This window comes from Enterobacter sp. CPE_E863, from assembly GCF_046521465.1.
Classification (GTDB): domain Bacteria; phylum Pseudomonadota; class Gammaproteobacteria; order Enterobacterales; family Enterobacteriaceae; genus Enterobacter; species Enterobacter adelaidei.
In genome coordinates this window covers 115,344-323,825 of record NZ_JBKFZX010000002.1, presented here as the reverse complement: position 1 = coordinate 323,825, position 208,482 = coordinate 115,344, and the positions used below count along the sequence as shown (strand labels likewise).

At 47.6% G+C, this 208,482-nt stretch carries 184 protein-coding genes and 42 pseudogenes; 141 read left to right on the top strand and 85 right to left on the bottom strand.

Features of this window, described 5'->3' with window-relative positions; all coding sequences use genetic code 11:
• The first annotated feature begins 476 nt into the window (after window positions 1-476).
• The 4 genes from ACLHV8_RS23955 (at window position 477) to ACLHV8_RS23940 (ending at window position 3,551) form a co-directional block, all read left to right on the top strand.
• A complete protein-coding gene (locus ACLHV8_RS23955; protein ID WP_001065778.1) occupies window positions 477-1,529 on the top strand; it encodes a hypothetical protein in 1,053 nt (350 codons plus the stop codon).
• 19 nt (window positions 1,530-1,548) lie between these two features.
• The gene (locus tag ACLHV8_RS23950) at window positions 1,549-1,749 is read left to right on the top strand and encodes a hypothetical protein (RefSeq protein WP_000594930.1); all 201 of its coding nucleotides are present in this window, start codon (window positions 1,549-1,551) and stop codon (window positions 1,747-1,749) included.
• On the top strand, window positions 1,746-2,462 hold the full coding sequence (locus ACLHV8_RS23945; RefSeq protein WP_000838219.1) for a zinc finger-like domain-containing protein: 717 nt from the start codon (window positions 1,746-1,748) through the stop codon (window positions 2,460-2,462). Before ACLHV8_RS23950 ends, ACLHV8_RS23945 begins: the two co-directional genes overlap by 4 nt.
• 234 nt (window positions 2,463-2,696) lie before the next feature.
• Window positions 2,697-3,551 carry a hypothetical protein gene (locus tag ACLHV8_RS23940; RefSeq protein WP_000970401.1) on the top strand — a complete coding sequence of 285 codons (855 nt, stop codon included), beginning with the start codon at window positions 2,697-2,699 and terminating at the stop codon, window positions 3,549-3,551.
• Between the two features lie 8 nt (window positions 3,552-3,559).
• Here ACLHV8_RS23940 and ACLHV8_RS23935 read toward each other — a convergent pair whose 3' ends face one another.
• Window positions 3,560-4,372: a DNA adenine methylase gene (locus ACLHV8_RS23935; protein WP_001121574.1), complete on the bottom strand. Its 813-nt coding sequence runs from the start codon at window positions 4,370-4,372 to the stop codon at window positions 3,560-3,562.
• A 369-nt stretch (window positions 4,373-4,741) separates the two neighbouring features.
• Between ACLHV8_RS23935 and ACLHV8_RS23930 the strand changes: the two genes are divergently transcribed.
• The 5 genes from ACLHV8_RS23930 to ACLHV8_RS23910 all read left to right on the top strand — a co-directional run bounded on the left by ACLHV8_RS23930 (window position 4,742) and on the right by ACLHV8_RS23910 (window position 8,789).
• Complete coding sequence (locus tag ACLHV8_RS23930; RefSeq protein ID WP_000114860.1) at window positions 4,742-5,905, top strand: hypothetical protein; 1,164 nt, start codon at window positions 4,742-4,744, stop codon at window positions 5,903-5,905.
• A 247-nt stretch (window positions 5,906-6,152) separates the two neighbouring features.
• Entirely contained in the window at window positions 6,153-7,844 is a 1,692-nt protein-coding gene (locus tag ACLHV8_RS23925) for a DUF4942 domain-containing protein (protein WP_000096325.1), read from the top strand.
• Complete coding sequence (locus ACLHV8_RS23920; RefSeq protein ID WP_000070862.1) at window positions 7,841-8,017, top strand: hypothetical protein; 177 nt, start codon at window positions 7,841-7,843, stop codon at window positions 8,015-8,017. Before ACLHV8_RS23925 ends, ACLHV8_RS23920 begins: the two co-directional genes overlap by 4 nt.
• A gap of 60 nt (window positions 8,018-8,077) precedes the next feature.
• Complete coding sequence (locus ACLHV8_RS23915) at window positions 8,078-8,521, top strand: hypothetical protein (protein WP_001805248.1); 444 nt, start codon at window positions 8,078-8,080, stop codon at window positions 8,519-8,521.
• Window positions 8,508-8,789 (top strand): hypothetical protein, encoded by a 282-nt coding sequence (locus tag ACLHV8_RS23910; protein WP_000535423.1) that lies wholly within the window; start codon window positions 8,508-8,510, stop codon window positions 8,787-8,789. Before ACLHV8_RS23915 ends, ACLHV8_RS23910 begins: the two co-directional genes overlap by 14 nt.
• 57 nt (window positions 8,790-8,846) lie before the next feature.
• Here the strand turns inward: ACLHV8_RS23910 and ACLHV8_RS23905 are convergent, their stop codons facing one another.
• Window positions 8,847-9,473 carry a hypothetical protein gene (locus ACLHV8_RS23905; protein ID WP_000966518.1) on the bottom strand — a complete coding sequence of 209 codons (627 nt, stop codon included), beginning with the start codon at window positions 9,471-9,473 and terminating at the stop codon, window positions 8,847-8,849.
• Between the two features lie 372 nt (window positions 9,474-9,845).
• On the opposite strand from ACLHV8_RS23905, the gene ACLHV8_RS23900 reads away from it, so the two are divergent.
• Both ACLHV8_RS23900 and repHI2 read left to right on the top strand, forming a co-directional pair.
• A complete protein-coding gene (locus tag ACLHV8_RS23900; RefSeq protein WP_001232713.1) occupies window positions 9,846-12,302 on the top strand; it encodes an Ig-like domain-containing protein in 2,457 nt (818 codons plus the stop codon).
• A gap of 1,107 nt (window positions 12,303-13,409) precedes the next feature.
• Window positions 13,410-14,498: an IncHI-type plasmid replication initiator protein RepHI2 gene (repHI2, locus tag ACLHV8_RS23895; protein ID WP_000159528.1), complete on the top strand. Its 1,089-nt coding sequence runs from the start codon at window positions 13,410-13,412 to the stop codon at window positions 14,496-14,498.
• A gap of 2,077 nt (window positions 14,499-16,575) precedes the next feature.
• Here the strand turns inward: repHI2 and ACLHV8_RS23890 are convergent.
• The 5 genes from ACLHV8_RS23890 to ACLHV8_RS23870 form a co-directional block, all read right to left on the bottom strand.
• Window positions 16,576-18,996, bottom strand: a complete 2,421-nt coding sequence (locus ACLHV8_RS23890; protein ID WP_000681217.1) for an Ig-like domain-containing protein — start codon at window positions 18,994-18,996, stop codon at window positions 16,576-16,578.
• A 464-nt stretch (window positions 18,997-19,460) separates the two neighbouring features.
• Window positions 19,461-20,048: a hypothetical protein gene (locus ACLHV8_RS23885; RefSeq protein WP_000491820.1), complete on the bottom strand. Its 588-nt coding sequence runs from the start codon at window positions 20,046-20,048 to the stop codon at window positions 19,461-19,463.
• Between the two features lie 43 nt (window positions 20,049-20,091).
• Entirely contained in the window at window positions 20,092-20,355 is a 264-nt protein-coding gene (locus ACLHV8_RS23880) for a hypothetical protein (RefSeq protein WP_000149862.1), read from the bottom strand.
• Window positions 20,356-20,448: 93 nt separating this feature from the next.
• Window positions 20,449-21,210, bottom strand: coding sequence for a methyltransferase (locus ACLHV8_RS23875; protein WP_001167418.1), 762 nt, complete (start codon window positions 21,208-21,210; stop codon window positions 20,449-20,451).
• 80 nt (window positions 21,211-21,290) lie between these two features.
• Window positions 21,291-22,055: a hypothetical protein gene (locus tag ACLHV8_RS23870; protein WP_000277498.1), complete on the bottom strand. Its 765-nt coding sequence runs from the start codon at window positions 22,053-22,055 to the stop codon at window positions 21,291-21,293.
• 331 nt (window positions 22,056-22,386) lie between these two features.
• Here ACLHV8_RS23870 and ACLHV8_RS23865 point away from each other — a divergent pair, with 331 nt between their 5' ends.
• The 19 genes from ACLHV8_RS23865 to ACLHV8_RS23775 all read left to right on the top strand — a co-directional run bounded on the left by ACLHV8_RS23865 (window position 22,387) and on the right by ACLHV8_RS23775 (window position 37,093).
• Entirely contained in the window at window positions 22,387-22,902 is a 516-nt protein-coding gene (locus ACLHV8_RS23865; protein ID WP_012695482.1) for a hypothetical protein, read from the top strand.
• A 103-nt stretch (window positions 22,903-23,005) separates the two neighbouring features.
• Window positions 23,006-23,437 carry a hypothetical protein gene (locus ACLHV8_RS23860; protein ID WP_001251242.1) on the top strand — a complete coding sequence of 144 codons (432 nt, stop codon included), beginning with the start codon at window positions 23,006-23,008 and terminating at the stop codon, window positions 23,435-23,437.
• Between the two features lie 236 nt (window positions 23,438-23,673).
• A complete protein-coding gene (locus ACLHV8_RS23855) occupies window positions 23,674-23,862 on the top strand; it encodes a hypothetical protein (protein WP_001107529.1) in 189 nt (62 codons plus the stop codon).
• A 32-nt stretch (window positions 23,863-23,894) separates the two neighbouring features.
• On the top strand, window positions 23,895-24,146 hold the full coding sequence (locus ACLHV8_RS23850; protein WP_000115760.1) for a hypothetical protein: 252 nt from the start codon (window positions 23,895-23,897) through the stop codon (window positions 24,144-24,146).
• Window positions 24,147-24,548: 402 nt separating this feature from the next.
• Window positions 24,549-26,939: an Ig-like domain-containing protein gene (locus tag ACLHV8_RS23845; RefSeq protein WP_000694551.1), complete on the top strand. Its 2,391-nt coding sequence runs from the start codon at window positions 24,549-24,551 to the stop codon at window positions 26,937-26,939.
• Window positions 26,940-27,372: 433 nt separating this feature from the next.
• Window positions 27,373-27,843, top strand: coding sequence for a hypothetical protein (locus tag ACLHV8_RS23840; RefSeq protein WP_000170639.1), 471 nt, complete (start codon window positions 27,373-27,375; stop codon window positions 27,841-27,843).
• A 49-nt stretch (window positions 27,844-27,892) separates the two neighbouring features.
• Window positions 27,893-28,189, top strand: a complete 297-nt coding sequence (locus ACLHV8_RS23835; protein WP_000581857.1) for a type II toxin-antitoxin system RelE/ParE family toxin — start codon at window positions 27,893-27,895, stop codon at window positions 28,187-28,189.
• 44 nt (window positions 28,190-28,233) lie between these two features.
• Window positions 28,234-29,379, top strand: coding sequence for a hypothetical protein (locus ACLHV8_RS23830; RefSeq protein ID WP_000339750.1), 1,146 nt, complete (start codon window positions 28,234-28,236; stop codon window positions 29,377-29,379).
• A 405-nt stretch (window positions 29,380-29,784) separates the two neighbouring features.
• On the top strand, window positions 29,785-30,162 hold the full coding sequence (locus ACLHV8_RS23825; protein ID WP_000645320.1) for a hypothetical protein: 378 nt from the start codon (window positions 29,785-29,787) through the stop codon (window positions 30,160-30,162).
• A 91-nt stretch (window positions 30,163-30,253) separates the two neighbouring features.
• The gene (locus ACLHV8_RS23820) at window positions 30,254-30,682 is read left to right on the top strand and encodes a hypothetical protein (RefSeq protein WP_000069824.1); all 429 of its coding nucleotides are present in this window, start codon (window positions 30,254-30,256) and stop codon (window positions 30,680-30,682) included.
• 64 nt (window positions 30,683-30,746) lie between these two features.
• Window positions 30,747-31,004, top strand: a complete 258-nt coding sequence (locus tag ACLHV8_RS23815) for a hypothetical protein (RefSeq protein ID WP_001290639.1) — start codon at window positions 30,747-30,749, stop codon at window positions 31,002-31,004.
• Window positions 31,005-31,159: 155 nt separating this feature from the next.
• Entirely contained in the window at window positions 31,160-31,768 is a 609-nt protein-coding gene (locus ACLHV8_RS23810) for a hypothetical protein (protein WP_000833775.1), read from the top strand.
• Between the two features lie 170 nt (window positions 31,769-31,938).
• Window positions 31,939-33,189 (top strand): site-specific DNA-methyltransferase, encoded by a 1,251-nt coding sequence (locus tag ACLHV8_RS23805; RefSeq protein ID WP_000104393.1) that lies wholly within the window; start codon window positions 31,939-31,941, stop codon window positions 33,187-33,189.
• Window positions 33,190-33,483: 294 nt separating this feature from the next.
• The gene (locus ACLHV8_RS23800) at window positions 33,484-33,804 is read left to right on the top strand and encodes a hypothetical protein (RefSeq protein ID WP_000834113.1); all 321 of its coding nucleotides are present in this window, start codon (window positions 33,484-33,486) and stop codon (window positions 33,802-33,804) included.
• Window positions 33,805-34,046: 242 nt separating this feature from the next.
• Window positions 34,047-34,373 (top strand): hypothetical protein, encoded by a 327-nt coding sequence (locus ACLHV8_RS23795; protein ID WP_000556022.1) that lies wholly within the window; start codon window positions 34,047-34,049, stop codon window positions 34,371-34,373.
• Between the two features lie 65 nt (window positions 34,374-34,438).
• Window positions 34,439-34,696, top strand: a complete 258-nt coding sequence (locus ACLHV8_RS23790) for a hypothetical protein (protein WP_001052325.1) — start codon at window positions 34,439-34,441, stop codon at window positions 34,694-34,696.
• Between the two features lie 229 nt (window positions 34,697-34,925).
• The gene (locus ACLHV8_RS23785) at window positions 34,926-35,717 is read left to right on the top strand and encodes a hypothetical protein (RefSeq protein WP_000774871.1); all 792 of its coding nucleotides are present in this window, start codon (window positions 34,926-34,928) and stop codon (window positions 35,715-35,717) included.
• A gap of 50 nt (window positions 35,718-35,767) precedes the next feature.
• Window positions 35,768-36,217: a hypothetical protein gene (locus ACLHV8_RS23780; protein WP_000182312.1), complete on the top strand. Its 450-nt coding sequence runs from the start codon at window positions 35,768-35,770 to the stop codon at window positions 36,215-36,217.
• Window positions 36,218-36,382: 165 nt separating this feature from the next.
• Window positions 36,383-37,093, top strand: coding sequence for a hypothetical protein (locus tag ACLHV8_RS23775; protein WP_410377060.1), 711 nt, complete (start codon window positions 36,383-36,385; stop codon window positions 37,091-37,093).
• A 61-nt stretch (window positions 37,094-37,154) separates the two neighbouring features.
• Here ACLHV8_RS23775 and ACLHV8_RS23770 read toward each other — a convergent pair whose 3' ends face one another.
• Window positions 37,155-37,814, bottom strand: a complete 660-nt coding sequence (locus ACLHV8_RS23770) for a hypothetical protein (RefSeq protein ID WP_223826471.1) — start codon at window positions 37,812-37,814, stop codon at window positions 37,155-37,157.
• A gap of 589 nt (window positions 37,815-38,403) precedes the next feature.
• On the opposite strand from ACLHV8_RS23770, the gene ACLHV8_RS23765 reads away from it, so the two are divergent.
• From ACLHV8_RS23765 to ACLHV8_RS23710, 12 genes and pseudogenes are all read left to right on the top strand, one after another.
• Window positions 38,404-39,651, top strand: coding sequence for a tyrosine-type recombinase/integrase (locus ACLHV8_RS23765; RefSeq protein WP_407224063.1), 1,248 nt, complete (start codon window positions 38,404-38,406; stop codon window positions 39,649-39,651).
• Window positions 39,638-41,404 (top strand): hypothetical protein, encoded by a 1,767-nt coding sequence (locus ACLHV8_RS23760; RefSeq protein WP_410377059.1) that lies wholly within the window; start codon window positions 39,638-39,640, stop codon window positions 41,402-41,404. Before ACLHV8_RS23765 ends, ACLHV8_RS23760 begins: the two co-directional genes overlap by 14 nt.
• Window positions 41,392-43,509, top strand: a complete 2,118-nt coding sequence (locus ACLHV8_RS23755) for a hypothetical protein (RefSeq protein ID WP_017384059.1) — start codon at window positions 41,392-41,394, stop codon at window positions 43,507-43,509. Before ACLHV8_RS23760 ends, ACLHV8_RS23755 begins: the two co-directional genes overlap by 13 nt.
• Before the next feature lie 3 nt (window positions 43,510-43,512).
• A complete protein-coding gene (locus tag ACLHV8_RS23750) occupies window positions 43,513-43,941 on the top strand; it encodes a hypothetical protein (RefSeq protein WP_017384060.1) in 429 nt (142 codons plus the stop codon).
• 90 nt (window positions 43,942-44,031) lie between these two features.
• Window positions 44,032-44,471, top strand: a pseudogene (locus tag ACLHV8_RS23745) (transposase); the annotation flags it as partial.
• 55 nt (window positions 44,472-44,526) lie between these two features.
• Window positions 44,527-44,931: an IS66-like element accessory protein TnpA gene (gene tnpA, locus ACLHV8_RS23740; RefSeq protein WP_000839182.1), complete on the top strand. Its 405-nt coding sequence runs from the start codon at window positions 44,527-44,529 to the stop codon at window positions 44,929-44,931.
• On the top strand, window positions 44,928-45,275 hold the full coding sequence (tnpB, locus tag ACLHV8_RS23735; RefSeq protein WP_000612626.1) for an IS66 family insertion sequence element accessory protein TnpB: 348 nt from the start codon (window positions 44,928-44,930) through the stop codon (window positions 45,273-45,275). The genes tnpA (ACLHV8_RS23740) and tnpB (ACLHV8_RS23735) overlap by 4 nt, the downstream gene beginning before the upstream one ends.
• A gap of 48 nt (window positions 45,276-45,323) precedes the next feature.
• Window positions 45,324-46,862 carry an IS66 family transposase gene (gene tnpC, locus ACLHV8_RS23730; protein WP_032669087.1) on the top strand — a complete coding sequence of 513 codons (1,539 nt, stop codon included), beginning with the start codon at window positions 45,324-45,326 and terminating at the stop codon, window positions 46,860-46,862.
• 41 nt (window positions 46,863-46,903) lie between these two features.
• Window positions 46,904-47,641, top strand: a pseudogene (locus ACLHV8_RS23725) (IS3 family transposase); the annotation flags it as partial.
• A gap of 334 nt (window positions 47,642-47,975) precedes the next feature.
• Complete coding sequence (locus ACLHV8_RS23720) at window positions 47,976-48,389, top strand: alcohol dehydrogenase catalytic domain-containing protein (protein ID WP_407202229.1); 414 nt, start codon at window positions 47,976-47,978, stop codon at window positions 48,387-48,389.
• The gene (locus ACLHV8_RS23715; RefSeq protein WP_407202228.1) at window positions 48,319-49,107 is read left to right on the top strand and encodes a zinc-binding dehydrogenase; all 789 of its coding nucleotides are present in this window, start codon (window positions 48,319-48,321) and stop codon (window positions 49,105-49,107) included. The genes ACLHV8_RS23720 and ACLHV8_RS23715 overlap by 71 nt, the downstream gene beginning before the upstream one ends.
• A gap of 165 nt (window positions 49,108-49,272) precedes the next feature.
• Window positions 49,273-49,967: pseudogene (locus ACLHV8_RS23710) on the top strand (IS1 family transposase).
• Between the two features lie 16 nt (window positions 49,968-49,983).
• Here ACLHV8_RS23710 and ACLHV8_RS23705 read toward each other — a convergent pair.
• The 4 pseudogenes from ACLHV8_RS23705 to lacI all read right to left on the bottom strand — a co-directional run.
• Window positions 49,984-50,119, bottom strand: a pseudogene (locus tag ACLHV8_RS23705) (maltose acetyltransferase domain-containing protein); the annotation flags it as partial.
• A 65-nt stretch (window positions 50,120-50,184) separates the two neighbouring features.
• Window positions 50,185-51,469 (bottom strand): annotated as a pseudogene (gene lacY / locus ACLHV8_RS23700) (lactose permease).
• A 17-nt stretch (window positions 51,470-51,486) separates the two neighbouring features.
• Window positions 51,487-54,562 (bottom strand): annotated as a pseudogene (gene lacZ / locus ACLHV8_RS23695) (beta-galactosidase).
• Window positions 54,563-54,683: 121 nt separating this feature from the next.
• A pseudogene (gene lacI, locus ACLHV8_RS23690) lies at window positions 54,684-55,767 on the bottom strand (DNA-binding transcriptional repressor LacI).
• 407 nt (window positions 55,768-56,174) lie between these two features.
• On the opposite strand from lacI, the pseudogene ACLHV8_RS23685 reads away from it, so the two are divergent.
• Both ACLHV8_RS23685 and ACLHV8_RS23680 read left to right on the top strand, forming a co-directional pair.
• Window positions 56,175-57,178: pseudogene (locus ACLHV8_RS23685) on the top strand (IS110-like element IS4321 family transposase).
• A 261-nt stretch (window positions 57,179-57,439) separates the two neighbouring features.
• Entirely contained in the window at window positions 57,440-57,718 is a 279-nt protein-coding gene (locus ACLHV8_RS23680) for an EAL domain-containing protein (RefSeq protein ID WP_007898884.1), read from the top strand.
• 22 nt (window positions 57,719-57,740) lie between these two features.
• Here the strand turns inward: ACLHV8_RS23680 and ACLHV8_RS23675 are convergent.
• Window positions 57,741-58,043: pseudogene (locus tag ACLHV8_RS23675) on the bottom strand (hypothetical protein); the annotation flags it as partial.
• Here ACLHV8_RS23675 and ACLHV8_RS23670 point away from each other — a divergent pair.
• Together ACLHV8_RS23670 and ACLHV8_RS23665 are read left to right on the top strand one after the other, a co-directional pair.
• Entirely contained in the window at window positions 58,023-58,991 is a 969-nt protein-coding gene (locus tag ACLHV8_RS23670) for an IS5-like element IS903B family transposase (protein ID WP_022649395.1), read from the top strand. The pseudogene ACLHV8_RS23675 and the gene ACLHV8_RS23670 sit on opposite strands and share 21 nt — an antisense overlap.
• 56 nt (window positions 58,992-59,047) lie before the next feature.
• Window positions 59,048-59,332, top strand: a pseudogene (locus ACLHV8_RS23665) (copper-binding protein); the annotation flags it as partial.
• A 135-nt stretch (window positions 59,333-59,467) separates the two neighbouring features.
• Here the strand turns inward: ACLHV8_RS23665 and tnpC (ACLHV8_RS23660) are convergent.
• The 6 genes and pseudogenes from tnpC (ACLHV8_RS23660) to ACLHV8_RS23635 form a co-directional block, all read right to left on the bottom strand.
• Window positions 59,468-61,000: pseudogene (tnpC, locus tag ACLHV8_RS23660) on the bottom strand (IS66 family transposase).
• A 48-nt stretch (window positions 61,001-61,048) separates the two neighbouring features.
• A complete protein-coding gene (gene tnpB, locus ACLHV8_RS23655) occupies window positions 61,049-61,396 on the bottom strand; it encodes an IS66 family insertion sequence element accessory protein TnpB (protein ID WP_000612626.1) in 348 nt (115 codons plus the stop codon).
• A complete protein-coding gene (gene tnpA, locus ACLHV8_RS23650; protein ID WP_000839182.1) occupies window positions 61,393-61,797 on the bottom strand; it encodes an IS66-like element accessory protein TnpA in 405 nt (134 codons plus the stop codon). The genes tnpB (ACLHV8_RS23655) and tnpA (ACLHV8_RS23650) overlap by 4 nt, the downstream gene beginning before the upstream one ends.
• 190 nt (window positions 61,798-61,987) lie before the next feature.
• Window positions 61,988-63,580: pseudogene (gene tnpC, locus ACLHV8_RS23645) on the bottom strand (IS66 family transposase).
• Between the two features lie 30 nt (window positions 63,581-63,610).
• Window positions 63,611-63,961 (bottom strand): IS66 family insertion sequence element accessory protein TnpB, encoded by a 351-nt coding sequence (tnpB, locus tag ACLHV8_RS23640; protein WP_016151369.1) that lies wholly within the window; start codon window positions 63,959-63,961, stop codon window positions 63,611-63,613.
• Window positions 63,958-64,278: pseudogene (locus ACLHV8_RS23635) on the bottom strand (IS66 family insertion sequence element accessory protein TnpB); the annotation flags it as partial. The pseudogene ACLHV8_RS23635 and the gene tnpB (ACLHV8_RS23640), both read right to left, overlap by 4 nt.
• 81 nt (window positions 64,279-64,359) lie before the next feature.
• Between ACLHV8_RS23635 and ACLHV8_RS23630 the strand changes: the two are divergent.
• The 4 genes and pseudogenes from ACLHV8_RS23630 to ACLHV8_RS23615 all read left to right on the top strand — a co-directional run.
• Window positions 64,360-65,228 (top strand): annotated as a pseudogene (locus tag ACLHV8_RS23630) (IS3 family transposase); the annotation flags it as partial.
• Between the two features lie 272 nt (window positions 65,229-65,500).
• Window positions 65,501-66,577, top strand: a complete 1,077-nt coding sequence (locus tag ACLHV8_RS23625; RefSeq protein WP_000227969.1) for an IS110 family transposase — start codon at window positions 65,501-65,503, stop codon at window positions 66,575-66,577.
• Between the two features lie 16 nt (window positions 66,578-66,593).
• A pseudogene (locus tag ACLHV8_RS23620) lies at window positions 66,594-66,870 on the top strand (IS3 family transposase); the annotation flags it as partial.
• Between the two features lie 114 nt (window positions 66,871-66,984).
• Window positions 66,985-67,137 (top strand): annotated as a pseudogene (locus tag ACLHV8_RS23615) (resolvase); the annotation flags it as partial.
• A 27-nt stretch (window positions 67,138-67,164) separates the two neighbouring features.
• Here ACLHV8_RS23615 and fghA read toward each other — a convergent pair.
• The 6 genes and pseudogenes from fghA to ACLHV8_RS23585 all read right to left on the bottom strand — a co-directional run bounded on the left by fghA (window position 67,165) and on the right by ACLHV8_RS23585 (window position 71,570).
• Window positions 67,165-68,001, bottom strand: coding sequence for an S-formylglutathione hydrolase (gene fghA / locus ACLHV8_RS23610; protein WP_012561110.1), 837 nt, complete (start codon window positions 67,999-68,001; stop codon window positions 67,165-67,167).
• A 64-nt stretch (window positions 68,002-68,065) separates the two neighbouring features.
• Window positions 68,066-68,464, bottom strand: a complete 399-nt coding sequence (locus tag ACLHV8_RS23605; protein WP_012561111.1) for a VOC family protein — start codon at window positions 68,462-68,464, stop codon at window positions 68,066-68,068.
• Between the two features lie 43 nt (window positions 68,465-68,507).
• Window positions 68,508-69,617: an S-(hydroxymethyl)glutathione dehydrogenase gene (frmA, locus tag ACLHV8_RS23600; RefSeq protein WP_017384070.1), complete on the bottom strand. Its 1,110-nt coding sequence runs from the start codon at window positions 69,615-69,617 to the stop codon at window positions 68,508-68,510.
• A 34-nt stretch (window positions 69,618-69,651) separates the two neighbouring features.
• Window positions 69,652-69,927 (bottom strand): formaldehyde-responsive transcriptional repressor FrmR, encoded by a 276-nt coding sequence (gene frmR, locus ACLHV8_RS23595; RefSeq protein WP_017384071.1) that lies wholly within the window; start codon window positions 69,925-69,927, stop codon window positions 69,652-69,654.
• Window positions 69,928-70,040: 113 nt separating this feature from the next.
• Window positions 70,041-70,737: pseudogene (locus tag ACLHV8_RS23590) on the bottom strand (IS1 family transposase).
• 536 nt (window positions 70,738-71,273) lie between these two features.
• The gene (locus tag ACLHV8_RS23585; protein ID WP_017384073.1) at window positions 71,274-71,570 is read right to left on the bottom strand and encodes a helix-turn-helix transcriptional regulator; all 297 of its coding nucleotides are present in this window, start codon (window positions 71,568-71,570) and stop codon (window positions 71,274-71,276) included.
• Window positions 71,571-72,428: 858 nt separating this feature from the next.
• Here ACLHV8_RS23585 and ACLHV8_RS23580 point away from each other — a divergent pair.
• The 13 genes and pseudogenes from ACLHV8_RS23580 (at window position 72,429) to ACLHV8_RS23520 (ending at window position 80,969) form a co-directional block, all read left to right on the top strand.
• Complete coding sequence (locus ACLHV8_RS23580; protein ID WP_407224142.1) at window positions 72,429-74,243, top strand: P-loop NTPase fold protein; 1,815 nt, start codon at window positions 72,429-72,431, stop codon at window positions 74,241-74,243.
• 21 nt (window positions 74,244-74,264) lie between these two features.
• A pseudogene (locus tag ACLHV8_RS23575) lies at window positions 74,265-75,232 on the top strand (IS5 family transposase).
• Window positions 75,225-75,722, top strand: a complete 498-nt coding sequence (locus tag ACLHV8_RS23570; RefSeq protein ID WP_410377058.1) for a DUF3085 domain-containing protein — start codon at window positions 75,225-75,227, stop codon at window positions 75,720-75,722. The pseudogene ACLHV8_RS23575 and the gene ACLHV8_RS23570 overlap by 8 nt, the downstream one beginning before the upstream one ends.
• A gap of 552 nt (window positions 75,723-76,274) precedes the next feature.
• Window positions 76,275-76,478: a hypothetical protein gene (locus tag ACLHV8_RS23565; protein ID WP_000781547.1), complete on the top strand. Its 204-nt coding sequence runs from the start codon at window positions 76,275-76,277 to the stop codon at window positions 76,476-76,478.
• 54 nt (window positions 76,479-76,532) lie between these two features.
• Window positions 76,533-76,757: a hypothetical protein gene (locus ACLHV8_RS23560; RefSeq protein ID WP_000551490.1), complete on the top strand. Its 225-nt coding sequence runs from the start codon at window positions 76,533-76,535 to the stop codon at window positions 76,755-76,757.
• A gap of 39 nt (window positions 76,758-76,796) precedes the next feature.
• Complete coding sequence (locus ACLHV8_RS23555) at window positions 76,797-76,997, top strand: hypothetical protein (RefSeq protein ID WP_000814953.1); 201 nt, start codon at window positions 76,797-76,799, stop codon at window positions 76,995-76,997.
• A 222-nt stretch (window positions 76,998-77,219) separates the two neighbouring features.
• Window positions 77,220-77,531, top strand: coding sequence for a hypothetical protein (locus ACLHV8_RS23550; RefSeq protein ID WP_000633161.1), 312 nt, complete (start codon window positions 77,220-77,222; stop codon window positions 77,529-77,531).
• A 53-nt stretch (window positions 77,532-77,584) separates the two neighbouring features.
• Complete coding sequence (locus tag ACLHV8_RS23545; protein ID WP_000802040.1) at window positions 77,585-77,761, top strand: hypothetical protein; 177 nt, start codon at window positions 77,585-77,587, stop codon at window positions 77,759-77,761.
• A 145-nt stretch (window positions 77,762-77,906) separates the two neighbouring features.
• Complete coding sequence (locus tag ACLHV8_RS23540) at window positions 77,907-78,188, top strand: hypothetical protein (protein ID WP_000703842.1); 282 nt, start codon at window positions 77,907-77,909, stop codon at window positions 78,186-78,188.
• 216 nt (window positions 78,189-78,404) lie between these two features.
• Window positions 78,405-79,010, top strand: coding sequence for a hypothetical protein (locus ACLHV8_RS23535; RefSeq protein WP_000137794.1), 606 nt, complete (start codon window positions 78,405-78,407; stop codon window positions 79,008-79,010).
• A gap of 332 nt (window positions 79,011-79,342) precedes the next feature.
• Window positions 79,343-80,712, top strand: a protein-coding gene (locus ACLHV8_RS23530) for an IS3-like element ISKpn8 family transposase (protein WP_085949440.1) whose coding sequence is annotated in 2 segments (ribosomal slippage) — window positions 79,343-79,823 and window positions 79,823-80,712 — 1,371 coding nt in all. Because the reading frame shifts where the segments join, the coding sequence is not laid out codon by codon here.
• A 79-nt stretch (window positions 80,713-80,791) separates the two neighbouring features.
• Window positions 80,792-80,902, top strand: a pseudogene (locus ACLHV8_RS23525) (DUF5431 family protein); the annotation flags it as partial.
• On the top strand, window positions 80,850-80,969 hold the full coding sequence (locus ACLHV8_RS23520; RefSeq protein ID WP_223152483.1) for a type I toxin-antitoxin system Hok family toxin: 120 nt from the start codon (window positions 80,850-80,852) through the stop codon (window positions 80,967-80,969). The pseudogene ACLHV8_RS23525 and the gene ACLHV8_RS23520, both read left to right, overlap by 53 nt.
• Before the next feature lie 608 nt (window positions 80,970-81,577).
• On the opposite strand, the gene ACLHV8_RS23515 is transcribed toward ACLHV8_RS23520, so the two are convergent.
• From ACLHV8_RS23515 to ACLHV8_RS23495, 5 genes are all read right to left on the bottom strand, one after another.
• Entirely contained in the window at window positions 81,578-81,898 is a 321-nt protein-coding gene (locus ACLHV8_RS23515; protein ID WP_000332796.1) for a hypothetical protein, read from the bottom strand.
• 281 nt (window positions 81,899-82,179) lie between these two features.
• Complete coding sequence (locus ACLHV8_RS23510) at window positions 82,180-82,383, bottom strand: hypothetical protein (protein WP_001015183.1); 204 nt, start codon at window positions 82,381-82,383, stop codon at window positions 82,180-82,182.
• 46 nt (window positions 82,384-82,429) lie between these two features.
• Window positions 82,430-82,780 (bottom strand): hypothetical protein, encoded by a 351-nt coding sequence (locus ACLHV8_RS23505; RefSeq protein WP_000743059.1) that lies wholly within the window; start codon window positions 82,778-82,780, stop codon window positions 82,430-82,432.
• 59 nt (window positions 82,781-82,839) lie between these two features.
• Entirely contained in the window at window positions 82,840-83,442 is a 603-nt protein-coding gene (locus tag ACLHV8_RS23500; protein ID WP_224222681.1) for a hypothetical protein, read from the bottom strand.
• Between the two features lie 95 nt (window positions 83,443-83,537).
• Window positions 83,538-84,482, bottom strand: a complete 945-nt coding sequence (locus ACLHV8_RS23495; protein ID WP_000778029.1) for a DUF5417 domain-containing protein — start codon at window positions 84,480-84,482, stop codon at window positions 83,538-83,540.
• A gap of 510 nt (window positions 84,483-84,992) precedes the next feature.
• On the opposite strand from ACLHV8_RS23495, the gene ACLHV8_RS23490 reads away from it, so the two are divergent.
• From ACLHV8_RS23490 to ACLHV8_RS23440, 11 genes are all read left to right on the top strand, one after another.
• The gene (locus ACLHV8_RS23490) at window positions 84,993-85,169 is read left to right on the top strand and encodes a hypothetical protein (protein WP_001371930.1); all 177 of its coding nucleotides are present in this window, start codon (window positions 84,993-84,995) and stop codon (window positions 85,167-85,169) included.
• Window positions 85,170-85,585: 416 nt separating this feature from the next.
• The gene (locus ACLHV8_RS23485; RefSeq protein ID WP_001272971.1) at window positions 85,586-86,770 is read left to right on the top strand and encodes a hypothetical protein; all 1,185 of its coding nucleotides are present in this window, start codon (window positions 85,586-85,588) and stop codon (window positions 86,768-86,770) included.
• Between the two features lie 65 nt (window positions 86,771-86,835).
• The gene (locus ACLHV8_RS23480) at window positions 86,836-87,117 is read left to right on the top strand and encodes a hypothetical protein (protein WP_000708863.1); all 282 of its coding nucleotides are present in this window, start codon (window positions 86,836-86,838) and stop codon (window positions 87,115-87,117) included.
• A gap of 314 nt (window positions 87,118-87,431) precedes the next feature.
• Window positions 87,432-88,133 carry a hypothetical protein gene (locus ACLHV8_RS23475; protein WP_000237191.1) on the top strand — a complete coding sequence of 234 codons (702 nt, stop codon included), beginning with the start codon at window positions 87,432-87,434 and terminating at the stop codon, window positions 88,131-88,133.
• Window positions 88,134-88,267: 134 nt separating this feature from the next.
• Window positions 88,268-88,564 carry a hypothetical protein gene (locus tag ACLHV8_RS23470; RefSeq protein WP_000856246.1) on the top strand — a complete coding sequence of 99 codons (297 nt, stop codon included), beginning with the start codon at window positions 88,268-88,270 and terminating at the stop codon, window positions 88,562-88,564.
• 44 nt (window positions 88,565-88,608) lie between these two features.
• The gene (locus tag ACLHV8_RS23465) at window positions 88,609-89,046 is read left to right on the top strand and encodes a hypothetical protein (RefSeq protein ID WP_000286108.1); all 438 of its coding nucleotides are present in this window, start codon (window positions 88,609-88,611) and stop codon (window positions 89,044-89,046) included.
• Window positions 89,047-89,113: 67 nt separating this feature from the next.
• Window positions 89,114-89,650 carry a hypothetical protein gene (locus ACLHV8_RS23460; protein ID WP_000800251.1) on the top strand — a complete coding sequence of 179 codons (537 nt, stop codon included), beginning with the start codon at window positions 89,114-89,116 and terminating at the stop codon, window positions 89,648-89,650.
• Window positions 89,651-89,875: 225 nt separating this feature from the next.
• Window positions 89,876-90,244: a hypothetical protein gene (locus ACLHV8_RS23455; RefSeq protein WP_000537761.1), complete on the top strand. Its 369-nt coding sequence runs from the start codon at window positions 89,876-89,878 to the stop codon at window positions 90,242-90,244.
• 432 nt (window positions 90,245-90,676) lie between these two features.
• On the top strand, window positions 90,677-90,976 hold the full coding sequence (locus tag ACLHV8_RS23450; RefSeq protein ID WP_000442693.1) for a hypothetical protein: 300 nt from the start codon (window positions 90,677-90,679) through the stop codon (window positions 90,974-90,976).
• Window positions 90,977-91,332: 356 nt separating this feature from the next.
• Window positions 91,333-91,617, top strand: a complete 285-nt coding sequence (locus ACLHV8_RS23445; protein ID WP_001091367.1) for a hypothetical protein — start codon at window positions 91,333-91,335, stop codon at window positions 91,615-91,617.
• A gap of 65 nt (window positions 91,618-91,682) precedes the next feature.
• Window positions 91,683-92,036 carry a hypothetical protein gene (locus tag ACLHV8_RS23440; protein ID WP_000210769.1) on the top strand — a complete coding sequence of 118 codons (354 nt, stop codon included), beginning with the start codon at window positions 91,683-91,685 and terminating at the stop codon, window positions 92,034-92,036.
• A 286-nt stretch (window positions 92,037-92,322) separates the two neighbouring features.
• Here the strand turns inward: ACLHV8_RS23440 and ACLHV8_RS23435 are convergent, their stop codons facing one another.
• Genes ACLHV8_RS23435 through mobI form a run of 8 tightly spaced genes read right to left on the bottom strand, consistent with a single transcriptional unit; the run spans window position 92,323 to window position 102,465 of the window.
• Window positions 92,323-93,054 (bottom strand): nuclease-related domain-containing protein, encoded by a 732-nt coding sequence (locus tag ACLHV8_RS23435; RefSeq protein ID WP_000338612.1) that lies wholly within the window; start codon window positions 93,052-93,054, stop codon window positions 92,323-92,325.
• A gap of 1 nt (window position 93,055) precedes the next feature.
• The gene (locus ACLHV8_RS23430; protein ID WP_000952985.1) at window positions 93,056-94,237 is read right to left on the bottom strand and encodes a S49 family peptidase; all 1,182 of its coding nucleotides are present in this window, start codon (window positions 94,235-94,237) and stop codon (window positions 93,056-93,058) included.
• A gap of 10 nt (window positions 94,238-94,247) precedes the next feature.
• Window positions 94,248-94,910: a DUF4400 domain-containing protein gene (locus ACLHV8_RS23425; protein ID WP_000718549.1), complete on the bottom strand. Its 663-nt coding sequence runs from the start codon at window positions 94,908-94,910 to the stop codon at window positions 94,248-94,250.
• Entirely contained in the window at window positions 94,897-96,006 is a 1,110-nt protein-coding gene (locus ACLHV8_RS23420) for a hypothetical protein (protein WP_000343600.1), read from the bottom strand. Before ACLHV8_RS23420 ends, ACLHV8_RS23425 begins: the two co-directional genes overlap by 14 nt.
• On the bottom strand, window positions 96,006-98,090 hold the full coding sequence (traD, locus tag ACLHV8_RS23415; protein WP_001284073.1) for a conjugative transfer system coupling protein TraD: 2,085 nt from the start codon (window positions 98,088-98,090) through the stop codon (window positions 96,006-96,008). The genes ACLHV8_RS23420 and traD overlap by 1 nt, the downstream gene beginning before the upstream one ends.
• Window positions 98,090-101,236, bottom strand: a complete 3,147-nt coding sequence (gene mobH, locus ACLHV8_RS23410) for a MobH family relaxase (protein ID WP_001011152.1) — start codon at window positions 101,234-101,236, stop codon at window positions 98,090-98,092. Before mobH ends, traD begins: the two co-directional genes overlap by 1 nt.
• A gap of 9 nt (window positions 101,237-101,245) precedes the next feature.
• Entirely contained in the window at window positions 101,246-101,983 is a 738-nt protein-coding gene (locus tag ACLHV8_RS23405; RefSeq protein WP_000995978.1) for a hypothetical protein, read from the bottom strand.
• Window positions 101,980-102,465: a conjugative transfer protein MobI(A/C) gene (gene mobI / locus ACLHV8_RS23400; protein WP_000071885.1), complete on the bottom strand. Its 486-nt coding sequence runs from the start codon at window positions 102,463-102,465 to the stop codon at window positions 101,980-101,982. Before mobI ends, ACLHV8_RS23405 begins: the two co-directional genes overlap by 4 nt.
• Before the next feature lie 759 nt (window positions 102,466-103,224).
• On the opposite strand from mobI, the gene ACLHV8_RS23395 reads away from it, so the two are divergent.
• From ACLHV8_RS23395 to ACLHV8_RS23375, 5 genes are all read left to right on the top strand, one after another.
• Window positions 103,225-104,025 (top strand): hypothetical protein, encoded by an 801-nt coding sequence (locus ACLHV8_RS23395; RefSeq protein WP_000004208.1) that lies wholly within the window; start codon window positions 103,225-103,227, stop codon window positions 104,023-104,025.
• 1 nt (window position 104,026) lies between these two features.
• Window positions 104,027-104,539 carry a hypothetical protein gene (locus ACLHV8_RS23390; protein ID WP_001140952.1) on the top strand — a complete coding sequence of 171 codons (513 nt, stop codon included), beginning with the start codon at window positions 104,027-104,029 and terminating at the stop codon, window positions 104,537-104,539.
• Between the two features lie 591 nt (window positions 104,540-105,130).
• Window positions 105,131-106,177 (top strand): thioredoxin family protein, encoded by a 1,047-nt coding sequence (locus ACLHV8_RS23385; RefSeq protein WP_000196727.1) that lies wholly within the window; start codon window positions 105,131-105,133, stop codon window positions 106,175-106,177.
• The gene (trhH, locus tag ACLHV8_RS23380) at window positions 106,167-107,582 is read left to right on the top strand and encodes an IncHI-type conjugal transfer protein TrhH (protein WP_001257292.1); all 1,416 of its coding nucleotides are present in this window, start codon (window positions 106,167-106,169) and stop codon (window positions 107,580-107,582) included. The genes ACLHV8_RS23385 and trhH overlap by 11 nt, the downstream gene beginning before the upstream one ends.
• An 8-nt stretch (window positions 107,583-107,590) precedes the next feature.
• On the top strand, window positions 107,591-111,541 hold the full coding sequence (locus ACLHV8_RS23375) for a conjugal transfer protein TraG N-terminal domain-containing protein (protein ID WP_000386160.1): 3,951 nt from the start codon (window positions 107,591-107,593) through the stop codon (window positions 111,539-111,541).
• Window positions 111,542-111,663: 122 nt separating this feature from the next.
• Here ACLHV8_RS23375 and ACLHV8_RS23370 read toward each other — a convergent pair whose 3' ends face one another.
• The 4 genes from ACLHV8_RS23370 to ACLHV8_RS23355 form a co-directional block, all read right to left on the bottom strand.
• Window positions 111,664-112,170: a YrhA family protein gene (locus ACLHV8_RS23370; RefSeq protein WP_000654195.1), complete on the bottom strand. Its 507-nt coding sequence runs from the start codon at window positions 112,168-112,170 to the stop codon at window positions 111,664-111,666.
• Window positions 112,171-112,179: 9 nt separating this feature from the next.
• Window positions 112,180-113,241 (bottom strand): HNH endonuclease signature motif containing protein, encoded by a 1,062-nt coding sequence (locus ACLHV8_RS23365; RefSeq protein ID WP_000902297.1) that lies wholly within the window; start codon window positions 113,239-113,241, stop codon window positions 112,180-112,182.
• Window positions 113,242-113,364: 123 nt separating this feature from the next.
• Window positions 113,365-113,922 carry an HAD domain-containing protein gene (locus tag ACLHV8_RS23360; protein ID WP_001371950.1) on the bottom strand — a complete coding sequence of 186 codons (558 nt, stop codon included), beginning with the start codon at window positions 113,920-113,922 and terminating at the stop codon, window positions 113,365-113,367.
• A gap of 82 nt (window positions 113,923-114,004) precedes the next feature.
• Window positions 114,005-114,544 (bottom strand): lytic transglycosylase domain-containing protein, encoded by a 540-nt coding sequence (locus ACLHV8_RS23355; protein ID WP_000494968.1) that lies wholly within the window; start codon window positions 114,542-114,544, stop codon window positions 114,005-114,007.
• A gap of 147 nt (window positions 114,545-114,691) precedes the next feature.
• On the opposite strand from ACLHV8_RS23355, the gene ACLHV8_RS23350 reads away from it, so the two are divergent.
• The 3 genes from ACLHV8_RS23350 (at window position 114,692) to ACLHV8_RS23340 (ending at window position 116,314) form a co-directional block, all read left to right on the top strand.
• Complete coding sequence (locus tag ACLHV8_RS23350; RefSeq protein WP_000720274.1) at window positions 114,692-115,441, top strand: thioredoxin fold domain-containing protein; 750 nt, start codon at window positions 114,692-114,694, stop codon at window positions 115,439-115,441.
• Between the two features lie 24 nt (window positions 115,442-115,465).
• The gene (locus tag ACLHV8_RS23345; protein WP_000843243.1) at window positions 115,466-115,858 is read left to right on the top strand and encodes a hypothetical protein; all 393 of its coding nucleotides are present in this window, start codon (window positions 115,466-115,468) and stop codon (window positions 115,856-115,858) included.
• 195 nt (window positions 115,859-116,053) lie between these two features.
• Window positions 116,054-116,314 (top strand): hypothetical protein, encoded by a 261-nt coding sequence (locus ACLHV8_RS23340; protein WP_001439466.1) that lies wholly within the window; start codon window positions 116,054-116,056, stop codon window positions 116,312-116,314.
• Window positions 116,315-116,373: 59 nt separating this feature from the next.
• Here ACLHV8_RS23340 and ACLHV8_RS23335 read toward each other — a convergent pair whose 3' ends face one another.
• Window positions 116,374-116,829 (bottom strand): hypothetical protein, encoded by a 456-nt coding sequence (locus tag ACLHV8_RS23335; protein WP_223230168.1) that lies wholly within the window; start codon window positions 116,827-116,829, stop codon window positions 116,374-116,376.
• Between the two features lie 262 nt (window positions 116,830-117,091).
• Here ACLHV8_RS23335 and ACLHV8_RS23330 point away from each other — a divergent pair, with 262 nt between their 5' ends.
• Complete coding sequence (locus ACLHV8_RS23330) at window positions 117,092-117,901, top strand: DsbA family protein (protein WP_000031378.1); 810 nt, start codon at window positions 117,092-117,094, stop codon at window positions 117,899-117,901.
• Window positions 117,902-117,946: 45 nt separating this feature from the next.
• Here the strand turns inward: ACLHV8_RS23330 and umuC are convergent, their stop codons facing one another.
• Window positions 117,947-119,200 (bottom strand): translesion error-prone DNA polymerase V subunit UmuC, encoded by a 1,254-nt coding sequence (umuC, locus tag ACLHV8_RS23325; protein ID WP_001371894.1) that lies wholly within the window; start codon window positions 119,198-119,200, stop codon window positions 117,947-117,949.
• Window positions 119,190-119,624, bottom strand: coding sequence for a translesion error-prone DNA polymerase V autoproteolytic subunit (gene umuD, locus ACLHV8_RS23320; protein ID WP_000111290.1), 435 nt, complete (start codon window positions 119,622-119,624; stop codon window positions 119,190-119,192). The genes umuC and umuD overlap by 11 nt, the downstream gene beginning before the upstream one ends.
• 193 nt (window positions 119,625-119,817) lie before the next feature.
• Here umuD and ACLHV8_RS23315 point away from each other — a divergent pair, with 193 nt between their 5' ends.
• The 8 genes from ACLHV8_RS23315 (at window position 119,818) to ACLHV8_RS23280 (ending at window position 128,041) form a co-directional block, all read left to right on the top strand.
• Window positions 119,818-120,426, top strand: coding sequence for a hypothetical protein (locus tag ACLHV8_RS23315; protein ID WP_000926374.1), 609 nt, complete (start codon window positions 119,818-119,820; stop codon window positions 120,424-120,426).
• 153 nt (window positions 120,427-120,579) lie between these two features.
• Complete coding sequence (locus ACLHV8_RS23310; RefSeq protein WP_000769182.1) at window positions 120,580-120,933, top strand: hypothetical protein; 354 nt, start codon at window positions 120,580-120,582, stop codon at window positions 120,931-120,933.
• 222 nt (window positions 120,934-121,155) lie between these two features.
• Window positions 121,156-124,491: a hypothetical protein gene (locus ACLHV8_RS23305; RefSeq protein ID WP_000502666.1), complete on the top strand. Its 3,336-nt coding sequence runs from the start codon at window positions 121,156-121,158 to the stop codon at window positions 124,489-124,491.
• A gap of 564 nt (window positions 124,492-125,055) precedes the next feature.
• Window positions 125,056-125,571, top strand: coding sequence for a hypothetical protein (locus tag ACLHV8_RS23300; RefSeq protein ID WP_000228894.1), 516 nt, complete (start codon window positions 125,056-125,058; stop codon window positions 125,569-125,571).
• An 84-nt stretch (window positions 125,572-125,655) separates the two neighbouring features.
• Window positions 125,656-126,147: a hypothetical protein gene (locus ACLHV8_RS23295; RefSeq protein ID WP_000636790.1), complete on the top strand. Its 492-nt coding sequence runs from the start codon at window positions 125,656-125,658 to the stop codon at window positions 126,145-126,147.
• A 496-nt stretch (window positions 126,148-126,643) separates the two neighbouring features.
• Window positions 126,644-127,558 (top strand): IS5 family transposase, encoded by a 915-nt coding sequence (locus ACLHV8_RS23290; protein WP_100185530.1) that lies wholly within the window; start codon window positions 126,644-126,646, stop codon window positions 127,556-127,558.
• Entirely contained in the window at window positions 127,540-127,755 is a 216-nt protein-coding gene (locus tag ACLHV8_RS23285; RefSeq protein ID WP_122966916.1) for a hypothetical protein, read from the top strand. The genes ACLHV8_RS23290 and ACLHV8_RS23285 overlap by 19 nt, the downstream gene beginning before the upstream one ends.
• A complete protein-coding gene (locus ACLHV8_RS23280; RefSeq protein ID WP_236689843.1) occupies window positions 127,652-128,041 on the top strand; it encodes a hypothetical protein in 390 nt (129 codons plus the stop codon). Before ACLHV8_RS23285 ends, ACLHV8_RS23280 begins: the two co-directional genes overlap by 104 nt.
• A gap of 50 nt (window positions 128,042-128,091) precedes the next feature.
• Here the strand turns inward: ACLHV8_RS23280 and ACLHV8_RS23275 are convergent, their stop codons facing one another.
• The 4 genes from ACLHV8_RS23275 to ACLHV8_RS23260 all read right to left on the bottom strand — a co-directional run bounded on the left by ACLHV8_RS23275 (window position 128,092) and on the right by ACLHV8_RS23260 (window position 130,318).
• Window positions 128,092-128,499, bottom strand: a complete 408-nt coding sequence (locus ACLHV8_RS23275) for a hypothetical protein (RefSeq protein WP_001371904.1) — start codon at window positions 128,497-128,499, stop codon at window positions 128,092-128,094.
• Window positions 128,500-128,956: 457 nt separating this feature from the next.
• A complete protein-coding gene (locus ACLHV8_RS23270; RefSeq protein WP_000285959.1) occupies window positions 128,957-129,628 on the bottom strand; it encodes a serine protease in 672 nt (223 codons plus the stop codon).
• Between the two features lie 44 nt (window positions 129,629-129,672).
• Window positions 129,673-129,978: a hypothetical protein gene (locus tag ACLHV8_RS23265; RefSeq protein ID WP_001100610.1), complete on the bottom strand. Its 306-nt coding sequence runs from the start codon at window positions 129,976-129,978 to the stop codon at window positions 129,673-129,675.
• 22 nt (window positions 129,979-130,000) lie between these two features.
• Window positions 130,001-130,318, bottom strand: coding sequence for a hypothetical protein (locus tag ACLHV8_RS23260; protein ID WP_000785965.1), 318 nt, complete (start codon window positions 130,316-130,318; stop codon window positions 130,001-130,003).
• A gap of 221 nt (window positions 130,319-130,539) precedes the next feature.
• Here ACLHV8_RS23260 and ACLHV8_RS23255 point away from each other — a divergent pair, with 221 nt between their 5' ends.
• From ACLHV8_RS23255 to ACLHV8_RS23230, 6 genes are all read left to right on the top strand, one after another.
• Entirely contained in the window at window positions 130,540-131,886 is a 1,347-nt protein-coding gene (locus tag ACLHV8_RS23255; RefSeq protein WP_076611902.1) for an ISNCY-like element ISLad2 family transposase, read from the top strand.
• A 58-nt stretch (window positions 131,887-131,944) separates the two neighbouring features.
• Entirely contained in the window at window positions 131,945-132,301 is a 357-nt protein-coding gene (locus ACLHV8_RS23250) for a hypothetical protein (protein ID WP_410392138.1), read from the top strand.
• 454 nt (window positions 132,302-132,755) lie between these two features.
• Window positions 132,756-133,427 (top strand): hypothetical protein, encoded by a 672-nt coding sequence (locus ACLHV8_RS23245; protein WP_246978485.1) that lies wholly within the window; start codon window positions 132,756-132,758, stop codon window positions 133,425-133,427.
• Complete coding sequence (locus ACLHV8_RS23240; protein WP_410392137.1) at window positions 133,406-134,116, top strand: FRG domain-containing protein; 711 nt, start codon at window positions 133,406-133,408, stop codon at window positions 134,114-134,116. Before ACLHV8_RS23245 ends, ACLHV8_RS23240 begins: the two co-directional genes overlap by 22 nt.
• 152 nt (window positions 134,117-134,268) lie before the next feature.
• On the top strand, window positions 134,269-134,709 hold the full coding sequence (locus ACLHV8_RS23235) for a hypothetical protein (protein ID WP_016239970.1): 441 nt from the start codon (window positions 134,269-134,271) through the stop codon (window positions 134,707-134,709).
• A gap of 17 nt (window positions 134,710-134,726) precedes the next feature.
• A complete protein-coding gene (locus ACLHV8_RS23230) occupies window positions 134,727-134,993 on the top strand; it encodes a hypothetical protein (protein WP_407224132.1) in 267 nt (88 codons plus the stop codon).
• 40 nt (window positions 134,994-135,033) lie between these two features.
• Here the strand turns inward: ACLHV8_RS23230 and ACLHV8_RS23225 are convergent, their stop codons facing one another.
• Window positions 135,034-135,957 (bottom strand): IS5 family transposase, encoded by a 924-nt coding sequence (locus tag ACLHV8_RS23225; protein WP_410392139.1) that lies wholly within the window; start codon window positions 135,955-135,957, stop codon window positions 135,034-135,036.
• 935 nt (window positions 135,958-136,892) lie between these two features.
• On the opposite strand from ACLHV8_RS23225, the gene ACLHV8_RS23220 reads away from it, so the two are divergent.
• Entirely contained in the window at window positions 136,893-138,296 is a 1,404-nt protein-coding gene (locus ACLHV8_RS23220) for an ISNCY family transposase (protein ID WP_000125668.1), read from the top strand.
• Between the two features lie 32 nt (window positions 138,297-138,328).
• Here ACLHV8_RS23220 and arsH read toward each other — a convergent pair whose 3' ends face one another.
• Window positions 138,329-139,033 (bottom strand): arsenical resistance protein ArsH, encoded by a 705-nt coding sequence (gene arsH, locus ACLHV8_RS23215; protein ID WP_000130816.1) that lies wholly within the window; start codon window positions 139,031-139,033, stop codon window positions 138,329-138,331.
• Window positions 139,034-139,119: 86 nt separating this feature from the next.
• Between arsH and ACLHV8_RS23210 the strand changes: the two genes are divergently transcribed.
• The 3 genes from ACLHV8_RS23210 to arsC are packed head-to-tail and all read left to right on the top strand — an operon-like array spanning window position 139,120 to window position 141,213.
• Window positions 139,120-139,440, top strand: coding sequence for a transcriptional regulator (locus ACLHV8_RS23210; RefSeq protein ID WP_000941305.1), 321 nt, complete (start codon window positions 139,120-139,122; stop codon window positions 139,438-139,440).
• A gap of 45 nt (window positions 139,441-139,485) precedes the next feature.
• Entirely contained in the window at window positions 139,486-140,775 is a 1,290-nt protein-coding gene (locus tag ACLHV8_RS23205; protein WP_000922628.1) for an arsenic transporter, read from the top strand.
• A gap of 12 nt (window positions 140,776-140,787) precedes the next feature.
• Window positions 140,788-141,213, top strand: coding sequence for a glutaredoxin-dependent arsenate reductase (arsC, locus tag ACLHV8_RS23200; protein ID WP_000065802.1), 426 nt, complete (start codon window positions 140,788-140,790; stop codon window positions 141,211-141,213).
• Between the two features lie 59 nt (window positions 141,214-141,272).
• Here the strand turns inward: arsC and ACLHV8_RS23195 are convergent, their stop codons facing one another.
• The 8 genes from ACLHV8_RS23195 to ACLHV8_RS23160 all read right to left on the bottom strand — a co-directional run bounded on the left by ACLHV8_RS23195 (window position 141,273) and on the right by ACLHV8_RS23160 (window position 147,796).
• Window positions 141,273-142,100, bottom strand: a complete 828-nt coding sequence (locus ACLHV8_RS23195) for a universal stress protein (protein WP_001066652.1) — start codon at window positions 142,098-142,100, stop codon at window positions 141,273-141,275.
• A gap of 18 nt (window positions 142,101-142,118) precedes the next feature.
• Window positions 142,119-143,597, bottom strand: a complete 1,479-nt coding sequence (locus ACLHV8_RS23190) for a SulP family inorganic anion transporter (protein ID WP_000927306.1) — start codon at window positions 143,595-143,597, stop codon at window positions 142,119-142,121.
• Between the two features lie 491 nt (window positions 143,598-144,088).
• Complete coding sequence (locus tag ACLHV8_RS23185) at window positions 144,089-144,364, bottom strand: hypothetical protein (protein ID WP_000864986.1); 276 nt, start codon at window positions 144,362-144,364, stop codon at window positions 144,089-144,091.
• A gap of 140 nt (window positions 144,365-144,504) precedes the next feature.
• Window positions 144,505-144,702 carry a hypothetical protein gene (locus tag ACLHV8_RS23180; protein WP_407205215.1) on the bottom strand — a complete coding sequence of 66 codons (198 nt, stop codon included), beginning with the start codon at window positions 144,700-144,702 and terminating at the stop codon, window positions 144,505-144,507.
• A gap of 986 nt (window positions 144,703-145,688) precedes the next feature.
• Window positions 145,689-145,946, bottom strand: coding sequence for a hypothetical protein (locus ACLHV8_RS23175; RefSeq protein WP_000637193.1), 258 nt, complete (start codon window positions 145,944-145,946; stop codon window positions 145,689-145,691).
• 73 nt (window positions 145,947-146,019) lie between these two features.
• A complete protein-coding gene (locus ACLHV8_RS23170) occupies window positions 146,020-146,334 on the bottom strand; it encodes a hypothetical protein (protein WP_001005009.1) in 315 nt (104 codons plus the stop codon).
• A 47-nt stretch (window positions 146,335-146,381) separates the two neighbouring features.
• A complete protein-coding gene (locus ACLHV8_RS23165; protein WP_000975181.1) occupies window positions 146,382-147,278 on the bottom strand; it encodes a hypothetical protein in 897 nt (298 codons plus the stop codon).
• A 2-nt stretch (window positions 147,279-147,280) separates the two neighbouring features.
• Entirely contained in the window at window positions 147,281-147,796 is a 516-nt protein-coding gene (locus tag ACLHV8_RS23160) for a thermonuclease family protein (RefSeq protein WP_031942328.1), read from the bottom strand.
• A gap of 214 nt (window positions 147,797-148,010) precedes the next feature.
• On the opposite strand from ACLHV8_RS23160, the gene ACLHV8_RS23155 reads away from it, so the two are divergent.
• Genes ACLHV8_RS23155 through ACLHV8_RS23145 form a run of 3 tightly spaced genes read left to right on the top strand, consistent with a single transcriptional unit; the run spans window position 148,011 to window position 151,008 of the window.
• Window positions 148,011-149,438 carry a DNA cytosine methyltransferase gene (locus ACLHV8_RS23155; RefSeq protein ID WP_000833382.1) on the top strand — a complete coding sequence of 476 codons (1,428 nt, stop codon included), beginning with the start codon at window positions 148,011-148,013 and terminating at the stop codon, window positions 149,436-149,438.
• A 60-nt stretch (window positions 149,439-149,498) separates the two neighbouring features.
• Window positions 149,499-149,666 carry a hypothetical protein gene (locus ACLHV8_RS23150; protein WP_000220758.1) on the top strand — a complete coding sequence of 56 codons (168 nt, stop codon included), beginning with the start codon at window positions 149,499-149,501 and terminating at the stop codon, window positions 149,664-149,666.
• Between the two features lie 22 nt (window positions 149,667-149,688).
• Window positions 149,689-151,008 (top strand): DUF1173 family protein, encoded by a 1,320-nt coding sequence (locus tag ACLHV8_RS23145; RefSeq protein ID WP_000078514.1) that lies wholly within the window; start codon window positions 149,689-149,691, stop codon window positions 151,006-151,008.
• Window positions 151,009-151,287: 279 nt separating this feature from the next.
• Here the strand turns inward: ACLHV8_RS23145 and ACLHV8_RS23140 are convergent, their stop codons facing one another.
• The 3 genes from ACLHV8_RS23140 to rcnR all read right to left on the bottom strand — a co-directional run bounded on the left by ACLHV8_RS23140 (window position 151,288) and on the right by rcnR (window position 154,046).
• On the bottom strand, window positions 151,288-152,493 hold the full coding sequence (locus tag ACLHV8_RS23140; protein ID WP_001572381.1) for a hypothetical protein: 1,206 nt from the start codon (window positions 152,491-152,493) through the stop codon (window positions 151,288-151,290).
• The gene (locus tag ACLHV8_RS23135; RefSeq protein ID WP_000193209.1) at window positions 152,490-153,308 is read right to left on the bottom strand and encodes a DUF4942 domain-containing protein; all 819 of its coding nucleotides are present in this window, start codon (window positions 153,306-153,308) and stop codon (window positions 152,490-152,492) included. Before ACLHV8_RS23135 ends, ACLHV8_RS23140 begins: the two co-directional genes overlap by 4 nt.
• Window positions 153,309-153,773: 465 nt before the next feature.
• Window positions 153,774-154,046, bottom strand: coding sequence for a Ni(II)/Co(II)-binding transcriptional repressor RcnR (gene rcnR / locus ACLHV8_RS23130; RefSeq protein WP_000019951.1), 273 nt, complete (start codon window positions 154,044-154,046; stop codon window positions 153,774-153,776).
• 122 nt (window positions 154,047-154,168) lie between these two features.
• On the opposite strand from rcnR, the gene ACLHV8_RS23125 reads away from it, so the two are divergent.
• Window positions 154,169-155,284: a nickel/cobalt efflux protein RcnA gene (locus ACLHV8_RS23125; RefSeq protein ID WP_001572377.1), complete on the top strand. Its 1,116-nt coding sequence runs from the start codon at window positions 154,169-154,171 to the stop codon at window positions 155,282-155,284.
• A 257-nt stretch (window positions 155,285-155,541) separates the two neighbouring features.
• On the opposite strand, the gene ACLHV8_RS23120 is transcribed toward ACLHV8_RS23125, so the two are convergent.
• The 4 genes and pseudogenes from ACLHV8_RS23120 to catA all read right to left on the bottom strand — a co-directional run bounded on the left by ACLHV8_RS23120 (window position 155,542) and on the right by catA (window position 158,827).
• A complete protein-coding gene (locus ACLHV8_RS23120) occupies window positions 155,542-155,976 on the bottom strand; it encodes a hypothetical protein (protein ID WP_000723070.1) in 435 nt (144 codons plus the stop codon).
• 217 nt (window positions 155,977-156,193) lie between these two features.
• On the bottom strand, window positions 156,194-157,432 hold the full coding sequence (locus tag ACLHV8_RS23115) for a sensor histidine kinase (protein ID WP_077269371.1): 1,239 nt from the start codon (window positions 157,430-157,432) through the stop codon (window positions 156,194-156,196).
• Window positions 157,425-158,119: pseudogene (locus tag ACLHV8_RS23110) on the bottom strand (IS1 family transposase). The gene ACLHV8_RS23115 and the pseudogene ACLHV8_RS23110 overlap by 8 nt, the downstream one beginning before the upstream one ends.
• A 33-nt stretch (window positions 158,120-158,152) precedes the next feature.
• Window positions 158,153-158,827: a type A chloramphenicol O-acetyltransferase gene (gene catA, locus ACLHV8_RS23105; protein WP_031942326.1), complete on the bottom strand. Its 675-nt coding sequence runs from the start codon at window positions 158,825-158,827 to the stop codon at window positions 158,153-158,155.
• Between the two features lie 279 nt (window positions 158,828-159,106).
• Between catA and ACLHV8_RS23100 the strand changes: the two are divergent.
• Window positions 159,107-159,808: pseudogene (locus ACLHV8_RS23100) on the top strand (IS1-like element IS1B family transposase).
• A gap of 95 nt (window positions 159,809-159,903) precedes the next feature.
• Here the strand turns inward: ACLHV8_RS23100 and aadA1 are convergent.
• Window positions 159,904-160,740: pseudogene (aadA1, locus tag ACLHV8_RS23095) on the bottom strand (ANT(3'')-Ia family aminoglycoside nucleotidyltransferase AadA1).
• A gap of 150 nt (window positions 160,741-160,890) precedes the next feature.
• On the opposite strand from aadA1, the pseudogene intI1 (ACLHV8_RS23090) reads away from it, so the two are divergent.
• The 4 genes and pseudogenes from intI1 (ACLHV8_RS23090) to ACLHV8_RS23075 all read left to right on the top strand — a co-directional run bounded on the left by intI1 (ACLHV8_RS23090) (window position 160,891) and on the right by ACLHV8_RS23075 (window position 165,584).
• A pseudogene (intI1, locus tag ACLHV8_RS23090) lies at window positions 160,891-161,908 on the top strand (class 1 integron integrase IntI1).
• 70 nt (window positions 161,909-161,978) lie between these two features.
• The gene (locus ACLHV8_RS23085; RefSeq protein WP_001067855.1) at window positions 161,979-162,683 is read left to right on the top strand and encodes an IS6-like element IS26 family transposase; all 705 of its coding nucleotides are present in this window, start codon (window positions 161,979-161,981) and stop codon (window positions 162,681-162,683) included.
• A gap of 51 nt (window positions 162,684-162,734) precedes the next feature.
• A pseudogene (locus ACLHV8_RS23080) lies at window positions 162,735-164,501 on the top strand (Tn3 family transposase); the annotation flags it as partial.
• Between the two features lie 78 nt (window positions 164,502-164,579).
• The gene (locus ACLHV8_RS23075) at window positions 164,580-165,584 is read left to right on the top strand and encodes an IS110-like element IS5075 family transposase (RefSeq protein ID WP_000427619.1); all 1,005 of its coding nucleotides are present in this window, start codon (window positions 164,580-164,582) and stop codon (window positions 165,582-165,584) included.
• Window positions 165,585-165,837: 253 nt separating this feature from the next.
• Here ACLHV8_RS23075 and ACLHV8_RS23070 read toward each other — a convergent pair.
• A pseudogene (locus ACLHV8_RS23070) lies at window positions 165,838-165,942 on the bottom strand (Arm DNA-binding domain-containing protein); the annotation flags it as partial.
• 329 nt (window positions 165,943-166,271) lie between these two features.
• Between ACLHV8_RS23070 and sul2 the strand changes: the two are divergent.
• The 3 genes and pseudogenes from sul2 to ACLHV8_RS23055 all read left to right on the top strand — a co-directional run bounded on the left by sul2 (window position 166,272) and on the right by ACLHV8_RS23055 (window position 168,783).
• A pseudogene (gene sul2 / locus ACLHV8_RS23065) lies at window positions 166,272-167,084 on the top strand (sulfonamide-resistant dihydropteroate synthase Sul2).
• Window positions 167,085-167,144: 60 nt separating this feature from the next.
• Window positions 167,145-167,947 (top strand): annotated as a pseudogene (aph(3'')-Ib, locus tag ACLHV8_RS23060) (aminoglycoside O-phosphotransferase APH(3'')-Ib).
• Window positions 167,947-168,783, top strand: coding sequence for an aminoglycoside O-phosphotransferase APH(6)-Id (locus ACLHV8_RS23055; protein ID WP_000480968.1), 837 nt, complete (start codon window positions 167,947-167,949; stop codon window positions 168,781-168,783). Before aph(3'')-Ib ends, ACLHV8_RS23055 begins: the two are co-directional and overlap by 1 nt.
• Window positions 168,784-168,889: 106 nt before the next feature.
• Here ACLHV8_RS23055 and ACLHV8_RS23050 read toward each other — a convergent pair.
• From ACLHV8_RS23050 to ACLHV8_RS23040, 3 genes and pseudogenes are all read right to left on the bottom strand, one after another.
• Window positions 168,890-169,294, bottom strand: a pseudogene (locus ACLHV8_RS23050) (IS91 family transposase); the annotation flags it as partial.
• Between the two features lie 208 nt (window positions 169,295-169,502).
• Window positions 169,503-170,362: pseudogene (gene blaTEM, locus ACLHV8_RS23045) on the bottom strand (TEM family class A beta-lactamase).
• Window positions 170,363-170,544: 182 nt separating this feature from the next.
• Window positions 170,545-171,102, bottom strand: coding sequence for a recombinase family protein (locus ACLHV8_RS23040; protein ID WP_001235713.1), 558 nt, complete (start codon window positions 171,100-171,102; stop codon window positions 170,545-170,547).
• A 163-nt stretch (window positions 171,103-171,265) separates the two neighbouring features.
• Between ACLHV8_RS23040 and ACLHV8_RS23035 the strand changes: the two are divergent.
• The 3 genes and pseudogenes from ACLHV8_RS23035 to ACLHV8_RS23025 form a co-directional block, all read left to right on the top strand.
• Window positions 171,266-171,472 (top strand): annotated as a pseudogene (locus ACLHV8_RS23035) (DUF4158 domain-containing protein); the annotation flags it as partial.
• A gap of 193 nt (window positions 171,473-171,665) precedes the next feature.
• A complete protein-coding gene (locus ACLHV8_RS23030; RefSeq protein WP_000608644.1) occupies window positions 171,666-172,928 on the top strand; it encodes an IS1380-like element ISEcp1 family transposase in 1,263 nt (420 codons plus the stop codon).
• 255 nt (window positions 172,929-173,183) lie between these two features.
• On the top strand, window positions 173,184-174,059 hold the full coding sequence (locus tag ACLHV8_RS23025) for an extended-spectrum class A beta-lactamase CTX-M-15 (protein ID WP_000239590.1): 876 nt from the start codon (window positions 173,184-173,186) through the stop codon (window positions 174,057-174,059).
• A 46-nt stretch (window positions 174,060-174,105) separates the two neighbouring features.
• On the opposite strand, the pseudogene ACLHV8_RS23020 reads toward ACLHV8_RS23025, so the two are convergent.
• Window positions 174,106-174,450: pseudogene (locus ACLHV8_RS23020) on the bottom strand (WbuC family cupin fold metalloprotein); the annotation flags it as partial.
• 13 nt (window positions 174,451-174,463) lie between these two features.
• Here ACLHV8_RS23020 and ACLHV8_RS23015 point away from each other — a divergent pair.
• The 5 genes and pseudogenes from ACLHV8_RS23015 to ACLHV8_RS22995 all read left to right on the top strand — a co-directional run.
• Window positions 174,464-176,690 (top strand): annotated as a pseudogene (locus ACLHV8_RS23015) (Tn3-like element Tn3 family transposase); the annotation flags it as partial.
• 67 nt (window positions 176,691-176,757) lie between these two features.
• Window positions 176,758-177,462, top strand: coding sequence for an IS6-like element IS26 family transposase (locus tag ACLHV8_RS23010; RefSeq protein WP_001067855.1), 705 nt, complete (start codon window positions 176,758-176,760; stop codon window positions 177,460-177,462).
• A gap of 143 nt (window positions 177,463-177,605) precedes the next feature.
• On the top strand, window positions 177,606-178,160 hold the full coding sequence (locus ACLHV8_RS23005) for a fluoroquinolone-acetylating aminoglycoside 6'-N-acetyltransferase AAC(6')-Ib-cr5 (protein WP_063840321.1): 555 nt from the start codon (window positions 177,606-177,608) through the stop codon (window positions 178,158-178,160).
• Between the two features lie 130 nt (window positions 178,161-178,290).
• On the top strand, window positions 178,291-179,121 hold the full coding sequence (locus ACLHV8_RS23000; protein WP_001334766.1) for an oxacillin-hydrolyzing class D beta-lactamase OXA-1: 831 nt from the start codon (window positions 178,291-178,293) through the stop codon (window positions 179,119-179,121).
• A 137-nt stretch (window positions 179,122-179,258) separates the two neighbouring features.
• A pseudogene (locus ACLHV8_RS22995) lies at window positions 179,259-179,699 on the top strand (CatB-related O-acetyltransferase); the annotation flags it as partial.
• Between the two features lie 53 nt (window positions 179,700-179,752).
• On the opposite strand, the gene ACLHV8_RS22990 reads toward ACLHV8_RS22995, so the two are convergent.
• Both ACLHV8_RS22990 and ACLHV8_RS22985 read right to left on the bottom strand, forming a co-directional pair.
• Window positions 179,753-180,457, bottom strand: coding sequence for an IS6-like element IS26 family transposase (locus tag ACLHV8_RS22990; RefSeq protein ID WP_001067855.1), 705 nt, complete (start codon window positions 180,455-180,457; stop codon window positions 179,753-179,755).
• Window positions 180,458-180,492: 35 nt separating this feature from the next.
• Window positions 180,493-180,708: pseudogene (locus ACLHV8_RS22985) on the bottom strand (NAD(P)-dependent dehydrogenase); the annotation flags it as partial.
• A 248-nt stretch (window positions 180,709-180,956) separates the two neighbouring features.
• On the opposite strand from ACLHV8_RS22985, the gene ACLHV8_RS22980 reads away from it, so the two are divergent.
• The 4 genes and pseudogenes from ACLHV8_RS22980 (at window position 180,957) to ACLHV8_RS22965 (ending at window position 185,570) form a co-directional block, all read left to right on the top strand.
• Window positions 180,957-181,310: a hypothetical protein gene (locus tag ACLHV8_RS22980; protein ID WP_022631167.1), complete on the top strand. Its 354-nt coding sequence runs from the start codon at window positions 180,957-180,959 to the stop codon at window positions 181,308-181,310.
• Between the two features lie 25 nt (window positions 181,311-181,335).
• Window positions 181,336-184,353, top strand: a complete 3,018-nt coding sequence (locus ACLHV8_RS22975) for a Tn3-like element IS3000 family transposase (protein ID WP_410117783.1) — start codon at window positions 181,336-181,338, stop codon at window positions 184,351-184,353.
• Between the two features lie 75 nt (window positions 184,354-184,428).
• A pseudogene (locus ACLHV8_RS22970) lies at window positions 184,429-184,830 on the top strand (helix-turn-helix domain-containing protein); the annotation flags it as partial.
• A 95-nt stretch (window positions 184,831-184,925) separates the two neighbouring features.
• Window positions 184,926-185,570, top strand: coding sequence for a quinolone resistance pentapeptide repeat protein QnrB1 (locus tag ACLHV8_RS22965; RefSeq protein WP_014386481.1), 645 nt, complete (start codon window positions 184,926-184,928; stop codon window positions 185,568-185,570).
• A gap of 91 nt (window positions 185,571-185,661) precedes the next feature.
• Here the strand turns inward: ACLHV8_RS22965 and ACLHV8_RS22960 are convergent.
• The 3 genes and pseudogenes from ACLHV8_RS22960 to intI1 (ACLHV8_RS22950) all read right to left on the bottom strand — a co-directional run.
• Window positions 185,662-186,393, bottom strand: a pseudogene (locus ACLHV8_RS22960) (SDR family oxidoreductase); the annotation flags it as partial.
• Between the two features lie 49 nt (window positions 186,394-186,442).
• Window positions 186,443-187,147, bottom strand: coding sequence for an IS6-like element IS26 family transposase (locus ACLHV8_RS22955; protein WP_001067855.1), 705 nt, complete (start codon window positions 187,145-187,147; stop codon window positions 186,443-186,445).
• Window positions 187,148-187,692: 545 nt separating this feature from the next.
• Window positions 187,693-188,706: a class 1 integron integrase IntI1 gene (gene intI1, locus ACLHV8_RS22950; RefSeq protein ID WP_000845048.1), complete on the bottom strand. Its 1,014-nt coding sequence runs from the start codon at window positions 188,704-188,706 to the stop codon at window positions 187,693-187,695.
• A 154-nt stretch (window positions 188,707-188,860) separates the two neighbouring features.
• On the opposite strand from intI1 (ACLHV8_RS22950), the gene dfrA14 reads away from it, so the two are divergent.
• From dfrA14 to ACLHV8_RS22930, 4 genes are all read left to right on the top strand, one after another.
• Window positions 188,861-189,334: a trimethoprim-resistant dihydrofolate reductase DfrA14 gene (dfrA14, locus tag ACLHV8_RS22945; RefSeq protein WP_004201280.1), complete on the top strand. Its 474-nt coding sequence runs from the start codon at window positions 188,861-188,863 to the stop codon at window positions 189,332-189,334.
• Between the two features lie 220 nt (window positions 189,335-189,554).
• Entirely contained in the window at window positions 189,555-189,821 is a 267-nt protein-coding gene (mobC, locus tag ACLHV8_RS22940) for a plasmid mobilization relaxosome protein MobC (protein ID WP_001144737.1), read from the top strand.
• 142 nt (window positions 189,822-189,963) lie between these two features.
• Entirely contained in the window at window positions 189,964-190,728 is a 765-nt protein-coding gene (locus ACLHV8_RS22935; RefSeq protein WP_001389365.1) for an IS6-like element IS6100 family transposase, read from the top strand.
• 266 nt (window positions 190,729-190,994) lie between these two features.
• Entirely contained in the window at window positions 190,995-192,203 is a 1,209-nt protein-coding gene (locus tag ACLHV8_RS22930; protein ID WP_001749969.1) for a type II site-specific deoxyribonuclease, read from the top strand.
• Window positions 192,204-192,236: 33 nt separating this feature from the next.
• Here the strand turns inward: ACLHV8_RS22930 and ACLHV8_RS22925 are convergent, their stop codons facing one another.
• Window positions 192,237-193,670, bottom strand: coding sequence for a DNA cytosine methyltransferase (locus ACLHV8_RS22925; RefSeq protein WP_001288432.1), 1,434 nt, complete (start codon window positions 193,668-193,670; stop codon window positions 192,237-192,239).
• Window positions 193,671-193,768: 98 nt separating this feature from the next.
• On the opposite strand from ACLHV8_RS22925, the pseudogene ACLHV8_RS22920 reads away from it, so the two are divergent.
• Window positions 193,769-194,041 (top strand): annotated as a pseudogene (locus tag ACLHV8_RS22920) (IS1 family transposase); the annotation flags it as partial.
• A gap of 10 nt (window positions 194,042-194,051) precedes the next feature.
• On the opposite strand, the gene ACLHV8_RS22915 reads toward ACLHV8_RS22920, so the two are convergent.
• The 5 genes and pseudogenes from ACLHV8_RS22915 to tet(A) all read right to left on the bottom strand — a co-directional run bounded on the left by ACLHV8_RS22915 (window position 194,052) and on the right by tet(A) (window position 197,743).
• The gene (locus ACLHV8_RS22915) at window positions 194,052-194,258 is read right to left on the bottom strand and encodes a hypothetical protein (protein ID WP_001749967.1); all 207 of its coding nucleotides are present in this window, start codon (window positions 194,256-194,258) and stop codon (window positions 194,052-194,054) included.
• A 4-nt stretch (window positions 194,259-194,262) separates the two neighbouring features.
• Window positions 194,263-194,700 (bottom strand): restriction endonuclease, encoded by a 438-nt coding sequence (locus ACLHV8_RS22910; protein ID WP_020325134.1) that lies wholly within the window; start codon window positions 194,698-194,700, stop codon window positions 194,263-194,265.
• Window positions 194,701-194,788: 88 nt separating this feature from the next.
• Complete coding sequence (locus ACLHV8_RS22905) at window positions 194,789-195,493, bottom strand: IS6-like element IS26 family transposase (RefSeq protein ID WP_001067855.1); 705 nt, start codon at window positions 195,491-195,493, stop codon at window positions 194,789-194,791.
• A 36-nt stretch (window positions 195,494-195,529) separates the two neighbouring features.
• Window positions 195,530-196,033, bottom strand: a complete 504-nt coding sequence (locus ACLHV8_RS22900) for a shikimate dehydrogenase family protein (protein ID WP_013851371.1) — start codon at window positions 196,031-196,033, stop codon at window positions 195,530-195,532.
• Between the two features lie 514 nt (window positions 196,034-196,547).
• A pseudogene (gene tet(A) / locus ACLHV8_RS22895) lies at window positions 196,548-197,743 on the bottom strand (tetracycline efflux MFS transporter Tet(A)).
• Window positions 197,744-197,870: 127 nt separating this feature from the next.
• On the opposite strand from tet(A), the pseudogene tetR reads away from it, so the two are divergent.
• Window positions 197,871-198,516: pseudogene (gene tetR / locus ACLHV8_RS22890) on the top strand (tetracycline resistance transcriptional repressor TetR).
• 364 nt (window positions 198,517-198,880) lie between these two features.
• On the opposite strand, the pseudogene ACLHV8_RS22885 reads toward tetR, so the two are convergent.
• Window positions 198,881-199,084: pseudogene (locus tag ACLHV8_RS22885) on the bottom strand (DDE-type integrase/transposase/recombinase); the annotation flags it as partial.
• 255 nt (window positions 199,085-199,339) lie between these two features.
• On the opposite strand from ACLHV8_RS22885, the gene ACLHV8_RS22880 reads away from it, so the two are divergent.
• Both ACLHV8_RS22880 and ACLHV8_RS22875 read left to right on the top strand, forming a co-directional pair.
• Entirely contained in the window at window positions 199,340-200,044 is a 705-nt protein-coding gene (locus ACLHV8_RS22880; protein WP_001067855.1) for an IS6-like element IS26 family transposase, read from the top strand.
• A 54-nt stretch (window positions 200,045-200,098) separates the two neighbouring features.
• Window positions 200,099-202,992, top strand: a pseudogene (locus ACLHV8_RS22875) (Tn3 family transposase); the annotation flags it as partial.
• Between the two features lie 36 nt (window positions 202,993-203,028).
• On the opposite strand, the pseudogene ACLHV8_RS22870 reads toward ACLHV8_RS22875, so the two are convergent.
• Window positions 203,029-203,199: pseudogene (locus ACLHV8_RS22870) on the bottom strand (transposase); the annotation flags it as partial.
• A gap of 754 nt (window positions 203,200-203,953) precedes the next feature.
• Between ACLHV8_RS22870 and ACLHV8_RS22865 the strand changes: the two are divergent.
• The 8 genes from ACLHV8_RS22865 to ACLHV8_RS22830 all read left to right on the top strand — a co-directional run bounded on the left by ACLHV8_RS22865 (window position 203,954) and on the right by ACLHV8_RS22830 (window position 207,950).
• Window positions 203,954-204,334 (top strand): hypothetical protein, encoded by a 381-nt coding sequence (locus tag ACLHV8_RS22865; RefSeq protein WP_001371925.1) that lies wholly within the window; start codon window positions 203,954-203,956, stop codon window positions 204,332-204,334.
• Window positions 204,335-204,391: 57 nt separating this feature from the next.
• Window positions 204,392-205,015: a hypothetical protein gene (locus tag ACLHV8_RS22860; RefSeq protein ID WP_000490639.1), complete on the top strand. Its 624-nt coding sequence runs from the start codon at window positions 204,392-204,394 to the stop codon at window positions 205,013-205,015.
• Between the two features lie 45 nt (window positions 205,016-205,060).
• Window positions 205,061-206,041, top strand: a complete 981-nt coding sequence (locus ACLHV8_RS22855; protein WP_000019450.1) for an IS5-like element ISKpn26 family transposase — start codon at window positions 205,061-205,063, stop codon at window positions 206,039-206,041.
• A complete protein-coding gene (locus ACLHV8_RS22850) occupies window positions 206,023-206,241 on the top strand; it encodes a hypothetical protein (RefSeq protein WP_306307795.1) in 219 nt (72 codons plus the stop codon). Before ACLHV8_RS22855 ends, ACLHV8_RS22850 begins: the two co-directional genes overlap by 19 nt.
• Before the next feature lie 75 nt (window positions 206,242-206,316).
• Complete coding sequence (locus tag ACLHV8_RS22845) at window positions 206,317-206,772, top strand: hypothetical protein (protein ID WP_000916941.1); 456 nt, start codon at window positions 206,317-206,319, stop codon at window positions 206,770-206,772.
• A complete protein-coding gene (locus ACLHV8_RS22840; RefSeq protein ID WP_223152485.1) occupies window positions 206,744-207,049 on the top strand; it encodes a hypothetical protein in 306 nt (101 codons plus the stop codon). The genes ACLHV8_RS22845 and ACLHV8_RS22840 overlap by 29 nt, the downstream gene beginning before the upstream one ends.
• A gap of 25 nt (window positions 207,050-207,074) precedes the next feature.
• On the top strand, window positions 207,075-207,368 hold the full coding sequence (locus ACLHV8_RS22835) for a hypothetical protein (RefSeq protein ID WP_001100635.1): 294 nt from the start codon (window positions 207,075-207,077) through the stop codon (window positions 207,366-207,368).
• 177 nt (window positions 207,369-207,545) lie between these two features.
• Window positions 207,546-207,950: an H-NS family nucleoid-associated regulatory protein gene (locus tag ACLHV8_RS22830; RefSeq protein WP_001287391.1), complete on the top strand. Its 405-nt coding sequence runs from the start codon at window positions 207,546-207,548 to the stop codon at window positions 207,948-207,950.
• The last annotated feature ends 532 nt before the right edge of the window (window positions 207,951-208,482 follow it).

Sequence of the window (208,482 nt, the reverse complement as noted above, 5' to 3'; positions counted from 1 at the left end):
TAACTTAACTCGTCGGTGATAAGATTTTCATTTGGCAAACTGTTTATAACATATTCTTGCAAATGCTTTTTACGCATTTACCTAAATGCCATAAGCATTCCAGTAAATGCCTTCCTTATTCATTCAAATGCTTTTCGCATGCATCCGAATGCCGGATCCTTTCATAAAGTTACTATAATCAATGAGTTAAAGATGCCGTGATCTTTACTTGAACTCTATTGATCTTTAGTGATCTAAAGAATTGATCTAACCTGTTGAAAACAATGATAAGTCCATATAAAACAAGGAATAGCGCTCCTTTATCAATATCTACAGATCGCAAACGGAAATGAAAGTGGGTTTACTATCATTGTTTTATTCAAGACAGTTTTTATTTTAATTTTATTAAGCAAATTTTTTGAGTTTACCTTTTAGATGTATCAGCCCTATTTGGCAAATTTGAGGTTCATGTATCATGTAGTAAACAGGAGGAAGATATGAACAACAGCAAACATACAGTCATTGAAGTGGATACTAATCTAGTTGAAATTGAAAAGGGATTTAATCCCCGAGAGGCGGTAATCGGAGATTTGTGTTACGAACAAGAACCTGTCAAATCGATGATTGTGTCAATCAAACAAGCCTTTAAGGAAGGAAGGCAGGTTGATATGATCAAGGTCGTAAAAAGAAAAGGTAAATATTTAGTTCGTCAAGGTCATACTCGTTTTCATGGCTTAAAATTAGCAATTTCTGAAGGTGCTAATATTCCAAAATTATCTGTTATCTTAATCGATTATAAAAACGAAATTGAAGAATACCTTGAGAACCTCGATGGTAACAGAAGCAATGGGCTAAATCCGGTTGGGCAAGCTCATGCATTAGCTCATGCTGTTAGTCTCGGGTATTCGGTTGAAGAACTAGCAATGCGATATCAACGATCAACTACCGCAATTCGTAATATGCTAAAAATCCTTGATATGCCATTAGAGCTTCAACGTTTGATTAGCCTAAATCTAATCAAAAAAACGCTCGCCATTGAAATAATGTTAAAATATTCCAACGATCACAAAATGGTTTTAAAACATATAGAAGGTTTCTTACCTGGCGTTAAGAATATTGAGACTACAACGAGCAAAATTGTAGGCATACCTGAACACAATGCAGCTGGAGCAGGACCAGACACCTTAAATAAAGGCGGACCAGAAAAGAAAAATTCGGCAGTCACACGTAAGACTTTGGGTATTAAGCGCCTCTCGCATAAGAAAACAGAACGGCTAAAATCTGAATTTCTTGAGCTTGTGGAAAGTACACATACGGAATCTATAACGAATACTCAAACAGAACTAAAATTTGGTAGAGATAGTGCACACTTGTTCAAAAATGTTGATAGTAAAAATGTAATATTTTCTGATGATGGTGTTCAAATAATCTTGAATGATGAAAAGCTAAATATTTTATTGTCTTTACTTAACGACGAAAATACAGCAATCATTCTTTCTAAACCAAAATTAGAAGAGCTTCTGGAAATTCGAGATCTCCTTAAGGAATAAAAACCCGAGGATTAGTTGAGTGATTAAACCTATAAAGCTGACTCTTATCGATAATTATAATGATTTGCTTCTAACTCATGAAGTCCTTAAACGCAACATGGAAGAGTTAGAACACGGTAAACGTTTTGACCAATTTCCTGAAGGGCATGACCACTATGAAAAAACTGTGAAAGAAGCTGTAGCAATCGTAGAGGCACGTTTGGAGGTGTTTCGAAAATGAAATCTCTTTTCTTTACTCTTGATGGTCATATGGTACCAGCCTCAGTGAATGTATCCCTTAACGGAGATGGAAATTATTATGCACCTATCGAAAGAGAATGTAACGAATGTGCGGGCACAGGCCACAAAGGGGCTGATGTATGTGAAAAGTGTCATGGGGTGCAAACAGTTGGACCCATTATTGAAAAATTAGTGGTACTAGAGCCAATTACCTTTCTCGATAACATTCCGGAACTGCGTGTTAACCCAACACTCGAAGCATGGAAATCCAGAAACCACGTACTTATTGAGAAAGCAAAAAAGGCTAACACTAAGTTTTCTAATAGTATATTGGCGCAACTAGACAATAACCGTTTTTTGACAGAACGCCAGCTGGATTGTTTCTTTACAACCTTTGATGTGATGTTGTCTGAAACTCCGGAAAATGAACAAGAAATTTTAAAACATAGCTACAATATCGGCCAGGTCATAAGCATTGAACTAACATTTACTGAAGTCAGGGCCGCGTACGCAAAAAGTAAAGGGAGTTATTTTTTTACATTTACTGGTAAAGTTAGAAATGACGGGATCGCTTTAACGGCCGATAAACAGGATCACATTTTATTGGGTGAACGTTATCATTTGACTGGAAAAGTCAGAAAATTCTATGATTTTGATTCGAAAAATTATGCTGCAATAACAGTTTTTAAGTTAAGTAAACTCCAAGACAGTTAAATGTTTTACTGCTTAAATATAGAGCCAAGACTTAAACTGTCGTTAGGACTCACTCACGTAATATTGTTGCTTACGCAATGGGTTTTATCCCTCATAAAGATCTGCGAGTATAAATCTTTTACATTTAAATTCCCCTCTATCACAACCTTTTCAATAGTAAAAAAATGATAATCTTATTAATTATAATTTTTAATTTTTTGTATACCAATACCATACAGTTAAGGCTAAAAGGTGATGATGGAGATGGACTTTAAAATGCACAATGATCTGGGTCTCGGTTTCATTTGTAAAAATGCAAGAACATCGTCAAAGCCAACGTTAAGAAAAGTTACTTTTCCGGTAAGCGCATATGAAACGTCTAAGCTTTCTTTAACCGGTTTTCAATGCCCCACAGCCTGCCGATTTCCTTTTTTTGTGCTATGCATGATAATCCATAACCATCTTTCGTCTGCATGCCCTATCAACCAAAATGAATGTTCAAATCATATATCGCAATTTTCTATCGACATTAAAGTACAAGATTGGCTTAGCCGTTCAAGAGTAGCGTTTATTGATTTCCATAATCTAAGAAATACAGATAAAACCACATTAATAACAGTGGAACATCTTGAAGCTTTACTTACTGTTATGTCAACTACTCTTGTCGCTTACGCTCCATATTCAAAAAAGAGACTTAACTTTAGCTTTCTAAATTCATTTACTTTGTCTAAAACTTCTCAAAGTTACACATTAACTTTCCCGGTAGTTCTCAGTCCGCTTTTAGATGCTCTTGGCGGTTTCATTCAGGAATGCATAACCGAAAAATTGTTAAAACGACGAAATTCGAATTTCATGGTTTACGAGTATCTTAAACGTTCAGGCCAGAGCTCTCATAAAGTGGAGGACATTAATAACGACTTACAGCTTAAAACTCTAAATATAAGACTTATGAGCGTCCTTACTGGGCTTTCTCAGCAAGGACTCATTTCATTTATTTGCGAAGGAAAGAGGGGCGACCGGAGAATAGAAGAGCTTCAGTTTATACCTTATGTTCAACGAACTCACCCTGAGGTATTAACTTTTCAGGAATGGATTAGCCCCGTTGATTAGAATTAACTCTATTTCAGCACGGCCAGTATTTCTGTTTCCGTTTTCCGTGTATTTGGCTTACTTCCTACGGATCGGTAAGCGCTGAGTCTGTGTATGACGAATCCACGCTCTTCATAGAGGCCCAAAGTGAATGGTGTCAGGCTATTTGATATCGCAACAGCAGCGCCTTTTCTGTGAGCGTCAACGAGCATATTTGCTAACAGCACGTGGTCGCTTTGGCTGAACGGTTTACCATCGTAACTGACAAAACTAGTTTTGCTTGTTTTGTCATATGGCGGATCACAATAAATCTGATCTCCTTCGCCGGTTGCGGCCAGAGTCTCCTCAAAACCAGCGGTGATCAGTTCAATACCTGAAAGACGAAATGAAAGGTAGTCTATTTTATTGAAGTCAAGCTTCAGTTCTGTATGTTTCCCCCAGGGCACTGAATAGATTCTTTCTGAGTTATAGCGGCACATACCGTTATAGCCCAGGCGATTCAGGGAGTAAAACAAAGCCGCTCTTTGAAGCGGTTGACCAGAAATACAGGTTTTGTTGAAACGGTCCCTCATCTCATAGTAGTCCTTTTCGACAAAGGTTTTATCCGCTAGGTTTTGGACCTGATTTATAAAGTTAGTTTTCTGTCTTTGAATAGTCCTGTATAGGTTGATCAAGTCTGGATTGCTATCTGCAAGCAATGCATTTTGTGCAAACATGTTCAGAAAAACGGCACCACCGCCTATAAAGGGTTCTACCCACCGGCAACTATGATCGTGTGGGTAGTGATGGCTGATGAAAGGCATCAGTTTCGTTTTTCCACCAGCCCATTTGATTATCGGCATGTGTCTGAGATGTCGAGTCAAAGTGTCTATACCTGAGAGAGAAATTTAGGTGCTGGTATCGTACCTAACCACGGGCTTTAACTAATAACTTAGGGAGCAAAAAAAAGTTGTTTAAGACGCACAGTTTTGACTTTCAGCATTGCGGATTTATAAGATTTTTCCTCACTGATACCTGAACTTTATGTTTTGGATTTATGTCTTTGTTTATGAAGCGATTTTGATGCCATCACAAGAAATGGGGAGCCCTCTTTTTTTGTGAAAAATCAGAATAGGCTCAAAAAGTACCTTTTTTGCGAAAAATTATGGATTTTTTTTTCGGTAGTATCCCCGCTACGCAGAAAGTAAGCAGAAAAATGTAACGGAGCCCCTATGAGTGTTTTACTGACAGAACCTACACAGCAAGCTAATGACAAGGTCTTTAAAACGGCCCATGTTGCCTTTTCAGTAGTTACTGGCACAGGTCGTTACGTCACTGGGCTTAAACAGTTCCGTGATGCAAACCCTGAACTTTGTACTGAAGTAAGTGACCAGAAAGCATGGGCTATCCACCCTTCAGTAATTCAGGTCACGCCAGGCTTCAACTCCCGCGAAATGGGAATGGGTGACGATTACTATAAGCTCCCTGAGGTTGAAGAACACATCTACAACATCAAGAATGCCTACATTCGAGGTGACTATGTAGACCCTATCCGAGTACGTGTCATTGATGGGGTACCTTTTGTTCGCCAGGGGCACTGCCGTTTAAAAGCCGCAATGATGGCATGTGATGAAGATCATGACATCACAATCCTTTGCGTTGAGATTAAAGAAGATGAAATTGGCTGTGAGCTCGCGACCATTGATGGTAACCGTGGTCTTGCGCTTTCTCCTGTTGCGCTTGGCGAGTCCTATCGTCGCCTACATTCTCTTGCTGGCTGGTCACTCGAACGAATTGCTCAACGTGAAAATAAAAGCCCGACGACCATCAGTTCTCTTATCCGCCTGACAACCTGTTCTGTTGTTATCAAGAAATGGATTCATGCTGACGCTATTTCGTATGTTAACGTGCTTTCACTGATCGATGAGCTCGGTGAAACAGAAGCAATTTCACGTATCAAGAAGATGATCGCGGAACTTGAGCAGGCCGATGCGAATGGCATCACGGTGAAAAAAACCCAACATGGTCAGGTACGAGTCAGACCTTCAGACTTCAAGCCAGCACGGATTCCGCCGGTTATTGCCACAAAAGCCGTAGAAGGCGTCAAACTCATCACCACCAGCTTATTACAGAAACTGGGGGATATTGAATTGCCGGAGATGACAGATTCAAGTGCTGACGAAGAAATCAACATTACGTTGAACCGCAGTACTCTGGAGATGCTGAGAAATCTTTCAAAAGAGATCACAGAATCAGAGAACAAGCAGCTTCGCCGTGCGGAGAATCGTCAGGCAAAACTTAATGGTGAGAAGCCAAAATACCCACGTAAAAAAAATGCTAAGAAGGCAGGGGAAGAGACCGATCAGGATACTGACCCACAGCCGGACGCAGAATAATTTACTTTTGGCAAAGTGTTGGTTTTGTCAGAGTCATTAAGGATTCAGGCTTTTTGCCCGCCTTTTTTAAACCTCCATGTATCGTTCTTGCCCCGTTTATGCGGGGCTTTTTTTTTGCTTCTTTCTATGAGTTGACATCTTTAAGTTTTATTCAGAGACATAAAAAACTTTTTCGTGTCACTGAACCTATTAGGTTACAGAGCGACGTTGCTATCCTGGTAAAAGTTTTTTCTAAAGGACCGGTAAAATGTCATCTCTTGATTCTGAAGCTAAACCCGATAATGCAGGTCACAGCGTACTGGCTTTAACAACCTCTCATAGCCTGGTGGTTAGCTCTTCTGAAACATTTCTTCCAGATATGCGCAAAGAGCTCGGCATTATCGCGGATCTTGTTGAGTCCTATAATGATGAACTCTGCTTGTTGAAACACATGGCTGTCCAGTTCAAAACCCACAATCACCAGAAACTTTATTCTTATCTCTCAGGCTACAACCACAGTATCTCTGAAGCGGATGCCTTGTTCGCGGAAAACGCTCTGAGATCTGAATACTGGAAACGCGTTATGGCACTCACTGATGTTTTGCCTATCATGTCGGATGCCAAACGTAACGAATGGGATAAGCAGTTTACGGCCGACCGCTATATTATGCCGCCTCAGGTGATCCCTGATTTCACAGCTGACGCTGTAGTAGGCACAGTCGTTGCTTTGCTTAATGACCGCAATCAATTTATTAAAGAAAGGGTTTACGACGTCTTCCAGTCTCTGAGCCGCAGTCATAAGACAAACAAAGCTTTTGGGTTCTCCACCCGCATGATCACTACCGGAGTTTGCGAGCCGTCTAAATACCCCTGGCAGAAATTAAGGGTGGATTTTAAAGAGTCTGGCATTTCACCACTGAGCGAGCTCCGCGTTATATGCGCATTCTTCCGTGGCGAACAGGTGAAGGCGATCCATAACACCAAATCATTGGTTGAGGCGTTGGTCGAACATGAGGGGTTCAGAAAATGGATCTGCATCGATGGCAACAGTATTCGTTTCAGGGTTTACAAAAATGGATCAATGCATATTGACGTCCACCCTGATATCGCCGAGCGGCTTAACAATATTTTATCAGCTATCGTACCGCTGGCATTACCTGCCGACCGCATGGCTCATAGCAAGAAATCTTTGGAGGCATTCCCTGTACTTAAGCAGTGCATCGACTTTGATACCCGGATGCAGCTTTCTGAACTAATGTTTAAAAATGACGGGGACAATAAATGGAGTTGCTGGACATCTTTAGGGTCTCTCGCCGAACGCAAATCTTCGAGTGTTGCCGCTGACACCCTTCGGTTCTTAGGGGCAACAGTAACAAAATACGATGTGACATTTTCCTATGATCCGTGTGAGGTTATTCGTTACATCGGCCAGATAGGGGAGATGCCTGATATTGTATCGCATCAGTTTTACCCTTCATCTTGCCGAATCAGCGAATATGTATATTCCCTGCTCGGTGCAGGGGAAGGGGATACCCTCCTGGAGCCTAATATTGGCCATGCGGATTTGCTTAAATCATTCCCTGCCGGTGTGATCGTTACTGGCATCGAGCTTGATACTTTGAATTGCCTTATCTCCCGGGCTAAGGGATACGATACGACAGAAGCTGACTTCCTCACATGGTCTAAGTCTAATCAACAGAAGAAGTTTGATTATGTCGTGATGAACCCACCTTTTGCCGATAACCGGGCCAGGCTGCATCTCCAGGCAGCTGCATCTCATCTCGCAGCCGGGGGATCTCTAGCAGCCGTTCTTCCATTATCTCTTCAGGGGCTCGATAACCTTCTGGGGGAAGAATTCCGGACGGAATGGATGGACGTTTTTGAGAACGAGTTTGAAAACACGACCGTTTCGGTTCGCATCCTGTACGCCGAACGTATTCAACAAGAGGAAGTCCTATGAGCAACCAACCCACCAGCCTGCCAGAAGAAGATATTGAGTTTGTTATGGATACCTTTCAGAGGAGCATGGGTAAATCCAAACCTGTCAGGGATACTCAAATAGAGGGCGAGAAACCGCAAAGTAAAGAGTCCGCAAACTCAACTGAAAACCCCGGTTATGAAGAATTCTTTTAATTACGCTCATGATATCCTGGTGCAGTTATTTAGAATGATATTTGAGGGATGGGGGACATTGTGATTAAAAGGCGTAACATTCGACGATCAGTTTATGGATTGCTTATTGTTCTTATCGCCGGAAATGTGTGGTTAGGCCTTAGAGCTGATAAAATTCATAAAGTGCGTTATCAGGATTTCTGGTCACCGGCAACTGTGATTAAAGTAACTGTAATGCCTTCAACGAATGAAATCCAGCTCAGTGGTAAAATCCCTAAATCGGTAAGAGTTTCAAACAATTATGTTGAGTACTCGTTACCGGGCACACTCTCGGACAAGACCATTTACCGAAGCGTGTTAGAAGATGAGATGCTCACTTTGCTTAATGCTGGAGGTCAACTTGAAGTTAAATACACTCTGGACAAGCAGACAAATCGAACTAAGGTATGCACTAAGTGCTTACGGGTGATTAAAGATATTAACCATCAATATTCAGCCACTGAGGTAAAGCATGGGCAGTCCTAAATTTGAAATTGCTGAGCAAATTAAAATGTGGATCGTTGTTTATCTAGTTTGCTTTTTAGCACTTTACTGTGTGTTAAGCGCTCTACATGCGCTTTATGATCCGCTAAATTTACCTGCCCTGACGTGGCCTATCAGCTGGTTCGTGGTGCCTGAAATGACAAGTTTTGGCAGTGCATTATTAGCTTTTGTCCTAACGCCAGGCCTTTGCTCTATAATTGCTGTTTTATTCGGTAAGTCTACCTTTAAAAAAGCTAAAACAAAAATATAGAGTTAATTAGATTGGTGGCTCAGGTTTATAAAACCTCTCACTAGAGAGGTTTATTTATTATTTTTGACTGAGATTAACAGCGTTTTCCATAAATGTATCAATAACAACCGTAAGAGACTGGCTGGTACCATGGCTATACTCAGGCCAAGGTAAAAAAGGATATGAAGAATACGCCATCAACATGATACTGGTTGGGCAACGCCAGTCCGTTGGAACACCTTTACTGTAATGGACAATCATAGCCGGGCGACTACAATCAATATCTCCAGCGTTTTTATCGAGTACGAAAGTAGCCAGAACGCCGGTGTCCTTCTGGGATACGAAAACAAGGCTGTCAGTAAAAATAAAGGCCATTAAGGAAGAGGCCAGGAAAGCGCCAGTAAATAAGGACTTCTTCTCTTTCCAAACGCGTCGAGCATATAACCCCATTAGCGCTACCGCTGAAACCATTCCGGACCACTGAGCACCCAAAGAAAAATCTGTTACTGTTTTAGATGTCATACTTTCATTAATAGTAATCATTGCGACAATGAATGGTGATGCAATTCCAAGTGTTGCTAGGACTATCAGCGATATTTCAGACCGGTTTTCTTTAGCGGATCCTTTACTTATTGCAGACATTGCTCTGAACATAACGAATGTACTGTTGAGCATCAGAAAACAGCATAAGAGCATGTATAACATTGGGTTTCCTCAACCTAGAAGTGATGGTTACCCTGTTATTTTACATAAATTTGACTCAACAGATGCTTTTAAAATCTCGCTTCCTTGAATTTAAAAACATATCAGCACAATTGGCAAACATAAAGGAGCAGCGTCTATCAAAAGTTACTTTTATGATTGGTTGAATACTCATTTTGAAGGCTAAAATCCAAAAAAGTGGGTACAAAAAGTTACTTTTGCGTCATCCAGATGCACTGCCGCCATTTTGCATTCTGTACGTTGGTTGCTTTCTCACTTGATGTCTCTTTTAACAGGCAAATTATCACTTTATCCGACCGGACCTTGTAGGCTGAATCCGTAGAATAAGGCTATAACCTATTCCCGGAGCATCATATGCGTAAAACTCTAATTGGCTGCATGGTTGCAACTGCCCTTGCTACTGTATCTTCGGCACATGCTCAGGTATTTAGCTACTCATTTACAGATACCAATAAGGCTGTTCGGAATATTAAGCCTGCAACACAAACATATCTTAATCCCGCTGGTGTTTTGACTCTGAACTTGATATCGGGTCTTGATCGGTACGAGCGAGTGACGGTCACACGAGACAGCGATAAAAAGGTTATGTATTCCTCCGTCTCGACCAAAACGAGCGTTGCAGATCGTATCGTTGCTGCCGATGGAACAGAATACTATGGAAAGGATATGGTTCTACCGGCGCTCGGAGAAGGGACCTTTACTGTAGTCAATGAAACTCTGGATATTCGCCAGACTGTAGTGAGCACATCTACTTATCATTTCATCGTTGATACAACTCCTCCACGCTATAAGAGTATTTATCCGAGTCAAAACGCAGGTTACGACATGGTACTTTCTGGGCCACTTTGGGAGTTGGGCCGAGGCGGTAGTGGCCAGTTTTCTATATTTGCAGACGGTATTGAGGATGCTAGTGGAATTGCCAAGATCCGTCTTGTCATTAAACGAAGTAATGGTTCTGTGGTCTCCGACAATAACCTGAGTTATGACACAGCCAATAAACGTGCGTTCTATCCGTGGATTAAAGATATGAACACCCAGGCTGGCATGCCCTCAAGTGATCTTGATGAAGAATTCACCTTCAATTTCATCGTTACGGACCTGGCAGGAAATACGCTTAACATTCCTCCCCAGCGGTTTTTATATGACGATCAAATGGGAGAATTTACGCCATTTGCAGTTCATGACTCACGTGTAAGCACCAGTGTTGTACCCGGCATTTCTTCGGGATACGTCCCGTTTAAACGAGGCCTTACAGTGCTGGAAAACCCCTACAAGTTGGTTATACGTATCCCAAGAACTAACTGGAAGCCATATCGAAATGGTGGCATGAGCATTACCAATAACTATGGCGGAGTACAGGTCCTTTCCGAAGATGCCACCTATGTCTACGTGGAAGTTAAGCTGCCACAGGGTGCCTTAGATGGAAACTACTATAGACCTGTGAATACATATCAATGGTCTGGAGGAGATCTTGGTCAGTATGCCAGCTGGCTCAACTGGGATCCTGCCTCTGTAAAGAGTCCGGCTTGGGGAAGTTCACCCATAGAACGACAAAAGGCTGATGGAACATGGTTCAACAGCGTAAACTGGAACCTGTTCAAGGCATCTGATATGCCTATAAAACTTACTAATATCCGGTTCAATGTACAGGCTAGGCCATATGATCAAAAAATCACTGGCGGAGCAACATGCAGTATTCCAGCTGGCTCAACAACCTGTACCGTCTCTTTGCCCCAGGATATTATAAATGGCACTACCGGCTATCTTCATAGTGGCTATGAAGTAAGGTCAACCACCGAAGCAACCTTCTTTGCCCCTATATGGGAGAATATAGCCTGGCATACACTGGGTCCCTCCGTCACTGGATTTGATTACATTGAAACCACCAACATTCTCCAGGTTTACGTGAATCAACCTGGAGATGGTTCATATTTCGACCATGTTTATGTAAATCGAGTTTGGTTGTCAGATAAAAACCGTAACAACGCAGAAATAAGCGTAACCGGCAAACAAACAGGTAGAAATATGGCGTCTGGGAACTACACGTATGAGTTCAACATGAAAGAGGTACCAGAAGGCAGTTATAACGTGGTAATTAATGCCCAAGATACATTCAACAATACCGGTAACCTCCCTTATCAAACTGTTGTCGTTGATAATACAGCACCATCTGTAAGTATTAGCTACGAAGGAAAACCGATCAGCAAAAACGTAACAGTATATGGGCTGGAGAACGTCCGTATACAGCTCACCGATGCTCTAACTAAACCATCCTTAAGCCGTATGACTCTTCGCGGTGGCCCTGTTTCTGATGCGGTGGAATTGTCTTGGGTGAATCTGGGAAACAACCTGTATGCACCTAATTATCCCAAGATCTTTCCGTCTCTTAATGAAGGCGAAACATACACTCTCACAGTTCAGGCCAAAGATGAGATGAACAACGTTAAAGAAAGCTCAGTCGAATTTAACTACCTTCCAAACAATCTCGTCAGGCTAGAGAATCTGAAAACCTTAGCTGTCAATGCTTCTCTCAAAACATCTGACAATACTCCTCTGGCTGTTCTGTATGCCAGCCAGCTGCGTAAAAAGGATGGTTCAATCGCTACAGGGCTTCAGGACGCAGTGCTTACTGTCCGTAAGGACGCTGCATTCGGCGTGACTGTAAATGGTGTTTCTGCGATGCCAGGTGAAAGCAAAGAGCTTCAACTGGATTTGGGGCTCGGGGACAGCCGTAGCTTTCCTATTTTCCCTGCTGTATCCGGCCTTACAGGCAGATCTGAGTTCATGATTAACATTGAAGAATTAAAATAAAGCAGGGCTGTTTTGCTGAAGCACAACGGCCGTCTTCTGATGCGCCGTAGCCCATGTTGTTGCAAATCAGTCCGACGTTCATTGCGTAAGTAACGCTTACTGCGGACCATGGTAGTGATTAGACTCACTACCATGGTCATTTCACCACATATCTTCTCTGCATTGCTCTTGTTGGGCAGACTAGTAACTCGTCACTAAATTGCAGCTTTTGTCTTGCTAAGTCGCTGGTATAACTGCACTACGAAATCGTCAAAAGATTTTATCCCTCATGTAGATCCAATAAATGATCCCAAAGGTGCCAGAGAGTACAAAGAAGATCCCGGTACGCTGTAGGCCGCATGGTTACTGGGCTGGAGCATTGTCACTGACAACAGTAGCGACATAAGTGACAACGGGAGTGACTTAAAAGACAATGGTAGAGACTATTTCGACGTTGGTAATGATTTTAAGTGACAATGGTAGTGAGGTTAGACTTAAACTTCCACTGTAAGGTAAGGTGACTCGCATTATTTAAATAAATTATTACTTTCAATTACTTGCGACACGAGTCTGCATGTATGCTTCTATTTCTCAAAAATTTATCCACCGAAAATGCCTGTGGCTGTGATTTAGCTTTGACGACAGTTTTTATCAGGGAGGCAAGTTGAGACCTGTATAAGAACTAAGCATTTATTTATCCCCATTTTCCACAAGGTAGTTCCAATAATTAGTACCTTAGTGTTCCTGATAGATCAAAAGAGATCCCCGCTGCCTCCAGGCCAGACGGCACAAGGCCTGAGACGTGATCAGTGACAACAGTAGTGATTATTTTGACATTGGTAGTGATTATTATAACGTTGGTAATGAGTTTTTTGACATCAGTAGTGATCAGAGCGACAATAGTAGTGACTTTTCATTAGATCTTTTTAACTTGATCTGATCCGTTGTTGATAAGAGTTGCAGGTCATTGTATGCAAAGAGTTTTTGCCAAGTTTTAATGAGTGGAGTCGTTTTTTTAGGTAGAACTTATGCACAGATATGGATCATCACAATGATCCATCCAGTGACATAGAGTTCGCTGGGGCTTACTATTCACCAATCTGTTTACACATTCAGTGATAACTTATTATGACTAAAGAGAAAGATACTGAGCAGCAGGACCTGGTCACCAGGGCTTTCTCTGTTAGAGAGAAAGAATCAGGTAAAGACATCATTTTGCGTCCTAACAGCAACCGTACGGTGCAGTCTATTGCTTTGATGCGGCTCGGGCTGTTCGTCCCATCACCAAAGAGTGTGGGGCGTCAAAATCGGGAATATAAAACGGTTGGCTTTGACGCAACGAAAGAGTTACAGACGCTCTCTTTAATGGAGAGCGAGGGGTTCACCAATATTTCAATTGTCGGTGAGCGTCTTGATATGTCAGTAGATTTTAAGACGTGGATGGGCATCATTCGAACCTATGCCAATCATCCGATTAACAATGACACGATAAGCTTAAAATTCACTGAATTCCTCAAGCTATGTACGCCTGAAAATTATCGCTCATCTACAGCGTCCAGAAAACGTATAGACGCCTCCTTACGCAGGTTAGCATCCGTTACCTTGTCGTTCACCAGTAATAACTCGTCCAAAGTCTATACAACGCATCTGGTACAGTCTGCCCTGTTAGACCCGGAATCAGATCAGGTTGTCCTTCAGGTTGATCCTAAGATTTTCGAGCTCTATCAATACGATCATAAGGTTTTGATGCAGCTGAAGGCAATTAAGGAGTTGGCCAAGAAGGAAAGCGCCCAGGCTCTCTATACGTTCATAGAGTCATTACCGCCAAATCCTATACCGATATCCCTTACTCGGCTGAAAAATCGTCTGAACCTCAAAACACGAGCAAATAGTCAGAATGCTACCGTGAGAAAGGCTCTTGAAGAGTTGGCATCGATAGGATACCTCCAGTACACCGAAATTAAGAAAGACGGAAAAGTATACTTCCAGATTCATAAGCGGGATCCCGATCTGAATTTGAACAATACTCAGCCTCCTTTAGAAGTGGTTGAAGATGAAGAAGAGAACTCAGGGTCTTCTGTTTTAGAAGGTGAGTTATGCCCACCAGCTGACCCGATAGACGGCGATGATGTTCTTACCGTCCATGATTTAACCGCTGAAGAACTGCGCTATATTCGTAGTCTTCGAAGCCAGAAAAAGAACAGCAACGCCAGCTAAAGTTAACCCGGCGGTTCAGGCTCCGGGTGCTAAATTACTTCTTCGATTTTCGTTAGTCCCAGCCCGCTCTTTCACGTCAACGGTAATGAGTCAAAAGTCATTACCGTTGTCATTGTTCTCTACCACCCTATGTAGATCGAGATTGCGAATTCAACGCTTTCTCCTGAGTCACCTGTTAACACCCGGTTTCTACGCTTTACTTCATTGGCCAGTACATCCAACGGAAAATATCGTAACGGGGTGACAATGGCAGTGAGTTGACCCACTCACTACCATCGACATTCAAATCCCGGCTTCTCTGGTAGCTATAGTGACAATGGTAATGATGTGTACCTTACTGGCATTGTCATTGTCCTCCGAGTGTGCGTTCAGCTTTGGGAGGACACCGGAACTTAATGCGGCGAGTCACGGCCATTGTGAATCTCGATTGGATTGGCGAATACGGCTTCCGGTTGGGCCAGATGTCAATGGTTATGCTTCATCCAGCTCATTACTGTAGTCATTGCCGTTCAGCTGAGCTGATGCTCCTCTCATTCTATGTGGCGACAACGGTAGTGAGCCCAGAAAGTGACTACCGTTGTCATGGCCGTCCAGTAGAGCGGGTCAACCTCTTAAATCACAGGGTGACAACGGTATTGAGCCCAGAAAGTCACTACCGTTGTCATGGACGTCTGGTTAAGCGGATCTACCTCTCAATTCACAGGGTGACAATGGTAGTGAGCCCAGCAAGTCACTACCGTTGTCATAGTCGTCCCGTTGAGCAGATCAACCTCTTAACTTACAGGATGACAACGGTAGTGAGCCTATTAAGTCATTACCGTTGTCATTGCCATCCAGAAGAGCGGATGATCCTCTCAATTCATACGGCGACAATGGCACTGAGCCCAGCAAGTCACTTCCGTTGTCATAGCCTTCCAGAAGAGCAGATGAGCCTCTTAATTAACAGGGTGACAACGGTAGTGAGCTCATTAAGTCATTACTATTGTCATGGCCGTACAGCTGAGCTGATCATCCTCTCAATTCACACGCCGACAATGGTAGTGAGCTATTAAAGTCACTACCATTGTCATAGACGTCCAGTTAAGTGGACCATCCTCTCAATACACACGGTGACAACGGTAGTGAGCCATTAGAATCACTACCGTTGTCATTGCTTTTCAGGTGCACTGATAAGGCTCTCAATAGACACGACGACAATGGCAGTGAGCAATTAGAGTCACTTCCGTTGTCATTGCTTTCAGCTGAGCTGATAAGGTACGTCATTTACACGATGACAATGGCAGTGAGCCAATCGAGTCACTACCGTTGTTAATGCCGACCAACCGAGGGAAGGGTCCGCTCAAAGAACTGAGTGACAACAGTAGTGAGATCATCCAATCACTACCATTGTCAGCTTAAACCTGTAGGACGAAGAGGCTTGTCCGATAAAATGACGACAATGGAAATGAGCCTATCCATCACTACCACTGTCATTAAAGTCCAGCGGTTCAACGTTAATCAGTAGCTCCGGATGACAATGGTTGTGAGTCAGGCAATTCCCAAGCATTAAGTGACAGCAGCGTAACACCTCTAAGCTCACTCCTGTTGTCAGGGGTTAGGGTATTGAGTCTCTACCGTCGTCAGTGTTTCTGAGACACCAGTATTGCAGATCACTACAATTGTCACTTAAGTATCGACGGGGGAATAGATGCAAGTGACTGGCTAACCAGTACCAGTTTAGATTCAAAACGATCCCATCTTTGTGGATGCACTTGAGTAAGCTCGTATGACGATATGTCAGAGAAGTGACAACGGGAGTGAGTTGCCGGACTCACTACCGTTGTCATCCCCGGTTGAAGGAAGAGGATCCCCGGGGCTGTATATTTACCGGGTATCCTTACTCAAGGGTTTCGACACTCACTCCCATTGTCGTAATCAACGAGTGTGCATTGTCTTTTAAAAGCATCGCTGGAAACGTACGATTAAAGTAACTTTTCTTTCGGTTCTTCCTTGCGAATCTCTGAAGACGTACTGGCTGATCGGAGTCAAGGAGGGCAGTAAAATTGAAGCCGTCAGTTTTACTGTCGGCTCCGGGTAGTTACTTCAACTCGTCGATCTGAATCATGAATTCTGAGGTGCCAACTTTCCCATTTTCGGAAGGATAAACGGGTAACAGAAGATTATCCCCCTGGCCCATATCTATTTGCACCTCAACTGACTCACCTGGAGCCGCCTGTGCCCCGTTAAATTTAATACCGAAGGCTGCATCCTTCCGCACAGTCAGCGTTGCGTTCTGGACCCCTTTAGCAATTTCTCCATTTGTCTTACGCAGAACGTTAGTGGACAGGTACGCAAGGGGTACGCCATCTGTCGTTTTGAGAGGCGAACTGACCGATAATGTGCGTAGATTATGTAACTGCACAAGGTTATTCGGTAGATAACTGAACTTCTGAGTATAGGTTTTGGTATTCGACTGACTATCGGCAACTGTTACGCTAATTGAATAATTTTCAGATGGTTCGAAATTTGGGAACAGCCTCGGATACTCAGGCATGTATGTATCTTTGCCTGCCGGTGACCACGTAAGCTCAACGTTATCAGCTGTGGGGCCACCTACGAGCTGAAGACGGGTTATCCTCGGGGTTGTCAGATTATCTGCCAGAGCGATCCTGAGGTTCTCCAGGCCGTACACTACCGTATCGTCTTTTACCGGCTTTCCGTCGAATGTTATGGCCACTGTCGGAGGAGTGTTATCCAGAGCAATTTCTCCGAAAGTTTTATTGGTCTGGTTCTGGAAGAAGTCCCTGATGTTGACCTCAACGTTGTATTTTCCTTCAGACTGACGGGATAAATCATAAGCAATCGTGTAGTTACCTGAGATACGAGATTTGATTACGCCTGTGGGTGACATCCGGGTACCGGTGTTCTTATCGGAAAGATAAAATTCCCTCAATGAGACCGAGTCGAACCAGTTACCATCGCCTTCAAGTGACGCCAGTACATCCAGCTGCTTGTTAGTCTCGTCATATGATATCGAGTTTATTACCGGCAGTTGTTTATTGTTCCAGCGTGTCATAATCCATTGCTCAGACCGCAAAATGGGATTGCTGATGCTGCGAACGAAGTAAAGGATCCTATTGTAGCCCTGGGTACCCAAGGCCATATCAAACGTCTCAGGCGCTTCACACGAGGTTTTTCCTGCCGGAATGGTGCAGGTCGCCTTACCGCCGATCTCTTGTGCAAAGGGCCGGGCTTCAACGTTAAAACGAAGTCGGGAAATTTTAATTGGCAGTCGTGATGAAGCCACACTCTCAAAATCCTTCCACTTAACCCAGTTCCCCTTATCATCGAGGAAATCTACCCAGGTACCCGCAAATGCAGGCGTTTGGTTTGCAGATGGGTTTAGAACGAGGCTGTATGACGGATAATACCCTCCCCACTGGCCAAAGTTCGCCATACGAGCCATATCCCCATTAATTGAGCCATAGGGAAGAGTCATTTCAACATAAGCATAAGTGCTGTCTACAGCTATCTCTTTGGGGGCGGAATATTGATTGATGAACTGAAGCCCACCTTCTGAATAAGCACGGTAGTTAGATTTTGGGATCCGGTAGACTAATCGAATAGGGTTTTCGTTAACGACCATACCGGCTTTGTAAGCCGGATAATTAGAAACCCCGGGTACGACGCTGGAAGACGTATTTGGATCATGAACGGCCCACAGTGTCATCTCACCCAGCGTGTTGTCGTAGCGAAATTTTTGAGTTGGCAGCGTTCGGCTATTACCTGCGTTATCGAAGATAACAACTTTTGCAGTAAAGTCTTCATCCAGGTTGCTGTCTGGTATTCCGGTTCCCTTAACTGAATTCTTAGAGTAAGTGTGGTACATCTTTTGGCCGGATACGTCATACTGCATCTGTGTAGTGCTGTAGAGGCTACCGTCCTGCCTGTAAATATATATTAGGCCCTTATCAATACCATTTGCATCACTTACGCCCGAAGAGGTGAAGTCATACTGCCCCGTTGCCTCTAATCCAAGCTTCCACACGTCACCAGCGGTAGAGCCAGAACCAGTATTAGCGGTAAGAGCATTTGCCGCTGGAGGGGTGACATCAATTAGCCAGTTATAGTTATAGGTCGCTACAGGCTTCTGATTGAGATCTAACACGTTTATCTGAACGACAAATTTGCCTTCACCCAAAGCAGGCAAAGTTACTTTTTTGCCGTAGAACTCACTACCGTCAGCAGCTGTTAGTCGGTCTGATACACCCGTCCGTGTAGTCGTAGTATTAAGAATGACAGTTCCAGTGTCTTTCGTGACTTTGACATTAACGAAACGATCAAGACCTGAAATAAGTGTCAAAGTTACCGGTGATGCCGGATTAAGCATAAGACGAGAAGACGGGGCGTGGATCTCAATACCGTTCGTGTCTTTAAAGGCCGATTCATATATCTGAGCTGGGGCCTGAACAGACATACCGAGTCCGGCTACAGCAGTAATAAAAGCGAGATGTTTCATTCTTATTCCCCTTTAGGTTTGGTGTTATTTTAAGCTTTTCCTAAAGGTCACTATGTTCGTAAAAGTATAAAAAACTTCTCCATATGGTGCTCGAAATTACAAATCTATAATTTGCCTTTCGACAAACCTTATTGTGCGTTCAGGACGGAAATCTTTCTTTTTGGAATTACATCTGACATTTCTGTGGTGTCCAAACTGGCAACGATTGCAAAACTTATAACATTAGCCTGAAACTATCGGCATCCACATATCGCATTAAGTGATGCTTTTACTTTGTGTAAAAAAGAATCAGGATAAATTAGGTATGTCAGATATAAATGCGTTAACGGACGGCATATATGAATCAAAACCTGGCGGCATTACGCCACCAGTCGAGAGGGGAGTGAACCTCAGTCAGTACGTCTACCTTCGTTCCGCAAGGCGCTTCTTGTTGTGAATTACAAACTGCCCTGGCGAGAACTGCATCATTTCACCCCTAGCAACACACGTGCCTCTTCAACGGTTTGCCAAGAAGGCATTGCTACGCCAGATTGAGTGCCGTTGCCCCTGCGCTCACCTGTGTCACATTCTACATAAAGACGCATCAGCATCGCTTCTGTTTCAGCGGCCCGGCTATTATCCATTACCAGTTCTGCTGCGCGTCGTAGCTGTTCTGGAATGTCATTCCACATTCCCGCACCACTTCTGTCTTTGTTAGTGAGCAAGTCTTCAATAGCAGATGAAGCCATGTTAAGCAGGTCAGCCGAAACTAAAGGCATCGGCGGGGCGGTATAGAGGATTCGACGTCTTCCGCGTCTGTCTGGATCGTATTTATCATAAAAAGCTTTGTTCACATCTTCCCAGTGCCACTGAAGTTGCCCGGTTGCGTCATGGTGGCAAAACTCGCACTGATAAACAGGCGCAATCGACATAACTGCCTTTCCAATACGTGCCAGTACAGCAACTTCGTCAGCTCTGAGACTCATTGCTTCGCTTGGGTTACTACCCTCGGCAAATTCCAAAATTTGTTCAATACGTTCTGGTGTGAAAGTGGTCATAGGCTTTGAAAACATATTTTTCCAGTTGTGCTTACCATATCATCAGGCATTAGGAGCGTTAGCGAATAATTAACAGGTCAGGACCAAAACTAAATCCTTCCCCCATACGGTCTTCATGACGGGAGACATATGCCTTACCGTATTTCTCCAGATCCTGTAAGCGATCTTTTGCCAGATTCCACGAGTATTCCTGGCCCCACACGGGTCCGTCACGCCCGTCAAAGCGGTCAGGTTTACAATTTGCTTTCAGAAGAGCGTAGACATGCTCCACCGTGGGTAGCTGCAAAGCACTATTAGCCTGAGAAACGGCAGTATGCGTCATTTCTGTTCACTCTTTATTGATTTAGTCAGTTAAGCCGGTCAGGTAACTTTAACCGGCTACTCGTATTAAGATTTCTTTCCGGTTGCTTGTCAGTTAGCGGCGAAGATCAATTTCAAGGCGGGCTGTTTTGACCTTTGTTCCGGACTCCCTAAATGTATCATCCGGAAGAGGCGAAATTTGTCCGCCAAGTTGTTTGACTCGCTCCCTGAGCGCTTTTGTCAGTGTGTCTTCCCGGAACAATACCCCAGCTGACAGAATGGCCTGTAAGCGACCTCGCTTAGCGAGCATTGCGATGGCATGCATGACTTGTTTAACGTCAGAGCGTTTAAGGAATGGTGGATTCATAACGATAACATCAAAAGTTTCATCGGGCTGGTACCCAAGAAAGTCGGTATGCACCAGCTCGACTCCTGTGCTAAGGACACTATCGTTCTTCACTGCAAGGAATCGCTCATCGTTCAATTCGATCCCGGTAATCAATGCATCCGGAGCCGCCAGTTTTAAGGCTTTCAGAATGCGGCCATCACCAAACTCTGGCTCCAGTACACGCTCCCCGGCAGCTGGTTCAGCGCGTAGAACCATATCTGTGACTAAATTCTCAGGTGTAGGGAAGAAATTGAACAGATCTCGTGGGATGTCAACCGAACCTGTCAGAATGATTTGCTCGATACGCTCAGCTGCATCCGCCGTAAAAATATGTGCCTGCTCTTTTCGGTTCCATTTGCCACCGGCGGCTTCGAGCACTTTGTTTGTCTTAACATAAATGCTGCGGTCGAGCTGGTCGGCCAGGAAAAGAAAGTTCCCTTCAGCACGGCAGCGAGATAAGACGTTCAGAACTTCAGTTGAGATTTGCATTAAAACTCCATTAAGAGGATTTACCCGCCTGGCGGCAGCGGGTTGGTTACTTAAACGGGACAATTCAGATTTGGCCTTGGTTAGTCGGCAGACAACAGCAGGGATGGGCTGTTATAAGAGAAGCGGTCAACGGGAGCCTTATCAAATCGCTGACCGCTTGCATCAGGGGTCAGAACGAGTCCGTTATGGGCGCAATGAATGTGGAGCAACATATCCCCGCCGGTGTTGATGTGTAAGGCAGGCACACCCTGATCGATTTCGAACATGACACCAAAACAGGGGTTACCTTCCTTGTTAACAACTTCACAGTGGATGTTATGTTGGCCGGTAACGCTGACCTGATAGGCCTGACTGTCCTCTTCTGGCAGTGTTTCCTCCTCCAGGCGCCAGTCCTGAAGTGTGAGGCTAATTTCAGGGGTGTCATGCTCTTTCTGAAGAGCCTGGATACCTTTACGGAACAGCTGCATCATTTCAGGAGTAAGGCAGTCTTCCTCAGCTCCAAAATGTTCTTTCCAGCCTTCAGGATCTGCATACATCCAGACGTTTTTAGCGAGCGAAGGTAAGGAAGCATCAGGCTCTACAAGGAGGTGAGGGATGTTCTCTTTGATTCCGAGATAACGTACCGGCTGGCCATTAAGCGGTAACCCATCCGACACTGTAACTTCTGTTCCTGGCAAGACGACGCTGTTTACCAGACCTCCACAATGTTCGGCCACCACGCGGCCTAAATCTGCCATAAACATCCGATGCTTTTCTGGTGAGTCCAGCTCACCAAGGAGTTCAGGTTTAAGCAGTAAACCGGTAATAATCTCAGTCAGTTCACGAGGAGATACTAATTTATACATTTTGTTTTCCTTTTCTGTGTTGGCTTTATATTACCAATCCAGATGCACGAGCTAATAACCTCCAGACAACTTTTTCAAAAATTATTTACTTAAAGCAGGGTGCTAATATGCGCAAGAAATGAATTTAGGAAGGACGGCTTCAAATTTAACTTTTTGGTTTTTTATTTTAGACGGACTTTAAAATAGCATCGTTGATAAAATAATAAACATGGTTTGTTTTTTTGTTTGTATTGACAATCAAATGGGTATAAATTAATTTACTTACATGGCGTATATTTAACGCCACCGCCCCGGCGGCACCGGGCATAAAAGGAAAACCATTTTGAAACCGATGCTCAAAAAAGATTTTTTTTCAGCTATTGAAAACCTTCTCAAAGCTGGCTTTCAACCTCGCTTTTACACTGTTAACAGTGGCCGAATCGGTCTCATTACATTCACTGATAAAAATGGAACAAAACAGGTCGAACAGGTTTATTCCTGCACTTCTTTAGCCGCCAATACTTTTGGAAAGCGCTTCACCACTTGGTTAGAAGAAATTTTTCAAAAGCATAATGAAGAAAAAGTAGCTGATTCCGGGTTCGAGGTTGGTAGCCGTGTCTGGGATAAATTGATGTATACGTTGCGCACCATTTCAGAAATTCGTGCCGGGGGGGTGCTGGTGCTGGATAACGGTGCACAGCGTACACTGGATGAAGTGCAAAAAACGGCACCTGAAACAAACCAGGTGGAGCCAAAGGAAATCTCTTCACTTCAGGAGCTGCTGAACGCTTCCAAAAATCTGGAGCCGACTTCGCCTGAGCTAATTGCGGCTCTTAATGAGGCTCTGTCAACCGCCATAAAACGGTGAATGCAACGGCAGTCTGGCACATCAGGCCTTGTCAGAGATTAGGCCTGAAAAGCACTTACGTACCGATATAACACCTAATTCCCCTCTAAGGAGATTGCCCTAAATGGCGATGAATAAAAAAGAACAAGCCGCGTATGATGAGCTGGTGGCACAGGCCAGAATAAACCGCGCTTTACGCTGGTCTGACTATGGCGTTGAACGCGATATGCCCGTACCAGAGGTCTCGGGGGAATACCAAAACGGCTGGAGCTTCAACACCGCCACTGGCACTGTTTATCCGACATGGAGCGGAACTACGGTTCACGGCACACGGGAAGAGGGAGAGGTTGTCGATGCAACCTCCCGCCGCATGCGAGGCATGAATGGTAGCCAGAACGGCATACCACAATACAGCACCAAAGAACGCGCCCTGAAGGCATTACGCTGTTCGCTTGAAATCAAGTTTGCCATGCAGCTGGATGCCATAGATAAAGCTATCGCAAAAGAAATAGAGCTGTCCACCGCTCGCCGGGAGAGCGATACATCAGATGCCTAGCGGTAAACCATCAATTCAGGCCCGTGATCAGAGGGGCCTTAACGCCCTGAAAGAGGCGGTTCCAGCGACGGCACAACTACAGATGCGGGTTACCCCTGAACGTAAACTGCGTTACGTCAATCAGGCAAAGGCCGAAGGTCTGGGTCTAACAGACTGGGTCCAAAAGCATATGGATAACGTGTGTGATCTGGCAGGCCAGCCTGAAATAACCATGTACAAAGATGATGGAGAAACAAGTGGCCAAAAATAACAACAGTCTCAAACAGCATGTCTTCAATATGCTGTCGGCTGGCAGCGAACTTAAAGAAGTGAAGCGTTTTCTCACCAGCAAGCGAGTTAAAGCCCGCCTGGCAGTGTCAATGATCCACGAGCAGGCGATTGCTGTGCAGAACACTGAATACCAGAATTATCCGGCTTATAGCTAACTGGTAACAACAATTACAGAGAGATACTTAAAATGAGCGTAAACCCAGAATACACCAGGGTTCAGCATGTCCAGATTATTCGCGAGCGAGATGGGCAGAAGGAAGTTGTTCGAGTCTATGATGAAGATGGCGACGTGGTTCTGTGTTTACCTGCCTACATTCAGGATGAGGAAATAAATCTTATTCTGCGCCGGTTGAATGACGTATATTCAGTCGGATATCGTGTAGGTGATGCAGCCCGCCGCCGCGCCATCAAAAAAGCGCTGGGGGATGATGAGGAGTAAGGCCATTTTTACTGGCAAGATATCTGTATACCGGAGTCTTTAGAGTACGTTCTAATGGCTCCGGATTATTAATACTGTTTTACTCATGCAATAAAAAGCAAACCAAAATTCTTTCGCTAATTCATTTTTAAATGCTCAAATCATTAAATGTAAGGAGCGTTATTTATCAATAGGTATGGCGTTCTTAATGGCTATTAAGCTAGTTCTGCTTTCGCTTGCTTCTGGAAATTAGGGAAACCTAATTTTACCCTATCAAAAAGTAACTTTTCTGGTTTTGTTGCATTCACGTAAACAAAAAAAGTCCCGCCGGGCAGAAAAGAAAAACATCAAAAATAGCTATTTTCCCGAAAAGATCACGAACACTGAAAAAGTATCATGGGGAACCTGATCAGGAGACAACCCATGAAAATCAAACTAGCCCTGCTTATTGCATTTGCAGGTTTCAGCGCAGGAGCTTCCGCTGAAATCGCAGAATTCAGCTTTAAAGATACCCTGAACGTTAAAAAGACCGTATCGCCTGCATCCGTATGGATTAATCCGGTAACGAGCTTTGACGTTGCCGTTATTTCCGGTCTGGACCGTTATATTACGCTCAGTCTGCTGAAAAGTGACGGGAGCCTCATCTGGAGCACGAAAAGCAGCCTGGTTACCGTTGATGACCGTACCACATCTTCGACAGGCTTTGATTATTACGGCAAGACTCTGACCGTACCAGCGATGGGAGAAGATAGCTTCACCCTCAGAGAGGTGATTACCGACTTGCAAGGGAAGGAGGTCTCCCGGCAGGATTACCCGCTTGCAATTGACCGAACGCCTCCGGCAACGGGTACCATAAGTTATACGAGAAATGGGTGGAACTTTGGCAGCGAAGCGATCTTCACTTCAGTACCAGCCGGTATGCAGTACGCCAGCGTCCAGGCACTGGTCTTTAATGGACTGAGTGATAAAGGTTCCGGGCTTGCTAATGCTGAATATTTCATAACCGATGCCGCTGGAGTGGAGCGTAAAAAGCCAGCGGAAATTAATACAGTGGAAGGTAGCGTAACCGTTCAAGTCGCCGACGCAAGCAGCAATGCCCTGGCACCGGAAAACCGCTCTGAATATAAAGTGGGGATCTACCTTTATGACAAAGCGGGAAACAGGAGCGAACTAAGCCGCCGAAGCGTAATTGATCGGGTTAAGCCTGACGATATCATCCAGGTGCAGGACGCCACTACCGGATCATGGGTCTCCTATCAGTCTGGCATGACCGTCTTCCAGAACCCTATTTCCGTACGGGTATTAAGGAAGAAAAGTGACTTTACTGCTGTTAACGGTTCCAAATATGGCTGGGCGGACTCGAATTTCCAGACGTCCGATAGCACTTATAATATCTATACTTTCAAATACATATATCCAAATGTGGGGGATACTTATCATGAATTTCAGACTCTGGCGGGAGGAGTAAGACGAATTCATCATAACTCCCTCAACTTCACTCCAGCCCCGGCGATGGAAATAGCCCCGAAGATAGTGGCTAAAGAGATGTACCGGAGTGATACCAGTGAGTGGTTAACTCAGGCCTCAATCAGCGTTAAAACCGCCACCATTAGCCGCATAAAGGTAACCGCAGAACCCCGACCATACGTGCAAAAGTTCAGAACGGTAAAAAATGCAGCCTGGTTCTGCACTATTCCTGTCGGACAAAGTTCATGCGAGATGACGGTTAACTTCAACTACACCAGTGACAAAGGATTTGAGTATCTGCATCTTTACTCGGGAAAAGATGGTGACAGCATATTCGATGCGCTTGCTGGTAATTTTACGGTTATCTGGGATAACAACCCACCGGTGGTTAATGTCGCTCAGGTAAACAAGGCCTCCAAGACAATCACTATGACGGCCACCGATAATGATCGCGTCAACGCCTGGAACATCAGCTACTGGGATACCAAAGTTTTCGAAGCCACCCTTAAAAATGCCCGGGGGGAAACTTTCACCCTGAAGCCTGTGACTGTCAGTGAAAGCGATTATAAAACCAAAAACGCCACTTTCTCATACGCTGGTCTACCGGACGGGGATTATACGGTTGTTAGCGTGTCTGCCACGGATCTTGTTGGAAACACAGGAACCAAAACGCTTAATGCACCGCTGAAAATTGACTCAACGCTTCCGGTTATTGCGTTCAGCTTTAATGGCGCAGACGCAGAAGGAAAACTGGTTAAAGGGCTTGAGAACCTACGCATAAGCGTTACTGATGCCTCTGGGGATGCTTCCCTGATATCGCTTCAGCTCGCTGGTGGACCTAACTCTGAAAAGGTCACCCTTGCATTCACGCCGCTATCCAAGGATGTCTTTATTCCTGAATACCCCAGAATCTTCCCCAATACTGACGAATCGGGACAGATGTATCATCTGGAGGCTCTGGCTATTGACGAATCAGGTAACCGGACCACTAAAACGCTTAATTTTACCTACCAGCCAGCTAACCTGATTATGCTGGATAATCTCAAGACGCTGGCCACAGCCGTAGCACTGAAAGCAACGGACAACACGCCGCTGGCCATCATCCGAACCAGTGTGTTGCGTCGTCAGGACGGTTCTATCATTACCGGACAGTTAAACGGAACCCTGACTGTTCAGAAAAACGCCCAGTTCGGCGTTACGGTTGCCGGAGTTACGGTCCAGCCTGGTGAAACTAAATCGCTGTCACTGGATCTTGGTAATGGTGAAGAGCGCACATATCCCGTTACTCCCGCTGTAAGTGGTCAATCTGGCACGGCCACATTTGCTATAGAATTCCCTCAAACATAAACCCTACACAAGGGTACGGTAGTATGCCGTACCCTGTTACGCCATCCTCAATGTAAAATGTAGAGTTGAGCATGACTTAATTATTACTTTCTCATTAAGTGTCTCTTAAACTGCAAACGGGAAAGTAATATTCCCGAGACGGGAAGGACTCCTTCCTTTTGGTTATAATCTATGATGCTAAACTGTGTAATTACACCGGAACAATGTCCTCGTTTAAATCGCTGGCACCAGTACATGATTTATCCATGAATGCTTTTTGATGCAATTTTACTTCAGAATGCTCTTAATTTTTTAAACAAATTATATTTGAATCCTTCGTGTATAAATTTGCAGACCCTCTCTCAATGTTTTTTTAAAATATTTACTCTCAGGTTATTAGCCAGTAGATTCATTCTGTCATGATTACTCCAGAACTAACCGGAGGAATCACATTATGACCAAATATTATGATCGCAGTGGAATTGAAATCTCCAGCGCAAAAATCCGCTGTGTTGATTCTGTAAAAGGTACTGCGGAATATACTTTTCGTATTGTTTGCGATAAATGCAATGGGCGGGGAGAGCGTAAGCATTTTTATAGAAGTCGCTGTATGGCTTGTAAAGCCACGGGTTACAGCCTCGAAACGACCCGTACTGCTTACACGCTGAATGCGCTGTACCGCATTAATGCGCAAGCTGCCCGCAAAGTGTCAGCATCCCTGCAAGACGAGCGTTTAAGGACTGAAAGCGCCCACAGTTCTGCGTTCACAGCATGGTGCAGGTCTCATCAAAAAATGGTTGATGCAATCACCCAACAATCCAGTAGTAATAATTTTCTGGAAAGCCTTAAGTCTTCTTTAACCCACCAGCGTCAGTTAAGTGATAAGCAGCTGGCAGTTGCCGCCCGCATTTTAGGTATTCATTAATTCAAAGCCCTTTTAATTTAATTTTAAGGTCAATTATTACGGAGGAACTATGATCCATTCATTTAAAGACAGACGGCTTGAAAAGTTCTTCCGTAATGGAAAAACAACGGCAGGTATTCCTTCTGAAATTATTAACGCAATTCTGTGTCGACTTGAAACGCTGGATAATGTCCAGAGTGAGCGGGAGTTATTATCCAACAGCTTGCGTTATGAACGCTTAAGAATGACGTCAAACCGTTATTCCTCCATTCGAGTAAACTCTAAGTATCGATTATTCTTTGAATGGAATGATGGCGCACATAATGTTCATTTGTCTGCACATGACTATAAATCGCTCATCCATTAAGGTTAAAAATGAAGCTATTTTCAATTTCATCCCGGGATACAAGCATGGACGCGATGTTTTATATCCAGGCCAGTACTAAACAACAGGCAAGTTACATATTTAGTACCCTTTCCCCGAAGCCTACTGCGAACTGCCAGCTTACAGATTTGCAGAATGAGACGGTCGTCCCTTCCATAAGCCCTATTTCGCTTTCACTTAACCCCTGGTCGATCAATTCCCAGTCCCGAACCCGGGAACTGCGTATGGCCACGCATGGTCTTAACCTGATCTGTGCAGTCACGGATGAGCATACCCGTCAGATAGTTGACTTTTGCGATAACCTTGGACAGCAGCTTAAGGATCCGGACGACAAAAGCGCCTGGGTTAAGCTCATTAATTCTGAATGCGCTTTGCTTAATTCTCCGCGTCTCTATCCCGTTCTGCTTGAGCCGGATACACCGGCACAATTTGAAATCTTTGTGCCAGCTCCGGAAGATGGAGAACACGACACGGTCATAGCCAGCGTTGTTAAAGAATGTTTCGGAGATGAATGCCGGTACAGAGTAACGGACAAAGCTTTTGCAATGTCGGAAAAGCCAGTCATCAGGCTGGAAGCTCATTTCAATGACAAACGCGAAAAGGTTTTAGAACTGACCTTTTCCTGTTTCAATCTTTCACTCTCAGCGTCCGTGCATGAAAACCAGCTACGTCAGATTTTGTTACTTTGCGAAGACTTTGGCGTAAGGCTTCAGGGTAGAGCAGGGGCATCCTGCCACGTTAATATGCGCAGTGCTTACCGTCGTCTTGCTCATGTTGGCACCGGCTCTCGCCCAGGTGATGACAGTGATGTGCGGGTCTATACCTCGTTAAAAGAAGAAAAAGATGTTAAGAGGCTGCTTGATAAGTCAACCAGGGGAAGTGAGCTTGTACCGGCGAGGCACGGGCAGCAGTTTAACGGGGTCTTAGTGAATGCCACACCCGCATCGGCCACTACTGGTTTCATTTACCTTTCGCATGATTTTCCGGAAGGCCAGTTTATGATGACAGCCGAGGTGTTGCATGTTGGAATTACACCAGGCGGTATTTACTACATTGAAACACTGGACGGTTACCGGTTTATCGTGACAGCGTTTGAGAAGGGATTAATGAACGGTTTGAGGGAGTTTATAGCTGCAAATGAGGAATATTTTAAGTATTACCGCTGGTCTTAGTATCTGAGCTGAAACCGGTAGGCCAGGGAAGGCAACCGGGAAAATGCAATTTAACCTGATCCTATACCTACGACTATCTTTATCCACTTATAATAGCCTCACCAAATTATAATGCCCGATCACCGCATTTGCTTAAACCTCACATATTCTTCTTATGCTTCCCCTGATAATCTACGACCGAAAGACAAAGGAAAGTGAATACGAAATAAGATTTATGAGCACATAAAAGTTACTTTTCCTTGGTGGCACATCACAAACATTGTGGGTTTCATAATCCTTTTTGTTATTTAAAAAGGATGTGTTCAATTCTAATTAAAGGTGGTATTTTTTTTGAAAGTTTGCTGGGAGGTTATTAGCTGGGGGGATGGGTAACAGTATAATAAGTACAGATGAAAAGGAGGTTTTATGAAAGCGTTAGACGTGGTTTCAACTCAACTCAACTTTATTAATCTGTTGGATCAGGCAGGATATGCTCTTTCAGAAATTGTTGTAAAACGCTTCAGTGCTGCACCAGCCTTTAACGAAGGGCACTGGTTGTTCATTGCAGAGCAGGATAACCGCTACATTGAAGTGGTCTGTATTCTCTCTTTAGCTTCAGAAAGCGGAGAGCAGCATATTGATGTTTTTATTAATATGTTCGAAGACCCGATTGATGATGTTATTTCACGAAACATTGAAACCAAAACCTTTGCGACGCTTTATAAATACATTGAACGTATACCTTTTACTCCGGGTGTAAAGAAAGAATTCTTGAGCAGTATTGAGAACATCAATTTTAGTTAATCAAAAACCACAACTTTTTGCCACCAAGTTATTAGGTAATGCTATCAACCTGATATAATTACCTTAACATGAATATGAGCGGAGCCGGGTTATGTCTAATAATACTGAAGTCATTAGCTGTGATTTATTTTCAACTCTATCTTCACTTAATTTTAGCACCGAGGATATTACAGGTTTGACTCCGGCCAACTTTCGAAAGGGAGCTTTCTTACATGCAAAAATTTCTGCTAGCCAGGCCACGCGAGCGACTGATATTTCCATTCAATTACTCACGGATCGTGTTTCAGGTGAAATGAACTACGTAATAGTAATTGGCAGGCACGAAGGACTCCTGCAAAGCGAAGCAATTGACCCAAACGCTGATAAGCAATACCGGGAAAACCGTTATTCTCGCCATTTTATCTCAGTAACCGATGCCAATACCAAAGCCCTGAAAAAAACCTGCAAGGTAATGAAAACATATATCAAAGAGCAGGCATTTAAGCCTAACACCTGGGGGCACAGTTTCATTAAGGGTTGATTTATTCTTGCCCCGGTGAGCCGGGGCAACGCTAAATTAACCTCAAACTGTGCTGGAGGCACAAATGTCTGAAAAACACTTTATCGTTAAAATCCAGAACCGAAACGGCGACCATGAGAATAGCTATGTTCGGTTACTCGTCAGCGATTGTGAGAAAAATGCTTGCCAGACGGCACTCATTTCAGAGTGCCATGGCGAGCTTGAACAGCTGAGTTTTGAAGACGGTGGGGTTTACGACTACAACGGCGAAAATCACTACAGTGTCAGGAGCTGCGTGGAGGTTGCTCCAGAAGACGTTGCAACTTTGCAACGCTTCCTTTAACACCTGCGACATTTGATTAAATATCGGGCGTCCGCTACAGGATGCCCGTGATTTAAACGATTCCTCAAAGATCGCTGTCACTCCTGATAACTGTATTAAGAGCAGGTTTGTGATAGGTTCAGCGTAACAACATTACTGGAATTTTGGTTGCCTTGATGAAGAGCTGCTTTTCTGATTTACCCGTTAAAGACGGCACGTCCGGAACCTGGAAACTGGACACATTCGAAATTACCGCAGATAAGGCGATGAGCCTCGCCCTTCGTGCCGAGTATACAGGTAATACAGACGAGTTTATCCCGCCCGGTAGATATCGGCGTTTGTCCAACGGCTGGGATGTGGTGATGTCCAATACCCCGATGGAGATCAGAACCTGCCAGGATTTTTTAGAGCGAGCCACCGGGCGCGTGCTCATTAATGGTCTTGGTCTGGGGATGGTGCTTCACGCCATTCTTCAAAAAGAAGATGTAACCCATGTAACAGTAATTGAAAAAGAACAGGACGTTATTAACCTCGTTGCGGCCTCGTTTGCAAACGATCCTCGCGTTGAAATTATCCATGCTGATGCAATGATGTATTGCCCACCAGCAGGCGTCACGTACAACGCATGCTGGCACGACATATGGCCAGACTTCGCAACAGCTAACCTCTCACAGATGGATAAGCTGGAAATTAAGTACCGGGACATCTGTGAATGGCAGGGCTCGTGGGGCAGGGAGGAGTGTGAGCAAAAGCACATTGAGTTTCAAAATCTTGGGGCTGATTGAGTACAACTTTTGAAGGTGTCTCCGCTAAAGAAGACTGGGTCTCTTTGCGCATGCCCAGCTGTGCTGCATGACCTGACAAAGCCTATAAATAAACAGATCGGTTTGATTTAGTAATCCCCCTTCCAACCATCAGGCCGATATTTAAACTGCATCTCCATTAAGGATGGCTGATGAGCACGATTTCTACGGATTTAATTGCACGGATCTACGCAGCCTCCGAATTGCCGTTGAGCAACGACGAGCTTTATCGCGAAGTGCAGCGTGAAACTGGCATGTCGGATGCCGAATTGCACGAACTGAAAGAATTTGGGTCAGATAAAACCAGAACCAGCGGCGTCAAACACAAAGTACGCTGGTTTCAGCAGACTCTTCGGCAGGCCGGAGTCATCGAACGCGTTCCAGAAAAACGGGGCGTCTGGAGATACTCCTCTAAGACGAAAACAAACCTACACGAGTCATGGGAAAAGCTCTGTGTTGTCGGTTTCTCAACTTCTCTTGGGGCATCGGTTTTTGGAAACGCCTATGCCTTCTTCAGCAATATCACAGAGCAAATTCATCTTTGCCTGACCTCGCCGCCTTACCTCCTTCGAAATTCAAGAGACTACGGGCATGGCGGGGGGCGTGGCGAGCAGGTTTATATTGACTGGCTTCTGCGTATCCTCGAACCGATCGTGAAACAGCTTGTACCCGGCGCAAGTGTGGCATTGAATATCACTCAAGATAGCTTTAATAGGGGCAGGCCTTCACGTTCTCTGTATCTGGAGCGTCTGACACTGGCATTATGTGACAAGCTGGGGCTTGAGCTCATGGACAGGCTTCAGTGGGTGAATCGCAGTAAGCCCCCATCGCCAACGCACTGGGCATGTAAGCAACGAGTGCAGCTCTGCTCATCGTATGAGCCTGTGCTGTGGTTTACCAATGATGCGAGTAAGGTTCGTTCAAACAACTTACGTGTACTGCAACCGCATTCAGAGCAGCATCTTAAATTGCAGGCAGCAGGCGGTGAAAATCGCACGACCTTTTATGGTGATGGGGCGTACCAGCTTAAAAGCGGATCCTTTGGAAATAAAACAGAAGGAACGATCCCCAAAAATACTTTGTTTTACGGCAATAGCTGCGCTGATACGAGATTTTGCCATTCCATTGCCCGCGAGCTAGGTTTTCCGCTGCATGGTGCAACGTCTCCTACCAGGCTTGCAGCGTTTCTGATTGAGTTTTTGACAGAGCCGGGAGATCTTGTTGTAGATCCCTTCGCTGGCCTGCATAAAGTTCCCATCGCAGCCGAGCGACTTGGCAGACGTTGGCTGGCGACGGACAAAATCATGGAATGGCTGGCGATTTCCCGAAACCTTTTTACGGCCGCACCGGGATATAAGAGTAACCCCATGCTGGACGAGCTCGCCGAACTGTATCGGGCTTAATGCAAGTTAACGGTTTTGATAAAGTGGTTTGAAGCGACAAGCGGTTTATTCATTTTGCATTGTTTCTACCATAAAATGACAATATTAACGGCTTAGCATACGCCGCAGAGATAATTAGGGTGCCATTCATTTCCGGTTGTCTGTATTAACGAGTGTATTCAATATTCACTTGTTTCTCCGATATAGACCCAACAAAAAAAACTGATGGTTGTGATACAGAACTTGTTGAATTAACATCCGGTACATTAACTATATTGGTAATTTAGACGGTTTCTAAATTAAAGGTGGACAGATATGAAGTCAGATACAGAAATGGTTTCTCCTATCGAGTTGCACATTGGCGATCATGTCCAGCGGCATGGTGCTTTATTTGAGGTTATGCATATTGTTGAATCCGAATGCGATATTCCCGGCGGCATCCGGGTAGCAGCATGCATTTCACGGGTTATCGGTGACGTTACGGGCAATATTCCTCGTGGTTGGCTGGAAACACCGAAGCGTATGGCTGAGCGAGGAGTTAAGTGGGCGACGAGTCTGCCTGAGGGGCTTTACTTTAACATCCAGGGGAACGCACATGCGAAAGTAAGCCGGGTTATTCGTAATGTGACTAATTGAAACTTTTTTCTGAATTGCGGTGTAAAAGTTACTTTTCACCGCATCGTTTTCCCTAACTACTAAATCAGAGCTTCTCTGAAATAAGCGGATTTAACCGCTAGCGATTTATTCAGGCCATTTTATTCTAATCATTATCCTACACTTCAAAAATATTCATTATTTTTTCTTCTGACCTATTAGCCAGAATTCTCGATTCGGTATCATTTACTTACGGTAAATCTTTTGAAAACGAGGTAAATGGCATGCATTCTCAGGATCCTATCACGAAATTAACCCAGACGTTGCAACGCGACGATGGTTCTCAGGTTCGTATTGTAGCGCAGCGGGGATATGGAAGTGGGCTTACAGCCTCGCTTGATGTGTACGTTCTCCGTCGTGATTCCTCTGAAAGCAACTGGTCACTGTGCGGAAAAGATCCTCACCCAGAGTGGAGAAAGATGTCAGTAGATGAGTATCAGAAATTTGGACGCTCTGAAATGCTGCGTTATGCCACACCAGGTGAAATTCTCAGGGTGGCATCCGCTATTGGCCAGCCAATGAGCTTCCTCGATGGCAACCCTGCGTTTTAGCCCGAACCCTGGCGACGCCTTTTAAACCGGCGTCATTCTTTTTACGAGCAACAGACGGAGAAAAAATGAATCTGAACGAACGAAGCACGAGCGCAGCAACGCCAGATTTGAGCCGACTTTATCTCATTTCCGGGCGCATTATGTTTGATGATGATGATCAGGCCTACCTGGTCGAAGCCGACTCCCCTGGTGATGCAGAGGAGGCTTTCCGGCATCATATTGCTGACAGTGCCGACGACTTAGAAAAGGTGATTATAGTTTCCTCTACAAGTTTCGCTTCAGCTCACAGCAGTCGCGTAATTTGTCGGCCTGCCGTGAAGTAATTTCAACTTCCAATGATATTTCCCTCTTTATAAAAGCCGCCGTCTGGCGGTTTTTATTTGCAAAAATGAATATTAATCCTGAATGATATTAATTTAAGATGAGGTAGTGTTCATATTCTTCTTCTTAATATTTTTTCTAAAAAAACGCCTTCAGGTTATTAGTTGGTATTAGTGTATTTGTTATGATCTTCTCATCAAATACATTAATTAAATAATCAAGGAGTCAACTGTGGCAGATAATTATACTCAGGCGTCGTTTATTATTCCCTGCACTCAGGAGCAGGCAAAAATGGCACAAGAAGCAATCACATTCGTTACCGAAGCAGAAATTGCAGAAGGTGAGCGTTTGCTTGATAAGCCACTGACAGATTGTTCTCTGACTGAGAAGCTGATCCTCAGTATTATCGAGAACCACCCTGAGTATGACCCTTCTGAGCCGAGCTTTGGGCAACCATCCTGCCCAGACTGCAATTATGAACTGTTGTTCGCAACAGAAGTTACCAGCAGTGGGCTGGCAGTTTTTCATGGAGAGACCATTGATCTTGACCATGCAATTTGCCTCACAACTGCCGTGCTGTCGGTATTCGACCTCTCGGAAATGGTAACAATTACTGCTGCATTTACATGCAGTAAAAGCCGGACAGATGAATTTGGGGGTATGACTATTCTGGTCACAAAGGATACCCACTATTACCAGGATGGCTGTCAGTTTTCTCGTCTCATGAATGAGGCTCACAAAGCCGGTATCCAGTATGCTCTGTGTAAAGTGACGCATTACCACGGTGAGAGCAGCTATGTGGCAAGCTATGTCCTGAGCTGCGACGTAGCGGATTCAGCCCAGGAGGTCGTTAACAAACGACTGAAGGCATGTGCCGGAAAAGAGCCAGAAGACGGAATCTATATTCTGTGTGAAGAAGACAACACTAGTCTTTCGGTCGAACTCGTTACAGAACTGTCTCCGCTCGATTACGACAAGCTGAGCAAGCTTCTCCCTTCCCTTGACACCCTTTGCGGCGCTTAAGCCTGCCAATTACCGTAGCCACCGGTTTCCCCGGTGGCCTGGAGCCTGCCATGACCAATAAATTCATAGTTTCTACCGTTGATTGTATCAATGAATTTGCAAGTGACGTTCCGCAGAGTGTTTCCTTACGGATAGATACAATGCTTGAACAGCGTATCCGCAAATTGGCGGCATACGTGAAAGAAAACGATCTTCATTTAACTGAGTTTTACTTCTATGACGCTAACTGGTCATTTTGTGGTGAAGATGAAATTCAAGAAATAAAAGACATGGATGAATATAAGCATAGCGACAGCATAAAGCAGGAAGCGATGCTGCGGGAAGTAATGCCATCAGCACGTACGGAATGCCCGGTTATTAGGGTGATGAAAGATTCATTTCAGCTTTCAGCTCTACCACGCCATTGTGGTGATGACATGACTCTTAACACTCCTTTTATTCCGCTGTCTGAGTTGAAAACAAATAATACGGCATTTATTACGCCGCCAACCTATAACTAATAGCTGTGCCGGGTGATTAAATTACAATGGATTATTTTTATATATATTGACATTAAATCCGCGTGATTTTGATTTAATATAATTTCGCTAAATGGTTGCGCTGTAGTTATTTTAAAGTTCTAATAATATCAGTGATGCAGCATATACCGTGGTTCAGGAAAATATATGTTTATTGAAAAAAGCGACTCATTCCTTGAATTATCCTCAGAAGTTATTTTTCCTGAGGCGGCTAATGCTGCCATTTTGAAACATGATAAATGGGCGGATGTTTGGGAGACCCTGACAACCGATGCCGATCTGAACTATACCGATGAAAAGGAGACTGTGAGTCTTTCTTCTCTGGTCATGTCAGCCACATCTGCTATTTATCAGGCTATTACGGACGGCTGGACAATGTGCGTGGGATACAGTGGCGGCAAAGACTCCCATTCTCTTCTGCACCTGTTTCTGATGGCATTGATCAGGGCAGTACGTAACGGCACAAATATCAGCGAACATCATTTCATTCAGATGTCCGATACGCTGATCGAAAACCCTGAGATGCACTATCAGGCTTCACAGGTTCTCAACCAGCTCAGAATGTTCATTGCTGAACACCAGCTACCGGTCACAGTCCTTGTCGCCCGACCGTCTCTTACGCAGAGCTGGGTCGGCCGCATTCTGACTGGGCGCGGACTTCCGACCTGGACTAATTCTTCTACCCGACAGTGCTCAACCGACTACAAAATCGCGCCCCTGCGCCAGGCCAAAGCTCGTTACCTGAAAAACGCCCCGGCATCCGTTCGAAGCAGGGTACTCGCTTACTCTTGTTTTTATGTATTTAGAGTTAAACTCTACTTTTCTATTTTTAGAATTCAAGCTATTCATCGTAATTGAGAGATATCCTTTTAATGTTCAGCAAGCCTGTTAAAAGCACTTTATCTGAACCGCGTTTTGCCTAAATCCTGCTCAATATATACTCTCCCTGAGTTCTGAAATCCTCAAATTCCCCAATCTTAAAGCATTGATACATAGATGATGTCAGATAATGCGCAATCATCTCACCGCCAATATGGATCCGTTCCGGGTGTGGGTATGTCGCCTGTATAGCCCTTTGTTCATTCATCATTACAGGAATTGTCTGCAACAAATCCCCATCCAAGATTTGGCACTCAGGTTTTACTCCTGTTCCGTATTGTAATTGCTCTGATTCGAAATCATGGACTGAGCGATAGGCGAACGAAACGATATTTCCTGTTTCCTCGCAAATTGCGAACTGATAAACACTGGTTGTCACCGTTGAAGAAGAGGGAATTGCATGGTCATGCTTGTATTGTTTCCACAGCCTCCTTAGACAGGCCGATGTATGATAATTGAGATTTTGTATACCTGATACGACCATTCTGGTTGATGCTTCAAGCAACCAGGTGTTAGAAAATCCACCTGCCCCCGTTCCTGCTATGATGGTTCTTAGCTGGGGGATGTAACCTGCTTTGGAAACAAAAGATAACGGCTCCCCATTATCGGTGACGGCAAGGGTATCTGTTACAATCAGTGCTTGTGCTTCGTCTGTATAAAATATCAGTGATGACATATTTTCCTCATCCAGAAAAGACATTACATGAATCACAGAACAGGTCACTACAACCACGTGAAAGGGAGTCAGACCATTTTCCAGAGGTAAATATATTCTTGTGTTTGGACGCGTTGCGGTTCTCTGTAAAAAATATATAGCACAAACAAAAGTCCCCGCAGGGATAAATATAGTTATATGCGCTTTTTCTGCTGGCTTTTACAATTGAAAGTGACAGGTAAACGAAATGTGTTACAGGTTTCTTTTGCTTTTCGTTGGGTTCTGTATATGCGAATTTACCCTGTGTGTTATTTTTGCAATGGACTCAGGCTGTATTCAATCAATTAAGGTTTACTTCTGGCATTAAGATGTATCCGTTGCCTGTTTTTTAAGGGCACGGTTTGTGCCGGGAAATGAAAATCACATCTTAAGTTCTTCACTCAAAGGATTTGTGATGTTTATCACGTATGGTCCGGGTAACGTGTTGAGGTCAATGTATTGCATCGTGATGGTGTCGTTACATCTTTTACTTTCCTCCTGATTTGCATATTCACTCCCGGCAACCTGGTTGTTTGTTTTTTCTTCTTCCGGATTTATAGTGTAGGCATGAGGTGGCGTTTCAGGGCGACAGACTGTGAGGATAATCATTAACATTCATGCGCGTTATGGGCGTGTCAGCAAACTGGATGCAACAGAGCCGAAACTGAAATTTGAACCCGGATTTCTGTATGCTGAAATACCTTATATTAGCGGCATCCAGAATCGAAAACTGAGCCGATATGTACACTTTTATCTTATGGATAAAGCTATCCTGCAGGCCAGGGATTTAAAGCCTTTAGCCCGGGCATTTTTACGCTGGATAAGGTGGCTGGAGGATAACGGACTTGACCCTTTCACCCCGGGAACGTTGAAATACCAAAGCCCTACATATGGCTTCAGGGAGTATCTTCTGGGGGCCGTAAGGCAGGGGCGCATCGCCTCATCCACCGCGGCGGTGTACATCAGCGTTATCCGACGGTTTTACGTATTTCTGGGCAAGTGTGGTGAGCTGGCTGCCAGCTCATTTTTTACGTTGGTCGAAAAAGTCGTTGACGGGCGACGCAAGGTGATAAGTTCGGATCTTGCCATCAGGATAACCAGCACAACAAAAAGGACAATCAACCCACTGAATGATGCAGAGGTTCATATCCTGGATGAGGCACTGAAATCTGAGTCCGGGTTGTTCAGTTTAATGATTGTGCTGATGAAAAATTGTGGGCTACGGCTGGATGAAATGCTGACCCTGCCGTCGTCACTCTTTACTGAAGAGTACCTTGCCAGTGTCCCTGTATCTGAGTTGACCATCAGGGGGCTTCATATTGGTCCGAGATGCGGAGTTCATACGAAGTTTGGGATGACGCGAGAACTCTTCATCACCAGACGATTGTACGAGCAGGTTCTGGATTATCTGGCGGATGAGGAGTATGAAAAGAAGATCCAAAAATGGCGTGCACGACAGGGTGGGGAAGGGCGGCACGAGCCTTTATTTTTAATGGCAAACGGGAAACGGATGTCTGAAAAAGCCTTTTACTCCCGCTGGTACAGTTTTCGCCATCGCCTGGCCCGGTCTGCTCCGGGAAATGTGTTCAGACATAAACCCCATGATTTGCGGGCAACGTTTGCGACCCATTTTTTACGCTCGGCACTGAGTTGCTATCCCGATCAGGCCGCAAATGCGCTGGGTACAGTAAAATACTGGATGGGCCATAAAAGCGAAAATACGACGATGAAATACATCGTCTTTCTTCAGCAAAACCAGATTTCTGATGCAGTCGCCGGGGTCATGGACGCATTGATTGACGGTGCTGCAGGTCGCGATGGAGCCATATATGAGCCGGAGTGAAACGCAGATAACGTGGATGGCCGAAAATGTGCTGTCATGGGAGACGGTCAGCGGACACATCACTCAGCGGGATCTGAACCGATATTATTTACTTGACGTTTATCTTCAGGCTCATTTTTCAGATTATGTGTTGCTCCCCGGATGGTTTAGTGAACATTCGCATCTTGCCCGCCCTGAAAAACGCGATTTTATTGCCTCTCTGAAACGATTTCTTCTGTCTTACCGTCCCGCCGGAAGGTTAACCATTTTCCGTTATCTCAATATGTTTTTTATATGGCAGTCAGTCAATCAGTATGACTATGGCACGGCTGAAGGCGTTGAAATGTATATTAAACATCTCATGAACGATATTCGTCGGCGAAAAATTTCAGTCAGGATGGCAAGACACTACTTGTCCGTGGTCAACCGGTTTTTGCTTACGGGCGGGCAGATTCAGAGGCGGTATGAATATGAATTCTTACCGAAAGGAACGTATCAGCAGCAGGGAAGGGATAGCTATACCAGGAATGAACTTTCCGAGATCCTGAGGCAGTTGTCATCCATGAATGAGTTCCTTGCGGGATGTATCCGGGAGCATATCGCTAAATCGGAAAAAGGGGTGCGGCATTTCTCACCGTCTTTGCTGGCACCTGTTTATGAAGCGTATTTCCGGTATCCGGGAGAGAACGGGGTCAGCAGGGCAGAGATCATCATCAGGGACGTTCTGGAAAATTACTTTCTTACTTCTTTTTTTCTGTTCTGTTACCACACATGGGGAAACACCTCTCAGGTTCTGGGTCTGACGCGGGATGATATACATCTGGATGAAAAGGGTATCAGCACTGATTATGTTTATAAGGGGAGAGCGAATAAGTATATACGTCTGACGATAGGTAAATCGGAGTATGTGACCAAACGTGCGGGCTATTACTGGTTTCTGTCTTTTATCAGGCTCAGGGACGACATCGTTAACTATCTGCTTTCCGCAGATAACTTCCCTCCGGTACAGGCGCTGTTTCTGAGTGAGCCGCAGGTGAAATTCCGTAAGCTTTATTCTCTTAATCCCAGTCATCTGACTAAATTTTCTAACTCTGAGGGGGCGTGGGCCACGATGCGGCAGCTTAATCCCTCGCTTCCATCAATTACCGTTTCTGGCTTGCGCAAAACGTCTGAGCAGTATACGGACAGAACATTAAAGAATGGTCTGATTACGGCGGAAAAAGCACAGCATAACTGGGGCACTTACAGGCGGAATTATGCTGCAGGTAACCCACAGGGGGCGAAGGAAAACTTCAGTGCTGCACTTGATACGCTTATGAATCAGGGGATTGCGACACGTGCGTTATCCGAGCGGGTAAAAGTTGCTGATGAGCTGGGGATCGATCTGCGTGGAAGCGATGAGGGTGTGGATCTTTTATTGAATGGCCTGGGATGTCGATCGCAGGAGCCGCCTACAGATATTGAATTGCGCTTTATAAAAAAGCAAAAACGATTTGGCCGGACACCAAAGGCTTGTGCGGATTTTTCTCATTGTGTCGAATGTTCAAAAAGTTGCGTTGTGGAAACGCTGGAGTCTGTATGGCTCCTGCTGTCATTCAGGCATGCTATCGAGTATGGAAAACCGTTGTACATCGGTTCGGTCAATGCTGTGGAGCGTTATGAAACGTTACTCCTGAAGATTGATTTACGGCTTGGGCTGGTAGATGAGGCGACCCTGAAAAAAGCGCGCGTTAAACTTCAGCGAGAAGGTGTGGCTCCGGTATGGCAGATTTGAAGAAAAAAGAGGTAAGCCGTAGTCGAATGGCGGAGTTTCCTGCCGGAACGCCGCTTCGTTCAGGGGATGAGTTTCCGACTGAGGATATCATCTGTGAGGCACTAGAAAACAAAAGCTTTGAACGTCTGAATAACTGCCTGGTTATCGCCAGCTCAGATGAACATGATATGCGTTTTATCAATGAGGAGACGCTGAATATTTATTTCAGGGATGATGTCTGGACCAATCGCTATGTCAGAACCCATATTGGTGAAACGTTAAGAACCGTTAATTTTTCAGGCATACGGGATCCTGAACTGCGTCTTGAAGCCAAAATCATCTCAGCCAGCCTGCTCTGGATTGTCGGCAGGACCGCGAAGACGCAGTCACTGATCCGGAAATGTGCAAACATTGTGGCGGGAGCCCGTATTATTGAGTCTATGGGGTATCGCAGTCTGTTTCAGCTTCGTTTTCCGCTTGTCCGGAATGCTTTCATTGTAAAGATGAAGGAGGAGGATGAGCACGGCAGGAAGCGTTCTGAAAGAACATTACGTAATTACTTTATGGACCTGGCGGATATCTCGCTGACAGGTCATACCCGTCTTCGAAAATACGGTTACTTTCCTGATATTAGCTTCGACAGTTACAACAGTGTGGATGATTCAAACCAGACATATTGTATGCCTTTCAGTCTTATGATGTCTGTCTGGGAAGGGCTGATTACTGAACTGGATGCTGAAATCAGTGATTTCGATTTTGACGGGTTTTCCCGGCTGTGCGCTATCATAAACGGTTTTTATGATTCGCCTTACTATACGTCGATGCTGGAAGCCCGTAAAAGAGGGACAGCAAAAAGCATACCGGATTACCGGGCCGCGTATTACTACAATATTGTTGCCGGGGAAATTCGGGCGCTTTTCGCGACACTTGGCCCCGGGATGCAGGGCTGGTTCTCGGTACATAAAAATAAGCGCTGGAGATCTGATTTTATTGGCGTTGATCACATAAAGCTGAACACCTGGCATTTTGAGCTGACGTTAAAAGTCATGAATGTGATACAGGCCATGTCGGGGATGAGACACAGCGAAGTGCTTGGCGTGATGCACGGTTCACTGATTTATGATGGTGATATCCTGGGACTTCGTTCGGTGTTGCATAAGTTCGCCCCGGAAGGTGGAAGTCACGAAGACTGGGTTGTTTGTCGCTATGTGGAAAAGCCTTTTCAGCATTTACGCAGAATTAATCAAATCATGACAGGCCTGGACGGGAAGACGCTGGACAATGTTCCATTGTCTTTAAATATCAGGTCGTGGTTCTCGGAGCAAAAACTCTCTTTTATGGGGACGCAGCGCCAGACTGAGTGGGCAAAGAAATTTGTGAAAAGACACCATCTGTTCATCCGACGTGACCATATTGATGAGTTCAGGCTTTTAAATCCAAACATACGTGATGATGAACGCGTTGCGATGGAGATTCGGGAGGGGGCTTTCTGGCCATTGCGAACCCATCAGTTTCGCCGTTCACTTGCTGTACACCTCAGGCGTCTTGATCTGATTTCTACTAATGATCTTATCCGGCAGTTTAAGCACTTAATCAGAGGCATGACGGAGTGGTATATGTCCGGTGCACTCAACGCTTCGCATTTTAGCCGGGCGATCCCTCAGGCATTCGCTGCCGAGATTGAAAGGGTTGATACCGAACTCTCAGCTTCCAGGGCTGTTTCTTATCAGCATGAAGGCCTGCTTTATGGCGAAGGCGGGAAGTTACTGATGTCCCAGAGAGGTGGGCACTTACATCAGATGACGTTTCCTACACTGAAAAAAGCGATGAGCATGGCTAAACGAGGCGGGCAAAAACTGGTATCTCTTGGAAACGGTTTTTATTGCATGAATGGCCATGACTGCGAGTTTAAGGCGGTTGTTCAGTCAGCGTCCTGCAATCCGGGATGTGAGAACATGCTGGCCGGAGCTGATTCTGTTCCCGTGTGGAAACGCAGGATGGCTCATTATGACAACCTTCTGGAGATTGCCGTGCGAAATAATGCTCCTCAGGCTGACAGGGATTTTCTGATGCTTGAGAGAGATTTTTATGCAGATGCTGTCCGCTTTTTTGAAAAGGATGAATAGAGCATGACGAACGAACAGTCGGGGGTTAAAAAAACACAGGCAAGAGCAGAGCAGGCCCTGAGGGAACTGATGTTATCAGGGGAGCGTATCAGCCAGTATGCTGTGGAAAAACGAGCGGGGCTGGCAAACGGCACCCTGAATTATAACTGTCCTGAGTACAGGCAGGTCAGGGAGGCTATCCGCAGTCTGAAAAAAACGTGCCAGGGCACCGCGCCGGTTGATGAGCAGGGCATTGAGCAGCAGATCAAGCTGAAAGAAAAGTATCGCCGTCAGAGAAATGAGCTGAGGGAAGAAATCAAAAAGATGATGGCTGAAAATGTAGAGCTGTTACATAACCTTATACTTTTACAGCAGTATGTCAGGGAGCTTGAACGCAACACCGGGAGGGAGAAAGGGGACGTCATTCCGTTCTCGGGTGGTGTCAGGGACTGAGGCTATACTGAACGGAAGGACGCGAGGTGAATCGCCACGCGTTTAACAGACACCTCAGAGTCATTTAAGATGACTTAAAGAGAGGTGCCCATGAGCGGTAAGCGTTATCCTGAAGAGTTTAAAACTGAAGCAGTCAAACAGGTTGTTGATCGCGGTTATTCTGTTGCCAGCGTTGCAACACGTCTCGATATCACCACCCACAGCCTTTATGCCTGGATAAAGAAGTACGGTCCGGATTCTTCCACTAATAAAGAACAGTCAGATGCTCAGGCCGAGATCCGCCGTCTCCAGAAAGAGCTGAAACGGGTTACCGACGAACGGGACATATTAAAAAAAGCCGCGGCGTACTTCGCAAAGCTGTCCGACTGAGGTACGCCTTTATCCGTGACAACTCCTGTTGCTGGCCTGTTCGCCTGCTCTGTCGGGTGCTGGATGTTCATCCCAGTGGTTTTTACGCCTGGCTTCAGCAGCCGCATTCACAACGCCATCAGGCAGACCTGAGACGTAAGCGTCGTCTCAGCACCGTCTGGCAGATCCTGATATTCCTGAGAGGATAGTGGACACCAAATATGGTGGACGCTATCCATGAAATCATTAACCGCAGTGCGTAAAAAAAGCCCTAATTATCCCGTTGAGTTCAAAATCAAAATGGTTGAACTCTCGCATCGACCAGAGATCTCCGTAGCGCAACTCGCTCGTGAGCATGGGATCAACGATAATTTGCTGTTCAAGTGGCGCCAGTACTGGCGCGAAGGAAAACTACGTCCTCCTTCAACAACAGAAAACAACGTGCCTGAGCTGCTCCCGATAACACTTGATACCGAAGATGTTGTCCCTGCAACCTCCCCCCGGTCACAACCTGTAGCTGCTGCGGCACCTGAATCACTCAATATCAGCTGTGAAGTGACGTTCCGGCACGGATCACTCCGTCTGAATGGTGCCATCAGCGAAAATATCCTGAACCTGCTGATACGGGAGCTCAAACGTTGATCCCATTACCATCAGGGACAAAGATCTGGCTGGTCGCTGGCATCACCGATATGAGAAACGGCTTCAACGGCCTGGCGGCAAAGGTGCAGACGACGCTGAAAGACGATCCGATGTCAGGTCACGTTTTTATCTTCCGTGGGCGTAATGGCAGTCAGGTAAAGCTCCTCTGGTCTACCGGCGATGGACTGTGTCTGCTGACCAAACGGCTGGAGCGCGGCCGCTTCGCCTGGCCGTCAGCCCGGGATGGCAAAGTGTTCCTCACACCGGCACAGCTGGCGATGCTCCTTGAAGGTATCGACTGGCGGCAGCCTAAAAGACTGCTTACGTCACTGACTATGTTGTAGGCCTCTTTATCCTGGTCGACGCTGAATGAGCCTGGTAATATACCCGGTATGAACAGCTTACTTCCTGACGATATCGATGAACTGAAACGTCTCCTTGCCGAACAGGAGGCGCTGAACCGTGCCCTTCAGGAAAAGCTGAACGAGCGTGAACGCGAAATAGATCACCTGCAGGCGCAACTGGATAAGCTGCGCCGGATGAACTTCGGCAGCCGCTCCGAAAAAGTCTCCCGCCGTATCGCGCAGATGGAAGCCGACCTTAAGCAGTTGCAGAAAGAAAGCGATACCCTTACCGGCCGGGTGGATGACCCGGCCGTGCAGCGCCCGCTGCGGCAGACCCGTACCCGCAAACCGTTCCCTGAATCACTTCCCCGTGACGAAAAACGGCTGCTGCCGGCAGCGTCATGCTGCCCGGAATGTGGTGGTGCGCTGAGTTACCTGGGTGAAGATGCCGCCGAACAGCTGGAGCTGATGCGCAGCGCCTTCCGGGTTATCCGGACAGTACGTGAAAAGCATGCCTGTACTCAGTGCGATGCCATCGTGCAGGCCCCCGCGCCTTCACGTCCCATCGAGCGGGGTATCGCCGGACCGGGGCTGCTGGCCCGCGTGCTGAGTTCAAAGTATGCAGAACATACCCCGCTGTACCGGCAGTCAGAAATATACAGCCGCCAGGGTGTGGAGCTGAGCCGCTCACTGCTGTCGGGCTGGGTGGATGCATGCTGCCGGCTGCTGTCACCGCTGGAAGAGGCGCTTCAGGGCTATGTCCTGACCGACGGTAAACTCCATGCCGATGACACCCCGGTCCAGGTGCTGCTGCCGGGCAATAAGAAGACGAAGACCGGGCGGTTGTGGACGTATGTTCGTGATGACCGCAACGCTGGATCAGCAGTCGCGCCGGCGGTGTGGTTCGCTTACAGCCCGGACAGAAAAGGCATCCACCCTCAGACCCATCTTGCAGGGTTCAGTGGTGTGCTGCAGGCCGATGCGTACGCCGGGTTCAACGAGCTGTACCGCGATGGCCAGATAACGGAAGCCGCCTGCTGGGCTCACGCCCGCCGTAAAATCCACGATGTGCACGTCCGCACACCGTCGGCGCTGACGGATGAAGCCCTGAAGCGTATCGGCGAGCTGTATGCCGTTGAAGCGGAGATAAGGGGAATGCCGGCGAAGCGACGCCTTGCAGAACGTCAGCAAAAAGCTAAACCGCGGCTGAAATCCCTGGAAAGCTGGCTGCGTGAAAAGGTGAAAACGCTGTCGCGACACTCAGAACTGGCGAAAGCGTTCACGTACGTACTGAACCAGTGGCCGGCGCTGGCTTACTATACTGACGACGGCTGGGCCGAGGCAGATAACAACATAGCTGAGAATGCGCTACGGATGGTCAGCCTGGGCCGCAAAAACTACCTGTTCTTCGGTTCGGATCATGGAGGAGAGCGGGGAGCGCTGCTGTACAGCCTGATCGGGACATGCAAACTGAACGGAGTGGAGCCAGAAAGCTACCTCCGTCACGTCCTTAACGTCATAGCGGACTGGCCGATAAACCGGGTCAGCGAACTACTCCCCTGGCGCGTAGCACTGCCAACTGAATAACACATCCCCGTCAATACGGTTCTCGCTGCACGCTTACCCTGAGACTGACAGGACAGATTAAACAGTTCTGGCTGGAATCGGGATGCGTCTATGGTTATCGCAAAATCCATCTGGATCTGCGTGACAGCGGGCAACAGTGCGGAGTAAACAGAGTCTGGAGACTGATGAAACGTGTCGGAATAAAGGCTCAGGTCGGATACCGAAGCCCGCGGGCACGTAAAGGCGAGGCCAGTATCGTGTCACCCAACAGGCTCCAGCGACAGTTCAATCCGGATGCTCCTGATGAGCGTTGGGTAACGGACATAACCTACATCAGGACCCACGAAGGCTGGCTGTATCTTGCCGTTGTTGTTGATCTGTTCTCACGCAAAATTATCGGCTGGTCCATGCAATCCCGGATGACAAAGGACATTGTCCTGAACGCACTGCTGATGGCTGTATGGCGGCGTAATCCCGAAAAACAGGTGCTGGTTCATTCGGATCAGGGCAGTCAGTACACAAGCCATGAGTGGCAGTCGTTCCTGAAATCACACGGCCTGGAGGGTAGCATGAGCCGTCGCGGTAACTGCCATGATAATGCGGTTGCAGAAAGTTTTTTCCAGTTGTTGAAACGTGAACGGATAAAGAAAAAGATCTACGGAACGCGGGAAGAAGCCCGCAGTGATATTTTTGATTACATCGAAATGTTTTATAACAGTAAGCGTCGGCATGGTTCTAGCGAACAGATGTCACCGACAGAATATGAAAACCAGTATTATCAACGGCTCGGAAGTGTCTAGATTATCCGTGGCGATTCACTAGGGTTACCTAATTCACCTATGTCTACTTCTGGCACAATGCAGAAATGAGATAGATTTACTTTATCCGCTTCTCGCTCAAAGCTGTCCGTAATCCCCTGCCTGCTTAAAAAAACCGGATTAACGTGTGATGTTTTTACGTTTTCCAGGCAGCCTTCATCGGTAAGTACCTGTCTTACAGACTTCAATGCACTTAGTTAAGAAACATCCTAATCGTCCTTTCGCCGATCGCGAGATCTGTTATGGCAGCTAAACTCGATTGATACCCCAATCCGCCGGGCAGCATTTCCTTTCCGCACGCAAGAAGGAGAAGATCATGAAAGCAGTAATTTACAACGGTCCTTATGATGTAAAAGTAAAAGACGTACCGGATGCGAAAATTGTCCGCCCCACGGATGTACTCGTCCGCATCACCACCACCAACATTTGTGGGTCGGACTTGCACATGTATGAGGGCCGGACCAGCTTTGAACAGGGACGGATTCTGGGTCACGAAAACCTGGGTGAAGTGGTCGAAATTGGCTCAGGCGTTGAACGTATTAAGGTGGGCGACTATGTTTGTCTGCCGTTTAACGTGGGATGTGGTTTTTGCGAAAACTGTGAAAAAGGTCTGACCGGCTTTTGTCTCACTACCAATCCGGGTTCGGCAGGCGCAGCTTATGGTTTTGCTGAAATGGGTCCCTGGGAGGGGGCAGGCGGAACTGCTTCGGGTGCCATTTGCCGACTTTAACTGCCTTGTTCTTCCCCCTGATGCGGCAGAAAAAGAAGATGATTATGTGATGCTCTCTGACATTTTTCCTACCGGCTGGCATGCAACAGAACTTGCCGGATTGAAGCCTGGTGAAAGCGTGGCCATTTATGGCGCGGGGCCGGTCGGTTTGATGGCAGCTCATTCGGCGATCATTAAAGGTGCTTCACAGGTGTTTGTGGTTGATACGCACACAGACCGGTTGGCTCTGGCTGAAAAAATGGGGGCGACGGGCATCAATGCTACTGGCGATGAAGCTGTACAAAAAATTCTCGACCTGACGGATGGACGCGGTACGGATTGTGGCTGCGAATGTGTTGGCTATCAGTGCTGTAACAAACATGGCCATGAAGATAACTCTGTCACCATGAACAGTCTTGTTGCGTCGACGAAAGCAACCGGGGGAATTGGTGTGGTTGGCGTCTTTATTCCTCAGGATCCGGGGGCTGAATCGGAGCTTGCCAGAGAGGGTAAGATGCCATTTGATTTTGGGAGTTTCTGGTTTAAAGGACAGGCAATCCGTACCGGCCAGGCGAACGTTAAGGCCTATAACCGTCAGCTGTCTCGCCTCATCCATCACGATAAAGCCAGTCCGGGCAAAATAATTTCTCATCGTCTTTCGCTTGAAGAGGCTCCTGCCGGATATAAGCACTTCGATGAGCGGGATGAAGGATGGACGAAGGTTATCCTTAAGCCTTAAATAGAGTTATCCGGTATGAGAAAGCAAAAACCGGGAAAGAATGTATGACTTTTGACAGGGTGCAATAAAATATCCTGTCAGGGCGTTATTATTCATACTTTCAGCTGCCAGGTGATGCTGCCAACTTACTGATTTAGTGTATGATGGTGTTTTTGAGGTGCTCCAGTGGCTTCTGTTTCTATCAGCTGTCCCTCCTGTTCAGCTACTGACGGGGTGGTGCGTAACGGCAAAAGCACCGCCGGACATCAGCGCTATCTCTGCTCTCACTGCCGTAAAACATGGCAACTGCAGTTCACTTACACCGCTTCTCAACCCGGTACGCACCAGAAAATCATTGATATGGCCATGAATGGCGTTGGATGCCGGGCAACCGCCCGCATTATGGGCGTTGGCCTCAACACGATTTTACGTCACTTAAAAACTCAGGCCGCAGTCGGTAACCTCGCGCATACAGCCGGGCAGTGACGTCATCGTCTGCGCGGAAATGGACGAACAGTGGGGATACGTCGGGGCTAAATCGCGCCAGCGCTGGCTGTTTTACGCGTATGACAGGCTCCGGAAGACGGTTTGCGCACGTATTCGGTGAACGCACTATGGCGACGCTGGGGCGTCTTATGAGCCTGCTGTCACCCTTTGACGTGGTGATATGGATGACGGATGGCTGGCCGCTGTATGAATCCCGCCTGAAGGGAAAGCTGCACGTAATCAGCAAGCGATATACGCAGCGAATTGAGCGGCATAACCTGAATCTGAGGCAGCACCTGGCACGGCTGGGACGGAAGTCGCTGTCGCTCACAAAATCGGTGGAGCTGCATGACAAAGTCATCGGGCATTATCTGAACATAAAACACTATCAATAAGTTGGAGTCATTACCCTTTTTCAACTTCTGATGGATGCGAGTGATTGAACTCATACATTAATGTTTTCCCACGAAGTCTTTTTCAGGTAAGCCTTCGCACATATCGGTAAATAGCTTGCCTGCTTTTATTTTTCTGTCATCGACATGTTCATTTTTAACATTCCGTCCTGATAAGTTGGTCGGATAAGGCGCTCGCGCCGTATCCGACATTAATTTCTTAAGCGACTTCATTCACCTGGCGACGCAGCAGAGAAAGTGGGCCGGGGCCGCTAAGCGTGAACACGGAAATTAAGGTGAAGCCCAGCGCCACCAGACCCAGCACCAGGTAAGCGCCCTGGAAACCGATGCTTTCATACATATTGCCCGCCAGAATAGACATAAAAATCATCGCCAGTTGCTTAAAGAAGCAGAAACAGACCAGATAAATCGTCGCTGAAAAACGCACTTCAAACTGGCTGGTAATATATTTAAAAAGCAGCCCACCAGCAGGAACGGTACTTCAAACATATGCAGCGTTTTCAGAATAACCACTTCCAGTGCTGAGGTAGCGAACGATGAGCCAATAATACGTACTGACATAATAGTGCCAGCCAGCAGCAGGGCGTTTTTCCCACCGATGCGATTAATGATCAGTGGCGCAAAAACATAATCGAGGCGTTAAGTAATTCGCCCATTGTCGTTACGTAGCCAAATACCCGCGTACCCTGTTCACCGGTAGCAAAGAACGAAGTAAAGAAATTAGCAAACTGTTGGTCAAAAACATCGTAGGTGCAGGAAACGCCAATAACATACAGTGACAAAAACCACAGTTTTGGCTGTCTGAACAGTTCCAGCGCCAGCTTAAGGCTAAATGCCGAATGGTTGGCACCTACCGCATTGGCAACCGTGGCAGAAGAGGGCGCATCCGTTTTGGCGAAAAAGAGTAAAACGGCGAGGATGAATGCACAGCCAGAACCCAGCCAGAAAACAAACTGATTATTGAGGTGAACATGATGCCGACAATCGAGGCACACAGCGCCCAGCCAACACAGCCAAACATCCGCGCGCGACCATATTCGAAATTACTGCGACGGCTGACTTTCTCGATAAATGCCTCTACTGCTGGCGCACCGGCGTTAAAACAAAAGCCTAGATAAATACCACCAACAATCGATCCTACTAAAATGTTGTATTGTAACAGTGGCCCGAAGATAAAAATAAAGAACGGCGCAAACATCACTAACATGCCGGTAATAATCCACAGCAGGTATTTGCGCAGCCCGAGTTTGTCAGAAAGCAGACCAAACAGCGGTTGGAATAATAGCGAGAACAGAGAAATAGCGGCAAAAATAATACCCGTATCACTTTTGCTGATATGGTTGATGTCATGTAGCCAAATCGGGAAAAACGGGAAGTAGGCTCCCATGATAAAAAAGTAAAAAAAAGAATAAACCGAACATCCAAAAGTTTGTGTTTTTAAATAGTACATAATGGATTTCCTTACGCGAAATACGGGCAGACATGGCCTGCCCGGTTATTATTATTTTTGACACCAGAGCAACTGGTAATGGTAGCTACCGGCGCTAAGGTGGAATTCCGCCGACACTGACGGGCTCCAGGAGTCGTCGCCACCAATCCCCATATGGAAACCGTCGATATTCAGCCATGTGCCTTCTTCCGCGTGCAGCAGATGGCGATGGCTGGTTTCCATCAGTTGCTGTTGACTGTAGCGGCTGATGTTGAACTGGAAGTCGCCGCGCCACTGGTGTGGGCCATAATTCAATTCGCGCGTCCCGCAGCGCAGACCGTTTTCGCTCGGGAAGACGTACGGGGTATACATGTCTGACAATGGCAGATCCCAGCGGTCAAAACAGGCCGCAGTAAGGCGGTCGGGATAGTTTTCTTGCGGCCCTAATCCGAGCCAGTTTACCCGCTCTGCTACCTGCGCCAGCTGGCAGGTCAGGCCAATCCGCGCCGGATGTGGCGTATTGCTCGCCACTTCAACATCAACGGTAATCGCCATTTGACCACTTCCATCAATCCGGTAGGTTTTCCGGCTGATAAATAAGGTTTTCCCCTGATGCTGCCACGCGTGGACCGTGGTAATCAGCACCGCGTCGGCAAGCGTATCTGCCGTGCACTGCAACAACGCTGCTTCGGCCTGGTAATGGCCCGCCGCCTTCCAGCGTTCGACCCAGGCGTTAGGGTCAATGCGGGTCGCTTCACTTACGCCAATGTCGTTATCCAGCGGTGCGCGGGTGAACTGATCGCGCAGCGGCGTCAGCAGTTGTTTTTATCGCCAATCCACATCTGTGAAAGAAAGCCTGACTGGCGGTTAAATTGCCAACGCTTATTATCCAGCTCGATGCAAAAATCCGTTTCGCTGGTGGTCAGTTGCGGGATGGCGTGGGGCGCGGAGGGGAGTGTCACGCTGAGGTTTTCCGCCAGACGCCACTGCTGCCAGGCGCTGATGTGTCCGGCTGCTGACCATGTGGTCGCGTTCGGTTGCACTACGTGAACCGTTAGCCAGAGTTGTCCGGCGCTCTCCGGCTGCGGTAGTTCAGGCAGTTCAATCAACTGTTTACCTTGTGGAGCGACATCCAGAGGCACTTCACCGCTTGCCAGCGGCTTGCCATCCAGCGCCACCATCCAGTGCAGGAGCTCGTTATCGCTATGACGGAACAGGTATTCGCTGGTCACTTCGATGGTTCGCCCGGATAAACTGAACTGGAAAAACTGCTGCTGGTGTTTTGCTTCCGTCAGCGCCGGATGCGGCGTGCGGTCTGCAAAGACCAGACCGTTCATGCAGAACTGGCGATCATTCGGCGTATCGCCAAAATCACCGCCGTAAGCCGACCACGGATTGCCATTTTCATCATATTTAATCAGCGACTGATCCACCCAGTCCCAGACGAAGCCGCCCTGTAAACGGGGGTACTGACGAAACGCCTGCCAGTATTTAGCGAAGCCGCCAAGACTGTTACCCATCGCGTGGGCGTATTCGCAAAGGATCAGCGGGCGCGTCTCTCCAGGCAACGAAAGCCATTTTTTGATGGACCATTTCGGCACAGCCGGGAAGGGCTGGTCTTCATCCACGCGCGCGTACATCGGGCAAATAATATCGGTTGCGAAGGTGTCGGCTCCGCCGCCTTCATACTGTACCGGGCGGGAAGGATCGACAGATTTGATCCAGCGATAGAGTGCGTCGTGATTAGCGCCGTGGCCTGATTCATTCCCCAGCGACCAGATGATCACACTCGGGTGATTACGATCGCGCTGCACCATTCGCGTTACGCGTTCGCTCATCGCGGGTAGCCAGCGCGGATCATCGGTCAGACGATTCATTGGCACCATGCCGTGGGTTTCAATGTTGGCTTCATCCACCACATACAGGCCGTAGTGGTCGCACAGCGTGTACCACAGCGGATGGTTCGGATAATGCGAACAGCGCACGGCGTTAAAGTTGTTCTGCTTCATCAGCAGGATATCCTGCACCATCGTCTGCTCATCCATGACCTGACCATGCAGAGGATGATGCTCGTGACGGTTAACGCCGCGAATCAGCAACGGCTTGCCGTTCAGCAGCAGCAGACCATTTTCAATCCGCACCTCGCGGAAACCGACACATCGCAGGCTTCTGCTTCAATCAGCGTGCCGTCGGCGGTGTGCAGTTCAACCACCGCACGATAGAGATTCGGGATTTCGGCGCTCCACAGTTTCGGGTTTTCGACGTTCAGACGTAGGGTGACGTGATCGGCATAACCACCACGCTCATCGATAATTTCACCGCCGAAAGGCGCGGTGCCGCTGGCGACCTGCGTTTCACCCTGCCACAAAGAAACCGTCACCCGCAGCTCATCGCGCAGCTCGCCGTACATCTGAACGTCTGCCTCCAGTACAGCGCGGCTGAAATCATCATTAAAGTGAGTGGCTACATGGAAATCGCTGATTTGCGTGCTCGGTTTATGCAGCAACGAGACGTCACGGAAAATGCCGCTCATCCGCCACATATCCTGATCTTCCAGATAACTGCCGTCACTCCAGCGCAGCACCATCACCGCGAGGCGGTTTTCTCCGGCGTGTAAAAATGCGCTCAGGTCAAATTCAGACGGCAAACGACTGTCCTGTCCGTAACCGACCCAGCGCCCGTTGCACCACAAATGAAACGCCGAGTTAACACCATCAAAAATAATTCGCGTCTGGCCTTCCTGTAGCCAGCTTTCATCAACATTAAATGTGAGCGAGTAACAACCCGTCGGATTCTCCGTGGGAACATACGGCGGATTGACCGCAATGGGATAGGTCACGTTGGTGTAGATAGGCGCATCGTAACCGTGCATCTGCCAGTTTGAGGGGACGATGACAGTATCGGCGTCAGGAAGATCGCGCTCCAGCCAGCTTTCTGGTACCGCTTCTGGTGCCGGAAACCAGGCAAAGCGCCATTCACCATTCAGGCTGCGCGACTCTTGGGAAGGGCGATCGGTGCGAGCCTCTTCGCTATTACGCCAGCTGGCGAAAGGGGGATGTGCCGCAAGGCGATTAAGTTGGGTAACGCCAGGGTTTTCCCAGTCACGACGTTGTAATACGACGGCCAGTGAATCCGTAATCATTGTCATAGTTGTATCCTGCGTGAATTGTTATCCGCTCACATTTTCGCATAACATACGAGCCGGACACATAGAGTGTAAAGCCTGGGGTGCCTAATGAGTGAGCTGACTCACATTAATTGCGTTGCGCTCACTGCCCGCTTTCAAGTCGGGAAACTTGTCGTGCCAGCTGCATTAAGGAATCTGCCAACGTGCGGGGAGAGGTGGTTTGCGTATTGGGCGCCAGGGTGGTTTTTCTTTTCACCAGTGAGACGGGCAACAGCTGATTGCTCTTCACCGCCTGGCCCTGAGAGAGTTTCAGCAAGCGGTCCACGCTGGTTTGCCCCAGCAGGCGAAAATCCTGTTTGATGGTGGTTAACGGCGGGATATAACACGAGCTGTCTTCGGTATCGTCGTATCCCACTACCGAGATATCCGCACCAACGCGCAACCCGGACTCGGTAATGGCGCGCATTGCGCCCAGCGCCATCTGATCGTTGGCAACCAGCATCGCAGTGGGAACGATGCCCTCATTTAGCATTTGCATGGTTTGTTGAAAACCGGACATGGCACTCCAGTCGCCTTCCCGTTCCGCTATCGGATGAATTTGATTGCGAGTGAGATATTTATGCCAGCCCGCCAGACGCAGACGCGCCGAGACAGAACTTAATGGGCCCGCTAACAGCGCGATTTGCTGGTGACCCAATGCGACCAGATGCTCCACGCCCAGTCGCGTACCGTCTTCATGGGAGAAAATAATACTGTTGATGGGAGTCTGGTCAGAGACATCAAGAAATAACGCCGGAACATTAGCGCAGGCAGCTTCCACAGCAATGGCATCCTGGTCATCCAGCGGATAGTTAATGATCAGCCCACTGACGCGTTGCGCGAGAAGATTGTGCACCGCCGCTTTACAGGCTTCGACGCCGCTTCGTTCTACCATCGACACCACCACGCTGGCACCCAGTTGATCGGCGCGAGATTTAATCGCCGCGACAATTTGCGACGGCGCGTGCAGGGCCAGACTGGAGGTAGCAACGCCAATCAGCAACGACTGTTTCCCCGCCAGTTGTTGTGCCACGCGGTTGGGAATGTAGTTCAGCTGCGCCATCGCCGCTTCCACCTTTTCCCGCGTTTTCGCAGAGACGTGGCTGGCCTGGTTCACCACGCGGGAAACGGTCTGATAAGAGACACCGGGCATACTCTGCGACATCGTATAGCGTTACTGGTTTCACATTTACCACCCTGAATTGACTCTCTTCGGGTGCTATCATGCCATACCACGAAATGTTTTGCGCCATTCGGAGGGGGCACGCCGAAGTGAGATTCAAAATGCCGACGTCAGTTCACAGGTGGGTAATGATACCAACGTGTTGATTTCGTATTTTCACTGACACCAGGATCATCCTGATGTTACAAGGATTGAATGACTACAGATTAAAATAGTCATCAACAGGTTGACAGCATTACCGTTTTTTTCGTCTCATTTTTATCGTATTCGGGTGTCTGTCTGTACCATGCAGACGCTCGCTTTTTGTAATGCCAGCTAAAGAAACAGGCTTAACGTAGGATATTTAATGAGATGGTCACTCCCTCCTTCCCGGTACTATGCTGAGGACAGGCTTTCATTCGGAGAACTATCATGGAAAACATTGCGCTCATTGGTATCGATCTGGGTAAAAACTCTTTCCATATTCATTGCCAGGATCGTCGCGGGAAGGCTGTTTACCGTAAAAAATTTACCCGGCCAAAGTTGATCGAATTTTTGGCGACATGCCCCGCTACAACCATCGCAATGGAAGCCTGTGGCGGTTCTCACTTTATGGCACGCAAGTTGGAAGAGTTGGGGCATTCCCCAAAGCTGATATCACCACAATTTGTCCGCCCGTTCGTTAAAAGCAATAAAAACGACTTTGTCGACGCCGAAGCTATTTGTGAAGCTGCATCGCGTCCGTCTATGCGTTTTGTGCAGCCCAGAACGGAATCTCAGCAGGCAATGCGGGCTCTGCATCGTGTCCGTGAATCCCTGGTTCAGGATAAGGTAAAAACAACCAATCAAATGCATGCTTTTCTGCTGGAATTTGGCATTAGCGTTCCCCGAGGAGCTGCCGTTATTAGCCGACTGAGTACCATTCTTGAGGATAATAGTTTGCCTCTTTACCTCAGCCAGTTATTGCTGAAATTACAACAGCATTATCACTATCTTGTTGAGCAGATTAAAGATTTGGAATCCCAGTTGAAACGAAAGTTGGACGAAGATGAGGTTGGACAGCGCTTGCTGAGCATTCCCTGCGTCGGAACACTGACAGCGAGTACTATTTCAACTGAGATTGGCGACGGGAAGCAGTACGCCAGCAGCCGTGACTTTGCGGCGGCAACAGGGCTTGTACCTCGGCAGTACAGCACGGGAGGTAGGACGACATTGCTGGGAATTAGTAAGCGAGGTAATAAAAGATCCGAACTTTGTTGGTTCAATGTGCCAGGGTATTCATACAAAAACTGGAACACCAGTCTGGCAAATTGGCCGATTGGGTCAGGGATTTACTGTGCCGGAAAAGCAACTTTGTCGTCACTTGTGCTCTGGCAAACAAGCTGGCCAGAATAGCCTGGGCCCTAACGGCACGACAGCAAACTTATGTAGCATAACGGCAGAAATACACCGGTTTAAAGAATTACTGATCTGGTTTTGCGAATACTGATATTGATGATACTAACGGCCCACCGGCCTGTTGAGGAACCTGTAAAACGGAAAGGCTCATTGAAGCCGTATATTTTCTGGAGGTTCATCAGGCGCGGAACTCATCAAGGCGCGGGAATAAAATCCCATTCAGACGCCGGATAGATTCAAGCAAGCCAACTTGTCGTCAAAATCGGTGTTGCAAAAACGGGAGTGACCATAGATTCCGTTTGCCAAGCGGCCCCCATATTGAATGGCTGACGGTACTGGATTTCGATGAGATAAAAATAGACCGTATTTTTATTGCCAATATTGATGACCCGGTGAAGCGAGCGCTACTTGTTTCTGTGGTGAAAGGGTTACGTGGTACTGGCAAACCACTGGTGTTTGAAGGGGTGGAAACGCCAGGACAGTTTGAATTCGTCCGTTCTCTTGGCCCCGGTTACCTAGTTCAGGGCTGGTATACCGGAAAACCCGAAACAATATCTGCGATGAATATTCAGGGTTAAAACGATACGGGGCCCGGCCCGTATCGGCAACCCGACCCGTCAGCGTATCGCTTTCTGTCTGAAGCCGGTTCAGGTCGGCTTCTATCTGCGCGATGCGGCGGGAGATTTATTCAGAACGACTGCCGAAGTTCATCCGGCGAATCTTATCCAGCTGCGCCTGCAGATGGTCTATTTCGCGCTCCCGGTCGGCCTGCTTTTCCAGCAGGGCGCGGTTCAGCGCTTCCTGTTCGGACAGGCGCTGTTTCAGCAGAAGGATGTCGTCAGGGGAGGTGGGCTTTGTTGAATAAATCGAACTTTTGCTGAGTTGAAGGATCAGATCACGCATCTTCCCGACAACGCAGACCGTTCCGTGGCAAAGCAAAAGTTCAAAATCACCAACTGGCCCACCTACAATAAAGCCCTCATCAACCGTGGCTCCATAACTTTCTGGCTGGATGATGAAGCTATTCAGGCCTGGTATGAGTCGGCAACGCCTTCATCACGGGGAAGACCTCAGCGCTATTCTGATCTCGCCATCACCACCGTTCTGGTCATTAAACGCGTGTTCAGGTTGACCCTGCGGGCTGCACAGGGTTTTATTGATTCCATTTTTACACTGATGAATGTTCCGTTGCGCTGCCCGGATTACACCAGTGTCAGCAAGCGCGCAAAGTCGGTTAATGTCAGTTTCAAAACGCCCACCCGGGGTGAAATCGCGCATCTGGTGATTGATTCCACCGGGCTGAAGGTCTTTGGTGAAGGCGAATGGAAAGTCAAAAAACATGGCCAGGAACGCCGCCGTATCTGGCGAAAGTTGCATCTGGCAGTTGACAGCAACACACATGAAATCATCTGTGCAGACCTGTCGCTGAACAATGTGACGGACTCAGAAGCCTTCCCGGGTCTTATCCGGCAGACTCACAGAAAAATCAGGGCAGCATCGGCAGACGGCGCTTACGACACCCGGCTCTGTCACGATGAACTGCGGCGTAAGAAAATCAGCGCGCTTATCCCGCCCCGAAAAGGCGCGGGTTACTGGCCCGGTGAATATGCAGACCGTAACCGTGCTGTTGCGAATCAGCGGCTGACCGGGAGTAATGCGCGGTGGAAATGGACAACAGATTATAACCGTCGCTCGATAGCGGAAACGGCGATGTACCGGGTAAAACAGCTGTTCGGAGGTTCACTGACACTGCGTGACTACGATGGTCAGGTTGCAGAGGCTATGGCCCTGGTACGAGCGCTGAACAAAATGACGAAAGCAGGTATGCCTGAAAGCGTGCGTATTGCCTGAAAACACAACCCGCTACGGGGGAGACTTACCCGAAATCTGATTTATTCAACAAAGCCGGGGAGAGCATGAAAATGATGGATATGAGCGGTCACGATCAGGCCGCAATGTCCCATGAAATGATGCAAAACGGCAATTCTGCTGCCCATCAGGACATGGCTGAAATGCATAAAAAAATGATGAAATCCAAACCTGAGAACACCCAAGAAACTGCTAAGCCATTTTCCGAAATGAACGAGCATGAGAAAGCCGCTGTTGTGCATGAGAAGGCGAATAATGGTCTATCTTCCGTTATTCATCAGCAGCAGGCTGAAAAGCATCGCAGCCAGATCACCCAGAATTAACCCGCAGCTCCACTTGTCAGACCCTCATTTGACGCCGAAGTCACTGGCTTACGCTCCCGTCCGGGAGCGTTTTTTTCCCATATATCAAACTTTAACTCGTAAGCGTGCAGCGAGAACCGTATTGACGGGGATGTGTTATTCAGTTGGCAGTGCTACGCGCCAGGGGAGTAGTTCGCTGACCCGGTTTATCGGCCAGTCCGCTATGACGTTAAGGACGTGACGGAGGTAGCTTTCTGGCTCCACTCCGTTCAGTTTGCATGTCCCGATCAGGCTGTACAGCAGCGCTCCCCGCTCTCCTCCATGATCCGAACCGAAGAACAGGTAGTTTTTGCGGCCCAGGCTGACCATCCGTAGCGCATTCTCAGCTATGTTGTTATCTGCCTCGGCCCAGCCGTCGTCAGTATAGTAAGCCAGCGCCGGCCACTGGTTCAGTACGTACGTGAACGCTTTCGCCAGTTCTGAGTGTCGCGACAGCGTTTTCACCTTTCACGCAGCCAGCTTTCCAGGGATTTCAGCCGCGGTTTAGCTTTTTGCTGACGTTCTGCAAGGCGTCGCTTCGCCGGCATTCCCCTTATCTCCGCTTCAACGGCATACAGCTCGCCGATACGCTTCAGGGCTTCATCCGTCAGCGCCGACGGTGTGCGGACGTGCACATCGTGGATTTTACGGCGGGCGTGAGCCCAGCAGGCGGCTTCCGTTATCTGGCCATCGCGGTACAGCTCGTTGAACCCGGCGTACGCATCGGCCTGCAGCACACCACTGAACCCTGCAAGATGGGTCTGAGGGTGGATGCCTTTTCTGTCCGGGCTGTAAGCGAACCACACCGCCGGCGCGACTGCTGATCCAGCGTTGCGGTCATCACGAACATACGTCCACAACCGCCCGGTCTTCGTCTTCTTATTGCCCGGCAGCAGCACTGGACCGGGGTGTCATCGGCATGGAGTTTACCGTCGGTCAGGACATAGCCCTGAAGCGCCTCTTCCAGCGGTGACAGCAGCCGGCAGCATGCATCCACCCAGCCCGACAGCAGTGAGCGGCTCAGCTCCACACCCTGGCGGCTGTATATTTCTGACTGCCGGTACAGCGGGGTATGTTCTGCATACTTTGAACTCAGCACGCGGGCCAGCAGCCCCGGTCCGGCGATACCCGCTCGATGGGACGTGAAGGCGCGGGGGCCTGCACGATGGCATCGCACTGAGTACAGGCATGCTTTTCACGTACTGTCCGGATAACCCGGAAGGCGCTGCGCATCAGCTCCAGCTGTTCGGCGGCATCTTCACCCAGGTAACTCAGCGCACCACCACATTCCGGGCAGCATGACGCTGCCGGCAGCAGCCGTTTTTCGTCACGGGGAAGTGATTCAGGGAACGGTTTGCGGGTACGGGTCTGCCGCAGCGGGCGCTGCACGGCCGGGTCATCCACCCGGCCGGTAAGGGTATCGCTTTCTTTCTGCAACTGCTTAAGGTCGGCTTCCATCTGCGCGATACGGCGGGAGACTTTTTCGGAGCGGCTGCCGAAGTTCATCCGGCGCAGCTTATCCAGTTGCGCCTGCAGGTGATCTATTTCGCGTTCACGCTCGTTCAGCTTTTCCTGAAGGGCACGGTTCAGCGCCTCCTGTTCGGCAAGGAGACGTTTCAGTTCATCGATATCGTCAGGAAAGCTGTTCATACCGGGTATATTACCAGGCTCATTCAGCGTCGACCAGGATAAAGAGGCCTACAACATAGTCAGTGACGTAAGCAGTCTTTTAGGCTGCCGCCAGTCGATACCTTCAAGGAGCATCGCCAGCTGTGCCGGTGTGAGGAACACTTTGCCATCCCGGGCTGACGGCCAGGCGAAGCGGCCGCGCTCCAGCCGTTTGGTCAGCAGACACAGTCCATCGCCGGTAGACCAGAGGAGCTTTACCTGACTGCCATTACGCCCACGGAAGATAAAAACGTGACCTGACATCGGATCGTCTTTCAGCGTCGTCTGCACCTTTGCCGCCAGGCCGTTGAAGCCGTTTCTCATATCGGTGATGCCAGCGACCAGCCAGATCTTTGTCCCTGATGGTAATGGGATCAACGTTTGAGCTCCCGTATCAGCAGGTTCAGGATATTTTCGCTGATGGCACCATTCAGACGGAGTGATCCGTGCCGGAACGTCACTTCACAGCTGATATTGAGTGATTCAGGTGCCGCAGCAGCTACAGGTTGTGACCGGGGGGAGGTTGCAGGGACAACATCTTCGGTATCAAGTGTTATCGGGAGCAGCTCAGGCACGTTGTTTTCTGTTGTTGAAGGAGGACGTAGTTTTCCTTCGCGCCAGTACTGGCGCCACTTGAACAGCAAATTATCGTTGATCCCATGCTCACGAGCGAGTTGCGCTACGGAGATCTCTGGTCGATGCGAGAGTTCAACCATTTTGATTTTGAACTCAACGGGATAATTAGGGCTTTTTTTACGCACTGCGGTTAATGATTTCATGGATAGCGTCCACCATATTTGGTGTCCACTATCCTCTCAGGAATATCAGGATCTGCCAGACGGTGCTGAGACGACGCTTACTTTAACTCTGAAGAGGTGGAAGTATCTGACCAACACTGTCACGTAACGCCAGATAACTACAAAAACACCTCAGGTGAACGTAAGCGTTAAGTGAGCGCCGTATTGACGGCTATTTATTGGTGAGATCTACGTTCCATGGCAGCAGTTCGGCCACTTTGTTGATGGGCCACTCCGGCAATACGCTCAGGATATGGCGAAGGTAACCCTCTGGATCGATACCGTTCAGCCTGCACGTTCCGATCAGACCATACAGCAGGGCACCACGTTCACCACCATGATCACTGCCGAAGAAGATGTAGTTTTTCTTGCCCAGACAGACCGCTCGTAGCGCGCGCTCAGCAGCGTTATTATCCGGCTCTGCCAGACCATCATCGCAGTAGTAACACAGGGCATCCCACTGGTTCAGTGCATAAGCGAACGCCTCGCCTAACCGGGATTTTTTCGACAGAGTGGCACTTTTCTCCACCAACCAGTCATGCAGGGATATCAGCAACGGTTAACTTCGGGACCGTCTGGCGGCCAGCCGCTGAGATGCCGGAAGGCCGCGTATTTCCTCTTCTATCGCGTATAACTCACTGATGCGCTTCAGAGCCTCCTCTGCTGTGGCCGTCCGGGTGCTGATATAGACGTCATGGATTTTGCGCCGCGCATGAGCCCAGCATGCCGCTTCTGTCAACGGGCCACCTTCACGCTCTGCGCTGAACAACCTGTCGTACCCTGCGAAGGCATCTGCCTGCAGCACGCCATGATAGTGCCGAAGATGTTGCTGAGGGTGTTTCCCCTGTCGGTCCGGTGAGAAGGCGAACCATGCCGCTGGCGGATCTGATGAACCCGCGCTTCTGTTATCACGGACATATGTCCAGATACGCCCGGTTTTCGTCTTCTTTCTGCCCGGCGCCAGCACGGGCACCGGAGTGTCATCCGTATGCAGTTTGCGGCAGTCCATCACGTAGTGGTAGAGGGCTTCATCCAGCGGGGCCATTAACCGGCAGCACGCATCCACCCAGTTGGAGAGCAGCGCACGACTCAGATCCACACCCTGACGGGCAAAGATTTCGCACTGGCGATACAGCGGCAGGTGTTCACAGTATTTGGCCGTTAACACGCGGGCCAGCAGACCCGGCCCGGCGATGCCCCGGTCGATAGGACGTGAGGGCGCTGGCGCTTCAACGACGCAGTCGCATCGGGTACAGGCCTTTTTCACCCTGACCGTGCGGATCACTTTCAGGGCGCTGGAGACCAGCTCCAGTTGCTCCGCGCTGACTTCGCTGAGATAGGCCATATCACTACCGCAACCAGGACAGCTGGTTTCAGCTGGCTCCAGTCTGTTTATTTCGCGGGGAAGATGTTCCGGTAACGGGCGACGATGACGGGACTGGCGCAACTGACGCGGAACCTGCTGATCATTGTCCCGGCCGTTGTAACGATCGCTTTGCTGCTCCTGCTGTTTCAGCAGGGCTTCGGCTTCTTCGACCTGCCGGCGTAGCTTTTCTGAACGGGTACCGAACAGCATTCGGCGCAGTTTTTCTATCTGAGCCCGCAGATGTTCTATTTCACGCTCTTCGTTCTCTATTTTCTCTTCTGCGCGGGCCAGCGCTGAACGCAGGAACGACTCAGTCTCAGCAACGAGACTGAGCTGGCTGTCTTTCTGGCGAAGCGCGTCTTCCAGCGCAGCGATACGGGCGAGATAGTCCTGACTCATGACCCCATTTATAATGCGGTCATGCGCTTTTTACAACATCGTCAGTGAGTTAAGGCGTGCAGTTTTAGGTTTCCGCCAGTCCAGCTTATCGAGGAGCATGGCGAGTTGTGAGCGGGTGATGGCGATTTTGCCGTCGCGTACAGCAGGCCAGACGAACTGTCCCTCTTCCAGACGTTTGGTAAACAGACACAGACCGTCAGCATCAGCCCAGAGGATCCTCACGGTGTCACCTTTACGACCACGGAAGATAAACAGGTGGCCGGAGAACGGATTGTCATCAAGAACATGCTGGACCAGTTCGCCCAGACCATTGAAGGACTTACGCATATCGGTGACCCCGGCAACCAGCCAGATACGAGTGCCTGACGGTAAGGGTATCATCGGCTCCTCCCGCTCAGCTCGCGGATCAGCGTTTTCAGAAGTGCAGGTGATAAATCCCCGGACAGACGCAGGCTGGCACCGCCGACAGTCACCTCGCATGTCATGGCCTCGCGGCAGGCTGGAGCGGCGGGTTCATAGTGCGGCTCAGCATGGTGTGACAGGACCATATCAGGCAGGACAACGGGGATAACAGAGTCTTGCTCTCTGATTGACCGTTGTATTTCATCGGGCAGAAGATGTCTGTAACGCTGGCGCCAGGTAAACAGCAGATTGTCATTAATTCCATTATCCCGCGCCAACCGGGCAACACAGGCTCCAGGCTGATATGAAGTGGTTTACTGAATTTGGCCACCTGAACAGAGGTGATATGCTCACCTCAGAACAACACAGGTGTCATAATGAAAAAAAGAAATTTCAGCGCAGAGTTTAAACGCGAATCCGCTCAACTGGTCGTTGACCAGAACTACACCGTGGCAGATGCAGCCAGCGCTATGGATGTCGGCCTTTCCACAATGACGCGATGGGTGAAACAATTACGTGATGAACGGCAGGGCAAAACACCAAAAGCCTCCCCCATTACCCCGGAACAAATTGAAATCCGTGAGCTCAGGAAAAAGCTACAACGTATTGAAATGGAAAATGAAATATTAAAAAAGGCTACCGCGCTCTTGATGTCAGACTCCCTGAACAGTTCTCGATAATCGGGAAACTCAGGGCGCGTTATCCTGTGGCCACTCTCTGCCATGTGTTCGGGGTTCATCGCAGCAGCTACAAATACTGGAAAAACCGTCCTGAAAAGCCAGACGGCAGACGGGCTGTATTACGCAGTCAGGTACTTGAACTGCATGGCATCAGCCACGGCTCTGCCGGAGCAAGAAGCATCGCCACAATGGCAACCCAGAGAGGTTACCAGATGGGGCGCTGGCTTGCTGGCAGACTCATGAAAGAGCTGGGGCTGGTCAGTTGCCAGCAGCCGACTCACCGGTATAAGCGTGGCGGTCATGAGCACGTTGCTATCCCGAATCATCTTGAGCGACAGTTCGCCGTAACGGAACCAAATCAGGTGTGGTGCGGTGATGTGACCTATATCTGGACGGGTAAGCGCTGGGCGTACCTCGCCGTTGTTCTCGACCTGTTCGCAAGAAAACCAGTGGGCTGGGCCATGCCGTTCTCGCCGGACAGCAGGCTCACCATGAAAGCACTGGAAATGGCATGGGAAACCCGTGGTAAGCCCGTCGGGGTGATGTTCCACAGCGATAGTAATAATGCCGATGTCAGTCTTTACCACCACTTAGTTTGCCGTTTAACCAGATTGGTGTGATTACTGATGCAGTGAAGACCTTCCCGCATCCTGACTCACACAGCGATCGACCTTTTGTGTCCTGCCCTGGACCCGTCGGTTGCCGGAAGCGCCTTCATGCGAGGCATCTCCTCACCGATGCGCGTGACTCAAGAAGGGCCTGACGGCTTGTCTCGTTACTGTCCTGTCCAGGTTATCTGTCTGGAGATTCAACTCTGTTTCCTCACAGGAGCTCTGTCATGGTTGATAAAGTTACCGAAGCTGCCGTTGTGGGTGGCGTGGATACACATAAAGATTTGCACGTTGCCGCTGTCGTAGATCAGAACAATAAAGTCCTTGGGACTCAGTATTTCTCCACAACACGACAAGGTTACCGGCAGATGCTGGCATGGATGACCTCGTTTGGGACATTAAAGCGAATTGGTGTTGAGTGCACAGGTACCTATGGTTCCGGTTTGCTTCGTTATTTTCAGAACGCCGGGTTAGAAGTTCTTGAGGTGACTGCTCCAGACCGGATGGAGCGACGCAAACGGGGTAAAAGTGACACAATTGATGCTGAATGTGCCGCTCATGCAGCATTCTCAGGCATCAGGACAGTTACTCCCAAAACGCGTGATGGCATGATTGAGTCCCTGCGGGTATTAAAAACTTGCCGAAAAACAGCAATATCAGCCCGCAGAGTCGCTCTCCAGATTATCCATTCAAATATTATCTCTGCCCCGGATGAATTACGTGAACAGCTCAGAAATATGACGCGCATGCAGCTCATCAGGACCCTGGGTTCCTGGAGACCTGATGCCAGTGAATACCGCAATGTAACCAACGTTTATCGCATTTCATTAAAGTCCCTTGCCCGACGCTATCTCGAGTTACATGACGAAATCGCTGATCTGGATGTCATGATTGCGGCAATTGTCGACGAGTTGGCACCTGAGCTGATTAAACGTAATGCTATCGGATACGAAAGCGCTTCACAGTTGCTGATCACTGCCGGAGACAATCCTCAACGGTTAAGATCAGAATCAGGATTTGCGGCACTGTGTGGTGTCAGCCCGGTCCCCGTTTCTTCTGGAAAAACGAACCGTTACCGACTTAATCGTGGTGGAGATCGTGCTGCAAATAGTGCACTTCACATCATCGCCATCGGACGCTTACGAACTGACGCAAAAACAAAGGAATATGTCGCCAGGCGTGTAGCCGAAGGACATACAAAAATGGAAGCGATACGCTGTCTAAAGCGATATATCTCCCGCGAAGTTTACACGTTACTGCGCAATCAAAACAGGCGGATCAACAGTATCCCGATAACAGCTTGACTCTTAGAAGGGCGTCCAGGGCAGCCAGTACGGCAGTGACGACTGGCAGCGCTTCTACCGGGCCAATAACCTGGCGCCGAGCATGAGCCGGCGTGGCAACTGCTGGGATAATGCGGTGGCCGAATCGTTCTTCAGTTCGCTGAAAAAAGAACGGATCAGAAAACGCATATATAAAACCAGGGATCTGGCCCGGGCGGATCTTCGATTACATTGAAGTCTTCTATAACCGGTCCCGGCGCCACAGCCACCTCGGCGGCGTCAGTCCGGAGGCCTTCGAACAGGCCTCGTCGTGAGGACAGGATTTGTCTACAGGCGTGGGGTCAGTCCAAACTATAGGGCAGGATCGTCTACCGGGGCGGGGTCAGTCCATCAACGGCTCGGAAGTGTCTAGATTATCCGTGGCTATTCACCGGGGCAAACAGGCCGATCAGGAACGACATAAGAAAGTTCTGTATTACCGACAGGTCAAGAAACTGAGCATAAGAGAAACTGCTGAAGCCACCAGTTACAGTACATCTCAGGTCTGCAGGGTTCAGGCCCTGTTCAGGCCTGAAAATTAAGCACATTTTCTGAGGCTGGAAATCAACTCATGCTGACAGCCTGAGCCTGTTGGCATGGTAAGCAATGTGCTCACCAATAAAGCTGGAAATGAAATAATAGCTGTGGTCGTATCCAGTATGATATCGGAACGACGCATTGAGGTTCATCTCATTGCATACTCTCTCAAGGATTTTGGTGCGCAGTTGCTCTTCATAAAAGGCGTCACTCAGCCCCTGATCAATGAAGATTTCTGGTAATTTTTCACCCTGTAAAATGAGGCTGACTGGATCGTAGGCTTCCCACGTTTTTCTGTTTTCACCCAGGTAAGCGCTAAATGCCTGTTGCCCCCATGGCACCTGAGAAGGCGATACTATCGGGGAAAATGCTGATACGCTCACATATTCACCAGGATTTCGCAGAGCCAGCACCAGAGCACCCAGCCCTCCCATAGAATGACCGGATATAGATTTTCTTGCCGTTGCAGGAAAATGATTCATGACGACATCCGGAAGCTCTCTGAGAATATAGTCATACATCCTGTAATGAACATTCCACGGCTGTTCCGTCGCGTTCAGATAAAAACCGGCCCCCTGGCCAAGATCGTAACTGTCGGCATCCGGGACATTATTACCCCGGGGACTGGTATCCGGGACAACAACGATGACGTTATGCCGGGCTGCATAATGCTGCATACCTGATTTGGTGATGAAATTCTGCTCAGTACAGGTCAGGCCCGACAACCAGTATAGTACCGGCAGTTTTTCTGTTACTGCTTTGGGAGGAAGATACACACCGAAATTCATTTCACAATTAAGGGATTGTGAATAATGCCGGTACACGTTTTGCCAGCCGCCAGAGCTGGCATGCTGCTCAATGAGTTCCATCAGCCGTTATCTCATGGTTATTTCCCCTGACCGAAGCCAGGGGAAGTATCTTTAAATCCGGACGTCAGATAAACGTATACGCCGTGATTTTGTTACCCGCCGGATCCCGCAGGTAGGCAGCATAGGCCCCGGGAAGGTGACCACGCGGGCCAGGTTGACCTTCATCAGCTCCACCGGCGGCAAGGCCGGCAGCATGGAAAGCATCAACCTCTTCCGGGGTGGCAGCAGCGAAGCCGACAGTCACCCCGTTAGCGGAAGGTGCTTCACCGTTGCCCGGACGGGCAATGATAAATGCCGGCTTTTCGCGGCCATAGAGTACCCAGCCGTTGCCAAACGGGCCGAGGTTATTGATACCAAGCGTGCCCAGGACGACATCGTAAAATGCGGAGGATTTCTCGACATCGGCTGCGCCAATGAACACATGAGAAAAGATGCCGTCACCAGAAATTACCGGAGTTGTCATTTTCCACTTCCTTCAGTTTGAGTTGATTAAAATTCTGATGGGATCAGTAATGAATCACTGTCCGGATAGATTTGCCTTCATGCATAAGCTCGAAGGCGTCATTGATTTCATCCAGTGTCATCGTATGGGTTACAAATGGCTCAAGGTCAATATCCCCCTTCATGGCATCCTCGACCATACCGGGGAGCTGAGTGCGGCCTTTTACTCCGCCAAACGCGGAACCTTTCCATACGCGCCCGGTGACCAGCTGGAAAGGACGGGTGGAAATCTCCTGTCCGGCCCCTGCGACACCAATGACAACGGACTGCCCCCACCCACGGTGAGCACTTTCCAGCGCTGCACGCATGACGTTAACGTTACCGATACATTCAAAGGTATGGTCAATACCCCACTTGTTGATATCCAGCAGAACATCTTTAATCGGTTTGTCATAATCATTCGGGTTAATGCAGTCAGTGGCCCCGAACTGACGGGCCAGGTCAAATTTTGTCGGATTAGTATCGATAGCGATAATACGTCCCGCTTTTGCCTGACGGGCCCCCTGTACCGCAGCCAGACCAATTGCCCCCAGACCAAAAATGGCAACTGAATCGCCCGGCTGCACTTTAGCCGTGTTATGGACGGCGCCAATACCGGTAGTCACGCCACAACCCAACAGGCAGACGTGTTCATGGTTCGCCTCCGGGTTAATTTTTGCCAGAGAAACCTCGGCCACAACGGTGTATTCACTGAATGTGGAACATCCCATGTAGTGGTAAAGAGGCTGACCGTTGTATGAAAAGCGAGTGGTCCCGTCAGGCATCAGTCCTTTGCCCTGAGTCTCGCGAACCGATACACAGAGGTTCGTTTTACCGGACTGGCAGAATTCACACTCCCCGCATTCAGCGGTGTAGAGCGGAATAACATGGTCACCCGGCTTCACACTGGTGACGCCTTCACCAACTTCAACGACGATACCGGCTCCCTCGTGGCCGAGAACCACCGGGAAAACGCCCTCAGGGTCATTCCCTGAGAGGGTAAAGGCATCGGTATGGCAGACACCTGTGTGGGTGTTTTTAATCAGCACCTCGCCTTTTTTAGGCGGAGCAACATCAATTTCAACAATCTCCAGGGGCTTCCCTGGTGCAAATGCAACAGCGGCACGTGATTTCATACGTAATATATCCTCAATGTAATAATGGCCTCACCTATTTAAGATAGGCACGAACCAGCTCAATCGTATCGTCAACTGATTTACTGACTTCATGACTGTAGCTGTCATTCTGGTCAAAGGTTTCCCGTATGTGGCTCTCCAGCACCTCTGCCATCAGTCCGTTAGCGGCGCCCCGGACGGCGGCGATTTGCTGGAGAACGGAACGGCATTCAGCGCCACTTTCAAGTGCTCTTTCCAGAGCATCAATCTGACCCCGGATACGGCGAACCCGGGTTAGGACCTTTTTTTTCTCTTCAGGAGTACTGGGCATTGCTTACCTCACTGCTCTGTATTTCTTATACTATAGGGGAGTATTACATTAAGATCAACACATACCCCACTATAGTATAATAAATATATCAGAGCACCGGTAATGACTCCAACTTACTGATAGTGTTTATGTTCAGATAATGCCCGATGACTTTGTCATGCAGCTCCACCGATTTTGAGAAAGACAGTGACTTCCTGCCCAGCCTTGCCAGATGCTGCCTCAGATTCAGGTTATGCCGCTCAATGCGCTGCGTATATCGCTTGCTGATAACGTGCAGTTCTCCCTTCAGGCGTGATTCATAAAGCGGCCAGCCATCCGTCATCCATACCACGACCTCAAAGGCCGACAGCAGGCCCAGAAGACGCTCCAGCGTGACCAACGTGCGTTCACCGAATACGTGCGCCACAACCGTCCTCCGTATCCTGTCATACGCGTAAAACAACCAGCGCTGGCGTGATTTAGCGCCGACGTAACCCCACTGTTCGTCCATTTCCGCGCAAACAATAACGTCACTGCCCGGTTGTATGCGTGAGTTTACCGACTGCGGCCTGAGTTTTTAAGTGTCGTAAAATCGTGTTGAGGCCAACGCCCATAATGCGTGCACTGGCGCGACATCCGACGCCATTCATGGCCCATATCAATAATTTTCTGGTGTGTACCGGGCTGAGAGGCGATGTAAGTGAACTGTAGCTGCCATGTTTTACGGCAGTGAGAGCAGAGATAGCGCTGATGTCCGGCAGTACTTTTACCGTTACGCACCACGCCTTCAGTAGCTGAACAGGAGGGACAGCTGATAGAAACAGAAGCCACTGGAGCACCTCAAAAACACCATCATACACTAAATCAGTAAGTTGGCACCCTTACCCTGTATAGGTACTCTCTGTTTTTCGTGGCCTGCCTCGCCCACGAATTTCGCCAGTCATGACTTTGCTCCTGCATTTTATTAACGGAAAAGAATAAGTGATTTTGCGCGGAGGCTTCAATCAGTTTATCCCCGGCGGTGACGAGGTGGCCACCTATGCCGACTGGACAGGGGACTGACTATTGCCATAACGCCATCGCAGGTTGCTTCAGTAAACCTGCTAATCCCGTACAATGGCGAATTCGCTATATCCGCTTCTCGCACTTAGCTGCCATAAATCGGCCAGGCAATCACAGGTCATTTCTGTCTCGCAAAGAAGGTGCCGTTTCTGCTTTGCGTTGACACCCCTAAATATTAGAATTAAAAGGAGAGAGTTACTGGAAAAAGGCAGCGGAGGCAGTGACAATCGTGGCTTGAAGCCACTACTCGATGGATGCGGACATGTAGTTGGCGTCATTCGACAAAACTAGCAAACTTCTAATAGTCACCATTTCTCCCGTCTGGCGGGAGTGCTGTCAAATGCCCCCCTCATCTCTGTGTGGGAAATGAAGGGTGAAGGGGAAATAGATGACAGCGTTATTTCTACGCCCAGAATACTGAATACCTTGTACAGACGATCAATACTGGCGCTAGCAGGGTTTGCTTCCAGGCGGGCATAGGTTTGCTGCGTTACGCCAAGCCTCTCAGACACATCTTTTTGCGTGAAGCCCTTGATTTTGCGAAACCCGATTAGCACAGGTCTGAGCTGGTTCAGCGTTTTTATCGGGAACTGATTATTCATAAGTGACCTGCCTCGCAGACTGAGTAGGGAGTACCGCCCTGTAATACAGCAGGTAAGGTGTATTTTGTGTTATACAGACTATAGGCTGTAAAACCTTTATTGAAAAGATGCTGATGTTCCAGGGGCATGCCGAGCATGGACGATTTTCTGCGGGGCGGTATTTCGCTACGGGGGAGATTGCGTTCGGGCAATGTACCGGTGTAAAAAACGTCAATTTTTCAAAACCGCTGTTATCGGGATAAGCTGAAAACTCCGAAGGCAGACACAGCCACGAATAATGTCAGACTTAAGCTCTGTAGCTGTCTTCTTTTGCCTGTAAATAACGTCTAGTTTGACTCTGATGAAGGCTGTACCAGGCAGAGAACATGTCACTCTCGGGGCCGGATGATAAAATGTGTTCAACTGGCTGGGCAGGGTAATAGCGAAGAACGTTCTCTGAAATTCGATTCAGCTCAGCGTAACGTGCGCTGTAGGTATGTATAATCCATTGCATCAATTTTGCATCCGTATTATTCGCAGATTACACACAAGAAGCTTAACAATGGCTGAAAGAGTGAGCAGGGATATGTAACAAAAACAAGGGCTTCAAGATGAACTGGATAAAACCGGAGCAGAGCAAGCCCTGTTCCGGTTTGTCAGGCTTTGGAATTTCTTCCAGGCCCCTGCAGCTAGTCACAACAAACACATTAATGTTTTCATTGCTTCAATTCAATATTATTGTGTGAAAGGGATTCCATCGAAATCGGCTTATGCATGCTTAAAACTAAACTGCCCCGGCTGCAGTCATTTGGTTGCTGTGGGCTCTGTACTGTGTCTAATAGTGAAAGAATCTTACGTTATAACGAAGGAAATTGCTGAATGACTCTACGATTGCAGACGGAATCACCCGCTGACCAGGATATGTTTAGAGGCAGCAGTCATGAAAAAGTTGCAGAGAATGTGGCTCAGATCATCAGGACACCTGATGTCAATATTATTGGTCTGGAAGGTGAGCTGGGTTCAGGTAAGTCAACAATATTGAAGTTCCTGCAGAAAAAGCTTAAAGATGATTTTACGTTCATTAACTTTGATGCAGAACGTTACCATCATGGCTCAACTAAAAAAGCGCTTATCGATGTCATCCACCACGGGGTCAGCCTACAATGTCCGGGCTCCCGGGATGTGTTGGATAAGTATAAAAATCTGGCTCTGGGTAACATCGTTGAATACGACAAGAGGGTCAGCAGCAGGCTAAGCTGGTTGACCGTCGTTTTTATTTTACTGTCATTGCTTTCCGTGCAGATGCTTCGTTATGTGCTAACAGACCTTAATCAATATTTTACTAACAAGGAGTCATTATTAGGGTGGCTTTTTTATGTTGAGGTGGCCGCGTTTCTTTCTCCTGCCATTATGGTCGCAGGACTGGCATGCCTGCAGAACATGGAATGGTACAGAAAGAAAGGGTATTCGAGTATTGGTGATTTGTTCAAACGCAACAGTACTGACAGGATTGAAGAGACTTGGCTAGTTAATAAGGAGGTCGGAGCTATTGAGCTGGCTGAAGCTCTGCAGGGATTTACCTCCAAAGAGGTCATTTCCCATGGAGATCGCTTCATCCTTATCATTGATAATCTGGACCGAATCAGTGCAGACAAAGTGAAAGAGCTCTGGAGTGATATGGAGCTTATTGCCGGAGCCACTCATGAACACTTCAGGATAGTGGTGCCCTATTCGGCAAGACAGGTTTCAGCCTCACTTTCTGTGGCGGGTTTCAGCGGGCGTGAGTTTATTGCAAAGCGGATTCCTGTAAGTTTTCAGGTTCCTCCTCTTATTTCGGCAGGATGGCAGGAAGCGTTAAGGCAGTACTGGAAAGAAACAGTAAATGAGGATGCAGGGATAGCGTGCCGGGAAGCAACGGTGTTGCTTGAGCGCTGGAAACCCTCTGAGTATCCTCGTATCACACCGCGATTAATGAAGAAGTTTGTTAATGATATTCATATTCTGAACCTTACCGTTCCTGCAACAGAAGATCATCGCCATATTCTTATTGCTCTCTACTTACTGGTGGTCAGATACGGGGAGCGAGATATTAAAGTATTACTTCGCGATCCCAAAGCTAGTCAGACCGAACCCGGTATTGCTCCGGATGATTTTGACGAGATGCTCTCGCTAACTTATCAACAAATATCCCGAATTTTTAATAACGATACAGAAAGATGGAGCGAATTTCTGATGAGCATCCACTATCAGTCCACGGTGGAGCTTGCCAGGAGCGAGTTGCTTGATACGCCTCTTAAAGACGCGATTGGTGCTATAAATATCCCACGGCTTGAAGAACTGACGGCCTTGTGGGGTTTCGCTGAAGCATGGCAGCGAGTGGCACCACATATTCAGATGCGAGACTGGCTGGTTTCTTATAGCCGGATGGATGAGAAGTGTCAGGCTCTCGCCGAACCGCAACTCAAAGTCGCAGTGCAAATGCTGAATCAGAGTTATGCTGTTTCACTCAGAGAAAAGAATGATGAAGGTTTCGTATTGAGTCTGCAGAAACTGATGGCTGACGGGCGGATAAGCCTAGAGCCTTTCGTCGAAAGGCAAATATCGTTTATTGTGAGTAAACTTGATGAAATTCAGGATTCAGAAAAATTGGAGGCTGAATCCACGAAGACGTTGCTGCAGGAAGGGCTTTGTTGAATAAATCGAACTTTTGCTGAGTTGAAGGATCAGATCACGCATCTTCCCGACAACGCAGACCGTTCCGTGGCAAAGCAAAAGTTCAAAATCACCAACTGGCCCACCTACAATAAAGCCCTCATCAACCGTGGCTCCATAACTTTCTGGCTGGATGATGAAGCTATTCAGGCCTGGTATGAGTCGGCAACGCCTTCATCACGGGGAAGACCTCAGCGCTATTCTGATCTCGCCATCACCACCGTTCTGGTCATTAAACGCGTGTTCAGGTTGACCCTGCGGGCTGCACAGGGGTTTTATTGATTCCATTTTTACACTGATGAATGTTCCGTTGCGCTGCCCGGATTACACCAGTGTCAGCAAGCGCGCAAAGTCGGTTAATGTCAGTTAAAACGCCCACCCGGGGTGAAATCGCGCATCTGGTGATTGATTCCACCGGGCTGAAGGTCTTTGGTGAAGGCGAATGGAAAGTCAAAAAACATGGCCAGGAACGCCGCCGTATCTGGCGAAAGTTGCATCTGGCAGTTGACAGCAACACACATGAAATCATCTGTGCAGACCTGTCGCTGAACAATGTGACGGACTCAGAAGCCTTCCCGGGTCTTATCCGGCAGACTCACAGAAAAATCAGGGCAGCATCGGCAGACGGCGCTTACGACACCCGGCTCTGTCACGATGAACTGCGGCGTAAGAAAATCAGCGCGCTTATCCCGCCCCGAAAAGGCGCGGGTTACTGGCCCGGTGAATATGCAGACCGTAACCGTGCTGTTGCGAATCAGCGGCTGACCGGGAGTAATGCGCGGTGGAAATGGACAACAGATTATAACCGTCGCTCGATAGCGGAAACGGCGATGTACCGGGTAAAACAGCTGTTCGGAGGTTCACTGACACTGCGTGACTACGATGGTCAGGTTGCAGAGGCTATGGCCCTGGTACGAGCGCTGAACAAAATGACGAAAGCAGGTATGCCTGAAAGCGTGCGTATTGCCTGAAAACACAACCCGCTACGGGGAGACTTACCCGAAATCTGATTTATTCAACAAAGCCACCGCAAAAACGTTTTCGGTCACCCCAGATCAGATCTATGACCCGGCATGCTATCCGGGGGGAGCCCTCCTTAACGCTGAGGGACAGACTGAAGAAGAGGCGCGTAAAGCTGGTAGGGTTTTCTTTCCCTCATCCTCAAAAATTGCCAGCACACATCTGGTGCCAAAAGTGCTTCTCGCGCACAGTCATGGTGTATACCTGATCACTAATGCTGAGCTTGAGGGCTCTCCCGCATCCCGCGATACTGTGGCTTACGCCCAGGGGATGAATCCAAAACTGGATGAGGACTGGGATTACGCTTGTGATGCCGCTTTGGGTGGGTCTGATTGTAGCTATACCATTCCCGTTGAGTGGCTGGAGTTAGCGGTAGAGCAGGGTTTTCAGGAGTTTCGACTTCGAATGAGTGAAACCAATATCAAACTTGTCAGCAAATAGTATGTCCTTGCTGTATCCAGTCAAACATTGTCCGCCAGTCGAGCTGCTGGCGGATTGTTTTATATAAGGCCGGGAAGGTATGTCAGGTTTAAGCAGTTCCGCCCAGAAGCTTACAAGGGCGCAGATTTACGTGTTAAGACGGATGGCATCCGGCACGATCTATGATATCTCTGGCAATTTCAGACGGGCCAGAGAACGGCGTACGTTTATGGGGAATCCTGATGATGTGACGTGCAGGAGCTCTCCGGTCCTGTTCCGGCTGGGCCTCGTGGAGTTATGCCAGCCAGTAAGGCATCTGGAGCCAGGTTTATACTATCGGCTCAAGTTGAGCTCCTCAGGGCATGAAGCTCTTAAGGCGAACGCACACCTCTAACATTTGAGATAGTTCGTTCGCAGCCAGGAAAGTAACTTTCATCTCAAGTGTGACCCTTACTACCTCATTTATGAGTAAAACCCCCCTCTGATATGTCGAAAATGCTCATTTATACGAAAATAGTTTCTCTTCAGGTGTGATGTAATTACTGAGAATTCTCCCTGAATGGAAGGCAACCGATGAAAATGTTTTTTACCCCTTATGTTCGTATCGTTTTCTATTTTTGCGCATTGATTTTTATTGTTTACAGTTTCAGTGATTTTTTCCAGGGCGTCCCTGACAGCACCTTCTTCAGTGCGGTCATCACGCTACTTGTTATCGGAACCATTGTTGCCCGGCATCTGGATCGCAAAAAATCTCTCAAATATACTTCACAGATTTAAGTTTCCACTCAGGCCACTCTCGGGTGGCTTTTATAATTTAATAAGGACCGGTTCATGCATAACCACGAAATTCAGACCATTGCTATATTTAGTGCCCAGTATAAAAACATCGAAGATGCTGAAAATGCAGGTGCTTTATATTCAGTAGATATTGAATATCCGATGACACTAAATGATTTATCGCGGCTTTGCGACTCTATTGCCGAAGCAGTAGGTGTGCCTGGCGGCGTCAAATACCAGTTCGTGTCCCAGCCGGAAGCGCATGAAACCAGCTTCTGATAACCAGTAACCAAACTGCCTAAAAGCAGGTGCAAAGCCATGAAACAAACAAAGTCTTCTATGTCACGTATTGTGCAGCTGTACGACGGGAGCCGATACGGAAACTGCGAGCAGGCTGATAACGAAGGAGAGCTTTTTACGGTGGTGTTGAATAAGCCTTCGCAGATCGATGACATCCGTAAAATCGTAGACACAACCGCCGAAGTACTTGGCAAAGCTTTGCCAGTACTCCTCTTTTAAAGCTTACATCCGTGAAGGATAATTACGGTCTTACTACTTTCAGTTTTTCATTCCAGTGCCGTCCATTTTAATTTATCGATTTTAAGCGGTCGGCGCTATTTCATTGTTTCTTTTCCGACTGTAATTCCTTATATATAGGAATATTTCAAAGAATTTATCTCAGGTTATTTGTGGCGTGGTGCCAGTTGTTATAATGATTCCACATAATCTGGAGAGTCAATCATGATCACATCTCTAATGAATTTCCGCGATTTAACCGGAGAGGCAGTCATCCAGGCGCGGCAATGCGTTATTAATGCTGAGATCGAAGCGGCCCGGGAAAAGGTAATTCATGCTCGTTCGTTATTCAAAGCGGGTATACATAATGTTGTAAACGGTAGTTCTGGCATTAAGGCTGCGGCAGCACATTTTCTGGTGATAAAACGTTTACAGACTGACACTCGGTATCTGGACGCGGTTATCACTGATAACCTTTGCATGTTTTCTCCTGAGGGTTATCTGTATCTGTTTATGCAACAACGTTATTTCCTATAAAACAATGGGTTAGGTAAGTATCTTTCCATTAAAAACATTAAAAAGGTGACTTGATGAAACCATTTGGACTTGCCGGAAAACCCCGGCCCGAACCTTGCGGCTGCTGCTGGTATACCCGTGAGGACTGCCCTTACGTCAGCGCAAAACAGATCTATCGCCGCAGGCAGCGCAAGGCAGAACGCCAGCGTCAGCGCAGCACCATTGTGATGGCCGTTTCTGAATTTCGCTGACCTCTTCTGGAAATATCATTTTTTCTCCAGAAGAATTTTAAAATAAAGGGAAATCTTTTCACGGGTATCTGATGTTTATTGTTTATGGTAAATTGCGCCACATTAATTGTTTGTGGCGCAGTTCGTGATGGCTTAAGGATATAATATGAAAATCAGCCAGCTGGAATCCGGGATGCAGGTTTGGTCTGTAACCCGTACCAAAATGGGAAATACCACCATTTCAACGGTCATTGTCCACCCCGTTGTCATTATTGAAATTCATGATAACCATGTGATTGCTCGCTGGAACGGCAATGCACCACGTCGGTTTGGAGAAACGGCTATCAGGGGCTGGAAGAAGGAGAAGCCACTGCTTGTCCGTGAGCCTTTCGGAAATGTTCGTCTGGCCACCCGGGCTGAAAAAACCGCTATGCAGGAAAAAGAGTAATACCCCCTTTTAGCACCCACAATTTCACCGTCCATCTGCCTTTAACCTTGCCTGTTATTAACGGAATCCTTTCTGACTGGGCGGATCCCACGCATAACCTGAACTGTTGGCTAACCGTCTTACAGCCAAATTCCCTCCTTTATCTGGCAGGAGTGCGTCCGTGAGCTCTGTATGATCTACGTGTTTGTTAAGTAGAGCACATAACAGGAGTGGGGTATGACTGAATTAAATAAAAGCCCGTCCGGTTTTTCCGGAGCTGATGTCAGTAAAGAACAGGCTGCCATAAGGGCACTTGTAGAAAGAGTAGTGACCAACTATCGCAGCCGGACAGCACCTGATCGGGTTCAAAAGGCTTCGGTAGCGTTTAATGGGGGATTAATCCTGACCCTGATGCTGGCCTTGACGCTATTGGGCTACCTTGTGGCGGAATTGCTCAGGGGGTATGTTGCGGATAGTTCACCCTATGTGCCCGGTCTAAGTTATTCGCAATTTTCGATGCTTATGGTCGTTGAGCTGTGTCTATGCTTTCTTGCATGGTTTTTGGTTGTCACAGGGGACTATCCCCGGCCGTGGATATTTCAGGTAGTCCCGATGGAGCAGTACTGGTTCTTTGACGAAGTGGATGACGACGATCTTGCCCGGCTTTCCTGTAACCCTTACATCAAGCGCTGGCTACTTGATGAAATGTCCGGTATTCATCGACTGACCTACACGAGGCTGCATGATCGACTGGAGCGCATCTGTAATATTGCATCCCATCTCGAATACAGCCGTATTCAGGCACATAAGATTTCCCTAATCAACGGAAGCAGTGCCTCCTGATCCTACCATTGCATCCGGAAATTAAACGGGCAGGAACTGCACTGTATGTTCCGACCCAGCAGCTGCCCGTTACCCTTTTCTTTAGTATAAAATGACTTTCGCCGACAACCGGAAGTGAATCATGTCAAATAAATGAAAAATCAGTAATTTATGTAGGCGGGGTGTTTGGCTGATCAGGGCAGGGTGGTATAATAACGCTGGTGCTGGAGGCTTTTGCCCCAGCCAGCGGTAACACTGTTTGACTGTGGTAAAAGCAGAAAGCCCCGAGTAATTTTTCAATTAACCTGTACTGCACCCATTTTGTTGGACGATGAAATGGAATAGTCCCTGATATGTCAAAGCCAAAATACCCCTTCGAAAAGCGCCTTGAAGTCGTGAATCACTACTTCACAACTGATGATGGTTACAGGATCATCTCTGCACGTTTTGGTGTGCCTCGAACCCAGGTCAGGACGTGGGTTGCCCTCTATGAAAAACATGGAGAAAAAGGTTTAATTCCCAAACCTAAAGGCGTTAGTGCTGATCCAGAGTTGCGCATTAAGGTCGTGAAAGCCGTGACCGAGCAGCAGATGTCCCTCAATCAGGCTGCTGCTCACTTTATGCTTGCTGGTAGTGGTTCTGTAGCCAAGTGGCTGAAAGTCTATGAGGAGCACGGAGAAGCTGGTTTACGCGCACTCAAGATCGGCACCAAAAGAAACATTACAATGTCAGTTGATCCAGAAAAAGCGGCGTTAGCATTGGAGCTGTCGAAAGACCGACGTATTGAGGATCTTGAAAGACAAGTTCGATTCCTTGAAATGCGGCTTACGTATCTAAAAAAGCTGAAAGCCTTAGCTCATCCCGCGAAAAAGTGAAAGTACTCAACGAGCTAAGGCAGTTTTACCCTCTTGATGAGCTTCTCAAGGCAGCGGAGATACCGCGCAGTACGTTTTATTACCATCTAAAGGCTCTCAGCAAGCCTGATAAGTATGCGGATGTTAAAAAGCGTATTGGTGAGATTTATCACGAGAATAAAGGTCGTTACGGATACCGTAGGGTAACGTTGTCTCTCCATCGAGACGGGGAACGGATTAACCATAAAGCCGTTCAGCGCCTGATGGGAACCCTCTCGCTTAAGGCAGCGATTAAGGTCAAGCGATACAGCTCCTACAGAGGAGAGGTAGGGCAAACCGCCCCCAATGTTCTCCAAAGGGATTTCAAGGCTACACGGCCAAACGAGAAGTGGGTTACCGACGTTACTGAATTTGCAGTCAATGGGCGAAAGCTGTATTTGTCTCCAGTAATAGATCTCTTCAACAACGAAGTTATTTCTTACAGCCTGTCGGAAAGACCTGTGATGAACATGGTCGAGAATATGCTCGATCAGGCATTCAAAAAGCTTAAGCCTCACGAGCATCCTATTCTGCACTCTGACCAGGGATGGCAGTATCGTATGAGAAGGTATCAAAACATCCTTAAAGAACAAGGCATTACACAGAGCATGTCCAGAAAAGGCAATTGTCTGGATAATGCAGTCGTGGAATGTTTCTTTGGAACCTTAAAGTCGGAGTGTTTTTATCTTGACGAGTTCAGTAATATAAGCGAACTGAAGGATGCTGTTACGGAATATATTGACTACTACAACAGCAGAAGAATTAGCCTGAAATTAAAAGGTCTGAGTCCAATTGAATATCGAACCCAGACCTATGTGCCTCGTGTTTAACTGTCCAACTTTTTGGGGTCAGTACAACCCGAGGCCCCTGTATGCTAGTCACATTCAGAGTAGCCTCTTGCCTGCTTAAATGCAAGGAGAAGAAGGCCATGAAAATGCCGAACCAACCCATTGTTTTGTGCATATTAATAGTTTGTTTAACGCTGTTGATATTCACCTGGCTCACACGAAACTCGCTTTGCGAGTTGCGGATGAAAGACGGAACAAGGGAGGTATCTGCTATCCTGGCCTACGAATCCGGTAAGTAGCTGACAAAGAGGGGGGCAACCCCCTCTTTTCGGGGTGTGGATTAGTATGCCATCGGCACCTTTTGAAAGGGTTTCTCCAGTCGGGGAAACCCTTTTTTCCTCCCGTCTTGTGGCATATAGCCTTTTGTATAAATCAAGAACCAGACCCAAAGAGTCCCACTTCACGCAAACCGTTCAAAAGCCTTAGTGTAATCCAGTCGGGAAAAATTTCACCGGTGCTCGTCCGGGCACGTACCGGAAACAATGGACTTCTCACTGGTCGGTAGCTCATAGAACGTAGCCATTGCGGTCAGTCCTTATTCTGTACCCAGTAGAGTTTTATGGCCGTCTGGCAAATCGTTCAAACATTGTCATTTCTGTTCTCGCTGCATCCGGTCAAATGATACGGTGAATTCAGCTCATGGGCATTCGCATCGCAGTCTACGAAGGCACCAGAAGTTTGAGGATGTTACGCAAAGAACAGTTATCAGGTTTGCTGGTGGGCGTAATGCCTACCTCTACTTTACTTCATAGGGATTCTTCTGCGGGGAAGCAAGAATTGACTCAACGTTGTCCGGTCGTACCAGATTTGTCGCGGAAAGCGCCTTTTTGTGAGGGGGGCCGCAGCGCTAAACCTTTTCCTGGAACGACATGAAGGACAGCAGAGCGTCCGCCCTGGAGGACAGCTCAATACAGTCTCCACGCTGCGGTTCTATCTCTTCGTCAATGGTTTCATTGTACCAAATACGCAGCCGCCATCCCTTCGCAGGGAAAGCGCTCTGCATCGCCAGGACCATCCCCTCCGGCGACAGCAGTTCTCGACAGAGGTAGCAGGCCCCGATCCGGGTTGAATCCCGCAGCCACATTACGGGATACTCTTTAACCAGTTGGTCATACACGCATTCTGCCATATGAAAGTAATTTTCGTCAGCCCTGCAAAAATCACACATTCGATTTCCTTAAATGGTGTTCATCGAGATAATTCAGAAAGTTGATTCGCCAAACTACGGGGCATTTCTTTAATGGCGGAGCTTTACATCACTATTTCTGTCATTTTCAAATCCGCCGGATACAGCAATAATTGCACCGAACAGCGGTTTGAACTGCAATGCATCCGTAGGGTATGCGACAATAATAAGGCTCTTCCCGTACTCTTAAAAATGGAAGAGTTTAAAACCCATACTGCTGGGATGAGCGAAGCACGGTACATTATGCCAGCGTATAAGGGCCGTCATAACTTGTTTTTTTCTAGAACACGGCGAAGTTTTCTTACCTGGGAAGCTGTGGAAAGCGTACCGGTTCGGGGATGGCATGCGCTTGCCTTTTCACCTGGTTTGAGTACATAGGCTAATGCCAGCTCGTTCAGAGCCGCCTCAGCTTTCAACAGGGCCTCAATGGCCGTGTTCAGGTATACAGTTCGGCTCTCATGGTTCATCAGGATTTTCCTCACAAGGGTAAAAATGACAGGCGATACCTGCCGTTTACCCTTTGTCTCCGTTAAGAATGGCATCACGGCAGGCTTCCCAGATTACCTGGGCATTAGCATCACACTCCACGAACCCGCCGCACTGATCGTATATCACCTGGTATACCTCAGGGGGAATCTTCCCAGGCGCAACCGGAGTTGAGCGTTTGCCTTTATGAATCTCATCTGCGGTATCACAGACAGCGTCGAGATGCCGCGACATCCACTCAGATAATTTCAGACCCTCTCGATTTGCCTGTTTTACATAGCGAACCTTTCTGGAAACCGTAGATCGCATCTGAATCTGTGTCACAGCTGGCACATCTTCTTTCATGGCATTCTGTAATGCAGCTTTGGGCTTTTTCATGTTCATGGTTGCTTTAAATTATTCTGGAGTTCGTCTGATATAAATGCTGACGTGATCTGTCAGCGTCGCTTAAATAGTTTATCGCCTTCCGCCAGTTCGCCGTTGAGCTGTTCAATCACGCTCCAGATGAGCCGATCATCCGGCGTTGAGCCTGCACACACTTTCACGACCGCCACGGGTCTAAATTCTTCAGGGTCTGCCTGCCCGGAGGTGAAGAGCCTGCTCTCAATCCAGTGGGCCCCCTCTGTGCAGCAGTGGCAACTGGTTTCAGGTGGTTCATCCAGACCGTCCACTCCACAGGCTGAGCAGGTGAACAGTTTGCGAGACCCACCAGCCAGTGGCGTATCGCAAGCTGCTGGAAGTGCGCCAGCATTGCGCCAGTACAGCACATGATTTGAATCGTAGCAGTGTCCATGAAGCAGAAGCGAAACGCCGCAACTGCGAGTTTCAATGGCTTTGCCTGTGCCAAGGTATTGCCCGATCTCGTCCCATACGTCCACTAAGGTGTCAGGCAGCGGACGCGTAACAGGGAACTTAGCGCAGTCGTCCGGGGTGCCTTTAATGCAGCAGAGGGCCGAATACGCAAGCTCCTGCATTTCGTAGGAGTACTGACCACATACCACGCGTTCCAGTTTGTCGATTAGTTGTTCTTTATTCATCATACTCAGCCTTATTAAACAAATTCATTACGCCACTGGCACCATCTGGCCGGAGCAGACTGCGGCCCGGTAGTAGAGCCGCAGGGGGTGTCGCTGGACTAACAGGTGCTCAGTGAGTCCCGCACTTCCTCATGACTGGTCATTTTCAGAAGAAGCTTTCCAGGGCAGCGTGGTTCCGCCTGTGAACGGGTGACGTCTTCGTTGATTGCCTGGATATGAGCAGATTCAACGGTCCGACGCTGTACGACATGGTTGCTCAGGTTGAATTCGCACTGGAGCCTTCTGGCATCAGAATCCGCGTTCATTGCAATACGTTCATCAAAGCGGCGGTTCATTCGCAGAGCCTCTTCGTGAGCTGCATCAACAAGGGTGCGTCTGGTGACATAGTCGTTACCAGCAAAAAACGATAGCTGAGCGTGTTCCGAAGAGTAGTCGGAGCTTCCCTTACAACGGGCAATCGCGGCTTCAGAGTGCAGGATTAATGAACTCAACCGTGAACAGACGTCATTGATGGTGCCGGTTTTCAGACAGTCGTGGATAAGTGTCCAGGCGGAAATGCTCAGCGGGCGGCTGGTGATCACATAGGGATTGTAATGATCAACCGTTACGATAGTACGCAGTGAATGAAGCGATTCGGACTGCGTACGTAAGTCACGGCGAACAGTACATGCCACCGAGGCAACATCTTTACATTCTTTGTCGGACATCGAGTCCAGTACGCGGATCTCCACCTCTGCCGCCTTTGAGGCGATATGCGCACTAATCTCACCCTTAAGACGTTTGTAGTCAGCCTTGAAGCTTCCCACGCTGTCAATATCGATCCAGTAACCACAGCTGTAACCAGCATTACCAAACTCGTCATCTTTCTCATAGTTCGGACAGCCGTCATTGCTCCAGCCAGCTTTTTCCAGCAGCTCGTCAATAGCGACCAGCTCAGCCATTGGTGCATGTTCGATAATGAAATAATGGACACGGCCCCAGGCATATGCGCGTGAACGGCCATCAACAGAAGTATCAGAAGTCGTCTGACGGGAAAGTTTCATGAGGTACTCCAGTTCTGCCCGGTACCGCCGGGGCGGTGGTGCGAAAGCCGCACCATGAATGACACTATGATCCTCCTAACTTCTATTGTCAATACAATTGAAGTGGCGTTGTATTTATTCATTATTTGGACCCGGCTCGTACGGAACGACCGTCGGGACTTGCCAATTATTCTGCGGTGAGCAGGGGGAAGGGAACATCCCACCGCTTGTTTCAAGATGTACAGCCAAGGAGGGCGCAGAATGCCTGACAGAATCATCGTGCAGCGGTAGCGAAAGACCTGACAAACGGGAAAAGTATCCTTTTATTCCAAAGCCAACCTCAGCTTTTAATGTCGCCAGTACGTTTCTTAAACATGCCAAATCGGTCTCTTATACGGCCGGATGGGCCCGATGAAAACGATAAAATGAGAAACAGAACCCGACACATCGCTGCTCTCTGGGAAAGCCGGTCAGCAGATGGAGCGCCAGGAACTAAATCCGCTGGTTTTAATAATGATTGAGGAGAACAAGATGAAAGATAACAAGACACGTCCTGTAGACTCGTATGCTCATGCTGATTTCATGGAGTCCGTCTTCAGCAACCTCAGGGCTTTCTGTGATGCGGAATGCCAGCGGCTAACTGCCGGTTATCCCCCAACTGTCAAACCAGAACAGCAAAGCACTGACGGCCAGCTGTCGGCGGCATAAATCATTACCTGCCAGTTCGTTCAAATTTCCGCTTCCTTAAGCCCGGGCCAAAAGCCCGGCTCAATCCAAAAACTGAACGTACCGGTTTACCTCTATATCTCCTCAATCCCCTGCGACTTACAAGAGACCCGCACCGGTTTAGCCATTCCTGTCCTGCCACTCTCTCATCACTGGCCCAGACAACCGGAAAAGTAACTTTTCTCTCCGACTCACCTTCTGAACCAGCTATTTTGCTTAAACGTAAAAACGGCCCACTGTTGTGAAGATTTAAAACGGACGGATCGAGTAGTATTGTCTCAGGAATTTTTTTTAAGAAAAGTTACTTTTTCTTCTGTGCAACCTATTAGAAAAAATGTCGAACCTGGTATTGTTGTGTTGTAGCGCAGTTAAACAACCAACCAAAAGAGAGAACAAAAATGTCCGCAATCGAAACTGAAGTAAAAAACAACAGCAACGAAATCAGCCTTCGTGGTTACCTGGAACGCACTGGTAACGGTGCCCGTAAAGGTAACGGCCTTATCATTGACCCTTCGGTTGTTGTAGAGCAGGAAGGCTTTAACACCCGCACGGCCGGTATGGGCGAGCTCTACTATTCAATGCCTCACGTTGTGGAACACCTGAACAGCCTGGCCGATGCCTACATGGAAGACCCGTTCAGCGTGACGCCTATCGTTGTTCAGATGGTTAATGGCGTACCTGTACTGCGTCAGGGGGCTTGCCGTATCCGTTCCATCGCTATTGCAAACCGCCAGCTGGAAGCAGAAGGGCGTGAACGCATTACTCGTATTCGCTGCGAAGAGTTTCGCGGTAGCGCTTCAAAAGCAGAACTCTTCACCCTGACCGGCAACTCCAACCTGGCGCTGTCTGTCGTAGCTGAAGCGCTTTCAATTAAGCGTCTTGTTGAAGATAAAGAAGAGCCTAAGACCTTTGCGGAACTGGCAAAAAAACGTGGTAAATCAGAGCAGCATCTTCGCCAGATGGTTCGCGTACTGGACCTGCCTTCTGAACTACAGACCATGCTTGTGAGCGATCAGGTGAGCATGTACGTTGCGCTGGACGAGTATATGTACAGCGGTGAGGATGCGGTAGATAACATCAACAAGGCGATCTCCATCTATGGTAAAGCGACGAAAAACACGCTGAAATTCGTCAAAGCTGCCAAGGTAGAAGAGCGCATGGCAGATCCGCAGACTCCGGAAAACTCCGGTGATGAGCAACCGGCAGGTAATGCTACCGTTAACACCCCGGTACCGGATCAACTGAATGATGAAAGCAATACAGAGACGCTGGTTACGCCACCGGTACAGGAACCAGCTCCGGCTCCAAAGGACAGCGCTCCTAAACAGAACCCGGCAGGTAAAGCACCATCCATGTCCAGCGTTCTGAACAAAAAGACCGTGACCGTCATTGCCGACACCGCGATCCCGATTTTTGAACGTATTGCTGAAGAAGCCAAGCTTAAAGAAGGTGAATCTGTCAGCACTGATACTTACACGCTTGTTCTGACCAATGATGAAATGAACGATATCATCAATGCTCATGCTGACCTGAAAGAGTACCTGCGTAAGCATGCTGAGAAGATGAATAAGGGACAGGCATGATTTTCTGACCGACCCCTCCATCCGGACGGGTCGGTAACTTTTTCAGGACAAGGGGAAACAGGGCAATGAAGAAGGCTTTTATCAACGTAGACAAGACTAACCCACTGCCAGTCCTGACGGATTCGGTGACCCGGGTAAGTATTCAGTGCACGGCAAAAGATGAAAACGGGGCAGGGATCGAAGTGAACATCCTCGACCTGATTCAGGATCATGATACGGATGAAGTGAAAGTGCAGTTTGGGAGCTCGCCTGTTCAGGCTCTGGCGATGCTCCGCCGGGTTATGACAGCACTGGAAAAGCAGGCAAATGCAGAACTGCAACAGAATTCCTGCTCGCGTATGCAGTAAACGGTAAAAGCAGAATGTTCCCTACTGGATAAACCCGGTGGACCTCACGGAGAGCAAGTCACCGAATGGTTCACTGTTAAGTGATATACATCCGGATTTATAAGGTTTTGCAGCATCCGAATAGGCAATAAATAGAATTATTTTGATTTATCTCAGCAAGGAAATGGAAAGCTACCAGATTTTAGGATAGCGAAATGCCTGTATCGCTACTCTGCTGAATTAGAAATGATTTTAAACGCAATGCATAATGATAGAATAGCAATGCCTTTAATTATTTGTCACGTCTGAATTATATGTAGACTTACGGAGAGGATATGGTAATTACTTATTCATTATCGGAAACGTTTAATATGTTTTTACGCGAGATTATTGCATCTGGACTTGCAGTTTTTTGCGCATGGTGCGTTTTGTGTCTTTTCTCTGATCAGGAACGAGGTAAAGAGGTTCCTGTTTCTATGAAAAAAATAACTTCAAAGTCAGCTTTCTCCTACTTTATCAGTTCTCAAATTGCCGCTTTTATTATCTCCTTGTTGGGTTCAATCTTAAGCACGAAATGGGACAACATCGTCTGGAATGATGAAATAAGACAGTTTTATCTGCATGTAGGATTTGGGCTGGTAGCTTGTGTATTCTGTCTGCTTGTAATCTTGCATGAGAAATTTATCAAAAGAAATTTAAATGTTTATTCTGGTTATTGTGGTTCACTGGCAGTTAGTCTCACAGGAATCTTTGTACTTTGTGCGTTATATCTGACATTTTCATTACCATTTCATTATGAAGAACGTCTACTTAATGATGCATCCTTGGTGGCTTCGGATGGCGTTGAAAATTCAGTCGTTTTTGCAGACGGTCGTTACTGGGTTTTTGAACTGGGCTTACCATATTTCAAACAGTCATTGCTCAAAGAGGTAAGAAGGGGCAGGTACCAGCTAATCTGCACTACAGAAAAAAAACCAACATGCTGGTCTGGCAAAAAACTTCCCGAAAAACCAACCTCTTTGAAAGCTAGTTCATAAAGATTTAAACTGCTCGCTTAAATCCACACTGGTCCAATTTTGAAAATTTATTGTGTTTTTAAAAGAAATTACAGTGTGGGTTATTAGCCAGTAGGTCGGAGTTTTATATAATACCCAAAAACACAGGAGGTATTATGAAAACCAATCTGGCCTATGCATCTAATTGCTCCGATTCTGTCTACTCCTATATTTATCAGGCACTGCAACAACGCTCTGGTGCCGAGAATGAAAGCCTTTATCAGCAGGCCATTTCCAGCTGCTGCACAGATAAACAAAAAAAGAAACTGGCCGGGTATTATGCCGGTCCATGGCAGCTGCTATTCAACGCGTGGTGTAACAATCGCGTCCCTAACACAGCGGTGCTGGCCCTTTTACTCCAGCAGTGCTTATCTCATTTCCAGTGCGAAGAAGTGATCGCAGCCTGGCAGTAACCCTATCAAGCCCCTTCGTATAGCGGAGGGGCAGGAGATATCTCATGTACAGAAACGACAGAAACGTGGATTCCTTCAACCTGGTTAATGCTCTTCAGCCGGTCTTTCGTAACACCGGCTGTGGGATGTTTGAATATGATCGTAAAAAGCAGAATGAAACCGCTGATTCAATCTTACGAGCGTTGGCGTTAAATGCCGATTTCGCGAGGGCCTTAAAACAGTACGTCCGGATTAATTCTGTACGACGGGTTGTTCAGTTCGATGACGGCTCGGTTCGCTATGGTATTCATGCCGAATTTGAAGGGCATAATAAAATTAATTCCTTCCGTATTTTTAAAGATGAAGATACAGACGCATTTGACTCCTATTTTTATTCGGTTTGCGATAATAAAGCTGAGCTGGTGGATTTTAAAATGGACTCTCTCGATATTCAATTGCAGGCAGTTTTTGAAAAGGTGACAGGTATTTTTCTGTCACATTAAATATTCAAATTTTCAATCCTCGGGCTGATAGACAAAAAACGCACTTTAGAATATAGATGAGATGAATATGAAAAACGTAAATATTTTGGATACCGATATTGCGGCCATTAATGCTCTTTCTGGCGTAGAACTGACTGACTTTCTCACTGCCGGGTATCAGGTAAACTGGTTAGGAGAAAGGGAGGTTTCGCTGGTGGGCTTTCCGTGTTTAGCAAGCAACAAGCAGCCGGTAGAAGTTGGTCCCGGCATTTTCATTAATCGCGTGTACAGCAGAGACAGCCAGTCTCTGAGCGGGAAATTGCGCTATGACCTGTCTAATGGTCTGGCAACGAGTGCATTTTCATTTTTCTCCCAGTCAGGCTGGTATGGGGGATTCCGTGTCGTATCTTTCCGTGACAACGGGCCAGCTGCGTTAATCAACATTGGTATTGTCCATGAGAATGTTTTGAATGCATTTTGTGCTGACTTCCCCCGGGCCAATGTGAGCGTAACCCGTTTTCATTGTGGCATGACGCTTGAGCAGATCCGAATGTTCATTTCAGACACTGCTTACGATATGCCGCTTTATAACAACGAGTCTGACTTTCGCAGGCTCGCCAGTTAGCATGGAGGCTGACTTCAGTGCTTACGCCTAAAAGCCGGTGAGCGAGGTGGCGGAACCGGTTGGCTTCGCCCAGTCTTACTTACTTCTCTCAAGGTACTGCGCTGCAAGCGTACGTAAAAAAAGTAAGTAGCTAAATGGCGTGAGCGATTAGTTCTATACGGGAAGAAGTCATAGTATTCTGAAATGATAGTTATCTCATACGAACGATAGTAATGGAGTTTCTTAATGGGCGTTGATATCTGCTGGCGATTTCAAAGGGAAGAAAAGCCTGGTAAATGGATTAATTTATCAAGCAATTATAAAGGGGACCGATCATATCTCCACTTTGCCTGGCTCGGATTTGATGTAGATCGTGAAAGGGCGAGCACATCAGCAGTTTTTATCCACGCATTACGCGGATTACCTGATGATATACCGTCCGAAGATGATGATTTATTCGGTGAACATTCATACTCATGGCTGACTTCGGAAGAAATTTTGTCAGCCATACCACCCGATAACGCCGGAGAGGTGATCCAGGAATTTGTCGAAGAAGTAAAGCGTCTCCACGTGGAGAACGGCAGCGTCCGTTTCGTCTTTGGATTTGAAGGGTAACCCGTAAGAAAGTAGCTATCTTACCCGGCTAGGTCTCCAATCTCTCAGATGCTCAAAGAGGGCCGGGCATGGTGCCCACACATCCCCTACCATTCCGATTTGATATTCGTCTAATACACCCTTTAAAGAAAACAAGCAGACGGCAATGAGACGTCGGATTAGCGTCAGCAAATATGAGACGTCAGTAGTCGATGTTTGTCCTGCGGAACGTGAATCTGTTTACAAGGGGTAAAGCCGTACCATCCATGAGGGCTCAGAGAGCCGGGGTCTCCTCCAGATCACTGGAAGTTATTGACTCTGGCAGGCCTATCCCTATGACTTTTTCCCGGATGGCAAATTAAGAGCGAACAGGGCCAAATTAGTACTCTTTTCTAAACGGAAATACTGAATCACCCTGATATAACTGGTCTCTCACAAGACAGGAGATCATCAATGGAACGTGTAATATTTTCAGTAATCTTTTTTATGATGCTGGGCGTACCTTTTTACCTTCTTTATAAAATTGCCCGGGACATTTTTGGTACCGCCGGTGCTGGTGAGCCTGCACAATTGCCTCAGGGCAAGCAAAGACGCTCAGGAGGCGCTGGTTCGGGTTCGATCTGGCAAGGACACCATCTACAGGGGAGCAGCCATTTGAACCCCCTCGGAGGTGATTGTAATGGTGAAAATAGCATAGCTGGTGGTTGTGATGGTGGCGGTGGAGGAGGTGACGGAGGTGGTGGTGGTGACTGATAGCCTGCAACTTTAACTATCAGGATGAAACCCATGTCCAGCAACCGGAAAAAGAATTCATTTCAACCGAAAAGCCCTGCCTTAAAGTGAAGCGTATTAAACGTGAAGGATGCTGAATTAGAGGGTATCGGTTTTATACTGAAGCGTAACTGGAAGAAGGATCTGAAATTAACTATTACGGAAAAGTAACTTTCTGACTCACCACGTACGCCCCTCGGTTATGCCATACAGTTTGATACGAAAACAGATCAGTAAGTAGATTGCTATACGCCGGAGAGAAGTCTATTTTTCATGCACCGAACCTGTTTGGCCTGCAATGGAAGCAGGTATAATAATCACATACAAAGGAGGGCATTATGAATACATTTTTATACGTGCTTTTGGCCTGGATTGTTGTGCTTTTTATCGCCAACAAACTGCTCGCAAGACGTAAGCCCAATACGGTTAAAATCCTGGTACAGCGCAACGGGAAAGCCGCAGAGGTTGATGCTGTAGTGGTTCAGGGTTCAAAGAGAGCTAACAACAGTTCTGTTGCGGACAGCGACGCGGTAGATAGTTATTTTGAAATGAATCCTTACTCCCGCGAAAACCAGGCGAATGGTTGGGCTATGCTGGCCAGAGACGATGACCAGCTTAAATAATCAGTTGAGTGTGATGTGTAAAGCAGCTTAAAACTCTAAATGGACGAACAGGGGAGGTGACAAAGATGACAACCAATACAACAACGACCACCTACCGCTCAGAAGAAATCGTGCCGTTCAGACGGCCCAAAGGGGATCTGGATAGTCGGTATATGCCTCAGGTGTATGCAATGGTGCGGAACTGGGCAAGTAACCCTGCTCAATATGGTGAGGGTGTACTGGCCTCCTACCGCCAACCGGCAGTAAACCTTGCCTACCAGGTAAAAGGAACTCGTGTTGTTTTAATTCTGGTACCAGTAGAGTGCGAGCCACCTGGAGTGATAATGACGGAAACAGTCCTGTGGCCGTCACTATCACTTGTAGAAGTCTTGCAGACCTTGCAGGAGGCCTGGCAAAATATTCCGGCGTTAAACCCCTGACGACTTCTGTCAATATCACCGGCTAGTGATTTACCTCTCTGCTGGTGGTCAGCCCGCCTAAGTTCAAATTATCTCTTTCTAAATTAGCCCGGATAAAAATCGGTCCCTCTAAAATAGCCTGCCCTGAGTAGGCTACGTCATACAAAGCGTTGGCCAGTCACCAGCTGGCTGGTGGCCATAATGCTCCACAGGATAAACCGTATCAGAACTACGCAAAGAAAAAGCCCCAACAATTTACCGATGGGGCCTTTTGCAGACATTTTACAGCCTTACCAATGATAGAGCGCTAAGGCTTCTGCTTAGTGAACAGACTTGCCCACAGATAATGGATAAAGTTGAGCAGAATGTATGTTACTCGTTGCTCGAATTTCATCGGGGCTTTGTACTTTGTCGTTATGTTATGAATATGAGTAAGGTCCGTATAGAGCCCTGGCGACTTCCTTGTTGACTTCAACACCGAACAGATGTGCTGAACAGACTCCGGTGTGAACAACCGTAGCCCTCGTCGTTGTTTGACTTTATGGATAAAATCGTCCATCCCCATACATAACCATTCCGGCTTGATGCCATCAAACTTACAACGTCCGTTTATGATGACGACATTGATACATTCCAGTTCTCTAGCCTTAAGAGCAGACTGAATAGCCCTGATGTGCCCCTGGTTTTGCTTAAACGGGTTCTGCAACTTGAGGGTTCGGGACTGAGTCCATTTCCGCCAGTGGCTTTCCTCCAGAGTACCGTAGAGCTTGCCTACGTAGTTTTTCTGCTCTATGACGTATATACCATGTGGGGCTACGAGAATGTGATCAACCTGCGTAGTGCTATGAGCCGACAACTGAAAGGTGAGATCACTAAGTAGCCCCTGAGCTTCTTCAGGAAGCCCAGATTCAATTGCCTTTGCAGTCCGCCGTTCCGCTATGGCAGAGGTCATAAATCCCAACAGACACAGCAACACGACGAAAATAAGGATAATGAAAGCTACCCCCGTAATGCTCCACAGCAGATTGAAAGCATCCATGTTACCTCACAGAGGGGTAGCTGGTGGCATTAACAGATTCTACTAAGCGGGTAGTGGTACCGGTAAGGCTCTCAATATTTGAAGACAGGCTCATCAGCATGCCGAGTGCAGAACGGAGATTACGATGAGGCTCATTGTAGTTTTTGAACGTGTCAGTGGAGTACATTTTTGAAAGACGTGTACGGATCTCTACTGACGTAAGATCTCCATCCACCAGGCCGTACTTAACTGCCTGAGGTGTTGGCCATACACGGCCTGAATAGAGAGAAACAGCATCGGCATCATGACGCGAGAGAAGCTTTTTACCCCGTCCAAGTTCAACATCAGTTATAAATTTTTCATGCATCGTGTTCAGGATCTCCTTCTGCATGAACTCCCTCGTTGAATCGGACAATGGGTGGAAGGGGTCAAGAGCATCTTTGAACTCACCGGCCGTAAGGGGCTCATTCTTGACGCCTACTGTGCTCATGATCTCTGACAGATTCCAGTGGTCCATACGCACACCGATAGAACCGATCAGGGCATTACTGTCGGCATAAATTGCATCAGCGGGCGATACCGCGTAATAGCATGCGGATGCGCATATGCCTTTCACACTAACGATGATTGGTTTATATGAGTCTGCGATATCAGAGAAAAAACGACCGGTACCGCTGGAGAGTACTTCGAGGGAGTTTTGCTTCGACCGTGCTTCATCGCCACGTTCTGTGCTCCCGGTTTTGTTACTCTTGTCAGCGGCTACAGATGAAAGAGAGCCACCGGCATCTGATACGCGTTCAATCTGTGGCTGGTGGTTTTTAAGCGCGTTTATCTGGCGGTAAATAATGATGGCGTCAGAGGGACCACCACCACCTGACTCTGCCTCGATAATAACTGCTTTGGCATGGGGATTATTGTAAGCTTTGGCAAGAGCTGTTGCGATCACTGTTCCATCGCCCGTTTCCGAGCCGGTACCCATCTCGCCAGAAATCCGTATTACAGCTATATGGTCTTTCTTCCCTTCAGCGTCCTGCCATTGTTCGTAAAGATTGTAGAAAGAAAACCCTACAGCGGTCATGGCAATTAGCGACATAGCAACTTTTGCCGTGGTATGAATGCGAAACATCTTATAAAAACGGTCAGCGTTATCATTGAGCGATTCTTTGATATTTGTAGGGGACTTCCTTTTTTTACTGCTTAACATCTGACCACCTTTACATGAGTTTTTGAAAGTTAGACCACAAGCGATTCAATGCAATTCCCAGTATCAATAAAGCGACTGGTGGGAAAAGTTGAGCGATATTGTTAAATAGTGACATATTTGGCATGACCAGGTAGACCATCGTTAAAGCACTGATCACCCAAAATGCTCGAAACCAAATACGATAAAACTGAACTGTAACCTTACCAAATACGTACCTCTTCAATTTCCACTGGTACATTCCATCTGCTAGCATGGCAAATAGATAGGGCAGAAAAACGATTAGCCACCCCAGGATTAAGTTCCACCGGAAAATGGACTGATAAAGTAAGAGGGGTATGTTTTTGGCCATAGTGTAATTAATAGAGGTAAATTTTTCAGCAACAATGTTAATACCTCTGGCTGGTTTTTTGGTGTCAGGGATCAGAATAGTATTCAGATAGTCAATTAACTTATAGTCATGTACCAACCAATTTAAAGTCGCTTCACTATTTGCAATGACAGACTTCCAACGGTCATTTGATATGATGGACCGGCTTGCATTAACCTCCTGAGTAATCTGATATTTGAGCTCCTCAGTATTCTGGAAAGCCAAGCTGTAACCAAAATAAATGACCATGCCAAAAAAAAGCATTGTTCTGAGCACTGCTGCCCTGCTTGTATTATCCGCAGCCATTGCTTTCCCTCCATTCACGAAAAAGAGCTAGCCTCTGATCGTGATTGCAATAGTTGTTACGCCACATCGTCGGGATACCCAGGAGCCAGTGGTACTGTTTAGGTATGATTTGGTCGATGAGGCTTAACTCCGCCAGTTCTTTATGCTCTGCGCTTTTCCACTCGATCTGTCCCACATCAGGAACAAATACAGCGGTCCTTGCTTTTGCGGCCTGGCGGGAAAATTCTATAAAGTTGATGCCCCACGGCGTCCAGTATCTGTACTGCTCGTTTAGGCCGATGTTAAACACCGGCAGAGAAAGAGTTGAGTCGGCAAAAGCCGAAATCACATTTTTGCAGACTCTTGGACTATCTATTTTTTCCTGTTCGGTTTTGAGATGAGTCAGCAGTGCACGGTCAATAATGCTGTTAAAGGTGTTTGTATAAAGGCCATTAGGGTCAGGAAGCTGATCTATGGCAGTAATGATTTTAAATTTTAACCGAGAAAGAAAGGGAGAGTCCTCAATAGTAACTATATGACTATGTGTTGTTTCTGGATGAATCTGGGGTTTGATGCGCTGTACTTGTTTAAAAGAGACACTACCTGGCAAATTAATGAATGCGCCCACCGTGCGTGTTAAATCGACGAAATAAGGCAAAAGATAACAACCAAGCATACGGGCATTCTTTTTTACAAGATCACACCGTACGTCATTGTTATCGAAAGAAATACGGAAACTAACGAATTTACGTTCAGGACCTTCGCTGGTGGTCAGTGATTGAATCCATTCATGGCATGATCCTTGTGGTACCGACCAGTAGCTGGTTTCACGGTCCCCAAAGGGATCAGTCGTGATCAACTCTCCCTTTAAAAGGAAAAGCTCAGACAGGGTATTTGCCATGGAGAATAGGGAATCGATATCGTTGCTCTGACAAAATTTTCCCAAATGATGAAACGCGTTTTTTTCTATCATAGTTAGCCGATCTCGAACTTCCTGAGAATCTGCGTACTTTAAACCCAAAGACTGAAAGCGCCTTTTTACGAGCGAGCGACATTTGCTGACTTTTAGTGCAGAGCTTAAAATTTGCTGGCGCGTCAGGACAATTTTTTCATCCATCAATGCAACTTCCTTAGAAATTTATTAAGATTTTTGATATCGAGATTTTGACGCAAAGTAACTTTTCCGGCCTTCTTGAAAAGCATTTCCGACAGAGTTGTGTTTGGCTTCATTTGTTTCTCAGCAACAGCAATAGGGATTTGGCCTACAACCTTCCTGCCATCTTGAAGCCTGGCAACTATGTGAAACATAGGGACCTGACCCAAGAGATCCTTTGGAATACTCTCTTCTAAAGTTGTCTGCTTTCTTTCTGAGATTGAACCTGAGAAGTTATTATGCGGCAAAGATGTTTCTGAACCGGTCGTATAAGTGACCATATTTGTGCTTATCGCACTCTTACCAAAGTTCTCTACAACAAGCGTCTGAGTAGGAGTATCGTTGACTCGCAAGCTTATATAATTGTTGCAGAGCCCCGTAATTCGATTGGCAGTTTCAACACTTGCCGCAGCAATAAAGTCGGAGATGGTTTGGGTGCAAATAAACAGTGCAATTTTCGCTGCACGACCCTGCGCCAGAAGGTTAATCATAGGGTTGTTAATGGCTGAGTGTGCCTCATCAACAAAAATACTTATCCTGGAATTAGCTGACATATCACCATCTTGAGCGTTGTAGCGACTACCGGCACAGGAGGTCAGATCTGACATTATTAATTGAGAAATAGCAGCTGCTGTATCGGGGTTTGAAAGGCCATCAAGCGAAATGTATAGCACCCCGCCAGTGCTGAACATCCCTTCGCTTGTTACAATTTCTCTTGATGATACTGAGTTCGGGTTAGGAGATAAAAGCTCATTTAAAGGTTTTTCAATGAGCATATCGAAAACAGGCATAATACCTGCGGTCATTTTAGCCATATGCTCTGGGTCGGACATTGAGTAATCAATAAGCTGGGAAACAGTATCTAACCAGTCTATTTGTTCGGACCCCTCGTAATTCATGAAATGAGCCGTAAACCATTCAGCGAGACGCTTGAAACGTACCGGCAAGGTATCGTTAGCGACGTACTTAACTTTTTCGGTCCAGACATCGTAACCATAATATCTCGCGTAACATGACTCCATTACCTTGACTGTAAGATTCACAATAGACATGTGGCTTTTCATGTTCTTGTGAATCAGATAAATAGAAGGCTTTTTCTCTATGTAAGAAAGCCCGGAAATCACATTGGAAACGAGAGCCTTGGCATACTGAACGAATGGGTTAACCTCACCGGGAACTGTCACCAAGCTCAAAAGACGAGATGTTAGGTCAGAAACATTAGTATAGGTGTTGCAGACATCAATACAGACCGAAGATGCTGGCTGGCCAGGATGAAATTTATAGAAAGGAAGACCGAGGGTCTTAGCCTCTTCCATTAGAGATTCTCGCCACTCTGCATCGTTCTTTGGATCTATGACAACAACAACATGACCAAGATGAAGCATGCTAATGCTTAGTAAACGCTGTAGCACCGTTTTCCCGGTACCCACGTTTCCGGTTATCAGAGTATGACCAAACCAATTGTCTTCAGTTACAAATATGGGTTCCCTACGTTCCACAGCAAAAATTGCATTGCTGCCGCCCATCTTACGAGCCATTGCGTCAAAATGTCTCTTAATTGGGTTGAAGACGAATGGCAACTCGATCTCACGTTTATCACTGGAGAGGTTAGCTATTTGATATGCCCGATCCGCATGTTCCGGACCCCACTCAAACCCATCACAAAAATAGGACTTTCGCTCGGGTATATCCTTATTTTTATTTTGATAATCCTGAACCAGTTGACGATACTTTCGCTCATTGGAGAAAAAGTTACTTTTGTTAATTACACGCAGTGAATCAAGACTAACGAACATGAAATGTCGCTTGAATACACGCCAATGAGCCATCAAAAATGGCGCTGCTGTTTTGCAACGATAAAGGCACAGCAAAAAAAGCAATATTGAGGTGAACAGAACTATTGGGGCGATGTCCAGTCCGTCTGAAGAAAGTCCCATATAAAGCATAGAAACCGAACAAATCAAAAGTATTGAGGCACTACGATACTCAAGAATAGGCCGATAAAAATTCTCTTGTGCATGGAGGTTAGTCCTCTTCGAATCTGACATTATAGGTTCCCAGCCTCTTTCAGGTTATTGATAATTCGTTCAATGTCCACTTTCGCCCGGTCTGATGCGGCCAGCAAAGTAGGCATGTTAAATGCATGGCATTTTGTATTGATCACAGCACCAGAATTAACGAGGTACTGAGGAAGCTTATTGAAAAGATCTTGAGCCTCTAACTGCGACCCAAATTTTTCCACGCAAGATTGGGTCAGATAGAGAGTATTAGGAGTACTTACCATAAATCTGTTTTTGCGCTTTCTTTTAAACGCCACCTCCATTTTGGACAGAATTTGATGCAGTACTAACGCAATTTCTACAAATTCAAGCTCTGTAACGTCACCTTCGCTTATAAGCGAGAATTCACCATTTTGGTCTGATTCAGTAGATGCAAAGACTTTACTGTTCAGATTGTGACCAGAAACAGGTGATGCTGGTTTTTGTACTTCTGCTTTGTCCGATGATTTATTCCGGTTGCGCTTGGGATTTTGTTTTTCTACCGGTGCTGTTGGGGCGAACAGTCTGGCCAGTGCTGGCGAAAGATGATGCCCCTTAGCGTCTGTGGGCGCATGCTCTCCATTTGATTCTTCAAGTACAGGAGGTAAGGCGGGCTCTTCACTTGCCATCACACTGGTTGCGGCTGCTTCGGTCTGGGAATACACAACTTCAGCTGGTGGTGGGCAGTTACCCTCAGTATCTGGTTCTGAGTTTTCTTGTCCTACAGAAACATCCATAGAGCGTTCATTCGTACCCTGGGGATCAGCGTTCTGTTCTCGGTTAAGTTCTGGTAATTCTGACGGCTCGGAGAGAAGCTTTTCATTATGGACCGAAGAGCTTGTTGCACAACTACCGACTTCTGGCCGAGAAACACTAAGCTGTGAGAAATCGGTATAATCAATGATCTCATGCTCTTCATCTTCTTTCTCAAAAAGATGTTGATAATGTTCATATTCCACAGCCTCAGTTTTCAGCGGACCAGTCGCGGATGCACTATCGGTTCCATGATATTCCACGTCGCCAGAATGTTCTTCGACTGCATTTACACGTGGGGGAGGCAGCTCAAGCGTTTGCTTTGGACGTGGGGCAGAGTTTTCAACAGAAGACTCATCATTAATCACTAATGCCTGATACATAGAAGTATTGAAAAGTGACTTTAAAGTTGTTGGCCTTCTTGGCTCATGATAGGTGAGCTGGAACCCGGCGCAGTTATCGCCGAGCTGGACTAAACGCAGATCGTCAATGTCCCTTACTATCCACATTCCATCGAGAGAGCCTTCTCTGAATGTCAGTTGGAAATAGGGCTCTTCACTGAATGCTTTTTCATCTAATCCCGGCAGCAATGCCATAGTGGTATCTATGTTGAGGTAGGGGACAGCATCAACACACACTATATAGTCATTGGAAAGTGGAGCGCTTAAAAGGAGTTCATGAAGTTGGTTGACCAGGACATGGGATTCCGTGTCCTTTGCCGATTCATCTTCACTTTCTTCTATATCAGGAATGACAGGATCAGCTGCTTCCTCACCCTCAGATTTAACTATCTGCGTGTCATTATCAATTTCATTATCACTTTCGGCTTTCTTCTCAAAATCGTCGGATGAGCCTTCATTTTTCTTAGAATGTATATCAACATCAATAGAGGCAGAGGAGCGGCCTAAATCATTAACCTTAAGAACAGCCGTCTCAACAGTATCAGTAATTTTAGTTATAACGTCCCGACCGGGCACTGGTCTTCTGTATTCAGTAACTGTTTTTTGCTCGTCAATGTAAATAAAGTCTTTATTGGCATTAACGCTAAAAAGACCCGGCACTGAGTCAGGGATTTTATAGGAATCAAAGATTAAACCAATCCACCTTAGCTTAAGAAGGTTATAGAATTCTAGTTTCCCTATCCCATTTCTAAAGATGTTTGATATTTCGTTTTCCGAATAGATACCCGGAATGAAGTAGTGAACGACACGCTCATCATCATAGGGCTCGACGTAACCACGTTGAACTAGGGATTCTACCAATACGGTCTTACCAGCCTCTCCCTGAGGGAAGTTATATTTATGTAATTCGAAATCATTGAGAACAAAATCAAGGAATGCGTTCTCGTTAAGGTATACCTCACCATTTACGATAATGATGTGCATAGGCTTAGCATTGTAATTGTTGATATTGATACTGGTAAAGTTGTGCTTGATGGTACTAATGGCCCTTGCTGCTGCATCATTAGAACGCAGACCCATGATAGGGTCACGTAAAACATTAAGGTCTGTACCAGTAGAATAGAAATCAGCGGTCCTCACGCATTTAGACAAAAAGTCATTCCCATCAGTATAAACGTTTAGGGCGGTGATCATTTTTGAATAAACACGTTCTTTATTTACCCGATCCAAAAATGCAAGACATACCGGGTTTAGGATTCGCTCAAGGAAAACGCTGGACCAGATATTATGTTGATTATGAATACGCTTTCGCCAGTGGATTTCGTATTCAACCACGTCATTTTCACGTGCCCAGTCAAGAAGACTTTGTGAGCTTGGCGTCCAAATGATCGGACTAGCTAAATTCAGGCTTACAATGTCGAGATCGTAAACCTTTCCGGCATCATGGACTAAACCACAGATAAACGCAGCATAGAGATATACTTTTCTACGGACTACTTCTTCATCTTGATATCCGATTGGTCTCAGTTCTGAGTGATGCGCATTTTTTAAAGAGAGTATGGCCACTTCCAGGCTGTGAGAAAGTAACCCACCAATACCATTATGATGATGATTTTCGGAAGCTGGCAAAAGATGTATCCAGCGAACATATTCAACCAAGGGCTTTAAAACTAAATTAGTAAATGTATATGCATCGTCCCTGATGTCGCTATCGCTGATAGCTAACATCATTGAAATTGAGTGCAGCTTTTCCCGATACAGAGACAGGATTGACTGTTCATTAAATGTCTGTATGCCCGTCGGACGAGTTGGATACTCGATGAATTTCAGGACTTCTGGATTTGGATGATCAGGAACAGTGTACTTCTGATCTCCTAGAATCTGCGCAAAAGGAGAGAGGCTTGATATATCCTCAATCATTACAGAGGTTGCATCATTCTCCTGAGATGAGAATATCCCCAAAATCCGTTTAATACATAAATACAGCGCCCTGAAATTCATCATCATACCTTATCGACGTTTGCCTGACAGTTCGGCTGCAATGTATGCCTGCACACTTTTATATTGCATTACTTTGGTGATGAACTCTGCTGGACTGTATGGCCCATCCTTACGGCGAGAAACATTCAGAGTCTTTTTCACATTCTCAACATATAAATTAATACTCTTTATAATGTTGTGAGACATAACCGGATAGTCGCTTACAGCCAGTAAACCCAATGAGTTGTACTCATACATTGTGTTCATGAGCTGGTTCATCTCGAAGATGTACTTGTAAAACCTCATGGTGTTGTGGTTATTGAAGTTGAGTTGTACTGGTTCAAAACTGAAAGGTACAAACTGAGTTGATGACATGAATGAGTCATTCTTGTCGAACTCAATTGACTTAATATAAGCAACAAGATTTTCTTTCATCTTATTGTTTTCTTCATGCAGCTCGTTGAACCAATCCTGAATAGCCTGAACAAGGTCAGGATGTTTAACTGCATCAACCGTTTTAAAGAGAGAGGAAATAGCGATACTCACATCATCAAAACCTCTGATGACTGCTCCATTTCTGGCAGTTAAAAACCGGTTAAAGTCTGGGGTGCCGGGGTTAATAATAACTTTGGCCATACCCTGGTGCTCTGGTCTACGTTGAGTAGAAGTTTGAGCGTTTACGCCTTGCTTTTTATTTGAACCTTTTACCATTACATCTTTTGGTTCAATGTTAATACGCTCATTGTCCGTGATAATTGCGTCGTTCATTGTGCCACCTTAGTTTTTGAGTATTGACGGATTTTTCGTCCAAGTTCGATATATGCTGAATGATAGAGCTCAAGCATTTCTCTGTAAGGCTCCAGCAATGCTTCCGTTTCAGAAATCATTTCGTATTCCCAGCTGGCATGGTTTACAAAACAGTTCTTAGAATATTTTCCACTTTTCATTGGTTGCACCCGTTTTGACATGTGGCTAGGCGCTCTTGTTTTATAAGGGCTGAACTGATGCCAAGTGATCGTTACTTTTCTGGCATTACCAATTAGCTCAACTTTTGGTGCGTAAGAACCCAGGTACTCCCTCTTTGGAACTTTGCTATGTCGGGTAAGGTTAATCTCTTGGTGGTTTCGTTCCTTCCACTTGATCCAGTATTTTGTAATGAGATCTTCAGCCTCAACACGCAAACCTTCAATCTGAGCACGTAAATTTTTACGTGTTAGCTCTATAGAACTTATAAGATTTGAATTACTCATGACGCCTCCTGATGTGAAATTACTATACCGGAGGAAATTTCCGTTTTTTTTCACGAACAGAAGATTTTTGAATGCTCTTTGATGAGGGAATTGAACAGATGTAATGCACTCGCTGTTTCCCCCATTCGGGAGGGGCCTTCAGAAACAGTAACAGCGAGTTTAGCCTCACTTCCATCGCTACCCCCTAAAGTTACTTTTGACAGAATGACCATTGTGGATTATTGCTTTTGATAATGTGCATTGCTCTATTAAAGTTATACATATATCTAGTGCCACTTTTCCAAAAAAAATGACCCTATGGAACTTTGTCCATAGTGACACTTTTATAAAAAGTGACCCTATGACGACATTACATAGGGTCACTTTTCAAACATAAGTGACCCTATGTGAGGCATTCATAGGGTCACTTTTCTTTGTTTAGTGATCCTATGTAAGCATGAGGTTGATGAAAAGTAAAAATGTCAGTTTATGACGGTCAGTGAAAGACGTCGTTATTCTAATCCAACGTTGGGAGGGGCTGGATTTAGGTTTTTTTTTAATCGCTTCACATTTCGTTAGCATGCGCAGGAATTTTTGATAAAATTCTGGTTAGTTTGGTTAAAAAGTGTTACAAGTAAGCGGTGTGGTTGAAGGGATAGATTTAAGGCTTATTCAAGCCTTAAGAAAATACTAAAAGTTACTTTTCACCCTACCGAACACCTAACAAAAAATCCATGTTGAAGATTTGAACAATTGTAATGGCGCAAGGACAATCAGCACATGTCAGAATCTGATAATTTAACTCGTAGCTTACTCGGTAAACTTTTCCGCACTGAGATTTCGCTTATTCGTAGTTACCGTGCATTTTTAATGTTATTGCCTGTGCATGGATCTTCTGCATATCAAACTGGGACTCCTCTTCTCCAGCGTCGCCTATTTGGGAAAGGATTTAGTACAGCCGCTGATTTAGCTTTTGAAGTGGAAACACGTCCAGGTAGTTTTTTGGTTCCGCGTACACTCGGAAAGGAAATTACATGGGAGAGGTTTTTTTCTGCGGTCTTGGACGGTGATTCCAATGTAATTCGTGAATATGATACAAATGATATTGACTATGGTATTTACGATGCCGGTGAAAAAGTGACTTTTCTGAATGGTACAGTGGATATCTATAATCCCAAGAAGATTCATGAGTTGCGTTCTAAATGTGTTGATATACAGAATGACTACTTTATGCAGGTGTTCTTTATCTCAATGCTCGCACCAGAGTTTGTAAGTATTTTCTTTGGTTTAAAACCAACTACAGCTGATGCTATTAAAGACATTGGTTATTCATCGTTAAAAACAATTAACGATGTCGTTCTTTTCCCACGTACAATTGCTTTCTCACAAGGGCATATTGAAGAGAGTGTTTCACTTAAAACGAAAGTTTTTGCCTGGGCTTATGAATTGTCTGCTGACATCCGGTTAGGAAAAGTTAGTGATGATTTGATGGAACTATTACGTTATGACACTATGTTCACCAGTCACCGTCAGGATGTGTTCAACACTTTAACAAATAAAGTTATGTTAAAGGATTATTGATATGGCAAAGGTCGATCAAACAAAAGCTAATGCTCTATTGCGAGCAGCAAGAACTATGTCGCTTGGGGCAAATAAAAATACAATACGAATTTTGTACGGTAATCATGTTGCTGAAAATATCGATTTTGAGCCTGGTGCAAAAACAAAACTCAAAAAAGGTATCCGGGGCTGGAGCAAACGCACAGATAACCGCCGAGCCTTTTCTGCTGTTATTGATGTCGCAGTTAACTATTTTGGTTTTGATCCAATAAATCCGGAAGCGAGTTTTCGGCAAATTGACTTCAACCGAATAATGAGTGTCCTTCATAATCTGGGATACTTTGTATGCGCACCGGAAGTTAATAAAATAATAGAAATCCTTACTTCTATGAAAGAAATTGAAGAACTAGGTGCCTGCGAAAAATGTAAACGCCCATACATTGTGCCAGTGACAAATGATGCTCATTGTCCACGTTGCAGATTATCTTCAACTGCTTCAGCCATAGAGAGGTATTCTCAAGAAGAATTAGATTAAATTTAAAAAAGATATCGCGAAACTTGCCTTGTCTGAATCTAAATATTGACTTAAGTCAAATTCTGTTGTTTGCTTTACAATCAAATATTAGTTACAACTTAAATATCAACTCTTGACAAGTAAAGATATAATTTGATTTTTCTTTATTCAGTTTTTCTTCGTTCCAAAAATGTGCACCTTTTTTTCTGTTGAAAACGTAAAACTACTTAGGTTCTCAAAACCTTCTATGCATGACGACTTCTTAATCGCTTTCAATTAATATATTTTATATTCTTGTCTAAGTTCGCTTCTTTGATCCTTAGCTATTCCTTTTTTGAAATATAGAAACAGCATTACTTGTGATGATTTTTTTCAGCTCTAAATACACCTGTTTTCAAAGCAATATTTGCTTTTAGATATTCGATAAAACCATGTTTTTGTTACACCGGATTTTTGACAACGTGCAAGATGGATGATCTTTCCATCACCGAGACTATCTTCTTAGTCAGCACTCCTTTTCCGTCCTTTTCAACATAAAAACGACCATGCTATACGAGCTCTAACCTTTTTTTTGTATGCCATCATAACCGCATCAGAAAAGGAGAACGGTCTATGACTCGTATTGCATTAGCGCCTTCAAAGATGGTTTTGCTTATGTCTTTGGTAATTACTGGTGCCCACGCCAGCCCTGAGCAACCCCTAATAAAAGATACGCCCTTTGTATCTGGCCAGGCTTATAAGAAGGGTTTCTTCTGGTATGACGATCCTGCTAAAAAAAGCGAAGCTGAAGAAGAAGAGGTTTTGCCACCAACCGGTGCTGCTAGCTCGCCTTCAAAAGAGGAAATGGTAGATTTAAATTCAAAATGGCTAAAAGAGAATATGCCTCGACTGTTAACGCAGGCAATGGATAACCCTACCGCAGAAAATCTATCACGTTATTACACGGCGCAAAGGTTAATGCTGGATATCAGTACGCGTTTTTCTGACAAATCAAAAGATTATTTTCTTAAAAACCCGATGATGTCTGAAAAACGCAGGCAACCAGTGGAAAAGGTGGCACTGGATGCTCACCGCACTGTTGTTGAAAAAAATCAGCAAACGGTAATGAAAGATATCTTTACTAAGTCAGGTTTATTTTTCTTTTTCCAGAGTACTTGCCAGTTTTGCCACGAAGAAAGCCAAATACTTCAATTTATGCAGAACTATTATTCGGTAGATATTCTTCCAATCAGTATGGATGGAAGGCCATTGCATAATGGCCTTTTTCAGGATTTTAACATCCCCAACGCACAAATTATTGATCAATTTAAAATTCGAGAGGTACCTACAATTTTCCTGGTTTCAAAGGATGGGACATCAGCTCAGCGCATTAGTGAAGGCATGATCTCCGCTGATGAATTAAAGAACACTATTATACTTGCCGCGAAGGGCATGAATCTGATCGATGACGCTTCGTTCCAGTCAACTCTAGATATTAAAAGGCAATATACCATCGGCGATGATGGCGTTATTACCGTTAATAAATCCGAAATGGAATCAGACCCATTCCTACTTCAAAAAATAATGGACCAAAAACTCGAAGGCTATGACATGCCTACGGCCGATCCGGTCAATTATCTCAATGCTGGCGGCAGTTTTGGAGGCACTTATGCGCAGTAATGCCGTTTTCAACTTCAAAAAGTTACTTTTGTCTCTTTCTGTTTGTGCTGCAATTTTAGCCCCGACTGCAAATGCAGACAACGCAATGCGTAACATTTTCAATGGCATGATGACGTCTACCAGCCCGGCCACCTTTTCCACAGCAACCCGTACAGGCATAGTTGGCGGGTCAATGTCTTACCGAACAACAAACGTTAATACCAACCTTGTTTCCATGTCGTTTCCAAAAGCTTCTGTCGGTTGTAACGGTATTGACGTTTTTCTTGGGTCCTTCAGCATGATCAACGGGGACCAGCTTGTGCAGGTGGCCCGTGGTATTGCCCAGGGTGCGGCTATCTATGCTTTTAACGTTGCTGTTTCAGCTATTTGTGCTGACTGTGCTGCAACGATTAATGACATCCAAAACAAACTGCAAGCGCTAAATAAATTTGCGAAAGATTCATGCAATGCAACTTACTCTTTCCTTTCTGAAAACGTGGGTACGCCAAGCCAGTTCGCTAACTCAGTTAGCTCTGGACCAGCCTCAATTCTGGGATCGATTAATGGTCTTATTCCTGATTTTGGCTCATCGATGACAAAGTCACCTGAAGCTGTCACTTCTCAGGTTAAAGCAAAGGATCCCGAAGAGTTCGCTGAAAAATTCAGTGGTAACCTCTTCTATATGTCGTTCATGGATATTGATAAGGGAACGATGAACATCGGAGGGGTAACGGAGTTATCCGGTTATAAACTGGCAGAACAACTTATGTCTCTCGTAGGTACTGTCATTATCAACTGGGATAGCAAAGGCGAAAAAGCGGGAATGGAAGTCCGCCCGTCTACCATGACTGTCACGGATTACATCATGGGGCCACCAGCTGGCGGATCAATTAAAATGCTCAAGTGTTCTCCGGCACCAGATCCATCATCCCCACGAAAGGCTCAGTGCCTTGTCATGTCAGAAGTTAATGACGGTGGTTTTAAGGGATTGAAGGATACCATTTCTGATCTTCTTTTAAACGTACAGAAAAAAATCATCAACGACGTTCGTGTTTCAGATGATGAATTACGCATTATCTCCTATATCGGCATCCCGACCATTATCGACTCTTTGCAAACATTCGAAGCACCGGAAGGGTACGCATACATTCAGGACATCAGCACTATTGCTGCGACGAGCCTCGTAATCAACATGTTGCGCCAGGTTGAGGCCAAAATTTCAACCATGAGCATACCGAGTGAGTCGCTGTCGGGTAAAAGGGATGATCTCAACCGATTAACAGACAATCTCTCAAAACAGGTTAAAGCCGCCTATGAGCTATCGCACAGCCAGGTCGGTACCAGCTCGGACGTCATTTCAACCTGGGATAACCGTCGCCTGCAACGGAAGGCTTTCACTGAAAGTATTCGTGGCACACGTAACTGAGGTCTGACATGGATTACAACATATATACCCTGGGTGATATTGATTTTGTCTGGTCGGCTTTTACCGGTATTGCCCTGATCTTTTCTCAATATACTGGTGTAAAAGAGTTCCTGACCACGGCCGCCGTTGTAGCAGGTGTGAGCCTATTCTATAAAACGTGGCTATGGCTTCAGGCTCCGACCAAAAATGAATTACCGTTTTTCTCCTGGTTTTTGGGGTTGATCCTTTTCATGATGGCAATGGTTCGAGTGGATGTAACTATTGAATCTGTAAAGTCGGGAGAGGTCAGAAACGTCGACGGAATTCCAATTTTTATTGCTGCGATGGCAACCGTCACCACTAACTTAAGCCAGGGTTTGCTGAAGGATTATAAAACAGCGTTTGATCCGCTTTCTCCGGTGGACCTGTCTGCAACAACTCTGGACGATGACATCACCCTCGGTCCGATGATCCGATTCGTGAAGTTTTTGCAATGGGGCGGCGATAGCCAGGGCTACTGTTCCGCATTTCCTGAACCGGCCAGCGGGCTAGGGCCAATGAACGTATGTGCTACCGTTCAGTCTCTTGCATACAACTGCCTGAAGGCTACCCAAAACTCAAGCGCAAATATTGCCGGTAAAGAAACTATTTTTAACGATATTTTCTCAGCTAATCTGGCAGATAGCATGGACCGGATTAATCAGGCGATGAAAGGCGCACTGAAGAATGCCTCTGCCAGTATTGTTGGCGCTAACGGTTCAAAATCTGGTACGTGTGATGAGGTCTGGTCAACTGTGAAACAGGTTACCAGTACAGCTGAAGCTCGCCAGACTATTTCCCTTATAGGACAGACAAACGGCATCCTTACTCCAGACGAAGCAAATGGTGCACCTACCGGCGCAAGCTTTACTGATGTTATGGCGTCAGCAAATGGTATGTACGGTAAGGCTATTGGTTCGTATGACGCCACCCTGAACCTGTTCATTATGAATGAGCTCAGAAATGGCGCAAGCAAATATAAGACCCCACTCGGTCTGGCTTCCGATATGCAGTTGTTTGAGGCTTCTCTGAAGCGAACCAACACAATGGCTTCACAGGGCCAGTTGTGGTTACAACTGTCGGGAGCAGCAATCGCATTCCTTGAAATGTTTGCTTATATGGTTGCTCCATTTGCTTTGCTTATGCTGCTGGCGTTAGGTGGTAATGGTGTTGCCGCTGCGGCGAAATATTTGCAACTTATCCTCTTCGTGAATATGTGGCCGCTTACGGCAGTAATGGTCAACGCGTATGTGAAGAAAGTCGCGACGGCCGACTTGGATACCTGGAGCACCCTCAACAGCCAGAATAATGCCGTCACGTGGATGGGACTCCCAGGGCTTGCGGAAACATACAGTTCATACCTGTCTGTTGCTTCCGCCCTCTATGCTCTGATTCCGGTACTCACATTATTCCTGATGACACAGTCGATTCACCCGATGATGAATGCGGTTAAGGGAGTGACCCCCGATGCGCCGGTGGATACTGGTCATGTAACGCCCAAAGTATGGGATGGCCCTAACAGCGGTAAATCTTCATTTGGTGACGTGACACGAACCGCCTTAACCAGTACCGGTCAGGGATACAGCGATGGCGGCGCAGTTGATTCAAGTAATTTCCGTCTTGGAATGTGGAATGCTGGTTCAAGTATCGCTAACAGCCAGGGACAAGGATCAGCTGTAACCTCATCAGTTATGAGTGCGGCAAGTAATTCATTCCAGGCTGGTTACAGTCAGATGAGCGAAATTGGAAGGTCAGGACAGTCGAGCCAGCAGTTCTCAACCAACCTGCAAACAATGAAGCAGATCTCGGATAAGATTGGTGCCTCTGTAGCAGAAGGTATTGCAACGAAACATGGGGTGAGTGCGTCTCAGATGGCCAGCATTGCTTCAAATGTTATTCTCAACGCTGGGCTTAATGGAGGTGTTGGAACTGGCAATGGAGCCGGGCTGAAAGCGGCTGTAGCAGGGCAATTGAGTAGCGGTGCATCTAAGACCAATACAGGCAGTGACTCGCTTTCAAATGACCTTTCAAAAGCAATCACGAATCAGCTTAGCCAGGATTCTGCGTTAACTGACCAGTTCAGTAAAGCGGCGTCTCAGGTAAGCAGCGATCAGATATCCAATACTAATGCGTTTAAAGAAGCATCGTCGAAAATGAACCAGGCGACACAGACGATGGCGCAAAATATTTCTACATCGGTTTCGACTAACGCAAGCTCCAATAGTGGAATGAGCCTTGATTCTAAACAAAGCATTAACCTGGACAGGTTCTCCGATTCTATTCGCAACAAAAACTTCAGTGATGATGATGTAAGGAATTTTGCTCGTAAGAATGGGCTGGATGAGAATGCGTTTATGGAGAAATTCAACTCCTATAACGATACCTTCAAGGCCAGTAATCAGCTTGGATCGCAGCTTCAACGTACTGACGCGCTTGTGGCTGCAACCCGAGATTTCAGTGAGCAAAAAATTGCGATTGATACCGCCCGGGGAGAGACGGCCGAAAGTAATAAACAGGATCTCCGTGAAACCTCCAGCCTGCTTAAAAGTCTGGTTTCCGACTTCGGTGGTAATGCACAGCAGCTGCTACCTATCACCAATCAGCTCGACAGAATTTCAGGTGACGGGTCAGGAATTAATACTATCACTCAGGCACAGGATAGAACTCCTGACAGCGTAAATACGTCTGGCGTGATGAGTGCGTCACGCGTAGGGGAACTGGGTGGAAGTGTAGATTCGCAGGCTAAACTCGGTCTTTCCTCCAACGCTCAGGACGCGACACAGCATGTCCCTGGAAAAAGTGAAGCTGGCTTTACTCCGTATAACCTTGATAACGCGGGCAAAGGCGATATTCAGGGAATACATAACAACAACGTGGGCCGCACTTATTCTGATGAAGAAAGGAATGTGCTTAATTCTCTCGAAAAGAATGGACCTGTACTGAATAATCAGGGTGTAGAGAAAGTCGTCAATTCGGGTCAGGATGTCAGAAATGCAGAAGGCACATTTAACGATCTGGAAAAGGTTGGAGGTCGGGTGGTTGGTGATGGAATGGATCAACGAGCCACTGCTTTGAACAGTATGTATCAGAGCGGGCAAGTTCGTGGCTTATCTAATAACACTGATAACTACTTTAGTCGTGTTGCCAACAACCCGAACTTAAGCCGGGACGATAAGCGAGCTGAATTGGCACAGCAAGCTGTCTTTACCTATGGTGCCAGCACCATGGCTACCGGTGCCGAAAGAGAGCAGCTCAAAGCGGATACCCAGAAGATCCTTAATGAACTGGGTAACTATAACGTTAACTGGAGTATGAATGACGTTAAGAGCATCCATAGCAGTTTCAACACTCATAACAGAGCTGATGGTTCACTTGAGTCAGTCGTACGGGCAAACCTGGGAGAAGGTGGGTCGGGCGGTGGTCTCGTTGGTAACCGCACTCAGACCGTCACAGATCGCTTGGTTGGGGAAAAGATAGAGGCCAACACTGAGCGGGGCGCGATTTCTGGTGCGCTACTCGGGGGCCAGCAATTTGTTTCGGATACGCTAACCAGCGTTGGGGCGAAACCGGTAAATGAGATGCTTACGGGAGCGGGCATCCTTCAAACCCAGACATCGATAGCAAATGATGCCTCTAACCCTGCAAATATGCCTGATTCTCTCCAGGGTAAAGTCCTTAATCACATGCAGATGTCTGATGGCGTCGCAGCTGTAAGTGACCGGTATCAGAGTATTAGCAGCGACGGCGTTTCGACTTATGCGAATGCAGCGCAGAACTCTGAAAGGGCTATCCGGCAGCAATTGACGGATGACCCACGCTTTGGGCCTCAGAAAGCAGATGAATTCATTCAGTACATGAAGTCAGAGCTGAGCAACACAAATGAGCCTTACCAGTCACGTGTCGATAAAGCGGATCAGTGGCTTAATGAAAATAAAAAATAAGGGAGGTTGAATATAACCTCCTGAAATGACTATCAATAGATTGTAAATTACTGCTAAACAATTAAGGCCGCAAAGTATGTGTTTGCGGCCTTTTTTTCAGAAGTACCGCTCTTGCGGAACATTCAACTGACGGTTTGAATCAGTGAAGACAAAAATCTATCAAACTCTGTATGAGATTCAATAACATAATCAGTAGATGCTTTGTCTCTTATCTGAAAGCAGTCGTCTGCAAAACTATAAGCGAAAAGTGACATGCCATCTTCTCCGATTAACACCTTATCAGTGAGATTTGGGTCAACGTAGATTTCATTGTCTCGTGCTTCAAAGTTGCGTATGTAAATATTTGACCACAATAGATTTTCGTTCTCTGCCTGAACAAGGTTATAAAACGTAAGTCCGTTGTACTCAAAACCATCCATAGCATTAAACACTTGGGCATAATCAAGCCTGGTTTTAATGAGTTTCTGTATATCTATATAGGCGCTCTTTTTGTGATCTGCCCACTCCACTGGAGGCGGATTGCAGATTAAGTCTTTCAAGACTTCCGGGGCTACCGGGCTGGCTAAAGGGTAGTGATCTGCAACCATCAACCTCTTTAAGCTGCTGAGTAGTTGAGTTAAATCTTTCATGAGCGCCTCTTACTTTCCTACCGGGTAGATAACACCGTTCGGCGATGGCCATAGAACTTTGGTGCTTGAATTATACGGTAGATCCTTCGTAATGATGGATTGTGCTTTCGACAGTGCTGAATGGTATGGTGAATTCTGAATAAGTACCAGGTTGTCTATAGCGTTTGTGCCACCATCATCAAGAGGGATCTTGTGGTGAACCTGCCACCCAGAGGGGACCTTGCCTGTTGCAAGTTTCATCAAATCGTTAGGTTCAAACGTAGCCAGGGCATCTGGGTGGTCTGAAAGTGATTTAAGGAAGTTAGGGCGTACAGTATTGTTGAATTGTCCACGGAGAGCTAAATATTCAGCTCTGTCTCGGCGCATGTAGTTCAATTCGCTAACATTCATATCATCGAGCAAAACGTGTGCTTTTTTGTACTTGCCGAGATAACTTGTCAATTCATCCGCAGACCTTGGATTTCGGATAACCAGAAGTGAAGCCGCTGCAACCAGCATACCTGAAGTTGTTTCGTTCAATACCTGGTCATAGCCTTCAACAGCTTCGCCGCCAAGTTGTTCAGCCGTATGTCGAAATCCCTCCACATTTCCATTATAAAGCCCGCCAGCTGCGAGAAGACGACCAGCCGCTTTGGAATTAATGGTTTTTGTTGATTGGGCGTGCTGTGCTGGTGTCGTTGATCGAACGTAATACCCCGGGCGTTTCAACTGACGAGAGATGATATCGCGCAGACGGGTAAAGAGGGACAGGGGCAGGTCATTGCGTAGGTTGCCATTTGATATAACCCCCGGCCCGGCATTGCCGGTTATGTCTTTTCTAAGCAGAACGATCTTACCGTATCTGATGTCGTCAAGCGTATCGCGGTAAGCGAGCCAGGGGCGTTGATGGTGGAACTGGTGATACCGGCTGACAAACTGTGTATATCCCTGCGGTAAATTCCATTCCTGAATAATCCGGTTTGGCAGGGCGGTATCTTCGAGGTCATGTACCGCCGTGGCCGGATGTATGATGTGGGGAATATCCTCAAGGTATATGTCATCCAGTGACTTAGCCTGACAGTGATGCAGCATAATGTCCCTTTCTTGTCGAATTCATATGAGACATTATTGCGTATGGTATAAAACAATCAATCCTAAAGTGGATGGGCGTACGAGATCAGCAGTGACAGGGTAAAAGGAAAGTTACTTTGTTCATCAGCGTCCCATGAGCTGATGGTACCTTGCGTTAAGAGCTGCAAGGTCAGATTCGGTGAGGCCCGTGTAATAATCGGTTTTGTGCAAATGCGGATAACCGGCCGGAAATAATGATTCGTCGTCATCAAGGCAGATAAATGCTTTAACTCGATGTGAAAAGACAAAGTCCTCACACTCGGCAGCCCGCACACCAGTCTGTCCGTGTTTTAAATATACCGAACCGGTTGCACCTATGATTTTGTCTCTATAAGGCACCCGGAACAGAGATTTCAGATAACTTGTATTAGCGCACTCACGCCATGAGCTGGAGATAACAATCACCATGGCAGGGCAGTTATCCAGCAATTTCTCTAACAGTGGCATTCGCTCAAAGGTTTCATTTTTACACCTGTGGCAAACCCCATCGAAATCTAAGAAAAGCACGACATGCGAATCAGGGAGAGGGGCCCATAAACCAGCTGTTGTTTCTTCATGAACACATACTTCTTCATGATGAGGGTTTTTCTGGATCAAGAAAGAAGAGAGAATCTTAAATAAATTTCTTGCAGAAGAAGACAATATATTACTCCTGAGTCAGTGTGAAATATTTGTGGTGGTTTACCCAAGCCACTCGATGATCTTCTGTAATATCGGGTTGTATTTATTTAACAACAGGAGTCGGGTTTTGCTCCGGGACATTTTTAGCTATATGGCCATTGTATCGAGGAGGTTGCTGGGTCCATTGATAAAGCTCACCCATCCCGTTACGCTGCTGGATCCGGCGATTGTACTTTACCATGAAGTTAAATATGTACTTTGCACGTACCTTTGGGGTTTTGCTGTTGTAATCTGCAATCCCTTCAAACACATTGCCCTTGCGATCAACAATTTTTCTATAGAGCCACCATGTTCCAACCCAGAAACTTGCGCAAGCATCGTAAGCCAGAACCCGCCACGTTACCGTCGGGAAATGCTTTTTTATTTCAGGTAGATTGGATGAGTTGATCTGCATTGGGCCAATATCATAAGTGCCGTTAGTATTCCTGCTGAAAGTACCAACCTTACCGCCTTCATTGTCAAACAACGTAAAAACCAGTTCAGCATCAATTCCGAAGTAGCGGGCGGCATCCGTAATGCACTGAGTGTAAATCTCATCAGGAACGGGAATAGGTTTCACATCATCTGCTGGTGGTGTAAACACAACGATTTCTCCACTGAATCTACGTTTTATCTATTCTCCCATATATCTATCGACTTTCTTTCGGCTTTACCCGTTGATTTAAGCGTTTAAGCAAAATTCTGGAATTTTGGGGCGTGATAATATTAGTGCTCGATTTAAGGAGCGGAAATGAAAAAAATTATTAAGGCATCGGTATTACTTCTTTCATTAAGTACCGCCTTCACGATGAATGCCGAGCCGGTTAATACAATGGTACTGCCAGATGCAGCCCGGGATAAGCTCAAAGCCATTGGGCTTTCAATCGAGCACGTCGAACCCTCGCCAGTAAAAGATATTTTTACGGTGATTTCCAGGGAGGGGGTAAGTTACGTGAGCAAAGACGGAGATTACATTTTTACCGGAAGCTTATTCCACGTGAAAGGTAAAGATGTGGTAAACACCACTGAGCAGGCCATTTTAATGGGCGTCCGGGAATTCGCATCCAAAACAAAATCCATCGACTACAAATCACCAAACGAAAAATACCGGCTTGCTATCTTTACCGATATAACCTGTGGATACTGCCAAAAACTGCATCATGATCTGAAGTCTTATCTTGATGCCGGTATTTCGATTAAGTTTCTTGCATTCCCACGTGCAGGACTGAACTCGGTAGTAGCCGGGAACATGGCCAAAATCTGGTGTTCAGCAAAGCCAAACGAAGCTCTGGATGCAGCGATGAATCCGGTTTCAACTATCCCGGAAGGACGTCCTGATGAGGCTTGCTTAAACATTATCAAATCGCATTTCCAGGTGGCCTCAACAATCCCGCTGCAAGGTACTCCTACCATGGTGACACTAAGCGGCAAACCGCAGTTATTTACGGGGTGGCTGAGCCCGGAAAACCTGGTGACCCAAATGGGCGCTGCGCAAAAGTAACTTTTCCGACTGTAAGAGGTGTGTATGAAATCTACTTTACTGAGTACGTTAATGCTGGTTGCTGTAGGTGTACAGCCCGTTTTCGCTGCACAATGTCAGTACGGAGCCTGTGGAACGGAAAACGATCCCGGAATCGGATTTCTGATGTCATCGGTACAAATGGATAAAGGTGAACATCTAAAGGAACTCTCTGGTGTTGCGACCACAGGTGACACCATCTCTAAAAAGATGGAAAGCTACCTGGGAAATAAAAAGCTCAAGGTAAACACCGACAGTACCCGCAAGGGGCCGGGTAATACCACCATCAGGCCTACAGATGAGCTCGCCCCAACGAGGCAACTAAAAGTTATCCGGCCCGAACTGGTAAAAAATCCCGATTCGCAGCTCGTGGTAGCTTTCAATGAGCGCCTGGCCTGATTTATTGACTGAGAGCGTCCAGAAGGAAAAAAGATGTCGATACTCAGTAGCTTCGTCATCAGAGCAACGGGGATACCTGACAAAAAGTATCTCCGGGATCCCGTAATAAAACGTTGTTATAAACGTCTGAGTCGTAGGGTGCCTGCTCTAATGACGGGGTGGCTTCTGTGCATTCTGGGTTCAGGGTATGTCAGTATGGCACTGGAACAGCCTGATAGCACTGTATTACTCAGTCTGCTGCTGTTGTATGTTATGTCAGGCATTTTACTGATGCAGTTCCAGTATATGTATTCAGAGCGAAGCATAGGCTACAAGTTCTACCTGGAAGTGCTTATGAATGCAGCTGCCAGTACTCAACATAAAGAACAGTTACAGTATCTGTTCATTAATAAGCCCAATTCCATCACGATGGGCGATCTTTACCGACTTTATGATTTTAATGGGGGAGGGCGATAGCCACGTTAATGTGCGTGTCCAAAAGTCACTTTTGAACATTCTCTTCCCGCCGTCTGCTTTCAGTTCCAGGGGATCACTGCAACATAATTTCCGGAACGCAGCGGCGCATCAAATTTATCAGTAAAGGCGTCGATCATTGCTGAATAAGCAATGCTGTCTGACGGCACAGGTGCATTGCTTTGCATACTCACTTTCAGAACCTGCTTTGCTCCTTTCGCTGACGGGTATACCTCGACATCCAGCTGTCGCATATAGTGCATCTGCGACATCGTCTCAGTGCCTATTACCCCATCGACTGGCTTGTAGTCATAGTCAGTATGCAATTCGCCATGCTTGTCAGTTCTCGTTGTCTTTTTATCTACAACGTAGCCTGTCACCCCAGTAAGAAGCTGCTCGCTATACTGCATGTTCTCCTGTGAGCTGCTGATTCGGAACCTGAGCACATAATCTGGCTGGTGAGTGGAAATAATGACTCCTTTTTTTGCTAATCCATCAGCAAAACGGCCTGAAAACATTCTGGACTGAATACTTTCGTCCGGAGGGACTATCTGAAACCTTTTATTTGTAACAGGACGAGGCATTAGATCGTACGCATCTACCTGGTTTGCGAAATGATATCCGCATCCACTCAAAAGCATTGCGGTTGTGAGTATAAAGCCCTGCCTAATCATCCTTTAATCTCCAAAAAGCATTGTTTCACGAATAATTCCGATTTACCGGGCCAGTATAATCCATCGCAGGTTAATAACTAACAGGCTGAAAAGCATAAAGGTAGCTATGTCTAAAGAATTTTATTTAAAACCGATGGCCACGATTTTAATTTCTGCGGTTATTGCTACCGCTGCCTCGGCGTTAATCACGGCAACTTATTTTAAACCGAAGGTGCTCAGTGAGGAAGAAATTGGCAAAATTGCCGCTACTTACCTGGTAAAAAATCCCCATTATTTAGTGGAAGCAGGTAAGGCGCTGGAAAATCAGAACGTGAGTGCCTCAGTGGAACGAATAATTCCATATGCGCCAGCTCTGCTGGATACCAAGGAGACGCCAAACATCGGCCCTGATGACGCCGACGTCGCGGTAATCGAGTTCTTCGACTATCAGTGTATTTACTGCATGCGGGTTACACCTGTTGTTGAATCGGTAATGAATCAGAGCAAAGATGTAAAATTCTTCTTTAAAGAATTCCCGATTTTTGCCGGTTCAAAACCTGTATCTGCCATGGGGGCCGCTACGGGTCTGCACGTCTATCAGAATTTCGGTGCTGAAGCCTATCGTAAGTACCACAACAACCTGATGGCTGTGGCTCATACCTTCATGACCTCTCAACGCAAATTCGAACTCACTGACTTTAATACTGTGGTGGAAAAGTCAGGGTTTAACAGCACGTTTTCTGACAGGGAAAAAAACCGGTATGAAAACGTGATCTCCGGCAATATGCAGCTGGGCGAAGCGCTCGGGATCACCGGCACACCCGGTTTCATCATTATGAATATGAAAAAGCCGAATGCGGCGACTACCACATTTATCCCCGGGGCTATGGACGCAGCAACTTTGCAGGGCGCAATCGAAAAAGCTCGCGGGGCCTAAAGTTACTTTCACATTTGATGAGTACGGCCATGCCGGTCATGGCCGCTACGCTTTTACAACGAGTAATTCATCCCAGCGGGTCGTATATCTCGGTGATAGCATGGCCTGCTTCATACGAAAATCCTGTTGAATGCCTTCCCCCAGTAAAAACAGAGCTCCGCGCTTTTCTTTATTGAACCGGTCCATAACTTTCATCAGTGCCTGACTGCCAGGCCTGGCCGGGCGAGTATCAAACAGGCTGAGTTGCTCTGTGCCGTCAGTCATAGCGGAGAGCATTACCCCTGCTTTCGCATACGCTATCCCGGGTCTGTAAATGCGGTTCAGGATGGTCATGGCTGCATCAACCAGATCGCGGGTGTCCTGTGTAGCGGTAAGCGGCTCGATACCACAATTGCTGTAGCGGTTTTCACCTTGCGCATAATTGCTACTCTGAATGAAGACTGTGATTTGACGGGTCCACGAGCCATCCTTGCGCAGCTGCTCTGCCGCCCGGGCGGTAAAAAATGAAACTGCCTCATGTAGCTTGCCTATCTCATTAAGGCGCTGACCAAAACTTCTGGAAACGATAATCTGTTGCCTGACAGGAGGAGACTCGTGCAGCCGGAAACATGGTTCGCCATGCAGTTCCCGCCAGGTACGCTCGATTTCAACGCCAAAGCTTTTACGTAAAAAGCGAACGTCGCTATTATAAAAATCACCGGCAGTGATGATCCCGAAAGCCGACAGGCGTTCACTAATCTTTCGACCAATACCCCATATTTCTCTGGTACTGATCAGGCTCAGGAGCTTCCTGATCCTGGCCTGATCAGTCAAAACTACAACCCCGCCTGTAGCTGCCCATCGTTTGCTCGCATAGGTGCATAATTTAGCGAGGGTTTTGGTGCTTGAACAACCCACACCACAGGTAAGGGACAGATTATGAAGAAGTGTACTTCTGATCAACCGGCCGTAATCTTCATAATCTATTATCTTGTTCATGTTTTTCAATAACATGAAATTTTCATCTATGCTATATCGACTCGATTGAGGCGCGAAGCTTTCCAGCGTTTCATGGAAGCGATTTGAGTAGTCTTCATACAAAGTAAAGTTAGAGCTCCTGACTTCGATCCGGTGTTGCTGAATCAAATCCCTGCACTTAAAAATTGGGGTCCCACGCTTAATACCAACGCTTTTAGCCAGTTTATTCATTGCAATGACGGACGAATCGTTATTGCTGGCTATGATGAGCGGCTTTTTTGACAGCTTGGGATCCATCGCACACTCAAATGCCGCATAGGCTCCGTTAATATCAACGTGCATGTACATGGCTGAACTGATTCAGTGCAAAGGTGACGACGCCCCATATCTCAAGGGATTCAGGATTTACACGTATCGGCTTATAGGCTGGATTAGAAGGCATCAAAAGCAGCTCAGGATACGTGTGTAAGATCTTTACCGTAAACTCTCCATCCACCAGCGCAACGACGATAGAGCCGTGTCGTGCTGTTAAAGACCGATCCACAACCAGTATTGCTCCATCATTGATACCGGCATTGATCATACTGAGGCCCGCCGCCCTGACAAAGAAGGTTGAGGGGCGGTTGCGGACTACATATTCATGCAAATTTAATTCATTATCTTCATGCCCGGCGCACGGACTCATCACTCCACAGCTTAGTAAATCACTGAAAAAAGGTGCCATTTCGTAAGGCTTGTTGCTAATGTGCTCAAGGATAACAGACATAGCTACACTCGAATTCTTGTACTGTATGTATAAACAGTATTGCGAGTTGAAGAGAAAAGATCAAATCTCTCCGGTAACGCTATCAAGCCTGACGAAAAATTAAGCTTTATCATAAACATCAAAAACCATCTTTTACCGATAATGGCGAGCTGGCCTACGAAGAAGGTATACAAGCTAGGATGAAAGGATTCTGATGCTCCTCCCACCAAATTTTTTATCTCCTGAAGACCAGGCTGAGTACGATGCTTATATGGCAAGGTTCAGCGAGGTAAATCACTATTATGAGCATTGCACTGTCCCCGTGATTGACTGGTTTTTTAAACAAGCAACCGAGGCGCTGCATCATGGTCTATGGTTACCGGCCTGTACGAGCTTTCTGAATGGGATCGAAACATCACTCAGGGTTACGCTGAAGTTGAAATCAACTGTTAACGTTCAGCAGTCAGTTCCTGTACTGGTGGACTTAGATGGTACGTCAGTAATGAGTAACGCTTTAATGCGAAAGGCTAAGCAGGAAGGGATGCCGATAGAATTACTGTCATTTCCAGCCGAGAAGAATATGTTGGCAAAGATAGACGCTGGTAAAAAACCTGAAGCAGATATCGTCAGGCTTAGAAATAGTCTATGCCATGGCAACATTCTGGAGTTCATTATGAGTGTTAAAGTCGGTTCTCCAGATCCCATACGAATTTTTACTCCTGGTAACTGCTGTGGTTTAGCGCTTTTACTTTCGGCCTTATCGAAGAAATGGACGGTAGGCTTGCATCAATACTGGATCGACAACAATCTGACGTCCTGCTGAAACCTCATAAATCATGCCTACTAAAGTCACGTGCAAAAAAACGTTGTAGCATGATATGTTTAAAGTCAAAACAGTGGGTTCTATGTTTTGACGGCAAACATGATATAACTAATACTTCATAAGTAGATATCAATAGTCATAATGGAGTGAACTATGAAATTAAAAAATATTCTGCTGTGTGCGATGATGTCAGTCGCTTTTGGCTCCTCTGCTAATACTACACATAAAGTTGAAAACGAACCTATCCCAAACATTATTCTTGATGGTAAGGTTGATGATATTTGTAAAGATGCAAGCATCCGAACTGAACTTAATCATGATAAAGCAAAGGAACTGGTAACCACCAACCTGAAGCAGGCATTACCATTAAATACGGTACCGGATAAGTTGGATGAAGTTGCAGAAGCCTTTGTAAACCGCGACAAAGGCGCTTCAGAAACAGCAGACCATTGCCTTGTTAATGTACGTAATAAATACTGGGAAATGTATCCCTCTGAAGATAAGTAGCATTTATTATTAAAGGCTTCACTTAAGAAGCCTTTTTTAACCCTTTGCGAAACCTGCTTTAAAAGCAATGCGCTATTCATATCTAAGAATCTATTTAATTAATGAATAATAGTGGACGGATTCATTTCTAGTGAATGCCGAAGTTGGTGTTTTTTGAGTTATTAGACGGTAAGTGCAATCTGGTATGATTCACCTAACATACGAATCTGGAAGGAAAGGTATATGGGTGACCTGGTCAGCAAAAATAACATTGACCGTTTAGAGCGATTTCATTCTTTGCTGGCGGGTCAGTACTGGACGTCCACTGACAGCATCCCTGAAGAGGGTATTGTGGCAGGGGATACGCTGCTCATTACGTCTTTGCGTTACGTTGAAGATAAGCTGCACACAGTGATTCTACGCGCCCATCCCCGCGTTTACGGTCAGACTGTAGCTATTGTCACTGAAGACAGCAGCGGCAACCGTAGGGAACGTGGCAAAGAAATGCGAGAGCATCGCTTCCTGGTTAAGGATTTTCTGTCCAGTTTTGTATTTGAACCCGACCATAAGGTAATCCGGGATGCTGAACTCAGACAAGCTCAGGAAGAAGTGAATAGCCTACAGGCATCGCTTACAGCCCTCGTGAGCGATGCTCAGGGGCTCCGTGACCTTGCGATTGAGCAATTAGGTACAGATGACCGTGAAAACCCTGTGACGGGCCTTAGCGTTGCGTTAGTGCCCCCACAAGAGCAGCAGGCGGTAACCTCACTGGCGATTGGATCAGTTCAAAATGCTCTGTCCTCTGGTATTTCAGATACCCGCATTGAACAAATCAGAGAAGCGGCCTTAAAAGAAGGGCAGATCAGCACAGCCATCAGCAAAATCATCACACAACGAACGCAGGCAATCGCTAATGCCAGCAAAAGAATGCTGCCCTATTTCGAGGAAGTTGCAGCGGCAAGTCTGGCCACTACAGAAGAAGCCATGGAATATGTGAAGAAAATCCACGATGGCGTTGGCAGTCTGGAACTGTATACCGGCAAAGACGTTGAGGTAGTGAATATCGTGAAGGGTGAATCCGCTCCATCACACCTCCCGCTCCAGGTCGTTCAGGCAAAGCTGATGGTGGATGAAGAGCTGGCCGTATGGTGCGATCTCGATAGCTGGTTCGACTTCTCTGATATGGAAAAATTTCATGAAACTTTACGAACCAGCCCCGGGCTGGTGGAGCAGATTTTTCCGTCCGAACGTTCCATCGTATGTATGGCCACAACACGACGTTATATCGATTACCGCGATCCCTGGGAAAATCATGTCCGCAATGACAGGAACCGGGTTGTATTCCTTCTGGTCCGGGACGGTCAAAATATTCATCAGGTTTACTCTTCGGTAGAAAGCCATCTTGGGGCTTCGCAGCTATTCCCTTCCGCCAGCGAACAGGAAGCACATTTCCAGGGGATTGATGGCAGCACCATAAAGTTTGAGGACGTCAGTTATACCGACCGACTGAAGCAGCATGATCTTATGGCACTTCACTACCGTCGTTTCCTGATCCTTATCTGCGGCCTCGATCACCGGCTCAAACTATTTGGTGATTTCTATGATACCAATACCCCTTACAGTTTTCTGAGCCTTGAGTTCCAGGAACGGTACTTCCAATTTCTGCACGACAAAGACGGTTCTGGCCTTTTGGGTATGGCTGAGACACGGCCGTCTCTGCAAAGTTATCTTGAACAGGCAAACTCATGCCTTCAGTCCGGATCCCGGGTAATGTGCAACTGGGATTCGTTGATGAACCCAGTGACAGCACCAGGAGCAGTTCAGGAAGACAACAGCTACTCTGGCTATAAATGGCTTGGGAGAACCCATAAAAACTATGAGCCGGTTATTGCATTCCGTCAGGGAGACGATATCTGTGTCAACGCAACAGTAAACAGATACTCAACGGATCGAGATTTCAATTGTAAGGTGAATTTGTCTTTATTTAAGGAGTCCAGCAGGAATGATGCTGAACTGGGTTTCCTGTGCATGGATACCATTAAAGCGGAGGAGCTCGAATGGTACATTCACAGACGTAAATTCAGGTCTAATCACCTGTTTTACATTCGCTTCTTCAAGATGGCTTTAAATTATATTCGTGCCGAGCGTGAGGCAGAAGAACCTTACCGGCAGATGCTGAGCCAGGCTCTGGCCGATGGAAATATTGGCCAGCCTAATCTGAGATCAGAGTTGATAGATCGATGCATTGTAGCCTGGCGAGCTGATAACAGGGGGGCGACGCTGGAAGCTGCCATGAGTACAGAGAAGGGCTCCAAAGAGCTCCTGAACCAGCTCTATATGCTCGCTGATGTGGGGCTCAAACATCTTCCCGGGGTTCGTAATTTTATTAGCAGCAAAGGCTATGAGCTGGTCAGGTTATCGGTAAATGCTTCAGGGAAACTTGTTGCATATGCCGCACCAGCAAATTTTGAATGCGACAACCGGATGGAAGGGCATGCCTGGGTTCATCGAATGGTACTTGCTACATCCCGAAATGTCTTAAACGTCACTCATCAACGTTTTGCGAAAATGAAACACTTCTTACCAGCTGAAAACACCCTGTTCGAAGATGAACAGCTGGTGGCCACATGGTCGGGCAAAAAGACTGCTTTCAAAAGCTTCGAAGAGAAGCAGCGTTATTTTGATACATGCTCCCGTGGCGCTCAGGCTCTTAAGCAGTTTTTAAAGCTGAACGATCCGGTGATTTACACCAATCTGCTTGGCCAGTGGATTGAGGCCTATGAAAGTATCAATGAAACCAGTGAGTACGTACAGCAAGTAAGCCTAATGGCTCCTGTTGCGGTCAAGAGCGAAAAAGGTAAAGCCAGCCTCATCTATATTGGCACTAAAGACCTGGCCGACTGGTTTTATCAGAAAGCGCCGACACCCGAGTTGCAGGCGCTGTTCCTTGAGGAATACCTGTCCAAATTTGAAAATAAAGAGGTCAATAAAGAAAAGCTACTTTCACGCAGAAATACCGCTCTGTCTCTCAGTTTTTACACCATGGACAACGGGGAAGTACCAGATGAAATCCTCGTCACCAAATCAGTTGATAATGCCAGACGGTGGTATTCAGGAATGTTCACAAGCATGCCAACGATGTTAAATGACCAGTGGTCCTGCCATGTTGCGCATTTTTCCCGTAACGGAAAACTCTATTTGACGCCTGATCTGGTCACTGATGAAGGGGAACCTGGTTTTGATGAAATACTCGGGTATCCGCGCCCGGAGGGGCTGGTACCGGTAACCGTGTGTGAGTTTGAAATTGACCACTTTAACCGACGTGGCATTGATGCGAATGGTGATAAGGTGAATATTACACAGTGGGTCGATATTTATCAGGGTGAGCGTGAGGTTACGGAACTGCTGGGGCCTATTTCTGAAGAAGGGGTGAACATCAAAACCTACAGGATGGACACTCTTGAGCAGGCGATGAAAAACATCTCCCGGGGCTCGACGCGCCTCAGACCGTCAACGGAGAATAGCGAGTGGCAACAGCCAGCAGAAGGTGTGAGCCGCTATGTACTTCGGTCATGGTAAAACGCGGGGGCAGGTGCCATCAAAACATCAAACAAAAAGCCATTACAGGCTCAAAGACCCCTTATCGCTCAAATTTGAAAGAGATAAGGCTTTATGATGGCAACGAGGATTATCACCCATCTCGCCGGAGTAACTGGCATAAAAATTGTTTAATCTTTATGCCAGCGCTTCGGCATTTGCTGGCAAGGAGACAGTGTTGAAAGACCATATCGTACCCCCACGAAAAACTAGCGCGAGTTTATCTTATCAACTCAAACGTATTGGGCGCATGCTCCTTCTTTTACTGAGCTTGGCTTTTATAGTTTACGGATTCGTACTGGCTTTCCATCCGCCGCTAACAACCTGGCTACTTCAACCCGGTGGACACTTTGCCCCAGATGACCGATTCATACTGGTTAGTGTTAAGGTTCAGTTTACAACCGGAATAATGGGGCTAATTGTTTGGCGCTTATGGTAAAAGTGGCAAGCAATGATGGGAGAAGGATAACGTTGCTCAGCTCAATCCGGTTTACTGATTGCTTAAATAGAAGGCAGTCATGCCTACATCAGAAAGGAGAAGCATAGATGGTAGAAGCACGTTATCAAGGCAAGCCTGTTAGCAGTCTTCCTGAAGAAGCTTTTGCTGAAGGGTTATCGCGATCCGGTTTAAGCCCCGTTCTGCTACTGGCATCCCCGACCACAGTACCCGTTACCACGGATGAGCGCTGGTGGCTCGCAAAGGAAAACGTGTCAGGACATTACGGCAGGATTTTTTATGCTGCGGTGCGGGAGTTGGTCATAAGGTCGGATATCATCTCAGTAGTGAGAAGTATTGCAGATGAGAATTTCACGTCCGAACATATGGGGTACTTCGAGCGACTTACCTCTGATGAAAAAGAAGTCGTGTTTAGTGATTACCTGCGCACTCTCGCTGAAGGCGGTCTTACCTGCACTGAGAAGAATCTCGTCAAACTGACGCAAGATTTATACCCGATTGATGCAACTCCTGACAACATTAGAAAGCTATCCACGGACAGGGATGCACTGAACGAACTACACATCGATGGTATGGTACTTTTTATTACCGGCCCTGCGCTTTGATTATGGAGATAATACATGCGGTGTTATCCCTGTTAAGGGTTAAGGTAACATTCTTCTAGAATTACAGAAAAATAGAGGTCTAACATGATAGTAAATAAAAACAGGTTTATGCATAAAAACGGGAAAAGGTTTAAGTCCATCGGAAGGTATTTAAGATTTTGGCAAGCAGTAGCGTCCTCTGGTTTACCCATGGACATGGTAATACGGGAAAAACCATATCAACTTATGGTCGCTTTGATTGCTTTATATACGGCCATCCCTGTTGTTACAATAGTAATTTTATCTGGTCAGCAATCGCATAAGTTGGAACTAATTGCTGTGCATTTCAGTACAATTATCACGATGGTGTTTGTTTTGCGTCGAAAGATGGGGAAACGTTGGCTGGATTTATTTGAAGAAAAATTAGCCATTTATAAACCTAATGATAAACTCGCGCTTAGCGAATTACACGAAAGCATACGTGAGAAAAATGGGCTAGACTTGCAGGATTTACAAGATTGGTACTGGAAAGAGAAGATGACATATGAGTATCACAAAGAACGTAAAACAACTATAAGCTATCAAAAATTCAAGTAGCGTTTTAAAATGACAGGGGAGGGCTATTGTGATTTATTAAGTCGGCAAGGTTATTAGGTAGGGGTGTTCAATATGATAAATTCTTCGAGTGAGGTTATTTCAAGAGTTGTTCTGGGCCTTTGAGATAGCTAATTATCATTACAGACTTTATCGAAAGGTATGAATTATGAACATTACCGACAAAGAACTTAGCTCAAATACAGTGAGACAGTATGGATGGAACTTAGGAGAGTTCAATCACTCAACGCCTTTTACATCTCATTTTATTTATATCACCGACTATCATAAAGATAATACATGGATGATTTCACTTTCGCAGGAGGATTTTAATACAACCAAAATTTTAACATCGTTAAGTCTAGGGAAGGTGCGAACAAGTTCCTGATATGAGATCATCATATTCATCCGGAGCGCATCCCAGAGGGACATCATGAGCCATTAACTCACCTTCGCCGATAGTGAATTCAGCACTAAGCGCCGTCAGACCCGAAAAGAGATTTTCCTCTCCCGCATGGAGCAGATTCTGCCATGGCAGAATATGACCGCTGTCATCGAGCCGTTTTATCCCAAGGCGGGCAATGGCCGACGGCCCTATCCGCTGGAGACCATGCTGCGTATTCACTGCATGCAGCATTGGTACAACCTGAGCGACGGTGCCATGGAAGATGCCCTGTACGAAATCGCCTCCATGCGCCTGTTTGCCCGATTATCCCTGGATAGCGCCCTGCCGGATCGCACCACCATCATGAATTTCCGCCACCTGCTCGAGCAGCATCAACTGGCCCGTCAATTGTTCAAGACCATCAATCGCTGGCTGGCCGAAGCAGGCGTCATGATGACCCAAGGCACTTTGGTGGATGCCACCATCATTGAGGCACCCAGCTCTAGCAAGAACAAAGAGCAGCAACGCGATCCGGAGATGCATCAGACCAAGAAAGGCAATCAGTGGCACTTTGGCATGAAGGCCCACATTGGTGTCGATGCCAAGAGTGGCCTGACCCACAGCCTAGTCACCACCGCGGCCAACGAGCATGACCTCAATCAGCTGGGTAATCTGCTTCATGGAGAGGAGCAATTTGTCTCAGCCGATGCCGGCTACCAAGGAGCGCCACAGCGCGAGGAGCTGGCCGAGGTGGATGTGGACTGGCTGATCGCCGAGCGTCCCGGCAAGGTAAAAACCTTGAAGCAGCATCCGCGCAAGAACAAAACGGCCATCAACATCGAATACATGAAAGCCAGCATCCGTGCCAAGGTGGAGCACCCGTTTCGCATCATCAAGCGGCAGTTCGGCTTCGTGAAAGCCAGATACAAGGGGCTGCTGAAAAACGATAACCAACTGGCGATGTTATTCACCCTGGCCAACCTGTTTCGGGTGGACCAAATGATACGTCAGTGGGAGAGATCTCAGTAAAAACCGGAAATAACGCCAGAAATGGTGGAAAAAATAGCCTAAATAGGCTGATTCGATGTGTTTGCGGGAAAAAAATCGGCCCAGATCCGCGAAATTTTAATCAGCGAGTCAGCTTGGGAAGAAATGACCTGCTTATTCGCACCTTCCCTAGATGCCTGTGTATCCATGCTCGGAAAGATACTAAAAAAAATGTCTAACAAAAACGGTATCTCACAAACGGAAGAATCTGAATTCGCATTTCTTTTAACAAACTATATTAAACAGACTTTGACTTTTAGAGAATGGCAACGCAATGCTGACGGAAATCAACGACTGCACTTTCTTATTAATATCTACGGTGCAAAAGAAGACGGTGGCGAAGTGGTTTTAAGACCATTTATTGTAAATCCTGATGAATTAATGCTTACTCCAGCGGATGTCGTTGAATTTAATTCGCAGGTTATCAACGTTGATCGGCAGCGTCATCCTGAGTGGTTCCGTTAACTGGTCACAAGGGTTAAGAGCCTGAAAGGCTGCGATAGTGTATACGCAGCCTATTCTGTATAGCCGTCGCGTAATAATTGTTCTAAATGACTATCGACCGTTTCCTGATCACCAGGAATATATCGTGGCCATCCTGTTATATCGTTGACGCGTTTCACTATGTATGGATGAAACCCAAACTGCTCGGAAGTGATGTCAATATAATATTGCACTTCTTCGAAGTTCAATTCACACCAATAATGGCCAAAGCCACCACTCTCTGTAAATATACCGCCATCATCTGCACCGTTACCCCCACGAACAACAGCATCTAGACCTTTAGTTTTTGCTAAATAACATACAAGATAGCTTGCAAAAAGGCATGTGCCTTTCGTCTTCTTTGTGCCGCACTCCGTCAAAACTGAAAGTAGCTTTTCATGCGCCACTCGTGCAATGCCTGATACCAATTCCGGGGACATGTCTGCTCCAATGAAATTATTAGATCGACTTAAACAGGTAATATGTAATTAGGCATTACGATAAGTCGTGCCCTATTGGTTGGTACATCGTAAGAAAAGTAACTTTTCTAATCCCAGCCTGCACTCCGGGAATGCTTCTAACCTGAATAAATCACGGGGGCAGTGCTGGATACTTGTCAACTGTATTTGGATTCACAGGCTAACTATTTTTATACAGTTTAAGTGAATAAAACTTACTTAAAGCAGCGAACCACGCCGAAAGTGTAATGAGGAATACCGCCAATTCATCAGAACCATTTTTGATAGCACTGAGTAGAGCGATTAGTCCAAGGAACACCGAAAGAAAGACTAGTATTGCGGGTAAAAGTTTATACATGATAGACGTTCCTTTTAAAGGTTCAGATAGGTAGACCAACGCAGATAACGTCGGAATTGCCTGTTGTAAGATTACGCTCATTTAATTATTTTTATAACCTATGAATCCGCGTATAATTTCATTTGTAGTAATCTTCGTAATATATATCTGATAGACATTGATCTTTTTAATGTCTTGTTGACTCACAACACCATATAAGCAACTCTTAGATTGGTTTAACACAGCGCTTCCACTAACTCCATTTTGATAAAAAGCAGTCAAACCATCAGAACCAACTATTCCTTTATAATAGTAGGTTGAGTCGGGGGAAGCATACGTATTTGAAAGCGTATTATACATTCCCGATAGAACCCAAACAGACTCACCTGGAGCTAGAACATTATCACATACTGGAAGCTTCCAATTAGGTGGGGCTTTGACAATAGTATTTTTTTCTACTTTTAAAAGAGCGAGGTCCCGGTTCTTAGGATCATCAATATTGATAACTGTTGCTGGTTGGCTCCCATTCCTTGTTATTATACTTAGACTATAATCCTTGCTTGCATCAAGCCATAAATGTGAAGCTGTAAGAATATGTTGTTCATCGATCCAAGTACCTGAGCCGGAGATTGTCTTATTTCCAGACTTGATTTGAATTTTTACAGCTGAGTCCGAAAGCTCAAAATCATTGTGGTGCATACTTTGTTTATGAGGATTATCGGTGGAACAAGCAGAAATCAGTAAGGCTGAAAGAGCTAAAACCTTTCTATACATAGTCAGTTTCCTTCGAATAAGGCGAGTTTGGTTTCTAGAATATTTTATCCAGCGAGGAATTCTTCTAACGTGCTATCTTGGTACTGGGGATATATCTGCTTCATCATGCCAAAAGCAGCAACCGCTACGCTTTCTAAGTCGGAATAGAATTTAGGCTCCGTATTAAGATCATCACCATTCTTCAGAACGCCCTCGAAGCAGCTATAATCATTTCCGAACTCTTGAACAATAATCCAGCGCCCATCACGGAAACCTACGAGCATAACCGCTGAATTAGGATAGTCGCCAGCAGGCGTTAGCCAATCAAAGTGATAGTGCTTTATCGTATCATATTTCAGATGTACATTCATTATTCCTCCGTTGGCGATTACATTATTTGAGTTTTTTCATGGACTCTAAAGAAGCGAGGTAGGAATTATAGCGATCACCAAATTTTTCTTTCGCACGCTTAACGCGCATTTTCTCCGCGAGCTCAGTCTTGTTTTCTGCCTGGTAGGTCCTATTATTTTGCGTCTTTACTTCGGCCCCTGGGCCTGCTGCGTACGTTTTGTTTTTCTCGCTAATACACGCTCGGCATTTACTCTTGAGGCCAAACTTGCCCTTGAGCTCTTTTCCAAACTGTTCAAAGGGTTTAACTTGCTGACATGATTTGCATTTTTTAAAGCCCGGGGGGAGGTAGGTGTCAGCCATGAGCTGCTCCAGTAGGTATTGATTATAGGTGATTTTAACTTAAAGACGACGTCACTTTCAAATAAATCGACTACTTAACGCTGATCTTACATAATCCTGATTATGCGCACTTAAGTTGTTAGAACCATTTAGTAATGTCACTTTTTATCCAGATAGAAACGTCACCTTAGAGTAAGCTAAACTGAATGCAATTCTAAGGGGCTCAACGCATGTTGGTGACCATGTCAGATAAAGAGATCCACCGCCTACCGGTGATACAGGCAGTTTGTGAAAAGCGTCTACGCCGTCGTGATGCAGCATCACAGCTTGGCATTTCAGAACGTCAGGCGCAACGACTTATCAATCGTTACCGAGTTTCTGGTGCTGAAGGACTTGTCAGCCGCAAACGCGGCCAGCCCAGCAACCGCCGGTTGACCGAATCTCTCAAACTACGAGTACTCACGCTGATACGTGAAAACTACAGTGACTTTGGGCCCACACTGGCCGCAGAAAAACTCAGAGAGCGCCATAATATCCGGCTTTCAATCGAGACCGTCCGCAACTGGATGACGTCTGACGGACTCTGGGTCCCGCATGCTCGCCGTAAGTCACGGGTTTATCAACCCCGACATCGGCGTGATTGTCTGGGTGAACTTATCCAGATCGACGGCTCCCACCATGACTGGTTTGAAGGCCGTGCGCCAAAATGCTGCCTGCTGGTCTTTATCGATGATGCCACCGGGCGTCTGATGCATTTGCGGTTCAGCGAGTCAGAAACAGCCTTTGACTACATGCTGGCAACCCGGGAATACATCGAGCAGCATGGGAAGCCGGTATCGCTGTACAGTGACAAACACGCAATATTTCGCGTCAGTGGTCCGGAGAAACGCAATACCACCGTTACCCAGTTCGGACGTGTGCTTTATGACCTGGCAATCGAGCTTATTTGTGCCAACAGCTCTGAAGCTAAAGGCCGCGTGGAACGTGCGAATCAGACACTTCAGGATCGGCTGATCAAAGAAATGCGTCTGGAAGGTATAACCGGCATTGAGGCCGCAAATGCCTGGCTTGCCACTTTCATCGCTGACTTTAACAGCCGGTTTTCACGACCGGCTAAGTTCCCCAAAGATTTGCATCGTCCGGTGCAGGAAAGCCCCGATGAATTAAGAGACATCTTTGCCTGGCATGATGTTCGTACCGTGTCGAAATCACTGACCTTCCAGTACGATAAGATCCTTTATCTCATGGACACCACAGAAGAAAATAGCCGTCTTGCCGGTGAAAAAATTAAAGTACTGGATTATCCCGATGGCACCCTCGCCTTCCTCTATGGGCACCGGAGCCTTAAGTGCCAGGCATTTGATAAGCTGGCCTGTGTCGACCAGGGGCAGATTGTTGATAACAAACGTCTCGGGACTGTACTCCGACTGGCTCAGGTAAAACAGGATGAGCGGGAAAGCGAAGGCAAACGGGAACGAAGCAAAAAATCGCCCAGCCGTAAGGCTCAGGTGCGCATCCAGGAACAGCTCCGGGCTATCAATCCCGTTCTGGCAGACCCGAGCTTGTTTGTGGCAAGTTCAAAGCGATAGAATCGACCATCAGTGCTGCAAAGTACCGGAACAGTGAGTCCCCAAAAGGATACTTGAGATGATTAAATTCCCGACTACAAAGCGCGTTGATTTGTATAAAACTGCTGTCAGCTCTGAGCAATTACATCTAGATCTGGTTGCGGCTCAGGAGTTCATGTTCGATGCCTGGGAAAATGATGACCTGGAAGTTGTGCTGAAACTCATCAGAAAAGCTATCAAGAAATCCCCGCTCTGTGCTGACGCATACTCATTCTACTGCGAGATATCTCAAGAACCTCCTGAGTCAAAAATCGGGAAGCTGGAGACTGCTTTGTACGCAGCCAGCATTGCACTTGGCGAGGATTTTCAGGAGTTCGCAGGACGTTTGGGATTTGTCGAAACACGTCCATATATGAGCAAAAGCAGCTTTGGCTGAGGCCTTATGGGAGTCTGGTAATTTTTATCCGGCTATGGCTCATAGCCGCGAAATGCTGAAGCTCAACCCGAACGATAACCAGGGGATTCGTCATTTATTAGCGAACTATTACCTTGAGCTTGAAATGGTGGATGATCTGGCCTTGCTACTGGACGATTATCCTGGGGATATGCGTTCGTTTTTCAGTATACACGCGCCCTACTCGCCTACCGACAGTCATCCCCGGATGCCGATGATATCGCTAAAGCTGCGATTGATTCTAATAGACACATCCCCGGCTTGTTATCGAAGTGCAGATTACAGATCAAGTCTAACAGTGGATATATCACGTTAGGTGGAATGGATGAAGCCATTTATTATGTGAATCATAATATAAAGCCTTGGATTCGCACCTCTGGCGCAATTGATTGGATTGTAAATAATTCATTAAGTAAAATATAAGGATTTAGTTTTAATGTTTAATCTAATTATGGGCGGAGAACCTGACTATTTTGAACATTGGCCCATGTATGAACGGGTTAGTGGGAGTTGTGATTTTCCTATATCACGTATGTTAGAAGGCACCTCTGATGACATCCGGTTGAAGTTAACGCCTTTGAATGATAAAGCATTATCTTATATTGAGAAATTACCTACGCTTTTTATGTCAGAACTTTATTCCCGAGACAATGTTGAATACATTACTTTGCGACTTGGTGTAATTTCAAATCTACGAACAGTTAACAAAAATGTTGAGTTTGATTTCAGAATCACTCACTCACAAGATGATGTCGTAGTGATAAACAAAGAGTTATATCAAACAGCTTTAGAATTAGGTGCATATGGGCTGAAACGGACTCACTGGGGAATAAAAGCACGTGATTTAAATCAAACATTAGCACTTCTAAATATAACGACAAGAAGTACACCACTTCCTCCTACTGAAGCACTTCCTGATGAAGTTGATAACTACCCAATAATAGATAATGTTCAAAGTTTCATGGCGCGTGTTTTAGAACAAGATCATGAAGAAGATGCAGAAATATTTTATCGTGGACATTCTGATGTATCTTACGAGTTGGCTCCATCAGTTTTCAGGAAAAACAAAAAGGTAACTTCAAGCATTTGCACAGTGAATCAAATTTAGTCCGTGAAGCCCTAACAGCAAGGCCAACTGAGTTTGTTGATGATAAAACAATGCTAGACAAGTTAGTAAGGATGCAACACTACGGACTACCAACTCGTTTGTTGGATATAACATCAAATCCACTAATCGCTCTGTATTTCGCTTGTTGCGACATTAGTAATAATGAAAATACAAATGAGGTTGATGGACATGTTATTATTTTCAAAACAAAAAGGGATCGTATAAAATTCTTTGACTCTGATACAGTAAGTTGCATATCAAATATATCAATGCTAAGTCAAACACTGAAAGATCAGCTGGATTGTAAAATGGACAAGGAGGCTTTCAATAAAACTGAAGCTTGTCAAAAACTCATACATTACATTAAAGATGAAAAACCTTATTTTAAAGATGTAATTATACCATCAGATTTGGAAAGGTTAATTTTCGTTAAAGGAAGAAATAATAATGAAAGGATGTCATCACAGTCAGGTGCATTCTTATTATTTGGGAATAATGCTGTTTATCCCGATTTAGTTTCAAACCCTGATGATGCTATGCAAGAGTTTAAAGTAGAAAAAATAGTGATCAGAAACAAAGCTAGAATACTTAAGGAACTCGCAAGGTTAAACATTACAGATGCGACAGTTTATCAAGGCATGGAAAGGACAATGAAACTAATTGCGGCCAAATTTTCCGCAGGAGATTGATCTTCATGTGGTTTTTTGACACACTAGCCTGTCGCTACTGGCATTGGTCCCTTGTATGCTAAGCATATGAACTCTGGTGTGTGTTGGACAGGAGCAATTAACCAGTCGTATAGTAAAATTTGAATGTAAAAATATAAAACAAGGAGTTGAGAATGAACCCCATTACTTTGAGTGAAATGAGTGATGAAGATGAAGAGGTAAAAATCATTTCTTCATATGAACCTCAAGATGATGAGATTGCGATCGTTTTTGATAGTTCAAAAATTACTGGAGGTAATGCACTGGATTTTTTCCAGTTCACCAAGCAATCACATTCTAATGTTAAAGTGTACGGAGATTCTAATGGTGTTTCGTACCTGCAATTAAACAGTATAACGTTAGCGTTAGGCACTTTCTTTGCCACATCAGTAATGATACCTTTTTTAGTAAATCTTGTTTCAAATTATATTCAGAAAAAAATTGATAACTTTGGAACTAGAGATATAGACGTTAAAGTCTCTATAATTAAAAAAAATAAATCAGGAAAACATGTGAAATACACTGTTTCTGGAAAAGTAGACGATGTTTTAAAAGTAATTAACAAAATCAAATAAAAATCTATATAGATATTATGAATATTCACGAAAAGTTAAAGCGTTGGATGTGTATTACTCAAGAAGATAGTGCTATTCTTGATTATCTTAATGCTGAGTTAAAAAAAGCTCAATCCTTGAGCTTGAATAATGAATCAAACAGATTGTTTTTATACAAAACAATTTTACTAGCCCATTTAAAATATATTCAAGTCATTAATTTACTTACAAGAGGTGATTTTTATGAAGCATGGGTAGAACTTGAAAGGATAGAAATAGATTTAATACATGGCTTTGTTGAATAAATCAGATTTCGGGTAAGTCTCCCCGTAGCGGGTTGTGTTTTCAGGCAATACGCACGCTTTCAGGCATACCTGCTTTCGTCATTTTGTTCAGCGCTCGTACCAGGGCCATAGCCTCTGCAACCTGACCATCGTAGTCACGCAGTGTCAGTGAACCTCCGAACAGCTGTTTTACCCGGTACATCGCCGTTTCCGCTATCGAGCGACGGTTATAATCTGTTGTCCATTTCCACCGCGCATTACTCCCGGTCAGCCGCTGATTCGCAACAGCACGGTTACGGTCTGCATATTCACCGGGCCAGTAACCCGCGCCTTTTCGGGGCGGGATAAGCGCGCTGATTTTCTTACGCCGCAGTTCATCGTGACAGAGCCGGGTGTCGTAAGCGCCGTCTGCCGATGCTGCCCTGATTTTTTCTGTGAGTCTGCCGGATAAGACCGGGAAGGCTTCTGAGTCCGTCACATTGTTCAGCGACAGGTCTGCACAGATGATTTCATGTGTGTTGCTGTCAACTGCCAGATGCAACTTTCGCCAGATACGGCGGCGTTCCTGGCCATGTTTTTTGACTTTCCATTCGCCTTCACCAAAGACCTTCAGCCCGGTGGAATCAATCACCAGATGCGCGATTTCACCCCGGGTGGGCGTTTTGAAACTGACATTAACCGACTTTGCGCGCTTGCTGACACTGGTGTAATCCGGGCAGCGCAACGGAACATTCATCAGTGTAAAAATGGAATCAATAAAACCCTGTGCAGCCCGCAGGGTCAACCTGAACACGCGTTTAATGACCAGAACGGTGGTGATGGCGAGATCAGAATAGCGCTGAGGTCTTCCCCGTGATGAAGGCGTTGCCGACTCATACCAGGCCTGAATAGCTTCATCATCCAGCCAGAAAGTTATGGAGCCACGGTTGATGAGGGCTTTATTGTAGGTGGGCCAGTTGGTGATTTTGAACTTTTGCTTTGCCACGGAACGGTCTGCGTTGTCGGGAAGATGCGTGATCTGATCCTTCAACTCAGCAAAAGTTCGATTTATTCAACAAAGCCTTAATACATATTAAAGAAAATAATGAGTTTCTGCCTGAGGTTAATTTCTATGGTGTTAACTTCTTAGCGAGAATGGTATGTAATTGGCAGGCGTTATTCCCATATAAAATCTTCGGTAGTTCTCGTGAAATAATAAAAGAAGTGAAATGTTCAGTATGTAATACAACCCGTAGTTTTATTAATGATTGTGGTCATGTTAAAAATAAACTTTATAATGGAGTTCTTTGCTTTGATGAAGTGATCGATTTTGAATTAATTACTTATGACATAGTTAGTAATCCCGTTAACAAATGTAGTGTTTTTTTCTCCAATGATGGTGATCATTATAACTATTCAACTTTAATTAGTGTTGTCAAATACATACAATCCCCACATCAAATTTTCAATATTACGACCTGGAGATTTAAGGCGAAAGAACATGATGGAGTATTATCGCCAGAAAATATTTGTCCATGTGGAGATTCTTTAAAAAAATATGCAGATTGTTGTTTGCCACGTAATGGTATTTATAAAAAACATATAGATATTTGGTTTCCCTTCCCGTTGAATGTAGAACCTATTTAGAACCAGATATTCAATAACTAAAGATCCCGTTGACACAGATATTTCCATATTAAGATGTTTTCGTTATATTTTTATTCCAGTCTTTCATATTTAACTTTTGCTTTATTAATTGGTTGAGTGGGATAACGCAGCAGTCACATTAATATGATTACATAGGCTGAAAGTGCCCTTTCTATCTTGCACAAAGAGGTGACATTTTAAACTTGCTTTGACATAAGTTGTAGTAGCAAAGTTGTAATGTCCGATAATGGCTAAGTTAAGATGTCCGGCGTGTATAATCAAGTAAGGATTACCATGACGGCTCTCGCAGCGGAGTTTTTCACATTGGATGAAGTTAACCGACTCAAAATCATTCAGGATGTCATCGACCGGCGTCTGACAACACAAATGGCAGCTCAGCGGCTTGGTATCTCCGACCGTCAGTGCCGTCGTCTGCTTGCGCGTTATCGTGAAGATGGTCCGATTGGCATGACCAGCCGCCGTCGTGGTAAATCCAGTAACAACCAGTTGCCTCAGGGACTGGCCGCATACGCGCTGAACATTATTCGCGAACGCTATAACGATTTCGGTCCGACGCTGGCCTGTGAAAAACTGTCTGAGGTGCACGGTGTTCATCTTTCCAAAGAAACCGTCCGTAAGCTGATGACTCAGGCCAGTCTGTGGGTCCCACGTAAGCAACGTGCGCCAAAAATTCAGCAACCTCGTTACCGCCGTGCCTGTGCCGGTGAACTCATACAAATCGACGGCTGCGACCACCACTGGTTTGAAAATCGGGGACCTAAGTGTACGGCACTGGTTTACGTTGATGACGCAACCAGTCGTTTAATGCAGCTTCTTTTCGTGAAATCTGAGTCTACTTTCACCTATTTTGAAGCGACCCGGGGCTATATTGAAAAACATGGCAAACCGCTTGCGCTGTACAGCGACAAAGCCAGCGTATTCAGGATCAACAATAAAAATGCAACCGGCGGCGACGGCGATACCCAGTTTGGCCGTGCGATGCATGAACTGAACATTCAGACCATTTGTGCAGAAACCAGTGCTGCCAAAGGCCGCGTTGAACGGGCGCACCTGACGCTTCAGGACCGACTGGTCAAGGAGCTCAGGCTCCAGGGCATCAGTTCCATGGAAGCTGCGAACGCATTTGCCGAAGAGTTCATGAACGATTACAACCGTCGTTTCGCAAAAGCGCCTCGCCAGGCGTTTGATGTTCATCGGGAACTGGATGTCGATGACGATCTTGATATGGTATTTAACTGGCGTGAAGCTCGTAAAGTGTCGAAATCACTCACAGTGCAATACGACAAAGTCCTTTATCTGATTGAAGACAGCGAATTCAGTCGTCGGGCGATTGGTAAATACATCGATGTCTGGCATTACCCGGATGGACATAAAGAGCTCCGGCTTAATGGCGTATCACTTCCCTACTCCACCTATGACAAGCTTTCTGAAATCGATCAGGGGGCCATTGTGGATAACAAACGTCTGGGGCGGGCCCTGGAAATGGCGCAGCTGGTCCAGGCCGAGCGGGATAATAACCGGTCGCAATCCGTACCATCCGGAGACGGCCCTTCTCGCAGGCGTAAAGCTCCCACGACGAAGAAATCCCAGCGTTCCCTGGATCAGGACGATATGTTCAATGCCCTGGTGAAACTTCAGTCACGCTCTGAAGAGATATTTGGGAAGAAACCGATTTAAAGCCCGGTAATCCATCCGGGCATGCCTGGCTGTCAGATTTTGGCCTGATTGACCCGTGCCGCGAGCTCCTGATGACTCTCTTTCCTTTCGCTGTAGCGGTCGGACAGGTAGGCTGTGTGCCCTTTCAGGAGTAACGTCATTTTGAACAACTCTTCGGTAACGTCGACAATCCTGTCATACCAGGGTGAGGGTTTCATGCGCCCTTCATCATCAAATTCCTGCCATGCCTTTGGCACTGACGACTGATTGGGGATGGTGAACATCCGCATCCAGCGGCCAAGTATCCGCATCTGATTGACCGTGTTAAACGACTGTGAACCACCACAAACCTGCATGACGGCCAGCGTTTTACCCTGGGAAGGACGAACAGCACCTTCACTCAGGGGTATCCAGTCAATCTGGGCCTTCATCACCGAGCTCATGGCGCCATGTCTTTCCGGAGAACTCCAGACCATTCCGTCACACCACCTGACCAGCTCGCGGAGTTCAAGCACTTTGGGGTGACTTTCGGGCGCATCATCGGGTAACGGCAGACCGGATGGGTTAAATATTTTCACCTCAGCCCCCATCTTTGCCAGCAACCGCCCGGCCTCTTCCGCTGCAAAACGACTGTAGGACCGCTCTCGTACTGAACCGTACAGGATGAGAATTCGCGGCATGGTTTCGTTGTTGCCCGTAAGTTTGCTGGCAAGCGCATCATCAAAATAAGCCGGTTCGATTGCTGGTAAGTCGGTCATAAAAAATCTCCATTTCATAAGCTATGCTTTAAAAGTTATCACATATGAAATACCATATGTATTGTTATTTTTTTACGAGGTTAAGCATGCTACAGCCTGTTCAGCTTTTTAAACTGCTCGCCGACGAGACCCGTTCAACTATCGTGATGCTTCTCAGGGAGTCCGGTGAAATGTGCGTCTGTGACATCTGTGCGGCAACCGCAGAGTCTCAGCCAAAAATTTCTCGCCATATGGCCCTTTTACGTGAAGCCGAGCTGGTCATCGACCGTCGCGAAGGAAAATGGGTGCATTACCGACTGTCGCCACACATGCCAGCATGGGCTGCGGGTATTATTGATACAGCCTGGAACTGTGAACGAGAAAACATACGCAACAAGCTCAGTAGCGTGGCATCTGTCTCCTGCTGATGGCGATATATATATCCGAATAAACAAATGTGAATGGAGTTTCTGATGTTACTGGCTGGTGCTATCTTTTTATTCACGCTCGTCCTGGTTATCTGGCAACCCAGAGGGCTGGGGATTGGCTGGAGTGCCTCACTGGGCGCAATTCTGGCATTGCTGACTGGCGTCGTTCATCTGGGGGATATTCCGGTGGTCTGGCAGATAGTGTGGAATGCGACCGCCACCTTTATCGCCGTGATCATCATCAGTCTTCTGCTCGACGAATCCGGCTTCTTTGAATGGGCCGCGCTGCACGTTGCCCGTTGGGGGAATGGCCGGGGGCGGCTGCTCTTCACCTGGATCGTCCTGCTTGGTGCGATGGTTGCGGCACTGTTTGCCAACGACGGTGCGGCACTGATCCTGACACCTATCGTTATCGCGATGCTGCTGGCGCTGGGATTCAGCCGGGGAGCAACCTTAGCGTTTATCATGGCCGCAGGGTTTATCGCTGACACGGCAAGCCTGCCACTGATTGTCTCAAACCTGGTGAATATCGTCTCGGCGGATTTCTTTAAGCTTGGTTTCTCAGAATATGCCGCCGTGATGGTCCCGGTTAACCTGGCCGCGATTGCGGCTACGCTGGTGATGCTGCATCTGTTTTTCCGTAAGGACATTCCCGCCGTTTACGACGTTTCTCTGTTGAAAGAACCGAAAGACGCTATACGTGATGTGAATACCTTTAAAACCGGCTGGCTGGTTCTGGTGTTGCTTCTGGTGGGATTCTTCGGACTGGAGCCGCTGGGCGTACCGGTCAGTTTGGTCGCAGCCGCTGGTGCATTGCTTCTGTTTGCTGTTGCGAAAAAAGGGCATGCCATTAACACCGGTAAGGTGCTGCGTGGTGCGCCCTGGCAAATCGTTATCTTCTCGCTGGGGATGTACCTGGTGGTCTACGGCTTACGAAATGCCGGTCTGACCCACTATCTCTCTTCCTTGCTGAATCAGCTGGCAGAGCAGGGATTGTGGGCGGCAACGCTGGGTACGGGCTTCCTGACGGCCTTCCTGTCATCAGTGATGAACAATATGCCGACCGTGCTGGTCGGGGCGCTGTCGATTGATGGCAGCACAGCGACCGGTGTTATCAAAGAAGCGATGATTTACGCCAACGTCATCGGCAGCGACCTGGGGCCAAAAATTACCCCTATCGGCAGTCTGGCAACGTTACTGTGGCTGCACGTTCTGTCGCAGAAAAATATCAAAATTACCTGGGGATATTACTTCCGGGTGGGCATTGTCATGACAATCCCCGTGCTGTTTGTCACGCTTGCAGCACTGGCGCTTCGTCTGTCTTTCACTTTGTAATGAGATACTGATATGAGCAACATTACCATTTATCACAACCCGGCCTGCGGCACGTCACGCAATACCCTTGAAATGATCCGCAACAGCGGTACAGAGCCGACCGTTATTCATTATCTTGAAACCCCACCATCACGAGCTGAGCTGGTAAAACTCATTGCGGATATGGGGATCACGGTACGAGCGCTGCTGCGTAAGAATGTCGAACCTTTTGAAGCGTTAGGGCTGGCGGAAGACCGCTTTACTGACGAGCAGTTAATCGATTTTATGTTGCAGCACCCTGTTCTGATCAATCGCCCTATCGTGGTAACGCCGCTGGGTACCCGGCTATGCCGCCCTTCTGAAGTCGTGCTGGATATTCTTCCCGATGCGCAGAAAAGCGCGTTCACGAAAGAGGACGGTGAGAAGGTAGTTGATGAAAAAGGTAACCGGCTGAACTAAACGTGTTCTTGTGACGAAGGGCGAGAGAACTCGCCCTTTTTTATTTAAGATAATCAGTGCTAACGGAGGATAAGAAGCGGTTGTTGCGTCTTTTGCAGCATTTCGGAGGTATGACTACCGATAAAGAACTGCCGCAACCTGGAATGACCGTAGGCCCCCATCACTATCAGATCGACAGCATTTTCCTCGGCGTAACGAATAAGCGCGTCCCCGACTGATTGCCCGGTAAGATGTGTTGTGCTGTTTTCTATATCCGCGTCACGTAAAATTTGCTGTGCGGTCAGCAGCTCTTCCTTCTTACCGTTTACCATGACAAGGTGGCACTCCAGCCCCCTGAGTAAGGGACTCATCGTCAGACGTTCCAGGTTACTCCTGCTTTCTTCACTGCCATCATAAGCCAGCATGACTCTGGAAGGCACTGAGTAGTTCTCCGGAACAACCAGTAGGGGTTTCTTTTGCAGACGAATAACGCTTTCCAGATGAGAGCCTACCGGATGCTGGCTACCCCGACGCCCCAGCACCATGAGACGAAGGTCGCTCAGCTCTGCCAGAACTTCATCCGGTGTACCGTGTTTTTGCATCAAAAGCACATCCGGGCTTCCCTGTTTTTGAAGCAGTTCAGCACAACTTTCCAGTATTGCTTTCCCCTGGGCCATCAGCAGGCGATTACGTTGCCCTTCAATTTCTACCAGCTCATCGGTCAGCAATTGCTGACTGTCTATGCCGAGAGTGCCGGTCAGGTCTGACACTACCGGGGTGCTGTCTTTTTCGATAACGTGCAACAGTGCTAGCTGTGATTGCAAAGTGCGGGCTGCCCACGCCGCATATTCACACACTGACCGCGTTGAAAGTGAACCGTCCACACAGGCTGTAACAGTATTATTCATAGTTTTCCCTCCAGTCTGTTAATGACCGCCCATCAGTTTTTCGACTTCTTCAGGTTTATCGTGAACACCAAACCGGTCAACGATGGTGCGGGTGGCTTCATTCATCCCACGTATTTCAACCCCGGCGCCCTCTCTACGGAACTTAATGACCACCTTATCCAGGGCGCTGACGGACGTGATGTCCCAGAAATGGGCATGTGAAACGTCTATCACCACATTCTCAATCGCTTCACGGAAATCAAAGTGGCTCGTAAAGCGGTCTGCTGATGCAAAGAATACCTGGCCGGTGACGGTATACGTCCGGCTCGTCCCCTCCAGAACTGAGGTTACACGCATGAACCGGGATACTTTAGTGGCAAAATTGAGCGAAGCAATCAGTACACCGGTCAGCACACCGAAGGCCAGATTATGTGTTGCCACCACAACCGCGACGGTGGCAAGCATGACCACGCTGGTTGAAAGGGGGTGTGTCCGCAGGTTGGCAATGGAGCGCCAGGAGAATGTCCCGATGGAAACCATAATCATCACCGCGACCAGCGCTGCCATCGGAATTTGGGAGACCCAGTTGCGCAGGAACACAATCAGGCAAAGCAGCACCACGCCCGCCGTGAGGGTTGAAAGTCGTCCGCGTCCACCGGATTTTACGTTGATAACAGATTGCCCAATCATCGCGCAGCCTGCCATTCCTCCGATAAAGGATGTGCAGATGTTCGCGATGCCCTGAGCTTTGCACTCCCTGTTTTTGTCGCTTGGCGTGTCGGTCATGTCATCCACGATAGTGGCGGTCATCATCGACTCAAGCAGGCCAACCACCGCAAGCCCCGCAGAATATGGCAGGATGATGAGCAGCGTCTGAAGATTTAAAGGCACGTCCGGGAGCAGGAAGACCGGCAGACTGTCGGGAAGTTTCCCCATATCCCCGACGGTTCGCACATCCAGATGCAGCCACATGGCAATCCCAGTCAGCACCACGATGCACACAAGCGGTGAAGGAATGGTTTTGTTGATATAAGGGAAGAGATAGATGATCCCCAGCCCTGCCGCAGTCATGGCATAAACATGCCATGTCACATTGGTCAGCTCAGGCAACTGGGCCATAAAAATCAGTATTGCCAGTGCATTAACAAACCCCGTGACCACTGAGCGTGAAACAAAACGCATCAGCCCGCCAAGCTTCAGATATCCGGCTATCAGCTGGAATACCCCGGTCAGTATGGAGGCAGCCAGTAAATACTGTAAGCCATGATCTTTCACCAGCGTCACCATCAGGAGAGCCATTGCACCGGTGGAGGACGAAATCATCGCCGGACGTCCGCCAAAGAAGGCCATAACGAGAGGAATACAGAACGCCGAGTAGAGGCCCACCTGGGGATCAACACCGGCGATAATGGAAAAGGCGATCGCTTCTGGAATGAGTGCGAGCGCGACAACAATACCGGCCAGAACGTCACCACGGACGTTACCCAGCCAGTCCTTACGCGTCGAGGACAGCAACATAGTAATTTCTCAGTTTTTAGATACAGTCAGCCCTGGAGGGCTACATTTTTACGTACGGTAAAGCACATCCGCAGACGGGATGTTATTGAGTGCGTGCTGAGGCTTGCTCAGTACGACAGAGGAAGGAAAAACTCAGGGTGGCGTAATACGCATAGCGGTTGTCAGATTCTCCATAGCGGATGTGTATATATTGTCGGCTCTGTTGTCAGGAAGAACTTACAGAACACGTCGCGTTTGAACATGAAACACTTCAAAGCAGCCCAATACTACAAATAAAGCGAATACGGGGTCAACCCAACAAGGTACTCAAACGAAGAGGTTAAGATGCGATTTTTATCCAGGAATTCAATATTATCAAAGGACATTTGAACTTTGCCCCACCCCGGACATCTCTACTTAGCTTTGACATAAGTTATTGATTCATATGTGGTTATTTTTTAACATTTACGTTTCACGTACTGATAGATTGCCTTTGAAGCCAACGCTGACCGTCATTCATCTTGATCAGGAATTTGGGCATCTTCTAAAAACACCTTTGTACGGTAATCATCTTTCCAGCCTAACCAAACTGAATCTTCACCACCGGAAGAAACAACTTTACGGTTTCCTGTGAGATTATCAGCCTGTTCTAAGCATATTGACTGCATATCAATGAGCAAATCAGCTTCTGCGACTTCCGTGCCGCCGATCGTTTCATAGCCGGAAATCAGAACAATTGCCTCAGGGTCTCTTTCGTTCAGCATGGCGATCAACTCTTTCACTTTCATTTTAAGATACCAGTAGTTTATTTGTGTGCATTGCTGATGGATTTTATAGTGCTGCCGACCTTTTTCAAGGTGCTTCCGTTGCTTCCAACGATCATGCTAACGACCTTGTTGTCTGACCTGGTATTGCCGTGGTCATCCTTTTAGAGAAATGCTCCAAAGATCAACATGGCGGCATAGGTTTTCCAGCTTGACCAATCAATCGTGGAACCAAGCAACAGATAGAATGCCAGGGCTACCAGCCCCGGCTTTACTACTAGCGCGATTATTATGGTGAAGATAGACTCATCGCGTTCGCCTTTAAGTATTTTATACCGCGTAATTAAACTGTCGTTTTTCATGTAGCATCCGTTATAGTTATTAAAGTCCTGCATTAGAAGTTGTTATTTGCCGAAGTTACCTTGTATGAGTTAACTGTGGATCCAAAAATACAAAATATAAGCTGTGCCAATTGAAAGGATTAGAAAAGCACAGTTACTAATAAAATCTACTAATGCTTGTAGCTTCTTTATTCTCACAATTGCTGGACCGTGTTCAGTAGAGGTACTACTCAGCCCTTTTGTTCTGGCACTCTCTGCTTTTCTGAAAAAATTGTAATGCAATCCTGACCGCAAGCAAAACCATGCCAAACCAGTCGTTATTACGATATTTATGTAGAAAGCATATTGAATCATTTGTTCAGTTTCGAAGCTTTCCATTGAAAACCCTTTGTTGAAATGTTGAATAAAATTATTTTTAGTAAATGTAAGCAATAAATAGAACGAATATTAATAGTGAAAGATGCAATGCCAACATCTGCTTATGATGCCTTATGAGGATTTCTTCCTTCGCATTCATTAAATCGTACATCTCATCAATATTTTTATTGCTGGTATATTCGAGACGTTCATCACGAAGTAATTTGAACTTTACCAATACGACAAGTGATTTAATAATAAAGCTCGTAAGCATAACAGTTATAGACAAAAATAAAAAATAGGCCAAATTCATATATCACTCCATGGAGATTAATAGAAAAATTTATAATAAGTAATCTCATAGAGCATTACTTGAATCTTCTTCCCATACTAAGGACTCACCGAGAAACTTAGTTAAAGATGATTTGGCATACTGTGGTTCGGAAAAAAAACGTGGGAACCAGCCGTCAAAGCTTTGGGTACCATTGTGACGATTTTCAGGCGAGACTGATAAGCGGTACCCGTCTTCGTAAGGTGAAATGCTAAATGTGTATCCATCATCTGTCTTTGAGATCAGCGTTTTGCATGTCATATGACTGTTTGCTCACAAAGTTACTTTTCTAAGATATCGAAAAGTGTGGATTAGATCATCATTCAGATAGTCTTTTCATCACAAACTTTCCTGCCCACATTATCACAATTATAAAGGTAATAAAACCGATCTGCTCCCAACGTAAATTGGTTTGCTGTTCGGAATCATCCAAATGAATTGCATAAATGTAACATCCGAAGGTAAGCGTGAGTGGAACAACAAGCATCCCTACCTTTTTAGTAATATTTCCAATAAACCACCAATAAAGAACCCAGGAAATAATAGAAGAATAAAAAATTGCTTCTGAAACTATCATATGTAACCTCTTGAATTAGTCGATGCTGTGGGTAAATAAACCCGGACCGTCAAATGATGCAATTGCAAAATATTTAGTAACCATGAATCCTTCGGTTATCTATTTCAGCCATGTATGCAGTAGGCTTTTTTAAGAGATAGATTGGTGAAACGACATTCGTTTTGACTTTATAAGCCAGAATGAAAACACCTGCGGAGCTTGCCATAAGTACCGCAAGAAGAATAGATACCGTTAACTCCTTTGGTGTTTGTATCACCGAAAGAAGAAACAATGCGCTTATGGCTGCAAAAATCCAGCAATATAATGATGCATCCATAAAACCAGCTACAACACTCGATCCAAAAAAAAACCAAAATAAACTTATTAAGATTACTGAGTTTTCATTCATGTCTGTTCCTTGTTATTACTAATTATATTATGCTTTATAGTTGACCGTCAGACTACCCACGGGTTTTGACGAACAAAGTCACGCACTCCATTTATACATGCTTTTGAGATGACTTCAAAATAAGGATGGTTTGATGGAATCATATTCCCGGTATTATCAAGAAGCATAATAGTCCCTAAAGACCGAACCAGTTGATATTCATTGAGCTTACGCTTTAGCAAAGTTTGCAATCTATAAATTGTCTCACCGGAACTGTTACCTTCGATACCTACAACAGAGACCGTACAGTTCACTTCCTGATTATCAGATTGATAATCGAACCAGTAATTTTCGTTGCAATTTCCTTTTTGCGCATGCTCAATTTTGCCAGGCCATTTTACCCATAAAGAAGAGTTGTTTTTAGATCGTAAGATCTGCTTCAGCGTTTCCAATGGATTTTTTTCATCAACCTCAGACCAGGCCGAAATAAATTCTTTCTGCATTGCCTTAGGGTCTATAACGGCAATGAAATCAAATTCCTCTTTATTGATAGAGTTGGCTCGATCTTTGAGATAAAACAGACCGAGTTTATATCCCTTTTCACTTTTCCAGTTTGCTCCCACAGGCTGATAGTCTGTATTTATAAACGGTTTGAAAGTGTGAGTGTCGGGAGAAAAAATTACTGAGGGTGCCAGCACCCGGCCTCGGTATCGTATTGGATTTACAAATATTTTTTCCCCGTCACATAACATTTCAATAATTGCTTTTGTCACAACTACTGAAATAGAAGGTCTACATGTATTTTGATTTATTTCCCCGAGGTGCGCCAAACTTCCATCCTCACTCTTCAACACCTTTGTAAGGCAAGTCGGGCAATACTGTTGATCTCTATAATAAACAGGCATGGTTAGACGACCGGAATCGTTTAGTACCAACTGAAGTAACGGATGAGGCTCTTTCATCATGGTTATTTCTTCCCTTTCACCTTTCTGGGCTTTTCGTTTGCCTGTCTCCACTGCCATGGTGGGACAGGGTTGGTGTCTGCCCATAACCCTTTTGCCTCCTTTTGTGCTGCGGATTCATATTTGATATAGCCAGGGACAATGGCGTTATCTTCGAACCGATAAACCCACGCATATCCACTGTCCACCATAGAGGCATTGATATCATATCCATCTAACCAGATGGTACCTAACATACGGCCATAGATATCCGTACCATGGTCTATCACGGTAACGATTTTAGTTGCTATAGCTGTGGTTAAGGCCTGTTTTGCTTTTTGGCCAAAAGCCTGTTTAGATTCAGGAGCGTCTATACCATACATCCGTATTTTGATGGTTGTGTTTTGAGCATCCAACGCAGTTATGGTGTCACCGTCAACAATCTTAACCACCTTTGCCTCAAAAGTTGTTGAGTTCCCCCAGGACGCCACTGGGAATACAACAATCATGATGGGCAAAAGTAACTTTGTTAAAAAAAACATCATTTCACCTTGATTTGTTGAGTACAGACATGTATCCACAAGCCTATTTACAGGCAGTATTTTAACAAGTCATTATTTCATGGGCGGGCTTAAAACCAATCTTTTTGCAACTTAAAGGCAGAATAATCACAATAAATTTAGAACCTGAACCAAAAAATAATCCAAATTAAGCGTGTTAATCTATCTCAAAGATATTATTCCTGAGAGAGTTTGGATGAAACGTTACACTCATGATCTTGAGACAGACCTGAATGATGTGGATAAAACACCATCTCTGATCCACAAAACTTTGTTAACAGCTTCGACCATTTATGACCTGAAATATCTGGCTCAGGTATTAAATGATGAAAATGGCAGTAATTGGTCCCGTGCATCCCTTAAACGTCAGGTTACATGCATACCTGAGCATTGTGAGCTGAGTATCGCAGATGGACGCTATCTACAGACTTTAATACCTTCACGACCTGCTGATTATGAGGACAGGCACTTTAGCTTTATCGATCTGTTTGCAGGGATAGGTGGACTGCGAAGCGGATTTGATGCCATCGGTGGTAAATGTCTTTTCACGAGCGAATGGAATACTTATTCCAGCCGTACTTACCGGGCGAACTGGTATTGCGATGAGAACGAGCACCGCTTCAATTCAGACATCCGTGACATCACTCTTAGCAACCGGCCCGAGGTTACTGATGACGAGGCATACAAATTTATCGATGCCTCTATCCCGGATCATGATGTTCTTCTTGCGGGATTTCCATGCCAGCCATTCAGCATCGCCGGTGTCAGTAAAAAGAACTCTATGGGTCGCAAACACGGTTTCGAGTGCGACACTCAGGGTACGCTCTTCTTTGATGTGGCCAGGATCATCCGGGCAAAACAACCTGCAATTTTTGTTCTGGAAAACGTAAAAAATCTGAAGAGTCACGATAAGGGTAATACCTTTAACATCATCATGAAAACGCTCGATGAGCTTGGCTACGACGTCGCAAACAGCGAAAGCACGGGCGCGGATGATCCTAAAGTCATCGATGGCCGTCATTTCCGACCCCAGCACCGTGAACGTATCGTCCTTATTGGTTTTCGCCGCGACCTACGTCTGAAAGACGGTTTTACTCTGAGAGACATTAAAGACTTTTATCCGGACAAGCGCCCTTCTCTCTCAGATTTACTGGATCCGAGCGTAGATAGTAAATACATCCTCTCCCCTAAACTCTGGGAGTACTTATACAACTATGCAAAGAAACATGCGGCAAAAGGCAATGGTTTTGGTTTTGGACTAGTAGATCCTTCCAATGTTAATAGTGTCACCAGAACCCTCTCAAGCCGCTATATGAAAGACGGATCTGAAATTCTTATTGATCGGGGCTGGTCTCATGAACTGGGAGAAACTGATTTCCATAACACATACAACATGGACCGTCGGCCACGCATGCTAACGCCACGTGAATGCAGCAGGCTAATGGGCTTCGATAAACCCGGGGAAAGTGTTTTCCGTATCCCTGTGTCCAATACACAGGCTTACAGACAGTTTGGGAACTCCGTGGTCGTTGATGTCTTTGCGGCCGTCGCCAAACTGCTGAAGTCACGAATTGAATTTGCAGCCTCCCAGCGCTTGCGGCAGTTTTACGACGAAGTCAGCTGACCTGAGCTCCTTCATCAATTTAAATGCTTAAGATTGTTGTAATAATGTCAGAGGTCAACCATGACGTATTTCGAATCAGCTGAAGGTGAGACGGTATCTAAAGAACGAGCATTACAAGAACTGTCCAGGCATTGCGTTCCCGAAACAGATTTCGAAGAATTCTTTAGCGACATGGGCGTAAAGGAACAGTATGACGCTCAGGAAGTGTTGCTCTGGTTGGGATATTAAACTTCCTGTTTAGGAGACTACTATGAGCCAAAAATTCGCAGTGATGATTGCTTACGACGACGATCCAAACGTCAAAAGGTATTCACCTGACTTTCAAACGCAGGATGAGTTTGCTAAAGGGTGGCAGTCGGCTCTTAAAAAGGCACACCACACCTCAGGTCAAAAATCAGTCATCACCTGCGGATGTCGTGGAAAAGGAGAAAAGCGACTTTATGTTCGTGCTTTACCGAACGGTGATGCCTTTATTCTCGTCAAAGCCGCTAACACGGGCATTGAGCATGATCCTTCCTGTGTATTCTTCTCCCTTGATGCCCGGCATACCGGCCTGAAAGGATATGCGAGTGGTGTGGTCCGGATTACAACCGAAGGTGATATGGCTGTAAGGCTCGGTATCGGTATGACAGAGAAAGATCCTCCTGAAAAATCAGAAGTGCCTCCCCTGCCCCATGTTCAGCGACCAGAAGGAGGTCAGGCCTCAATGACCCTCCTGGGCTTGCTTAGTCTTTTGTGGACAGAGTCTGGTCTGAATGTCTGGTACCCGAAAATGGCAGGGAAACGTAACGATTCACTGGTACGGTATCGTCTGCTTGAAACCGCTAAACAAATTCGTACCGGCAGAGCCTGCATAGGTGACCATTTATTCATTGGTGTACCTGACCCGAAACAACCTGTCGCTCAGTCGCAAATTCAGCGTCTTTCATCACAGGCGATGAGTGATAAACGTCTCATGCTCCTGTCAGTTTTACCTCGCTACGATGCTGAAAAGCATGAGAAGCCACTTAAATTTTTACCCCTGCGGAATTTTGGGGGGCTACCGCTGATTTTTTTCAATTCAGAAGTCCATTGGGATAGCGTAAAGAAACGATTTTCATCGGAGTACGCAGCATGGAAATCCGGGGCGAAAATAGTTGTCTTTGCGTTGACGTCACCAGCTGCGGTAACCGGCAGAGGCCCTTCTGTAAGAGCTCATCAAATTGTGCTGATGCACGTTAGCGAGAACTGGATACCTCTGGACTCCTCCTATGAGGCGGTTGTTGCAGAAAAGCTGGATGCAGAGCACCGGCAGTACGTTAAGCCCATGCGTTATGATGCGAGTATTAGTGAGGTGTTCCCTGACTTCTACCTGCTCGACACAAAAAGCGATAAGCCGTTCCCGATGGAAGTATTTGGTATGGCCACTCCTGCTTATCTGGCCCGAAAGCAACTCAAAAAAGATTATTACAACCGTGAATATGGGCCTTATGGATGGTGGCACTGGGATGCGACCACAGCATCTGAAACTATGGTGCTGCCTCATTTTCCAGAATCACGCAAACCTCTTTCAACTGACACACCTGCTTAAAATGGAGAAAAAATGTCCTACATGCTTTCGCTAAGCGAACAGACAAAACTGAACGCTTTCCTGTCAGGGATCCTAGATGATTACAAGACTGGGGTTATCACTCAGATACAAGCTGTTGGTAGAATCGGTAACGTGTTTTCTGCTCTGGAAAGTGGAGACTCAAAAAAGGTAGTGCATTTGTTGACTGAAGGACGAAAACTCCTGCGGACGGGCTGAATGTCCGCAGAAGTTCTTATGTGCCAGGGGATGCAGAGAAGTGTATCAACCTGGCTTCATTTATCATGATGTTTTTCTGCTACGCGGCTGTTTTGACTTTCCAGTACCTCCCCCTGCCATTGCACCAGTTAATGTATCAATGGTGCCTTTCAGGGATTCTGAGATTGTTTTCTCCGCCTCCAGGGTAGCTTCCAGCTTCATTACTTTGGCCTGGAGCGTTTTGAGTTCATTGCTTTGTTCAGCCACTTCCGCTTCATAGCCCTGGCTGACCAAAGTTACTTTATTCAGGTCGGCGCTCAGCGACTCGTTTAGTTTATGGAGTTCAGTAAGTTCGGCATTCACCGCCACCAGGTCACCCTCTTTCCCGGACAGTGCACTTTTCAGCTCAGTACAAAGGTTCTGTGCAGCAATCAATTCCTGTTCAAACCTGTCCCTCTCTGCCTTTGTATCTGACACAGTCTGACTTAACTGGTCGCATTGTCTGGAAAGACCGGCGTTATCAGAACGCTGCGTGTTGATCTCTTCGTTCAGCTTTTTTTGATATTCAAGGTGACCAGCGATCTCTGTTTTACGTTCAGCCAGTTGCTGGGAGAGTGAGTCATTTGACTGCTGTGCGAGGCTCAATTCATGCCGTGTGCTATCTAACTGGTGATGGCAGGTTTCGAGTTCTGCTTCGGCAACATTCAGCCTTGTTTCTAACTCCTTGACGGTACTGTCCCGGATCTCTAATCGACCCTGTAGTGCCTGATTCTCAAGTTTCAGCTCATCCATATCGGTAGCGCTTTGCTCAAGCCGCTGTAACAGCTGCGTTACCTCCTCCTCCAGCTGCATGCTACGTGCTTCAGCTTTTTTAACACTATCATTCTGTATTGCGGTATAGCTTCTACGGTAGTGCCAGGTGATGTACGAGATAATATCGCCGAGTGCAACCTTTACCTCATCGGGTATATCCAGGTAACGGGCCTCTTCAGGAACCTCTTTAACATACTTCTGGTACTCCGCGAACATCTCCTGTGACCTTGCAAACGAGCCGCCAACAGCGTTTCTGAGCCAGTGAACTTTGAAGCTCAGATCGATATTTTCCGGGTTAATTTCTTTCTCTTTGCACAGACGTTCGATTGCATTGAAGTAATCGATCATCGCGATAGATGAGTACCTTGAACGACCCATTTCCTTTGATTTTTCAGTGGATTCGCTGCGGATGTCATTCTGCACCTCTGGCGGGGTAGCATCGTTCAGGCTTTTTTCTTTATCATTTTCAATCATCATTTTTTTCCTGCGGCCGGAAGCTGGTTTGCAAAATATATGCTGATAAGATCGTTCAGAGCATTCAGAAGCGAGATACTGTCGATGCAAATATGAACGTTTCCATTCTCAAACAGGCGACACCGCCAGCCATTCTCATCACTGACCTCGCCTGTGAATTCTGTATTTCTCATGGCCGTCAGCCTGTCGACCATACTCAGCCCACCGCCGGTTGCAGGTGTTGGAGTATCAGAACAGATGCATACAATATTCTCAAAGTCGCGTAAACAAAAGTGATTGTCCTGCGAGAAACCGTTGTACCTCAGCACGTTCACACCAGGAAAAATCCCCCGAAGAACAAGCTTTTTTGGCATTGTATATTGCCTGGCATTGCTTTTGAAACTTCGGTCAAGCTTGTTGAGAACATCAACGAAACCTTCTGCAAGGGTGTCTCGTCTGTTAGCCAGTGCATGCTGTAATGTTCCCTTAACAATCTCCAGGGAAGCGACGGGCGGATCCGTACGAAGGGATTCGTTAAAGGCTTCTTTTTGCTTATGGTTCCAGTACCGGTCCATACCTGTTTCTTCAAAGAGCCTTTTCCACGTTTTACGGTCAATTTCCTTACGCCCCTCCTCGATGGTGCGATCCAGTGACGACGGAAGACCAAATGCGTTGGGCTGCATAATTCTGCTGGTGAAGAGAGAGAGACCGCACAGTTCCGACGCTTCCGAGATTAACCGCATCCCTTCTTCGAATTTCTGCATGGCCATATCCCGGGCGCTGATGAGCTGCCCTGTCCGGCTCGCCGGTACTGGCTCAGAACCCTGGTTTTGAGTCATTTTACACTCCATTTTGGTATGTCAGAACATTTTGATTTGAGCAAAGGTAGGTGTACACAGACATTAAAGTTGTCTCCTTTAACATGAAAAAGACTTTAAAGTTGTCTACTTCTTCAGATAGACCTACTTAACAGGATACTAAGTAGGTCATCTCCTTTCTCGCGTAGCATCTCTCGACGTTCACAGCAGAGGACACGTTTCAAAATGTCATCCAAAATTTTTTTCCATTATCTGACGTTGGGTGATTTTGATGGTCAGCGAGTAGAGGCTTTAACAATGTGGGTTGCCCTGAGCAAAGTAAGGGAAGTAGATGTACCAGAAATGTACGCGTTGCCTTGCATGAAGGGGGGCATCTTAAAGCTCATTGATTAAACAAACTCACTATGCCGCTACAAACAGCCCAAAACCGTCACTTGATAACGTGTTATTTAGATAAATTAATGCTCAGGGCTTTTAGCCAAACTGTCACTTGATGTAAGAATCCAGAACCTTCAGCACAACGTCCAGGTCTTCTTCTCGTTTCTGTTCTTCACTTTCATGAACAATATGTTCAGTCAAATGTCCTTTAATCACTTCACGCAATAAACCATTCACGGCACCACGTATGGCGGCTATTTGTTGCAGTACAGCGGCACATTCGTGAGGTTCATCAAGCATTTTTTTCAGCGCAGCAACCTGCCCCTGGATCTTGCTTGTACGTGCTTTCAGTTTTTGTTTATCGCGGATGGTATGTGACATGTGGGCTCTCACTCTCCTGGATATTTTATGTAACTATACCAGCGTTATTCTACTGGGGGGTAGTATATTTTACTGGGGGGGAGTAGAATCCGGCCTACACTTAATAACCAAGAATGATTCTCATGAACGAATTTACGACACTTCTTCAGCAAGGCAACGCATGGTTTTTCATCCCCAGCGCCATTCTGCTTGGCGCGCTTCATGGACTGGAGCCCGGGCACTCCAAAACAATGATGGCAGCATTCATCATTGCTATAAAAGGCACCGTACGTCAGGCCGTGATGCTGGGTGTCGCGGCAACATTGTCGCACACTGCAGTCGTATGGCTGATTGCTTTTGGAGGGATGTATATCAGTAATAAATTTACCGCAGAATCAGCCGAACCCTGGCTACAGATGGTCTCTTCAGTGATCATCCTTGGTACGGCTTTTTGGATGTTCTGGCGAACCTGGAGCGGTGAGAAAAACTGGCTGGAGGGAATGCAGGAGAATGAACATCATCACCATGACGAAACAAGGTTGATCGATACTGGCCATGGAAAAGTTGAACTGTCCATTTTTGAAGAAGGACAACTTCCCCACTGGCGGCTACGCACTCTTAGTGGCCAAAGATGGGCTTCTGAAGATATCTCATTAACCACACTTCGGGAAAACAGTACGATCTCTCAGACTTTTGAATTTGTTGATCATGGTGATTATCTGGAGTCAACATCTCCCATCCCTGAGCCTCACAGTTTCAACGTACGTCTGTCTCTGGGACATCGTGGTCATGTCCATGACTATGATGTGGCGTTCGCTGAACACGACCATGACCATGACCACTCTGAGCTTGATGGGCTGGATGTGAATTCGAAAGAGTATCAGGACGCTCACGAACTGGCTCATGCCAATGACATAAAACGCCGCTTCGACGGGAAAGAAGTAACCAACGGGCAAATCCTGATATTTGGACTGACAGGAGGGCTTATCCCTTGCCCGGCAGCTATAACTGTATTGTTGATCTGCCTTCAGCTTAAAGCGCTTACGCTGGGTGCCACACTGGTTGTTTGTTTCAGTATCGGCCTGGCATTGACCCTCGTAACGGTTGGAGTGGGTGCGGCGATCAGCGTTCGTCAGGTCGCCAAACGCTGGAGTGGCTTCAATACCATCGCCAGAAGAGCCCCCTATATTTCAAGCGCCCTGATTGCTGCTGTTGGGATTTACATGGGTATACATGGCTGGAATGGGCTGGTGCATTAACACCGGTACTGATGACACACACTCTGGGTACTTACAAAGTACATCCTAAGCGCCACCGTTGAGGTTATGAGCAGAAAAACCCGGAATATAAAGCTGCTCTTTCCGGGACTTGTTGCTGAGGCAGGGATTAAGTAACTGATTAAATCCATTCCCATAAGACTCAATGATAAATGAAAGAATAAAAAAAACGCTCCCGGACGGGAGCGTAAGCCAGTGACTTCGGCGTCAAATGAGGGTCTAACAAGTGGAGCTGCGGGTTAATTCTGGGTGATCTGGCTGCGATGCTTTTCAGCCTGCTGCTGATGAATAACGGAAGACTGACCATTATTCGCCTTCTCGTGCACAACAGCGGCTTTTTCATGCTCGTTCATTTCTGAAAATGACGTTGCTGATTCGTTGGTGGCCCCTGGTTTGCCTTTCATCATTTTTTTATGCATCTCCGCCATGTCCTGGTGGGCAGAAGCGTTGCCGTTTTGCATCATTTCATGGGACATTGCAGCCTGATCGTGTCCGCTCATATCCATCATTGTCATACTGTCTCCCTGAACAGCGCTTTTTTCAGAGGTTGACTGCATCTGATGGGCGGGTGCCTGGGCATTATTTACCTGGTCATGCATGTTCATTGTCTCTGCAGCCATGGCGGATGAAGCGACAGCCATAATGGCAACAAATGATACAAGGATCTTTTTCATGGTTGGGTCTCCGGTGTTTTCATACCCAAACAATCAACGGCTTATAACAGAGAAAGCATTTGATCTCAGGGCGGGTTATTCATCACTCCAGGAACCAGGCGATTGCGTTATCACTCTGCTCCTGATTTATGTATGATTATAAAAAACCGCCTCTGTTTATCGCGTGACTGAATGATGACAATTTTGTCACCTTCCAGGTTTCTCCTGAAGAACGGGATTAATCCATTAACAGGCGCACACTGAACACAATTTCCCGCCCCTGCTGTTCTGCTGACAGCTCGCCGCCATGAGCATGAATGATCGACCTTGTAATTGATAATCCCAGCCCCGCGCCTTCCGTGTTGTGGACCCTTGATGAATCAGCTCGATAGAACCGATCAAACAAACGTTCCAGATTAGCGGGAACCTGGCCGGACATCGTATTCGTAATCATCACGTTCACACAGTCACTGTCACGCTCAAGGTGTATCGCTGTACAGGTGTTATCGGGAGAATACTTGATTGCATTGGAAAGCAGGTTACTGAAAGCACGTCGCAGCATATCGCTGTCTCCGGCAACAACGCCCTCTCCTTCAACGGTGATTGTCTTTCCTGTTTCGTCTGCCAGAGGCTCGAACAGCTCACGTAATTCATTCAGTTCGGCGGCCAGATCCACATCATGTTTATCCAGCTGCAGCAGACCATGCTCTGAACGTGCCAGAAAAAGCATATCACTGGTCATTCGTGACAACCTTTTCAGTTCTTCCAGGTAAGCGAATAAGATTTCGCGGTAATGCGAAACATCCCTTTCCTTAGCCAGTGCAAACTGCGTCTGCATCATCAGATTACTGACCGCTGTGCGCAGCTCATGCGCGATGTCAGACGAGAAATCTGACAGTTTCCGGAATGACCCCTCCAGGCGATCGAACATGTTATTGAACTCCTGCATGGTCTCAGAAATTTCCGGCGGAGCCAAATCGGGATTAAGACGCTGATCCAGGCTGTGTACGGTCATGGAGGAAGCCAGACTGGTCATTTCCCGTAGCGGTTTCAGACCAATACGTGTGGTCAGCCAGCCCAGAAAAACAGAAATAAAGACCAGACCGATATTGAACCAGAACAGCCAGGTACTGAGCTTATCCATAAACAGGGTGTGATACCCAGTATCCGTGGCAACCGTAATGATGACATGTTTGCTTTTACCCTGTTCCGGCGTCACGGCAACCCGCCGCGAGATACTGCGGTACACGGTGTTATTTTCTTCCGTCTGGATCATATAGTCGAGAATATCACCCGACTTATTAAGCAGGACCGCTGGAACAACAGAATTTTTGGCATAGAGTTCAACAATTTTTTCATTTTCCATGTTTTTTATAGAAATGAATAAACCATTGTGCCCTACCATCGCATCGTTTATTTTTTCTGATAATGACTTAATATCCGTTTTGTTCCGGGGTAATGACTCCAACTTATTGATAGTGTTTTATGTTCAGATAATGCCCGATGACTTTGTCATGCAGCTCCACCGATTTTGAGAACGACAGCGACTTCCGTCCCAGCCGTGCCAGGTGCTGCCTCAGATTCAGGTTATGCCGCTCAATTCGCTGCGTATATCGCTTGCTGATTACGTGCAGCTTTCCCTTCAGGCGGGATTCACAGCGGCGGCCAGCCCGTCATCCATATCACCACGTCAAAGGGTGACAGCAGGCTCATAAGACGCCCCAGCGTCGCCATCGTGCGTTCACCGAATACGTGCGCAACAACCGTCTTCCGGAGCCTGTCATACGCGTAAAACAGCCAGCGCTGGCGCGATTTAGCCCCGACGTATCCCCACTGTTCGTCCATTTCCGCGCAGACGATGACGTCACTGCCCGGCTGTATGCGCGAGGTTACCGACTGCGGCCTGAGTTTTTAAATGGCGGAAAATCGTGTTGAGGCCAACGCCCATAATGCGGGCGGTTGCCCGGCATCCAACGCCATTCATGGCCATATCAATGATTTTCTGGTGCGTACCGGGTTGAGAAGCGGTGTAAGTGAACTGCAGTTGCCATGTTTTACGGCAGTGAGAGCAGAGATAGCGCTGATGTCCGGCAGTGCTTTTGCCGTTACGCACCACCCCGTCAGTAGCTGAACAGGAGGGACAGCTGATAGAAACAGAAGCCACTGGAGCACCTCAAAAACACCATCATACACTAAATCAGTAAGTTGGCAGCATCACCCCGCCCTGCCACTCATCGCAGTACTGTTGTAATTCATTAAGCATTCTGCCGACATGGAAGCCATCACAAACGGCATGATGAACCTGAATCGCCAGCGGCATCAGCACCTTGTCGCCTTGCGTATAATATTTGCCCATGGTGAAAACGGGGGCGAAGAAGTTGTCCATATTGGCCACGTTTAAATCAAAACTGGTGAAACTCACCCAGGGATTGGCTGAGACGAAAAACATATTCTCAATAAACCCTTTAGGGAAATAGGCCAGGTTTTCACCGTAACACGCCACATCTTGCGAATATATGTGTAGAAACTGCCGGAAATCGTCGTGGTATTCACTCCAGAGCGATGAAAACGTTTCAGTTTGCTCATGGAAAACGGTGTAACAAGGGTGAACACTATCCCATATCACCAGCTCACCGTCTTTCATTGCCATACGGAATTCCGGATGAGCATTCATCAGGCGGGCAAGAATGTGAATAAAGGCCGGATAAAACTTGTGCTTATTTTTCTTTACGGTCTTTAAAAAGGCCGTAATATCCAGCTGAACGGTCTGGTTATAGGTACATTGAGCAACTGACTGAAATGCCTCAAAATGTTCTTTACGATGCCATTGGGATATATCAACGGTGGTATATCCAGTGATTTTTTTCTCCATTTTAGCTTCCTTAGCTCCTGAAAATCTCGATAACTCAAAAAATACGCCCGGTAGTGATCTTATTTCATTATGGTGAAAGTTGGAACCTCTTACGTGCCGATCAACGTCTCATTTTCGCCAAAAGTTGGCCCCAGGGCTTCCCGGTATCAACAGGGACACCAGGATTTATTTATTCTGCGAAGTGATCTTCCGTCACAGGTATTTATTCGGCGCAAAGTGCGTCGGGTGATGCTGCCAACTTACTGATTTAGTGTATGATGGTGTTTTTGAGGTGCTCCAGTGGCTTCTGTTTCTATCAGCTGTCCCTCCTGTTCAGCTACTGACGGGGTGGTGCGTAACGGCAAAAGCACCGCCGGACATCAGCGCTATCTCTGCTCTCACTGCCGTAAAACATGGCAACTGCAGTTCACTTACACCGCTTCTCAACCCGGTACGCACCAGAAAATCATTGATATGGCCATGAATGGCGTTGGATGCCGGGCAACCGCCCGCATTATGGGCGTTGGCCTCAACACGATTTTCCGCCATTTAAAAACTCAGGCCGCAGTCGGTAACCTCGCGCATACAGCCGGGCAGTGACGTCATCGTCTGCGCGGAAATGGACGAACAGTGGGGATACGTCGGGGCTAAATCGCGCCAGCGCTGGCTGTTTTACGTTACGCGTATGACAGGCTCCGGAAGACGGTTGTTGCGCACGTATTCGGTGAACGCACGATGGCGACGCTGGGGCGTCTTATGAGCCTGCTGTCACCCTTTGACGTGGTGATATGGATGACGGATGGCTGGCCGCTGTATGAATCCCGCCTGAAGGGAAAGCTGCACGTAATCAGCAAGCGATATACGCAGCGAATTGAGCGGCATAACCTGAATCTGAGGCAGCACCTGGCACGGCTGGGACGGAAGTCGCTGTCGTTCTCAAAATCGGTGGAGCTGCATGACAAAGTCATCGGGCATTATCTGAACATAAAACACTATCAATAAGTTGGAGTCATTACCCGCTTAAAAATAATAAAAGCAGACTTGACCTGATAGTTTGGCTGTGAGCAATTATGTGCTTAGTGCATCTAACGCTTGAGTTAAGCCGCGCCGCGAAGCGGCGTCGGCTTGAACGAATTGTTAGACATTATTTGCCGACTACCTTGGTGATCTCGCCTTTCACGTAGTGAACAAATTCTTCCAACTGATCTGCGCGCGAGGCCAAGCGATCTTCTTCTTGTCCAAGATAAGCCTGTCTAGCTTCAAGTATGACGGGCTGATACTGGGCCGGCAGGCGCTCCATTGCCCAGTCGGCAGCGACATCCTTCGGCGCGATTTTGCCGGTTACTGCGCTGTACCAAATGCGGGACAACGTAAGCACTACATTTCGCTCATCGCCAGCCCAGTCGGGCGGCGAGTTCCATAGCGTTAAGGTTTCATTTAGCGCCTCAAATAGATCCTGTTCAGGAACCGGATCAAAGAGTTCCTCCGCCGCTGGACCTACCAAGGCAACGCTATGTTCTCTTGCTTTTGTCAGCAAGATAGCCAGATCAATGTCGATCGTGGCTGGCTCGAAGATACCTGCAAGAATGTCATTGCGCTGCCATTCTCCAAATTGCAGTTCGCGCTTAGCTGGATAACGCCACGGAATGATGTCGTCGTGCACAACAATGGTGACTTCTACAGCGCGGAGAATCTCGCTCTCTCAGGGAAGCCGAAGTTTCCAAAAGGTCGTTGATCAAAGCTCGCCGCGTTGTTTCATCAAGCCTTACGGTCACCGTAACCAGCAAATCAATATCACTGTGTGGCTTCAGGCCGCCATCCACTGCGGAGCCGTACAAATGTACGGCCAGCAACGTCGGTTCGAGATGGCGCTCGATGACGCCAACTACCTCTGATAGTTGAGTCGATACTTCGGCGATCATCGCTTCCCTCATGATGTTTAACTTTGTTTTAGGGCGACTGCCCTGCCCTGCTGCGTAACATCGTTGCTGCTCCATAACATCAAACATCGACCCACGGCGTAACGCGCTTGCTGCTTGGATGCCCGAGGCATAGACTGTACAAAAAAACAGTCATAACAAGCCATGAAAACCGCCACTGCGCCGTTACCACCGCTGCGTTCGGTCAAGGTTCTGGACCAGTTGCGTGAGCGCATACGCTACTTGCATTACAGCTTACCAACCGAACAGGCTTATGTCCACTGGGTTCGTGCCTTCATCCGTTTCCACGGTGTGCGTCACCCGGCAACCTTGGGCAGCAGCGAAGTCGAGGCATTTCTGTCCTGGCTGGCGAACGAGCGCAAGGTTTCGGTCTCCACGCATCGTCAGGCATTGGCGGCCTTGCTGTTCTTCTACGGCAAGGTGCTGTGCACGGATCTGCCCTGGCTTCAGGAGATCGGAAGACCTCGGCCGTCGCGGCGCTTGCCGGTGGTGCTGACCCCGGATGAAGTGGTTCGCATCCTCGGTTTTCTGGAAGGCGAGCATCGTTTGTTCGCCCAGCTTCTGTATGGAACGGGCATGCGGATCAGTGAGGGTTTGCAACTGCGGGTCAAGGATCTGGATTTCGATCACGGCACGATCATCGTGCGGGAGGGCAAGGGCTCCAAGGATCGGGCCTTGATGTTACCCGAGAGCTTGGCACCCAGCCTGCGCGAGCAGCAGCTGTCGCGTGCACGGGCATGGTGGCTGAAGGACCAGGCCGAGGGCCGCAGCGGCGTTGCGCTTCCCGACGCCCTTGAGCGGAAGTATCCGCGCGCCGGGCATTCCTGGCCGTGGTTCTGGGGTTTTTGCGCAGCACACGCATTCGACCGATCCACGGAGCGGTGTCGTGCGTCGCCATCACATGTATGACCAGACCTTTCAGCGCGCCTTCAAACGTGCCGTAGAACAAGCAGGCATCACGAAGCCCGCCACACCGCACACCCTCCGCCACTCGTTCGCGACGGCCTTGCTCCGCAGCGGTTACGACATTCGAACCGTGCAGGATCTGCTCGGCCATTCCGACGTCTCTACGACGATGATTTACACGCATGTGCTGAAAGTTGGCGGTGCCGGAGTGCGCTCACCGCTTGATGCGCTGCCGCCCCTCACTAGTGAGAGGTAGGGCAGCGGGCACTGTTGCAAATAGTCGGTGGTGATAAACTTATCATCCCCTTTTGCTGATGGAGCTGCACATGAACCCATTCAAAGGCCGGCATTTTCAGCGTGACATCATTCTGTGGGCCGTACGCTGGTACTGCAAATACGGCATCAGTTACCGTGAGCTGCAGGAGATGCTGGCTGAACGCGGAGTGAATGTCGATCACTCCACGATTTACCGCTGGGTTCAGCGTTATGCGCCTGAAATGGAAAAACGGCTGCGCTGGTACTGGCGTAACCCTTCCGATCTTTGCCCGTGGCACATGGATGAAACCTACGTGAAGGTCAATGGCCGCTGGGCGTATCTGTACCGGGCCGTCGACAGCCGGGGCCGCACTGTCGATTTTTATCTCTCCTCCCGTCGTAACAGCAAAGCTGCATACCGGTTTCTGGGTAAAATCCTCAACAACGTGAAGAAGTGGCAGATCCCGCGATTCATCAACACGGATAAAGCGCCCGCCTATGGTCGCGCGCTTGCTCTGCTCAAACGCGAAGGCCGGTGCCCGTCTGACGTTGAACACCGACAGATTAAGTACCGGAACAACGTGATTGAATGCGATCATGGCAAACTGAAACGGATAATCGGCGCCACGCTGGGATTTAAATCCATGAAGACGGCTTACGCCACCATCAAAGGTATTGAGGTGATGCGTGCACTACGCAAAGGCCAGGCCTCAGCATTTTATTATGGTGATCCCCTGGGCGAAATGCGCCTGGTAAGCAGAGTTTTTGAAATGTAAGGCCTTTGAATAAGACAAAAGGCTGCCTCATCGCTAACTTTGCAACAGTGCCAGCTGCGGGCCGCTCCCGCCGCGAAGGACGTGCTCGACGCCATCGAGGTGCTGCGCGGCATGAACAGCGACAACGCCCGCAAGGTGCCCGCCGACGCGCCGACCGAGTTCATCAAGCCGCGCTGGCAGAAGCTGGTCATGACCGACACCGGCATCGACCGGCGCTACTACGAACTGTGCGCGCTGTCGGAGATGAAGAACGCGTTGCGTTCCGGCGACATCTGGGTGCAGGGGTCGCGCCAGTTCAAGGACTTCGAGGACTACCTGGTGCCGCCCGCGAAATTCGCCAGCCTCAAGCAGGCCAGCGAATTGCCGCTGGCCGTGGCCACCGACTGCAACCGGTACCTGAACGACCGGCTGACGCTGCTGGAAACACAGCTTGCCACCGTCAACCGTATGGCGACGGCCAACGAGCTGCCGGACGCCATCATCACCGAGTCAGGCTTGAAGATCACGCCGCTCGACGCGGCGGTACCCGACACCGCCCAAGCGCTGATCGACCAGACGGCAATGATCCTGCCGCACGTCAAGATCACCGAACTGCTGCTGGAGGTGGACGAATGGACGGGCTTCACTCGGCATTTCGCGCATCTGAAATCGGGCGACCCGGCCAAAGACAAGAACCTGTTGCTGACCACGATCCTCGCCGACGCGATCAACCTGGGCCTGACCAAGATGGCGGAGTCTTGCCCCGGCACGACCTACGCCAAGCTGGCTTGGCTGCAAGCCTGGCACATCCGCGACGAAACCTACGGGGCGGCGCTGGCCGATCTGGTCAACGCACAGTTCCGCCATCCCTTCGCCGAGCACTGGGGCGACGGCACCACCTCATCGTCGGACGGCCAGAACTTCCGCACCGGCAGCAAGGCCGAGAGCACCGGCCACATCAACCCGAAATACGGGAGCAGCCCAGGGCGGACGTTCTACACCCACATTTCTGACCAGTACGCGCCATTTCACACCAAGGTCGTGAACGTCGGCGTGCGCGATTCGACCTACGTGCTCGACGGCCTGCTGTACCACGAGTCCGACTTGCGGATCGAGGAGCATTACACCGACACGGCGGGCTTCACCGATCACGTCTTCGCCCTGATGCACCTCCTGGGCTTCCGCTTCGCGCCGCGCATCCGCGACCTGGGCGACACCAAGCTCTACATCCCGAAGGGCGACGCCGCCTATGACGCGCTGAAACCCATGATCGGCGGCACGCTCAACATCAAGCACGTCCGCGCCCATTGGGACGAAATCCTGCGGCTGGCCACCTCGATCAAGCAGGGCACGGTGACGGCCTCCCTGATGCTCCGAAAGCTCGGCAGCTACCCACGCCAGAACGGCCTGGCCGTGGCGCTCCGCGAGCTGGGCCGCATCGAGCGCACGCTGTTCATCCTGGACTGGCTGCAAAGCGTGGAACTGCGCCGCCGCGTGCATGCCGGCCTGAACAAGGGCGAGGCGCGCAATGCGCTGGCCAGGGCAGTGTTTTTCAACCGCCTGGGTGAAATCCGCGACCGCAGTTTCGAGCAGCAGCGCTACCGGGCTAGCGGCCTCAATCTGGTAACGGCTGCCGTCGTGTTGTGGAACACGGTCTATCTGGAACGGGCTGCGCACGCGCTGCGTGGCAACGGCCATGCCGTTGATGACGCGCTGTTGCAGTACCTGTCGCCGCTCGGTTGGGAGCACATCAACCTCACCGGCGATTACCTCTGGCGCAGCAGCGCCAAGATCGGCGCGGGCAAGTTCAGGCCGCTACGACCGCTGCAACCGGCTTAGCGTGCTTTATTTAATGAGATGGTCACTCCCTCCTTCCCAGTACTATGCTGAGGACAGGCTTTCATTCGGAGAACCATCATGGAAAACATTGCGCTTATTGGTATCGATCTGGGTAAGAACTCTTTCCATATTCATTGTCAGGATCATCGTGGGAAGGCCGTTTACCGTAAAAAATTCACCCGACCAAAGCTAATCGAATTTCTGGCGACATGCCCGGCAACAACCATCGCGATGGAAGCCTGTGGCGGTTCTCACTTTATGGCACGCAAGCTGGAAGAGTTAGGGCATTTTCCAAAGCTGATATCACCGCAATTTGTCCGCCCATTCGTTAAAAGCAACAAAAATGACTTCGTTGATGCTGAAGCTATCTGTGAAGCAGCATCACGTCCATCTATGCGTTTCGTGCAGCCCAGAACCGAATCTCAGCAGGCAATGCGAGCTCTGCATCGTGTCCGTGAATCCCTGGTTCAGGATAAGGTGAAAACAACTAATCAGATGCATGCTTTTCTGCTGGAATTTGGTATCAGCGTTCCGCGAGGTGCTGCCGTTATTAGTCGACTGAGTACCCTTCTTGAGGACAGTAGTTTGCCTCTTTATCTCAGCCAGTTACTGCTGAAATTACAACAGCATTATCACTATCTTGTTGAGCAGATTAAAGATCTGGAATCTCAGTTGAAACGAAAGTTGGACGAAGATGAGGTTGGACAGCGCTTGCTGAGTATTCCCTGCGTTGGAACGCTGACTGCCAGTACTATTTCAACTGAGATTGGCGACGGGAAGCAGTACGCCAGCAGCCGTGACTTTGCGGCGGCAACAGGGCTGGTACCCCGACAGTACAGCACGGGAGGTCGGACGACATTGTTAGGGATTAGCAAGCGGGGCAACAAAAAGATCCGAACTTTGTTGGTTCAGTGTGCCAGGGTATTCATACAAAAACTGGAACACCAGTCTGGCAAGTTGGCCGACTGGGTCAGGGAGTTGTTGTGTCGGAAAAGCAACTTTGTCGTCACCTGTGCTCTGGCAAACAAGCTGGCCAGAATAGCCTGGGCACTGACGGCGCGACAGCAAACTTACGAAGCATAAAGGCAGAAATACACCAGTTTAAACAATCATTCATCTGGTTTTGCGAATACTGATATTGATGATACTAACGGCCCACCGGCCTGTTGAGGAACCTGTAAAACGGAAAGGCTCATTGAAGCCGTATATTTTCTGGAGGTTCATCAGGCGCGGAACTCATCGAGGCGCGGGAATAAAATCCCATTCAGACGCCGGATAGATTCAAGCAAGCCAACTTGTCGTCAAAATCGGTGTTGCAAAAACGGGAGTGACCATAGATTCCGTTTTCTGAGGCGACCCCCACATAGAGACCTTCCCGGTCATTCACTTTGTAGAGTTTGTCCCTGGGCTTGAGATTGCGCAGCTTGGTATCGGTCAGCATGTACCTTGTCCTTCTTCGTCTCCGATACCCACTCTATTGTAAACAAGACATTTTTATCTTTTATATTCAATGGCTTATTTTCCTGCTAATTGGTAATACCATGAAAAATACCATGCTCAGAAAAGGCTTAACAATATTTTGAAAAATTGCCTACTGAGCGCTGCCGCACAGCTCCATAGGCCGCTTTCCTGGCTTTGCTTCCAGATGTATGCTATTCTGCTCCTGCAGCTAATGGAGCACCGCAAACAGGTTACTCGCCTGGGGATTCCCTTTCGACCCGAGCATCCGTATGAGACTCATGCTCGATTATTATTATTATAGAAGCCCCCATGAATAAATCGCTCATCATTTTCGGCATCGTCAACATAACCTCGGACAGTTTCTCCGATGGAGGCCGGTATCTGGCGCCAGACGCAGCCATTGCGCAGGCGCGTAAGCTGATGGCCGAGGGGGCAGATGTGATCGACCTCGGTCCGGCATCCAGCAATCCCGACGCCGCGCCTGTTTCGTCCGACACAGAAATCGCGCGTATCGCGCCGGTGCTGGACGCGCTCAAGGCAGATGGCATTCCCGTCTCGCTCGACAGTTATCAACCCGCGACGCAAGCCTATGCCTTGTCGCGTGGTGTGGCCTATCTCAATGATATTCGCGGTTTTCCAGACGCTGCGTTCTATCCGCAATTGGCGAAATCATCTGCCAAACTCGTCGTTATGCATTCGGTGCAAGACGGGCAGGCAGATCGGCGCGAGGCACCCGCTGGCGACATCATGGATCACATTGCGGCGTTCTTTGACGCGCGCATCGCGGCGCTGACGGGTGCCGGTATCAAACGCAACCGCCTTGTCCTTGATCCCGGCATGGGGTTTTTCTGGGGCTGCTCCCGAAACCTCGCTCTCGGTGCTGGCGCGGTTCGATGAATTGCGGCTGCGCTTCGATTTGCCGGTGCTTCTGTCTGTTTCGCGCAAATCCTTTCTGCGCGCGCTCACAGGCCGTGGTCCGGGGATGTCGGGGCCGCGACACTCGCTGCAGAGCTTGCCGCCGCCGCAGGTGGAGCTGACTTCATCCGCACACACGAGCCGCGCCCCTTGCGCGACGGGCTGGCGGTATTGGCGGCGCTGAAAGAAACCGCAAGAATTCGTTAACTGCACATTCGGGATATTTCTCTATATTCGCGCTTCATCAGAAAACTGAAGGAACCTCCATTGAATCGAACTAATATTTTTTTGGTGAATCGCATTCTGACTGGTTGCCTGTCAGAGGCGGAGAATCTGGTGATTTTGTTTTTCGACGTGGTGACGGGCATGCCTTCGCGAAAATCGCACCTGCTTCCCGCCGCGGTGAGCTCGCTGGAGAGCGTGACCGCCTCATTTGGCTCAAAGGTCGAGGTGTGGCTTGCCCCGAGGTCATCAACTGGCAGGAGGAACAGGAGGGTGCATGCTTGGTGATAACGGCAATTCCGGGAGTACCGGCGGCTGATCTGTCTGGAGCGGATTTGCTCAAAGCGTGGCCGTCAATGGGGCAGCAACTTGGCGCTGTTCACAGCCTATCGGTTGATCAATGTCCGTTTGAGCGCAGGCTGTCGCGAATGTTCGGACGCGCCGTTGATGTGGTGTCCCGCAATGCCGTCAATCCCGACTTCTTACCGGACGAGGACAAGAGTACGCCGCAGCTCGATCTTTTGGCTCGTGTCGAACGAGAGCTACCGGTGCGGCTCGACCAAGAGCGCACCGATATGGTTGTTTGCCATGGTGATCCCTGCATGCCGAACTTCATGGTGGACCCTAAAACTCTTCAATGCACGGGTCTGATCGACCTTGGGCGGCTCGGAACAGCAGATCGCTATGCCGATTTGGCACTCATGATTGCTAACGCCGAAGAGAACTGGGCAGCGCCAGATGAAGCAGAGCGCGCCTTCGCTGTCCTATTCAATGTATTGGGGATCGAAGCCCCCGACCGCGAACGCCTTGCCTTCTATCTGCGATTGGACCCTCTGACTTGGGGTTGATGTTCATGCCGCCTGTTTTTCCTGCTCATTGGCACGTTTCGCAACCTGTTCTCATTGCGGACACCTTTTCCAGCCTCGTTTGGAAAGTTTCATTGCCAGACGGGACTCCTGCAATCGTCAAGGGATTGAAACCTATAGAAGACATTGCTGATGAACTGCGCGGGGCCGACTATCTGGTATGGCGCAATGGGAGGGGAGCAGTCCGGTTGCTCGGTCGTGAGAACAATCTGATGTTGCTCGAATATGCCGGGGAGCGAATGCTCTCTCACATCGTTGCCGAGCACGGCGACTACCAGGCGACCGAAATTGCAGCGGAACTAATGGCGAAGCTGTATGCCGCATCTGAGGAACCCCTGCCTTCTGCCCTTCTCCCGATCCGGGATCGCTTTGCAGCTTTGTTTCAGCGGGCGCGCGATGATCAAAACGCAGGTTGTCAAACTGACTACGTCCACGCGGCGATTATAGCCGATCAAATGATGAGCAATGCCTCGGAACTGCGTGGGCTACATGGCGATCTGCATCATGAAAACATCATGTTCTCCAGTCGCGGCTGGCTGGTGATAGATCCCGTCGGTCTGGTCGGTGAAGTGGGCTTTGGCGCCGCCAATATGTTCTACGATCCGGCTGACAGAGACGACCTTTGTCTCGATCCTAGACGCATTGCACAGATGGCGGACGCATTCTCTCGTGCGCTGGACGTCGATCCGCGTCGCCTGCTCGACCAGGCGTACGCTTATGGGTGCCTTTCCGCAGCTTGGAACGCGGATGGAGAAGAGGAGCAACGCGATCTAGCTATCGCGGCCGCGATCAAGCAGGTGCGACAGACGTCATACTAGATATCAAGCGACTTCTCCTATCCCCTGGGAACACATCAATCTCACCGGAGAATATCGCTGGCCAAAGCCTTAGCGTAGGATTCCGCCCCTTCCCGCAAACGACCCCAAACAGGAAACGCAGCTGAAACGGGAAGCTCAACACCCACTGACGCATGGGTTGTTCAGGCAGTACTTCATCAACCAGCAAGGCGGCACTTTCGGCCATCCGCCGCGCCCCACAGCTCGGGCAGAAACCGCGACGCTTACAGCTGAAAGCGACCAGGTGCTCGGCGTGGCAAGACTCGCAGCGAACCCGTAGAAAGCCATGCTCCAGCCGCCCGCATTGGAGAAATTCTTCAAATTCCCGTTGCACATAGCCCGGCAATTCCTTTCCCTGCTCTGCCATAAGCGCAGCGAATGCCGGGTAATACTCGTCAACGATCTGATAGAGAAGGGTTTGCTCGGGTCGGTGGCTCTGGTAACGACCAGTATCCCGATCCCGGCTGGCCGTCCTGGCCGCCACATGAGGCATGTTCCGCGTCCTTGCAATACTGTGTTTACATACAGTCTATCGCTTAGCGGAAAGTTCTTTTAGGGGTCTGACGCTCAGTGGAACGAAAACTCACGTTAAGGGATTTTGGTCATGAGATTATCAAAAGGATCTTCACCTAGATCCTTTTAAATTAAAAATGAAGTTTTAAATCAATCTAAAGTATATATGAGTAAACTTGGTCTGACAGTTACCAATGCTTAATCAGTGAGGCACCTATCTCAGCGATCTGTCTATTTCGTTCATCCATAGTTGCCTGACTCCCCGTCGTGTAGATAACTACGATACGGGAGGGCTTACCATCTGGCCCCAGTGCTGCAATGATACCGCGAGACCCACGCTCACCGGCTCCAGATTTATCAGCAATAAACCAGCCAGCCGGAAGGGCCGAGCGCAGAAGTGGTCCTGCAACTTTATCCGCCTCCATCCAGTCTATTAATTGTTGCCGGGAAGCTAGAGTAAGTAGTTCGCCAGTTAATAGTTTGCGCAACGTTGTTGCCATTGCTGCAGGCATCGTGGTGTCACGCTCGTCGTTTGGTATGGCTTCATTCAGCTCCGGTTCCCAACGATCAAGGCGAGTTACATGATCCCCCATGTTGTGCAAAAAAGCGGTTAGCTCCTTCGGTCCTCCGATCGTTGTCAGAAGTAAGTTGGCAGCAGTGTTATCACTCATGGTTATGGCAGCACTGCATAATTCTCTTACTGTCATGCCATCCGTAAGATGCTTTTCTGTGACTGGTGAGTACTCAACCAAGTCATTCTGAGAATAGTGTATGCGGCGACCGAGTTGCTCTTGCCCGGCGTCAACACGGGATAATACCGCACCACATAGCAGAACTTTAAAAGTGCTCATCATTGGAAAACGTTCTTCGGGGCGAAAACTCTCAAGGATCTTACCGCTGTTGAGATCCAGTTCGATGTAACCCACTCGTGCACCCAACTGATCTTCAGCATCTTTTACTTTCACCAGCGTTTCTGGGTGAGCAAAAACAGGAAGGCAAAATGCCGCAAAAAGGGAATAAGGGCGACACGAAAATGTTGAATACTCATACTCTTCCTTTTTCAATATTATTGAAGCATTTACCAGGGTTATTGTCTCATGAGCGGATACATATTTGAATGTATTTAGAAAAATAAACAAATAGGGGTTCCGCGCACATTTCCCCGAAAAGTGCCACCTGACGTCTAAGAAACCATTATTATCATGACATTAACCTATAAAAATAGGCGTATCACGAGGCCCTTTCGTCTTCAAGAATTTTATAAACCGTGGAGCGGGCAATACTGAGCTGATGAGCAATTTCCGTTGCACCAGTGCCCTTCTGATGAAGCGTCAGCACGACGTTCCTGTCCACGGTACGCCTGCGGCCAAATTTGATTCCTTTCAGCTTTGCTTCCTGTCGGCCCTCATTCGTGCGTTCTAGGATCCTCCGGCGTTCAGCCTGTGCCACAGCCGACAGGATGGTGACCACCATTTGCCCCATATCACCGTCGGTACTGATCCCGTCATCAATGAACCGGACTGCCACGCCCTGAGCGTCAAATTCCTTTATCAGTTGGATCATATCGGCAGTGTCGCGGCCAAGACGGTCGAGCTTCTTAACCAGAATGACATCACCTTCCTCCACCTTCATCCTCAGCAAATCCAGCCCTTCCCGGTCTGTTGAACTGCCGGATGCCTTATCGGTAAATATACGGTTTGCTTTCACACCTGCGTCTTTGAGTGCTCTGACCTGAAGATCAAGAGACTGCTGACTGGTTGAGACCCGAGCGTAACCAAAAAGTCGCATAAAAATGTACCTTAAATCGAATATCGGACAACTCATGTCTATTATTACAAATTTACGATTTAATAGACATATTAATGTAACAGTTTTACGATGTCCGATAATTTATAACATTTCGTACGGTTGGAAAAATGTTACTAAATGCCCGTCAGGCAGGGAGGCCGATATGCCCGTTGACTTTCTGACCACTGAGCAGACTGAAAGCTATGGCAGATTCACCGGTGAACCGGATGAGCTTCAGCTGGCACGATATTTTCACCTTGATGAAGCAGACAAGGAATTTATCGGAAAAAGCAGAGGTGATCACAACCGTCTGGGCATTGCCCTGCAAATTGGATGTGTCCGTTTTCTGGGCACCTTCCTCACCGATATGAATCATACCTAGATTCTACGTCAGTACTTCAAAAAGCATAATCAAAGCCTTGATAAATATGCATTCCTTCGAAATTCAGCTTTCACCCATTGGGTGAAAGAAAAGTGCTCAAAAATATGTTAAATTATCAGCTTTTATGACTCGATATATGGTAAAATAATAGTAAGAAAAGTAGTAAAAAGGGGTTCTAATTATGATTAATAAAATTGATTTCAAAGCTAAGAATCTAACATCAAATGCAGGTCTTTTTCTGCTCCTTGAGAATGCAAAAAGCAATGGGATTTTTGATTTTATTGAAAATGACCTCGTATTTGATAATGACTCAACAAATAAAATCAAGATGAATCATATAAAGACCATGCTCTGCGGTCACTTCATTGGCATTGATAAGTTAGAACGTCTAAAGCTACTTCAAAATGATCCCCTCGTCAACGAGTTTGATATTTCCGTAAAAGAACCTGAAACAGTGTCACGGTTTCTAGGAAACTTCAACTTCAAGACAACCCAAATGTTTAGAGACATTAATTTTAAAGTCTTTAAAAAACTGCTCACTAAAAGTAAATTGACATCCATTACGATTGATATTGATAGTAGTGTAATTAACGTAGAAGGTCATCAAGAAGGTGCGTCAAAAGGATATAATCCTAAGAAACTGGGAAACCGATGCTACAATATCCAATTTGCATTTTGCGACGAATTAAAAGCATATGTTACCGGATTTGTAAGAAGTGGCAATACTTACACTGCAAACGGTGCTGCGGAAATGATCAAAGAAATTGTTGCTAACATCAAATCAGACGATTTAGAAATTTTATTTCGAATGGATAGTGGCTACTTTGATGAAAAAATTATCGAAACGATAGAATCTCTTGGATGCAAATATTTAATTAAAGCCAAAAGTTATTCTACACTCACCTCACAAGCAACGAATTCATCAATTGTATTCGTTAAAGGAGAAGAAGGTAGAGAAACTACAGAACTGTATACAAAATTAGTTAAATGGGAAAAAGACAGAAGATTTGTCGTATCTCGCGTACTGAAACCAGAAAAAGAAAGAGCACAATTATCACTTTTAGAAGGTTCCGAATACGACTACTTTTTCTTTGTAACAAATACTACCTTGCTTTCTGAAAAAGTAGTTATATACTATGAAAAGCGTGGTAATGCTGAAAACTATATCAAAGAAGCCAAATACGACATGGCGGTGGGTCATCTCTTGCTAAAGTCATTTTGGGCGAATGAAGCCGTGTTTCAAATGATGATGCTTTCATATAACCTATTTTTGTTGTTCAAGTTTGATTCCTTGGACTCTTCAGAATACAGACAGCAAATAAAGACCTTTCGTTTGAAGTATGTATTTCTTGCAGCAAAAATAATCAAAACCGCAAGATATGTAATCATGAAGTTGTCGGAAAACTATCCGTACAAGGGAGTGTATGAAAAATGTCTGGTATAATAAGAATATCATCAATAAAATTGAGTGTTGCTCTGTGGATAACTTGCAGAGTTTATTAAGTATCATTGCAGCAAAGATGAAATCAATGATTTATCAAAAATGATTGAAAGGTGGTTGTAAATAATGTTACAATGTGTGAGAAGCAGTCTAAATTCTTCGTGAAATAGTGATTTTTGAAGCTAATAAAAAACACACGTGGAATTTAGGGACTATTCATGTTGTTGTTATTTCGTATCTTCCAGAATAAGGAATCCCATGGTTAAAAAATCACTGCGCCAGTTCACGCTGATGGCGACGGCAACCGTCACGCTGTTGTTAGGAAGTGTGCCGCTGTATGCGCAAACGGCGGACGTACAGCAAAAACTTGCCGAATTAGAGCGGCAGTCGGGAGGCAGACTGGGTGTGGCATTGATTAACACAGCAGATAATTCGCAAATACTTTATCGTGCTGATGAGCGCTTTGCGATGTGCAGCACCAGTAAAGTGATGGCCGCGGCCGCGGTGCTGAAGAAAAGTGAAAGCGAACCGAATCTGTTAAATCAGCGAGTTGAGATCAAAAAATCTGACCTTGTTAACTATAATCCGATTGCGGAAAAGCACGTCAATGGGACGATGTCACTGGCTGAGCTTAGCGCGGCCGCGCTACAGTACAGCGATAACGTGGCGATGAATAAGCTGATTGCTCACGTTGGCGGCCCGGCTAGCGTCACCGCGTTCGCCCGACAGCTGGGAGACGAAACGTTCCGTCTCGACCGTACCGAGCCGACGTTAAACACCGCCATTCCGGGCGATCCGCGTGATACCACTTCACCTCGGGCAATGGCGCAAACTCTGCGGAATCTGACGCTGGGTAAAGCATTGGGCGACAGCCAACGGGCGCAGCTGGTGACATGGATGAAAGGCAATACCACCGGTGCAGCGAGCATTCAGGCTGGACTGCCTGCTTCCTGGGTTGTGGGGGATAAAACCGGCAGCGGTGGCTATGGCACCACCAACGATATCGCGGTGATCTGGCCAAAAGATCGTGCGCCGCTGATTCTGGTCACTTACTTCACCCAGCCTCAACCTAAGGCAGAAAGCCGTCGCGATGTATTAGCGTCGGCGGCTAAAATCGTCACCGACGGTTTGTAATAGCGGAAACGGAATGGGGAAACTCATTCCGTTTTTGTTTATCGCCTTAGACGGCAAAAGTGCTGTCGCCCACCTGCGCTTGCGCATACCAGGCCATAAGCTCCGTGGTTCCTGGTTCTCCTTCCGCTGGAGCCCAGTGCGCATAGTCATCGGCAGCCACGGGTTGATAGCCACCGTGTTTTACTTCAAAAATTATGCCACCGGTATCCAGCGACAGCACGGCATGCCAGGTTCCTGCGGCCATCTCCAGCACCGTACAGGTTTCCCCCAATATCGCCCGATGGGTGACGGTACCCCGATCGTCAAAATTCAGCACCACGAAACGACCCCTTAATGGCAACAGTAGCTCGAAGGTGTGAGGGTGTCGGTGCGGGCGCACGTAGGTCCCAGGTCATATTCCTTCCGGCGTCCGGCATTTTACCGCCAGACAGCTCGGGATTCGTGATATCACCGTTCTTGCAGAATACGGTCAGAGGGAAAATACCCGCCGTGAGCATGCAGCGCTGATACGTCAGCACTATCAGTATCGTGAATTTGCCTGGCCCTGGACATTTCGCCTTACCCGTCTTTTATACCCGGAGCTGGATAAGCAACGAACGTCCTGGCCTGCTTTTCGATCTGGCGACAGGGTGGCTTATGCAACATCGTATTATTCTCCCCGGAGCCACTACGCTGACCCGGTTGATTTCAGAGGTAAGGGAAAAGGCGACGTTGCGCCTGTGGAACAAACTGGCACTGATACCGTCAGCCGAACAGCGTTCACAGCTGGAGATGCTGCTGGGGCCAACTGATTGCAGCCGCCTGTCTTTACTGGAATCACTGAAAAAGGGCCCTGTGACCATCAGTGGTCCGGCGTTTAATGAAGCAATTGAACGCTGGAAAACTCTGAACGATTTTGGCCTGCATGCTGAAAACCTGAGTACACTCCCGGCTGTGCGCCTGAAAAATCTCGCACGTTATGCTGGTATGACTTCGGTGTTCAATATTGCCAGGATGTCACCGCAGAAAAGGATGGCGGTTCTGGTTGCCTTTGTCCTTGCATGGGAAACGCTGGCGCTGGATGATGCATTGGACGTTCTGGACGCCATGCTGGCCGTTATCATCCGTGACGCCAGAAAGATTGGGCAGAAAAAACGGCTCCGCTCGCTGAAGGATCTGGATAAATCTGCATTGGCGCTCGCCAGCGCATGTTCGTACCTGCTGAAAGAAGAAACACCGGACGAATCGATTCGTGCTGAGGTGTTCAGCTACATCCCAAGGCAAAAGCTGGCTGAAATCATCACGCTTGTCCGTGAAATTGCCCGGCCCTCAGACGATAATTTTCATGAAGAAATGGTGGAGCAGTACGGGCGCGTTCGTCGTTTCCTGCCCCATCTGCTGAATACCGTTAAATTTTCATCCGCACCTGCCGGGGTTACCACTCTGAATGCCTGTGACTACCTCAGCCGGGAGTTCAGCTCACGGCGGCAGTTTTTTGACGACGCACCAACGGAAATTATCAGTCGGTCATGGAAACGGCTGGTGATTAACAAGGAAAAACATATCACCCGCAGGGGATACACGCTCTGCTTTCTCAGTAAACTGCAGGATAGTCTGAGGCGGAGGGATGTCTACGTTACCGGCAGTAACCGGTGGGGAGATCCTCGTGCAAGATTACTACAGGGTGCTGACTGGCAGGCAAACCGGATTAAGGTTTATCGTTCTTTGGGGCACCCGACAGCCCCGCAGGAAGCAATAAAATCTCTGGGTCATCAGCTTGATAGTCGTTACAGACAGGTTGCTGCACGTCTTTGCGAAAATGAGGCTGTCGAACTCGATGTTTCTGGCCCGAAGCCCCGGTTGACAATTTCTCCCCTCGCCAGTCTTGATGAGCCGGACAGTCTGAAACGACTGAGCAAAATGATCAGTGATCTACTCCCTCCGGTGGATTTAACGGAGTTGCTGCTCGAAATTAACGCCCATACCGGATTTGCTGATGAGTTTTTCCATGCTAGTGAAGCCAGTGCCAGAGTTGATGATCTGCCCGTCAGCATCAGCGCCGTGCTGATGGCTGAAGCCTGCAATATCGGTCTGGAACCACTGATCAGATCAAATGTTCCTGCACTGACCCGACACCGGCTGAACTGGACAAAAGCGAACTATCTGCGGGCTGAAACTATCACCAGCGCTAATGCCAGACTGGTTGATTTTCAGGCAACGCTGCCACTGGCACAGATATGGGGTGGAGGAGAAGTGGCATCTGCAGATGGAATGCGCTTTGTTACGCCAGTCAGAACAATCAATGCCGGACCGAACCGCAAATACTTTGGTAATAACAGAGGGATCACCTGGTACAACTTTGTGTCCGATCAGTATTCCGGCTTTCATGGCATCGTTATACCGGGGACGCTGAGGGACTCTATCTTTGTGCTGGAAGGTCTTCTGGAACAGGAGACCGGGCTGAATCCAACCGAAATTATGACCGATACAGCAGGTGCCAGCGAACTTGTCTTTGGCCTTTTCTGGCTGCTGGGATACCAGTTTTCTCCACGCCTGGCTGATGCCGGTGCTTCGGTTTTCTGGCGAATGGACCATGATGCCGACTATGGCGTGCTGAATGATATTGCCAGAGGGCAATCAGATCCCCGAAAAATAGGGCACTGTTGCAAATAGTCGGTGGTGATAAACTTATCATCCCCTTTTGCTGATGGAGCTGCACATGAACCCATTCAAAGGCCGGCATTTTCAGCGTGACATCATTCTGTGGGCCGTACGCTGGTACTGCAAATACGGCATCAGTTACCGTGAGCTGCAGGAGATGCTGGCTGAACGCGGAGTGAATGTCGATCACTCCACGATTTACCGCTGGGTTCAGCGTTATGCGCCTGAAATGGAAAAACGGCTGCGCTGGTACTGGCGTAACCCTTCCGATCTTTGCCCGTGGCACATGGATGAAACCTACGTGAAGGTCAATGGCCGCTGGGCGTATCTGTACCGGGCCGTCGACAGCCGGGGCCGCACTGTCGATTTTTATCTCTCCTCCCGTCGTAACAGCAAAGCTGCATACCGGTTTCTGGGTAAAATCCTCAACAACGTGAAGAAGTGGCAGATCCCGCGATTCATCAACACGGATAAAGCGCCCGCCTATGGTCGCGCGCTTGCTCTGCTCAAACGCGAAGGCCGGTGCCCGTCTGACGTTGAACACCGACAGATTAAGTACCGGAACAACGTGATTGAATGCGATCATGGCAAACTGAAACGGATAATCGGCGCCACGCTGGGATTTAAATCCATGAAGACGGCTTACGCCACCATCAAAGGTATTGAGGTGATGCGTGCACTACGCAAAGGCCAGGCCTCAGCATTTTATTATGGTGATCCCCTGGGCGAAATGCGCCTGGTAAGCAGAGTTTTTGAAATGTAAGGCCTTTGAATAAGACAAAAGGCTGCCTCATCGCTAACTTTGCAACAGTGCCTTTAAGCGTGCATAATAAGCCCTACACAAATTGGGAGTTAGACATCATGAGCAACGCAAAAACAAAGTTAGGCATCACAAAGTACAGCATCGTGACCAACAGCAACGATTCCGTCACACTGCGCCTCATGACTGAGCATGACCTTGCGATGCTCTATGAGTGGCTAAATCGATCTCATATCGTCGAGTGGTGGGGCGGAGAAGAAGCACGCCCGACACTTGCTGACGTACAGGAACAGTACTTGCCAAGCGTTTTAGCGCAAGAGTCCGTCACTCCATACATTGCAATGCTGAATGGAGAGCCGATTGGGTATGCCCAGTCGTACGTTGCTCTTGGAAGCGGGGACGGACGGTGGGAAGAAGAAACCGATCCAGGAGTACGCGGAATAGACCAGTTACTGGCGAATGCATCACAACTGGGCAAAGGCTTGGGAACCAAGCTGGTTCGAGCTCTGGTTGAGTTGCTGTTCAATGATCCCGAGGTCACCAAGATCCAAACGGACCCGTCGCCGAGCAACTTGCGAGCGATCCGATGCTACGAGAAAGCGGGGTTTGAGAGGCAAGGTACCGTAACCACCCCATATGGTCCAGCCGTGTACATGGTTCAAACACGCCAGGCATTCGAGCGAACACGCAGTGATGCCTAACCCTTCCATCGAGGGGGACGTCCAAGGGCTGGCGCCCTTGGCCGCCCCTCATGTCAAACGTTGGGCGAACCCGGAGCCTCATTAATTGTTAGCCGTTAAAATTAAGCCCTTTACCAAACCAATACTTATTATGAAAAACACAATACATATCAACTTCGCTATTTTTTTAATAATTGCAAATATTATCTACAGCAGCGCCAGTGCATCAACAGATATCTCTACTGTTGCATCTCCATTATTTGAAGGAACTGAAGGTTGTTTTTTACTTTACGATGCATCCACAAACGCTGAAATTGCTCAATTCAATAAAGCAAAGTGTGCAACGCAAATGGCACCAGATTCAACTTTCAAGATCGCATTATCACTTATGGCATTTGATGCGGAAATAATAGATCAGAAAACCATATTCAAATGGGATAAAACCCCCAAAGGAATGGAGATCTGGAACAGCAATCATACACCAAAGACGTGGATGCAATTTTCTGTTGTTTGGGTTTCGCAAGAAATAACCCAAAAAATTGGATTAAATAAAATCAAGAATTATCTCAAAGATTTTGATTATGGAAATCAAGACTTCTCTGGAGATAAAGAAAGAAACAACGGATTAACAGAAGCATGGCTCGAAAGTAGCTTAAAAATTTCACCAGAAGAACAAATTCAATTCCTGCGTAAAATTATTAATCACAATCTCCCAGTTAAAAACTCAGCCATAGAAAACACCATAGAGAACATGTATCTACAAGATCTGGATAATAGTACAAAACTGTATGGGAAAACTGGTGCAGGATTCACAGCAAATAGAACCTTACAAAACGGATGGTTTGAAGGGTTTATTATAAGCAAATCAGGACATAAATATGTTTTTGTGTCCGCACTTACAGGAAACTTGGGGTCGAATTTAACATCAAGCATAAAAGCCAAGAAAAATGCGATCACCATTCTAAACACACTAAATTTATAAAAAATCTAATGGCAAAATCGCCCAACCCTTCAATCAAGTCGGGACGGCCAAAAGCAAGCTTTTGGCTCCCCTCGCTGGCGCTCGGCGCCCCTTATTTCAAACGTTAGACGGCAAAGTCACAGACCGCGGGATCTCTTATGACCAACTACTTTGATAGCCCCTTCAAAGGCAAGCTGCTTTCTGAGCAAGTGAAGAACCCCAATATCAAAGTTGGGCGGTACAGCTATTACTCTGGCTACTATCATGGGCACTCATTCGATGACTGCGCACGGTATCTGTTTCCGGACCGTGATGACGTTGATAAGTTGATCATCGGTAGTTTCTGCTCTATCGGGAGTGGGGCTTCCTTTATCATGGCTGGCAATCAGGGGCATCGGTACGACTGGGCATCATCTTTCCCGTTCTTTTATATGCAGGAAGAACCTGCATTCTCAAGCGCACTCGATGCCTTCCAAAAAGCAGGTAATACTGTCATTGGCAATGACGTTTGGATCGGCTCTGAGGCAATGGTCATGCCCGGAATCAAGATCGGGCACGGTGCGGTGATAGGCAGCCGCTCGTTGGTGACAAAAGATGTGGGGCACTGTTGCAAAGTTAGCGATGAGGCAGCCTTTTGTCTTATTCAAAGGCCTTACATTTCAAAAACTCTGCTTACCAGGCGCATTTCGCCCAGGGGATCACCATAATAAAATGCTGAGGCCTGGCCTTTGCGTAGTGCACGCATCACCTCAATACCTTTGATGGTGGCGTAAGCCGTCTTCATGGATTTAAATCCCAGCGTGGCGCCGATTATCCGTTTCAGTTTGCCATGATCGCATTCAATCACGTTGTTCCGGTACTTAATCTGTCGGTGTTCAACGTCAGACGGGCACCGGCCTTCGCGTTTGAGCAGAGCAAGCGCGCGACCATAGGCGGGCGCTTTATCCGTGTTGATGAATCGCGGGATCTGCCACTTCTTCACGTTGTTGAGGATTTTACCCAGAAACCGGTATGCAGCTTTGCTGTTACGACGGGAGGAGAGATAAAAATCGACAGTGCGGCCCCGGCTGTCGACGGCCCGGTACAGATACGCCCAGCGGCCATTGACCTTCACGTAGGTTTCATCCATGTGCCACGGGCAAAGATCGGAAGGGTTACGCCAGTACCAGCGCAGCCGTTTTTCCATTTCAGGCGCATAACGCTGAACCCAGCGGTAAATCGTGGAGTGATCGACATTCACTCCGCGTTCAGCCAGCATCTCCTGCAGCTCACGGTAACTGATGCCGTATTTGCAGTACCAGCGTACGGCCCACAGAATGATGTCACGCTGAAAATGCCGGCCTTTGAATGGGTTCATGTGCAGCTCCATCAGCAAAAGGGGATGATAAGTTTATCACCACCGACTATTTGCAACAGTGCCGTAATTAATACCTTGCGCCCATTCAGGCGACCGCTTCCCTGATAGCTGTCTTCTCCATGATCGGGGCGCGGTTGCATTTTCCCCGCCAGCCCGGGAAAGGGCTGCTGCTGCTGTTGAAAAGGCGGCGCCGGAAAACGCGCAGAATTGGTTTTATTGATGGTCTTTTTTTCCTTGTTTAAGCCAGCCATTCAATTACCTCTCATTATTTATCACAAAGACTAATAAGCGTAGACCAAAATGAATGGCATGACCTATATTATCCAGCTACACTTAATTTTCTCGGAATATTACCCCCCCTACTTTCCTCTACCGTTGCGCTTATATCCCCACCAACGTTAGATTTAATTTAAACAATATTATTTGAGACTTATCCAGTTCGCAGTGTTAATAAATAGCAACCACACTTAACATTTCAACCTTGGCAAAAGGAGAACATATGAAATTATCCATAACGCCATTATTATGTTGTTTTTTATTGTCGCCAGCGCTTGCTGATGATAACGGCGGGTTGAAAAATGATACAGCTCCACCGCCAGCCCACGCTCTGGATGAAGGTTATCGTGGGACTGAAGATGCAAGAATCATGACTGTCGAACAGGCCAAAACGATGCATGACGGTGCGACCATTTCTCTGCGAGGTAATCTCATCGAGGATCAAGACGGAGACAAATTTGGGGTTCTAGGGATTTTCCGTCCAAAAACGACAAAGTGCTCTGGAGGCCCCGCCGTCTGTGGCCTCCAGAGGGGTATTACTTTTTTCGAGATCCCTATTTGGGCTCTGTTTGAGTAAGATTTAGTCTTTTTGGGCTAAATCCATGGCATTCGAAGAACGTGTCCAAATCTTGTCCGAGGTAGAACAAGATGAGTTATATGGACCCCCCGCTTTCACCTCCGCCGACCAACGCTTCTTTTTCTCGCTGAACGATAAGGAACTGGCGATCGCTAAAAGCCTCCGTCATCGGGGCCAGCGTTACATGCTGGTGGTACTGCTGGGCTATTTCAAAGCCAAGCCGGTGGTGCTGAATCCCGGCTTTCATCAGATCAAGCAGGACCTCAAATACGTTTATCAAACCGTTCTACCAGGCCCAGGCTGTAGACCCTTTAATCTCACGCCAAAAGAGAACGAACGGATTTACCAACGTGTTTTCCAGCTCTGCAACTACCAGCGCTGGAATGTCAAAGACCATGGAGCGGCGTTGAGAGATTACTTATCCCAGCAAGCCAGAGCCTGGACAGCGCCTAGGCACCTCTTCGATGCGGCCAATGAATATTGTTCGGGGCAGAAGATCGCAATCCCTGCCTACAGCACGCTGCAAAAGATCATCAGTCAGGTGGTGGGAGACGAACAGGAACACATGGCCGCGCACCTTGAGCGTGCAATGTCACGCGGTCTTAAGCAAGCACTGGCGGAGCTCGTGAACGGCACAGGTCCACTGCCGTTCCGACAGTTGCGACAATCGGCTCGTAACTTCACCGGAACCGAGTTGGAGAAAGAACTGATTGTCTATCGCCATATCCAGCATTGGATGCCGGAAGTGGATCTGCTGTTGAGCACGCTATCACTGTCGCAGAAAAATCTGCAACACCTGGCAGAGAAAGTCGACTACTACGGTGCCAAACTGAAACGTCAAACCGTAGGCAGCCAATGGCTGTATTTATTGTGCTATCTTCAAACGCGATGGCAGCAAGCGCTGGAACGTATTGCCGATGGCTTTGTGCATCATGTCAGACAGACCAAACAGAAGGCAAAGGATTATGCGCAGGAAGCGGTGTTTAAGGATTGGCAAAAAGCAGCTAAAAATGTCAGCAAGGCAGCTGAAGTACTGCACCTGTTCATTGATGACAGCATTGATCTGCAACTACCGTTTGCAACAGTAAGACAGCAAGCACTGAGCCTGCTGACCAAAAGGGATCTGGAATCTGTATGTCTCTTCCTGAACGAGCAGCGACGATCGGTCGATGAAGCCATGTGGCAGTACTGCGACGAGAAAGAAAGTCTGCGGAAAGGTTTGCTGCGAGAGTTGTTCCTATGTCTGCGCTTCGAAGGCTGCGACGGCACCCAGCACTTAGCGGCCGCCTTGGCGAAAACACAAAACGAACTCAACGGCCAGGACGCTCAGTTGCAAACTGCCGACACCAGACTCCTTTCCAAAAAATCACGTGAATTCCTGCTGGATGGTGAAGGGAATATCCTGATCGATCGTTATGAGTGGTTCCTCTATCAACAGATTCCTGATCGCCTGAATGGCCAGCTGACGCTGCCTGATATCACTAAATACCGGGCACTCGACGCCGACCTGATCGACGGGGAACATTGGCGAAAAAACAAATATACGCTGCTTCAACAGAGCCATTTTACAAAATTAGCGGAGGAGCCTGAAAAGCTGATCAAACAGATGGCCATGGAATTGGATACCCGTTTGTACGAAGTCGGCGAATATCTTGAACAGGAAGACAACCGGAATATCATCTTGCGTAATCCGCAGGGTAAACGCTTCTGGCGCCTGCCTTCGGCCAGCAAACATCATCTGGTCAACAATCCCTTCTTCCAGCAAATTCCCACAACGGGGATTGCGGATGTACTGCGCATGGTTGATCGTGACACCGGTTTCATTGACTGCTTCGCTCATGTGCTGGGTTCCCAATCCAGAAGCCGTTCCCATGAATATGACCTGTTGGCAATTCTGGTCGGCAATGCAACCAATCAAGGCATTTACGGCATGGCACAGATCTCTGATCGTACCTATGATCAGCTCAGCACTATCCAGGCGAACTATCTTCGCCTGGAAACATTGAATGCTGCTAACGACAACATCAATAACGCGACAGCCAAGCTACCCATCTTCCGGTACTACAACATCCAGGAAGATGTGATCCACGCCAGTGCCGATGGTCAAAAGTTCGAAGCCCGGCGCGAGACCTTCAAAACCCGTTATTCGTCGAAGTACTTTGGCACTCAAAAAGGTGTTTCTGCCATGACCTTGATCGCCAATCACGCTGCGATCAACGCCAGAGTGATCGGCGCCAACGAACATGAATCGCACTACATCTTTGATTTGTTGATGAGCAATACGTCAGACATCATTCCGGATGTGCTCTCAACCGATACCCATGGGGTGAACCATGTGAACTTCGCGTTACTGGATCTGTTCGGATACCAGTTTGCCCCACGCTATGCCCAGGTTGGCAAAGTGATCAATGACATGTTTGATGTCAAGGAAGACAAAGAACACCGAATTCAGCTGTGCTTAAAAAAGCCAATCAATACCCATCGTATTGCGCAGCACTGGGATACCATCCAACGGATTGCAGTATCACTTAAGCAGCGGAAAACAACGCAAGCCACCTTGGTGAGAAAGCTCTCGGAGTACAAGCGCAATCACCCGCTGCTGGAAGCCCTGACGGAATACAATCGCCTGGTGAAAGCGAATTATCTACTGTGCTACATCGATGATGCCAGTTTAAGAAACTATGTTCAGCGCGCGCTGAACCGGGGAGAGGCCTATCACCAACTGCGTCGGGCCGTGAGCAGCGTCAATGGGGATCAGTTCCGGGGCAGTTCAGACGAAGAAATCCAGCTATGGAATGAGTGCGCTCGCCTGGTCACCAATGCCATCGTTTACTTCAACTCCAGGATACTCAGCCAGCTGTTGACCAGCTTCGAATACCAAGGAGATACCAAGAGAATAGATATCGTCAAACAGGCATCCCCTGTGGCCTGGCACAACATTAACCTCAAGGGGACTTACCACTTCGAATTGAGCGAAAAATTGCCAGATCTGGAGGAGCTTATGCGCTCAATCGAGGGATATTTACCCGTCAGCGAAAAGTAATACCCCTCTGGAGGCCACGGACGGCGCGGCCTCCAGAGCACTTTGTCGTTTTTGGACGGAAAATCCCTAGAACCCCATTTTGCCATTCAGATGTGCCGCGAGATCGGATTACCTCTGTTTCCGGGTTTTAGTGCCGAGGCCAGAGAAACTCTCCTCCACTACCGTTGGCCGGGCAATATTCGTGAACTGAAAAACGTCGTGGAGCGATCCGTTTACCGGCATGGAACCAGTGATTACCCGCTGGATGAGATAATCATTGACCCCTTCCGCCGCCACACTACTCAGCCGCAGGCGCCGGAAACTAAACCGATGTCTGTAGGGTTACCGCTGGATCTGCGTGAATTCCAGCAGCAGCAAGAGAAAGACTTTCTACAAACCAGCTTACAGCAGGCAAAATTTAACCAGAAAAAAGCCGCTGAATTACTGGGTCTGACTTACCATCAGCTTCGCGCTTTGCTGAAAAAACACCAGATTTAACGCACATTTGCAGATGTCATATTGGCGGATTTGACGCATAACCTCATCAGGGTTTACCATGACGCCATTACTGTATAAAAAAAACAGGTACAAATATGGCTCTGGCACTCGTTGGCGAAAAAATTGACAGAAACCGTTTCACCGGTGAGAAAATTGAAAATAGTACATTTTTTAACTGTGATTTTTCAGGTGCCGACCTGAGCGGCACTGAATTTATCGGCTGTCAGTTCTATGATCGTGAAAGCCAGAAAGGGTGCAATTTTAGTCGTGCGATGCTGAAAGATGCCATTTTTAAAAGCTGTGATTTATCCATGGCGGATTTTCGCAATTCCAGTGCGCTGGGCATTGAAATTCGCCACTGCCGCGCACAAGGCGCAGATTTCCGCGGCGCAAGCTTTATGAATATGATCACCACGCGCACCTGGTTTTGTAGCGCATATATCACGAATACCAATCTAAGCTACGCCAATTTTTCGAAAGTCGTGTTGGAAAAGTGTGAGCTGTGGGAAAACCGTTGGATAGGTGCCCAGGTACTGGGCGCGACGTTCAGTGGTTCAGATCTCTCCGGCGGCGAGTTTTCGACTTTCGACTGGCGAGCAGCAAACTTCACACATTGCGATCTGACCAATTCGGAGTTGGGTGACTTAGATATTCGGGGCGTTGATTTACAAGGCGTTAAGTTGGACAACTACCAGGCATCGTTGCTCATGGAGCGACTTGGCATCGCGGTGATTGGTTAGCATTCACGGAGCGGTAAGTACCGCTCCCGCCCTTATACAATAGTGTCCGCCCTTGCCTTAAAAGTCACTTTCGACGCACAGATCGTAAACGTTAGAGGGTTCCGGTCCCCCCATCAGAACACCAGACCTGACCAGACGTATAGCTGTTCTCCCGAGCGGCCAGGGTGACATAAAGCGGCGCGATTTCCACCGGTTGACCAGGGCGTCCCAGCGGCGCATTTGCCCCAAATTTCTCCACCTTTTCCTGCGGTTGACCACCACAGCACTGCAGTACAGTCCAGTATGGACCCGGCGCGACGGCATTGACACGGATCCCTTTCGGGGCCAGCTGTTTCGCCAGCGATTTAGTAAATGCCACGATAGCTGCTTTAGTCTGAGCATAATCAAGCAAGATTTCACTTGGCTCATAAGCCTGTACGGAGGAGGTATTAATTATCACGCTGTCTGGTGAAAGATGGGGTATGGCCGCTTTGGTGATCCAAAACATAGCGTAAACATTGGTTTTGAATGTTGCGTCGAAGTCTTCTGTGGTGAGTTCCTCAATTGACTCACAAAATTGCTGACGACCCGCATTATTGACGAGGATATCCAACCCTCCCAGTCCTTTTACCGCCTGTGTTACCAGATGACCGCAAAAAGCCTCATCACGGATATCTCCGGGGATGGCCAAAACATTTCTGCCTGCTTTTTTTATCAGATCGACCACTTCACGCGCATCGTCTTCTTCTTCAGGTAAATAGTTAATCGCAACATCAGCGCCTTCACGAGCATAGGCAATAGCAACAGCACGACCAATCCCTGAATCCCCACCGGTAATTAAGGCACTGTTGCAAAGTTAGCGATGAGGCAGCCTTTTGTCTTATTCAAAGGCCTTACATTTCAAAAACTCTGCTTACCAGGCGCATTTCGCCCAGGGGATCACCATAATAAAATGCTGAGGCCTGGCCTTTGCGTAGTGCACGCATCACCTCAATACCTTTGATGGTGGCGTAAGCCGTCTTCATGGATTTAAATCCCAGCGTGGCGCCGATTATCCGTTTCAGTTTGCCATGATCGCATTCAATCACGTTGTTCCGGTACTTAATCTGTCGGTGTTCAACGTCAGACGGGCACCGGCCTTCGCGTTTGAGCAGAGCAAGCGCGCGACCATAGGCGGGCGCTTTATCCGTGTTGATGAATCGCGGGATCTGCCACTTCTTCACGTTGTTGAGGATTTTACCCAGAAACCGGTATGCAGCTTTGCTGTTACGACGGGAGGAGAGATAAAAATCGACAGTGCGGCCCCGGCTGTCGACGGCCCGGTACAGATACGCCCAGCGGCCATTGACCTTCACGTAGGTTTCATCCATGTGCCACGGGCAAAGATCGGAAGGGTTACGCCAGTACCAGCGCAGCCGTTTTTCCATTTCAGGCGCATAACGCTGAACCCAGCGGTAAATCGTGGAGTGATCGACATTCACTCCGCGTTCAGCCAGCATCTCCTGCAGCTCACGGTAACTGATGCCGTATTTGCAGTACCAGCGTACGGCCCACAGAATGATGTCACGCTGAAAATGCCGGCCTTTGAATGGGTTCATGTGCAGCTCCATCAGCAAAAGGGGATGATAAGTTTATCACCACCGACTATTTGCAACAGTGCCGATTTGCTCACATCCAGCTTTTGTTAGTTCGTCAACCTGGTGCGCCACATCCTGAAGATGCGTAGATTTACGTGCATAGCCGATTTTCATTCTTTTCTCGCTAATTAGTTATGGGGTTATTGTTATGTTGATACAGTAACGAGTTTTGTTACATGAGGGGAGTCATTTTTCGGGAGAAGTCAGGACTTTTCAAGACTGTCACAAAAACCATCGTTTTTGATACATTAATTTAACCAATAGGTTGCAGATCAAATCGCCTGTAACAGCCTTTCTGGCTGTTTGTCGTTTTCAGAAGACGGCTGCACTGAACGTCAGAAGCCGACTGCACTATAGCAGCGGAGGGGTTGGATCCATCAGGCAACGACGGGCTGCTGCCGGCCATCAGCGGACGCAGGGAGGACTTTCCGCAACCGGCCGTTCGATGCGGCACCGATGGCCTTCGCGCAGGGGTAGTGAATCCGCCAGGATTGACTTGCGCTGCCCTACCTCTCACTAGTGAGGGGCGGCAGCGCATCAAGCGGTGAGCGCACTCCGGCACCGCCAACTTTCAGCACATGCGTGTAAATCATCGTCGTAGAGACGTCGGAATGGCCGAGCAGATCCTGCACGGTTCGAATGTCGTAACCGCTGCGGAGCAAGGCCGTCGCGAACGAGTGGCGGAGGGTGTGCGGTGTGGCGGGCTTCGTGATGCCTGCTTGTTCTACGGCACGTTTGAAGGCGCGCTGAAAGGTCTGGTCATACATGTGATGGCGACGCACGACACCGCTCCGTGGATCGGTCGAATGCGTGTGCTGCGCAAAAACCCAGAACCACGGCCAGGAATGCCCGGCGCGCGGATACTTCCGCTCAAGGGCGTCGGGAAGCGCAACGCCGCTGCGGCCCTCGGCCTGGTCCTTCAGCCACCATGCCCGTGCACGCGACAGCTGCTCGCGCAGGCTGGGTGCCAAGCTCTCGGGTAACATCAAGGCCCGATCCTTGGAGCCCTTGCCCTCCCGCACGATGATCGTGCCGTGATCGAAATCCAGATCCTTGACCCGCAGTTGCAAACCCTCACTGATCCGCATGCCCGTTCCATACAGAAGCTGGGCGAACAAACGATGCTCGCCTTCCAGAAAACCGAGGATGCGAACCACTTCATCCGGGGTCAGCACCACCGGCAAGCGCCGCGACGGCCGAGGTCTTCCGATCTCCTGAAGCCAGGGCAGATCCGTGCACAGCACCTTGCCGTAGAAGAACAGCAAGGCCGCCAATGCCTGACGATGCGTGGAGACCGAAACCTTGCGCTCGTTCGCCAGCCAGGACAGAAATGCCTCGACTTCGCTGCTGCCCAAGGTTGCCGGGTGACGCACACCGTGGAAACGGATGAAGGCACGAACCCAGTGGACATAAGCCTGTTCGGTTCGTAAACTGTAATGCAAGTAGCGTATGCGCTCACGCAACTGGTCCAGAACCTTGACCGAACGCAGCGGTGGTAACGGCGCAGTGGCGGTTTTCATGGCTTGTTATGACTGTTTTTTGTACAGTCTATGCCTCGGGCATCCAAGCAGCAAGCGCGTTACGCCGTGGGTCGATGTTTGATGTTATGGAGCAGCAACGATGTTACGCAGCAGGGCAGTCGCCCTAAAACAAAGTTAACCCAGGATGAGAACCTTGAAAGTATCATTGATGGCTGCGAAAGCGAAAAACGGCGTGATTGGTTGCGGTCCAGACATACCCTGGTCCGCGAAAGGGGAGCAGCTACTTTTTAAAGCATTGACCTACAATCAGTGGCTTCTGGTGGGTCGCAAGACGTTTGAATCTATGGGCGCACTCCCCAATAGGAAATACGCGGTCGTTACCCGCTCAGGTTGGACATCAAATGATGACAATGTAGTTGTATTTCAGTCAATCGAAGAGGCCATGGACAGGCTAGCTGAATTCACCGGTCACGTTATAGTGTCTGGTGGCGGAGAAATTTACCGAGAAACATTACCCATGGCCTCTACGCTCCACTTATCGACGATCGACATCGAGCCAGAGGGGGATGTTTTCTTCCCGAGTATTCCAAATACCTTCGAAGTTGTTTTTGAGCAACACTTTACTTCAAACATTAACTATTGCTATCAAATTTGGAAAAAGGGTTAACAAAGCTATGCAATCGACGGCAAAAAGCTTCGTTCGCTTCGCGCACTACGCCTTTTCCGCGATTGATAGCGACGTTATGTGAATATTGAAATGAGCATTCCAAAGAAAGGAAGTAGAAAAATTATCGTGGGCGAAAATGAGTTTTTGTGGCTCATTAGGTCAAAACTCACATATTCGCAGGACTGTTTAGGTACAGAAATGACTGCGGTCGTTGAACCGGATGCCGGTCCTCACTGATGAAGAAGTGAACACCGTACGGGAATCGTGCCGGCAGCTTGGAGCTATCGGCCGGAACCTCAACCAGGTGGCCAGGGCCTTGAACATCGAGTTCAGGGAAAGTGACAAGCTCAAGCAAGAGGCCATCGAAAAACTGGCCGAACGGATCGACCAGCATTTGGACCATGTGTCTGAGCTGTTCGATAAGACCTGGAGCCGGTGGCACGATTGTCATTTTCAGAAGACGACTGCACCAGTTGATTGGGCGTAATGGCTGTTGTGCAGCCAGCTCCTGACAGTTCAATATCAGAAGTGATCTGCACCAATCTCGACTATGCTCAATACTCGTGTGGGCTCTGTTGCAAAAATCGTGAAGCTTGAGCATGCTTGGCGGAGATTGGACGGACGGAACGATGACGGATTTCAAGTGGCGCCATTTCCAGGGTGATGTGATCCTGTGGGCGGTGCGCTGGTATTGTCGCTATCCGATCAGCTATCGCGACCTTGAGGAAATGCTGGCGGAACGCGGCATTTCGGTCGACCATACGACGATCTATCGCTGGGTCCAGTGCTACGCCCCGGAGATGGAGAAGCGGCTGCGCTGGTTCTGGCGGCGTGGCTTTGATCCGAGCTGGCGCCTGGATGAAACCTACGTCAAGGTGCGGGGCAAGTGGACCTACCTGTACCGGGCAGTCGACAAGCGGGGCGACACGATCGATTTCTACCTGTCGCCGACCCGCAGCGCCAAGGCAGCGAAGCGGTTCCTGGGCAAGGCCCTGCGAGGCCTGAAGCACTGGGAAAAGCCTGCCACGCTCAATACCGACAAAGCGCCGAGCTATGGTGCAGCGATCACCGAATTGAAGCGCGAAGGAAAGCTGGACCGGGAGACGGCCCACCGGCAGGTGAAGTATCTCAATAACGTGATCGAGGCCGATCACGGAAAGCTCAAGATACTGATCAAGCCGGTGCGCGGTTTCAAATCGATCCCCACGGCCTATGCCACGATCAAGGGATTCGAAGTCATGCGAGCCCTGCGCAAAGGACAGGCTCGCCCCTGGTGCCTGCAGCCCGGCATCAGGGGCGAGGTGCGCCTTGTGGAGAGAGCTTTTGGCATTGGGCCCTCGGCGCTGACGGAGGCCATGGGCATGCTCAACCACCATTTCGCAGCAGCCGCCTGATCGGCGCAGAGCGACAGCCTACCTCTGACTGCCGCCAATCTTTGCAACAGAGCCTCCGTCGCCATGCTCACCTCGCTTTGGTGCACACGAGTATTGAGCATAGTCGAGATTGGTGCAGATCACTTCTGATATTGAACTGTCAGGAGCTGGCTGCACAACAGCCATTACGCCCAATCAACTGGTGCAGTCGTCTTCTGAAAATGACACTGTTTGTATATAATCATGAAAAAATGGTGAGTAGAGTTTCAGGGTAACAGGGGATGCTTATGTCGGTTTTCCACAACTGGCTACTTGAGATCGCATGTGAGAATTACTTCGTCTACATCAAACGCCTTTCCGCCAACGATACCGGCGCAACAGGTGGTCACCAGGTAGGGCTTTATATCCCTTCAGGTATCGTTGAAAAACTCTTTCCGTCTATCAACCATACCCGTGAACTGAACCCTTCGGTTTTTCTCACCGCACATGTGTCATCGCATGATTGCCCTGACAGCGAAGCCAGGGCAATTTATTATAACAGCCGTCATTTTGGTAAAACCCGGAATGAAAAAAGGATTACCCGCTGGGGTAGAGGCAGCCCACTTCAGGATCCTGAAAATACAGGGGCTCTGACGCTCCTGGCTTTCAAGCTTGATGAGCAAGGGGGGGACTGTAAGGAAGTAAATATTTGGGTATGCGCCAGCACTGATGAAGAGGACGTCATTGAGACCGCTATTGGTGAAGTTATACCCGGAGCGCTTATATCCGGCCCCGCAGGACAGATTCTAGGCGGACTATCTCTACAGCAAGCGCCAGTAAATCATAAATATATTCTACCTGAAGACTGGCACCTGCGCTTTCCGTCGGGAAGTGAAATTATTCAGTATGCAGCCAGCCATTATGTGAAAAATTCCCTTGATCCGGATGAGCAACTTCTTGACCGCCGGCGCGTGGAGTACGACATATTTCTATTGGTTGAGGAACTGCATGTTCTGGATATCATCCGGAAAGGATTTGGCTCTGTGGATGAATTTATTGCGCTGGCCAATTCTGTCAGCAATCGCCGTAAATCCAGAGCCGGGAAGTCGCTGGAACTGCACCTGGAGCATCTATTCATTGAGCACGGCCTGCGACACTTTGCGACGCAGGCCATCACAGAAGGTAATAAAAAACCCGATTTCCTTTTCCCTTCCGCAGGGGCTTACCACGATACTGAGTTTCCCGTAGAAAATCTGCGCATGCTGGCAGTCAAGACTACCTGTAAGGATCGCTGGCGTCAGATACTGAATGAGGCCGATAAAATTCATCAGGTGCATCTGTTTACACTCCAGGAGGGAGTTTCTCTGGCTCAATATCGGGAGATGCGGGAGTCGGGTGTCAGATTGGTCGTGCCATCATCTCTGCACAAAAAATACCCGGAGGCGGTGAGAGCTGAGCTAATGACGCTAGGTGCGTTTATTGCTGAGCTGACAGGGCTTTACGCAGATATTCCATAGATTATCTCCCGGCATAAATACCGGGAGGAGCGATCAGATTCGTTCAACCTTGCACGAATCGGCATTAACCGCTTTCAGGATATAAGGTTCAAGCAGTTTGGCTACGGCTTCAAACACGGGCACCACTACGGAGTTACCGAACTGCCTGTACGACTGAGTGTCTGACACAGGAATGCGAAAAGGCCTGCCATCTACTTTTTCAAAACCCATAAGGCGCGCGCACTCTCGCGGAGTCAGCCTGCGGGGCCGATGCGCCTGATTTTCTTCGTTCGCGAAGTCTGTTTCACCTGTGGCCATATCCCAGCCACGGTCTATCAGAATTTCAGACCCGTCTTTGTGATAGCGAGCAGAAAGCGTACGGGCAATGCTTTCTTTATTTTCAGGATTAACGAGGCCAAAACCGAATCCGTTACCCTTAGCTGCGTGCTTTTTGGCGTAGTTATAGAGATACTCCCAGAGTTTCGGCGTCAGTATATATTTGCTGTCAACCACGGGTTCCAGCAGTTCGCCAAATGACGGACGCTGTTCCGGATAAAAACGACTAATATCGCGCAGGGTAAAGCCCTGGTGAATGTTCAGATCACGGCGGAAACCGACCAAAACGATACGTTCTCGGTGCTGAGGTAAAAAGTGCTTTCCGTCGATAACTTTAGGATCGTTTTTGCCCATCTCAGCTGCATCCGCAACTTCATAGCCCAGTTCGTCGAGGGTATCCATGATGACTTTAAAGGTTTTACCCTTGTCATGGCTCTTCAGGTTTTTAACGTTTTCAAGAACAAAGATGGCAGGTTTTTTTGCGCGGATAATACGCGCCACATCGAAGAAAAGCGTTCCCTGAGCCTCACATTCGAAACCATGCGCGCGCCCGAGCGAGTTTTTCTTGCTTACGCCCGCAAGGCTAAACGGTTGACAGGGGAAACCTGCTAGAAGTACATCATGATCCGGCACATGCTCATTAATGTAAGCATAGGCATCGTTTTCAGGTACTTCAGGTTTATCACTGAGCGTGACTTCACGAATATCGAGATTGAAAGTGTGTTCCTGAGCATCGTTAAACCAGTTAGCTTTATATGTGCGCACAGCCTCTTTATTCCATTCACTGGTAAAAACGCACTGGCCACCGATGGTTTCGAAGCCCTTCCGTATACCTCCAATCCCAGCAAACAGGTCAATAAACCGGAAGGCATAGTCAGGGTGATGTGCAGGCGCTTCCGGAAGCATTTTTCGTAGAAGTTCCTCTTCGGCTAACGTCAGCGTCTTAGGTGAGCACTTACCATTAATCCAGCGATTAAGAGTCTCGCGACTCCACTCATTTTTACCAACTTTTCTAAGCAGTTCAGCCACGTACTTCTGGTCATAGATTTCCAGCACCTGCCCGAGCAGCTTTTTATCATTTTCCTGTCGCAGTTGTTCTTCCGCTTCTGCTTTCTCAAGCAGATCCTGCGCCAGTAATTCAAATTCAGACATATTGCCTCCATTGGGTCTTATGGGTGAAACTGTATCACTCATTTGACCCAGATTGAATGTTTTTATCTGGATATTTAAACAGGTTTATTGTTAGGTAACGCACGTTGGCCACGCTGGAGCGTCTTCTGGGCCTGCTGTCGGCCTTTGAGGTCGTGGTATGGATGACGGATGGCTGGCCGCTGTATGAACCCCGCCTGAAGGGAAAGCTGCACGTTATCAGCAAGCGTTACACTCAGCGCATTGAGCGACATAACCTGAATCTGAGACAACATCTGGCAAGGCTGGGACGGAAGTCACTGTCGTTCTCAAAATCGGTGGAGCTGCATGACAAGGTCATCGGGCATTATCTGAACATAAAACACTATCAGTAAGTTGGAGTCATTACCGGTTCTCTTTGTCTTTTAGTGATTCTATAAACCTCATTACGTCTGAATATAAAAATCTATTATTTGATTTATGTGGCTCATGAGGTTGTGGGATGGTCTTGTTTTTGAATGTGCCAGTTTTCTTAATGGCAAAGATTAACTCACCTTCTGTTATTCCTAACATTTCAGCAAATGTTTTTGCTTCTATAGTTACTGACTTCATTTAATTAACTCTCATGGTATCGATTTTCTTTACCGGCATCTTTAACAATGGTGCTCGTTTCTAGTGTTGCTGCGGTACGCTTCATCATCGTCTGCGGGGCGGTTGCGATAGTGAAGGAGCTGCCGGGCGTGAGCAAATCTATCAGGCGCTGGCCGCTGATAATCTCCATCCGTTCACTGGCAATACTGACAGATTTTGAACCTGCGCCGGTTTTCCCGGTATGGCAAAACAGACCGCGACAGTTATGACGTTTAAGCAACTTCTCGAACTCCTGTACGTGCTGTAAAGCAATATGGCCGCGATAGCGTTTAGCCTGAATAAGATAGCGATATTTTCCTATTATTACCTGGCCGTCAATGCCTCCATCGCCGGTATAGCGTTTGTTTCTGATGGTTCTGAAGCCATGCGCTTCAAATCCTTCCAGCAACAGTTCTTCAAACACAAAAGGATCAATTTTCCTCAGGTAGTTAATTTTTTGGGCACTGTTGCAAAGTTAGCGATGAGGCAGCCTTTTGTCTTATTCAAAGGCCTTACATTTCAAAAACTCTGCTTACCAGGCGCATTTCGCCCAGGGGATCACCATAATAAAATGCTGAGGCCTGGCCTTTGCGTAGTGCACGCATCACCTCAATACCTTTGATGGTGGCGTAAGCCGTCTTCATGGATTTAAATCCCAGCGTGGCGCCGATTATCCGTTTCAGTTTGCCATGATCGCATTCAATCACGTTGTTCCGGTACTTAATCTGTCGGTGTTCAACGTCAGACGGGCACCGGCCTTCGCGTTTGAGCAGAGCAAGCGCGCGACCATAGGCGGGCGCTTTATCCGTGTTGATGAATCGCGGGATCTGCCACTTCTTCACGTTGTTGAGGATTTTACCCAGAAACCGGTATGCAGCTTTGCTGTTACGACGGGAGGATAGATAAAAATCGACAGTGCGGCCCCGGCTGTCGACGGCCCGGTACAGATACGCCCAGCGGCCATTGACCTTCACGTAGGTTTCATCCATGTGCCACGGGCAAAGATCGGAAGGGTTACGCCAGTACCAGCGCAGCCGTTTTTCCATTTCAGGCGCATAACGCTGAACCCAGCGGTAAATCGTGGAGTGATCGACATTCACTCCGCGTTCAGCCAGCATCTCCTGCAGCTCACGGTAACTGATGCCGTATTTGCAGTACCAGCGTACGGCCCACAGAATGATGTCACGCTGAAAATGCCGGCCTTTGAATGGGTTCATGTACAGCTCCATCAGCAAAAGGGGATGATAAGTTTATCACCACCGACTATTTGCAACAGTGCCAATTAATTCTCCAACCTGTTTGGCGGCCATAGCATAAGCAATAGCTGAGCCAGCACCGCCTGTTCCAGCTAGATAGACTCTTTTACCTGTCACATCGAAGCCTCTTTTCAAAAGGCTCGATACGAAACCTTCACCATCGAGCATATCCCCATGTAGTTGGCCCTGAGCATTCCTCCTGATGACGTTGCATCCTCCGATTGCCATAGCAGATTCACTGGCTGAATCAATTAATGAAAGCGCATGTTGTTTGTGAGGCATCGTTATAATGGCACCACGAAAATTCTGAATACATTTCAGACCATTGACAGCGGTTTGCAGACCTACAGAGTTTATATGGAGAGGGACCATCAAAGTGTCGGGGATTTGTTTTTCAAGGATGGCGGCATTTATCATGAGTGGAGCGCTGACCTGAGCGATCGGGTCACCTATGATCGACAACAGTTGCAATTTACCACTAACAATACTGAGTTCATTCATCACTGATACCCGTATGTAAAATAAATTAACCAGACTATTTTACATAGGATTACATGAAAGACTGGTTTAATGGCAAGTAGAAATGCTGTATCAGCCACCTCAACAGGGGAAGACACATCTACATACAGTGATTGAAGGTTACGCCTTCAAATGCTCATATGTCAATAACGTAATTAGAGAATTTGTAGAAACCTACATGTCAGGCTTATTGCGAGATATAATAGATTTAAATTGTACTTTTAATACCTGATACAACGATAAATCTCCAAAATTTGGTGTAAATAATTATCTCATCTGTATTTTTTAGTGGAACATTCGTATTGTCCTGTCCCCCGTTGACTACACATTCTGAAGTGAGGGATGTCTGTTCTTAGAACGAAGCGGACAAGATGGCTGGGTTAGAGGTCCGCTGTGAGCGAAAAGCAGTCCTAATATTGCTGTACTTGTTGTGATTGAAAGACGGGTAGCCGGAAGTCGCCTTGACCCGCATGGCATAGGCCTATCGTTCCCACGATCAGCGATCGGCTCGTTGCCCTACGCCGCTCCAAAACCCGCGACGCAGCGCCGGCAGGCAGAGCAAGTAGAGGGCGGCACCTGCAATCCATGCCCACCCGTTCCACGTTGTTATAGAGGCCGCATAGATCGCCGTGAAGAGGGGGCCCGACGATCGAGGTCAGGCTGGTGAGCGCCGCAAGAGATCCTTGAAGCTGCCCCTGACGTTCCTCATCTACCTGCTGGACAACACTGCTTGCAGCGCCGGCATTCCGATGCCACCCGAAGCAAGCAGGACCATAATCGGGAACGCCATCCATCCCCTTGTCGCCAAGGCAAGCAGGATGTAGCCTGCGCCGTCGGCAATCATTCCGAGCATGAGTGCCCGCCTTTCGCCGAGCCTGGTGGTTACAGGGCCGGTGATCATTGCCTGGGCGAGTGAATGTAGAATACCAAATGCGGCAAGCGAAATGCCGATCAAGCTCGTGTCCCAATGAAAGCGATCCTCGCCGAAGATGACCCAAAGCGTGGCCGGCGCCTGTCCGACGAGTTGCATGATGAAGAAGACAGCCATCAGGGCGGCGATGACGGTCATGCCCCGGACCCACCGGAACGAAGCGAGCGGGTTGAGAGCCTCCCGGCGTAATGGTCGACGTTCGCCTTTGTGCGACTCCGGCAAAAGGAAAATGCCCATCAGGAAATTGAGGCCATTCAAGGCTGCTGCGGCGAAGAACGGAGCATGGGGGAGAAACTGCTCATCAGCCCACCGAGCACAGGTCCCGCGACCATCCCGAACCCGAAACAGGCGCTCATGAAGCCGAAGTACCGCGCGCGCTCATCCCCATCTGTGATATCGGCAATATAGGCGCCGGCTACCGCACCAGTCGCCCTGGTGATGCCGGCCACGATGCGCCCGATATAGAGAACCCAAAGGAAAGGCGCCGTCGCCATGATGGCGTAGTCGATAGCGGCGCCGGACAGCGAGACGAGCAAGACCGGCCGCCGGCCGAAACGATCCGATAGCGCACCCAGCACAGGCGCGCAGGCAAATTGCATCAACGCATACAGCGCCAGCAAAATGCCATAGTGGGCGGTGACGTCGTTCGAGTGAACCAGATCTCGCAGGAGGCCCGGCAGCACCGGCATAATCAGGCCGATGCCGACAGCGTCGAGCGCGACAGTGCACAGTATTACGATCAGGGGTCTGTTGGGTTTCACGTCTGGCCTCCGGACCAGCCTCCGCTGGCCTCCGGACCAGCCTCCGCTGGTCCGATAGAACTCACGGATCCTTTATCACTGATAAGTTGGTGGACATATTATGTTTATCAGTGATAAAGTGTCAAGCATGATAAAGTTGCAGCCTAATACAGTTATCCGTGTCGCCCTGGACCTGTTGAATGAGGTCGGCGTAGAGGCTCTGACGACACGCAAACTGGCTAAACGGTTGGGGGTTCAGCAGCCGGCGTTATACTGGCACTTCAGGAACAAACGGGCGCTGCTCGACGCACTGGCCGAAGCCATGCTGGCGGAGAATCATACGCATTCGGTGCCGAGAGTCGACGACGACTGGCGCTCATTTCTGATCGGGAATGCCCGCAGCTTCAGGCAGGCGCTGCTCGCTTATCGCGATGGCGCGCGTATCCATGCTGGCACGAGACCGGGCGCACCGCAGATGGAAGTGGTCGACGCGCAGCTTCGCTTCCTCTGCGAGGCGGGTTTTTCGGCTTGGGACGCCGTCAATGCGCTGATGACAATCAGCTACTTCACTGTTGGGGCCGTGCTTGAGGAGCAGGCCGGCGACAGCGATGCCGGTGAGCGCGGCGGCACCATTGAACAGGCTCCGTTGTTGCGGGCCGTGATAGACACCTTCGACGAAGCCGGTCCGGACGCAGTGTTCGAGCTGGGGCTCGCGGTGATTGTCGATGGATTGGCGAAAAGGAGGCTCGTTGCGAGCGAGGAACATTCAAGGGCCGAGAAAGGGTGACGATTGATCAGGACCGCTGTCGGAGCGCAACCCGCTCACTACAGCAGAGCCATATAGACAACATCCCCTCCCCTTTCCACCGCCTCGTGCGCCTGGCTGGGGCAAGAGCCAGGGCGGCCGTCTTCACATTCTGCCCTGCGCAGATAAGATAGATTTAGCGTGGACTCAAGGCTCTCGCGAATGGCTCGCGTTGGAGGCTTTCATTGATACTTGTGGGGCACCGCAGGGAAATACCGGCTATGTCGTGCTGCGCATCGCAGCCTGCGCCCTTGACTTGTCTCGCCTCTCGGGACTCACCCCTTGATACTGAACAATATCGCCAGCAGCTTCAGTCCTGTCCCGATAACCACCCCGTGGTATCCACTCCGATTTCAGACTGCGGAACAGTCATTCTGCAAAGCATTATCCCAGCAGTTCCCGCTGCGGCTCATGCTGAGCATCATTCCATATTGAGCGGCCAGAATCCGGTACGGCAGGCTGCAATATTGGGTTCCCTGGTCCGAATGGAAAATTATACCTCCCGGGCAACCTCGGCCCTGCCAAGCCATTGCCAGCGCTTGTTTTTGCAAGCAGGCTGTTTGCTTCTGACGAGAACGCCCAGACCACTAATTTATCTGTATATATTCAAGTTTCATCTTGTTTCCCCATGTAAGTATCCCTGCAAAACGAACCATTCACTTTTAGAGATCCTCCGACATACTAATTATGTCCTCTGAGGAGATCTCCATGCGTAAAGTCCGATTCACCGAGCTGCAGACATTCGGCCGGCACTGTTGCAAATAGTCGGTGGTGATAAACTTATCATCCCCTTTTTGCTGATGGAGCTGCACATGAACCCATTCAAAGGCCGGCATTTTCAGCGTGACATCATTCTGTGGGCCGTACGCTGGTACTGCAAATACGGCATCAGTTACCGTGAGCTGCAGGAGATGCTGGCTGAACGCGGAGTGAATGTCGATCACTCCACGATTTACCGCTGGGTTCAGCGTTATGCGCCTGAAATGGAAAAACGGCTGCGCTGGTACTGGCGTAACCCTTCCGATCTTTGCCCGTGGCACATGGATGAAACCTACGTGAAGGTCAATGGCCGCTGGGCGTATCTGTACCGGGCCGTCGACAGCCGGGGCCGCACTGTCGATTTTTATCTCTCCTCCCGTCGTAACAGCAAAGCTGCATACCGGTTTCTGGGTAAAATCCTCAACAACGTGAAGAAGTGGCAGATCCCGCGATTCATCAACACGGATAAAGCGCCCGCCTATGGTCGCGCGCTTGCTCTGCTCAAACGCGAAGGCCGGTGCCCGTCTGACGTTGAACACCGACAGATTAAGTACCGGAACAACGTGATTGAATGCGATCATGGCAAACTGAAACGGATAATCGGCGCCACGCTGGGATTTAAATCCATGAAGACGGCTTACGCCACCATCAAAGGTATTGAGGTGATGCGTGCACTACGCAAAGGCCAGGCCTCAGCATTTTATTATGGTGATCCCCTGGGCGAAATGCGCCTGGTAAGCAGAGTTTTTGAAATGTAAGGCCTTTGAATAAGACAAAAGGCTGCCTCATCGCTAACTTTGCAACAGTGCCCTTTCATCAACCTGCGTAGGGGCAGGCATAACCGGTTGGGAATTGCCCTTCAACTCACAACTGCCCGCTTTCTGGGAACCTTCTTGTCCGATCTCATGCAAATACCGCCCGGTGTCCAGTTTTATGTCGCAAGGCAACTTAACATCCGCTATCCAGAGATCATTTCCCGCTATGCTCAAAGGGAAAACACACGTTGGGAGCACCACGGGCTTATCAGGCAGCACTATAGCTATCATGATTTCGGTGATTTCCCGTGGTCGTTCAGACTGAAGCGATTGCTGTATACCCGTGCATGGCTCAGTAATGAACGCCCCGGACTGATGTTCGATTTTGCCACCGCGTGGTTGCTTCAAAATAAAGTGTTGTTGCCAGCCGCATCCACCCTGACGAGAGTCATTGGTGAAATCCGTGAGCGTGCGACCCGCCGCTTGTGGCGAAAATTGGCCGCGCTGCCAAACCGTTGGCAGACCGCACAACTGGCTGGGTTACTTGAAATCCCCGAAGGACAGCGACTCTCAGTGATGGAGCACCTAAAAAGAGGCCCTGTCACTATCAGCGGCCCCGCGTTCACTGAAGCACTTGAACGTTACACTCGCCTGCGCAGCCTGGAGTTTTCCTGTCTGAATTTCACTGGGCTGCCCGCCATACAGCTCCGCAATCTGGCACGCTATGCCGGAATGGCATCGGTGAAATATATCAGCAGAATGCCAGAAGAACGGCGGCTGGCGATCCTTACCGCATTCGTGAAAGCGCAAGAAATCTCGGCGCTGGACGAGGCCGTTGACGTGCTGGATATGCTGATCCTCAATATTACCCGGGAGGCGAAGAAAACCGGGCAGAAAAAGCGACTTAGGACGCTCAAGGATCTTGACCGCGCGGCGTTGCTGCTGGCGCGGGCATGCGCACTTTTACTTGATGAAGATACCGCCGATGATTTGCTGCGAAAGACCATATTCAGCAGTGTGTCTGTCGCCAGACTGGCAGAGTCCGTGGAAAAAGTGAATGAACTGGCCCGCCCCCAGGATACAAACTTTCAGGATGAAATGGTGGAGCAATACGGACGGGTAAGGCGTTTTTTGCCCGCACTACTGCGCGATCTGCACTTCCGTGCGGCCCCAGACGGTGAACATACCTTGGCTGCCATCCATTACCTGGCAGAGCTAAACGGCTCGAAAAAACGGATCCTGGACGATGCACCTGAACATATCATTTCAGGCCCTTGGAAACGCCTGGTGTACGATGCTGACGGTCGGATACAGCGAGCAGGTTACTCGTTGTGTCTGCTGGAGCGACTTCAGGATGCGCTACGCCGTCGTGACATCTGGTTGGAAAACAGCGATCGTTGGGGTGATCCGCGCCAAAAACTTCTTCAGGGGGAGGAATGGCAGGCGCAGCGGGTTCCAGTCTGCCGGGCATTGGGTCACCCCACTAATGGCAGTAAAGCATCGGAGCAATTGGCCGCTCAGTTAGATGAAACCTGGAAAACGGTGGCATCACGTTTTGATCGCAATACCGCCGTGGACATCTGCAATGAAGGTAAACATCCTTCGCTGACCATCAGCAGCCTGGATAAATTGGATGAACCACCGGCGCTGATACAACTGAGCAGCCGAGTCAGACAATTGCTTCCACCCGTTGACCTGACAGAACTGTTGCTCGAGATTGACGCCAGAACTGGCTTCACCCGTGAATTCAGCCATGTCAGCGAGTCAGGTGCCCGTGCGCAGGATCTGCATATAAGCCTGTGTGCGGTGATGCTGGCTGAGGCCTGCAATATCGGACATGAGCCGCTGATCAAGCACAATATCCCTGCACTGACTCGCCATCGTCTGAGCTGGGTGAAACAGAACTACATCCGAGCAGAAACGCTGGTTAGCGCCAATGCGCGGCTGGTTGATTTTCAGTCCTCGTTAGCGTTGGCAGGATACTGGGGGGCGGGGAGGTAGCCTCCGCTGATGGTATGCGTTTTGTCACGCCAGTGAAAACGGTGAATTCTGGCCCCAACAGAAAATACTTTGGTTCAGGGCGCGGCATCACCTGGTACAACTTTGTCTCTGACCAATATTCGGGTTTTCATGGCATAGTGATTCCTGGAACACTGCGGGATTCCATCTTTGTGCTGGAAGGGCTACTTGAGCAACAAACGGGACTAAACCCGGTTGAAATCATGACGGACACAGCAGGTACCAGTGACATTATCTTTGGCCTGTTCTGGCTACTGGGATACCAATTTTCACCTCGTCTGGCGGATGCGGGTGAGGCTGTGTTCTGGCGGGCCGACAAAGCAGCGAATTACGGGGCGTTGGACAAACTGGCGCGGGGTTGTGTTGACCTTTCTAAAATCGAAAGCCACTGGGATGAGATGATGCGGGTTGCCGGTTCGCTGAAGCTGGGCACTATTCATGCGTCAGAACTCATTCGATCGCTATTGAGAAGTACCCGACCGTCAGGGCTTGCTCAGGCAATAATGGAGGTCGGAAGAGTTAACAAGACACTGTATCTTCTCAACTATATTGATGATGAGGACTATCGTCGCCGGATCCTAACACAGTTGAACCGGGGTGAAGGCCGCCATGCCGTTGCAAGAGCCATCTGCTACGGTCAGCGTGGCGAGATCAGAAAACGTTACCGCGAGGGGCAGGAAGATCAGTTGGGTGCGCTGGGTCTGGTGACAAACGCAGTGGTGCTGTGGAATACGCTTTATATGCAGGAAGCCTTGTCGCACCTGCGCAGCATCGGGGAAGGGCCAGAGGATGAACATATCGCGCGGCTTTCGCCTCTGATGCACGGTCATATCAACATGCTGGGACATTATACGTTCACACTACCGGAGGATATTATGAAGGGGGAATTGAGGCCGTTAAATCTCAATTTAAACAATGAATTATCTCCTTAGCGTGGTTTTTTACATCATTGGCCCTCAAACCCCATGATGATGGTTTCGAAACGTCTTAAGGCCAAAGACTATCGAACGGTTTCCACGGGATTTAACGTCCTGAGCTCTAAGCCAGGGCTGATAACTTTGGCCATAGCCCACTCCTATGCCGTCACCTAGCGCATTTTCATAATCCAAATAGGATTTGAGACGCCTACCCCTACCCATGATCGTACCCAAAAAACGACATTGATACGTACCTATATGTGCATTTTATAGTCTCCAACCCTATAACCACACATTCAGTAAGCATACAACATTAGCGTCGTTTTTTGAGAATGGTTACAACTTTAGTGCTTTGTGTACAACTTTATTGTCTTCGGACAGTAGGACCCTCTAAAACCAATAGAATTTACGTAGAAACGCGTTTAGTAAAGGCTTTACTAATTACTAATGACTAACATATTAGCACTTTCAGATCTGTCAGCAATAACCCCGGGCGGCGAAATAATGAGAAGAGTTCTTCCGGAGAGCCTTTTCTTTCTATCTGATTGATTTTTAACACTTTTAAATGTCAGCTTTATGTAAACCTGTGGGATTTACTCCTAATTAAATCCCATAGTATGAAAATTAGGCATTTGCAAACCTTAATGACGTGACGTTGTCACGTAAATCAATGGAATTTAGTCTCTAGTAAAGAGTTAACTAGTGACTAACTGCCTGATCGGTGTGCTTGAACGGTGCACTTCAGGCCGGATATAAAAATTGATGAGAGATATACAGAAAATGATGGACCGGCTTAATAAGCCAGCCTTTCTTGGGATGATTGATGATGTTGAACACGCTATAAAGCGAAAATGCCCCTTTTTAACCTATAGGTTGGGCACTATGAGTAAGATACAATCAAATCGCCAGTCAGATGGCTAATTTCATTTTGACCAAAGCGGGCTATTTCAAGCGTTATCGCTGAGACGAGGCTTCAATGACAAGTACACTTGACCCATCACACAAGCAAATTGAAATGTGGCGCAGAGCTACCGGTTCCGAAGGTGGACTCAACGAATACCGCAACTGGGTTCTGGAAAATAGTATGAGATTTACAGCATACGGTATCCATACCGTTATCGTCGAAGGTGAGGCGAAGCATATAACAGCGCTTGATGATGTTACCCTCTGTAACGAGTGGGCGAAGCTTAAAAGAGAAAACAATAGGCTTTACGCAGCAAATGAAAAAATTTGCTCTGGCTGGCGTGGTTTTGTGTTGCGTTTGTTAGGAATAACACTGTCATGCAGAAAACCGGTCATCTTACTGGGGGCAGACGCGAAGAATCAAAATGATGCCGTGAAAGGGGCTGATTTGTAATTTTCAGGCGAGCCCACCGTTCTTAGAAAGCTGTTCTATGGGTATGTAAGGAAGATAATGTTCTCTGAACGCTCAGTACACTTAATCACTTCCTGTACAAAGGGCAAGAATCATCAGGGCCACGTCTGGCCGACATTGGACATAGATCCAAAACAAACCCCGGACGACGCAGCATATGCCTGGAGTAACATTGTAGACGACGCCAGAAGTAATCAGGCGGTACCGGCATTGTCCTTGTATTCAGGTAATCACTGGTCTACGGCAAAGGAAATTTTAAACTCAACCAGAAATCTGGAGTTGTGGATAATCTCTGCCGGGATGGGGTTTTTAAATAGTCGAGATCGGGTGCCCTCTTACGAGGCGACATTTCATCAAGTACCATTCAGGCATGATCTCTGGTGGAAAGCCATCACAAAATCACTAGGAAAGCATAACCGTTGCGCAACTATAAGCCAGTTAATGCAGTCCAGTCCGAATGATGAATATTTGATTGCGGCTTCGCCTGTTTATATTGCTGCTGTCCAGAATGACATCCTGAAGGGCATTGAGAGTTTGACTCATCCTCTTACGCAACTAACGATCGTGACATCAGGGGCATATGCTGGCCCACTTGAAGAATACTTAATTAAGAGTTCTTCTAGGATGATGAAAGAGCTAGGGAAGGTGCGAACAAGTTCCTGATATGAGATCATCATATTCATCCGGAGCGCATCCCAGAGGGACATCATGAGCCATCAACTCACCTTCGCCGATAGTGAATTCAGCACTAAGCGCCGTCAGACCCGAAAAGAGATTTTCCTCTCCCGCATGGAGCAGATTCTGCCATGGCAGAATATGACCGCTGTCATCGAGCCGTTTTATCCCAAGGCGGGCAATGGCCGACGGCCCTATCCGCTGGAGACCATGCTGCGTATTCACTGCATGCAGCATTGGTACAACCTGAGCGACGGTGCCATGGAAGATGCCCTGTACGAAATCGCCTCCATGCGCCTGTTTGCCCGATTATCCCTGGATAGCGCCCTGCCGGATCGCACCACCATCATGAATTTCCGCCACCTGCTCGAGCAGCATCAACTGGCCCGTCAATTGTTCAAGACCATCAATCGCTGGCTGGCCGAAGCAGGCGTCATGATGACCCAAGGCACTTTGGTGGATGCCACCATCATTGAGGCACCCAGCTCTACCAAGAACAAAGAGCAGCAACGCGATCCGGAGATGCATCAGACCAAGAAAGGCAATCAGTGGCACTTTGGCATGAAGGCCCACATTGGTGTCGATGCCAAGAGTGGCCTGACCCACAGCCTGGTCACCACCGCGGCCAACGAGCATGACCTCAATCAGCTGGGTAATCTGCTTCATGGAGAGGAGCAATTTGTCTCAGCCGATGCCGGCTACCAAGGAGCGCCACAGCGCGAGGAGCTGGCCGAGGTGGATGTGGACTGGCTGATCGCCGAGCGTCCCGGCAGGGTAAAAACCTTGAAGCAGCATCCGCGCAAGAACAAAACGGCCATCAACATCGAATACATGAAAGCCAGCATCCGTGCCAGGGTGGAGCACCCGTTTCGCATCATCAAGCGGCAGTTCGGCTTCGTGAAAGCCAGATACAAGGGGCTGCTGAAAAACGATAACCAACTGGCGATGTTATTCACCCTGGCCAACCTGTTTCGGGTGGACCAAATGATACGTCAGTGGGAGAGATCTCAGTAAAAACCGGAAATAACGCCAGAAATGGTGGAAAAAATAGCCTAAATAGGCTGATTCGATGTGTTTGCGGGAAAAAAATCGGCCCAGATCCGCGAAATTTTAATCAGCGAGTCAGCTTGGGAAGAAATGACCTGCTTATTCGCACCTTCCCTAGAGTGCAATATGGTGTGCCTGAATATAAAACTGGCTCAATACATACTTAAAAGTGGTAGTCGTTAGAACTAGACTGTTAATGATACAATTCTCCTGTTATTTTATTTTTATAAAAGGTCTCAAATATGCTCAAAAACAGATTTTCTTTATTGTGTCTTGCTGTGGCATCGTCACTTACTCTTACTGCTTGCGATGTAGTTGATGCTGCCTATGACGAGACTTTAAATGATAATGCACCCGAAATTGTAATAGCTGGAGGATTCAAAATTGATATCCAAGGTAATGCAGTTCCGGTTGAGGGATATGATAATTGCTCTTTGAATACTCTTCAGGGAAGCGTTGATACGGATAAATCAAATTGTATTGTTCTGGATAGAACACGTAAAAAAGTACCGGTTCTAGTTCATTTGTCATCCGGTCCCGTCAAAGAAGAATGGAAGATCGAGCACCAGGTTGAAAAAACCAAATCCGGCAAAAATTTCATCCAAACTCGTATGATTAGACCTGACGGTAACTTTGTAGTGCCTGCATCCTCAGAACGAGGGATCTTTAGTGGCAAACATTACAGTCAAGCCAGCTAAGTCAAGTCTATCCGTTCAAACAGAAAAAGGTTTCTTAAAAATGACGTTATCCGCTGCATTGCAAGGCACTTTTAAAGAGATGAGGAAAGACAATACAGTAGGCATCACAGTTCAAACTTGTTCAGATATTTTTGACAGCAATGTTCCTCCGGCTTATGTTTTCTGGCTTTATCGTCTCAAAGCGGGAGAAACTTTGCCGCGCGGAAGGTTCTTCAGAAAAAGAAAGCCAATCATCAATGTTATGGCAGTTGTTCATGATGCTGCATTCGAAAAATAACTGCGCTATCAGGAAAGTTACTTTTATGAACGTAATTGCAGCTGGAATTTTTTGCTTTATTTTTTACCCTACAGCTTTCGCTTATGCTTGTTATAAAAAGAGATGGCTAGAGTGGATTTTTCTTACTTTAATTATAATTTTTGCTTCTGCCATTTCGATTCAACAATACAATGAAGCGAATTTTGTAAGTGAGTTAAATTACCCTATGTTTATCTCCGCCATATATGGCCTGTCACTGGCATGGTTTCCTTTTCCGATTGCTTATGTTGTTCTGCGCTTCCTTCTTGATGATTTACAGCATGAGTACCCTAAACAGTGAGCAGATTTTAAGACTCATGAACAACATCGAAAGCACGAAACAGTCTGCACAAGGAAGATAAGGAGTATTCTTAGCAAGATATCTTTGTACCTGAAGACATAAAGCTGGCATCTTTTTCCTTATAGAGTGTATTATGATTAAGTAAATCCTTATCAAAGAATTAGAAAGTGAGGTCGTATGTCTGAAGCACTCAAATCGTTAAACAATATTCGTACTCTTCGCGCCCAGGGCCGCGAGCTGCCTTTAGAAGTACTTGAGGAAATCCTCGAAAAGCTTAATGTCATTGTTGATGAGCGTCGTCAGGAAGAATCATCCAAAGCTGCCGAACTGCAAGCTCGTCAGGAGAAACTTGACGCCCTGCGTAAGTTAATGGAAGAAGATGGTATCAACCCGGAAGAGCTGCTTGGCTCATTCCAGGCCAAATCTACGGCTACCAAGAAAAGCCGTGAACCACGCCCGGCCAAATACTCATTTACTGATGAAAATGGCGAAACAAAAACGTGGACTGGACAGGGCCGTACCCCCAAAGCTCTGGCAGAACAAATTGCAGCCGGTAAAAGTCTTGATGATTTCCTGATCTAACTTTTGCCACCAGTTTTGATAGAGGCCACTTCGGTGGCCTTTTCTCATACGGAATCAATTTCAGGTACAGAACATATGAAAAATTCAGAACCTAAGAGCTGTGATCCCTATGTGGACAGTTTGATTAGAAATGCAGATGCAAAGGAAGCCAGGTCATTTCTCAAAATATTGAAGCCCTTACCATTCCTTATCGTTATCATCGCTGTATTCTTTTTTTGGGTATCGTTTTCCCGTTTATTATCCCAGGTCGCGTAAAACCTTTTTAAAGACTCTTCTTTACCAGATATGCTCCCTCACCGGGATGGTTTCAACCTCTTCAGTTTCCCATATTGGCAAAACCTTCAGGAAATAAGACGATACCCTCCACGCTTTCCATTAAAGCGGGATGACGACGCCCAGTTCTTACGACCAGACTCCACGTTTTCGATTAGGATGCCTTTGGGCCCTTCTAACGAGGCCACCTCAACAACTCGCACTTTCCGGATCAGTCTTGGATCCACTTCTTCCCAGATCTGGCCAACTGTAATATCTT

Coding starts and splice junctions, on each gene's coding strand:
- ACLHV8_RS23850 (WP_000115760.1), top strand. CDS start 23,895: ATGAGCGTAAACCCAGAATACACCAGGGTTCAGCATGTCCAGATTATT.
- ACLHV8_RS23890 (WP_000681217.1), bottom strand. CDS start 18,996: ATGAAACATCTCGCTTTTATTACTGCTGTAGCCGGACTCGGTATGTCT.
- ACLHV8_RS22955 (WP_001067855.1), bottom strand. CDS start 187,147: ATGAACCCATTCAAAGGCCGGCATTTTCAGCGTGACATCATTCTGTGG.
- arsH (WP_000130816.1), bottom strand. CDS start 139,033: ATGACCGACTTACCAGCAATCGAACCGGCTTATTTTGATGATGCGCTT.
- ACLHV8_RS23800 (WP_000834113.1), top strand. CDS start 33,484: ATGAAGTCAGATACAGAAATGGTTTCTCCTATCGAGTTGCACATTGGC.
- ACLHV8_RS23210 (WP_000941305.1), top strand. CDS start 139,120: ATGCTACAGCCTGTTCAGCTTTTTAAACTGCTCGCCGACGAGACCCGT.
- ACLHV8_RS23195 (WP_001066652.1), bottom strand. CDS start 142,100: ATGAATAATACTGTTACAGCCTGTGTGGACGGTTCACTTTCAACGCGG.
- umuC (WP_001371894.1), bottom strand. CDS start 119,200: ATGCACGTTGATATTAACGGAGCCTATGCGGCATTTGAGTGTGCGATG.
- mobI (WP_000071885.1), bottom strand. CDS start 102,465: ATGAGTAATTCAAATCTTATAAGTTCTATAGAGCTAACACGTAAAAAT.
- ACLHV8_RS23750 (WP_017384060.1), top strand. CDS start 43,513: ATGACGAACGAACAGTCGGGGGTTAAAAAAACACAGGCAAGAGCAGAG.
- ACLHV8_RS23860 (WP_001251242.1), top strand. CDS start 23,006: ATGGCGATGAATAAAAAAGAACAAGCCGCGTATGATGAGCTGGTGGCA.
- ACLHV8_RS22900 (WP_013851371.1), bottom strand. CDS start 196,033: ATGAATGAACTCAGTATTGTTAGTGGTAAATTGCAACTGTTGTCGATC.
- ACLHV8_RS23560 (WP_000551490.1), top strand. CDS start 76,533: ATGCATAACCACGAAATTCAGACCATTGCTATATTTAGTGCCCAGTAT.
- ACLHV8_RS23810 (WP_000833775.1), top strand. CDS start 31,160: ATGAAGAGCTGCTTTTCTGATTTACCCGTTAAAGACGGCACGTCCGGA.
- ACLHV8_RS23605 (WP_012561111.1), bottom strand. CDS start 68,464: ATGACAACTCCGGTAATTTCTGGTGACGGCATCTTTTCTCATGTGTTC.
- ACLHV8_RS23315 (WP_000926374.1), top strand. CDS start 119,818: ATGCTCCTCCCACCAAATTTTTTATCTCCTGAAGACCAGGCTGAGTAC.
- ACLHV8_RS23155 (WP_000833382.1), top strand. CDS start 148,011: ATGAAACGTTACACTCATGATCTTGAGACAGACCTGAATGATGTGGAT.
- ACLHV8_RS23310 (WP_000769182.1), top strand. CDS start 120,580: ATGAAATTAAAAAATATTCTGCTGTGTGCGATGATGTCAGTCGCTTTT.
- ACLHV8_RS22855 (WP_000019450.1), top strand. CDS start 205,061: ATGAGCCATCAACTCACCTTCGCCGATAGTGAATTCAGCACTAAGCGC.
- ACLHV8_RS23370 (WP_000654195.1), bottom strand. CDS start 112,170: ATGAAAGATTTAACTCAACTACTCAGCAGCTTAAAGAGGTTGATGGTT.
- ACLHV8_RS23085 (WP_001067855.1), top strand. CDS start 161,979: ATGAACCCATTCAAAGGCCGGCATTTTCAGCGTGACATCATTCTGTGG.
- ACLHV8_RS23795 (WP_000556022.1), top strand. CDS start 34,047: ATGCATTCTCAGGATCCTATCACGAAATTAACCCAGACGTTGCAACGC.
- ACLHV8_RS23545 (WP_000802040.1), top strand. CDS start 77,585: ATGAAACCATTTGGACTTGCCGGAAAACCCCGGCCCGAACCTTGCGGC.
- ACLHV8_RS22865 (WP_001371925.1), top strand. CDS start 203,954: ATGACAAGTACACTTGACCCATCACACAAGCAAATTGAAATGTGGCGC.
- ACLHV8_RS23510 (WP_001015183.1), bottom strand. CDS start 82,383: ATGAACCATGAGAGCCGAACTGTATACCTGAACACGGCCATTGAGGCC.
- ACLHV8_RS23350 (WP_000720274.1), top strand. CDS start 114,692: ATGAAAAAAATTATTAAGGCATCGGTATTACTTCTTTCATTAAGTACC.
- ACLHV8_RS22930 (WP_001749969.1), top strand. CDS start 190,995: ATGTCGGTTTTCCACAACTGGCTACTTGAGATCGCATGTGAGAATTAC.
- ACLHV8_RS23500 (WP_224222681.1), bottom strand. CDS start 83,442: ATGATGAATAAAGAACAACTAATCGACAAACTGGAACGCGTGGTATGT.
- tnpA (WP_000839182.1), top strand. CDS start 44,527: ATGAAATCATTAACCGCAGTGCGTAAAAAAAGCCCTAATTATCCCGTT.
- ACLHV8_RS23865 (WP_012695482.1), top strand. CDS start 22,387: ATGCTCAAAAAAGATTTTTTTTCAGCTATTGAAAACCTTCTCAAAGCT.
- ACLHV8_RS23625 (WP_000227969.1), top strand. CDS start 65,501: ATGGTTGATAAAGTTACCGAAGCTGCCGTTGTGGGTGGCGTGGATACA.
- ACLHV8_RS23125 (WP_001572377.1), top strand. CDS start 154,169: ATGAACGAATTTACGACACTTCTTCAGCAAGGCAACGCATGGTTTTTC.
- ACLHV8_RS23825 (WP_000645320.1), top strand. CDS start 29,785: ATGAAAGCGTTAGACGTGGTTTCAACTCAACTCAACTTTATTAATCTG.
- ACLHV8_RS23720 (WP_407202229.1), top strand. CDS start 47,976: ATGAAAGCAGTAATTTACAACGGTCCTTATGATGTAAAAGTAAAAGAC.
- ACLHV8_RS23135 (WP_000193209.1), bottom strand. CDS start 153,308: ATGACTCAAAACCAGGGTTCTGAGCCAGTACCGGCGAGCCGGACAGGG.
- ACLHV8_RS23835 (WP_000581857.1), top strand. CDS start 27,893: ATGATCCATTCATTTAAAGACAGACGGCTTGAAAAGTTCTTCCGTAAT.
- ACLHV8_RS22965 (WP_014386481.1), top strand. CDS start 184,926: ATGGCTCTGGCACTCGTTGGCGAAAAAATTGACAGAAACCGTTTCACC.
- arsC (WP_000065802.1), top strand. CDS start 140,788: ATGAGCAACATTACCATTTATCACAACCCGGCCTGCGGCACGTCACGC.
- ACLHV8_RS23945 (WP_000838219.1), top strand. CDS start 1,746: ATGAAATCTCTTTTCTTTACTCTTGATGGTCATATGGTACCAGCCTCA.
- intI1 (WP_000845048.1), bottom strand. CDS start 188,706: ATGAAAACCGCCACTGCGCCGTTACCACCGCTGCGTTCGGTCAAGGTT.
- ACLHV8_RS23485 (WP_001272971.1), top strand. CDS start 85,586: ATGTCCGCAATCGAAACTGAAGTAAAAAACAACAGCAACGAAATCAGC.
- ACLHV8_RS23305 (WP_000502666.1), top strand. CDS start 121,156: ATGGGTGACCTGGTCAGCAAAAATAACATTGACCGTTTAGAGCGATTT.
- ACLHV8_RS22915 (WP_001749967.1), bottom strand. CDS start 194,258: ATGAAGTCAGTAACTATAGAAGCAAAAACATTTGCTGAAATGTTAGGA.
- ACLHV8_RS23920 (WP_000070862.1), top strand. CDS start 7,841: ATGAGCAACCAACCCACCAGCCTGCCAGAAGAAGATATTGAGTTTGTT.
- ACLHV8_RS23505 (WP_000743059.1), bottom strand. CDS start 82,780: ATGAAAAAGCCCAAAGCTGCATTACAGAATGCCATGAAAGAAGATGTG.
- ACLHV8_RS23025 (WP_000239590.1), top strand. CDS start 173,184: ATGGTTAAAAAATCACTGCGCCAGTTCACGCTGATGGCGACGGCAACC.
- ACLHV8_RS23385 (WP_000196727.1), top strand. CDS start 105,131: ATGACTCGTATTGCATTAGCGCCTTCAAAGATGGTTTTGCTTATGTCT.
- ACLHV8_RS23270 (WP_000285959.1), bottom strand. CDS start 129,628: ATGTATAGAAAGGTTTTAGCTCTTTCAGCCTTACTGATTTCTGCTTGT.
- ACLHV8_RS23000 (WP_001334766.1), top strand. CDS start 178,291: ATGAAAAACACAATACATATCAACTTCGCTATTTTTTTAATAATTGCA.
- ACLHV8_RS22835 (WP_001100635.1), top strand. CDS start 207,075: ATGAACGTAATTGCAGCTGGAATTTTTTGCTTTATTTTTTACCCTACA.
- ACLHV8_RS23775 (WP_410377060.1), top strand. CDS start 36,383: ATGTTTATTGAAAAAAGCGACTCATTCCTTGAATTATCCTCAGAAGTT.
- ACLHV8_RS23715 (WP_407202228.1), top strand. CDS start 48,319: ATGGTTTTGCTGAAATGGGTCCCTGGGAGGGGGCAGGCGGAACTGCTT.
- ACLHV8_RS22935 (WP_001389365.1), top strand. CDS start 189,964: ATGACGGATTTCAAGTGGCGCCATTTCCAGGGTGATGTGATCCTGTGG.
- ACLHV8_RS23010 (WP_001067855.1), top strand. CDS start 176,758: ATGAACCCATTCAAAGGCCGGCATTTTCAGCGTGACATCATTCTGTGG.
- ACLHV8_RS22880 (WP_001067855.1), top strand. CDS start 199,340: ATGAACCCATTCAAAGGCCGGCATTTTCAGCGTGACATCATTCTGTGG.
- ACLHV8_RS23245 (WP_246978485.1), top strand. CDS start 132,756: ATGTTTAATCTAATTATGGGCGGAGAACCTGACTATTTTGAACATTGG.
- ACLHV8_RS23790 (WP_001052325.1), top strand. CDS start 34,439: ATGAATCTGAACGAACGAAGCACGAGCGCAGCAACGCCAGATTTGAGC.
- ACLHV8_RS23405 (WP_000995978.1), bottom strand. CDS start 101,983: ATGAACGACGCAATTATCACGGACAATGAGCGTATTAACATTGAACCA.
- ACLHV8_RS23515 (WP_000332796.1), bottom strand. CDS start 81,898: ATGTGTGATTTTTGCAGGGCTGACGAAAATTACTTTCATATGGCAGAA.
- ACLHV8_RS23845 (WP_000694551.1), top strand. CDS start 24,549: ATGAAAATCAAACTAGCCCTGCTTATTGCATTTGCAGGTTTCAGCGCA.
- tnpA (WP_000839182.1), bottom strand. CDS start 61,797: ATGAAATCATTAACCGCAGTGCGTAAAAAAAGCCCTAATTATCCCGTT.
- ACLHV8_RS23770 (WP_223826471.1), bottom strand. CDS start 37,814: ATGTCTTTTCTGGATGAGGAAAATATGTCATCACTGATATTTTATACA.
- frmR (WP_017384071.1), bottom strand. CDS start 69,927: ATGCCCAGTACTCCTGAAGAGAAAAAAAAGGTCCTAACCCGGGTTCGC.
- ACLHV8_RS23585 (WP_017384073.1), bottom strand. CDS start 71,570: ATGAATAATCAGTTCCCGATAAAAACGCTGAACCAGCTCAGACCTGTG.
- ACLHV8_RS23875 (WP_001167418.1), bottom strand. CDS start 21,210: ATGCAAATCTCAACTGAAGTTCTGAACGTCTTATCTCGCTGCCGTGCT.
- ACLHV8_RS23395 (WP_000004208.1), top strand. CDS start 103,225: ATGTCAGAATCTGATAATTTAACTCGTAGCTTACTCGGTAAACTTTTC.
- ACLHV8_RS23345 (WP_000843243.1), top strand. CDS start 115,466: ATGAAATCTACTTTACTGAGTACGTTAATGCTGGTTGCTGTAGGTGTA.
- ACLHV8_RS23430 (WP_000952985.1), bottom strand. CDS start 94,237: ATGTTAAGCAGTAAAAAAAGGAAGTCCCCTACAAATATCAAAGAATCG.
- ACLHV8_RS23075 (WP_000427619.1), top strand. CDS start 164,580: ATGGAAAACATTGCGCTTATTGGTATCGATCTGGGTAAGAACTCTTTC.
- ACLHV8_RS23040 (WP_001235713.1), bottom strand. CDS start 171,102: ATGCGACTTTTTGGTTACGCTCGGGTCTCAACCAGTCAGCAGTCTCTT.
- ACLHV8_RS23830 (WP_000339750.1), top strand. CDS start 28,234: ATGGACGCGATGTTTTATATCCAGGCCAGTACTAAACAACAGGCAAGT.
- ACLHV8_RS23335 (WP_223230168.1), bottom strand. CDS start 116,829: ATGTTTTCAGGCCGTTTTGCTGATGGATTAGCAAAAAAAGGAGTCATT.
- ACLHV8_RS23435 (WP_000338612.1), bottom strand. CDS start 93,054: ATGGATGCTTTCAATCTGCTGTGGAGCATTACGGGGGTAGCTTTCATT.
- ACLHV8_RS23905 (WP_000966518.1), bottom strand. CDS start 9,473: ATGTTATACATGCTCTTATGCTGTTTTCTGATGCTCAACAGTACATTC.
- ACLHV8_RS23465 (WP_000286108.1), top strand. CDS start 88,609: ATGTACAGAAACGACAGAAACGTGGATTCCTTCAACCTGGTTAATGCT.
- ACLHV8_RS23300 (WP_000228894.1), top strand. CDS start 125,056: ATGGTAGAAGCACGTTATCAAGGCAAGCCTGTTAGCAGTCTTCCTGAA.
- ACLHV8_RS23030 (WP_000608644.1), top strand. CDS start 171,666: ATGATTAATAAAATTGATTTCAAAGCTAAGAATCTAACATCAAATGCA.
- ACLHV8_RS23450 (WP_000442693.1), top strand. CDS start 90,677: ATGGAACGTGTAATATTTTCAGTAATCTTTTTTATGATGCTGGGCGTA.
- ACLHV8_RS23365 (WP_000902297.1), bottom strand. CDS start 113,241: ATGCTGCATCACTGTCAGGCTAAGTCACTGGATGACATATACCTTGAG.
- ACLHV8_RS22860 (WP_000490639.1), top strand. CDS start 204,392: ATGTTCTCTGAACGCTCAGTACACTTAATCACTTCCTGTACAAAGGGC.
- ACLHV8_RS23555 (WP_000814953.1), top strand. CDS start 76,797: ATGAAACAAACAAAGTCTTCTATGTCACGTATTGTGCAGCTGTACGAC.
- ACLHV8_RS23235 (WP_016239970.1), top strand. CDS start 134,269: ATGAACCCCATTACTTTGAGTGAAATGAGTGATGAAGATGAAGAGGTA.
- tnpC (WP_032669087.1), top strand. CDS start 45,324: ATGAACAGCTTACTTCCTGACGATATCGATGAACTGAAACGTCTCCTT.
- ACLHV8_RS22975 (WP_410117783.1), top strand. CDS start 181,336: ATGGCATTCGAAGAACGTGTCCAAATCTTGTCCGAGGTAGAACAAGAT.
- ACLHV8_RS23490 (WP_001371930.1), top strand. CDS start 84,993: ATGAAAGATAACAAGACACGTCCTGTAGACTCGTATGCTCATGCTGAT.
- ACLHV8_RS23820 (WP_000069824.1), top strand. CDS start 30,254: ATGTCTAATAATACTGAAGTCATTAGCTGTGATTTATTTTCAACTCTA.
- ACLHV8_RS23175 (WP_000637193.1), bottom strand. CDS start 145,946: ATGATAGTTTCAGAAGCAATTTTTTATTCTTCTATTATTTCCTGGGTT.
- tnpB (WP_016151369.1), bottom strand. CDS start 63,961: ATGATACCCTTACCGTCAGGCACTCGTATCTGGCTGGTTGCCGGGGTC.
- ACLHV8_RS22845 (WP_000916941.1), top strand. CDS start 206,317: ATGCTCAAAAACAGATTTTCTTTATTGTGTCTTGCTGTGGCATCGTCA.
- umuD (WP_000111290.1), bottom strand. CDS start 119,624: ATGTCTGTTATCCTTGAGCACATTAGCAACAAGCCTTACGAAATGGCA.
- ACLHV8_RS23375 (WP_000386160.1), top strand. CDS start 107,591: ATGGATTACAACATATATACCCTGGGTGATATTGATTTTGTCTGGTCG.
- ACLHV8_RS23185 (WP_000864986.1), bottom strand. CDS start 144,364: ATGAAAGTGAAAGAGTTGATCGCCATGCTGAACGAAAGAGACCCTGAG.
- ACLHV8_RS23205 (WP_000922628.1), top strand. CDS start 139,486: ATGTTACTGGCTGGTGCTATCTTTTTATTCACGCTCGTCCTGGTTATC.
- ACLHV8_RS23165 (WP_000975181.1), bottom strand. CDS start 147,278: ATGATGAAAGAGCCTCATCCGTTACTTCAGTTGGTACTAAACGATTCC.
- trhH (WP_001257292.1), top strand. CDS start 106,167: ATGCGCAGTAATGCCGTTTTCAACTTCAAAAAGTTACTTTTGTCTCTT.
- ACLHV8_RS23420 (WP_000343600.1), bottom strand. CDS start 96,006: ATGGATGAAAAAATTGTCCTGACGCGCCAGCAAATTTTAAGCTCTGCA.
- ACLHV8_RS23140 (WP_001572381.1), bottom strand. CDS start 152,493: ATGATGATTGAAAATGATAAAGAAAAAAGCCTGAACGATGCTACCCCG.
- ACLHV8_RS23160 (WP_031942328.1), bottom strand. CDS start 147,796: ATGTTTTTTTTAACAAAGTTACTTTTGCCCATCATGATTGTTGTATTC.
- ACLHV8_RS23220 (WP_000125668.1), top strand. CDS start 136,893: ATGACGGCTCTCGCAGCGGAGTTTTTCACATTGGATGAAGTTAACCGA.
- ACLHV8_RS22925 (WP_001288432.1), bottom strand. CDS start 193,670: ATGTCTGAATTTGAATTACTGGCGCAGGATCTGCTTGAGAAAGCAGAA.
- ACLHV8_RS23805 (WP_000104393.1), top strand. CDS start 31,939: ATGAGCACGATTTCTACGGATTTAATTGCACGGATCTACGCAGCCTCC.
- ACLHV8_RS23340 (WP_001439466.1), top strand. CDS start 116,054: ATGGCACTGGAACAGCCTGATAGCACTGTATTACTCAGTCTGCTGCTG.
- ACLHV8_RS22990 (WP_001067855.1), bottom strand. CDS start 180,457: ATGAACCCATTCAAAGGCCGGCATTTTCAGCGTGACATCATTCTGTGG.
- ACLHV8_RS23180 (WP_407205215.1), bottom strand. CDS start 144,702: ATGAAAAACGACAGTTTAATTACGCGGTATAAAATACTTAAAGGCGAA.
- fghA (WP_012561110.1), bottom strand. CDS start 68,001: ATGGAACTCATTGAGCAGCATGCCAGCTCTGGCGGCTGGCAAAACGTG.
- ACLHV8_RS23760 (WP_410377059.1), top strand. CDS start 39,638: ATGAGCCGGAGTGAAACGCAGATAACGTGGATGGCCGAAAATGTGCTG.
- ACLHV8_RS23170 (WP_001005009.1), bottom strand. CDS start 146,334: ATGAATGAAAACTCAGTAATCTTAATAAGTTTATTTTGGTTTTTTTTT.
- ACLHV8_RS23535 (WP_000137794.1), top strand. CDS start 78,405: ATGACTGAATTAAATAAAAGCCCGTCCGGTTTTTCCGGAGCTGATGTC.
- ACLHV8_RS23840 (WP_000170639.1), top strand. CDS start 27,373: ATGACCAAATATTATGATCGCAGTGGAATTGAAATCTCCAGCGCAAAA.
- ACLHV8_RS23815 (WP_001290639.1), top strand. CDS start 30,747: ATGTCTGAAAAACACTTTATCGTTAAAATCCAGAACCGAAACGGCGAC.
- ACLHV8_RS23230 (WP_407224132.1), top strand. CDS start 134,727: ATGAATATTCACGAAAAGTTAAAGCGTTGGATGTGTATTACTCAAGAA.
- traD (WP_001284073.1), bottom strand. CDS start 98,090: ATGTCAGATTCGAAGAGGACTAACCTCCATGCACAAGAGAATTTTTAT.
- frmA (WP_017384070.1), bottom strand. CDS start 69,617: ATGAAATCACGTGCCGCTGTTGCATTTGCACCAGGGAAGCCCCTGGAG.
- ACLHV8_RS23870 (WP_000277498.1), bottom strand. CDS start 22,055: ATGTATAAATTAGTATCTCCTCGTGAACTGACTGAGATTATTACCGGT.
- ACLHV8_RS23330 (WP_000031378.1), top strand. CDS start 117,092: ATGTCTAAAGAATTTTATTTAAAACCGATGGCCACGATTTTAATTTCT.
- ACLHV8_RS23260 (WP_000785965.1), bottom strand. CDS start 130,318: ATGGCTGACACCTACCTCCCCCCGGGCTTTAAAAAATGCAAATCATGT.
- ACLHV8_RS23540 (WP_000703842.1), top strand. CDS start 77,907: ATGAAAATCAGCCAGCTGGAATCCGGGATGCAGGTTTGGTCTGTAACC.
- ACLHV8_RS23055 (WP_000480968.1), top strand. CDS start 167,947: ATGTTCATGCCGCCTGTTTTTCCTGCTCATTGGCACGTTTCGCAACCT.
- ACLHV8_RS23955 (WP_001065778.1), top strand. CDS start 477: ATGAACAACAGCAAACATACAGTCATTGAAGTGGATACTAATCTAGTT.
- ACLHV8_RS23145 (WP_000078514.1), top strand. CDS start 149,689: ATGAGCCAAAAATTCGCAGTGATGATTGCTTACGACGACGATCCAAAC.
- ACLHV8_RS23755 (WP_017384059.1), top strand. CDS start 41,392: ATGGCAGATTTGAAGAAAAAAGAGGTAAGCCGTAGTCGAATGGCGGAG.
- ACLHV8_RS23880 (WP_000149862.1), bottom strand. CDS start 20,355: ATGACGCATACTGCCGTTTCTCAGGCTAATAGTGCTTTGCAGCTACCC.
- ACLHV8_RS22980 (WP_022631167.1), top strand. CDS start 180,957: ATGAAATTATCCATAACGCCATTATTATGTTGTTTTTTATTGTCGCCA.
- ACLHV8_RS23455 (WP_000537761.1), top strand. CDS start 89,876: ATGGGCGTTGATATCTGCTGGCGATTTCAAAGGGAAGAAAAGCCTGGT.
- mobH (WP_001011152.1), bottom strand. CDS start 101,236: ATGAATTTCAGGGCGCTGTATTTATGTATTAAACGGATTTTGGGGATA.
- ACLHV8_RS23780 (WP_000182312.1), top strand. CDS start 35,768: ATGACCAATAAATTCATAGTTTCTACCGTTGATTGTATCAATGAATTT.
- ACLHV8_RS23250 (WP_410392138.1), top strand. CDS start 131,945: ATGATTAAATTCCCGACTACAAAGCGCGTTGATTTGTATAAAACTGCT.
- ACLHV8_RS23265 (WP_001100610.1), bottom strand. CDS start 129,978: ATGAATGTACATCTGAAATATGATACGATAAAGCACTATCACTTTGAT.
- ACLHV8_RS23930 (WP_000114860.1), top strand. CDS start 4,742: ATGAGTGTTTTACTGACAGAACCTACACAGCAAGCTAATGACAAGGTC.
- repHI2 (WP_000159528.1), top strand. CDS start 13,410: ATGACTAAAGAGAAAGATACTGAGCAGCAGGACCTGGTCACCAGGGCT.
- ACLHV8_RS23885 (WP_000491820.1), bottom strand. CDS start 20,048: ATGTTTTCAAAGCCTATGACCACTTTCACACCAGAACGTATTGAACAA.
- ACLHV8_RS23390 (WP_001140952.1), top strand. CDS start 104,027: ATGGCAAAGGTCGATCAAACAAAAGCTAATGCTCTATTGCGAGCAGCA.
- ACLHV8_RS23925 (WP_000096325.1), top strand. CDS start 6,153: ATGTCATCTCTTGATTCTGAAGCTAAACCCGATAATGCAGGTCACAGC.
- rcnR (WP_000019951.1), bottom strand. CDS start 154,046: ATGTCACATACCATCCGCGATAAACAAAAACTGAAAGCACGTACAAGC.
- ACLHV8_RS23295 (WP_000636790.1), top strand. CDS start 125,656: ATGATAGTAAATAAAAACAGGTTTATGCATAAAAACGGGAAAAGGTTT.
- ACLHV8_RS22830 (WP_001287391.1), top strand. CDS start 207,546: ATGTCTGAAGCACTCAAATCGTTAAACAATATTCGTACTCTTCGCGCC.
- ACLHV8_RS23460 (WP_000800251.1), top strand. CDS start 89,114: ATGAAAAACGTAAATATTTTGGATACCGATATTGCGGCCATTAATGCT.
- ACLHV8_RS23580 (WP_407224142.1), top strand. CDS start 72,429: ATGACTCTACGATTGCAGACGGAATCACCCGCTGACCAGGATATGTTT.
- ACLHV8_RS23440 (WP_000210769.1), top strand. CDS start 91,683: ATGACAACCAATACAACAACGACCACCTACCGCTCAGAAGAAATCGTG.
- mobC (WP_001144737.1), top strand. CDS start 189,555: ATGCCGGTCCTCACTGATGAAGAAGTGAACACCGTACGGGAATCGTGC.
- ACLHV8_RS23255 (WP_076611902.1), top strand. CDS start 130,540: ATGTCAGATAAAGAGATCCACCGCCTACCGGTGATACAGGCAGTTTGT.
- catA (WP_031942326.1), bottom strand. CDS start 158,827: ATGGAGAAAAAAATCACTGGATATACCACCGTTGATATATCCCAATGG.
- ACLHV8_RS23190 (WP_000927306.1), bottom strand. CDS start 143,597: ATGTTGCTGTCCTCGACGCGTAAGGACTGGCTGGGTAACGTCCGTGGT.
- ACLHV8_RS23935 (WP_001121574.1), bottom strand. CDS start 4,372: ATGCCGATAATCAAATGGGCTGGTGGAAAAACGAAACTGATGCCTTTC.
- ACLHV8_RS23275 (WP_001371904.1), bottom strand. CDS start 128,499: ATGTCCCCGGAATTGGTATCAGGCATTGCACGAGTGGCGCATGAAAAG.
- ACLHV8_RS22905 (WP_001067855.1), bottom strand. CDS start 195,493: ATGAACCCATTCAAAGGCCGGCATTTTCAGCGTGACATCATTCTGTGG.
- ACLHV8_RS23480 (WP_000708863.1), top strand. CDS start 86,836: ATGAAGAAGGCTTTTATCAACGTAGACAAGACTAACCCACTGCCAGTC.
- ACLHV8_RS23940 (WP_000970401.1), top strand. CDS start 2,697: ATGATGGAGATGGACTTTAAAATGCACAATGATCTGGGTCTCGGTTTC.
- ACLHV8_RS23550 (WP_000633161.1), top strand. CDS start 77,220: ATGATCACATCTCTAATGAATTTCCGCGATTTAACCGGAGAGGCAGTC.
- ACLHV8_RS23445 (WP_001091367.1), top strand. CDS start 91,333: ATGAATACATTTTTATACGTGCTTTTGGCCTGGATTGTTGTGCTTTTT.
- ACLHV8_RS23910 (WP_000535423.1), top strand. CDS start 8,508: ATGGGCAGTCCTAAATTTGAAATTGCTGAGCAAATTAAAATGTGGATC.
- ACLHV8_RS23565 (WP_000781547.1), top strand. CDS start 76,275: ATGAAAATGTTTTTTACCCCTTATGTTCGTATCGTTTTCTATTTTTGC.
- ACLHV8_RS23425 (WP_000718549.1), bottom strand. CDS start 94,910: ATGGCTGCGGATAATACAAGCAGGGCAGCAGTGCTCAGAACAATGCTT.
- ACLHV8_RS23120 (WP_000723070.1), bottom strand. CDS start 155,976: ATGAAAAAGATCCTTGTATCATTTGTTGCCATTATGGCTGTCGCTTCA.
- ACLHV8_RS23495 (WP_000778029.1), bottom strand. CDS start 84,482: ATGAAACTTTCCCGTCAGACGACTTCTGATACTTCTGTTGATGGCCGT.
- ACLHV8_RS23900 (WP_001232713.1), top strand. CDS start 9,846: ATGCGTAAAACTCTAATTGGCTGCATGGTTGCAACTGCCCTTGCTACT.
- ACLHV8_RS23150 (WP_000220758.1), top strand. CDS start 149,499: ATGACGTATTTCGAATCAGCTGAAGGTGAGACGGTATCTAAAGAACGA.
- ACLHV8_RS23470 (WP_000856246.1), top strand. CDS start 88,268: ATGAAAACCAATCTGGCCTATGCATCTAATTGCTCCGATTCTGTCTAC.
- ACLHV8_RS23475 (WP_000237191.1), top strand. CDS start 87,432: ATGGTAATTACTTATTCATTATCGGAAACGTTTAATATGTTTTTACGC.